Below are 225,764 nucleotides of genomic sequence, written 5' to 3'. Positions count from 1 at the left end.
CCTGGTACAAGGGCACCGCCGAGCAGATGGGCCAGGAGGCGTACGAGGACTTCCGCCGGGCCGTCCACGACCCCGAGACCGTCCACGCGATGTGCGAGGACTACCGCGCCGGCCTGACCGTGGACCGCGCGGCCGACGACGCCGACCGCGCCGCCGCCCGCCGCCTCACCTGCCCGACCCTGTTCCTCTGGACGTCCAAGGACGACATGGAGGACCTGTACGGCGACCCGCTGGCGATCTGGCGCACCTGGGCCGACGACGTGACCGGCCACCCGATCGACAGCGGCCACCACGTAGCCGAAGAGGCCCCGGACGAACTGGCCGCCTCCCTGCTGGCGTTCCTGCGCGAATGACGCCCTGACGCGACGGTCAGGTTCGAGGGAGACGCGGCGCGCGCCCATCACCGTCGGAAATTCGGCGGCCGATGCCTCGCCGGCTTCCGGACCTCCACGAGGAAAGGCAATACTTTCACCCACCTGGACAGGCACATTCCGGAGTCTGATATCGAAGCCGACTTCCAGCGCCGGACGTGGACCTGTGAGCCCGCCTGCGATGGCATCCGTTCACATAGAAAGCCGCAGACCTGACGGCCTTCACGTTCACGAAATGACGAAAGAGAACGTCTTGAATAACGGTCCGACCCAAAACTGCTGAACTGAACGAGCGTTGTTCAAGAGGACTCCGAGGACAGGCGCCGGCCCCCGGCGAGCACACCGGCCACTACAACACTCATGCGATTTTCCGCGTTCGCCTACAGCGCCAGACTCCTTCAGTGAGGATGGTGATCCTGCACAGTGCGGCAAGTGCATCACAGAACGCGATGAAGAGAGGGCCTCATGAGTTCTGGAGCAGCTTCGCCCAGCAGCGGCGGTCATGTGAGCAGGGCGGGGACCACCAGGGTTCGCGACGTCGTGCGCGATGTGGTGGCGGAGACCGCGCCGGAGGAACTCCTGCTCGTGGACGGGCTGGCCAGGCTCGATGACGATGTCGTGATTCAGCGCCTGGGGCGACGGGGCGACAGGCGTGAGCCGTTGGGGTTCGGTCTGGGGGAGATCGCGGCCCTGGTGACTCCGGTGGTGTGGCTCATGGTCGACGAGGCCGCACGGCGGGTGGGGAACGCCGCCGTGGACGGCGCGGCGGCAAGAACGAAGGCCGTGCTGCGCAAGATCTTCCGAAGGCCGGCAGCGGCCGTCTTCGTCCCTGATCTGACGCGTGAAGAGCTCGCAGAGGTCCACCGGCGGGTGCTTGAGACCGCTGTGGAGCACGGGCTCGACGACACTCGCGCACGGCTCATCGCCGACGCCGTAGTGGGCAGGCTCGCGCTGGCCGCACCGAAGGGGGACGCGCAGGAACCGGACGGCCCGGACAACGGCGCCGCCTTGACGAAGAACCAGTGACGCGGACCATGGCCGCCGCGCCGCGAATCGACGAGCGGGCGATGGGCGCGGGCACGACCATGCGTTTCATCCTGCTGTTGACCCTGCTGCTGGTGAGTAGCGGGTCGATGATGCAGGTCGTGGCCAGCACGTACTACGGCGGGTACGGATACGGCTGTCTGCTCGCCGCCGGCGGCGATCCCACCCAGGGCACCAACCGGGCCGTCTCCGCGAGGATCATCGCGTACCACGACGCCTACTGGGCATGCGTGGATCGCTACGAGCCTGCGGCGCCTTGGTGGCTGCCCCTCCTGTGGCCGGTCCTGGTGGTGGCGGCGGCCGTGGCACTCTTCTTGTGCCTGCCGAGCTGGAAGGCCTGGCGGGGCCGGCTCGTACCGCTGGACGTGATCGACCACGACGGCGAGATCCGGCGCGGGCTGGAGGATTTCGCCGCGGTGGCCGGCCTGGCTCGCGTGCCCCGGATCGTTGTGGACCTGACGGCGGTCACGACCGACGCCGTCGTCTTCGGCAGCAGTCGCCGCCCGATCGTGTGCCTGCATGGTGGGCTGCTCGCCCGCAGGACCGCCGCTCCCGACGGCTTCCGGGCGACCGTCATGCACGAGTTCGCCCACATCCGCAACGGCGACGTCACCATCACCTACGCCACCATCGTCGTGTGGCGGGTGTTCGTCGTCCTCGTGCTCCTCCCGTACGTCCTCTGGTACCTCACCGCGATTCCCACCTCCGTACGGTCACCGTTCTGGCCTGGCGAGACGGCGCTCACCACGCGAGGGCTGCTGCTTCCGGTCTGCATGATCCTCCTGGTCTATCTCGCCCGTTCGGACGTCCTGCGCAGCCGGGAGATCTACGCTGACCTCGCCGCGACGCGCTGGGGCGCTGACCTGCGCTCTCTGGCGTTCACGGTGTCCGCCCCGGCCAGGGGCCGGTTGCGGCAGGCTTTCGGATCCTTTGCCGAGCTGTGGCGTACGCACCCGCGCTGGACGCTGCGTCGGGACGCTGTCACCGACTCGGCGGTGCTGTTCGGTGTGCAGGCGCTGCCGATGTTCCTGACCGGGGCCGCCGCTCCGCTCATCGACGTTCAGGTGGCGGACTACCTGCCCCTCGTCGCCAGAGGCACCTGGATGGGCCAGATGTCGGCCCTGCTGGTGGCGGGTCTGGTCACCGGTGTGGCCGGGGTCGCGCTGTGGCGTTCTGTGGCTCATGCGGTGCTGACCGGGCGCCGTGCGCCGTCCGGTGTGCGCGCGGGGTTGTGGCTGGGAGCCGGAGCAGCGGCCGGCGAACTGGTTCTGAATCGGATCGCGGTCCTGGGGTGGTTGCCGGACCACCCGGTGGTTCTGGCACTGGTGCTGTTCGCCGGGGTGGCCTTCGCCTGGTGGACCGCGCAATGCGCCGAACTGTGGGTCAGGGTCTGGCCGGGGCGTACGATCCGGCCGGCCATGCTCCTGGGGCTGGCGGCCGCATGGCTGGTGCTGTTCTCGTGGTTCGTGTGGTGGCAGAGCAGTGGTGTGCTGTTGACGAGCACAGGAACGGTCGACCTCGCCGGGATGCGTTGGATACTGCAGAACCTGTACGGCGCCTCGCCGGGCGACCATCCGGCCACGCAATCGGCGATCGGCGCAGTGTGGCCCGTCCTGACCAGCCTCGACACGCCACTCGTCCTCTCCGCGGTCATGGCCCTGTGGGTGGTGCCACTGCTCACCTGGACGTTCCGCCCGACCACCGGTCCGCCCTTGTGGGCACTCGATTCCCTGAACGAGCCCGGCCGGTCGGAGGCGCTGGACAAGGGGGTGCCGCTGCGGCGGCGGGTGCTGTGGGTCGTGCTGCTGGGGGTACTGACGTGCTGGGCCGCCGTCGCCATCGTGATGGGATACATGCACACCTGGCAGCCTCCACCCGTGGATCGAGGAGGCTTCTACGCCCTGGTCTACCAGGCGTGGGTGCTCGTGGCTCTGGTGGCCGCCGCCGCGGCGGCAGCCACGGCAGCGAGCGTCGTGGCGAGCCGTTACCGGCTGCTTGTCGCACTGATCATCGCTGAGGTTGTGGCGTTGGGCGGCCTCGCCGGCCGCTTCGTGCTCGCCGCCGCGGACGGGTGTCTCCAGCCGCTCAACACGATGGCGACTCGCTGCCACTGGCTGCCGCATCCGGCTTGGACGCTCGTTCAGACAATCACGGGCTACGTTCTCGTGCTCGCCGCGGTTGCCGCTGTTGTGGCGGCCGGAATCGTATCGGCGGCCCGAAAGGTGCGGTCCAAGACCCGAGGTGCGACCCGCGAGCTGTATTCGGCCCGGCCGAACGGCAGGCTCGCCGCGCGGCGCACCTGTACGGCTGTGCTGTGCGCTGCCGCGGTGGCGGCACCCCTCGCAGCGGCCGCACAGCAAGGATCGCCCGGACCCGGCACCCTCTCCGAGGTGCGACAGGTGGTAGGCCTCGACGATGCGGTGGTGTCCACCGAGATCAGGCAGCTTCAGATGAAGGCCTGGTGGGCACACGGCGGATGGGACCTGGACAAACGCTACAAGACCGATGTCGCACGTCTCTCCGAGAGTCTGAAGGACGCCGCTCAGGCCAGGCGTGGCAACATCGACCCGTCGATCTTCGGCCCCCTGTGCACCCGCATGAGCCAGATCGCCGGAGATGCGGGCCGCTACTTCGCGGCCCCCGACCATAAGACCCAGGCCTTCTGGCAAACATTCATCACCCAGGCCGGCAATGGAGGCCGAAACTGCCAAAAAAGCCTGGGGGAAGAGAACAGTGAGCTTTTCCTCGCGTCCATGACCGAGCTCATCGAGGCCGGGAAAGCGCTTCAATCAGCCAGAGCCGGGCTGCCGAGGTGACATACGCCTCTCGGGCCTGAAGACCACGCACCAGGCCTGCGCACTACGGGCGGGCTCCATCATGTCCCGTCATTCGTGTGAAAAGTCTCCCTGCTCCAGAAGAGTGACCCAAGGGCGGTGGCCCGCCAGGTACTACATGATCTCCAGCGGCGAGCTCGAACCGGTTGAACCCCTGGATCTCGACGTCGTCCTCACGACGGCCGGCCCGAGACATAGGAGCCGGACCAGGAGCAGCCGCCACGGGAACGGCAGCTCAGCCTTCGAGCGGTGAAGGCCCGACAGGAGGCCTCCCGCGGCCGGCGGGCCGTGAGCTCCCGCCTGGCCTGCCCGGCAAGCTGCTCGAACCGGTGCGTGTCCACGTCCTCGGGACGCAGCGGCAGCCGGTAGCCGCCGGCCACCAGCTCCACCGACTCCGGCCCGCCCAGCGTCCTGCGCAGCCGGGAGACCAGCCCGTTGACGGCCCCGGCGGGTGGCTCCTCGCCCCAGACGCAGTCGATCAGGAACTCCGCCGACACCGGGCGCCCGGCCTCCAACGCGAGCCCTGGTGGTCTCCGGGTGCGTGGCGAGCGCACGGCGCACGACTGGATCGGTGAGCATGTGCGACCGTACGGCGCCCGGACCGTCGTCCCCGGGGCCGGGCGCGCTCCGGCGGGCCGGGGTCAGGGCAGGCGGTTGCGGTAGACCTGCCTGGCTCGCTCGTACAGGGCCAGGTGGTCGTCCAACTGGGCGGGGGTGTCGAAGCGGCCGGACTCGCGCAGGATCGATTCCAGCCGGTCCAGCCAGGCCAGGCACCAGCGCACGTCCGCCTCCCTGGCCACGTGGCCGCCCGCGACGTCAAGGTACACAGGGCTGGTGTGGGCGTAGGCGCCGCGCCGGTGCTGGGAGCGCGGATGCGGCCCGCCGGTTGCCACAGCCACCACGTACGTCGGTTCGTCCGCCGTCATCGTGGCCACCAGCCGCCCAGGAGGCCCCTGCGCGAGGACGCCCGCAGCGGTGCGGATCTCCAGTTCCTCGACTTCCGGCCCGATCGTGGAGACCACGATCTCCAGCTCCTGTCCCGGCGGCAGGTTCAGCGTGTCGCCGGGTCCGTGCCCGTTCACCGTGAGCTCCAGCCACGGCCCGGTGGTGGCGAACGTACGGCCGAGCAGGATCGCCTCGGCGTAGGACTCGGCGGTGAGGGGGCCGGCGACGTTGGCGTAGACACGCTCCCAGCCGGGCGGGGCGGAGGCGGGGCCGCGTCGGCAGAACGACAGCACGGCGTCGGTCCCCGCCGTCGCCGCCAGTCTGTTGCCCGCGCCGATGAGACGGCGGTACACGGCCGCCGTAGCCAAGACGGAGGAGTGGTTGAGCACATCGAGGGAGTCGATCAAGCCCAGTGCGGCGTCGGCCACGATCTCCCTGGCCGCGCAGGACCGCCCGCGATCGAGTACGACGTCCGGCGGGTCGTCGTCGCCGAACGCGGTGTGGAACGGGTGACCGTAGGAAACGATCCCGCCGAGTGCCTTCAGCTCCTCGCACGCCGCCATGTTGGGCGGCCAGTCCGCCGTGCCGCCGAACCCCGTGTGGTAGCGGCTCGGCAGCCCGTGCAGACCGAACGCCGTGCAGTGGCCGAGCACGTCGTTGCGGTACTCGACGCCGATCCTGGCCACGTGCCGGTCGTCGGACCACGGCAGGTCCTTGCCCACCCAATGCTCCAGCGCCTCCACATCGTAGACGCGTTCGCTCGCCACGTTGCCCGCCACCAAGTTGAGCACGTGGAGGTCCTCGCCGTGCTGTGCGGCGGCGGCCAGCTCGGGCGCGGCGGGCTCCTCGCCCATCCAGTTGAGGTGCACGTGCAGGTCGCCGCCGTACCAGCCGCGGGCGGCCGCGTCGTACAGCCGTTCGGGCGCCAGCTCCACCAGCGTCTCCGCGCCGGCCCGCGGAGTCATGGTCACTTCGGAGGTGTCGTACTCCATCCCTCTGGCCACGGTCACGGTGACGGGCTCGGCGGGTACGGGGACCACGAGGTCGTCGCCGTGGAAGAACGGTCGGCGGTGCGCGTCCAGCTTGGGCGGCGCGCCATCGGGGTACCAGCCTTGGCCGTTCGCGCTCGTCACGCTCCACCGGCACGGGAACCCCGCGCGCAACCGCACGCCGGCCGCCGGCACCCGCCTGCTCAGCGGCGCCAGATCGACCGGCTGCCCGTCGACGACGACGGACTCGGCGACCTCGACCACCTTGGCACCGCACGCCTCCACCGTGTACTGGGTGCCGTCCACAACCACGGTGACCGGTTCGTCCCTACTGGAGTCGAGCAGCAACGCCGTACGAAACGGTTCGCCCTCCAGCACGATTCGCGTGATGGCCTCCACCGCGCAGCCGCGGGGGGTCAGGCGCAACACGGGCAGGTTGTCCACGATGTCGCCGGCGAGCGCGTCACGTACCACCCGGTCGGGATCCACCTCGCCGAGGTAGTCCTCCAGCTCGGCGGCGGGCACGTCGGGGTAGCGTTCGGCCAGTTGGCGCAGTCCGGTGTTCCAGAAGTCGTAGCGGCGGTCGAGGAAGACGGTCGCCCATGCCTGGACGACGTAGGACAGAGACGGTTCGCCCCAGCAGGGGCCGTGCGCGTCACGGAGCGCGCGGTAATCGGCCAGGGCGGCGGATACAGGGCCAGGAAGCAACGCATCGTTACACATCGGACACTCCTCGGAGGGGACCCACCGTCATACTGACATGGACCGTCCGCTGTGTCCCGCTTCGCGGGGAAGGGAGAAGGTCGTGGTGCTGCTACCCCCCCGAAGAGGCACAGCGTGGCTCTGACGGTGCAGTACTTCTCCCGGGAATGTTCGATTGCCCGGGCTGTGTGGCGGCCACCCGGCACGCGACAACATTGATCGCAGGCTGCCGACCAATGATCAGCATGCAGGCGATCGAGAGATCCGCCTCCCCGGGCCGATCTCGCAATTGCATCCGAGCAGGTGCCGGCGACCTGCCGCCCGCCACCGTCTATGGCATTGACGGAAGGTGATCATGGTCCAACGGTCGGCCCACAACATGCGAGCTACAACGAGAACGGGCGGGACTCCGTGAGACTGGAGGCCCGCCCGTTCCTGTGATGTTTGCGCTGGTCAGCGACCTGAGCCGCTGATCAAGGTTGTGTGCCCCCTGTAGGATTCGAACCTACGCACCCGGCTCCGGAGAGGGTTGCAGATTGCAGTGCAGGCACACCCCTGACCAGGCGCGATGCGTAGTTATCACTCGCTAATGACGTGGGCGGCCCACATGTGGCCCACGGCCCCATGGAGGAGCTATCTCATGTGACCTGGGTCACATGTTTTGCAATCTCCCGCCTGTTCCGTCACTCGTCACTAAGTTGGGTTGCAACAGCACGAAAGGACAACTCGAACATGTCTCCCTCGGCCATCCCTCCTGAGCATGCGGAGGCACTCCTGAAGGAAGCAGGCCTGATGCCATTGCAGGCATATCCAGGCAGTCGCACTCCCTGGCCCTCACTCTGTATGCACTGTGGGCGACGAACATCTCCCACGTTGATAAGCGTTCGCCGGGGATCAAGATGCAAGTTCTGCGCCAAGGTTGCCGTTGACCGAGCGGAGCTTGCCGAGGTTATGCGTGCAGCGGGCTTCATCCCGCTAGTCCCCTATCCCGGCAGCCGGGCTCCATGGCTCAGTACATGCAACCGTTGCAGGCGCCAGGTTTCTCCTACCTTGGGCAGTGTCCGTGCCGGACATGGATGCAGATTCTGCAAGGGTCGACGCGTGGACCCCTTGGAGGCGGTAGCGGTAATGCGAGCAGCGGGCCTGGAGCCTCTAGACGACTACCCCGGCAGTATGTCTCCGTGGCGCTCCCGCTGCACTCAATGCGAGGCCGTGGTCTCACCTCGTTACGGAAACGTCCGCGCTCGCGGCGGCGGCTGCCGATTCTGTGCCGGCAAAGCGTTTTAGTGGTCCATTCATTGAAGATCGATTTTGTGAACATAAAGGCGGGGTAGACTGCGCCCCTCGCATAGTTCGCCTGTGATGCCACTTGCGATCTCGCGCTTTGGCTCCATCTCGTCTATAAACAGCCTTCTCTATGCTTATGATGAGCGCGTATCCACGATCGCTGGCTGTTTATATGCACCAATCACTGCTAACCAGTATGAGTGCCGTCACTTGCGGATGAGGGGAAGGCGTCGTGGCACAGATCGATCCGATAGCTAGGGCTCAAGCGATGAGGGATCGAGGAACCGACCCGCAGGTGCCGTATCCAGGAGCCGATAAGCCCTGGCCCGGAATATGCCAGACGTGCAAGCAGAAGACTAGATCCTCGTACACCAGCGTAGTCACCAGGAAGCAGGGTGCATGCTTCCACTGTGGGCAGCGAAAGAGTTCCGCCAAGGCTGCGGAGAAGAGAAGGGTGAAACCTGAGACAGCCGTGGCTAGGATCCGGAAAGCTGGTGTCGAGCCGTTGGAAGACTTTCCTGGCACGCAGGTAACCTGGCGGTGTCGCTGTAACACCTGCCATAGGGAGATCGACGTCTACTACTCCAGCGTGGTCTACTCAAACAACGGTGCGTGCTACTACTGCTCTGGCACAATGCGTATTTCTGACGAGGAAGCATACGCCGAAATGCTGTCTCTCGGATTGGAGCCGCTTGTCCCTTACCCGGGTTCCAACGCTGCCTGGCGTAGTCGCTGCCAAAGATGCAAGAGGATCGTCGATCCAACGCTGTGTAATGCGAGGAAGACGGTACACAAGTGCCGATTCTGTGCGAAGGTTGCCACCGACCCCGAGACCGCTTTCGAGGTCATGGAGAACGCAGGACTGAGGCCGCTCGTTCCGTTCCCTCTAAGCGTTAAGCTTCCATGGCCGGCACAGCACGTCGCCTGCGGTAAGCGCGTGGCTCCCACCTTGGACAAAGTGACCCAACAAAAACGCGCTCCCTGCCGCCACTGTGCTAAGTATGGGTTCCAACCAAACCGTCCAGGCTATCTGTACCTGCTCGTGAATCGCGCCCTTGGTGCGGGAAAGATCGGCATCTGCAATGAGGGCAGCAGCCGGATAGGCGACCACGAGCGAAATGGGTGGAGCCTAATTGCGAAACGACTGTTACCGGGGCACCTTGCCCTTGAGGCGGAGAGCCGAGTGCTGGATCACTGGGCTTTGCTGAACTTGCCTCTTGGCGCAGGGAGGTCTGATATGCCTCAGGGCGGCTGGACTGAAACCGTAGCCTTAATAGACCGCAACTTAGACTGCTTGCACGCGGATTACTCCGAGGCGCTGGAAGTAGTGGCTGGTGTCAGGAGCGTCTAGACGCAGTTAGTGTTGGAATCCGCCCTGTTCTTACCCCCGGCTTCGTGCCTCGTCCGCGTTCGCGAGAATCGGAGGAACCGAGTGGCCATTTGGTTCGAGGCGCGCCCCATCCTGCCGCTGCAGATCAGTGCGAACCGGTTGATCGGAACCACGGTGTCGCGGTGCAGTCTCCACTTGTGACACTCCCGAGCAATACGTGCGAGCCTGCTGGCGAGCCAAACAGTGCAGGGGTGATCTGGCTCCAGTTCACCCCCCGACTATCACGCACGTGGTTGGCTATTGCCAGGCCCTTGAGGACTTAAAAACCTTGATGCATGATTGAATCGACACCACAGCCGCGGAGTGAAGAGAGATGAGCAGCGACGATAAGCCACTAAGTGAGATGCTGATTGACTGTGAGGCAGAGATCGCTGCCGTCAAGCGGAAACTCGTACTTGCCGTAGCTGGCATCTTTGTTTTCTTGGCTTTAGCAACGTTGATGTGGATTCTTGCAGGGATAACCTCTCCCGAGCCTGCCGGTTCTACGCCTGGCGGAGTTGCTTTCCTGCTAAGTCTTGCGACTATCGCCCTCTCCGTATTCTGGTGGAATCGACGAGAAGCTGTAAAGGCGCTAGAAGTAAGGCGTGCTAAACTCAACGACCAGAAGCGTCGAACTCGTGTCGACCCTGCAACTGACGACACTGGTGTACTGGAACCTCAGGCTGCGTATCGGGAACGTATTCCTGACCTTATCTCCGAATACAGGAATCGGGCATCATACTACCGGAGAATTCATAGCTGGCTGCAATCTGTTGTCATAGTCGGATCCATTGCAGCGTCTAGCATAACTAGCCTAGCTATTGCAATACAAGCCGTTCAATGGATAGCTGCAATTGTAACTTTCGGCGTTGGTGTAGCTGCTGGATTCATTGGTTACTTCAAATATAGAGAGAGGAGTATGTATTTGCGGCAGACAGCAGATGCTATTGAGCAGGAGTGGCAGGCGGCTGAGTTGCAGATTCGGCACTACCGAAGTCTTTCACCACGTGAATTGCTGTCCACCCTCGCCGAGACGATTGAGCTACTGCGCGAGGAGCAAAGGAAGCGCGAACAGCAACTTGAACAACCATCGGATGAGTCTCGTCCATCAGCGCCGCAAGACTCGGTGGGCAGCTAAGTATCTAGCGGGGCGATTTGAGCGCTCGCTTACGAGTTGAAGATCAATTCCACGTAGTCGCGACGTAGCACGCGGCGATGCTTTCGGGGGCCAGATAGGATCTCGATGACCGGCACGCCCTCAGGCATGCCACCGAAGTCCCGTAGTTCCCCAGGCGAGGTCGCCGGCCGCGCGAGCGAAGACACGCGGCTGATCCGCGTCGGCGGGAATGCCCTCTTCGTTCAAGCTGCTAAACGGGTCGTCGTGCGCATTGCGCAGAGCCTGGATGTTCTTGACGACGCTCGCAAAGAGGTGGCTGTGTCCGCCTGGCTTTATGGGGCGGGACTGCCAGCGGCGCAAACGACCGATCGCCCTCAACCTCTCGTAACCAGGGACAGGCCCGTCACGCTGTGGCGCTTCATGGACAACGATGACGGCCCCCGCGACTTTAACCGATTTAGCCTAGCTGAAACGTCTCCTCAACAGAGGCGTTTCCCGGCAGCCCACCCATGCACCTGGTCCGCCCGATTCTCGGGGAGTCGGGGCGAGAAACAGGGTCAGGCGTTCTCCTCGGCCGATGGCTTGTCGGGGCCGGAGGCGCGTCCCATTTTGCCGCTGTAGACCAGCGTGAACCGATCGGCTGGTACCACGATTTCGGCGGTCTCCACCGGCGTCTCGCCTGAGTAGTACATACGCTGGATCGTCACCATGATTGAGCCCGGCGCGTGCCGTAGTCGCTCGCATTCCTCAGCCGTGCCAGGTCGCGCCCCGACTTCTTCCACCCAATCGTCGATAGGCATGCCAATGCTCAGCATGCGCTCGGCTACTCCGCGGCCGGCCAGCATGCCATCCTCCGGCAGCACGATCGGCGTTCCGCGCGTGATCGCCAGCGGTTCCCAACTGGTCGAGAGCATGACCGGCTCGCCATCCGCCGAGAAGACATAGTCAGTCCGAACGACGTCTTCCACATCGCCCGTAGCCTCATCGAGGCTCAAGCGGTCGCGGATCTCGGGCGGAGCCTGGACGGTCTGCGACTGGTAGGTCCAACCGGCCTCGCGGCCCTGCCGTTCCATGTCCTGCATGAACGGTGAGCCGTACGGCGTCGCCCGGTACCACGCGCGGATCAGGCGCTGCGGCTCCCGCGGCAGCCGAACGAACGTGCCAGCCCCGGACCGCGCGACGGCGAGGCCTTCGGACACAAGCACCTTCAGTGCCTCCGAGGCGGTGGAGCGCGAGATGCCGAGGTCGTTCGCGAGCCCTGGGACGGAGGGCAGGCGATCTCCTTCCCGCAACTCTCCTGACCTGATGCGTTCGCGCAGTTGGTCGGCGACCCGCAGGTACAAGTGGCGCTCGTCTTCTCGATTCACGCGGGTAGCTTGACAGCCTTACCGGTAAGCTTCAAGCTTATCGGGATGCAGCGCACCCTACCTGGGAAGGTTCTGCTCGTGATGTATCAGCAGCACCTACCGCCCATTCCGGACAGCATCGACATCGTCGGCGTTTGGGCACGCGGCATCGCTCAGGCCGAACGCCCAGATCTCGCAAGCGACGCCGAGCGCGTCGCCCGTGCCCTGATGGCTGCGGCCATCCGGCGCACCAAGCGAGGCCAACTCATCCAAACGCGAATCGACGTGGGCCCCGACAGCCTGTGCATCGAGGTCCACGATCCAGGCGGCTACGACAACATCGGCGGCTTCGAGACGGCCGAACTATCCAGCGCCACCACATCCTTCGGCGCGTCCGGCGACCACAACGGGCATCGGGCATGGGCCATCCTGCGCTGGTTTGGGGAGGCGCAGCATGACCTCGGATGATGAGCACAGTCGTGCTTGGAACGGAGCCGAGCTCGCGGTCGCGAGAGGTCGTCGATCGGCGGGCGGGGGCGGACTGACTTCCCTGTCCAGCGCAACACCAGACGATCAACCACCGGTGCCTCCCGCACCTAGGACCCTGCCCGATGACCTGCGAGGTGCGTTCAAGCGGTTCTACGTCTGGCGCGACGCTCACGGCAGATGGCGGGCGAGGCCGCTGCCCATGCTGACCCCCGATGAGGTCGCTTTCGGCATCAGGCAAGAGGTGGTGGCCGATACGCCGCTCGAGCTTGCTTTCGCTTGCACCTGGCAGCGGAGCCGCCGCACCGTCCATCGCTACCTGCGGGAGTACGCCCCCTGAGAGGACGTGTCGTGGTTCAGCTTCCTGATGGAACGGTCCCGCGATGGGAGCGATACGCGCGTCCCGCAAGAGATCGCATTCGGATCACCGAGACTTCATGCTGCGGCGCCTACGAATGGGCCTGCCAGGGAGGGCAGTTCCTCATCCTTCGAGCCGGACGCTCTGGGGGCTACGAAGAGACCGGGAGAGGGATTTATAGGCAGGCGCGCCCGATCTGGATCCTTCTCATTACCGCTCACGAGGCCGAGCACCGGAGTGATGCCATGGTCTCCCTAGCCGCCAAGTCCCGGAGTCGCCGCCCAAGGGCACGCCCCAGGCCTGTTGCCTGAGCGAGCCCCTCTGGCCTGCCCTCAACCTGGAACCACACGGCGTCTCTCTGCGCTTCAGCGGGAAGGACAACAACAAAGGCGTTGGGCTGCGATGCTTCGCACATCCAGACCCGTCCGCTCTACCCTAGAGGCAGTGTGGCTCGGCGAGGGAGCGCGATGAGCAAGGCGAAGGTTGGCCCCACCTACCTACGGATAGCTGAGGACCTTCGCCGCCGCATTCGCGAAGGAGATCCGCCCGCCGGCGCAATGCTGCCCTCCGAGGCAGACCTCGCTCGCGGGTACGGCGTGGCGAGAGGGACTGTCCGCCAGGCTGTCGCCGAGCTGGAGCGTACGGGATTGGTGGCCAGCGAGGCAGGCCGCGGACGCAGAGTGTTGGGAGACGAGCCGTCAGGCGCCGGCCGTGCTGCCGCGACCCAGTACGAAACGATCGCTGAGGCTCTACGCAAGCGCATCGAGAGTGGCGAGCTCGCACCCGGCCAGCAACTACCGGGCGAAGCGGCGGCCGCGGATGAGTACGGCGTCTCGAAGGGGACTGTCCGGCAGGCGTTCCAACTGCTTGCCTCTGAACAGCTGATCGCCGCCGTCCATGGCAAAGGGTGGTTCGTCGGTGGCCCCGACCATGCACGGACGCGCGCTGACGATGTTGCCGCTGCCCTGCGGCAGGACATAGCCGGAGGGAGGTTCGCCGTTGGTGCTGTGCTTCCTGGAGAGATTGCACTGGCCCAAGAGCGAGGCGTTGGTCGCATCACTATTAGACGGGCGTTCGCGCTGCTAGAAGCAGAAGGGATAGTCGAGAAGCGGGCCGGAAGAGGCCGCGTGGTCAAGACGCAACCAAGGGACTCCTAGTGACCGTGTACCAGTCAGCCGCCGTCCCGTTCTCCTCTCAGGAAGCACAGGCGACCCTTCAGGAGGCATGCAAGGTTGCCGGCCTCGCGAGCGAAGACGCGCGGCTGATCCGTCTCGGCGAGAATGCCCTCTTCGTTTTGGCGGCCGAACGGGTTGTCGTCCGCATCGCGCGGAGCTTGGACGTGCTTGACGACGCTCGCAAAGAGGTAGCCGTGTCCGCCTGGCTTCATGACGCGGGAGTGCCGGCGGCGCGAACGACCCGTCACCCCCAACCTCTTGTTGTCAGAGACAGACCCGTCACGCTGTGGCACTTCATCGACAACGGTGGCGGTCCCGCGACGTTGATCGACCTGGCGGAGGCCTTGCGGACTCTCCACCAGATGCCGGTCCCTGAAGATCTGGCACTGCCAGAGATGGACATCCTTGGACGCGTCTCGGAACGCATCTCCTCGACCAATGTCCTCTCGGACGAGGAACGTCAGTTCCTGCTAAGGAAATATCGCCAGCTTCAGACAGACTATGAGGCCCTGGATTTTCCTCTCGCCGCCTGTGCCGTACATGGTGACGCTCACTCTGACAATCTCATCAAGACCGCCGATGGCACCATCGTACTGATCGACTTCGAGCGTTTCGCCTTTGGCCCTCCTGAGACCGATCTCGCTGTCACGGCCATTGAACACTCCCTGGGCTGGGGTACCCGTGCCGAGTATGACCAGTTCGCGGAGTGCTACGGCTTCGATGTCCTGGCTTGGGAAGGCTATCCCGTGCTCAGGGACATCAATGAGTTGAAGATGACGACATGGCTGATGCAGAACGTCAGTGAAGATGAGGCCATCGCTCACGAGTTCCGCAATCGCATGTTCTGCCTGCAGAATCCGGACGCGCCTCGTCAGTGGCGGGCGTTCTAGTACTCCAGCCGCACTTATCGATCTTTGAGGCGTTGACGCTGGTAGTGGCTTCGACGGGCGCGGGCCTGATGGCGCCGCCGCCAGTATGACCAGCTCAGGATGTGCTCTTCGTTGGTGGGCGGCCGGGTCAGCAGAGCGAAGAGGCGACGGATCTCGTTCGCGGAGATCATGATGGGCTGGTCGGTAGCGGCCGACGGGGTGGGCTCCCGGGCCAGGGCGGCGCGGGTGACGGCGAGGAAGGCCAGGGCGAGCATGGCCAGCGTGATGTAGCGGTACCAGGCCGGATATAGCCGGACCTGGTAGTGGTCGATGGCGGCCTCGTTCTTGCCGGTCTGGAAGCATTCCTCGATCGTCCAACGGGCTCCGGCTACCTCGACCAGACGTTGTAACGGCACGGGCCGCGGTGTGTGACACAGATAGAACGCCAGGTCAGAGGGGTTGCTGAGCGAGCGTCGAATCAGCAGGCGATGGGTGGGGCTGTCCGTGGCGATCAGCGCCCAGTCGTAACGCCGTTCGCCTTTGGCGCCCGCTCCGCAGGACAGGCGCTGCCATCCGCTCCTGGGCACCCTGCCGGCCATGACGTCGGCGCGGGCCTTGCCGACGCCGGTGGTGATCTGGTGGGAACGGGAGACCGCGAGCACGTAGCCGATCTGGTTGGTTTCCAGGTCGCGGCGCAGTGGCCCATTGTCGCCGTAGGCCTCATCGGCTGTGACCCAGCCGAACGGCACGCCCGCCGCGAGCGCTCGTTCGATCATGGCCTGCAGGAGTTGGGGTTTGGTGGCGAAGGCAACGTGTTCGGGAATCTGTGCGGCTGCGCAGCGCTCCGGCCGGGCGATCCAGGAGTCTTTGGGCAGATAGAGCTCCCGGTCCAGCAGGGCCCGGCCGCGGCCGGAGGCGTAAGCGAGGAACACCCCGATCTGGCAGTTGGTGACCTTCCCGAGCGTGCCGGTGTACTGCCGTTGCACTCCGGCTGAGCAGTCGCCCTGCTTGGCGAAGCCGGTGTCGTCGCCGACCAGGACCCCGTCGTGCTCGCCCAGGTGCTCCATCAGGTAGTCGCGGATGTCGTCACGCACGCCGTCGACGTCCCATTTGGCGGCGTTGAACAGCCGCTGCATCCCATCCGGGGTGGTCTCACCGGCGTACTCGGCCAGCGACCAGCCGTTCTTGCGCTCCAGCCCGGACAGCATCCCCTCGATGCAGGCGCGGGCCCGTCGCCGGACTTCAGGGCGTTGGAAGCGTCCGGCCACCAGCGCGAACCCGGTATCCAGGTCCGCCTGCAGACGAGCGGCGCTGACATGTTCTACTCTGGCCAACGCGGCCACCGCCTGATCTTCAGTTCCATCACACCTGAATGATCACAGCGGTGGCCGCTCGCCTTTCACGCGGCTACACGCACAGGCACGCACAGTCAGGCATAGACACGCATGCTCAAGCAATCATCAACATGAACCAGCTTGCGGCTCATGCCTCTCATCAAGTGCGGCTGGAGTACTAGCCGCCGAGAGAAGGGTATTTCTCGGCGATGATTTTGTTGAATATCCTGACTGAATCTTCGCAGCTGAAACCCGCGAGGTCGGCTTTCAGGTCTCGAAGGTACCGAAGATAACGAGCGGACTTGAGAGGGCCGGCAAGGTTGACGGCTTCTAGCGCGACCGAGGCGGCCTCTGCGGGGTGGCCCATGTGGACGTAACTGGCCGCCTGGACGAGACGGTCGAAGGCGAGTGTCCGCACGTACATCGGGTCGCAGAGACCGACGGCCTGGCCGACGAACTCCATGGACTGCGAGGGGATCCTGAGGTCGCGATAGCAGTGCGCGCCCTCGCTCGCCAGCTCCGCGGCGTCGAAGTAGCGCGACCATGGCGGGTCATCGTCCACATTGCGCCTACCGAAATACGTCTCGGCCTGGAGCAAAGCGCGAGCGCACTGGACCTCGTCGCCGTTTCCCGCGTGGGCCCGTGCTTCCATGGCGTAGAACAGGGCCATGGGCGTGGCGGTGGAGACGTCTTTGCACCCTTCCTGAGCTGCCCGCGCAAGCTGGATCGCCTGGTTGTAACGGCCAAGGTAGTTCGCCTGATGGCTCATATCGGCGAGCAGCAGGCCGCCCATCATGCGGTCACCCGATGCCTGCGCGAGGCGTAGCCCCTGAAGGAAATACCGCTGAGCGAGCCCATGCCTGCCCAGGTCGTAGGCCGTCCAGGCGACCAGTTCGGTGATTTCCGCAGCCGCCGCGTACAACGATCGTCCGACCGACTCGGTGAATTTGCCGTCCAGCATCGGGACGACTTCGCGGTTGTAATACTGGATGAGCGCAGAACGCGCGTGACCGCCGCCGAATTGGAAACCCATGTTGGCGAAGATCTCAGTTGTCGCCCGAATTGCGTGGACGTCCCACGCGCCCACAGATGGCTGAGCACTCTCCCTGGTGTGATGCGGATCAGGCCGTGAGAGCAGCCACGCGATCAAAGCCTCGTTCCAGGCGTCCGGCACGATCACAGACTCCAGGGCTACGGGATCATCGGCGAGGTCACGCCGGGTAAGGCCCAGCAAGAGGCTTCCGACATCGGAGATCCCGCCACCGTGGGCAAGGCTGGCTTCCAGCGTCTCTGGAGTGACGACGCTGCCCAGGCCTATGTCGTCCAACGAGAACGTCACGCCGGCCTTCTGAGAGAGGGCCTCGGCGATGAACCGTGCCGTCGCCGACCGAGGCTTCACGCCATCAAGCCATCGCTTGACGTCCACATGAGTGCAACTCAGGTTTATGCCGTCTTTCTGGGCGATTTGCCGCACGCGCGAAGCAAGTCCCGAATTTGAGCAATCTGCACGCCGCATGGCCTGCGCGAGCGCAACATTGGGCATTCGAGACACGTTCACCTCCGGATATCCGCGCCTTTGCATCATGGCGCGAACAAGGCATCCGCGGCTCGCGCTCTACAAATTTGGTATGGGCGTTTCTCCTGGTCGAGAGGCGAAAGCACCCCCAAAAGCACCCCCTGTGCATTCAGTCCCGGGGGCGATCACAGTGTTGCCGGAGCCCCCGGCGAGGAACTCTTGAGTCAGCAGGAACGAGCGAGGCGAGACCCGCAGGAACCCAACACGACCGGTGCTGTGGACTTGACTCCCCGTGACTGTACATGTTCTATATCTCTTAGAACCTGCTTGCGGGTTCTCGAACCGAGAGGGCTCAACATGCTTGTCCGTCCGCGAAAGGTCCTCCCGACCGTCCTCATGATCTGCGCCGCCCTCTACGCCCTGAAGGACCCAGAGGGCGCGGCAACCATCGTCAAGGCGGCGGCGCACCTGGTCATGAGCGCGTCCGAGTCGTTCGCGCGGTTCGTCCAGACCGTCAGCAACTAACCGCAGGAAGAGAGACCCACCAGTGGCTCACAACACCAACCGCCCGATCCACCCGGCACGCATGTCGCTCGCTGAGGTCGAAGCGACATGGCGCGTAGACGGCGGAACGCCGCTTCCCGAATGCACCTACGACCCTGAGCTGCACACCGGCCCTCGGCTCACGATCGAGACCACCGAGGAACGCGCCGCCCGCGAGGCCGTCGCCCGCGACATCTGCACCACCTGCCCGGCCCTGCTGTTCTGCGAGCTGTACGCACTGCAGACGCGGCCGACCTCGGGCATCTGGGCAGGCCGGACGCCCGCCGAGATAGCGGAGCAGGCCGCCGAACTGGAAGATCTGGAGGTGGCCTGATGGCAAGCCGCATCCGCGCCCGCTTCTGGGACCCGACCGGCGATCGGTACAGCATCCCCACCTACCCGTGGAAGATGGCTCCGCCGCACCTGCGCACCCTCCGTCAACTCACCGCCGAAGGGCTACGGCCTGGCGGCCAGGGAGTTCAAGCCCAAGTCCTGTGGTGCTCCCGCCGCTACGGCGCGCCCGGCGTCCGCGCCGCCTACCTGTACGACGTCCGGTTCGCTCTGCCCAAGCGCACCGCAACCCCACGCCAGCGCGCCGCCTTGTCGAAGGCGAACGCCGCTCGCCGTACCTGCCCTGAATGCCTGACAGATGCCGGCTACGTGCTGCCGCGCCGCCTCGGCACCTGCCTCGACTGTGCGGAGGAGATGGCCGCATGAACACTTGCCACACCGCGCCCCGCGCCCTCACCGAGGGCGAGCGCACAGCTGTAGCCGTCACAGCCGCCGTTACCGGCGCGCTCGGGCTGATTGGGTTCATCAACAGCTTCGAACGCGTCGCCCACGCCGCCGGCCCGTCGTTCGGCTGGTTCGCCTGGACGGTCCCGCTTGGCATCGACCTCGGCATAGCCGTGTTCTCGGCACTCGACATCGTGCTGGCTCGTCTCGGCATGCGGTTGAGCTGGCTGCGCCTAATTCCATGGGCGCTAACCGGCGCGACGGTCTACCTCAACGTGGCCGCCTATCTCAGCGCCCCCGGTTCTACCGACTGGTTCGCGGTCGTCGCCCATGCGCTGCTTCCGCTGCTATGGGTCATCGCCATCGAGGTCGGTGCCCACGTCATCCGGAAGCGTGCTGACCTGGCCAAGCCTGATCATATGGACGGGATCCGTCGCTCACGCTGGCTGCTCGCCCCGATGGCGACCGTCGCGCTCTGGCGCCGCATGGTGCTCTGGGAGATCTGCAGCTATCCCGAGGCTCTCGGTCGCGAACGCGAACGCGTCCTGGCCAAGACAGAGCTACAGGACCGTTACGGCCGACTCTGGCGCTGGAAGGCCACCCGCCGCGAGCGAGCGCTGTACTACCTCGGCGAACTCACACCGAAGAACATCCCGATGAGAGCGGAAGACGTACGTGTCGATCTGGAGAACGCCCACCCGACCATGCCGCCCGCGCTGCGTACGCGTCCTGCCACCAGCCACACCCACGCCAAGAAGCCTCTACCACCGAAGCCGAACGTGGGCGACCTCGTCCCTCTCGGGCGACGCGTTGCAGCCGATCTCAGGGCACAAGGCGAGCCTCTGACACGTGACCGCCTTCGAGATGCCATTCGCCGCGAAGGTCAAAGCATCTCGACCGACCGGGCTGGGGCGCTCCTGTCGCGCTTGAAGAGCGAGGGCTACGCGAAACAGACGACGCCCGTCCGCGAAGACGAGGCGGCGTGATGGCCCGGAGCATCACCGACACGCACATGACCTCGGACGGACCGCACGCTCCGACCGCCACCGAGATGCCCGCAGACCGACCGGACGAGAAGCGGTTCGACCGCGCATCGTCCCTGACCGCCACATGGGGCGCGGCCTCATCCGCCAAGACAACGACCGCGCCCCAGGACCCCGCGACCAGCAAGTCAAACGAGGTGCACACATCATGACCCACCAGCAGGACAAACCCAACCACGAGGACGACAAGGTCCCGGATCGGACCACCGATCCAGACCTGGAGAACGGCAAGGACGCAGAGATCGTCCACCTGGACGCCGCTCGTTCGGGACGCCAGTCGCGGAATCCCGCCGATCGGTCCGAGCAGGACTGCTCCACGGGCGCGGACGGGCCGGTCCTGGAAGGCGCGGTCGTCCGCGTCGACCAACCCGGTCCGACCGCTGCGGACTGGCGGGCCGCGTTGGAGGCGAAAGCGCGCAGCCGGCAGCCGATCGTCCCACTGTGGCTCCGCTCCCGCACTGAGGCCATCGAGACCATCAAGTGGGTCAGCCTCCACTACCTGCACGTGGTCGGATACCAGGTCTGCCGCGTGCCGCTGTACGGCGGACGACTGAGCGCACGCGCCCCGCGAGGCTTCCTGCGTCTGGTGGGCGGCGTCATCAAGTGGACCTTCGACCTGGAGGGCGAACCGGTACGCCTGGCCGCCGTCCAGAAGGCCGACCCCGAGGCGTACCTCAAGCTCAGCAGGCAGCGTGACTCCCGCGTACGACTCCGCACCCTGATCTCCATCACCGCCCTCGTCACGCTGCTGATCGCAGGCGTCATCGTGGCCGATCAGACGGACCCCGTGCAGTGGATGGCGCTCGCGGTCGCCATCGCCACGCTCGGCATCCTCGGCAAGCCCGCCGACCGCCCGCTGATCAACCGCGCAGTCGTACCGTCCACGGTGGAGAAGCTGACCAGCGACATCGTCGTGCGGTCCCTCACGGTGCTCGGCATCGCCGGCATCAACCAGGCCATCGCCAGGAACCCGAAGGACGCCATCCGGTTCGTCGCCCCTATTACTCGCGACGGTCCCGGCTGGCGGGCCGACATCGATCTGCCGTACGGCGTGACCGTGGCCGACGTGATGGACAAGCGCGACCGCATGGCCTCGGCGCTACGCCGTCCGCTGGGCTGCATCTGGCCCGAGGGCGATTCGACCATCCACGAGGGACGGCTGATTCTGTGGGTGGGGGACAAGGACCTGTCCAAGACCGTCATCAAGTCCCCCTTGTTCAAGACCAGCTCGCACGACGTCTTCAAGGGCATCCCGTTCGGCTGTGACCCGCGAGGCCGCGCCATCGTCGTACCGCTCATCGAGCAGAACATCCTGATCGGTTCCCAGCCCGGCCAGGGCAAGACCGCCTCGGTACGGGTGCTGGCTTCCGGCGCGGCGCTCGACCCGAGCGCGGAACTGTGGATCCACGAGCTGAAGGGCACCGGCGACCTCGACCCGCACGAACAGAACTGCCACCGCTACGTCTCCGGCATCGAGGACGAGGCCATCTGCTACGCCGCCGACTCACTGGCGCTGCTCCGCAAGGAGGTGATGCGCCGCGCCGCCGCCCTCAAGGCCCTGCCTCCGGACCTGTGCCCGGACAAGAAGGTCACCCGGCAGATCGCCGACAAACGCTCGCTCGGGCTACATCCGCTGGTCGCCATCTTCGACGAGTGCCAGAACCTGTTCGCTCACGCTGAGTATGGCGACAAGGCAGGTGATGACGCCGAGTTCATCATCAAGCTCGGCCGCGCCCTCGGCGTGATCCTCGTGCTGGCCACTCAGCGCCCGGACAAGGACAGCCTGCCTACCGGCATCAGCGCGAACGTCACCATCCGCTTCTGCCTGCGGGTCGCCGGCCAACTCGAGAACGACATGATCCTCGGCACGTCCGCTTACAAGAACGGCATCCGCGCCACCGTCTTCCAACCCAGGATGGACGCCGGTATCGGCTACCTGCTCGGCGCAACCCCGATGCCAAAGGTCGTCCGTACCGCCTACCTGGACACTCCCGCCACGCAACGCATCGCCGACCGTGCCCGCGCGCTGCGCGCCAGCACGGGAGCGCTGAGCGGGCACGCCCTCGGCGAGACGCCCGAGCAGCACGCGCCCACCTTCGACTTGCTCGCCGACGTCCTGGCCGTGGTCCCGCCGTCCGAAACCAAGGTGTGGAACGAGGCGATCGTGGATCGCCTCGCCGAGCTGCGGCCGGACGTCTACGGCGCGTGGGCGCGCTTGGAGGGCGGCGCGAAGACAGCTCAGCTCACGACTGCGCTCAAGCCGTACGCCATCAAGACCATGCAGGTGTGGGGCACGCCTGAGGGCGGCGGCAAGGGCGCGAACCGCATCGGCGTCACCCGCGACGACATCGTCACCGCAGTCACTCACCGTGACAGAGGTAGGGCCTCGTAGCTCAGCCGATCGCCTCTAGACCTAGAGGCAACCCCCTCTAGGTCTAGAGGCCCTCCTAGAGCCCAAAACCGCTCCCGACCTGCGATCTAGCGCCTAGACCTTGACCTGCGGAAACCCTGGAATCGGCCCTGGAGGCCCACATGGCCACTGCCCTCACCCTTCTAGCAGTCTGCCTCCCGTCAATCACTCTCAGTTACATCATCGTCTGCCTTGCGTGGCCCTGGGGCCGCTGCATCCGATGCCGCCCCGGTGGCAAAAACTGCACCTGCCGCGCCTGCGACGGCACCGGCATGCGGCCTCGCCTCGGCTGGCAGCTCTACGTCTACCTCCGCCGCCTGTACCGCGACGGCACCCACTAACACAGGCCACGAGGAAGGAAGTCCGCCATGTCCGGCGAGACCACCATCACGATCATCGGCAACCTGACCAACGATCCCGAGCTGCGCTTCACCCAGACCGGTACGGCCGTCGCCACCTTCACGATCGCCTCAAGCCCGCGCGTCTACAACAAGCAGCTTGAGCAGTGGGAGGACGGCGAGGCCCTGTTCATGCGCTGCTCGGCCTGGCGCGACCTCGGCGAGCACATCTGCGAGTCCCTCACGCGAGGCACCCGCGTCATCGCCTCCGGGCAGCTCCGGATGCGCACGTACGAGACCGATGAGGGCGAGCACCGCACCGTCTTCGAGATGACCGTAGACGAGATCGGCCCGTCCCTGCGCTTCGCCACCGCCAAGCCCAGCAGGGCGACCCGCAAGGCCCCTACCAGCCCCAACAGCGGCGCACCCGACGTGTGGGCTACCACCGCCGCTATGGGCGATAAGCCGCCGTTCTAGCCGCGCTCACGCACCACCGGGATACGGCCTCGGCGACCAGCCGCCAAGCACAACCGCCGAGGCCACCCACCCCGATCACGAGGAAAGGCACTGCCCAGCATGACACCGACCAGCACGCGTTCCCACCGCTACACCCGAACGACCGCACCACACCGGCCCCTGGACCGGGATCGGCTCACGCTCGACACGCATGCCGCCACCCCATTGGACGCACTCATGCACGTCCACGCCGAGGGCTACCGTCTGCGGCTCCTTGCGGCCAAGGAGGCGTCCAATGGTGTGGCCTGACCTGGCCCGCGCCGCCCTCCAGGCCGCCGCTCGTGGCTGGTATGTCTTCCCGCTCACCCCACGTGGCAAGAAGCCGTTGCGCGGCTTCACCGCCTGGGAGCGTCACGCCACCACCGACACCGACCGGATCGCCGCCTTCTGGACGCGCCAGCCGTACAACATCGGCATCGCCTGCGGCCCGTCCCGCCTGGTCGTGATCGACCTCGACCAGCCCAAGCCCGGTGAGCACCCGCCCGCTGGCCCCGCCCAGCATCACCCGCAGAACGGAGAGCACGTCTTCCGCCTCCTGTGCGCCGAGCATGCCCAGCCGTATCCCGACGACACCTTCACCATCCGCACCCGGCGCGGCGGCACACACCTCTACTTCACCCCGCCTGAGGGTCTACGGCTGCGCAACAGCGCAGGCCACAAGGGCGGGCTCGGATGGCTGATCGACACCCGCGCCTGCGGCGGCTACGTCGTCGGCCCTGGAAGCCACGTCAGCCAACCGGACGGCACCGGCCTGTACGAAATCATCCGCGACCTACCACCCGCGCCGCTCCCGGCTTGGCTCGCCAAGGCACTCACACCCGCCGCACCGCCCTCGCTGAGCGTCGCCGATCTACTGGCCGGCCTGCCCGATCAGCGGCTGACCAAGTACGGCGAGGCCGCACTACGCGGCGAGGTCGAACGCGTGGCCACTGCCCCACGCGGCACTCGTAACCGCGCGCTCAACACCGCCGCCTTCAACCTCGGCCAGCTCGTCGCACGCCGCGTGCTGTCCGCCGAGGTCGTCATCACCGCCCTCCAGTCCGCAGCCGAGACCGCGAACGCCGAAGGCCATCCGAACCCGCCTCGCGAGATCGCCGCCGTCATCGCCTCTGGCCTGTCCGCAGGCATGAAAGCCCAGCCGCGCCGTAGCCGGGCCGCATGAACACCAGTCAAGGAGCACCAGCCATGAACGACCGCACACCGACCGGCGCCGCCCTGCTCGATCGACTACGCGCCGCGCTCACCCGCTACGTGATCCTGCCGAGTTCCGAGGCGGCCGATGCCGTCACGCTGTGGATCGCCGCCACCCACGCGCAACCGGCTTGGGCGCACGCGCCACGGCTGGTCATCCGCGGGCCGGAGAAGCGCTGCGGCAAGTCCCGGCTCCTGGACGTGGTCGAGGCGACCTGCCACGAGCCGTTCATCACCGTCAACAGCTCCAGCGCCGCCGTCTATCGCTCCATCACCGAAGACCCACCGACCATGCTCGTGGACGAGGCCGACACCATCTTCGGCCCCAAGGCCGACGGCAACGAGGACCTTCGCGGCCTGCTCAACGCCGGCCACCAGCGCAACCGCCCGGCCAAGCGCTACGACGCCGCCACAAACCGCGTCGAGAGCATCCCAACCTTCGCCATGGCCGCACTAGCCGGCATTGGAGCAATGCCCGACACCATCGAAGATCGCGCCGTCGTCATCCGCATGCGCCGACGCGCCCCTGGCGAGAACGCCGCCCCGTACCGGCACCGACGTGATCGGCCCGCTCTCCGTGACCTTGCCTCTGCTCTGAATCTGTGGCTCCGCGCTGACCTGTCCGTCTTGGAAGCGGCAGAACCCAGCATGCCGGTAGAAGACCGCGCCGCCGACACCTGGGAGCCCCTCGTCATCGTCGCTGACCACGCGGGCGGAAGCTGGCCTGATCGCGCCCGTACCGCGACATTGACCCTCACCGCCGAGGCCGACGACAACGGCCAGACCTCGGCCCGAGTACGCCTGCTGGCCGCCTGCCGGGCCGCGTTCGGCACCGACACCGCACTACCTACCGCCATTTTGCTGGAGCGCCTCAAGACCGACCCTGAAAGCGAGTGGGCCGATCACGGTCCGGCCGGCCTGACGGCGATGAAGCTCGGCACGATGCTGCGCGAGTACGACATCCGCTCAGGCAACATCCGCTTTCCCAACGGTCAACAGGCCAAGGGCTACCAACGCGGCGACTTCGCCGACGCCTGGGCGCGCTACTGCCCCACCCTCGGACCCGTCCCAGAGGCCGACGTCGTACCGATCGAGAGAGAGGCCCGTCCCAGCCGTCCCAGCCTCGTCACCGCAGGTCAGAGCGGGACGGCTCCCATCGCCGGGACGGCATGACCCGTCCCACCCAATCAAGCCGTCCCAGGCCTGACCTGCAGAAATGACCCTGGGACGGCTGGGACGGCTCCCCCCTCCGGAACCGCCCACGACCACCCTCGGTGACCAGCCGCCAAGCACAACCGCCGAGGCATCACCCAGCACCGATCACGAGGCCCGAAAGGCAGTCACCACCATGACAACGCGTCCCAAGACCCTGCTCACCATCGCCGAGGTCCTCGACGAGATCGACGTCCCGAAGTCCACCTTCTACCGCTGGCTCAACACCGGCCGCGGACCGAGGTCCCTGAAGCTCCCCAACGGCAAGCGCAAGGTCCGCCGCTGCGACTTGGACGCCTGGCTCACCACCTTCGAGCAGACCGCAGCCTAGGAGGGGCAGCCCATGGAAACCCTCGACGTCGTCATCTGGACCATCCGGCAGCGCAAGGGCCGTGCCAAGCCGTACGAACTCCGCTGGAAGGTCGGCACGGAGCCCAAGTCCAAGTCGTTCCTGACCAAGGCGCTCGCCGACCACTTCCGCGCCGACCTGCTCAAGGCCGCGAAGAAGGGCGAACCCTTCGACACGGTCACCGGCCTGCCCGCTTCCATGACGAAGACCGCAGAAAAGGCCTCCCTGAGCTGGTACGACTTCTGCCGCAAGTACGTACGCATGCGCTGGAAGGGCGCCGCAGCCAAGACCCGCGAGAGCATCGTGGACAGCCTCACAGTGGCCACGTTCGCCTTCCTGATCGACGAGGCTTCCGACCTCTCCAAGAAGGAGATCAGAGCTGCAATGCAGTGGGCCCTCATCCCGCGCCAGGAGGGCGAGGCGGCCCCGCTCCACCTTGCAAACGCCGTACGCCTGCTCAGTAAGGGCACGCTCAATGTGAGCGACCTCGCAGACCCCATCGTGGCCCGCCACGTCTGCGAGGAACTCACCCTCACACGCGACGGCAAGCGAGCGGCCGCCGACACGACGGCCCGCCGACGCCGCGGTCTCAACACCGCTCTTGAATATGCAATCGACCTCGGCGAGCTGACCGAGAACCCGCTCAAGCGTGTCAAGCAGAAGAAAGTCGCCAGGGACAACAGCGTTGACCGGCGATGCGTGGTCAACCCCACCCAAGCCCGCGAACTTCTCGTAAGCCTCTCCTACGTCGGAAGCTGGCACCGTGGGAGAGGCCGCCGCCTGGTGGCGTTCTTCGCCACGCTGTACTTCGCCGGCCTCCGTCCCGCCGAGGCGATCGGACTTCGCAAGACCGACTGCCACCTGCCGGAGGAAGGGTGGGGACTGCTCACCCTCGAAATCACTCGTCCAAGCAGCGGCAAGCAGTGGACCGACAACGGAACTGTGCACGACCAGCGTGGGCTTAAGCAGCGGCAGGAACAAGACGTCCGGCCTGTGCCGATCCCGCCGGAGTTGGTTCGCATCCTGCGCATGCACCTTAAGGAGTTCGGCACCGCTCCAGATGGCCGGTTGTTCCGGAACGAGCGCGGTAGCGTTCTCGGCGCGTCTACCTACTCGCGTGCCTGGGAAGAGGCCCGCCGCCTTGCCTTGACCCCACAACAGGTCACCTCACCACTCGCCGGAAAGCCTTATGACCTGCGTCATGCTGCCCTGTCCACGTGGCTCAACGCCGGCGTTGATGCGACGGTAGTAGCGGAGCGTGCGGGCAACAGCGTGGAGGTCCTCCTCAAGCGGTACGCCAAGTGCCTCGATGGCCGCGACAGCCGAATCAACCGTCGGATCGAAGCCGCCCTTGAAACTTGATTGCCTTCTAAGGCCAAGACGTCCAGGGCCACACGCACCTGTCCAACTGCCGTCTTAAGATGCGTGGCCTGCGCGCCAGGCCACGCATCAGCGCCGGAATGCTTCACCGCTTAGCGTGGATCTAAAAATCGACTTCCTCTTCATCCCATATTGCCCTGGCCTCTGAAGCTCGCTCCGCGATCTCTGCTACTGCGGCTGGATTAGCAGTGAGATTCAGCTGGAGGTCCAAAAGTTGCAGGTCGCCCCCGACCTCCGGGTCAACGGCGTCGAGCACCGCCTGCAGGAGATTGGCCATGGAGCGCCGTACCTCTTGGTCGACCAGACTCCGGTTGGAAACCTCGAGTTGGTAACGGCGGTACTCAACAGTCGGAGTATCGCCCTCTGGTTCGTCATTGCCAGGAGGGGCGTCGGGACCAAGCTTGGGAGCAGGCCCAGGTGCAGGAGCAGGCTTCGGCTTATCTCCGCCGCCTCCAGGCATAGTCCCCGACGGGCCCTCGACAGGTGGGGCGCTGGACGCCTTGCGCAGCGAAAGATCCATCGAACCGATGGAGAGCTCGTCGGCAGACGAGATCCTCAGAACGGTGCCCTGGCCGTCTACGACCTCATAGGGGTCGACGCCGCTGAGGGTCTGGTAGATGGCCTGCCGGACGTCGGAAAGCGAGGGCACCATCGGGAAGGCCGGGTTCTTGTAGAACTGCTGGCCGATCTCCTTGAGGGTGAGCGCTCGGGGCATCCTGGAGAGAAGGGTCTTGAGGTAGTCGCCGGCGAGTTTACTTGGGTAGACGGCACGACCGAGGTCGACGACGAGCGCATCCCATACGTGACCGCCCTTGAGAGCGGTTTTCGTGTCGTCGTCGAAGCGGTGCCACTCGTCCTTGGTCTCGTCGTTCGTCCGTGTGAGGTAGGCGAAATGCTGGTAGGCCTTCAGCAGGTCGGCCTCAACGCGTTCGGTGGCGGAGCGTAGCTCAGTTTGAGCTTCGGCACGCTTGTCGTCCTCAGGGTCCAGTTGGGCGATGACTGCTCGCCATGCCAGAACCTCCACGGCGCGCTTGCGGACGGTTTCACGGCGCTGAGTGTTGACGCAGGCGACCGCGCAGGAAGCGGCGTTGTCCACCGGCAAGGCTTGGGTGCCGATGCCGAGGAGGGCGCTGACTTCAGCGCGGGTCGGGGTGTCGCGGCCGTTGTGCAGGGTCCAGCGGCGCGGGTCGAGGATCACCAGGCGGGTCTTTGCGTTCTGATCGACGTCGCTGAATATCTGCGATAGAGGTGCTGCGGCGACATCAGGCATGGTCACCGGGATGACCTGGTCGAAGTGCCCCGGATTTGCTTGGGCAATGGCTTTGGCTCTGTCCCAGATATATGAGTCACGATCAGCAGGCTGGACCGTGTTTCGCGCCTGCTTGTAAAACATGCGCAGGGTCTGGGCAACCGCCAGGTGGTATCGGGCGACGCCCCTGCCTAGGACAGTGTCGGTCACCTCCAGTGCGCCCAGCCCTTCCTCGTCGCTGATGAGGGCGTTGAACACCTCTTCAGCGGCCTGGAACGACACTCCCGGTCCGTAAACAGCGGCAAGCAGTTCGGGTTTGGTGGCGCCTCGCTTGGCCTGGGCGCGCGGTACGAGTGAGTAGCAGAATAAGGCGGACGCCATGCGTAACGCCGGGTGAGGCTGCCCGGCCTCTACGCCGCGGGCGGCGATCACCTCGTCGAGTTCACGAGCGCGGCCGTGACGACCGTCCTTGGTGATCACGTCGGTGGCAGCGACCTGGCGGTACCCCTGAACGGCGCGCTCGTTCCCGTGTAGGAGGCCCGAGGACAGGATGTGCTCGATGACGACATGCAGCGGCAGATCGCCGATGCCGATCAGGTCGGGGGCCCAGCGACCCGCCGCATGCTCGCGCATCCAGTAGTAGGCGGTCGCGGCGAAGATTTCCACGGTGGAACGCACTCGCTGGAACCCCGCGTGAGGGGACCAGTCGTCATGCACGAGTGCCATCAGATCTGGAGAGAACGGATAGCTCACGGCGAGTCGGTCCTGCAGAGTGGCAAGAGTGCGACGATTTCCGAGCCGCGTGAATACCTGATCTTGCCACGCCCCTTGCGCCGACGCTGTCCAGTGAGCGGCGAGCGCGTGAGCCGGGAGATTGCCAGCCGGTTCGAACAGCCGGCGCCGGATGATGGCGGAAAAATCCCCTGCCTCAGTAACCGAATCGCTGAGGCCGTTACGTTCCAACCGCTGCGCCACGTAGGCGCGCAGATCCTCGGCTTCCACGGTGTAACCGCGCTCGTCATAATCGGAGCGGATCATCACAACAACGAAAGCGACCTGGTCGACCTCGTCGACGGCGTCCATCAGGCTGTTCAGAAACGCCTTTTCGCTCGGCATGGAAGCGAGGTGCCGTTTATCGGACAGCAGCATGGCGTAGTCCATGAGCTCATCCAGAAGGATCAGCACGGGGCCGCTGCTGGCCGCCTGTAGAGCTCGGGCCAGGGCCGCCTTGTTCGGGCCTTCGGCCACGTGATGGTTGTAAAGGGCCTTGTCGCCGCGCAGCAGCGACCACAGGAACCGCTCGTGCAGGTTTGTGGCGGGGCCGAACTCCGGGCTGGTCACGCCTGGCGTCATGTTGTCGGCCGACAACACTACTGCGCGAGCGCCGGACAAGTCGATGGGCCCACCGAGGCGCTCGGCCTCGGTCTTTATTTGCTGGCCCAGCTCAGTGGTCAGGAAGGTCTCGGGGTCGTTTGCGAGGTGGTACAGGCCCACCAGGGCGTGGCTTTTACCTCCCCCCATACCCTGGTCGAGGTGAAACAGCGCCTTGGTACCACGCCTTCGCGTGCCGAGGCGACGGGCGACCGCCCCCATGAACTGTTTCAGCCGTTCTGTCGGCTCGGTGATCTCGGCGTAGTAGCCGCAGTCGGCGTAGGGCACATCGCGGTCGGTGTAGACCGCGCTGTACAGCGACATTTGCAGATCAGCGATCTGCCCCGCTGAGTTGGTGATCTCTTCGCGCAGGGTGAGCAGGTCGGCCCAATGCTTGTACGGGGGGGTCATCGGGTTTCCTCGATATCGAACAGAGTCGGTCGGCGATCGGGGTGCTCCTCTGCCAGCGCGTCGGCGATTCCGCGGGCGAGGTTCTTTATCGTGCTGGTATTGCGTTGTACGGCGGTCAGAGCTTTGGCGACGTTGTCGCTGGGCGGTAGCTGGGCGGCGAGATCTCCGATGACGGCCCACAGGTGTTCATCATCGACGGGACGCTCCCACTTGGCGAGGACGGCGGCCGCGGCCTCTGTGCCGCCCTCGGCGTACGCGCCGGCTATCGCTCGGGCAACGTCGAACTCCGCACTATCTGGTCCTACATGGGCTGGCGGCGAGAGCACCAGCTGAAACCCCTTGCTGGACTCGACTAGTAGATCGCCCCGCACGTCCTCGAGACGTAGACTGTCGACCTGAGCGAGGAAGCGGGCTTCGCCCTTTGGGACGATGGTGCGCCCATACATGCGCATCCAGAACACCGCGAATCTGGTGATTGCATCAAAGGTCTCGATAGGAATGTTGTCCAAGCGGAGCGCGGTCGCTTCGCGAACGCTGCGGCGGGCCAGCGTGAGGTATCGCTCTAGCGACGCCAGTTCCCCGTCGGGCTTGATCACCTTGGAGTAGCGGCCGTATACCTCCATAGCCGGTCCGTAGGCAGCCATCATCTGGTCGCCGAGCGCCAGGTCCTCTTTTCTCCAGCCCTGAACCCTGTCTCTGATTGCGTCGGCAACTTCCTTGTCGACCTGCGCTGCGGTGGCGGGCTCCCGATCTGCAGGGGCAACGCGGCACCCGATGGTGACAGTGACCTTGATGGAGGCCACTCCGGTGTTAGCGGACTCTGTGCGACTCGGCCAGGAACTGGTGACGACGAATCCCGCCTCGTGAAGGGCTGCCAGCAGGCGTTTCCAAGCGTCAGGGTCAGAGTGACCGAAGACGACGACAAGATGTCCATCGGGGCGAAGTACTCGAAGGCATTCTCCGAATGCCTTCGATAGAGAGTCTTCGTAGAAATCCTTGTCGTGGCGCACTCGACCTGGCTCATGAACTCGTCGGACGATAATTTCGTCATTCTTGTTCTGCAGACCATCCTTGGTGCTCACGGCCTTGCGGCCGAAAAGGTCTGGTTCGCTGTCAAACAAGGTCCTCTTCAACCAGACGTGCATGAGATCGGACACATCCGCATACTCGATCATGTCGTAATATGGAGGATCGGTGACAATTGCGTCAACGCTATTGTCTCGATACGGAAGTGCCATTGCGTCTGCCTGGCGGAACCTGGCAGCCGACCCGCGGAGGTTTTGCACATGGGTCAGATAAGGGCGCAATCCGGTTTGGCTAACGGATGTCCATGTTCCCGGCCCGGTTCCAGGACCGGTTTCCACCCAGTCGAACTGGAAGTTCAGGGCAGCCTCGTTTGCAAAAAGGTCAGATACCTTGACCCCGTTATGGGCGGATCCATCCTGTTTCCCCATGGCCTGGACACGACACCCGCGGGTGGAGTACCGCAGTCGCCGGATTAGTGTCGCTCCAGCGAACGCAGCGAGCGCACGTGCATAATCCGGCGAAAGGCCAGCCGCGACGGCTTCAAGCTTGCATTCATGAATTGCCCGGGCGGTCTCGGCAAACTGAAGCGCTTGGCGATCGACCATGAGTTCGCCGAAGGTTCGGTACCCATATCCACTAGCCATAACGGTGTGAACGTTTCCTGCAGGGATACGTTCGTCGGGGACAGCGCTCAGCGTGCCAAATCCCTCAAGGGCTGACAGATTTACAGAATAAGCGGCTACCCGCTCTTCTGGACGCAGTTCTCTGAATACACGTTTCGCTTTGCCTTCAGTATCAATTGCTAGAAGTATTTCATCACGATACTCGCCTGCGAACCCCTTGGCCTTGACTGTTTCTAGGCTGTGTACATGACCGCAAGGAAAAGGGCATCGGGCGCTCTTTCCTTTACGCTTCCTTCCATCGCCCAGGTCCGTAGACGAGTAAGTGGGAGCCTGATTGGTCTGGCCTGCGATTGCCTCTACTCGCCAGCTATCGCCGTCTATGACCAGTCGAAGCGATTGGCCGAGATCGCTCGTCTTCGAATAAGGGTTGCGCAAGATCATACTACCCAGCAAAGGAAAGCGGCGGCCACATCCATCACACGGAATGCTGATCGCCCAAAGATATCCCCAGGGGAAAGACCCGTCAGCATTCCTGGGATAATGGGGCTCGACGGCAACTCGTACTCGACGGCCGATCTCAGCAAGCAGCATTTCAAGATCGGAAACGAGCCGAGGTCGCTCATCTATTGCGAAGAGCGACTGGTCCGCATACTTGCCGGACATCCAGGGCAACGGGGGTTCGGATGACCAGTCGCGCAGAGGGTAGTCGGCGAGAATCCTGCCCGCCAGGGTGGCCACCGGACTGAGGTCCGTTCCGACAGCAGTAGCCCCGAGTCGGGCTGCCTCTAATGCAATCATGCCGCGTCCGGAGAACACGTCGAGGACCACCGGCCGCCCATCGGGGTACGAGGCGTTGACGATGTCGGCTAGCTTGTCGATTGCACTGCGATCACCCCTGATGGCAGCGTCGACCAAAGAGTGGACTCCCTCCTCGTCTGGAAGGAGGGCTGTCGCCACAGCCGCCCGGGCTTGGGCGATGGGCCGTGAAGCGAACCATGTGAAGATGGCCTTTTCGTTTTGGCCTGAGCCAGCGCTGTTGCCGCAGGCCTCGTCGACCGCCGTGCAGGGGAACCAAGTGTCGATGAGTTTGCGCTCGGCGGCGGTCATGGGGTCTCCATCAGACGGCGGAGTTGGGATACGGGGATCTTGAAACGCTGGATGACTTTGGGCCCTGTGAGGGTGCCGGCGGGGTCTTGGCAACGGATCATGACCTTGGGGCCGGTTGCGCAGTACAGCACGACGTACAGCCAATAGTCGGACCCGCGTTGCTGGGCTTGTGCCCATTCGTGCTGCTCAAGAACGACAGGGCGAATGTCGGAGGCGAAGCCTTTGACCTCTATGAGGCGCTGGTCTGTGGTGCCGGGTTTGCGAGCGAGCAGGTCGTAGCCGAGTCCTGCCGTTTGCCGGTCGTCGACCAGCCAGCCGAGTCCTTCCAGTTCGGCGACGACCTTAGCTATAGCGACCTTCTCAGAGTCGGGGTCGCGGCCCATCTCGTCGGCTCTGAGTCCGCCGGAGACTTGGATCCAGCCCAGCAGGTTCGGGTTGGTGTGTGTGACCTCGTCGACGAGGTCGAGATGGGCGAGCCGGTCCGCCTTGAGCTTGTCGAATTGTGCGAGTGCTTCTCGTCTGGCTTTGGCTTCGAGGCTGCGGACCTGTCGCTTGTAGCGGCGTTCGATGTCGTTGATGTCCGTGCGGGTTTTGGCGGTGATGGCGCGCTGCTGTTGCTCGACGTGGGCTGCTTCGGCGGCCACTGCGGCGCGAGCTGCTTCATCAGCCTCGACGCGTGCGGCGGGTAAGGGTGTTGTGGGCCGTGCCGAGGCGATCGTGAGGTTCATGACCGACTCCCAGGCGGTGGGGAACGCGCCAGCTCCGGAGTAGCGGATGAGGAACGGCACAGTGCGGCGGGTGCGGCGGAGTCCGTCGTGGTGTTCGAGTGCGGCGGTGTAGACGAACAAGGTGTAGGCGGTGAGGGAGGCGAGGTCGACGGCCGCGGCGCCGGCGAGTAAGTCGCCTTCGCAGTGACGTATGGCGCGCTCGACCAGTTCTTGGAACGGTTCTTCGGTGGGGCCGAAGACGACGACGTCCGCAGCGCGCATGAACTGTTCTTCCTGCGCTTTGGCGACTGCGGCGGCGTCGGCGGCGATGAGGCACTCGCGGGTGCCGCCGAACGATTCGGGCAAAGGGGCGTCGTTAGCGCGCAGCATTCGGATGCCGGAGGTGGGGCCGGTGGCGACGGTCCAGCCTTCGACCACTGCGGCCTGGTCGATGAACGCCGACACGATGACCGGGTTGATCGCTTGCAACCGGTCGGCTGCCAGTCGCTGTATCGCCTCGCCGGTGTTGACGGGGGTCTTTAACCGGTCCTCATCGGCGACGATCTCCCGTGCGCGTTCGACGAGGGTCTGGGCGTCGGGGACGGCGGCGAGGACCTGCCCGACAGAGCCGGGTGTTCTGTGGGCGGCGGCCATTGCGGCACCGAAGTCGAACCCTGCCCGGTCGACGGTGGCGTCGAGCAGATCGTATAGGCGGCCGTCCAGGGCGTTGGAGGCGGCGGTCAGGTTGTCGAGCATGACTTGTTGGACGCGACCCTCGCGGGTCTCGGGCGCGACGAGATGGTAGACGGATACGTCACGCTGCTGACCGATGCGGTGCAGGCGGCCAGCGCGTTGTTCGAGGCGGACCAGGCTCCAGGGGATGTCCCAGTCGATCATCACGTGGGCGGATTGCAGGTCGATGCCTTCGCCGCCAGCATCGGTGGAGACCAGCACCTGGAAGCGGTTGCTGAGAAACCGCATCTGCATGTCCTCTCGACCACGCTGGTCCACGCTGCCGTCGAGGACTTCGGTACTGAAACCGGCGGCGCGGAACAGGTCAGCCAGCCAGCGCGCAGTGTCGGTGAATTCGGTGAAGACGAGCAATTGCCCGGCGGTCGGCACGATGTCGTGGTGGGCCATGATCTTCTCGGTCATCTGCCATTTCGCTGGAGCGTCCTTGGAGGTCAAGGCGTGCTCCAGCTGGCCGATCACGGCTTTGACCGCCTCCAGTTCGGCTCGGCGGTCGTTACTGCGGGCCTGGAGGACGGCCTCCTCTGCATCTCGCCATGCCTCGTCGGAATCTAGGTCGGCGCGGGTAAAGTCGGCGCTGTCGAATCCTTCGGGTGGGAGTGAAGCGACGCGACCGGCTTGGCTGCCAGACAGGGCGGTCCTGCGGCGACGCAACGTTTCAAGGGCGGCAGTGATCGATGATGCGGCGCGCTTGCCGTAGATGGAACGTGCCAGAACCGAGTCGGAGGAGTACCAGGTGTCGACGTAGGTCATCACCGCCTGGTAGGCGTCGTCCTCCGCAGGAGTGAGATCGACGGGGCGGGTCTCGGCGTAGCGTGCGGGGAAGAGCCGTTCGCCGTCTAGGTCTCGAAGGTCTTCCTTCATGCGCCGAAGGAAGTTGTCCCGGCCGGGGCGCAGGGCGGTGTCGTAGTCCTTCGCGGAGCCGTCCCATGGGTAGATCGCCGGGTCGAGGAGGTTGAGCAGAGCTCGGAAGAAGTGCTCCTTGCCGCGGTGGGGGGTCGCGGTCAGCAGAAGCAGGTGGTGGGTGGCGTCGGCCAGTTGCCGTGCTGTGCCCAGGTGCTGGGAGGTGGGTGTCAGCCGGTGTGCCTCGTCGAACACGGTCAGGGACCAGGATGCGCGGCTGCCGACAATTTTGCGGCGAACGTCGGGGTTGTAGGTGTACAGGTCGAGGGAGACGACCCATACGTCCACGTCGTCGCGCAGGTCGAGTGGATCTCTGCCGATTTCGGGGGTGATCCGGTGGGCGTTGATGCCGAAGAAACGTTCCAGCTCTCGGATCCATTTGCCTACGAGGTGGGCGGGGACAATGATGATGGTCTTGCCGGGAATTAGCCCTCGTCGGCGCCCTTCTGCCAAATACATGCCGGTCATCAGCGTTTTGCCGGTTCCGGGTTCATCCGCCAGCAGGAACCTCAGTCGTGGCTGCGACAGCATTACCCCGAACACAGCATCGTCCTGGTGGGCGTAGGGCCGCAGGGGGCGCGTCGCGAGCACAGCAGATCGGATGCGGGGGATCGCCCAGCGCATCCACTGTGCCCACACCGCAGTGATTGCTCGCTGACTGTCGCCGCTGCCGTCCGACGCTGGCACCTTGCATGCAGCTACGTCTCCGGAGCGGACAAAGCGCTCGAGTAATCCCCGAGTGGGGGACTTGATGATGCACTCAAAGCCCATGCGGGTCGGCGTCGCAGCCATGACAGTGACCAGCTCGCCATCGATAATGAGCCGGTCATCCTTGGCTATCTCCACCCGGAGTCATCCTCCTGTGCTTACTGCGCTCAAGCCTTGAAAGATCTCAGTTTTCCATACGATGCCCCACCTGTCGCCGCTACCGCAATATCCCCATATGCGACAAATGGTTAGCTTAGGGATTTCAGCCATCAACTGGACCCAAGCAGTCCGCGTAGATCGCAGTCGTCGACGCGATCGGTACACCTTGATGCCGAAGGGTCTACTGACCTGCAAGCGATCTCGATCACATCTGAGGAAGCAAAGGTGACCTAGGGCCGGCTCGCCGCCAGGTCTTGGAGGGGGACTCCGTTGGTGGCCCACAACTGGCCCACAGCCAGTGAGCTACGACGAGAACGGGCGGGACTCCGTGAGACTGGAGGCCCGCCCGTACCTGCGATGTTCGCCCTGGTCAGCGGTCGGAACCGCCGGTCAAGATCTTGTGCCCCCTGTAGGATTCGAACCTACGCACCCGGCTCCGGAGGCCGGTGCTCTATCCCCTGAGCTAAGGGGGCGACGAGTGATAAGGCTATCAGTATCTGCAGACCACTCGGCACCAGATAACGCTCCTTGAACGCATCCCGCGAAAACCCCACGTGACCGCCCCGCTACGGGCTAGCTTTGCGCCCGTGAGCGACGTTCTTGGCAAAGTACTGGTCGTGGATGACGACGAGGTCATCCGGCAGCTCATCGCGGTCAACCTGAACCTGGAGGGGTTCGAGGTGTCGACCGCCACCGATGGGCAGGACTGTCTGGATCGCGTGATGGACGTCATGCCGGATGTGATCACGCTGGACGTGATGATGCCCTGCCTGGACGGGTGGGCGACGGCGGAGAAGTTGCGTACGGAGGAGGCGACCAGTCACATCAAGGTCGTCCTGATCACGGCGCGGGCGCAGGACGATGACCGGCGGCGGGGGCTGGGGATCGGGGTCGACGCGTACCTGACCAAGCCGTTCGACCCGGCCGAGCTCATTCAGGTGGTACGGGAACTCGCCTCCGGGGCTCCGAGTTGATGGGGTTGTAGAGGCGCTGGGACGGAGTGCCGGAGGCGGTGGGAGCGGCGGGAGTGGCGCCGCTCGGGCCGCGTCCGGGTGCACGTCGGCGGCGACGACCATCGACGTGAGAGGTACGACGTGCGTAGTTCTATCTTTGGCAACCTGGACGCCCAGCCGCTCCCCGGCGGGTTCGCGCTGGAGAACCGCAAGATGTTGCGGGTCCAGTTGCCGCACGAGGTGCTGGCCAAGCAGGGGTCCATGGTCGCCTTCCAGGGGCAGATGGACTTCGACTACGAGGGGGCCGGCGGGCTCGGCAAGCTGCTCAAGAAGGCCGTGACGGGGGAGGGCGCCTCCCTGATGCGGGTACGCGGCCAGGGGCTGCTCTATCTGGCGGACAATGCCGACGACATCCACCTCTTCTACCTGGAGAACGAGGGGCTGACGGTCAACGGGCGGAACCTGTTGGCGTTCGGGCCGGAGCTCAGGTGGGACATCCAGCGGGTTCAGGGGGCCGGGGTCGCGGCCGGCGGGCTGTTCAACACCACGGTGACCGGTACCGGATGGGTGGCGGTGACCACGCACGGCACGCCGGTGCTGCTGGACGTGGCCAGGATGCCGACGTTCGTGGACGGGCAGGCGGCGGTGTGCTGGAGCACGGGGTTGCAGGTCGGGGTCAACCGCACGATGAAGGTGGGGTCGTTGATCGGGCGGGGGAGCGGGGAGGCCATGCAGCTGGCGTTCCGGGGGCAGGGGTTCGTCCTGGTGCAGGCCAGTGAAGGGGTGCCGGTGGTGCAGTCGTCGTGATTCCGTCCGGGCGACCCCGAGCGGCACTTCCGCCCGCAGCGCGACGGCGACCTCGTAGGGGACGGCGTCTGTTCGTTGTTCATCGCCGAGAAGCTGGGTGTGAGCCAGCCCACCTGCGGCGAGCACCTCAAGGCGCTGGCCAAGGCGGGCCTGATCCGGGGTGCGAAGATCAAACGATGGGTGTTCCACCAGCGCGACGAAGACCGGATCGCCAAGGTCAAGGAGATGTTGAGCAGTGACTGGTGACTCGGCCGACGCCTACGCACGTCTGATCGCCGATCTCGACGCCGGCGGGGCGCGTTACCGGGTGATCGACCATCCGGCGGAGGGCCGTACCGAGCTGGTGAGCGCCCTGCGGGGGCACGGTGTGGAGCAGGCGGCCAAGTGCCTGATCGTGATGGTCAAGATCGGCAAGAAGGTGACGCGGCACGTGCTGGCCGTCGTGCCGGGGGACGCGCGGCTGGATCTGCAGGCGGTCAAGGGGCTGCTGGAGGGCACGTACGTGGCCTTCGCCGACAAGGACAGAGCGGAGGAACTGGCGGGGAGCGTCAGCGGGACGGTGTTGCCGTTCAGCTACGACCCTCGCCTTGAGCTGGTGGTCGATCCTTCGCTGCTGGAGCTGCCGGAGATCTACTTCAACGCCGCGCGGCTCGATCGGTCGCTGGCGCTGGCCACCGACGACTATGTACGGCTGGCCGCGCCGCGCGTGGCCACCATCGTGGCGGCGCCGGTACCGGCCGCAAACTAAGCCCGGGCGCAGGCAGGGGTCGGTGGGGTGTTGGTGGCGGTCCAGGAGGACAGGAAGCCGAGGGTGGTCGTGGCGCCGGGGGCGAGGGCGCCGTTCCAGGTCTCGTTCCCCACCGTCACGGACGGGCCCGTCTGCCTGAGCCGGCCACCCCAGAGCTGGGTGACCTGCTGACCGTTCGCGAACGTCCAGCCGACGTCCCAGCCGGTCATGGGGGAGGCGCCGGTGTTCGTGACGGTGACCTCGCCCTGGAAGCCGCCCTGCCACTGCCCGGTGATCCGGTAGACCGCCGCGCAACCACCGCCACCGGATGTGGGGGTGGGGGTGGGGATGGGGCCGGAGAGGGCGGCGGTCAGGGCCGGGTACCAGGCGTCGGACATCTTCTGGTCGCCGGAGGCGTTCGGGTGCACGCCGTCGTAGGTGTCGGTGCTCGTGCTGAAGCCCGTCCACAGGTCCACCACCGTGATCGGGGACTGGGCGGTGGTGGTGGCGGCGGCCCAGGCGGGGATGGCGTTGTCGAAGGCCACGACGCGTTGCGCGCAGTCGGGACAGGTGGGCGGGTTCATCGGGATGATCCTGGCGACGAGGATCTTCATGGCGGGGTTGCTCGCCCGCATCTGGTTCACCAGGGTGGTGAACGCGCCCAGGATCGTCGCGGCGGCGATGTTGCTCCACACGTCGTTGGTGCCGAGGTGCATGACGACGATGTCGGGCCTGGTGGCCGCGAGCCAGCCGGAGGACGCTGATCCTGCGCATGTGTCCACTCCCGTCCCGTGGTCTGCGCAGATGGTAGGAGCGGGCGGGGAGACGGGGAAGGCCGCCGTCCGAACGGAAGGCGGCGACCTGCGGGAACGTCCCCTACACCGATGTAACTTTCACGATCGCGAGCGGGCCGGGCGCGTGGTGCAGCATGGCCTGGCTGATCGAGCCGATGAGCATGCCCTTCAGCGTGCCGTGCCCCCGGCTGCCGACGACCAGCAGGTCGGCGCCGGACGCCGCCTCGCGCAGCACCTCGACGGGATGGCCGTGCACGACGTCCTCGATCACCTCCACTCCGGGGTGGCATTGCCGGGGAATGGCGAGGAAGGCCCGCAGGGCCTCGCGGGTCTCGCGTTCGGCCTCCGGATCGGCGGGCTCGAAGCCGGAAGCGTGCGGCCAGGCCCAGGCCTCCACCGCGCGCAGCCGGGCGCCGCGCAGCTCGGCCTCGGCGAAGGCGAACTTCAGCGCGCGCAGGCTCCCCTCGGAGCGGTCCACGCCGACCACCAGCTCCCCGCGCGGAACGGCGGGCGGATCGCGGACCAGGACGACGTCCGTCTGGGCGTGCGCGGCCACCCCGTGGGCGACCGAGCCGAGCAGCAGCCCCCGGACGCCGCCCAGGCCGCGACTGCCGACGACGAGCAGTTCGGCCTGCTCGGCGGTCTTGATGAGCGCGGCGCGGGGATCGCCGGGCACGAGCTCCGTGGTCACCTCGGCGCCCTGCTCGCGGGCGTGCCGCTCGGCGGCCGCGAGCACCTCCTGGGCGCCGTCGCGCATCCACTTGCCCACCTCCGCGTACCGGCCGGAGATCGGGTGGCAGACCCAGTCGGGCACCACGTGGGCCACGGTCAGCGACACCCCGCGCAGCACTGCCTCCTTGGCGGCCCAGTCGACGGACAGCAGTCCGGTCGGCGAGCCGTCGACTCCTGAGACGATCATGGTCAGGCCACGTAACATTCCACTTCGGCGCGGCGGTAGGCCAAGCCCTGTCTGGTGGACTCTTCGATGCACGCGCGCTCGGTCTTGCTGAGGAGCAGTTCGCCGCAGACCGTCACGCCGGAGTACGTCCGGCAGTCGAGTGAACGGTTGCGCCGGCCGATGCGGTAGTTCTCCTTGACCGCCTGCCTGCACTTGTCGCGCAGGGTCTGCGTGTCGGCGTAGCGGCACTGGGCGGTCAGCGTCCGGTATTGCTGCTTGCTCACTTCCTGCTGCTCGATGCCGTCCCCAGAGGCGGCAGCCGGTCCGATCGTGGTCAGAGCCACGATCGCGGCCACAGCGGCGATCTTCATCATAGTTCCCCTGAGGGGGTCCGTACCGCCAGGGGCGATCGTCAAACCTTGGGCTGATCGCCATGCTGACGCTCCGGTACGACGAGCCCGCCCCCGACTGGGAAGGACACGTCCTTCCGATCGGCAACGGAGCGCTCGGCGCGTGCGTGTTCGGGAACCTCGGGACCGAGCGCGTCCAGCTCAACGAGAAGTCGTTGTGGACCGGCGGTCCGGGCAGCGCGGAGCCCGGCTACCGGCGCACGCTCGACCTGGAGACGGCGGTGGCCGCCGTGACGTACGAGGACGCCGACGGCATGCCGTTGACCAGGGAATATTTCGCCTCGCACCCGGCGGGCGTCATCGTCGGAAGGCTGACCGCGGGGCCCTCGGGACGGGTGGGGTTCACGTTGCGGTTCGGCACCGCGCACCCCGGCGGGGAGGATGTGACCGCCGAGGCGGGGCGGCTGCGCGTCCGGGGCGTGCTGACCGACAACGGCCTGGTGTGCGAGGGCCAGGTCCAGGTGCTGACCGAGGGCGGCACCCGTACGGACGAGGGCGACCGCGTCGTCGTGACCGGCGCCGAGAGCGCGGTGTTCGTGTTCTAGGCGGCCACCGATCACGCGCCCGTCCACCCCGGCTACCGGGGCCCGTACCCGGCGGCGCGGGTCACGGCGGCCGTGGACGCGGCGGCGCGCCGGCCGCACGAGGAGCTGCGGGCCGAGCACGAGGCCGACCACGGGCCCTGTTCGGCCGGGTACGCCTCGACCTCGGCCAGGTCATGCCCGATGGGCGGACGGCCTCCCGGTCGAGGTCAGGCTGTCGTCGGCGCGCGGCGGGGCCGCCCGGCTGCGCGGCCCCGGGTTCGCGCTCGACCTGGAGACTAGGGCGGGGGAGCGTTACGCGCTGTCGCCAGCACGCTGAACCACGTGCGGTGGGTGACGCTCGACTCGTGCCAGGCGACCGCGAACCCGGCCGCGTCCAGCGCCGCGAGCAGGTCGCCGGCGTCGCGGTTGACGAACCAGCGCTCGTACTCGGTCCGGTACGGCACCGGCTCCCACCCCTCGCGGTCGCCCAGAGCGGTGGTCAGCGCGAGCACCCCGCCCGGGCGCAGCGTCGCGTGCCAGGCCCGCAGCGTCGGCACGGTCTGCTCGGACGGCACGTGCACGAGGGCCGCGGCCGACCAGACGCCGTCCAGGGACGCGGGCGCCAGCGGCGGGTGCCGTAGATCGCCCAGAACGATGGGAACGCCTCGCCCGGCGGCGAGCCTGGCCATCCCGATCGACAGGTCCACGCCCACGGTGGACAGGCCGCGTCCGGTGAACCAGGCCGACTCGCGCCCCGGGCCGCATCCCAGGTCGGCGACCGTGGCTCCGGCGGGCAGGGATGTGGCGAACCGCTCCCGGAAGGCCGCGAACGCGGGTAGAGGGTCGGTGAACTGCTCGTCGAACTGGTCGGCGATGTGGTTGTAGGTGGCTGTCGTGTGCGCAATGGGATCAGACATCCTCTTGATCCTGCCACGCGCGGAGTTATGATCGCGGTTGACCAACGCGGGAGCCCGGTGCGGACCGGGCTGAGAGGACGGCTGTCAGCCGCCGACCGCCAGAACCTGCTCCGGATAATGCCGGCGAAGGGAGTTTGCGCGATGAGCGACGCGCGCTTTTCCAAGATCCACATCGGTGACCTCCAGGTGCCCATGCGCGAGGTCAGGCTGTCGAACGGCACGTCGGTGCGGCTCTACGACACATCCGGGCCGTCGCGTACCGACCGCTCGGCGTGGGGGTCGCCGGTCACCCAGCTCGGCGCCGCGCGGCGCGGGGTGATCACCAAGGAGATGGAGTTCGTGGCCGTCCGGGAGGGCATGACCCCCGAGTTCGTACGGCAGGAGGTCGCGGCGGGCCGGGCGGTCATCCCCGCGAACGTCAACCATCCCGAGTCCGAGCCGATGGCGATCGGCAGGAACTTCCTCGTCAAGATCAACGCCAACATCGGCAACTCGGCCGTCACCTCCTCGGTCGAGGAGGAGGTCGAGAAGATGACCTGGGCCACCCGCTGGGGGGCCGACACCGTCATGGACCTGTCCACCGGGCCGAACATCCACGACACCCGCGAGCAGATCATCCGCAGCTCGCCCGTGCCGGTCGGGACCGTGCCGATCTACCAGGCGCTGGAGAAGGTGGGCGGGCGTCCGGAGGCGTTGTCGTGGGAGGTCTACCGCGACACGCTGATCGAGCAGTGCGAGCAGGGCGTCGACTACGTGACGGTGCACGCGGGCGTGCGGCTGGCGTACGTGCCGCTGACCGTCCGGCGCAGGACCGGGATCGTCTCGCGCGGCGGGTCGATCATGGCCGCCTGGTGCCTGGCCCACCACCGCGAGAGCTTCCTGTACGAGCACTTCGACGAGATGTGCGCCCTGCTGGCCCGCTACGACGTGACGTTCTCGCTGGGCGACGGGCTGCGCCCGGGATCGATCGCGGACGCCAACGACGAGGCCCAGTTCGCCGAGCTGCGCACGCTGGGCGAACTGACCAAGGTCGCGCACGCGCACGACGTGCAGGTGATGATCGAGGGTCCCGGCCACGTGCCCATGCACAAGATCAAGGAGAACGTCGACCTGCAGCGCGAGCTCTGCGACGACGTGCCGTTCTACACCCTCGGCCCGCTCGTCACCGACATCGCCCCCGGCTACGACCACATCACCTCGGGCATCGGCGCCGCCATGATCGCCTGGTACGGCACCGCCATGCTCTGCTACGTCACCCCCAAGGAGCACTTGGGCCTGCCGAACCGGGACGACGTCAAGACCGGCGTGATCACGTACAAGATCGCGGCGCACGCGGCGGACCTGGCCAAGGGCCACCCGCAGGCCCAGGCGTGGGACGACGCGCTCTCCGACGCCCGGTTCGAGTTCCGCTGGGAGGACCAGTTCGACCTCTCGCTCGACCCGGACACCGCCCGCGCCTTCCACGACGAGACCCTGCCCGCCGCGCCCGCCAAGACCGCGCACTTCTGCTCGATGTGCGGCCCGAAGTTCTGCTCGATGAAGCTCAGCCACGAGGTACGGGCGGGCATGGCCGGCAAGGCGGCCGAGTTCACCCGCAAGGGCGGCACGATCTACCTGTAGCCCGCCGCGGCGACCGGCTACCTGTAGCCCGCCGCGGTCAGCCGGGCAGCGTCTCGCCGCCGATCGGGGCCAGCACCTCGCCCGTGTAGTACGAGGACAGCCGGTCGGCGGCGAAGAACACGTACGAAGGGGCGATCTCGTCGGGGTCGGCGGCCCGCTTCATGGGCACCTGCGCGCCGAACTTCTCCACCTTCTCCTCCGGCATCGTGGCCGGGATCAGCGGCGTCCAGACCGGGCCGGGGGCGACGGCGTTGATCCTGATGCCGCGCTCGACCAGGTTCTGGGCCATGGAGTAGGTGAAGGCGTTGATCGCGCCCTTCGTCGCGGCGTAGTCGATGAGGTTCCTGTTGCCGCGCAGGCCGTTGATCGAGGAGGTGTTCACGATCGCGCCGCCCTCCCGCAGGTGCGGCAGCGCGGCCTTGGTGACGCGGTAGTAGCTGTGGATGTTGACCGCGAACGTGTGCTCCCACTGCTCGTCCGGCAGCTGCTCCAGCGAGTCGACCGGTGCCTGGTAGGCCACGTTGTTGACCAGCACGTCGAGGCCGCCCAGCTCGGCGACGGCCTGCTCCACGACCGCCACGCAGTGGTCGCGGTCGCCCAGGTCGCCGGGCAGCAGCACGCAGCGCCGCCCCTCCCGCTCGACCAGCCCGCGGGTGTGGTTGGCGTCGTCGTGCTCGTCGAGGTAGGCGATGGCGACGTCCGCGCCCTCCTTGGCGAACGCGACCGCCACCGCCCGGCCGATGCCCGAGTCACCGCCGGTGATCAGCGCCTTCTTGCCCGCCAGCAGGTCCCTGCCCTCGTAGCCGCGCATCTCGTCGCGCGGCTCGGGGGACATCTCGCTCGTACGGCCCGGGTACGGCTGGCTCTGCGGTGGTGGTGTCTCTGACATGTCCGGCGATCTTCCCTCGGCGGGGTATCGGTAACGTCATGCCTTGCCCAGATCAGTCCTTTCTGAAGAGCTGTACCTCCTTCCACACCCTTTTGTGCTCGACCAGCCTGGTGTCGAAGACCTTCGTCCCGGCCTCCTGGGCGTACGTGGCCAGTTCGCCGCTCTTGGCGCGCTTGAGGAAGCCGGCCTGCTCCTTGAGCCGGGCGCGGACGGTCTCGACGGCGGTGGCCAGCGTGTCGCCGTCCTCCCAGCGGTCCAGGTCGGCGGCGAGCAGGTTGGCCGCCGCGGTCGCCCTCGTTGACCGTCGCGAAGGGCATGAGGTTGCGGAACGACAGGTAGGCCATGGCGGCCGTGGGCGCGTCGGAGGCGTTCGGCACCGAGGCGGCCTCGTCGAACATGCTCGCGAGCTGGCGTCCCTCGATCTGCTCGGCGGGCAGCAGCGCGGCCAGTTCCATGACCCGCGACTGGAGGTCCTTGCGCACGGCCTCCTTCAGCGCCTTGACCGCCTGGGGGCCGGTGGCGGCGTCCGAGACCAGGTGGTTGGCGTGCTGCGTCTCGATCGCCCAGGCGGTGGTGTGGCAGCCCATCCTGGCGACGCCCGGCGGGGCGGGCGCGCGCCCGTTGATGACCAGGGACTCCTTCAGCGCCGGGTCGAAGTCCACCACCAGGTTCGTGTCGGCGGCCTCGGACGCCCAGGTGGCCGGCCTCGGGTCGACGGCGATCGGCGGCAGGCCGGCGAGCCGCGCCGTGATGCTCTCGATCAGCGGCGGGAACTCCTGCGGGACCGTCCTCTTCGGGAACAGCTCCGGGTACTCCCTGCGCAGCGCCCCCTCGAACTGCTTGACCATCATCTCCGCTGGGCGGCCGGCCGAGCTTGCCGTCCACCGGATCGGGGGTGGTGACCAAGCTCGACGTTCCGGCCGGCCGGATGAGAGGTTCCTCATCCGGGGCTCAGGGTGGTCTCCTCGGGAGGGCGCACGCTCGACCTCATGAAACGCGTGATGCTCATTCTCGTGGCGCTGACGGCGGCGGGGTTCCTCTCGGCCGGGTGGGTACGGGCGGCTGACGACGGGCCCGACTTGGGGGAGTCCGTCACGGTCTCGTCCTCGCCGGGGACGCCGGTCGGCGACGTACGGCCGTTCTCGTCGCCGGGAACCGAGGCGGAACCCGTCAAGCCGCCCGCGCCGAAGCCCGGAGGCGGCGATGATGATGGCGACGACGACCACCATCGCGCCTGGGCCGGCGGAGACGACGACGACGCTTTCAAGGGCGGCGACCACGATGACGATGACGACGATGACGATGACGACGGCGACGACGATGACGACGGCGACGACGATGACGACGACGGCGACGACTGAGCGGGGGGTCGGATGCGGGTGAGTGCCCGCGCCCGGATCGTGGGCTGGATGCTCGCCGTGGTCGGCCTGGCCCTGGCGGTCTCGATCTTCGCGACCTGGACCGTCCTGCTCGCCCGCCTCGACGACCGGATGAACCTGGAGTTCACCAACGAGGCCGAGAAGCTGCGCAGGTACGCCGCCACCGCCCACGATCCCCGTACCGGCCGTCCGGTCTCCGACGTGCGGGAACTGCTCACCGGCTACCTGGCGATCAACTCGCCCGACCGCTGGGAGACCTTCTTCAGCATGGTGGACGGCAGGGCCGACCGGATCACCGCCGTCACGCCCCCGGCCCGGCTCGACACGGACGAGGAGCTGGTCAAGGTCCTGGCCTCGGCCACCAGCCCCGCCTACGGCGACACCGAGAGCGTCGAGGGCACGGTCAGGTACGCCGTCATCCCGGTCAGGGTGGCGGCCGACCCCCGTCCCGGCCACTTCGTCGCCGCCGTCTTCTACGACCGCCACCGGGGCGAGATCGTGGACGCGGTCGGCGTGCTCGGGTTGTCGGCGCTGGCCGCGCTGGCCCTGGCGGGGGCGGCGGGATGGTTCGTGGCGGGGCGGGTGCTGGCCCCGGTGCGGCTGGTCAGCCAGACGGCCGAGCAGATCAGCGACTCGGCCGACCTCACACGCAGGCTCAAGGTGACCGGCGACGACGACGTGGCCGCGCTGGCCGCCACGTTCAACCACATGCTCGACCGTCTGGAACGTTCCTTCGCCGTGCAGCGGACGTTCGTGGACGACGCGGGGCACGAGCTGCGTACCCCCATCACGGTCATCCGGGGGCACCTGGAGCTGATGGGGGACGACCCGGCCGAGCGGGCGGAGACCCTGGCCCTGGTCACCGACGAGCTGGACCGCATGAACCGGATCGTGGACGACCTGCTCACCCTGGCCAAGGCCGAGCAGCCCGGGTTCCTCGCGGTCGAGGAGGTCGAGCTGGCCGACCTCACGGTGAGCGTGGTGGCCAAGGCTCGGCCGCTGGGCGACCGGCGGTGGCGGGTCGACCAGGTGGCCGAGGCGCGGATCCCGGCCGACCGGCAGCGGCTCACGCAGGCGCTCATGCAGCTCGTGGTGAACGCCGTACGCCACACCATGGACGACGATCTCATCGCGGTCGGGTCGGCCGTGCGGGACGGGCGGGCCGAGCTGTGGGTGCGCGACAGCGGGCCGGGCGTCGCGCCCGCCGACCGCGAGCGCATCTTCGGCCGGTTCGTCAGGGGCGCGGGACGCACCGGCGCCCACGACGGGGCGGGGCTGGGGCTGGCGATCGTCAGGTCGATCGCCGAGGCACATGGAGGCGGTGTGAGAGTGGCGGACGTCCCGGCGGGGGGCGCTTGTTTCGTGATGACGTTGCCGCTGGTCAGAGCATGAACCGGATCCTGATCGCCGAGGACGAGAGCAGGATCGCGGCCTTCCTGGAGAAGGGCCTGCGCGGGAACGGCTTCGTCACGGCCGTGGTGACGGACGGCGTCGCGGCCTACGACCTGGCCGGTTCGGGCGGGTTCGACCTGCTCCTGCTCGACATCGGGCTGCCGCTCAGCGACGGGTTCACCGTGCTGCGGCGGCTGCGGGAGTCGAAGGTGGCCATCCCGGTGATCATCCTGACGGCCCGGGGCGGCGTGACCGACACGGTCGCCGGGCTCGAAGGGGGCGCCGACGACTACATCGCCAAGCCCTTCGCCTTCGAGGAACTGCTCGCGCGGGTCAGGCTGCGGCTGCGGGCCGACCGCACGCCCGAGCCGACCGTCCTGCGCGTCCGGGACCTGGCGCTCGACCTGCGGACCCGGCGGGCGCACGTCGGGGACCGGGTGGTGGACCTGTCCACCAGGGAGTTCGCGCTGGCGGAGATCTTCTGCCGGCATCCCGACCAGGTGCTGACCCGCGAACAGCTCCTCAGCCACGTCTGGGGCTTCGACTTCGACCCCGGCTCGAACGTCGTGGACGTCTACGTCCGGTACCTGCGCAGGAAGATCGGCGCCGACCGCATCGAGACCGTGCGTGGCACGGGCTACCGGATGAGAGCCACCTAATGGGCGCCTCACGGCTCCCTCACCGGCGAGCCGCAAGCTGGTGGGCATGAGAACGAGGGGCAAGACACCGTGACGGCCGGACTGGCGATGGACCTGGCGGCGATCACCGTCCTCGCCTACGGCCTGTACTACCGGCGACATCACCGGCGCGACCTGCTGTTCGCCTACGTGGCGCTGAACCTGGGCATCTTCGCGGTCGTCTCCCTGCTGCTGGTCCAGCGGGTGGACCTGGCGGTCGGGTTCGGCCTGTTCGGGGTGTTGTCGATCATCCGGCTGCGGTCCAGCGAGATCACCCAGCAGGAGATCGCCTACTACTTCGTGGCGATCGTCCTCGGGCTGGTGAACGGCATCGCCTCGCAGCTCCCGCTGACCGCGTTCCTCCTGGACGCCGTGCTCCTGGCCGTCGTGTACGTCGCCGACCACCCCCGCCTGCTCGGCCGCACGAGGCAGCAGGTCGTGACGCTGGACGTCGTGCACGCCGATCACGAGCTGCTCAGGGCCGACCTGGAGAGCCGGTTGCGGGGCCGCGTCCTGCACTGCGTCGTCACCCAGGTGGACTACGTGCGCGACGTGACCGTGGTGGACGTGCGCTTCCAGATCGCCGAGGTGGCCCGGTGAGGGACGCGAGCGCGCTGATGGCCGGTGTGGCCGCCGGGCTGCCGCCGGTCGGGCTGGAGGAGGTGCCCGAGCTGATGAGCCGGGTGGACCGCAAGTACGTGGTCAGCGTCCCGACCATGGTCAGGCTCGCGGCCGAGCTGGGCGACCGGTTCTCGGTGTTGCGGATCGGGGCGCTGCGCCAGTTCCGTTACACCTCGACCTACTTCGACACGCCCGACCTGCTGACCTTCCGCCACCACCGGCAGGACCGGCGCCGCCGGTTCAAGCTGCGTACCCGCACGTACCTGGACGGGGGCGGCCGGTGGCTGGAGCTGAAGCTGAACGGCACGCGCGGCAACACCGACAAACACCGCATCCCCTACGACGCCGCCCCGGCCGGCGAGCTGACCACGGAGGCCATGGAGTTCGTCGGCGACACGTTGAGCAGCGAGCTGAGCGTCGTCGTGCCCGACGCGCTGGGGCCCGTGCTGTCCACCGACTACCGGCGGGTCACGCTCGTCGACCGAGCCGGGCAGGCCCGGCTGACCTGCGACACCGGCCTGCTCTGCCACGACGGCGGCGGGGGCGTGCCCGCCCGCCGCGACCGGGTGCTGCTGGAGTCGAAGTCGGCCGACGGGCGGGCGGCGGTGGACAGGGTGCTGCGCGGGCTGGGGGTGCGGCCGGTCAGTGTGAGCAAGTACTGCCTGGCGGTGGCCGCGCTCCGGGGCGTCCCGGCCAACCGCTGGCAGCCCGTCATGCGGGGATATTTCGCGCTATAGCGGCAGGCCGCCCGTCGCCGCGCTCGTCGAACCGGTCGCCTGGTAGGCCGCGATCGTGCGCTCGGCGATGCGCATCTGGTGGATCTCGTCGGCGCCGTCGGCGAAACGGGCCCAGCGGGCGTGCTGGAACATGTTCGCCAGCGGCGTGTCGGTCGAGTAGCCGAGCGCGCCGTGCACCTGGATCGCCCGGTCCACGATCCGGTTGAGACTGTTCGCCACGAAGTGCTTGGCCATCGACACCTCCGTACGGAAGTCCTCGCCCTTGTCGATCTTCGAGGCGGCGTGCAGGACCATCAGCTTGCACTGGTAGAGCTCCATGGCCGAGTCGGCGATCAGCCACTGCACGCCCTGCTTCTCGGCCAGCAGTGAGCCGTGGCTGTAGCGGTTGAGCGCCCGGTCCACCATCATGTCCAGCGCCGTCTCGGCCTGCGAGATCCACCGCATGCAGTGGGCGAGCCGCGCCGGGCCCAGCCGGTACTGGCCGAGCCGGTGGCCGTTGCCCCGGCCGCCCAGGATCGCGCTGTCGGGCAGCCGGAGGTCCTCGATCACGATCTCGCTGTGGCCGCTCGAACCGTGCATGGTCTCGACCTCGCGCACGTCCTTCCAGCCCGGATTGGGCAGGTCGACCAGGAAGGCCGTGTTCGCGCCGCGCGAGCCCTCGGGCACGTCCTTCTCGGTGCGGGCGATGAGGATGGCGAAGCTCGCCCGGCGGGCGTTGGAGATGAACCACTTGTGACCGTTGATCACCCATTCGTCGCCGTCCTTGACCGCCTCGGTGCGGATCAGGGTGGGGTCGGACCCGGCGACCTCGGGCTCGGTCATCGCGAAGCACGACATCTGGACGCCGTCCAGCAGCGGCCGCAGGTACTTCTCCTTCTGCTCGTCGTCCGCCCAGTGGAGCAGCGTGTGCATGTTGCCCTCGTCGGGGGCCTGGCAGTTGAGCACCCACGGGCCGATGCGGGTCTTGGCCGCCTCCGACTGCACCATGGCCAGCTCGACGTGGCCGAGGCCCATGCCGCCCCACTCCACGGGCATGTGCGGCAGCCACAACCCCTCGGCCTTCGCCCGGCGGCGCAGCTCGAAGATCGTGCGGAGGTAGGCGTCCCGGTCGCCCTCCTCCACGCCGGACATCGTCGGGATCACGGTCTCCTGGATGAAGGACCTGACCCGTCCGCGGATCTCCTCGTGTTCGGGGGCGAGAGTGAAATCGATGGCCATGACTCTCCTTCGGCGATTTCACCGATAGTACTATCGGTGAAAGCACGCACAAGTCCCGTGAGGCGAATCGTGACCAGCACACCGCTCAGCAGAAGCGAGTCGAAGGACCTGACCCGGCGCAGGCTGATCAGTGCGGCCCTGACGCTCCTCGACGAGGAGGGCGAGGCCGGCCTGACCACGGGCAAGGTCGCCAAGGCCGCCGGCATCGCCCAGTCGAGCTTCTACGTGCACTTCAAGGACATGCAGGAACTGCTGCGGGTGCTCGGCGAGGAGGGCGGCGACCGGCTGCGCGGGGAGATGCGGGAGGCGCGGCGCAGGGCCCGCGAGGCGCCCGACGACCTCGAACGCCACCGCGACACCTTCCGCATCCCGCTGGAGGCGATCTGCCGCCACCCCGAACTGCTGCGCATCCAGCTGCGCGCGCGGCACGACCCGTCCTCCTCGCTGCGCGACTTCGCCGCCCGTACGGCCGCGGCCTACCGCGAGCACCACGCGGCCGACCTGGCCGCGCTCGGCTACACGGCCGGCGACGAGCGCGACCGGCGCCGCCTGGAGATGATCGCCGAGGGCGTCAACGCGGCCACGAACGCCCTGGCCATGGGCCACCTGGAGGGCCGCTACCCCGATCTGGACGAGTGCGCCGACATCCTGGTCGCGCTGTCCAGGGGCGCGCTGCGCCTGCTGCGGCACGAGTCGGGCGGGGCGGCGCAGCGGGGTGAAGGCCCAGGTCATGCGGGGCTCGACGGCCCAGCGGAAGAGCCCGCGCACCCAGGGGGTGCACAGGAGAGTGGCGGTGACGACGCCCAGCAGGAGTGACAGCGGCAGGCCCAGGCCGAGCCGCTCGGCGCCCTTCACCACGAAGCCGTGCAGCAGGTACGCGTACATGGTGGCCGGCGCGTGGGCCAGCGGCGCGTCGCGCTGGTCCTCGATCAGGTGACCGCACACGACCAGCACGATGGCCAGGTACTTCGCGTTGTCGAAGAACGGATCCCTGGCGGTGGCGGGCCGGGCGATGACGGGTGCGTTCACAGACTCCGCACCCTGGCCGCGGCCCGCCGAACCGCCGGGAAACCGGGAAACCGGGAATGAGGCTTACCGAAGAGCGGGTGTCAGGCGCGCTCCCCGATCATCAGAGCGGGTGTCAGGCGGGCTCCCCGATCATCGCCTCGACGGCGGCGGCCAGCGCCGACGCCGACGGCCCGTCGAGCCGCCCGTCGGCCACGACCGTGACGACCCGCCTGCTCAGCGCGTCCTCGACGACGAGCGGGCGGTCCCACGCCAGCGCCTGTCCGACCCCGGGATACTCCGCCACCCGCACGAACCAGGGGTCGTCACCGGCCTGCACGAACACCAGCGTCCAGTCCCGCCCGTCCGGCTCGGTCCCGGCCATGGCCACCCAGCGGGCCCGGCTGCCGTGCACGGCGTCCTCGTCCCCGGGGAAGGTCACCCGGCCGGAGGAGGCGCCGGGCGCGCGCCAGAAGAACCCGCCGTAGCCGGCGCCGGCCCGGCCCTTGGTGGCCGAGCTGTTGACCTCCAGCGGCGAGCCGGTGAGGTTGGTCAGCATGAACGTGAGGTCGAGGGCCCACACGTCGCCGACCGGCCGGGCGGCGACCGTGCGCCGCTCGTGGGCGATCAGCCGGTCGCCGGGGCCGATCCACTCCAGCTCCTCGGTGAAGCCGTCGTCGGCCAGCCGGGTGAACGCGACGTGTCGCTGCCTCCCGTGGTCGTCCAGCCAGGCCGGGCCCCGGTCCCTGACGTAGGTGCGGCCGCCCCAGAAGTTCACGCCGCCCAGGTCGGCGATCGCCACGCCCGCGCCGAGGTGGTGCACGTGGTCGTCGGGGCGCACCTGGGTGACGGTGACGCCGCCGAGCGTGCGCACCGGATGCAGGTACGGCCGCGGCGAGTCGGTGACCGGCAGGTCGGGCCGCCATTCGTAGGCCGCGACCGGCGTGCCGGCCACCCGCAGCTCCACCTCCGTCCAGGGGGCCCGGAGCTCGGAGTAGAGCGCCAGCTCGTCGGCGCTGCGGGCGGTCAGCTCGGCGATGCCGGGCAGGAACCGGTGGGTGACCTCGCCCGCGTCGTCACGCTCCACGACCTGGTGCCGTTCGGCGATGGGCAGCGGCTCGGGGGCCAGCCGCACCGCGTCCAGGACCTGGGTGAACGTCTCCGTACGGGCGAGCGGGACGAGCAGCTCGGCCCCCGTGCGGATGTGCGCGACCAGGTTCTCCAGCAGCCCGTCGCGCTCGTGCACGGTGGTCTCCACCGAGCCGTCGGCCCGCTCGACCCGCAGCTCGTCCAGCGTGTACGTGAGCGTCGCCCGCCCCGCCTCCCCGTGCACCACCAGGTACGGCTCACTGCGGCCGGTCGCGCACAGCGACACCGCGATCGTGATCATCGGCCCGCCCGCGATCCGGACGCGCAGGCAGGAGGTGTCGTCGGCCTCGATCGGGTGGGCGTGGTAGAGCTCGGTCTCGACCGCCTCGATCGGGCCGTCCACCACGGCGAGCGCGGTCGCGACGGCGTGCGCGAAGGGGTTGGTGAGCGCGCCGTCCACCACGTCCACGCCGTCCAGCCGGCGCCGCCCGGCCCAGGACGAGCGCGTGAAGTACGACGAGGGCCGCTCCCACGCGCCCGCGCCGCCGATGCCGCGGATCCGGCCGAGCGCGCCGCTCGCCATCAGCTCGCGCAGCGCGGGGATCGCCCGCGAGCCGAGGCTCTGGAAGCCGACCTGGCAGGCCAGCCCGGTCTCGGCCACGGCCGCGGCGATCCGCGCGTGCGCCTCGGGGCTCGCCGCGGGCGGCTTCTCCAGCAGCACGTGCGACCCGGCGCGCAACGCCGTGACCGCGAGGTCGGCGTGCGTGTGGATCGGGGTGCAGACGATCGTGACCTCGGCGCCGGTGGCGGCGACGAGCTCGCCCAGGTCCGCCGACCGGGGCAGGGGGGCGCCGTCGAACTCCACCGGCCGCACGTCGCAGATCCCGGCCGGCTCGACCAGCCCGGTGGCCGCGAGCCTGCGCAGGTTGTCCAGGTGATGCCGCCCGTGCCCGTGCGCTCCCGCCAGGACGACCTTCACGGGGTCCGTCTTCACAGGGTCCGTCTTCACGGGGTCCATCGCAGCCCCAGCCCCGCGTGGCCGCCCACGCGCAGCACGCCGTCCGTGATCTTCACCGGGTACGGCTCGGCCAGCAGGCCCAGCCGGCCGAACGAGGCGTCCTCGACGTCCTCGGCCAGCGGCGGCAGCGGCAGCGCCAGGGCGAGCTGCCCGGACACCTCGCTCAGCAGGTGCGGATGGACCGGCACGCCGAACGTCCTGGCCAGCTCCGCGATCCGCAGGAACGGCGTGACGCCGCCGACGCGCACGACGTTCGGCTGGACGACGTCGCAGGCCCCCGCGGTGAGCAGGTCGCGGAACCCGTACACGGTGTAGACGTTCTCGCCCACCGCGACCGGCACGTCGGTCGAGCGGCGCAGCTCGACGTGCGCGGTCACGTCGTCGGCGGGCAGCGGCTCCTCGATCCAGTGGAGGTCGAACTCCCGCAGCGCGGCCAGGGCGCGCCTGGCCCGGTGGAGGTCCCACCGCTGGTTCGCGTCGATCATCAGCAGCCGGTCGGGCCCGATCACCTCGCGGACGGCCGCCACCCGGGCGACGTCCTCGGCCAGCTCGGGACGGCCGACCTTGATCTTGACGCCCCGGTACCCGGCGGCCACCCAGCGCCGCGCCTGGTCGGTCAGCTCCTCCAGGGAGTAGTGCAGGTTGACGCCGCTGCCGTAGACCGGTACGTGCTCGCGCCGCCGGCCCAGCACGTCGGCCAGCCCGGCGTCGCCGCAGCGCAGGTCCCACAGCGCCAGGTCGATCGCGGCCAGCGCGACCGTGGTGATCCCGCCGGGGCCGGCCTCGCGCAGGTGTCGCCACAGCCGGTCCCACACCAGCTCGGGGTGGGCGGGCAGCCCGATCAGCGCCTCGCGCAGGTCGTGCTCCAGCAGGGCCCGCACGGCGTGCGCGCCGATCTGCGGCGTCCAGGAGAACCCGGTGCCGGTGCGGCCGTCCGCCAGCGTCACGTGGCAGACGATCACGTGGTTGGCCGGCACGTCCGGGCCCCACGGGCGGGGCAGCGGGACCGTCCGCAGCTCGGTCCGCAGGCCGGCGATCACGAGGCCGCCAGGGCGAGCCCGGACCTGATCAGCGCCTCCAGCTCCGCCAGGTGGTCCCCGGCCACGTCGACCAGCGGCGGGCGCACCGCGCCGACGTCGAGGCCGCGCAGCCGTACGCCGGCCTTGACCAGGGCCACCGGGTAGCCGGGCACCTTGTCGCGCAGGCGGACCAGCGGCGCGTAGAACCCGGTCAGCAGCCGCTCGTCGCCGTTCAGGTACGCCACGGCGATCTCGGGGGCGAAGGCGAAGACCGCGCTGGAGTACAGGTCGACGCCGATGCCGCGGTAGGCGGGCATGGTCAGCTCGGCCGTCGGCAGGCCGTTGAAGAACAGGAAGTCCGGGTGCTTCTCGCGCACCGCGAGGACGGTCCGCTGCATGCGGTCGATGTCGCCGAGCCCGTCCTTGAGCCCGATCACGCCGGGGACGCCGGCCAGCTCGACCACGGCGTCCGGGGCGAGCACGACCGCGCCGCGCTGGTAGACGATCACCGGCAGCTCGGCGGCGACGGCGGCCACGTACGCCGCGAACCCGCTCCCCGGCCCCTGCGTCAGGTACGGAGGCATGAGCAGCAGGCCGTCGGCGCCCGCCGCGCGGGCCGCCCGCGCCTGGTTCAGCGCCGCGCCGATCGGGCCGCCCGCCCCGGCGAACACCGGCACCCGCCCGCCCACGACCTCGGTGGCCACCCGGACCGCCCGCGCGTGCTCGGCCTCCGACAGGGCGGAGAACTCGCCGGTGCCGCAGGCCACGAACACGCCGCCGGGGCCGTGTGCCATGCCCCGCCGGATGTGCTCGGCCAGCACCTGCTCGGCGAGCGCGCCGTCGGCGTCGAAGGGGGTGATGGGGAAGAACAGCACACCGCTGAGATTCATTCGGATTCCTTCAGTTCGGTTCGCCAGCTTCGCTTGGGCTCCCAGCCGAGCAGGCGGCGCGCCTTGTCCGTCGAGAAGGCGGGAGCGGTGCCGGTGAGCCCCGCCGCCAGCTCCTCGGTGCCGGGCACGGCCTGCGGGAGCAGGTCGGCCAGCGGTTTCCTGGCCAGGGCGTCGGCCGCGCCGGCGAAGAAGACCTCGCCGCCCGGCAGCTCGGGCAACGCCGCGATCAGCACGGCGAACAGCTCGCTCGCGTCACGCGCGTCGATGTAGTTGAACAGCGAGACGCCGCCGATCTCCGGCTGGTCGAGCCGTTCCCTGACGGTGTGGCCCGACTGCGTGGGCGCGCCCGCCCACTCCTCGGGCGGGATGACGAAGCACGGCCGGACGGCCGCCATCCTCGTCCGGCCCGCCCGCGCGAACGCCTTCATGGTCTGCTCGGCCACCAGTTTGGACAGGTTGTAGGCGTTCCAGGGCAGCGCCGGGTGCTCCTCGTCGATCGGCAGGTACGCCGGCGCCCAGCCGCCGGGCGCGCCGTACCCGATCACCGTGGGGCTGCTGGCCACCACCACGCCGGACACGCCGAGCTCCACCGACGCCTCGCAGACGTTGAACGCGAGCCGCGTGTTCACCTGGAAGATCACTGACTCCGGCCGGCTGAACGGCGTCGCGATGGCCGCCAGATGGATCACCGACTCCGGCCGGAACCGGGCGATGACCTCGTACGCCTGGCCGGTGTCCGTGAGGTCGGCCGGTGACGTCGCGGCGGCCTCGACCGGCGTGCCGGGGGCCTGGTCCACGCCGATCACCTCGTGCCCGGCGGCGGCGAGCGTGGTGACGACGCTGCGGCCGAGGCGTCCGGCGCTGCCGGTGACGAGCACTCTGCTCACCGTGGGGGACTCCTTCAAGACTGCAAACAGTTGCACTAAACCTATGGGTCACGCAGGGCGAGGCGTCAAGAGCCGATTTCTGGCCATGCCGTCTAGCTGGGAATATGTCGTGCCGCCGGTAGGCGGGCGGGTCGGCAAGCGCTTTCATAGTAGCCCTGGTGTCTGCAAGCGGTTGCGTTAGGGTGGGCGACTGTGACAGTGACGATTCGTGATGTGGCCCGCGCTTCCGGTGTGCACGTATCGACCGTGTCGCGGACGTTCTCCGCGCCGCACATGGTGAACGCCGCCACCCGTACCAGGGTGCTGACGGTGGCCGAGGAACTGGGGTACCGGCCGAACAGGGCGGCGAGGGCGCTCACGACCGGGCGTACCCACAACCTGGGGCTGATCGTGGCCGACATCGCCAACCCGTTCTTCCCGCCGCTGATCAAGGCCGCGCACGCCGCGGCCCGGCAGCGCGACTACCACCTGTTCGTGGCCGACACCGACGAGGAGCCGGCCGCCGAGGAGGAGCTGATCCAGGCGTTCTCCAAGCAGGTGGACGGCGTGGTGCTGTGCAGCCCGCGCTCGTCGAACAAGGCGCTGGAGCGGCTGGCCGAGCGGGTGCCGTTCGTGGTGATCAACCGCCGGCTGCGCGGCGCCGCCACGGTCCTGATGGACGTCGGGCACGGCGCGCGGCTGGCGGTCGAGCACCTGGCCGCGCTCGGCCACCGCCGCGTCGCGCTGCTGTCGGGCCCGGCGGGCTCGTGGACGAGCGGCGAGATCCGGACGGCCGCCGAGCGGGTGGCGGGCGTCGAACTGGTGGTGATCGGGCCCAACCCGCCCACCGAGCGGGGTGGCCTGGCCGCCGCGTCCGGGGTGCGCGAGGCCGGGGTGACCGGGGTGCTGGCCTACAACGACCTCATGGCGATCGGTCTCATCGAGGGGCTGGGCGAGCTCGGGTTGAGCGTGCCGGAGGACGTCAGCGTGGTGGGCATCGACGACATCGTCCCTGGGCGGCTGAACCGTCCCAAGCTCACCACGGTCGCCATGCCCACCGCGGCGGCCGGACGGCTGGCGGTCGATCTGCTCATCCAGGAGGTGAGCGCCGCGACCTCGCTGGAGACCCGGCTGGTGTTGCGGGAGTCGACGGCGCCGCCCCGATGACCTGCAAACGGTTGTACTAAATCGCAGCAATATTCGTCCTACCTATCCATGGTAAGCGCTTGTCACCAGGGAAAACGCTGTGTCGATATATCGATAACGGCGATGTAACGTCTGCAAAGGGTTGACGGAACTTTCCTCACAGCTATAGGAAAGCGCTATCCATTCACATCTCGCCGGAAGGTCCGTGATGACGAATGAGTTCCGTCATGGCTGACTCGGTGGCGGTGAGACTCCCGGACGCCGCGACCCCGCCCGAGCGCGGAGACCGTCGGGCGTCCAAACGTTCCCGCCACGAGGCGCGGGCCGCCTACCTGTTCCTGGCGCCCTGGTTCGCCGGTCTGCTCGTCATCACGATCGGTCCCATCGTCGCCTCGCTCTACCTGTCGTTCACCGACTACAACCTCCTGGAGGAGGCCAAGTGGGTCGGGTTCGACAACTACGTCAAGATGTTCACCGAGGATCCCCGTTACCTGAACTCGCTGAAGGTGACGACGATCTACGTGGTCGTCTCCGTACCGCTGCAACTGGCCTTCGCGCTCGCGCTGGCCCTGGTGCTCGACCGCGGGCTGCGCGGCCTGTCGCTCTACCGGTCGATCTTCTACCTGCCCTCGCTGCTGGGCGGCAGCGTGGCGATCGCGATCCTGTGGCGCAAGGTCTTCGGGGCCGAGGGCCTGGTCAACGCCGTGCTGTCGGTCTTCGGGATCCAGGGGCCCGGCTGGGTCAGCGACCCCGACACCGCCCTCGGCACGCTGATCATCCTGCACGTCTGGACGTTCGGCGCCCCGATGATCATCTTCCTGGCCGGGCTGCGGCAGATCCCCACCAGCTACTACGAGGCCGCCTCGGTGGACGGCGCCGGCGTGTTCCGCCAGTTCCGCTCGATCACGCTGCCGCTGCTGACGCCGATCATCTTCTTCAACCTGGTGCTGGAGATCATCAAGTCGTTCCAGTCGTTCACGCAGTCGTTCATCGTGAGCGGCGGTTCGGGCGGACCGGCCGACTCCACGATGTTCAACACGCTCTACCTCTACCTCAAGGGCTTCAAGAGCTTCGACATGGGCTACGCGGCCGCCATGGCGTGGGTCCTGCTGCTCATCATCGCCGGCCTCACCGGGGTGAACTTCCTCGCGTCCAAGTATTGGGTCTTCTATGGCGACACCAAGTAGGCCGCTGCCCGTCCTGTTCCGCCCGTTCAAGGGCGGCCGGGTGGTCAAGCACGTGCTGCTGATCGGGTTCGGCCTGGTCATGCTCTATCCGCTGCTGTGGATGATCTCCAGCTCGCTCAAACCGGAGGAGCTGATCTTCCGGCAGCCCGGCCTGTGGCCCAGCGAGGTGACGCTGGAGAACTACACCGAGGGCTGGACCGCGCTGAAGCACCCCTTCGGCTACTACCTGTGGAACTCCGCGGTGATCACCGTGCTGTCGGTGGTGGCGAACCTGGTGGCCTGCTCGCTGGCCGCCTACGCCTTCGCCCGGCTGAACTTCCCGCTCAAGAAGCTGTGGTTCACCATCATGCTGGGCACGATCATGCTGCCGCACCACGTGCTGATCGTGCCGCAGTACATCATGTTCTCCAAGCTCGGGCTGATCAACACGATCTGGCCGCTGGTCATGCCGAAGGTGCTGGCCACGGACGCGTTCTTCGTGTTCCTGATGGTGCAGTTCATCCGCTCCCTCCCCCGGGAGCTGGACGAGGCCGCCGAGATCGACGGCGCCGGCTACTGGCGCACCTTCATCAGGGTGATCATGCCGCTCTGCACCCCGGCGCTGGCCACGACGGCGATCTTCACGTTCATCTGGACGTGGAACGACTTCCTCAGCCAGCTCCTCTACCTCAACAACCCGGACAACTTCACCGCTCCGGTGGCACTGCGCACTTTCCTCGACGCCAGCAGCGACTCGTCCTGGGGCCCGATGTTCGCCATGTCGATCGTCGCGCTCGGGCCGATCTTCGGCTTCTTCCTGGCCGGCCAGAAGTACCTGATCCGTGGTGTGGCCACCACGGGACTGAAGTAGTTCCCCCACCCCCCGACACAGAGAAATCCCACAGGAGGTAGAGCCGTGAGCTCTGGCAAGAAGATGTGGTCGGCGGCCCTGCTCGCCACCGCTGTGCTGGCGGTCACCGCGGCCTGCGGCAGCGGCGGCGACGAGGGCGCCGGCGGGAAGGTCAAGCTGCGCTTCTCCTACTGGGGCAGCGACGCGCGACAGAAGATGACCGAGGAGGCCATCAAGAAGTTCGAGGCCAAGAACCCGGACATCGACGTCGAGGGCGAGTTCTCCGACTTCGCCAGCTACTACGAGACGCTGTCCACGAAGGTCGCAGCCAGCGACGCCCCGGACGTCATCACGCTGGAGATCCGCGGCCTGCGCGAGTACGCCGACCGCGGCACGCTGGCCGACCTGACCGGCAAGGTCCAGACCGCCGACATCGACCCCAAGCTGCTCGGCACCGGAGGCATCGACGGCAAGCAGTACGCCGTCCCGACGGGCGCGAACGTCTTCTCGGTGGTGCTCAACCCGTCCCTGGTGGAGGCGGCCGGGCAGAAGGTGCCCGACGACACCAAGTGGACCTGGAAGGACTACGTCGACCTCAGCTCGAAGATCACCGCCAAGGGCGGCGGCACGGTCTACGGCACCCAGCTCAACTGGAACCCCGCCTTCCTGCAGATCTTCGCCGCCCAGCGCGGCGAGCCCTTCTACCAGGGCAACAAGATCGCCGTCACGCCCCAGACGATCGTGGCCTGGTGGCAGGTCATGCTGGACACGATCAAGGCCAAGGGCAGCCCCGACGCCGCCAAGACCGCCGAGGTCGGCGCGACCAGCGTGGACCAGTCGCTGTTGGCCACCAACACCGGCGCGTCCGGCATGTGGTGGAGCAACCAGCTCGGCGCGGTCGTCAAGGCGTCGGGCAAGGAGATGAGCCTGCTGCGCCTGCCCAAGGGGGAGGGCGCCGGCGCCGGCGGCATGTTCCTCCAGCCGGCGATGTTCTACACCGCCTCCGCCAAGAGCGAGCACGCCGCCGAGGCCGCCAAGTTCATCGACTTCATGATCAACGACGCCGAGGTCGGCGGGATCATCCTCAGCGACCGCGGCCTGCCCGCCAGCTCGAAGGTCCTGGCCGCGGTCAAGGACAAGCTGCCGCCCGCGGACCAGAAGACGCTGGAGTTCGTCGACTCCATCAAGGGCGAGCTGGCCGACCCGCCCGCCGCGCCGCCGAAGGGCGCCAGCGCCCTGGAGGACATGCTCAAGCGGTACACCGAGGAGGTCATCTTCGGCCGGATGGCGCCCGACGTCGCCGCCCAGAAGTTCCTGACCGAGGCCAACGCCGCCCTCGGCGGCTGAGAGGACGACCATGAGGTACGCGTTCGTCGGGCTCGGGCACCGCGCGCAGTTGTACGTCGACGCGCTGCTCGGTGAGTGGCGCGACACCGGCACCGTCGTCGCCCTGTGCGACACCAACCGGACCCGCATGGACTACTACGCCGAGCGGATCGGCCACGAGGTGCCGTACTTCGCCCCCGCCGAGTTCGGCAAGGTGCTCGAACTCGCCGACGCGGTCGTGGTCGCGACCGTGGACGCCGCGCACGCCCGGTACGTGTGCGCGGCCCTGGACGCCGGCCGCGACGTCATCGTGGAGAAACCGCTCACCGTGGACGCCGAGAGCTGCGCGGCCATCGCCGAGTCGGCCCGGCGGAGCACCGGAAGGCTGATCGTCACCTTCAACTACCGGTACTCGCCGCGCAACTCGGCCGTGCGCCGCCTGCTCATGGACGGCGCCGTCGGCGAGGTGACGTCCGTGCACTTCGAGTGGACGCTCGACACCATCCACGGCGCGGACTACTTCCGCCGCTGGCACCGCGACCGGGGCAGCTCCGGCGGCCTGCTCGTGCACAAGTCCACCCACCACTTCGACCTGGTCAACTGGTGGCTCGGGGCGGCGCCGGAGACCGTCTTCGCGCAGACCTCGCTGCGGTTCTACGGCTCGGCCAACGCGCGGTCGCGTGGGCTGGCCGACCGTCCCGAACGGGGCAAGGGCGCGCCCGGCCTCGGCAGCGACCCGTTCATCCTGGACATCTCCGCCGATCCCCGGCTCAAGCGCCTCTACCTGGACGCGGAGCACGAGGACGGCTACGTCCGGGACCAGGACGTCTTCGGCGACGGCGTGACCATCGACGACAACATGGCGGTCCTGGTCCGGTACGACAGCGGGGCGCTGCTGACGTACTCGCTGAACGCCCACGCGCCCTTCGAGGGCTACCGGGTGGCGTTCAACGGGACGGCGGGGCGGCTGGAGCTGGAGGTGGTCGAGCGGGCCTGGACGCCGCCGCACGCGGCGATCGACCCGAGCGCCGCGTCCAAGGAGCACGCCGCCGGGGCCTGGGAGCGGCTCACCCTGCGCCCCCACTGGGAGGAGCCGCGCGAGGTGTCGATCGAGTCGGGCGCGGGCGGGCACGGCGGCGGCGACCGGCTGCTGCTGGACGACGTCTTCCGCGGCCCGGCCGACGACCCGCTGGCCCGGCAGGCGGGCTACCGGGACGGCATCCGCAGCGTCCTGACCGGTGTCGCGGCCAACCTGTCGGCCGCGTCGGGCGCCCCCGTGCGCCTGGCGGACACCGGCACCCGCCTTGCCTGACCCGTCGGCCGCTCCCGGCCGGTCCCCGGCGGCGGTGTTCGGGGAGCTGGCGGAGGTGGTCGGCGGGCTGCGGGCCGCGCTGCGCCGCGCGCACGCCCTCATCGGCGAGCGCTACCGCGACGCCCCCGGCCGTTACGAGGCCGTGTTCGCGCCGGTCCCGCACTGTTTCGACGTGCCCATGCAGGAGCGCGCGTTCGGCTGGCTGGCCCGGGAGCTGGTCAGCCGCCCGCCTTCCACCGCGCGATGAGCTTGTCGTAGTCGAGCGTGGCCGGCTTGCCGCGCTCGTCGGCCAGCTTCGGCGCGGGCGCGCCCGGCTGGTCGAACCAGTACTGGGCCGGACGTTCGGGGTTCAGCTTGGGCGCGCACTGGCCGCCGTAGCCCTGGCGTTCGCGCGACAGGCGTTCCAGCCGGGCCAGGATCTCGTCCTGCTGCCTGGCCAGGTTGTCCATCGACTGCTGCGGGGTCGTCTCGCCGGTGACGGCGGTGGCCACGTTCTGCCACCAGAGCTGGGCGAGCTTGGGGTAGTCGGGCACGTTCGTGCCGGTCGGGGTCCACTGCTTGCGGGCGGGGGAGTTGTAGAACTCGATCAGGCCGCCGTACCTGGCGGCGTTGTCCTTGAAGTAGTCGCTCTTGATGTCGGAGTCGCGGATGAAGGTCAGCCCGGTGATCGACTTCTTCAGCGACACCGTCTTGGAGGTGACGAACTGGGCGTAGAGCCAGGCCGCGGCCCGGCGGTCCTTCGGGGTGTTGTTCAGCAGCGTCCACGAGCCGGCGTCCTGGTAGCCGAGCTTGTTGCCGTCCTTCCAGTAGACACCGTGCGGGCTGGGCGCGATGCGCCACTTGGGGGTGCCGTCGGCGTTGACGACCGGCAGGCCCTTCTTGGTCATGTCGGCCGTGAACGTGGTGTACCAGAAGATCTGCTGGGCGATGTTCCCCTGGGCCGGGACCGGGCCCGCCTCGCTGAAGTTCATGCCCGCGGCCTCGCGGGGCGCGTACTTCTTCAGCCAGTCCACGTACTTGGTGAGGGCGTACACCGAGGCCGGGCCGTTGGTGTCGCCGCCGCGGGTGACCGACGAGCCGACCGGGCGGCAGTTCTCCACCCGGATGCCCCAGTCGTCCACCGGCAGGCCGTTGGGGATGCCGGGGTCGCCGTTGCCCGCCATGGACAGCCAGGCGTCGGTGAAGCGCCAGCCCAGCGAGGGGTCCTTGCGGCCGTAGTCCATGTGGCCGTAGACCTTCTTGCCGTCGACGGTCCCGTCGCCGTTGACCTTGTTGCTGAAGAAGTCGGCGATGTCCTCGTAGGCCGCCCAGTTGACCGGCACGCCCAGGTCGTAGCCGTAGGCGTCCTTGAACTGCTTCTTGATCGCCGGGTCGGTGAACCAGTCGTAGCGGAACCAGTAGAGGTTCGCGAACTGCTGGTCGGGGAGCTGGTAGATCTTCTTGTCTGGGCCGGTGGTGAAGCTGATGCCGATGAAGTCGTTCAGGTCGAGGGTGGGGGAGGTGACGTTCCTGCCCTCTCCGGCCATGTAGTCCGACAGCGGGAAGACGTACGTGCCGCGCGAGTGGGTGCCGATGAGGTCGGAGTCGTTGACGTAGGCGTCGTAGATGTTCTGGTCGCCCTGGATCTGCGTCTGGAGCTTCTCGATGACGTCGCCCTCCTGGATCAGGTCGTGCTTGATCCTGATCCCGGTGATCTCGGTGAACGCCTTGGCCAGCTTCTGCGACTCGTACTCGTGCGTGGTGATCGTCTCGGACACCACGTTGATCTGCATGCCCCGGTACGGCGCCGCCGCCTTGATGAACCAGTCCATCTCCGCCAGTTGCCGATCCTTCGACAGGGTGCTCGGCGTGAACTCCTCCGACACCCACCGCTGCGCCGCGGCCCTGCCGTCGGCCTCCTTGAAGTCGCTCTTCGGCTTCTCCTCACCGCCCGTGCAGCCGGCCACCACCAGGGCCAGCGCCGCCGCGACCGCCGCCGCAGCACCCATCACATGCCTCATCGCCTGGCTCCTCTTCCTCTCAGCCCCACATCCCGATCACGACCACGACCAGCAGCGCGACGCCGAGCGCCGCCCACATGGACAGGTCGGTGACTGCAATCCACAGGGCCAGCACGACGGCCGCGCTGATCAGGCCGATGTACAGCCGGTCGCCCCGGTCGGTCTCGATCCGCAGGAAGCCACGCCTGGCCACGGGAGGGGAGATCCGGGCCCACACGGCCATCACGCACAGGAGCAGCGCCAGCCCGGCGAACACCAGGGCCGTGGGGGTGGTCCACACCATCCACTGCACGATCAGACCCTCCCCAGGGCGAACCCCTTGGCGATGTAGTTGCGGACGAACCAGATGACTACGGCGCCCGGGACGATGGTCAGCACGCCGGCCGCGGCCAGCAGCCCCCAGTCCACGCCCGCCGCGCTCACCGTCCGCGTCATGGTGGCCGCGATGGGCTTGGCGTCCACCGATGTGATCGTTCTGGCGATCAGCAGCTCCACCCAGCTGAACATGAAGCAGAAGAACGCGGTGACGCCCAGCGCGGACCGGATCATCGGCAGGAAGATCCGGACGAAGAAGCGCGGCAGCGAGTACCCGTCGATCGCCGCGGTCTCGTCGATCTCCCGCGGGATCCCCGACATGAAGCCTTCGAGGATCCAGACCGCCAGCGGGACGTTGAAGAGCATGTGCGCGATCGCCACGCCCAGATGCGTGTCGAACAGCCCGACCGCCTGGTAGATCTGGAAGAACGGCAGCAGGAACACCGCCGGCGGCGCCATCCGGTTCGTCAGCAGCCAGAAGAACAGGTGCTTGTCCCCGGCGAAGCGGAACCGCGAGAACGCGTACGCCGCCGGCAGCGCCACCACGAGCGACATGACCGCGTTCATCGAGGTGTAGACGATGGAGTTCAGGTAGCTCGAATACCACGACGGATCGGTGAAGAACGTGGCGTAGTTGTCGAAGGTCACGCGCTGCGGGATCAGCGAGAAGCTGCCCAGGATGTCGTCGTTCGGGCGGATGGACATGCCGAACATCCACAGCAGCGGCAACATCAGCGTGGCGGCGTACAGCCAGAAGACCGTGCGCGCCCACGGCAGCCGGTGGCGCATCGGGCTCACCTCCCCGCCCTGGTCAGCACGGTGAAGAAGACGTAACAGGCGACCTGGACGAGCAGGAAGTACAGCAGCGAGAACGCGCCCGCCGGGCCCAGGTCGAACTGGCCGACGGCGATCTTCGACAGCAGGATGCTCAGGAACGAGGTCGCGTTCCCCGGCCCGCCCCCGGTCACCACGAACGGCTCGGTGTAGATCATGAAGCTGTCCATGAACCGCAGCAGGATCGCGATCGTCAGCACCCCGCGCAGCCGCGGGAGCTGGATGTGCCGGAACGTCGCCCACGCCGACGCGCCGTCGATCTGCGCGGCCTGGAAGTACGGCTCCGGGATCGACCGCAGCCCCGCGTAGGCCAGCAGCGCCACCAGCGGCGTCCAGTGCCACACGTCCATGACCAGGACGGTGATCCAGGCGTCGGCCGAGTCGAGCGTGTAGTTGAAGTTGACGTGCAGCACGTTGTTGACGACCCAGCCGCCGAGCCCGATGTCGCCGCGGGCGAAGATCTGCCAGATCGTGCCCACGACGTTCCACGGGATGAGCAGCGGCAACGCCACCAGTACCAGCGCCACCGACACCCAGAACCCGCGGCGCGGCATGCAGACCGCGACGGCCACGCCGAGCGGGACCTCCACCAGCAGCACCTGGGCCGAGAACAGCAGCGTGCGCACGAGCGCCCCGCGCACCTCGGGATCGCGGGCGATCTGCCGGAACCAGTCCAGGCCGACGAACACCCGGTCCACCGGGCTGAAGACGTCCTGGACGGAGAAGTTCACGACGGTCATCAGCGGGATCACCGCGGTGAAGGCCACCGACACCACGACCGGCAGCACCAGCAGCCAGGCCCGGTTGTTCCGCGGCCGTGGATCGGCGCGCGGCCCGGCGGCCTCGGACGGGGGCGCGGGCGCGGCGTCCGGGACGATCTCGCCGCCCGTCTGGCCGCCCGCGACGACGGTCCGGTCGGTCACGCCTGCCCCCTTCCGTCCAGGGGTGCGAGCGAGCCGCACCTGACCGCGTCGCGGAACAGGAACGTCCGGTCCGCGGGGAAATGCAGGAACTCGACCGTGCCCGGCGTCCAGGACGAGCCCGCCTCGGTCCTGGCGATCACCGGATGGCCGCCGACCTCGGCGCGCACCAGGTCGTGGGAGCCCATGCGGTCGATCCCGGTCACCCTGGCGTCCACGCCTGGGCCGCCGGACGGGCCGCCGACCCGGACGAACTCGGGCCGCACGCCGATCCGCACCGGCCCCGGCGGCAGCTCGCCGGCCACCGGACCGACTGCCGGACCGACCGCTGTACCGACTGCCGTGCCGACCGCTGTGCCCACCTCGCGGCGGCCGATCCTGACCACGCCGCCGACGATCTCGGCGGGCAGCACGTTCATGCCGGGCGAGCCGATGAAGTGCCCGACGAACTCGTGCGCGGGCGACAGGAACAGCTCGGCCGGCTCCCCGGCCTGCACGATCTCGCCGTCGTTGAGCACGACCACCTCGTCGGCGAAGGTCAGCGCCTCGGTCTGGTCGTGGGTGACGTAGACGAGCGTGTGGCCGGTGTCGCGGTGGATCTCCTTGAGCTTGCTGCGCAGCGTCCACTTCAGCGCCGGGTCCACGACGGTCAGCGGCTCGTCGAGCAGCACGGCCGCCACCTGCTCGCGCACCAGGCCGCGGCCCAGGCTGACGATCTGCTTGCGGCCCGGGTCGAGCCGGCGCGCCTTGCGGCGCAGCACGTCGTCCAGGCCCAGCATGGCCGAGACCCGCAGAACGCGCCGGCGGACCTCCTCGGCCGGGACCCTCCTGTTGCGCAACGGGAAGGCCAGGTTGTCGTAGACGGACATCTCCTCGTACAGGACGGGGAACTGGAAGACCTGCGCGATGTTGCGGCCGGCCGTGGGCACCCCGGTCACCTCGCGGTCGTCGAACCAGATCCGGCCCACGGTCGGCGTGAGCAGCCCCGAGATGATGTTCAGCAGCGTCGTCTTGCCGCAGCCGCTCGGCCCGAGCAGGGCGTAGGCCCTGGCGCCGCGCCACGTCCAGGTCGTCGGCCTGAGCGCCCAGGTGCGGCCGCCGTCGTAGCTGTGGCCCACGCCTTCCAGGCGGATGTCAGCCATGCGGGCCGGCCCACGCCGCCGGGGCGGCCGGTAATCGGCCCCCGGCCTCGTCGAACACCAAGATGTGCCGCGGGTCCACGTACGCGGTGGCCGCCTCGCCCGGCGTGAACCGGCGGGTGCCCGGCAGGTGGGCCACCAGGTGTCGCCGTCCCTCCAGCAGCAGGTGCAGGAACGTCGCGCCGCCGGTCACCTCCGCCAGCCTGATCTCGGCGGGCAGCTCCAGCGCGCCGGGGCCGGTCCTGGTGATCGTGACCTGGTGGGGGCGGATGCCCAGCACGACGCCGCGCTCGGTGGCGGGCCCGGAATCGGGGGTGCGTGGCGCGGCGAAGGACGTGCCCAGGACCTCGATCCGGCCGTCGCGTACCATGCCGGGCAGCAGGTTCAGCGGCGGGTCGCTGAGCGTGGCGGCGACGGCGAGCGTGGGCGGCTCGGCGTACATGGTGGCCGGGTCGCCGACGTGCCGCACCCTGCCCTCGCCGAGCACCACGGCGGGCGCGGCGAAGGTCAGGGCCTCGTTCGGGTCGGCCGTGGAGTAGAGGACGACGCCCGGCGAGCCGGTGAACATGCGCTTGAGGTCCTCGCGCAACTGCTCGCGCAGCTTGAAGTCGAGGTTGGCCAGCGGCTCGTCGAGCAGCAGCACGTCCACGGGCCGGGCCAGCGCGCGGGCGATCGCCGTGCGCTGCTGCTGGCCGCCCGACAGCTCCGCGGGCCTGCGGTCCAGCAGGTCGCCGAGGCCCATGACCGCGGCCACCTCCCGCACCCGCCGGTCGATGCCGTCCTTCCGGTACGACCGGTCCAGCCGCAGTGGCGAGGCGATGTTCTGGTAAACGGTGAGGGACGGGTAATTGATGAATTGCTGATAGACGAAGGCGACCGAACGCTTTCGCACGGAAATCGAGGTGACGTCATTTCCGTTGACCAGCACCCGCCCGGAATCGGGCGGCAGCAGCCCGGCGGCGACCCGCATGAGCGTGGTCTTTCCCGAGTTCATCGGGCCGACGAGGGTGGTCAGTCCATTGGGTAGGTCCAGGTGGATGTCGTCGAGCCAGGTCTCCCCGCGCTGCCGTACGCGGACGCCATCGAGAAGCAGCGTCACAATGCCCGGTCCTCTCTCCCGGAGCTTGCCCTCCATCTAACATGATCTGATTCTTTGTGCAAAGAGGGCAGTTGTTGTGACTGTTGTTCATGAGTTGACGTGAGTTATGGAACTTGTCAGGGAGAGAAGAGTTTCGTGACCAGGGTGTGCAGGTGGCGGCGTTCGGCGTCCGTCAGCGGGGCGAGGGTGTCGCGTTCGACGTCCGCCACCACCGCGCGGGCCCGTTCCAGGGTGTCCCGGCCGGCGGCGGTCGGCGAGATCCGGTAGCGGCGGCGGTCGGCGGGGTCGCGCTCGCGCACGGCCAGCCCCTCGTTCATGAGCCCGTCCATCAGGCGCACCATGTCGCTGGGGTCGAGGCCCAGCCGGTCGCCGACCTCGCGCTGGGCGGCCGGTCCGAAGTCGTCGAGCGTGGCCAGCGCGGCGAACTCCCACAGGCTCAGCCCCGTGTCGGCGGTCAGCCGCGCGGCCAGCGCGCGCCGGTTGGCGACGCCGACCTTGTGCAGCACGAAGGTGGTCGTCGCGAGCAGGGTGGGTGGCAGTTCCATCTCAACGAGAAGTGTAGGTTGTTCCCAATAGTTGGGGACCACCCACTGATTTCGGAGGTCCAGGATGGACGCTCTCTACCCTCGGCTGCTGGTGCGCGACTTCCCGGCGAGCGTCGCCTTCTACCGGGCCGCCCTCGGCGTGGAGCCGGTGAAGGTGGTGACGGAGGCCGCCTACGCCAACTGGGACATCGACGGCCAGGCCGGTCTGGTGCTCTTCGGCCGGCACCACATCGCCGAGGTCGTCGGCGCCGGCGGCCTGCCCCCGGCGGCTGCCCAGGACACGGTGATGCTGGTGATGAAGGTCGACGACGTGGACGGCGAGGCCGACCGGCTCGTCGCGCTCGGCGCCACGGTCGCCGCGCCGCCCCAGGACCGGCCCGCCTGGGGGCCCGGCCTGCGCACGGCCCACCTGCGCGACCCGGAGGGCAACCTGATCGAGCTCCAGTCGTACTGAGCGCGGCCGGGCGGTGGGGATCAGGGCAGGATGGCGTCCACGTAGCCGCCGTCCACGCGCAGGGCGCCGCCCGTGGTCGCCGAGGCGAGCGGCGAGCTGAGGTAGACGACCATGTTGGCGATCTCCTCGGGCTCGATCAGCCGCTGGATGAGCGACTGCGGACGGTACCGGCGCATGAACGCCCGCTGCGCCTCCTCCCACGGCAGCTCCCGGTCCACGAGCTGGTAGACGAACTCCTCCACGCCACCGGTGTGCGTGGGCCCGGCGATCACCGAGTTGACCGTCACCCCGCTCCCGGCGGCCTCCTTGGCGAACCCGCGTGAGACGGCCAGCAGCGCCGTCTTGCTCATGCCGTAGTGGATCATCTCGGCGGGCGTGACGACGGCCGAGTCGCTGGCGATGTACTGGATCCGCCCCCAGCCGCGCCCGGTCATGCCGGGCAGGTAGGCGCGCGTCAGCCGCACCGCGGTCAGGACGTTGACCTCGAAGTAGCGCCGCCACTCGTCGTCACCGATCTCCAGCGCCGGCCTGGCCTCGAAGATGCCCAGGTTGTTGACGAGGATGTCCACCTGCGGCAGCGAGCCGAGGACCCGCTGGAGCCCTTCGTCGGTGGAGACGTCGCCGGGCGCCGCGACCAGGCCGCCGTGGTCCATGCGCTCGATGGCCGCGGCCACCGAGCCCTCGCTGCGGCCGTTGACGCCGACCCGTGCGCCCGCCTGTGCCAGACCGGTCGCGATGGCCGCCCCGATGCCCTGGGTCGAGCCCGTGACCAGCGCCGTCTTCCCACTGAGGTCGATGCTCACCATGACTCCATTGTCCGGGCCGCCCCGCGGCCGTCCGGGACCGGGGCACGTCCGGCCGCGGATCGGGTAGGTGCCTACTCTGGTCGGTACGTCGAGGGGAGCATGGGTGCGCCGGTTACGGTGGCTGGTCGTGATGGCGGTCCTCGCGGTCTTCGTCGTGGTCCCGGCCGGGGCCGGCGTGGGCGACGACGGGTGCCCGCCCAGGGACGCGCGGGTGAGCTCGCCGTACGCGATCACCGGTTACTGGGTCATGCCGCGGGCCGACGTGTGCGTGACGCGGCGGATGGTGGAGGCGATCCACTCGCTCGGCGGTGACACGCTCGTCACGTTCGGGCCGCGGTTCGAGGCCGGGCCGGCGGAGGCCGAGTTCGCCGCCTGCCGGGTGGACGGGCGGCCCTGCGCGCGGGTGCCGGGCAAGCGCATCCGGCACGTCTACACGTACGTGACCAGCGAGGAGTTCGGGCGCCGGCTGCTGCGCTGTCCCGGCGTGGACCGGCGGATCGAGGGCGGCGGTCGCGTCTTCTACCGGGTGTCGCTGGCCGCGTCGTGCGCCGATCGTGTCCAGGACCTCGTGCTCGTCTCCACCGACGGCGACGGGCTGGGCAACCTGGTCGAGGAGGCGGCGGCGTACGGGATGAGGGTGTTCCCCGGGCTGCCCGCCGCGCCGCAGCGGCGCGGCAAGCCGTGGGAGCCGGACCTCGCGCACCTCGCCGCGCTGAACGCCTTCACCGCGCGGGTGCTGGCCGCCTACCGGGAGCGGTTCGGCGGGTCGGCGGCCTTCGGCGGGGTCTACCAGTCGTTCGAGCTGGCCATGCGCGAGCGGGGGCCGCGCGACCCCGTCCTCGCGCTGTACGCGGCCCAGCACGCGGTGGTCGCCGCCGCGCTGCCCGGCAGGAAGATTCTGGTCAGCCCCTACATCGACGCCCGCAGGGGCCGCGGGTTCCCGCCCGGCCGGGTGCCCGGCGGGCTCGCCGACATCGCGGCCACCCGTGCGGGCGCGCCCATGGCCGTCGCCGTGCAGGACGGGCGGGGCACGGGGAAGGTCCCCGTGCACGGGATCGAGGAGGGCGGGTCCATGGTCGCCCCCAGGCTGGTGCCGGTGGTCGGCCGGGTGCGCAACGCCGACGGCTACTACGGGCCGACCAGGGACTACATCGAGGCGGCGGCCCGGAGTGTGCCCGCCGGGGTCGAGCTGTGGGTGAACATCGAGGGCTTCGAGCCCGCCCCGGCGGACGGCGAGTGCGGGCGGGTCGAGCCGCTGCCGTTCCGTGGGCGGACCAGCAAGGCCCGGCTCGACCAGCAGATCATGGCGACCGGCGGGTACGCCACGAAGATCATCTCCTACGGCTGGGACCCCTTCTTCACCTGTCAGGCGAGCCCGGCCACCCCCTCCCTGGCCGACGACATCGCGAACGGCCGGCGGCAGCCGATCATCGTGAACGCGTACCGGAAGGAGCGGGACGGACGGCCCGGCATCGCGGTCGAGGGCTACAACCTGCGCGGCGGCACCCTGCGCTTCACCTCGCCCGGCGGAGGCGAGGTCAGCGTCGCCCAGCAGTGGCACGGATCGGGCCGCCCCGAGTCGGCCTGGGCCCCCTACGTCCCGCCCGGCCCCTGGACCTCCGTCACCGCCACGAACGCCGCCGGACAGACCAGCACGAGCGGGTACGTGTTCCGCTAGGGCTCGCCGCCGAAGCCGCGCAGCATGGCTTCGAGCGCGAAGACGAAGCGGGGGTCGGTCCCCGAGGAGGGCTGGGCGCGCCGCGCCCGGGTGGCCTCGGCCAGCAGCGGGGTCTCCAGCAGGTCCGGCTCGGGGATGTCCCGCATCCCGTCGCCCGGCGCGGGCCGGCCGCTCCCGCCGGCGGCCTGGATGGCGGCGTGGCCGACGACGAAACCGGTCACGGCGTAGAGCATGTCCAGGGCGCGGTCCGGCGGCAGGCCCGCCGAACGCAGCACGCGGAGCCCTTCCTCCATCAGGCGCAGGTTCCGCGGCGTGATCGCGGGCCGGCTGACCACCAGGGGCAGGATGTTCGGGTGCGCGAGCAGCACGCGCAGGTGATCCTCGCCGTCGTGGGGGCGTTCGGGCTGGTCGGCTGGCTCGTCACCGTCCGGGCGGCCCGCGCGGGCAGGGGGTGGGCCCGGTGGCTGGTTCCCGGGCTCGCGGCGGTCGTGCTGCTGTGGAGGAGGGTGGGGTGACCCCGACGCGGACGGGCGTCGTCCACCGGCTGGCGGCGCTGCCCCAGGGCGCCGAGATCCCGCGCCGCTACGCCGCCGTCGCGCCCGGCGCGCGGCCCCATCTCGGCCTCGGCCCGAAGGCGCCGCTGGACGGTTTCCGCCGGATCGCACCTCGCCATCCCGTCTTCCGCATCCTCCGGGCGGACGGCTGCGCCCCGGAAGGCCACGGGTCAGCTCAGGGCTGAGACGAGGATGTCGGTCAGGGTGGCCGCCTGGCCGCCGTCCTCGTCGAGGTCGGGGTCGAGGATGGTGATCTCGATCCCGGTCGCGCCGGGCAGCGCGACCAGCCCGCGGACCAGGTCGGCGAGCTGCTCGCCGGTCAGGCCGCCGGGGGAGGGCGAGTCGACGGCCGACACCACGGACGGGTCGAGCACGTCGGCGTCCACGTGGATCCAGAACCCGTCCAGGTCGTCGCGGACGAGCACGCGCTCGGCGGCCTCCAGGGGGATGTCGTTCCCGGCGACGAAGGCGATGCCGCTGCCGCCGATGTCCTGGACGTCCTCCTCGTCCCGGACGCCGAGCACGATGACGTCCTCGTCCCGGACGTACGGGCGCAGGCCGTCGATGTCGGTCAGGTAGTCGTCGCCCCGGCCCGTCACCAGGGCCAGGTCCTCGCCGGCCGCCGCGCCGACGTGCGGCGAGTTGCCCAGGTGGCGGAAGTCGGCGTGGGCGTCGAGGTAGGCCACTCCGTAGCGGCCCGTCCTGCGCAGGGCGAGGGCGGGGCCGAGCATGATCGAGCAGTCGCCGCCGAGCAGGACGGGGAAGCCGCCGGCCTCCCTGATCCCGGTCACGCGGTCGGCCAGCCGCCGGGTGTAGGCGGCGATCGCCTCGCCGTTGCGCACGCCGTCGCCCGGCTTCCAGGTGGCCACGTAGCGGGGCGGGATCAGCGTGCCCTCGTCGGCCGCGCCGAGCCGGGCGACCAGCCCGTTGTTCCGCAGCGCCCAGGGGGCCTTGTAGCAGCCGGGGATGACATCCTCGGCGAGTGGGCGCAGGCCGAGGTTCGAGGGCGCGTCGAGGATGGTCAGTCTTCTGTCAGGGGTTATAGTGCTCATAGTCGTGACGGTAGCAGGAGGGTGAGGGATGCGCCAGTTCATCGAGACGGGTCTCGTGGCCGTCGATCTGGCCAACACGTGGGACGAGTACCTGGACGATCCCGAGCGGCTGCCCGACGTGGCGGAGCTGCGCCGCTTCTGCCGCGAGCTGGGCGAGCCGGTCGAGGACGGCCACGGGTCCGGTGACGAGGGCGGGCCCGAGGATGGGCCCGAGGATGGGCCCGAGGATGGGCCCGAGGATGGGCACGGGATCGGGGAAGAGGACCTGCGGCAGGTCAGGGAGGTGCGCGCACGGTTGCGGGCGGTGCTGGCCGCCGAGCCCGGCGACCGGGCGCGGGTGCTGGCGGAGTGGGTGGCCGGGCTGCCCGCGCGGGCGGCGGTGGCGGAGGCGGGCGGCGTGCCCCGGCTGCGGCTGGTCGCGCCGCCCGGGGCCACGGCGGCGGCGCGGCTAGCCGTACGGGCCGTCACCGAGCTGCTGGAGGTCGCCGCGTCCGGCGACTGGGACCGGCTGCGCCAGTGCGCGGCCACGCCGTGCACCGACGCCTTCATCGACCGCAGCCGGCCGGGCAAGCGCCAGTTCTGCTCGACCCGCTGCGCCAACCGTGCCCACGCCCAGGCCTCCCGCGCCCGCCACCGCTGACGGCGCGGGCGCCGGGGAAGGTCAGGCGAACAGGGTGCGTCCCCAGTAGTCGCCCGCGTCCTGGACGCCGGGCGGGCAGGCGAACAGGCCGCTGGAGACGTGCTTGACGTACTCGTTGAGCGCGTCGTGGCGGGCCAGGTTCATCTGCACGGGCACGAACTGCCTGCGCGGGTCGCGCTGGTAGGCGATGAAGAACAGCCCGGCGTCCAGGCGGCCGAGCCCGTCGGAGCCGTCCACGAAGTTGTAGCCGCGGCGCAGCAGGTGGGCGTTGCCGTTGTTGCTCGGGTGCGCCAGCTTGACGTGCGAGTCGTCCTTGATCAGCGGCTGCCCGTCGGGGCCCTTGGCGGCGAAGTCCACGGCGTCGAACTCGGCCTTCTTGCCCAGCGGCGCGCCCTCGCCCTTGTCCCGGCCGAAGATCTGCTCCTGCTCGGCGAGCGAGGCGCGGTCCCAGGTCTCGATCGTCATGCGGATCTTCCTGGTGACCATGTACGTGCCGCCGGTCATCCAGGCGGTGCCGTCCGAGCCGGCGGCCCACAGATGGTCGCGCAGCAGGTCGGCGTCCTCCAGCTTCATGTTGTTGGTGCCGTCCTTGAAGCCCAGGAGGTTGCGCGGCGTGGCCTGGGCCCGCGAGGTGGACGACGTACGGCCGAAGCCGAGCTGCGACCAGCGCACCGAGACCTTGCCGAACCCGATCCTGGCCAGGTTGCGGATGGCGTGCACGGCCACCTGGGGGTCGTGCGCGCAGGCCTGGACGCAGATGTCCCCGCCCGAGATCTCCGGGATGAGCTGCTCGCCGGGGAACTTCGGCAGGTCGGCGAGGGCGGCCGGCCGCTTGCCCGCCAGCCCGAACCGGTCGTCGAACAACGACGGGCCGAACCCGATCGTCAGCGTGAGGCCCGAGGCGGGCAGGCCCAGCGCCTCGCCGGTGTCGTCGGGCGCCGCCTCGGCCGCCCCGCCCACCGCGCCGAACGCCCCGGCCTCCCTGCCCTGCGTCAGCCGGGCCGCCGCGGCCGTCCACTCCTGCAGCAGGTCGACCAGCTCGGCCTTCTTGTCGGTGATCACGTCGAAGGCGACGAAGTGCAGCCGGTCCTGGGCGGGCGTGACGACGCCCGCCTGATGCCCGCCGTAGAACGGGTACGGATCGGATGTCGAGGCGGCGTGCGCGACCGGCGGCTCCTCCAGCAGCGACCTGGTCGTCACCGCCCCGGCCCCGAGCACGGCCGCCCCCGCGGCCCCCAGCCCGAACAGCTTGCGGCGGCTCATCCGCCCACCGGCCTGCGACATCGCCCCCACCTCCCGTTACTTGGCGATGACCGGAGCGATCTTACTGATCGGCTCGGCCAGCGCGTTGATCGCGTCGGACAGCGCCTTCAGCTCGGCCTTGGACAGCTCGTCGTGCAGCTGCCAGCCGTCGCCCTTCCGGTGCGCGCCCAGCGCGGCCTCCGCGGCGGCGAACTTCTCGTCCAGCGTCTTGACCAGGTCGGGGGAGCGCTCCTCCAGCACCGGGCGCAGCGACTGCACGGCGGCCTTGGAGCCCTGGAGGTTGGCGTCGAAGTCCCACAGGTCGGTGTGCGACCAGATGTCCTCCTCGCCGGTGATCTTCCCGGAGGCCACCTCGTCGAGCAGTTCCTTGGCGCCGTTGGCCAGGTTGAGCGGGGTCAGCTCGGCGGCGTTGGACTTCTGGACGATGGTCTTGACGTCGGCGATCAGCTTGTCGGCGATCGGGCCGTCCTTGCTGATGTCCTTCTTGATCCACAGATCCTTCTCGATCCGGTGGAACCCGGTCCACTCCTCGCCGTCGGCCAGGTCGGCCTCGCGGGCGTCGATGGCCGGGTCGAGGTCGCCGAAGATCTCCGCGACCGGCTCGATGCGCTCCCAGTACGTCCGCGAGACCGGGTACAGCTCCTTGGCCTTGCCGATCTCGCCGGCCTTGACCGCGTCCACGAACTCCTGCGTCTTGACCAGCAGCGTGTCGCTCTGCGCCTTGATGTAACGCTTGTAGCCGGCGACCGCGTCGGCGAGCTGGGCGTCGGAGTTGAGCGCCTTGTGCTCGCCGGTCACCTTCAGCGCGTTGCGGATGCCCTTGCCGACCATGCCGGGCTTGCACACCGTCTCGTACGCGCCGGCCGGCAACTCGGCGACCAGCTCCCTGGTCAGGCCGGGCACGATGTTCTCGACCTCGGCCATGACCCGGTCACCGGGGGCGTACACGTAGAACTCGGTCACCTTGGACCCGCCGTTGGTGATCGTGAACGTGTTCGTGCCCGCCGCGATCTCCGAGGTCGCGACCTTGCACTCGGTGTCGGACGCGGCCACGGTGATCTTGCCGGGCGCGGCGGCCGAACCCTTGGCGGCGTCCGTGGCGGTGGTGCCCGAGCCGCACGCGGTCAGGGTCGCCAGGGCGAGCGCGCCGAAGGACAGGCTGATGGCGGTACGCATGATGCTCCTGTTCAGGCCGCGGGTGCGGTGGAGGCGGGAGTGGTCTTCACCCGCTGGGGCAGCAGGAAGAGGATGAGAGTGGGTGCGAGGTAGACGATCCAGGCCACGGCCTCGACGACGCTCGGCTGGGGCGTGATGTTGAGCATGCCGGAAAGCAGCGCGCCGTACCAGGAATCGGCGGGCAGCGCGGCGCTGATGTCGAAGGCGTAGGAGCTCAGCCCCGGCAGGATGTTGGCCTCCTGGAGGTCGTGCACGCCGTACTTGAAGATGCCGGCGGCGACCAGGATCAGCAGCAGGCCGGTCCAGGTGAAGAACTTGGTGAGGTTGATCTTCAGCGCGCTCTTGTACAGCCCCCAGCCGATGACCACGGATGTGAGCAGGCCGAGCGCGATGCCGATCAGCGGCTCGGCGGTGGCGGTCGCGCCCTGGACGGCGGCGAAGAACAGCAGCGCCGTCTCCAGCCCCTCGCGGGCCACGGCCAGGAAGGCCATCACGACCACCGCGAGCGAGCCCATCTGGAGCGCGTCGGTGAGCTTGCCCCGTAGCTCACCGGAGAGCGCGCGGGCGGTGCGGCGCATCCAGAAGATCATCCAGGTGACGAACACGACGGCGAGCAGCGAGGTGATCGCGTCGAACAGTTCCTGCCCGGTGTGCCCGAGATTGGCGGCGGTGAAGGTCAGCAGCGCGCCGAAGCCGACGGACAGCGCGACCGCCGCGGCGACCCCCGTCCAGACCTGGGGAAGCTTGTCCTTCCTGTCGCTCTTGACGAGGAAGGCGATGAGGACGGAGACGACGAGAGTCGCCTCCAGTCCCTCGCGCAGTCCGATGAGGTAGCTGGCGAACACCGTCACTCCCGCTCGCTGAGGAAAGGCTTACCTAAATTAGGGCAGCCGAAGCATACCTAGCGCAAGCAGTGATGGCGATAGTTTGCCCGGTGGTGTGACGCACCCGACTGTATGAGCGGTTTGTCACCCGGTGAGATTGCCGGCCAGCCGGTCGAGCAGCGGCTCGCGCCGTACGCACCGCTCCAGCGTGAACGAGTCGGCCAGGGCGAGCAGCTCGTCGTCGCCGAGCCCCCTGAACAGCCCGGCGTACTCGGGCAGCAGGGCCTGGGCGATGAGGATGTGCCTGATCAGGTCGTCGGTCTGGTAGCGGGCGCCCCACGGGTAGGGCTCCCAGTCCGGGAACTCGGTCTCGACCAGCCGGTGCAGCGGGCCGAGCACGTCGGCGCACTCCTCCATGGTCGAGCCCCACCGGTCCGCGCCGAGCCGCCGCTTCTTGCCGATGAACGCGCCGAACCGGTCCAGGTACGCCCCCGACGCGTGCACCAGCCCCTGGAGGCCCACGTCCTTGTACGTCCACAGCGACCAGCCCGCGCCGTGGGCGTCGTAGAGGTCGAGCTGGTCGCGCAGGACCTGGTAGCGCTGCGCGTCCCGCTCCGCGTCGCCGGTGTAGACCGGGCCGAACTCGCCCACCCACAACGGCGTGCCGGTCTCGCGCTGGAAGCGGGACCGCCGGGCGAAGGTCTCCTCCAGTTGGCTCCGGTCACACCACTCGCCCCTGGTGAACCCCGGGTACGGGCCGCCGTGGGCGAACCCGGCCAGGGCGTAGTCGTGCATGACGAACACCGTGTTCTCGTACATCTCCCGGAACATCGAGAAATCGGTGGCGTACGTGTTGCCGTCCAGGAACAGGACGTGGTCCGGGTCGGCGGCCCGTACGGCCTTGACCAGCCGGTCGTAGAACGGGCCGACCACCTTGCCCGAGACGTCGCCCGGCTCGTTCACCATGTTGTACCCGGCCACCCAGGGATGCCCGCGGTAGTGGTCGGCCAGCGCCTCCCACAGGTGCACGGCCCGGTCCTGGAAGTGGCGGTGCTGCCAGAACGCCCGCCACGTGCGTCGGGTTGTCGCTGTGCCAGTGCTGGTTCTGGGAGCCGGGCAGGGCGTGCAGGTCGATCACGCTGTAGAGACCGCGCTCGCCCAGCAGGCCGATCACCCGGTCGAGGTGCCGGAAGCCCCTCGGGTCGATCTCCATGGGCCGGTCGTCGGACTCCCAGTGGTGGTAGTTGACCGGGATGCGCACGCAGTTCATGCCCAGCCCGGCCAGCAGATCGGCGTCGCTCGCGGTGAAGAACGAGGTGAGCAGCCGGTCGAAGAAGAGCTCGGCCCGCTCCTCGCCCAGCACGCCGCTCACCGCCGCGCGCATCGAGGTCTCGTTGGCGGGATGGCCGGTGATGAAGTTCTCCATGTTCATCCAGCCGCCGAGGCCCACCCCCCTGAGCCGTACCGGCGTGCCTTTGGGGGTGAGGAGCCGGGTTCCGGAGACGTGCAGCATGGTCACCCTTTCGTCGCACCCGCGGTGAGCCCACCGACCAGGTGACGTTCAGCGATGGCGTAGAACCCGAGCGCCGGCAGCATGGCCAGGATCAGGTAGGCGAGGACGCGTGCGGTGTCGGCGGCGTACTGGCCCTGGAACTGCTGGATGCCGAGCGGCAGCGTCCAGCTCGTCTCGTCGCTGAAGACCACCAGGGGCAGCATGAAGTTGTTCCAGCTCCCCACGACGGCCAGCACGGAGACCGTCGCCATGGCCGGGCGGGCCATCGGCAGCAGGATCCGCCAGAAGAACCCGAACGGCGAGCAGCCGTCGATGATCGCGGCCTCCTCGATCTCGCCCGGGATGCTCCGGAAGAATCCCCGCAGGATGATGATCGTCAGCGGCAGCCCGAAGGCGGCCTGCGTCAGGATGACGCCGAGCGGGTCGTCCAGCAGCCCGAACGTGCGCAGCAGCACGAAGATCGGCAGGATGGCCACCGCGAACGGGAACATCAGCCCGGCGGTGAACAGCGTGAACAGCGCCTCCCTGCCCCGGAAGGCGAATCTGGCGAAGACGAACGCGGCCAGCGCCGACAGCCCGACCATCACCACGGTCGTGGCGACCGCGATGAACGTGCTGTTCCACACCTGCCGCCAGAACGACCCCGAGCCGAGCACGTCGGTGTAGTTCGCGGTCACCCAGGGATCGGGCAGGCCGAAGGGGTTGCCCGAGAGCTGGCTGTTGCTCTTGAACCCGCCGAGCAGCGCGTACACGATCGGCACCAGGATGAACGCGCCGACGATCCAGGCGATCGCGTGCAGGGGCAGGGTGGGGCGGCGGCGCCGCGCGGGCGGCCTCCCGTGGTTCATCGGCGGCCTCCCATGGACGTGGTCGCGCCCTCCAGGTCCCGGCGCATCACCACGCGCTGGTAGACGAGGGCGAAGACGAGGCTGAGCGCGAACATCACGACGCTGATCGCGTTGGCGTAACCCACCTGGGAGCGCTTGAAGCCGAACTCCATCATGGTGACGGCCATCGTCTCCGAGGAGTGCGACGGGCCGCCGCCGGTGAGGATCCAGACCAGGTCGAACAGCTGGATGGTGTAGATGACCGACAGGAACACGCTGATCCTGATCGTCGGCCCGAGCAGCGGCAGCGTGACGTGCCGGAACGTCTCCCAGGGCGTCGCGCCGTCGATCTGCGCGGCCTCGACCAGCTCGTTCGGGATGCCCTGCCGCCCGGCCAGGTAGATCATCATGTGGAAGCCGAAGTACTTCCAGGTCATGACCAGGAAGAGGGCGGGCATCACGGTGTCCGGATCGGCCAGGAACTCCGACTCCAGCCCGAACACCGACAGGAACTGGTTCGCCATCCCGCCGTCCGGCGCGAGGATCAGCGAGAACAGCACGCCCGTGATCACCTCGGACAGCACGTACGGCGCGAAGAACACCAGCCGGTAGACCGCCCGCCCCCGGATGCGCTGGTTCAGCAGCATCGCGACGGCCAGCGAGAACGGGAGCTGGATCACCACCGACAACAGGACCAGGACCGCCAGGTGCCACAGGTCGGTGGCGAAGATGCCGGAGGAGAAGAGCCTGGTGAAGTTGTCCAGCCCGACGAAGTCGGTGGGCAGCCCGCCGAAGCCGTTCCACTTGAACGCGCTGGCGTAGCCGGCCACCAGGATCGGGGCCACCACCAGCAGGAGGAAGAGCACCAGCGCGGGCAGCAGGAACAGGGCGATCGTGACCGCGCGCCCGCGCCGCCGCCCCGCCGGGGCGGGGGCCGGACGCGCGATCGCCTCCGGCCCTCGGGTCAGGGTCGTCATTCGCTCTTGGCCACTTCGCTGATGTCCTGGCCGATCTGTTCCGGCGTCTTCGTCCCGGCGATCAGCTCGGCCACGCTGTCGTTGACCTGCTGGCCGACCGCCGGCGGGTAGGCCTGGTCCAGGTAGAGCTGGTAGCCGGAGGACCCGGCCAGCAGGGTCGCGACCTGCTTGAGGTTGGCGTCCTTGACCGCGCTCTCCTCGCCCTTGAGGACCGGCAGCACGCCGCCGGCCTCCACGGCCTTGGTGTGCTGGTCCATCTGCGTCATGAACGTCACGAACTCCACGGCCTCGGTGGGCGCGTCCGCGCCCACCGACAGGCCGTTGCCGCCGCCGAAGGCGTCGCCGATCGAGCCCTTGCCGCCCTCGACCGCGGGGAAGGGGAAGAAGCCCAGGTCGTCGCCGAGGCCCTTGCCGGAGTCCTTCTGTACGGCGGGCGCCCACTGGCCCATAAGCTCCATGGCGGCCTTGCCGTTGGAGACCGTGGCCGCCTGTCCGTCCGGGGTGCCGTAACCCGCCCCGAGGAAGCCCTTCTGGAACGGCTGGAGGTCGGCCAGCGCCTTGACCTGCTGCCCGGCGGCCACGAAGTCGGGCTTGGTGAAGTCGTGGTCCACGCCTGCCTGGGTGAGCGCGGGCAGGCCGGCGATGCGCATGGCGAGGTAGGCCCAGTAGTAGTGGCCCGGCCACTTCTCCTTGCCCGCCAGCGCGATCGGGGTGACACCGCCCGCCTTCAGCTTCTTGACGTCGTCGAGGAACTCCGCCCAGGTGGCGGGTGGGGCCGAGATGCCCGCCTTGGTGAAAAGCCGCTTGTTGTACCAGAAGCCGACCAGCCCGATGTCCGTGGGCAGTCCGTACGTCTTGCCGTCGAACTGGTACGCGCTCAGCGCCGCCGGGGTGAAGGTGTCCAGCACGGGGGCGACGTCGCCGGAGACGTCCTTGACCAGGCCGGCCTCGATCTGCTGCTTGAGCACGCCGCCGCCCCAGGTGACGAAGACGTCCGGGGCCTTGCCCGACTGGGTGACGGTGGTGAGCTTGGCCTTGTAGGCGTCGTTCTCCAGCACCGTCGCCTTGATGGTGACGTTGGGGTGCGCGGCCTCGAAGTCCTTGGCCCGCTGCGCCCAAAGGGACTTCAGCGGCTCGGCGGTGGACAGGTGCCACCATTCCAGCGTCACCTTGGCGGGCTTCTGGCCCTGTTGCGAGCTGCCGGGCTGCCCGTCGCCGTCGCCACTTCCGCCACTCCCGCCGCTTCCGCATCCGGCGACGAGTACGGCGGTGGCCATGAGGATCAGACCGCGTTTCATCCAGGGGTCCCTTCATCGGGCACGAGCGGTATGAAAGTTTCGCATATCCACCGATAATTTCGTTGACCGGAGCATAGGTAGGTGCCGCGCAGGGCGTCAAGAGCTGTCGTGGGAGCGATCCCAGTCCGAAACTTTCGGATACACTCCCGAACGTGTCAGCTAAGAGGCGCGTGACGATCGCACTGATCGCAGAAGAGGCCGGAGTCTCCATCCCGACGGTCTCCAAGGTCATCAACGGCCGGCCCGAGGTGGCGCCGGCGACCCGTCACAAGGTCGAACGGCTGCTCCAGGAGCACGGCTACCAGCGGCGCGTCAGCCAGGACGACAGCCCCGCCGGCCTGGTCGACCTGGTGTTCGCCGAGATCGAGTCGCCGTGGGCCATGGAGATCGTGCGCGGCGCGGAGAGCGCGGCCCACGAGGCCGGGGCCAGCGTCGTCATCTCCGTGCTGCACACCCACGCCGGCCCCGGGCGCGACTGGCTCGAACGGCTGGCCGCCCGCCGTACCGACGGCGTGGTGATCGTCGCCTCCCGCCTGTCCACCGGCGTGCAGGCCCAGCTCAGCGCCCGGTCGCTGCCGTTCGTGGTGGTCGACCCCGAGGGCGAGCCGGCGCCCGGCGTCGTCTCGGTCGGCGCCACCAACTGGAACGGCGGCCTCGCCGCCACCCGCCACCTGCTCGAACTCGGCCACCGCCGCATCGGCATGATCAGCGGCCCCGCCGACATGCTGTGCAGCCAGGCCCGCGTGGACGGCTACCGGGCCGCCCTTGAGACGGCCGGCGTCCCGCTCGCCCCCGAACTGATCCGGCGCGGCACCTTCCTCGTCGACTCCGGCCACGACCAGGGCCACGCACTCCTGTCCCTGGACGAACCGCCCACGGCCATCTTCGCCGGATGCGACCTGATGGCGTTCGGCGTGTTCGAGGCCGCCCGGCAGCGGGGGCTGCGCGTTCCCGAGGACCTGAGCGTCGTGGGGTTCGACGACCTGCCGCTGTCGAAGTCGGCCTGGCCGCCGCTGACGACGGTGCGACAGCCGTTGCAGGAGATGGCGGCGCTGGCCACCCGTACGGTGCTGGGGATGGGGAAGGGCGAGGTCCCGGAGACGAAACGGGTGGAACTGGCCACGGAGTTGATCGTTCGCGAGAGCACGGCCGCCGTGGAGTGACCGTGCCGGGCCCGGTCTGTGCGGCCCAAGTGGAAGCGGCCTGGGAACCAGACGGGGATCGTCCGCACTGTCATCACCGGTGGTGATGAATCGAGGGGCGGGGCCAGTAAGGTCGGGTGGCGTGAGCGAGGAGCTGGAAGGGCTGGCCGCACGGCTGCGGGAGTTCGCGCGGGCCCGTGACTGGGAGAGGTTCCACACGCCGAAGAACCTGGCGATGGCGCTGGCGGGGGAGGCCGGGGAGCTGGTCGCGGAGTTCCAGTGGCTGACCGCCGAGGAGTCCGCGAGCCCGGACGCCGGCACGCTGGCCCGCATCCGCGCCGAGCTCGGCGACGTGACCCTGTACCTGGTCCGGCTGGCCGACGTCCTGGGGGTCGATCTGGTGGAGGCGGCGACGGCCAAGCTGGCCGACAACGAACGCCGCTACGACGCGGCCGGCTACCGGGGCTCGGCCCGGAAGGCGCCGCCGTCCACCTGACAGAACCTCGCGAGGACGGCGAAGGACCGCCGGCCGGGCCGGCGGTCAGGAGGCGAGGGCGGTCAGGACGCCGGGCGCTGGTCGCGGAGGGTGAGGAGGGCGGTCAGGACGCCGGGCGGTGGCCGCGGAGGGTGAGGAGGGCGGTCAGGACGCCGGGCGGTGGCCGCGGAGGGTGAGGAGGGCGAAGACGGCCAGCCCCGCGAAGACCACCGCGCTCACGGCCCCCACCGTGTTCAGCCCCGACGTGAACGCCGCCCGCGCCAGGTCCAGCAGGCCGGGCAGGTCCTTGGCGGCGGTCACCGCCGCGCTGATGCTCTCCCGCACGGCCTCCACCGGCAGGTGCTCGGGAAGCCGGTCGCGGTAGACGGCCGTGCCGAGGCTGCCGAGCGCGGCCACCCCCAGCGCCACCCCGAACTCGCCGCTCGTCTCGGTCAGGGACGCCGCCGACCCGGCCTTCTCGGCGGGCGCGGCCGTCATGATCACGCTGTTGCCCGCGCCCATCGGCAGCGCGATGCCCGCCGAGGCCAGGACCAGCCCGGTGACGACCAGTCCGGTCCCGCCGGCGCTCGGGACCTGGGTGTGCAGGAACAGCCCGACGGCGCCCAGCCCCAGCCCGGCGGCCATCACGTACGCGGTGCCGATCCGGGCGGCCAGCCGCGGCGCGACCGTCAGGGCCACGATCATGGCCAGGTTCTGCGGCACCAGCCACAACCCGGCGCCCGGCGGCGACAGCGACTCCACGGTCTGCAGGTACTGGGTGGTCATGAGCGTGGTCCCGGCCATGACGATCCCGCCGAGCGACATGATCCCCAGCGTCGCCGCGAACGCGCGGTTGCCGAACAGCCGCAGGTCCAGCAGCGGGTTGGCGAGGGTGCGCTGCCGCCTGACGAACACCACGCCGAAGGCCGTCCCGGCGACGACCGCGGCCACGGGCACGGGCTGCCAGCCGCCGCGCGCGATCTCCTTGAGCCCGTAGACGGCCGGCAGGATGGTCGCCAGGGACAGGGCCACGCTGGCCAGGTCGAGGCGGCCGGCGTCCGGGTCGCGGTACTCGGGGAGCAGCAGCCGTCCGGCGACCAGCACCGCCGCCATGAACGGCACGCCCATCAGGAACGCCGACCCCCACCAGAAGTGCTCCAGCAGCAGCCCGCCCACCAGCGGGCCGACCGCCATGCCGAGCATGAAGCAGCCGTACCAGAGGCCGATCGCGGTCCCCATCTGGCGGACGTCGGTGAACATCGTACGGATCAGCGCCAGCGACGACGGCAGCAGCGTCGCCCCCGAGATCCCGAGCAGCGCCCGGGACACGATGAGCATCTCCGCGTTCACCGAGTACGCGGCGGCGACCGAGGCCGCGGCGAAGGCCACCGAGCCGATCAGCAGCAGCCGGCGCCGCCCGATCCGGTCGCCCAGCGTCCCCATGGTCACCAGGAAGCCGGCCAGCATGAACGAGTAGATGTCCAGGATCCACAACTGCTGCGGCGCGGAGGCGCCGAGACCGGCGCTCAGGTGCGGCAGCGCCAGGTAGAGCACGCTCAGGTCGATGGAGAGCAGCAGGGCCACCGAGGCCAGGACCGCGAGTCCGGTCCATTCACGCCGTCCCGCTAGGGTGCCGGTCTTCATGTCGTTGCCCCTTCCGTGGGCTTCACGGCTTTCGTGGACCTCACGGTGCCGGAGCCTGCTTCAGGTGTCCTTCTCGCCGGCTTACGGCGGCACATAAGGTGACGGACATGCGTTTTGGGGTGCTGGGCTCGCTGGCCGTGTGGACCGACGCGGGGGAGCCCGTGACGATCCCCGGGCTCAAGGTCCGGGCGCTGCTCGCCGACCTGCTCGTCCACGAGGGGCATCCGGTCTCGGCCGACCGGCTGGTCGACGACCTGTGGGGCGAGGAGCCGCCGGGCAACCCGGCGGGCGCGCTCCAGGTGCGGGTCTCCCAGTTGCGCAAGGCGCTGGAGGACGCCGAGCCGGGCGGCAAGAACCTGGTGGTCTCGCGGGCGCCCGGCTACCTGCTGCGCACCGACCCCGGAGCGCTCGACGCGGCCCGCTTCGCCGACCTGCTGACCCGCGCCGAGGCTGCCGACAGCCCGCGGACCAGGGCGGGCCTGCTGGCCGACGCCCTGGCGTTGTGGCGGGGGGCGGCGTACGCGGACTTCGCCGACGAGGAGTACACCAGGTCGGCCGTCGTCCGGCTGGAGGAGCAGCGGCTCACGGCGCTGGAGCAGCACGCCGAGGCCAGGCTCGAACTGGGCGAGCACGGGCTGCTCGTGGGCGAGCTGGGCGACCTGGTGGCCCGGCATCCGCTGCGGGAGCGGCTGCGCGCCGCGCACATGCGCGCCCTCTACCGGGCCGGACGCCAGAGCGACGCCCTGGCGAGCTTCGCCGAGCTGCGCGAGCGCCTGGCCGACGAACTGGGCCTCGATCCCGGTCCCGAGCTGGTCGCGCTGCACCAGGCGATCCTGGGCCAGGACCCGGCGCTGAGCCTGCCCGCCGAGCGGCCCATGACGAACCTGCCCGCGTCCGTCAGCAAGCTCGTCGGCAGGGACGGGGCGCTGGCCGAGGTCTGCTCGCTGGTCACCGCCGAGCGGCTGGTCACGCTGACCGGCACCGGCGGCGTCGGCAAGACCAGGCTGGCGCTGGAGACGGCCCGCCGGCTGCTGGGCGGGTTCGCCGACGGCGCCTGGCTGGTCGCGCTCGACCAGGCCACCCACTCGCCCGCCGAGGCGATCATGGCCGCGCTGGACATCCGCGAGGACCCGTCGGGCGGCGACGTCCACGAGCGGCTGGCGGCGGCGCTGCGGCCGAGGCGCGTGCTGCTCGTGCTGGACAACTGCGAGCACGTGATCGAGCAGGTCGCCGAGCTGGCCGAGGCGCTGCTCGCCGCGGCGCCGCGGCTGACCGTGCTGGCCACCAGCCGGGAGCCGCTCGGCGTGGACGGCGAGGTGCTGTGGAGCGTCCCGCCGCTCGACCTGCCGGCGGGCACGGACCTGACCGAGATGGCCCGCTCGGACGCGGTCCGCCTGTTCGTGGCGAGGGCCGCCGCCTCGGCCCGCGGGTTCGCCCTGGAGGCGGGCAACGCGCAGGCCGTGGCCCAGCTCTGCCGGCGGCTCGACGGCATCCCGCTGGCCCTGGAGCTGGCGGCGACGCGGGTGCGGGCGCTCGGCGTCCAGGGCGTGGTGGACCGGCTGGACGACCGGTTCAGGCTGCTGGCGTCCGGACGGCGGGGCGCGCCCGCCCGGCAGCAGACGCTCACCGCCGTGATCGACTGGAGCTGGGACCTGCTGTCGGACGAGGAGCGGGTGGTGCTGCGCCGCCTGGCCGTGCACGCCGACGGCTGCACGCTGGAGTCGGCCGAGGCGGTGTGCGCGGAGCCGGGGCTCGACGTGCTCGACCTGCTGGCCCGGCTGGTCGATCGCTCGCTCGTGGTCGTCACCGAGGGCACGACGGGGGTCAGGTACCGGCTGCTGGAGTCGGTGTCCGAGTACTGCGTGGGCCGCCTGGCCGACGCCGGCGAGCTGCCCGGCGTACGCCGCGCGCACCTGAGCCACTACCTGGAGCTGGCCGTCGAGGCCGAACCCGGCCTGTACGGCGGAGGGCAGCGGGACCGCCTGCTGCGCCTGGACGCCGAGTCGGCCAACATGCGGGCCGCGCTCGACACCGCGATCGCCGAAGGGGCCGCCGACGCCGCCACGCGCCTGGTCAACGCGCTGGCCTGGTACTGGTTCCTGCGCGGCCGGCTGGCCGAGGGCAGGCGCTCGCTGGGCGCGGCGCTGGCCGTCGAGGGGCCGGACGGCCCGGCCCGGCACAGGGCGGCGGCCTGGCACGCCGGGTTCGCGCTCATCCTGGGCGAGCAGGTCGCCTGGGAGCCGCTGCTCGACCGGATCGCCGACCCGGGCCAGCGGGCCAGGGCCGAGCTGTTCGTCGGCATGGGCGTGCCCGACATGGTCACCGGCCAGGAGCTGACCGGACGGGCGCTGGCCGCCTGCCGCGCGCTCGGCGACACGTGGGGCGTGGCCGTCGCGCTGGCCAGGCAGGCGCGCGACGCGTTCACCATGCGGGACAACGAGGCGCTGGAGCGCGACGCGGGGGAGAGCGCGCGGCTGTTCGGCGAGCTGGGTGATCGCTGGGGCATGTTGCAGGCCACCGAATGGCTGGCGGGCGCGGCCGAGATGGCCGGCGACCACGAGCGGGCCGGCCGGCTGTTCGCCGAGGGGCTGCGCATGGCCGAGGAGCTCGGCCTGTGGCCCGAGGCGGCCGGGCGCATCGCCTGGCTGGGCTGGACGGCGCTGCACGGCGGCGCGTACGACCAGGCCATGGAGCTGTGCGGACGGGCGATGAAGCTGGCGCTCGACCAGGGCTACAAGACGGGCGAGACCATGGCCGAGATGGGCCTGGCCTTCGCCGCGCGCCGCGCCGGGCTGCTCGACCTGGCCGAGTCGCACTTGCGCCACCTGCTGGAGGGCGTGCCGCGCGACCCCGGCGTCGAGCCGCCGCTGCACCTGCCGGACCTGCTGGTCGAGCTGGGCCACGTCACCGAGCGGCGCGGCGACCCGGCCGCGGCCATGGAACTGCACCGGGAGGCGCTGGCCGCGGCGGTCCGGGTCGGCGACCCGCGTACGGCGGCGGCGTGCGTCGCGGGCGCGGCGTCGGCGGCCGGGCCGACCGAGCTGGCGGCGGTGCTGCTGGGGCTGGCCGCCGCGGTCCGCGAGCAGATCCGGACCCCGGCGACCGCCTCCGAATGCGAGGAGGACGAGCGTGTCACGGCCAGGGTCCGCGACACGCTCGGCGAGCCGGCCTTCCTGGAGGCGTACGAGCGGGGCGGCACGTACAAGCTGGACGACGCCCTGGGTCTGTTCTGAGCGCTAGCGCCCGACATGCTCGGCCAGGCGGTCGAAGAACTCGTCCCAGCCGGTCCTGGCCTGCTCGGCGTGCGCCTGGTCGGTGTTGACGCCGAACTGGTGGAAGCGCATCTCGGTGCCGCCGTCCCGGTCGAGCAGGTCGAGCGTCACCACCGAGGCGGGGCCGTCGCCGGGGTTGTCGGGGTCGCCGGTCGTGAACACGAGCCGCGCGGGCGCCTCCACCTCGCGGTAGGAGCCCTCCAGCGTGGCCTCGAACCCGTCCTCGCCGACGAGCGTCGCGCGCCACCGTCCGCCGGGGTGGGCGTCGAGGGTGATCCGGCCGACCGGCGTGGCCAGCATGCGGGGGCCGAACCAGCGGGAGAAGCGCTCGGGCTCGGTCCAGGCGGCGTAGACGTCCTCGCGGGGGGCGTCGAAGGTGCGGACGATCTCGTACTGTGCGGTCTGCGTCGTTGTCATGTCTCTACGATGCGGGAGCGGCCTTACGCTCCTCTTCCCGCGGCCTTACGGTGATCCGGCGCACCGGCCGTCGGCGAGGTGCTGATCGACGGCCCGCGCATCCTGTCGGTGGGCCCCCGCGGCAGCGCGGGCGACGCCCCCGAGACGCTCGACCTGCGCAGCAACAGGAACGCGTTCCCCGGTGATCCCCGAGGTGTGGAGCCGCTGGCTGGCCCGCGACCCGGTGGTCATGGCCGCCGAGCCCGCCACGCCGAGGCGCTGCGCTCGATGCGGGCCGTCTGGGTGGACGCCGGCAGCCGCGACGGGTACTACCTGGACCTCGGCGCCACGGCGTTCCGCCGCGCGCTGGAGGCGGCGGGCGTACCGGACGAGCGGGTCTGTTTCGAGCTCTTCGACGCCGGACACGGCGCGATCGAGTACCGCCATCCCCTCGCCCTGGCGTGGCTCGTCCGCCACCTGTCCGCCTGACGGGACGCCGGGCGCTAGGCTGCCGCGTGTGGAGTTGAAGGATCAGGTACGCGAGCTGCGCGCCCAGGGCAGGTCCCCCAAGGAGATCGCCCGCGCGCTCAAGGTGTCGCCGTCGGTCGTCGCGCCCCTCGTGCGCGCCATCGCCGCCGAGAACGTGACGTCCGCCGAGCCCGAGGTGGTCGGCTGCTGGGCGAACGTCGGCTGGAGCGCAGGGCTGGGCGTCGACCCGTCCAAGGGCTGGACCGACGAGGCCCCGGAGTCGGGCGCGGGCGGCATGGTGTGCGTGCTGGTCGCCCGGCGCCACACCTGGGACCGGATGACCGTCTGCGGCTACCTCGCCGACGTCTACTGCCTCGGCGTGAAGAACACCATCGGCCCCGACGTGCTCGGCGAGCGCGACCTGCGCAGGTTCCGCGAGTACTTCTTCGGCGAGTACGCGGGCTACCAGGAGGTGCCGATCGAGCTGGCCCAGCACCTGGTCTTCGGCTCGACGGACTACGCCCGCACGCTCGGCTTCGAGCCCCACGAGGACTTCGCGCCGGTCAGCGACCTGCTGGGCAAGTGGGAGGGCGGCTCGGCCATCACCTTCGGCCGCGACGGCAAGCCCTTCTACATCCAAGGCCCGCACGACGACCCCGGCAAGGTCCTGCGCATCCTGCGCCGCACCCTCACCGACGACCAGTTCGACTACTTCATCGAAGACCCGTCACCCGCATCGTGACGTTGAGGCGTCCGGCGGCCAGGCCCGTGGCCGGGTCGCCGGTGCCCGGACAGACCTTCGGCACGCCGTGATAGGCGAACCGGGACGCGCCGCCGAACACGAACAGGTCACCCGAGGCCAGCTCGACGTCCGTGTACGGCTTGCCGCGCGTCTCGGTGTTGCCGAAGCGGAACAGGCACGTGTCGCCGACGCTCAGGGACACCACCGGGGCGTCGGAGCGTTCGTCCTTGTCCTGGTGCATGCCCATCCTGGCCTGGCCGTCGTAGAAGTTGACCAGCGCGGTGTCCGGTTCGTAGCCGTCGTCCGGACGGCCGTAGGCGTCGGCGAGCGCGCGGCGGCCGAGGTCGCCGAGCCAGCCGGGGAACGCGGCCACCTGCCGCCCGTTCACGTCGTGGGCGAGACGCGTGTACCGGTACGGCTGCCAGTGCCAGCCGACGCACACCGTCCGCACCGACATCACGCCGCCGCCGGGCAGCACGGTGTGCCGGATCGGCACCGGGCCGGTCGCCCAGGCGCGGCAGGCGCGCACCAGGTCCTGCTGCTCGCGGAGGGACAGCCAGCCGGGGACGTGCACTGCGCCGGGGGCGATCTCCCGCATGGGCAGAGGGATCACGATTCTTCTCGATATATCAGGTTTCGTCCTATTCGCCATGGTGTGCCGTCGGTGTCGGCTCCGCGCATGCCTTCCAGTGTCCCAGGGGCGGCCAGGGCGACCGCGCGGGCCGTGGCCGCGAAACCGTACGTCCGGTTCGGGTCCCAGCCGGTGCTGCGGCGCAGGCGCCCGCTCATCCCGGCCCACCCCGCCGGCGCGCCCGCGACCACCCAGGCGTCGGGGTCTCCCGCCGTGAACCGCCTGGCCTGGCGCAACCACGACGCCGCCGTCTCCGGCCAGGCGACCACCGCGAGCACCGTCCCCTCCCAGGCGTCCGCGAACGCCTCGGCCAGGAGGGCGCCGTCCCGGCCGTGGCCGACCACCACGGCCCGCGCCCTCGGGCGCTGGGCCCGGACCAGCGCGAGCACCCCCTCCAGCTCGGCGATCGGCTCGTCCGTCATGTCGCGTCGTGGAGGACGAGGCCGAGGGTGTGCCGCAGCCCGGAACGCACGGTGCTGACCCCGTGCCGCACCGGCGAGGCCGACCAGCCGCGCGAGGAGCGCACGGGCCGGTCGCGGGTGGTGAAGATCAGCCCGTGCCCCTGCGGCAGGGCGGTCACCGTGCCCCGCGACTGGGCCCTCGGCCGCTGCTCCACCAGCAGGAACTCGCCCCCGGTGTAGTCCTCGCCGGGCCGGTCGAGCCCGATCACGACCTGGAGCGGGAACACGAGGTCGCCGTACAGGTCGCGGTGGAGGGCGTTCCAGTCGTTCTCGCGGTAGCGCAGCAGGATCGGGGTCGGCCTGGTCTGTCCCGCCGCATGGCACATGTCCAGCCACTCGCCGAAGTCGTCCGGCCAGGGCGCAGGCTGGCCGAGCCGGGCCGCCCAGTCGCGGGCGATCGGCAACAGACGGGGATAGAACGCCGCCCGCAACGCCTCGACCAGCGGCGGGAACGGCCGGCGGAAGTACCGGTACTGGCCGGAGCCGAACCGGTGGCGTGCCATGTCGATCGTGGCACGGAACCGGCCGGGCTCGTCGTACAGGCCGGAGATCTCCGCGCACTGCGCCGGCGAGAGCAACCGCGGCGTCAGCGCGCAGCCGTGGGCGTCGAGCTCCCCGGCCAGCCGCTTCCAGTCGGCCCCTTCGACCTGCGGGAACCCCGTCATGGCAGCACGCTCCACAGCTGCGGCTGGAGCACGCCTTCGAGGGTGAGCAGGTCGCACTTGCGGTCCAGGCCGCCCGCGTAGCCGGTCAGCGCGCCGTCCGCGGCGACCACCCGGTGGCAGGGGACCACGACGAGCAGTGGGTTCGCGCCGATCGCCGCGCCGACCGCGCGGACCCGGTCCCGCGCCACGCCGGCGCGCGCGGTCAGCTCCCCGTAGCTCGTGGTGGTCCCGTACGGCAGCGCCGCCACCTCCGCCCACACCCGCTGCTGGAACGCCGTCCCGTGGGTGGCCAGGGGCAGGTCGAAGGAGGTACGCCCGCCCGCGAAGTACTCGCCGAGCTGCCGCTCCGCCTCCCCGAACGCGGCCGGCTCCCGGCGTCCGGGCGGCGCGCCCACGTCGAACGACACGCGGGTCAGACGCCCCTCGCCGTCGCCGACGAGCAGAATCTCGCCCAGCGGGCTGTCGATGATGGTGTGGATGTCCATACTCTCTACAACACCGGAGCGTCCGCGGAAGTCAGCGGTTTTCGGACGTCGTGGCTGGATGGGAGAGGAAGTTCATGGCCGAGTCGCGAGAGCACACCTTCACCGGGACGCGGGGGCCGAACGTCGTCCGCGAATGGCCGCACGACCGGCCCCGCTACCTCGCCCTCCTGGTCCACGGGTACGGCGAGCACATCGGCCGCTACGAGTACGTCGCCGACCGCCTGGTCCGGCACGGCGCCGCCGTCTACGGACCCGACCACATGGGCCACGGCAGGTCGGCGGGCGACCGCGTGCTCGTCGAGGACTTCGAGGACGTCGTCACCGACGTGCACGCCGTCGAGGAACGCGCCAGGGCCGACCATCCCGGCGTCCCGGTCGTGCTGGTCGGCCACTCCATGGGCGGCATGATCGCCGCCCGGTACGCCCAGCGCCACGCGGAGGGCCTGACCGCGCTGGTGTTGTCGGGCCCGGTGATCGGCGAGTGGCAGGTCGTCCCCGCGCTGATGGCGCTCGACGAGCTGCCCGACATCCCCATCGACCCGGCCACGCTCTCCCGCGACCCGTCCGTGGGGACGGCGTACGCGGACGACCCGCTGGTCTGGCACGGGCCGTTCAAGCGGGCCACGGTGGAGGCGTTCGCCGCGATGCTGGACACGATCGCCAAGGGGGGCACGTTCGGGTCCTTGCCCACGTTGTGGGTGCACGGGGAGGACGACCAGCTCGTACCGTTGGCCGGGAGCCGGGCCGGGGTGGAGGCGGTCAAGGGGATCGACCTGACCGAGCGCATCTACGCCGGGGCCCGGCACGAGGTGTTCAACGAGACCAACAAGGACGAGGTGCTGGACGACGTCCAGGCGTTCGTGGACCGGGTGCTGGGCGACCGGTAGCCAAGAGGCGTCCCGGCGCCAGGGCGTTGAGGCTGGCGAACCGGCTCGCGGCGGCCGGGGACGAGCGCAGCGCCGGCGAGGTCACGCCGATGCCCAGCCTGATGCGGCCCATCAAAGGCGAAAACCGCCAACTTACCCTGGACACCGACACGAGCACCGTTCCCGCTTGGTGTGAGCGCCGGTAACGCGCTCGCCTCGCCCTCCGAACAGGAGCCGGCGCCACCACCGAGAACGCCGCCATCCTCCTCATGCCCCCACAGCAGCCGAAAAGGTTCCAGCGGAACACGCGCCGCCCGCACCAGAACGCGAGCAGCCACCCGAGGCCCCCACCGCAGCCCCATCCACTCCGCTCCCCGAGCGCGAACGCGCCCCCGCCCCCGGAGGCCGATGATTTTCTGGCTTCCCCGAGGTCTGCATGAACCGAGGAGGCGACATGAACGAACGGGTACGGGCGTTGACGGCAGGGGTGGCGCTGCTTGAGCGGGCCATCGACTACACCTTGGGCAGCCTCCGCATAGTCAGCCCCCATGTGCTGTGCCGCCCCACCCCGTGCTCCCGCTGGAGCCTCCAGGCGCTCCTGGACCACATGCACGACTCCTTCGAGGCCCTGAACGAGGCCGCGCTCGGCCACATCGCCCCCGCCCGCAGGCCCGTCCCCGTCGGCGGCCCCGCGCCCGGCAACCCGGCCCTGCTGCTCAGGGACGGCGCGAGCGAAGTACTCGGCACCTGGACGGGCACGATCGAGGCGGGAATGATCTCCGTGGGGAACGTCCCGATGACGACGCCGATGGTGGCCGCGGCGGGCGCCATCGAGATCACCGTGCACGGCTGGGACATCGCGCGAGCCTGCGGCGAACACCGCCCGATCCCGCACGCCCTGGCCGAAGAGCTGCTGGACCTGGCCCACCTGTTCGTCACCGACGAGGACCGCCCGTTCCGGTTCGCCGCCCGGCTCCGGCCGCCCCCGCTGGCCACCGCCCAGGAACACCTCCTCGCCTACCTCGGCCGCAACCCGAACTGACGGCATGACCGGCCCCCCACCCGGCGGCGGCACCCCGTACGATCAAAGAGGGACACGGGGCCCGGCATCCGTCCGGCCGGTCGCGGGCCAGGTGCCTCGACCGGGCCGGCCAACGTGATGGCGACGACCGTTCTTCGTGCGGCCGTCGCCATCACCCCGAACGCCGCCCGCTTTCCCCTGGTTGCCGGGGGTGGTGTCAGGCGTCTTCGGCGGTCGCCGCCCCGACGACCTCCAGGACCTGGTCTCCGTATTTGGCGAGCTTGTTCTCCCCGACCCCGTTGACCCTGCTCAGCTCCGCCAGGGAGGACGGCGCCGACGTGGCGATCTCCCGCAACGTGGCGTCGTGGAAGATGACGTACGCGGGCACGCCCTGCTCCTTGGCGGCGGCCCCCCGCCAGGCCCGCAGCCGCTCGAACAGCGGCGCCGCCTCGGCGGGCAGCTCGGCGGCCGGCTGCCCCTTCGCCCCGGACGCCCCGGACGACCCCGACGACCTGGACGCCCGGGACGCCGGACGGGCCGTGTCGCGGCGCAACGGCACCTCCCGCTGCCCGCGCAGCACGTCGGCGCTGGCGTCGGTGAGCACCAGCGTGCCGTGGTCGGACTCCACCGCGAGCAGGCCCTGGGCCAGCAGTTGCCGCACCACGCCGTGCCATTCGGAGTTGCCCAGGTCGGTGCCCACGCCGAACACGCTCAGCGAGTCGTGGCCGTGCTGGAGCACCTTGGCCGTCTTCTTGCCGAGCAGGATGTCGACCACCTGCCCGACGCCGAACTTCTGGCCGCGTTCCCGCTTCAGCCGGAGCACGGTGGACAGCACCTTCTGGGCGGCGATCGTGCCGTCCCATGACTCGGGCGGGCTCTGGCAGGTGTCGCAGTTGCCGCAGGGCTCGGTGCCCTTCTGCCCGAAGTAGTCGAGCAGCATGACCCGGCGGCAGCCGGCCGTCTCGCACAGCGCCAGCATGGCGTCGAGGTGGAGGACCTGGCGGCGGCGGTGGGCCTCGTCGCCCTCCAGGGCCATGCGCCGGTGCTGGACGACGTCTTGGAGGCCGTAGGCCATCCAGGCGGTGGCGGGCAGGCCGTCGCGCCCGGCCCGGCCGGTCTCCTGGTAGTAGCCCTCGACCGACTTGGGCAGGTCGAGGTGGGCGACGAAACGCACGTCGGGCTTGTCGATGCCCATGCCGAACGCGATGGTGGCCACCACGATCAGCCCGTCCTCGCGCAGGAAGCGGGACTGGTGGGCGGCGCGGGTGCGGGCGTCGAGCCCCGCGTGGTACGGCACCGCCGCGATGCCGTGGTCGGCCAGGAACGCGGCGATCTTCTCCACCGACGAGCGCGACAGGCAGTAGACGATGCCGGAGTCGCCAGGGTGCTCGGTGCGCAGGAAGTCGAGGAGCTGCCGCTTGGGGTCGCTCTTGGACGTGATGCGGTAATGGATGTTGGGCCGGTCGAAGCCGGCCACGAAATGGCGGGCCTCGTCGAGGCCGAGCCGGGTGGAGATCTCGGCGTGGGTGGCCGGGGTGGCGGTGGCGGTCAGCGCGATGCGCGGCACCTGCGGCCAGCGCTCGCGCAGCTCCGACAGGGCGAGGTAGTCGGGGCGGAAGTCGTGGCCCCACTGCGACACGCAGTGGGCCTCGTCGATGGCGAACATCGAGATCTCGCCCTTGGCCAGCAGCCGCATCGTGGCCTCGACGCGCAGCCGCTCGGGGGCGAGGTAGAGCAGGTCGAGCTCGCCGGCCAGGAACTCGGCCTCCACGAGCTGGCGCTCGCCGAAGTCTTGGGTGGAGTTGAGGAAACCGGCCCGCACGCCGAGCGCGCGCAGCGCGTCGACCTGGTCCTGCATGAGCGCGATGAGCGGCGAGACGACGACCCCCACCCCGGGACGCACGAGGGCCGGGATCTGGTAGCAAAGGGACTTGCCGCCGCCGGTGGGCATGAGCACCAGCGCGTCGCCGCCGCCGACGACGTGGTCGATGATCTCCTGCTGACCCGCCCTGAACGAGTCGTAACCGAAGACGCGGTGGAGAACCTCGGTGGGGGTATCCATGCGGCTACCTTACGTGGTCGTCGATCGACGTTCCGTCAGTTTCCGCCGACGGCGGACCGCGGGTCTCAGGTCGGCTCGGCGGGCAGCGCGCCCTCCTGCTCCGGCGCCCGCCCGTACCGATCGTAGGCCACCAGGAGAGCGCTCCGAGGCGATCCCGAGCACCGCGCACACCAGGTAGAGCTGCGTCACCGTGCGCATCTGCGACCAGGCGAGCACCGCGAGCCCGCCCAGCAGGGATCCGGCGGTCATCAGCGCGCGCCCGCCGTGCCGGTCCAGCCGGCGTCCGACCAGGGGCGCGAACAGGGCGGAGACCAGCACCGACACCGTGATCGCCCCGGTGAGCCGGGCGACCCCGGTCCGCAGGTCGCGGGCCATCGGCGGGATGAACACCGAGAACGCGTGGTAGAGCACGCCGTAGCCGGCCGTCTGCGTGATCGCCAGGGCCTGACCGCGCGGGCCGGCGACCTGGGACCGGGTACGGCGATCACGCCCTGGTGCGTTCCCGTCCACCACCCCGGAACACGGTGACGAAGGTCACTCTGGCGCCGAGTAGCGTCGAACGCATGAGTCTTTCCTACGTGGTGACCGGCGGCGGGCGTGGCATCGGGAAGGCCGTGGTCCAGCGGCTCCTGGGGGAGAAGGACACCGTCGTCGTCATCGACCGCGACGGCGGCTCGCTGTCCTGGACGGGCCCCCGCGTCATCCCCGTGGTGGGCGACGCGGCCGACGAGGAACTGGTCGGCTGGGCCGCCGACCGGGCCCAGGAGGCCGGCGCGCTGGCGGGCTGGGTCAACAACGCGGCGATCTTCCGTGACGCCTCCGTGCACGACGCCCCGATCGCCGAGGTCAGGCGGCTCGTCGCGGCCAACCTGGACCTGGCGCTGGTGGGTTGCGCGGTCGCCGTCCGCCGGTTCCTCGCGGCGGGCACGCCGGGCGCGATCGTCAACGTCACCTCGCACCAGGCGACGAGGGCGGTCCCCGGCAGCCTGCCCTACGCCACGGCCAAGGCCGCGACCGAGGGCCTGACCAGGTCCCTGGCCGTCGAGTACGGGCGGTACGGCATCAGGGTCAACGCCGTCGCGCCCGGCTCGGTGGCCACCGAACGCTACGAGGACTTCCTGGCCTCCAGGAGCGCGGACGAGGTCGTGGCCGTCGAGCGCGAGATGGCCAGGGTCCACCCCCTGGGCCGGGTCGCCTTCCCGGACGAGGTGGCCTCGGTCGTGGCGCACCTGCTCTCGCCGGACGCCTCGTTCGTCAACGGGGCGACGATCCCCGTGGACGGGGGCCGGACCGTGCTCGGCATCGATCCCGAAGCCAGGGAATGAAAACCATTGTCACCCGGTTGAGGGGGGCATGAAGAAGAACCTGCACCCCTCGTACCGTCCGGTCGTCTTCCGCGACCCGAGCGCCGGCTTCGCCCTCCTCACCCGCTCGACCCTGACGAGCAGCAGGACCGTCGAGTGGGAGGACGGCAGGACCTACCCGGTCGTGGACGTCGACGTGTCGTCGGCCAGCCACCCGTTCTACACCGGCCGCAGCCGCGTCCTCGACACCGAGGGCCGCGTCGAGCGCTTCAACCAGCGCTACGGCAGGAAATGACAACCAAGGCTTGACCCGCCCCTGTCCGCTCCTCGCCTTCCGGCCGGAGCGGCCGGGGGCTTCGGCATGTCACGCCGAGGACGCGCCGGGCGGGCATGCTGGGGCTACTCGTGGGTACAAGGCTTTCACCGGCGTGGGAGCAATGGTGATCGCTATGGGTCTCTCTGGAAGGGAACGCCGCCTCCTCGCTGAGATCGAGCAGGGCCTCGAACGGGACGACCCCGAGCTGGCCCGGCGTGTGGCGGCGATCAACAGGATCGAGTCCGACGGAATCGACTACCCGCAAGCCTGCGGCGACCGGCTACGGGTGTGGGTGCTGACCCATGTCTGGATCATCTTCGGGCTGGCCGCCGCCGTGATCCTGCTGCTCCTGCTGGCCGTGCTCACCACCTGACGGCCCGGCGCGGCGGCGCCTGAGCACCGCCAGGTCCACCGCGGCCACCACGGCCACCGCGGCGGCGATGGCGGCCTCCCAGACCCACACCTGCTGCCCCGTGGACATCGCGCGGGCCGTGAAGAAGACCGCCGCGACCACGGCGACGACCAGGGCGATCCACGACAGGATCCGCCTCGCGCGCAGCGGGCTGCGCGCCGTCACCGGCTCGCCGCCCTCGCGGTTGCGCAGCCACATGCCGCTCTCCTCTCAGGCCAGGCACCGCAGCGCGGCGGCGACCCGCGGGTCGAGCCCGTCGGTCGGCAGCCGTCCCACGGTGGCCTCCACGAACTCCGGGTACGACAGCGACGCGCTGCCCTGGTCGACGCTCACCCAGATCTGCTCGGCCGTCTGCTCCACCTGCGCCCTCGACTCCTGCTCGGCCAGCACGAACCGCCCGACGGCGACCCGCCAGAACGTCCTGTCGTCGATCTCCTCCGCCGACACCGGCACGCCGACGTCGTCGGCGTGGGTGGCGTACTCGGAGTCGTAGTGGAAGGTCTGCAACCCCACCGGGTACGGGCCCGCCGTCGTGTCGATCAGCGCGTCACGGCCCAGGGCCCGCATGCGCTCGCGCGTCTCGCCGTTCTTGGTGCGCCACTCCTGGAGCACCTCCTCGACGGGCACGTCACGCCGCTGCCGTACGGACCACTCGTTGAAGTCGTTGAACCCGGTCACCCCCTCGGCGGCCACCCGGGTCAGCAGCTCCTGCACGGTGCCGTCGAGGCAGGCGTGGTTGTACGCCTCCTCGCCCGCCAGATGGGCGAGCACGTCGCGGACCGACCACCCGGCACAGCGAGAGGGACGCGCCCAGCCGTCCTCGTCGAGCCCGTCGAAGAACCGGTCGAGCCGGGCCGCCTCGGTGTCGAAGATGTCGAACGGGTCGAACTCTCGCAGCAGCTCCTCAGCCATACACCGGACGTACCCCTCAGGCCCCGACTTTCACGGCCAGCGCGCCCAGAGCCGACCTGGCCTGCTCGTACTCGGCGCGGCAGGAGGGGGCGCGCTCGGCGGGAACCCAGCCGCCCTTGGCGATGCGGGCGTACCTGACGGGGTCGGCGCCGTACAGGAGGCAGGCGAACGTGGCGGACGCGGCCGTCCCCGACAGGTGGTCCGCGTCCGTGTGGGCGGCCAGCAGGTGGCGGGCCTCGGCGGCGGCCACCACGTGGCCGCCGTCGCGCGCGGCGAGCGTCAGCGCGGCGAACCGGTCGGCCTGAGGCTCGTCGGCGGGCAGGCCGTTGAGCGCGGCCAGGGCGTGGCCGAGCTGGTGGTGGTAGAGAGCGGCCAGCGCGCCGTCCACGCGGGCGGCGGTGGTGCGCCGGTCGGCCTCCTCGGTCTCGGAGATGCCGGTGAGCGTCCGGTGGATCTTGCTGACCAGCGAGTAGCAGATCGTGATCCGCCGCCTGCCGGCGTCCCAGGTGGCGCGGGGGGAGTCGCAGCCGCGGGCCACGACCTCGACCCCGCCGAGCCGGGGCCGTAGGACGCCGCTGTCCTTCAGGAGCTTCCTGGCGTGTTGTTCGCGGGCCGTGTCGGCGGGTTCGTAACGGACCGAAGGCGCCGCCCCCAGCGTGCTCGTCAGGCTCAGGACGAGGGCGATCAGGGGGTTCGGCATGGGCGGGGCTCCTGTCGGATCGACGTGCTGTCCGTGAGACGGCGTGCCGCCTCCTTTGCAAATGGGACAGTCCATGCGGCGATCCAATGATCGATAAACCCCGGTGCGCGTAAAAGAAATCCGGAAAAGCCGAAGGCCCGGCTCCCACCAGGGGAACCGGGCCTCGACGATCAATCAGCGGTGGTGCCAGGAACGGTAGACCTTGACGTAGTCGCGACGGCTCTCGGAGCCGTTGAGCTCGTCGTTGCCCTCGTAGACGGCCTTGAACGTGCCGCTCTTCCAGGCGCGGGTCTTGGTGGAGAACTTGCCGCCCCAGGAGGTCTTGGCCGAGGCGACCCACTTCCAGCCGCTGGAGCCGTTGGCGCGGTAGTAGACGCTGACCTTCTCGCCGCGCAGACCCTCCCAGCCTTCGTCATCGACCTGAAGGCGGCCGGAGAAGTAGATCGAGCGGCCCTGACGGACCTTGTAGGGGTCGGCCGTGAAGCGCGAGACGCGGGTGTCGGCCTTGCCCTTCTGGATCTCGACGCTGAAGAACGCGGAGTCGGTGGCGACCTGCTTGTTGTCCTTGTCGAAGGCCACGGCGGTGGCCTTCCACTTGCCGGCGAAGTCGCCCTCGTTGAACGGGACGGCGAAGCGCCAGCCCTCGAGGTCCTTGACGTCCTTGGCGCGGAAGGTGCGGAAGTTGCCCTCCGGCGCGACGCTCAGCGTGACCTTCTGGACGTCGGAGCTGGCCCCGATGTCGAAGTACGCGGTGGTCTCGCTGCCGGCCTTCACCACGACCGGGTTGGGGGTGATGTCACGGATCTTGAGCTCGGTGGCGTGCTTGGTCGCGGTGGCGGAGGCGGCGCCCGCGCCGGAAACCAACATGGCCCCGCCTACGAAGGCGGTGATGATTCCTACTGCGATCTTTCTCATGAGGGTGCTGATTCCTCTCCCCGTATCGACTCGAAGCCGGCACCGGGGCGCGCCGGCTTCCTCTACTACTTTGAGGCACGAGTTGGGGAAAAGGTTCGCTAAAGATACAGAAAATATTTGATCACGGTCCCAACCAGGACTTATGCAAAAAAATCATTTAGTGCAGTCGTGACCAACTACAGTCTGGCTCATGACAGACGTCTACGCGCTCGGCGAGCCGCTCGGGGTCGTCTCCAGCGGCCGGGTGCGGCACGAGAACGAGGCCAGACTGGACGTCTGCGGCCCCGAGTTCACCCTGGTCGTCGCCCTGTCCAGGCTCGGTCACCGATGCGCGTACGCCGGCCGGGTGGGTGACGACGAGCTGGGCGCCAGGGCGCTGACCGTGCTCAGGGGCGAGGGCGTGGACGTCGGGGACGTGCGGGTGGTCGAAGGGGCGCGTACCGGGATGGTGCTCAGGGAGGTGCGCGTCGGCCGCGAGCCGGTGACGGCCCAGTACCGCACCCGCTCGGCCGGGTCGCGGCTGTCGCCGGGCAACGTGCCGATGGACCGGGTGGGCGCCGCGAAGATGCTGCACGTGACCGGCGTCACGGCGGCCCTGGGCAGGGACGCGCTCGACGCCGTGCACACCGCCATGAGCGCGGCGCGGACGGCCGGCGTCATGATCTCGTTCTCCGTGGACTACGTGCCCGAGCTGTGGCCCTCGGTCCGGGAGGCCGAGGAGGTGCTCGGTGAGCTCGCCTGTCAGTCCCATCTGCTCTTCCTCGCCCAGGACGAGCTTGACCTGGTCAAACCCGCTCTCACCCCCGAGCGCGAGGTCGTGGTCAACCGGGGCGCGAAGGGCGCCAGCGTGCGTGCCGACCGCATGCGTTACGACGTGGCCGTCCCGCAGGTGCCCGTCGTGGACATGGCGGGCTCCGGCGAGGCGTTCGCGGCCGGTTACATCAGCGCCGCGCTCGACGGCCTGACGCCGCAGGAGCGGCTGCACCGGGGCGCGCTGTTGAGCGCGGCGGCGATGGCGAGCGTGAGCGACTGGCAGGGCTTGCCGACCAGGGCGGAGTTGTGACGCAGAATTTCGCAATGGCTTGACGTGATTGCGCAAACATTTGACTGGTGATTGTCGTGCGGCGCCTCTCAAATCGTCCGCTCGATGCGCCGGAATTGCCGGGAAGGGCATCCTGGGCGGGTGTGGAAACGTCCGGCGGGGGTTACGTAAGTGATCGCAAGCGCTTGCGCGGGAGGCCGTATAGTTTGCGCATGACGCGACGACTCGCAGAGGTGGCGAAGAAGGTCGGGGTGAGCGAGGCGACGGTCAGCCGCGTGCTCAACGGCAAGCCGGGCGTGTCCGACGCCACGCGCGAGGCCGTGCTGACCGCGCTCGACGTGCTCGGCTACGAGCGTCCCACGCAGTTGCGCGGCGACCGGGCCCGCCTGGTCGGCCTGGTGCTCCCCGAGCTGCAGAACCCCATCTTCCCGGCCTTCGCGGAGGTCGTCGGCGGCGCCCTGGCCCAGCAGGGCTTCACCTCGGTGCTGTGCACCCGTACGGTCGGCGGCGTCTCCGAGGCCGACTACGTCGATCTCCTGCTCCAGCAGCAGGTCAGCGGCGTGGTCTTCGCCGGCGGCCTCTACGCCCAGGCCGACGCCTCGCACGATCACTACGAGCTGCTGCACGAGCGCAAGCTGCCGACCGTCCTGGTCAACGCGGCCGTCGAGCGGCTGGACTTCCCGCAGGTCTCCTGCGACGACGTGGTGGCCGCCGAGATGGCCCTGTCCCACCTGCGCGCGCTCGGCCACGAACGCGTCGGCATGGTGCTCGGCCCGAAGGACCACATGCCCTCGCGGCGCAAGCTGGAGACGTTCCAGGCCCGGGGCGGCGACCCGCTGCTCGTCGAGCACACGATGTTCTCCCTGGAAGGCGGGCACGCGGCCGCGGCCCGCCTGGTCAAGCAGGGGGTGACCGGCGTGATCTGCGCCAGCGACCTGCTCGCGCTCGGCACGGTCAGGGCGGCCAGGCGGGCCGGGCTCACCGTGCCGGGTGACGTCTCGGTCATCGGCTTCGACGACTCGGCGCTGATGAACTGCACCGAGCCGCCGCTGACCACGGTCCGCCAGCCGATCGACGCGATGGGCCGGGCCGCCGTCGACCTGCTGGTGGCCCAGATCGACAAGGCGGTGGTACCCGCCGACGAGCTGCTGTTCGAGCCGGAGCTGGTGGTCAGGGCCTCGACGGCGCGCGTTCGCGGCTGACCGCGCCCTCGTGCCCGTGAACATCGATGTGGCCGGCGTCGAAATCCGTTAGATTCGGGCAAATGTGGATCGAGAGGGCTCAAGAGCTCTATGAACGCGGGACCTATGCCGGGGACAGTGCGGCGCTCGCGACGTCCGACCGCGAGCTGGACGCCGTCGAGGCCGCGTTGTGCCTGGCCAGAGGCCGGATCATGCACGTGCGCCTCATGCAAGGAGGCGAGGCGGACCCGCGCGAGCTGCCGCTGTTCCAGCGGGCCACGACCCTGTTCAGGGCGCTCGGCGACCGGCGCGGGGAGGGGGAGTCGTCGTTCTGGGAGGGCTGTTTCCACCAGCTCGTCGAGGGCGATCTCGACCGCGCCGCGCCCCTGTTCGAGCGCGCCGGGGAGCTGGCCGCGGAGGCGGGCGACCTCGCCACGCTCGCGGAGGTGCTCAGGCACCAGGGGATCGTCGCCCACAGGTCCGGGCGGCTCGACGAGGCGCGCGAGAGGCTGACGGAGTCGTCGCGGCTGCGGCGTGAGCTCGGGCTCCTGGCGGGGGTCGCGTCCAACCAGGTCGGGCTGATCCGCATCGCCGCCGCCCAGGGGCGGCACGCCGAGGCGCTGGCGCTGGCCGACGAGGCCCGCGCCCTGGCCGAGTCGTGCGGCGCCGACCGCATCGCCGTCCATGTCGAGGAGGCCCGCGCCACCATCCCCACCTGACCGCCCGCGCGATCGTCCAGCAGTCAGCGGGCGCCGGGGCCGCGCAGCCACCTGTCGATGGCCACGGCCTCGCCGGCGGAGATCACCAGGGAGGCCCCGGCGGGCTCAGGCCGACTCACGGACCACCAGCTCGGTGGGCAGGATCACCGGCTCCCGCGAGCCGCCCTCGAACAGGCCGAGCAGCAGCCGGACCATGGCCGCCGCCTGCTCGGCGATCGGGTGCCGCAACGTGGTCAGCGGCGGCTCGGTGTACTTGGCCGCCTCGATGTCGTCGAACCCCACCACCGCCACGTCGTCGGGCACCCGCCGCCCGGCCTGGCGCAGCGCCTGGAGCGCGCCGACCGCCATCAGGTCGTTGCCCACGAACACGGCGTCGAGCGCGGGGTCGTCGCCGAGGAGCTGGCGCATCGCGATCGCGCCCGACTCCCTGGTGAAGTCGCCCACGGCCACGATCGAGCGGCGGTCGGAGTCGCGCAGCACGTTGCGGTAGCCGGTCAGGCGGTCCTGGCCGGCGATCATGTCCTGCGGGCCGGCGATCGTGGCGATCCTGCGCCGCCCGGACTCGACCAGGTGCCGCACGCCCGCCTCGGCCCCGCCCACGTTGTCGTTGTCGACGAACGGGATGTCCACCGGCACGGCCGGCCGCCCGTAGGAGACCACGGGGACGCGCAGCCGCGACAGCGCGGACGGCAGCGGGTCGGCGCCGTGCATGGAGATCAGCATGACGCCGTCGACGTGGCCGCCCGAGATGTACCGCTCGACCCGGGCGTGGCTCTTGGGCGAGGAGGCCAGCATCAGCACGACCTGCTTGTTGACCGCCTCCAGCTCGTAGCTGGCCGACCTGATCGCCGTGGAGAACATCGGGTCCTCGGAGAAGACCCGGGTGCCCGGCTCGCTGACGACCAGGGCGATCGAGTCGGTGCGCTGGGTGACCAGGCTGCGCGCCGCCGAGTTGGGCACGTAGCCCAGCTCGTCGATCGCGCGCTGCACGGCGTCGCGGATGTGCGGCGCGACGGTCGTCTGGTTGTTGACGACCCTGGAGGCGGTCGCGCGGGAGACGCCCGCCCGGGCGGCGACCGCCTCCAGCGTCGGGCGTCTCATGACTGCACCAAGAGGGAGAGCACGGAAAAAATCTACAGGCCGTTCCTGCTGATCACGTCGCGGTACCACAGAGCGCTGTCCTTGGGCACCCGGGTCTGCGTCGCGTAGTCCACGTGCACGATGCCGAACCTGCGCCGGTAGCCCTCCGCCCACTCGAAGTTGTCGAGCAACGACCACACGAGGTAGCCGCGCAGGTCGGCGCCCGCCTCGGCGGCCCGCTGCACCTCGCGCAGATGCCCGTCCAGGTACGCCACGCGCTCGTCGTCGTGCACCCGTCCGTCCTCGACCGTGTCCTCGAAGGCCGCGCCGTTCTCGGTGACCATGAGCCCGACCTGCGGATAGTCCTTCGAGAGCCGGACGAGCAGCCGGGACAGGCCGTCGGGCACGATCGGCCAGCCCATCGCGGTGACCGGCGCGTCCGCCGTGGTGAAGCGCACTCCCTCCGAGCCCGGCCAGGCGGCGTCGGCGGGCAGCCCAGGGCCCGACTCGACCACGCACGGGTTGTAGTAGTTCACGCCGACCAGGTCGATCGGCGCGTTGATCAGCTCCAGGTCGCCGTCGTGGACGTGCGCGGTCCCGCCGTTGCGGGCCGCCGCCGCGAGGACCTCCTCCGGGTACGTGCCGTACACCGCCGGGTCGAGGAACTGCCTGGTCAGCAGGGCGTGGACGCGTTCGGCGGCGGCCGCGTCCGCCTCGCCGGCGACCGCCGAGGGGTCGTTGACCTGGGCCGGGGTGAGCACCGGCGCGGAGTTGACCACGAGCATGATGCTGCGCGCCCCCGCCGCCCGCAGCCGGCGCGCGGCCAGGCCGTGGCCGAGCAGCAGATGGTGGGCCGCGCGCATGGCCTCGCCGGGGTCGCGGCGGCCGGGTGCGTGGACGCCGTTGCCGTAGCCGAGGAAGGCCGACACCCATGGCTCGTTGAGCGTCGTCCAGTGGGTCACCCGGTCGCCGAGCCGGTCGTGCACGGCCTGGGCGTAGTCGGCGAAACGGTAGGCCGTGTCGCGGTTCGTCCAGCCGCCGTGGGCTTCGAGGGCTTGGGGAAGGTCCCAGTGATAAAGCGTCACATAGGGCGAAATTTCAGCGGCTAGTAGTTCATCTACGAGCTTGTCGTAGAAGGCGAGGCCGCGCGGGTTGATCGGCCCGCTGCCGTCCGGCTGGACGCGCGGCCAGGCCACCGAGAACCGGTAGGCCCGGAGCCGCAGCTCGCGCATCAGCCCGACGTCGTCCTTGTACCGGTGGTAGTGGTCGCAGGCCACGTCACCGGTGTCGCCGTCGGCGACTTTCCCGGGGGTGTGGGAGAAGGTGTCCCAGATCGACCGGCCTCGCCCGTCCTCCTTGACCGCCCCCTCGATCTGGTAGGAGGCCGTGGCGGCTCCCCAGACGAATTCCTCGGGAAACTTCATCCCTTAACAGCTCCTTGCATGATTCCACCGATGATTTGCCTGCCGAACAGGGCGAAGACCGCCACGAGCGGCAGGACGCCGACCGCCGTGCCCGCCAGGCCCAGCACGTAGTCGTTGACGTATCCGCTGGCCAGCGTGGACAGGGCCACCTGGACGGTCGGGTTGTCCGGGTTCAGCACGACCAGCGGCCAGAAGTAGTCGTTCCACGCCGACATGAACGTCAGCATGCCCAGCACGGCCGCCGCCGGCCGCGCGGCGGGCAGCACGACGTGCCAGAACAGGCCCCACGTCGTGCAGCCGTCCACCCGCCCGGCCTCCAGCAGCTCGTCCGGCAGCGCCCGGGTCAGGTACTGGGTCATGAAGAACACCCCGAACGCGTTGACCAGCGCCGGCACGATCAGCGCGTAGTCCGTGCCGGTCCACTCCAGCTTCACCATGAGCAGGTAGAGCGGGATGATGCCGAGCTGGGCCGGGACCATCATGGTGGCCACGGTGATCACCAGCATGGCGTTCCTGCCCCGGAACCTCAGCTTGGCGAAGGCGAACCCGGCCAGCGTCGAGAAGAACATCACCGCGACCGCGATCGAGCCCGCCACGATGACCGAGTTCAGCAGCGCCAGCCCGAAGGGCACGGTGTCGAACACGCGGGAGACGTTGGCGAAGAAGTTCCCGCCGGGCAGCAGCGGCGGCGGGACCTCGGCCAGCGCCGAGTTGTGCCGCGAGGCCACCACGACGCTGTAGTAGAGCGGGAAGGCGGAGAAGAAGGCGACCGCGATGAGGGTCAGGTAGCGCAGTCTCATATCGTGCCGCCCTTCACCCGGCGGCTGATCAGGAAGTTGATCGCGGCGGCGGCCACCACGACCAGGAACATCAGCCAGGACGCCGCCGAGGCGTACCCGAAGTCGAACTTGGTGAAGCCCTGCTCGTAGACGAACAGCGCGAGCGTCTGGTACTGGCGGTCCGGGCCGCCGCTGGCCGCGCCGCCGCCCGCGCCGCTGCTCTGGCCGAACAGCAGCGGCTCGGCGATGATCTGCATCGCGCCGATCGTGGAGACGATGACGACGAAGATGATCGTGGGCCGGATCATCGGGATGGTGATCCGGCGGAGCTGGGTGAAGCTGCTCGCGCCGTCGAGGGTGGCGGCCTCGTACAGGTCGCGCGGTACGGCCTGCATGGCGGCCAGGAAGATGAGCGCGTTGTAGCCGGTCCAGCGCCACATGATCATCACGGAGAGCGCGATGTGCGAGGTCGCGGTGCCGGCCGCCCAGTCGATGTTCCCGATGCCGAACCACGACAGCACCCAGTTGATCAGCCCGAAGTCGCGGCCGAAGAGCTGGCTGAAGATCACCACCACGGCCACCACGCTGGTGACGTTGGGCAGCAGCATCGAGATGCGCAACAGCGTCTGGAAGCGCAGCCGCCGGTTCAGCAGATGGGCCAGCCAGATGGCCAGCAGGAGCTGCGGCACGGTGGACAGCACGCCGATGGACAGCGTGTTGAACGTGGCGTTCCAGAAGTAGCCGTCCGCCAGCAGCGTCTGGAAGTTCTTGGCGCCGACGAACGTGTGCTCCTCCGACAGCAGGGTCCAGTCGTGCAGGCTGACCCAGGCCGTGTAGATGAGCGGGAACAGCCCGAAGGCGCAGAACAGAAGGAAGAAGGGGGCGACGTAGGCGTACGGCGACACCCTCACGTCGAGGGTGTGCCGTACGCCACGCCGCCGGTGCCGGGCCGGCGCCGACAGCGGGAGCGTGCTCATTTGATCTTCTGGACGTCCTGGAGGACCTGCGCCCACGCCTCGTCGGGCGTCTGCTTGCCCTGCTCGACCCGGCCGAGCCCGTTGCCGATCGCCACCCGGACGTCGGCCTCCTTCGGGCCGAGGTGCTGCGGCTTGAGCGCCTTGGCGGCGTCGGAGTAGATCTTGCCGATGGGGGCGTCGCCGAAGAACGGCTTGGTGAAGTTCTGGATCGAGGGGTCGTCGTACAGCGCCGGGATCGACGGGAACGTGCCCTCCTCCTTGAACACCTTGGCCTGGTTCTCCTTGGAGGTCAGGAAGTCGATCAGCTCGGCCGCCTCCTTCGGGTGCTTGCTCTGCTTGGGCACCATCAGGTGGGAGCCGCCGCTGTTGCCCGAACCGCCCGGCACGGTGGCGATGTCCCACTTGCCGGAGGCGTCCTTGGCCTGCTCCTGGATGAACCCGGTCATCCAGGCCGGGCAGATGATCGTGGCGAACGAGCCCTTGGCGAAGCCGGTGTTCCACGGCGGGGTGAAGGCGGCCAGCTTGGCGGTCAGGCCCTCCTGGGTGAGCTGGTTGGACAGGTCCCACGCCTTCTTCACGTCGGGGTTGCTGTCCACGATGATCTTGTCCTGGGCGTCGTACAGGCCGACGGGGGCCTGGTTGACCATGGCGCGGAAGATCTCGCCGGGGGAGTCGACGAACTTGGCGCCGGCGACGTTCGCGGCGCCGAACTTCTTGCCGGTCTCGATGTACTGCTCCCAGGTCGGCCAGAGAGCGCTCACTTCGGCGCGCCCGTTCGGCAGCCCGGCCTTCTTGAACAGGTCCTTGCGGTAGCACATGGCCAGGCCGCCGACGTCGGTGCCGAGGCCGAGGAGCTGCTGCCCGTCCTTGCTGAGGCCCTGCTGCCACTTCCAGTCGAGGTAGTCGCCCTGGCGCTTGCCGAGTCCGTACTGCTTGAGGTCGACGAACTTGCCGGGCTGGGAGGTGAACGTGCTGATGTAGCCCACCTCGACGGCCTCGACGTCACCCGCGCCCGCGTTCGTGGCCAGGCGCTTGACCAGGTTGTTGTGGTGGTCGTTGAACTGGGTGACGGCCTCCACGACCTCGATGTTCGGGTGCGTCCTCCGGTATTCCTCGTAGAGCGGTTTGAAGCCGAAGTCGCCGAAGAGGCCGATGGACAGCTTGATCTTCTCGCCGGGCTTGGCGCTCGCCTCCGTGGTGGGACTTCCGCCGCCGCCGCAGGCCGTCGCCAGCGCGAGCAGGGACGCGGTGAGCACGGGCAGGGCGAGCCGCCGGATACGAGGGGTCATGGAAACCCTCCTGGGTAGAACGGGGGGATGTGTGAGAGAGCGCTCTCTCGCCAGATTCGCGGCCTCCGCGCCGCCCTGTCAACGGGGTCCGCATAACGATCGGCGTTACCAAGAGAGCGCGTTCAGGGCCGGTCCCGCGTCATGGCCGGATGGGTCGCGACCCGATCGAGGAGGTGACGAGCGACCTTCCGCCGGGCCCTCCGGCCGGGCTCCGGGGCGCTACGACCGGCGGCTGAGCACGCGGCCGACCATGCGGGCGTACATGCGGCCGGGGCTCGGGGCCTCGGCCAGGAAGCCGGGGAGCATCGGCAGCCCGACGGCGAAGGGGGCGAGCCGCTCGTACAGCTCGTTGGCGTCGGCGGGACGGTTCTCGGGCTGCTTCTCCAGCAGCTCGGCCAGGAGCGCGCCCAGCTTGTCGGGAAGGCCGGGGATGGCCGGTGGGCGTTCCTTGACCTGCTGCTCGAACACCACGTAATCGGTCGGCCCGGTGAAGAGCTGCCGCCCGGTCAGCATCTCGTGCAGGACGCAGCCGAGCGAGTACAGGTCGCTGCGCGGCTCGGCCACGCCGTGCTGGATCTGCTCGGGAGCCATGTACGCCGGCGTGCCGAGGATCTGGCCGATCCGGGTGAAGGTGGTGACGTCGGCGTCCCGCAGCAGCGCGAGCCCGAAGTCGAGCACCTTGACGCTCCCGTCGGGGCAGAGCATGAGGTTGGTCGGCTTGAGGTCGCGGTGGCAGATCGCCAGGGTGTGGGCCGCCGACAGCACCGCGCACGCCTGGGCCGCGATGGCCGCCGCCCACGGCACCGGCAGCGGGCCGTGCTCGCTGACCACGTCGGCCACGGTGACGCCCTCGATGAACTGCATGACCTGGTAGAGCCGCTGCTCGTGGGTGCCGAAGTCGTACAGCACGGGCGCGCCCGGATGCTCCAGCCTGGCCAGGATGCGCGCCTCGCGGATGAACCGGCGTTCCAGCTCGTGGTCGGGGCCGCTCGGCAGCCTGAGCAGCTTCACCGCGACCCTGCGATCGAGGTGGCGGTCGTGGCCGGCGTAGACCGCGCCCATCCCGCCCTGCCCGAGGGGGAGGTCGTCGAGCTCGTAGCGGTCGCCGATGACCATTCGCCCTCCCCGCAGCCTTTCGGGAAAAACTACACCGTCAGGACTGCGGGTGCAGATGGCCGTCGGCCAGCCCGTCGAGGCCGAGCCTGATCAGGGTACGGCCGAGCGTCGAGGTCTCGCGCAGCGCGTCCTCCAGCACGGCCAGTCGCCTGAACGCCTCCCCGTACGCCTTCTGCTCCTTCAGCGACAGCCGGGGCACGCGGGTGCGGCGCACGTCGAACCTGCTGGAGCCGGTCGTCACCCGGCCGCCCGCGGCCCGCAGGAACCCGGCCAGGAAGTCGGGGTCGAGCCTGCGGGCGTCGACCCGGTAGAGGGTCAGGTGGGGGCCGAGCACCGCGCCGCCGTCGGCGATCACCCGTACGCCGGAGTAGGAGGCCACCACGTCGCCGGGACGGATCGCGATCAGCCCCGGCTGCATGGTGGTCAGGCCGGAGGGCGCGCTGCCGTTGAGCACGTCGTCGGCCGTGAGCACGGCCACGTCACCGCCGTCGGCGGCCATCTTGGGCGGCGCCTGCGACGTGCTCACCAGCCCCTCCTTGATCAGGTCGCCCAGCGTCGTGGACGGCTGGTCGAGCGGCTGGTCGAGCACCTTCAGATCGGGCGGGACGGCGGCGGCGGCGAGGAAACGGTCGCGGGCCTGCGCGAAGGCCCGGCCCACGTCGTCGCGGCGCTGGTGGCGGGCCGGGGTCATGTCGACCTCGTCGGCCAGCAGGTCGATGATCCGCACGGTCTGGTCGGAGCGGTCGTCGAGGTAGGCCAGCCAGGCGGGCTCGACCGGCGACAGGTCGGCCGTCGCGTCGAGGATGAGCACCTCCGACGGCGGCCGCTCGCCCGCCCTCGGGCGGCGCAGCAGCCACAGGTCGGAGCCCGGCAGCGCCACCACCGCGCGCAGCGCTCCGGCGCGCAGCAGGTTGGCCCTGATCCGGCGGCCCGCCTTGCGGCTCGCGGCGGCCGGCGGCATGAGCACGGCGACCAGGCCGCCGGGCCTGACGTGGGTGAGGCAGTGCTGGACCCAGGCCAGCTCGGGCTCGCCGCGCGGTGGCAGGCCGTGCTCCCAGCGCGGGTCGCCGGTCAGCTCCTCGTAACCCCAGGCCCGCTCGTTGAACGGCGGATCGCACACCACGGCGTCGGCCTTGACCTCGGGGAAGCCGTCGAGCCGCATGGAGTCGCCGGCCACGATCTCGGCCTGGATGCCGCGCAGCCGCAGGCGGGCCGCGGTGATGGCGGCCGAGGTCTCGCTGAGCTCCTGCCCGAGCACCCGGGCGGGCCCGCCCCGGCCCGCCGGCGGGTCGCCGTTCCCCGCGGGGTCGCCGGGAACGGCCTCGGAAGGTTCCGGCCCGCCGGGCAGCACGCCGGCCGGCGGCAGGAGCAGGGTGCCGACCCCGCAGGCGGGATCGAGGACGGTGGCGCCGTCGGCGCGTACGAGCCGCAGCATCAGCTCGGCCACGTCGTCGCGGGTGACCGAGAGCTGGCGGGAGTGGGCCTCCAGGTAGCGCTCGCAGAGGAACTCGTACGCCGTCAGCGGGTCGTGCCGCTCGGCCAGCTCCGTCACGAGCCCGGCCAGCTCGGGCTCCAGCTCGCTCTCCCCGCTGGTCAGCAACGTTCCAGCCGCGGCGACCAGGCGGCCCAGCCGCAGATCGCCGGCGGCTTTCAGGCGTTGCCACACCCGATCTCCCAGCGAGACCTGGTAGGACTTCCCATAGCGGCGCAGCCAGGACTCGACCTGTCGCAGCGAGAACAGCGGTTGGTTCGCGGTTCCGCCGATCGGCTGGGGGAAGTCGTCGTGGCGGCGGCGCCAGTTGCTCACCGCGGCACGCCCGACACCGGCGAGCCGGGCGATGTCCCCGGCGTTCACGGTCGGGTCGTGGCTCATGGAGCCCACAGTAGTTCACAAGAGTCTTCAGCGCATCTGCTTGTGAAGTCTTTCAACCAATGATTTACTGCTGGGCATGAAGCACAACATCCGCTATGCCGCCGGATCAGACGTGGGCCGTCGCAGGGAGCAGAACGAGGATTCCGGCTATGCGAGTGGCCGGTTGCTCGTGGTTGCCGACGGCATGGGCGGGCACGCGGCCGGCGAGCTGGCGAGCTCGGCGGCGATCGCCGTCATGCGCGAGCTGGATGCCACGCTTCCCGAGACCGGCTCTGACCTTGAGGCGGCACTGGAGGGCGCCGTGCACGAGGCGGCGCGCAGGCTGGTCGAGCTGGCCGACATCGACCCCGCCCGCCGGGGGATGGGGACCACGGTGACCGCCATGCTGTGGGACGGCTACCGGTTCGCCCTTGCTCATCTCGGTGACTCCCGCGGATACCTGCTTCGTGATGGCGCGCTCTATCAGATGACCAAGGATCACACACTTGTGCAGTCGATGGTGGACGAAGGGCGGATAACGGAGGATCAGGCCGCCGTGCACCCCCGGCGTTCCATGGTGCTGCGCGTGCTGGGCAGCGAGGGCAGGGCCGAACCGGACATGGCGCTGCGTGAGGCCGAGCCTGATGATCGCTACCTCCTCTGCTCCGACGGGCTCACGACCGTGCTCGGGCCCGAGGTCCTGCACGAGGTGCTGACCACGGTGGCAGACCCGGCGGCCGCCGTCCAGCGGCTCATCGACCTGGCGAACGAGGGTGGCTCGCCCGACAACGTCACCGTGATCGTGGCCGACGTGGTGGCGCCGGGCGCGGGCGAGGTGAGCGTCTACCGCGTGGGTGCGGGGGCCTGACGAGGAACATCACCCGCCTCACCAGTCACATGCGTCCCAATGCCGAAATTCGGGCCCATAAATAGACACTTTCTGAATGATTCGAGCAATTTCGCGATGGCGCTACTACAGTCCATCGTGATTTGTCGGTTTTTCGGGGAGGAGTCACCCTGGACCCGATCGCGGACGCGCTGCTGAAGCAGGTACGGCAGGAACTCGGTTACAAGGAGAAGAGCGGCCAGACCACCAAATTCGGCCAGTGGTACGCGGATCGCGTCCAGGACACCCAATACCGCGACGCCCCCTGGTGTGACATGTTCATCGCCTGGGCAGCCGACAAAACCGGCTTCGGCCCGTACGTCGGGCAATTCGCCTGGACGCCGTCCCACGCGGCCTGGTTCATCAAGCAGAAGGCATGGGCGCAGCGGCCCGAGCCCGGCGCGCTGGTCTTCTTCGACTGGGGCGGCGGGAAGAGCTACAAGGGCATCGACCACGTCGGGATCGTGGAACGGGTCGAGGGCAAGAAGATCCACACCATCGAGGCCAACGTCGATCGCGTGTGGCTCAAGCGCAAGGTCAGGGACACCGACAAGGTCGTCGGCTACGGCCTTCCCCGGCTGGTCAAGGCCGGTGCCGACCAGGCGGCCGAGATCCGTTCGACCGAGCGTCCGTTCGTGCCCGCGCCGCGCACGGAGGTGGGCCGCTCCTCGCCTCTGGACGTCCTGGGCACGCCGCCCGCGTTGCTGGTCGCGATGGTGCTGGTGACCGTCGTGCTCTCCTTACGCGTGACGGGCCGCCGCCGCGGCACCCACCGCCGCTTCACCTGGGCCCGGCTCTGGAACGCGCCAGAAGCCCGCGCCACCGCCCGCACCGGATCCGACGACCGTCGTGGCGCCCGTTCCGTGGCCGGTGAGGACTGGGCGCCCCGCGTGACCGTTCTCGCCCCCGCTCAGCCGGACACCTCCCGGATCCGCGTGGGCGCCACCCCGCCCCGGCCGCGCACCCCCACGGCCACCCCGGTCCGGCCGCGGACCCCCACGGCCTCCCCGGACGCGGGCGAGGCGTACGAGACGCCCGTCGAGCCCCGGCGGCGGGTCCCGGCGGGCGCGGGACGTTCGGCGTCCGGCCGCACCCCCACCACCCGCCGCAAGCCCTACACCCCCAAGGACTGAGCCCGCCGCAGGGCCGGGGCCGTACCGAAGGCCGAGCGGGGCGGGGTCAGGTGGTCAGGTCGAGAACCACCTTGACGTCGTCGGGCGTGTGGGTGAAGGCGTCCTTGGCCTGGGTGAGGGGGACGCGGCGGGTGATCAGGCGTTCGAGCCAGCTCCGGTCAGCGTGGGCCAGGGCGGTCGCGGCGTCCCGGAAGTGGCGGAGGTTGGCGTTGACGGTGCCGAAGATCGCGTCGTTCTCCAGGACGATGTCCCGGTTGATCTCGCCGACGTCCAGCCGGTGGGTGCGCCCGCCCGCCGCGAGCCCGGCCAGGCAGACGATCCCGGCCGCGGACGTGCAGGTCATGGCCTCCATGACGAGCTGCCCCACCCCGGTCCCCTCGATGATGATGTCCGGTTTGGCGTTGGCGAAGGCGTCCAGGCTGCTGCCCACGTGGTACGTCGCCCCCAGGTCGGCCACCAGCGCGGGTTTGGCCCCGCCCGCCTCCCGGTCCAGGACGTGCACCTCCAGCCCCCGCTGCCGCCCCAGCAACGCCGCCAGCAGCCCGATCGGCCCCGCGCCGGTCACCAGCACCGTGCGCGGCTCGAACCAGGCGCGCGAGCCGATCCGCTCGATGTGCTCCCACGCCTTGGCCACCACGGACGTCGGCTCGACGAGCACGCCCACGCTCTCCAGCGAGGGGTCCAGGCGTACGGCGTACCCGGCCTTGACGGCCCACCGCTCGCCGGCGTAGCCGTCGATCTCCTTGATGCCGCGCTCGGTGTAGCGGCCGTTGCGGCACATGTCGAACTCGCCGCGGGCGCAGGCGCCGCACGGTTCGGGGTCGGGACGGCGTACCACGCCCACGACCAGGTCGCCGGGGGAGAAGGCGGACCCGTCGGGGACCTGGAGCACCCGGCCGAGCGACTCGTGGCCGATGACCATGCGGCTCCTGCCGGGCGGCGCCCAGCCGTACTCGCCCGCCGCCAGTTCCCTGTCCGTCCCGCAGATCCCCAGGGCCAGCCCCTGGACGAGAAGCTCCCCGGGCCCCGGCTCCGGATCGGGCACCTCTTCCACCTCAAGCGTCCCCGGCCGGCCCGGCTCGAACGTCAACGCGCGCATCGGCGTCACCCCCTGGGGCAGTCCTTACCCAGACCGGAAGGAGCTACGAGGACGTCCTACTATCGAAATAGTTGGACGTCCTAGTATCTTTCGCAGGAGGGGCCCCCCTCACAAAGGAGTGATCAGGCGTGCACGTTCCGGCGTACCCTGTCCGTTTCGTGACCGCCGCGGCGCTGTTCGACGGCCATGACGCGGCGATCAACATCATGCGGCGCATCCTCCAGACGCAGGGGGCCGAGGTGATCCACCTCGGCCACAACCGGTCCGTGGACGAGATCGTCACGGCCGCCGTCCAGGAGGACGTCCAGGGCGTGGCCATCAGCTCCTACCAGGGCGGCCACGTGGAGTTCTTCACCTACCTGGTCGAGCTGCTGCGCGAGCGCGGCGCGGGCCACGTGAAGGTGTACGGCGGCGGTGGCGGCGTGATCGTCCCCGAGGAGATCGAGCTGCTGCACGAGCGGGGCGTCACGCGCATCTTCTCGCCGGAGGACGGCCAGCGGTACGGCCTGCCCGGCATGATCAACAAGCTGATCGAGGACTGCGACCACGAGCTCGGCGACCCGCCGCCGGTCGAGGCCGTGCTCTCGGGCGACCAGGCGGCGCTGGCCCGCGCGATCACGTTCATGGAGTCCGGCCGCGCCCCGGCCGGGCTGACCGAGGGGCTGAGGGCCGCGGTCGCCGGCCAGGAGCGTCCGGCGCGCGTGCTCGGCATCACCGGCACGGGCGGTTCGGGCAAGTCGTCGCTCACCGACGAGCTGGTCCGCCGGTTCCGGGTGGACAACGACGACAAGCTGCGCATCGCCATCCTCGCCATCGACCCCACCCGCCGGCGCGGCGGCGGCGCGCTGCTCGGCGACCGCATCAGGATGAACAGCCTGGGCCCCCAGACCTACTTCCGCTCGCTGGCCACCCGCGGGGCCGCCAACGAGGTCCCGGCCTGCCTCGACGACGTGGTCACCGCCTGCCGCGCCGCCGGCTACGACCTGGTGATCGTGGAGACCCCCGGCATCGGCCAGGGCGACGCCGGCATCGTCCCGCACGTCGACGTGCCCATCTACGTCATGACGCCCGAGTTCGGCGCCGCCTCCCAGCTGGAGAAGATCGACATGCTCGACTTCGCCGAGGCCGTCGTGATCAACAAGTACGAGCGCCGCGGCGCCGAGGACGCCCTGCGCGACGTACGCCGCCAGCTCGTGCGCAACCGGGAGGCGTTCGGCCGCTCACCCGAGGACATGCCGGTCTTCGGCACGATCGCCGCCCGCTACAACGACGCCGGCGTCACCGCCCTCTACCAGCACCTCAAGGGCCTGCTGCTGGAGGACGTCGGGCCGGGGCTGCTGCCCGTCGTGACCGAGCGCACCTCCAAGGCGGCCGCGGCGATCGTCCCGCCCGCCAGGTCGCGCTATCTGGCCGACATCGCCGAGTCCGTCCGGTCCTACCACGCCGAGACGCTGGCCCAGGCGGAGATCGCGCGCCGCCGCCAGCAGCTCGCCGCCGTACGGGAACTCCTGGGCGGCGAGGACGCCCGGCTGGCCGGGCTCGCCGAGCAGGCCGAGGGGGAACTGAGCGAGGAGAGCCGCCGCCTGCTCGACGGCTGGCCCGCCGTCAAGGAGGCCTACAGCAGCGACGAGCTGGTGGTGAAGATCCGCGACCGGGAGATCCACACCCCGCTCTGGCGCGAGACGCTGTCCGGCAACCGCATCCCGCGCGTGGCCCTGCCGCGCTTCAGCGACCACGGCGACCTGCTGAGGTTCCTGCGCTCGGAGAACCTGCCCGGGTCGTTCCCGTTCACCGCCGGGGTGTTCCCGTTCAAGCGCGACGACGAGGACCCGACCAGGATGTTCGCCGGGGAGGGCGACCCGTTCCGCACCAACCGGCGCTTCAAGCTGCTGTCGAAGGGCCAGCCCGCCACCCGGCTGTCCACGGCCTTCGACTCGGTCACCCTGTACGGCCACGACCCCGACCTGCGTCCCGACATCTACGGAAAGGTCGGCACCTCGGGGGTGTCCATCGCCACGCTCGACGACATGAAGGTGCTCTACGACGGGTTCGACCTGGCGGCGCCCAACACGTCGGTGTCCATGACGATCAACGGCCCGGCGCCCACGATCCTGGCCTTCTTCCTCAACGCCGCGATCGACCAGGCCCTCGACCGCTTCCGCGCCGAGCAGGGCCGCGAGCCCGACGAGCAGGAGGCCCGCGACCTGCGCGCCCGTACGCTGGCCACGGTCAGGGGCACGGTCCAGGCCGACATCCTGAAGGAGGACCAGGGGCAGAACACCTGCATCTTCTCCACCGAGTTCTCGTTGCGGATGATGGCCGACATCCAGGAATGGTTCATCCAGAACGCGGTCAGGAACTTCTACTCCGTCTCGATCTCCGGCTACCACATCGCCGAGGCGGGGGCCAACCCGATCAGCCAGCTCGCGTTCACGCTGGCCAACGGGTTCACGTACGTGGAGGCGTACCTGGCCAGGGGGATGCGGATCGACGACTTCGCGCCGAACCTGTCGTTCTTCTTCTCCAACGGCATGGACCCCGAGTACAGCGTGCTCGGGCGGGTCGCGCGGCGGATCTGGGCGGTCGCCATGCGCGAGCGCTACGGCGCCGGCGAGCGTTCGCAGAAGCTCAAGTACCACATCCAGACCTCGGGCCGGTCGCTGCACGCGCAGGAGATGTCCTTCAACGACATCCGCACGACCCTCCAGGCCCTGATCGCCATCTACGACAACTGCAACAGCCTGCACACCAACGCCTTCGACGAGGCCGTCACCACCCCGTCGGCCGACTCGGTGCGCCGGGCGATGGCGATCCAGCTCATCATCAACCGCGAGTGGGGGCTGGCCAGGAACGAGAACCCGCTTCAGGGCTCGTTCATCATCGACGAGCTGACCGACCTGGTCGAGGAGGCGGTGCTGGCCGAGTTCGAGCGGCTGTCGGACCGCGGCGGCGTGCTCGGCGCGATGGAGACCGGCTACCAGCGCGGCAAGATCCAGGACGAGTCGATGCTGTACGAGATGCGCAAGCACGACGGATCCCTGCCGATCATCGGCGTCAACACCTTCCGCAACCCCGGCGCCGAACAGTCCGACCCGCACAAGCTGGAGCTGGCCCGGGGCACCGAGGAGGAGAAGCGCTCGCAGCTCGACCGCCTGCGCGCCTTCCACGAGCGCAACCGGGCGCAGGCCCCCGTGGAGCTGTCCCGGCTGCGCGAGGTCGCGATGTCCGACGGCAACGCGTTCGCGGTGCTGATGGACGCGGCGCGGGTCTGCTCGCTCGGCCAGATCACCGACGCCCTGTTCGAGGCGGGCGGCCAGTACCGCCGCAACGTCTAGACGGCCAGGGCCGGCCCGGCGCGGCATCCCGTCGGCCAGGGCCGGCCCGGCGCGGCATCCCGTCGGCCAGGGCCGGCCCGGCGCGACGTCCGGACGGCCAGGGCCGAACCGGTCAGCAGTACACCGCGCCGTTGAAGCGGCGCGGCGCCTTGGGCACCCGGCTGGTGAGCGTCTGGCCGGCGTCCACGGTACGGCACGGGCCGTCGGAGCCGAAGGCCCAGTCGATGCGCATGCGGATGCGGTGGCCGCAGTCGTTGCGGGCGTGTCCCGTCTGGCGGACCCAGCCGGTGGTCCGCCAGACGGCGACGCAGCCGGGGACGTTGCCGAGGGCGGACGCGGCGGACGCGGTCGTGGCGGTCGTGGCGGACGTGGCGGACGCGGGGGCTGTACCGGCCGCGATCAGTCCGAGCGAGGTGATGCCGGCGAGCGCGATGCCGGCGAGCGACGTACGGATGATGCTGGTCATGTTCCCGTTCCTCTCTTCCTGCGGAGCTGTTGACCAGACCGTAGGGCGGCGGGTGTTGAGCTTCTGTTGAGGATTTGTTGGGGCCGCGAACCGGCCCGTGCCGCCGCTCGGCGGGGGAGATCGCGCCGCTAGGATCGCGGTCGGGGAACATCGCTATCAGGAGGCTTTCATGTCCGACGTCACTTTCAAGGGCAACCCGATCACCGTGGGCGGCGCCTTCCCGAAGCCCGGCGACGCCGCGCCCGCCTTCAAGCTGGTCGGCACCGACCTGTCCGACCGCACGCTGGCCGACTTCGCCGGCAAGACCAAGGTGCTCAACATCTTCCCGAGCGTCGACACCGGCGTCTGCGCGGCCTCCGTGCGCCGCTTCAACCAGGTCGCGTCGGAGCACCCCGACGCGGTCGTGCTCTGCGTCTCGGCCGACCTGCCCTTCGCCCAGAACCGGTTCTGCGGCGCCGAGGGCCTCGACAAGGTGACCATGCTGTCGCTCATGCGCGGGCGTGAGTTCCTCGCCGACTACGGCGTGGCCCAGGAGTCGGGCCCGCTGGCCGGCCTGGCCGCGCGCGCGGTCGTCGTGCTCGACGCCGACGACAACGTGGTCTACTCCGAGCTGGTGCCCGAGATCACCCAGGAGCCCGACTACGAGGGCGCGCTCTCCGCGCTCAAGTAACCAGCGCTCAGGCAGCCCGCGCTCAGGCAGCCCGCGGTGGCCCCGCGCTCAGGTGGCGCGAAGGCGCTCCCCGAACTCGGCGGCCAGCTCCAGCAGGTGGTCGTCGTCGGCGGCGGTGTGCTGGAGGTCCAGGATGACCTCGTGGACCCCGGCCTCCGCCGCCTGCGACAGGTATGCCGCGATCTCGGCGACCGTGCCGCTCCTCGGCGGGGTGCCGTCGCCGGTGACGACCGGGTTGGAGCGCAGGATCATGCGCAGGGCGTCCGGGTCGCGTCCGGCCCGCTCGGCGCTCTGCCGGACCGTCTCCCACATCGACAGGAGCGCGGGGATCGGCAGTGCGGCCGTCAGCCAGCCGTCGCCCCTGCGCCCGATCCGGCGCAGCGCCTCCGGAGCGAACCCGGCCAGCAGCAGCGGCGGGCGGCGGGCCGGCTTGGGGTCGATGTGGCTGGGCGCGATCGTCCACAGCTCGTGCTCGAACGTCACGGGGTCCTCGCCCCAGATGGCCTCAAGGGCGTCGAGGGTGGCCTCGTAGCGTTCGGCCCGGCCCTTCCAGGGCACGCCCACGGCGGCGTACTCGTCGGAGGACCAGCCGAGGCCGAGGCCCGCCGCCAGCCGGCCGCCGCTCAGGTGGTCGATCGTGGTGAGCGAGCGGGCCAGCACCGGCGGGGGATACCAGCAGGCGTTGAGCGCGCTGGTCCCCAGCCGTACGGACGACGTCACGGACGCGGCCACCGCCAGCACCGCGAACGGGTCGAGGAACACCCGATGGGCCTCGGGCACGCTGCCGTCGCCCCCGGGGTAGCGGTCCTTGGGCCGCAGCGGCGTCAGCAGCCGGTCGCCCGCCCACAGGCTCGCGAACCCCGTCGCCTCGGCCTCGCGGGCCACCCGTGTCACGCTGGACAGCTCGGCGAACCTGCCGTACTGCGGGACGGCGAGGCCGAGGTCCATGGGTGTGTCCTAGACCTTCCTGCCGACGCCGCACACGATGAGCGACGACTCCGGGCGGTCCATGAAGTCGATCGTGTCCGCCTGGTCGGGATGCCACTCGGGCAGCCACACCACGCCGGGCTCCAGCAACTCGAACCCCTCGAACAGCTCCCTGATCCGGGCCCGGCTGCGCAGCGCCAGCCGCGCGGTGGCGTTGCGGTAGACCTCGGTGCCCGTGCTGACCGCGTCGGGACGGGCGTCGCTGGTGCCGTGGGACATGACCAGGTAACTACCCGGGGCCATGGCCTCACGCAACGTCTTGAGTATCCCCTCAGGATCGTCGGACTCCTCGATGAAGTGCATGATCGCCACCAGCAGCACGGCGACCGGCCGGCTGAAGTCGATGGCCCGCAGCACCTCGGGGTCGCGCAGGATGTCCCCCGGCTTGCGCAGGTCGCCCTCGACCACCGTCGTGTCGTCGCCGTGGCCGGTGAGCAGCGCCCTGGCGTGCACCAGCACCACGGGGTCACGGTCGACGTAGACGACGCGGGAGCCCGGGGCGGTCTTGGCGGCCACCTCGTGCACGTTCCCCTGGGTCGGCAGCCCCGTGCCGATGTCGAGGAACTGCCTGATCCCGGCCTCGGCGAGGTGGCGTACGGCACGGCCGAGGAAGGCGCGGTTGGCCCGCGCCGCCGCCCGTACCTCGGGCGCCACCGCGAGGATGCGCTCGGCCGCCTCGCGGTCGACCGGGAAGTGATCCTTGCCGCCGAGGTAGTAGTCGTAGAGCCGTGCCACGTTCGGCGTGTTCGGATCGAAATCCGATGCCTCGTGCTCCAACCGTCGAGCCCCCGATCACAGAGTTTAACGATCTTTACCGGGATTCTACGGATCTATACCGACATAAGAGTGGTGCTACGCATATTTCAGGAAAACGCAACATAAGGTGGTGCCGTGGTCCACGATGACACAGGGGTCCCAGTGAAGGTACCCCCGAGCGTCCGGCGGATCGTGTCGCTGGTGCCGTCGCTGACCGAGTCCGTGGCGGCGACCGTCCCGGAGGCGCTGGTCGGGGCGACGGACTGGTGCACGCACCCGGCCGGCCTGGACGTGGCCAGGGTCAGGGGCACCAAGAACCCCGACCTCGACGCCGTCCTGCGCCTGCGGCCGGACGTCGTCCTGGCCAACGCCGAGGAGAACCGCGCGCCCGACGTCGAGGCCCTGCGCGCGGCGGGCGTCGCGGTCTGGGTGACCAGGATCGAGACGCTGGAGCAGGCGTTCGCCTCGCTGGAGCGCATGTTCGCGCACGCCTGCCGTACGGACCGCCCGGCCTGGCTCGAAAGCGCCCGCGAGGCGTGGGGAGCCCCTGCGCCCGGCCCGCGCCGCACCGCGATCGTCCCGATCTGGCGCCGCCCCTGGATGGTCGTGGGCCGCGACACCTTCACCGGGGACGTGCTGCGGCACCTCGGCGTGGACAACCTGTACGCCGGCCACGCCGACCGCTACCCCAAGATCCCCCTGCCCGAGCTGACCGGCGACCGCCCCGACCTGGTCGTGCTGCCCGACGAGCCCTACGCCTTCAGCGCGGACGACGGCCCCGAGGCGTTCCCCGGCCTGGCCTGCGCGCTGGTCAGCGGCCGCCTGCTGACCTGGTACGGCCCCTCGCTCACCGAGGCCGCCACCGCCCTGCCCCGCGCCCTCGCCTGATCACCCGACGGCGGCCAGCGCGCCGTCCACGGCCGCGGGGGAGAGCACGTGTTCCATGACGATCACCGCCATGCCCGTGATCCCGGCCCGGTCGCCGAGCCTGCTGGTGACGATCTCCAGGTTCCGCGTCGTGTACGGCAGGCTCCGCCGGTAGACGACCTCCCTGATCCCGGTCAGGTAGTGCTCCCGCGTCTGCGCCATGTCCCCGGCCAGCACCAGCACGCCGGGGTTGAGCAGGCTGACCGCGGTGGCCAGCACCACGCCGAGCGTGCGGCCCGCCTCCTGGGTGCGCGCGATGGCCGCCGGGTCGCCGGCCTGCACCAGGCGCACGACGTCGCGGCTGGTCTCCTGGCCGAGGTCGGCCGCGAGGGCGTGCCCGCTGGCCAGGGAGGCCACGCAGCCGCGGGAGCCGCAGGTGCACACCCGGTCGTCGGTCTCCCGGATGCGGACGTGCCCGATGTTCCCGGCGGCCTCCTCGACGCCCCGGTAGATCTGCCCGTCCAGGACGATGCCGGTGCCGATGCCGGTGGACACCTTGGCCAGGATCAGCGAGTCCGTCTCCCGCCAGGACGACCACCACTCGCCCAGCGCCATCGCGTTGGCGTCGTTCTCCACCAGGATGGGCACGTCGTACGTGCGCCCGATCGCGTCCCTGATCGGATGGTCGTCCCAGCCCGGCATCAGGAACGACCTGATCACCCGCCCGTTGGTGTGGTCGACCGAGCCGGGCAGGTCGAGCCCGATGCCGCACACGTCGCCCGCCGGCCGCCCGGACCTGTCCAGCATGCGCTGGAACGCCTCGCGCACCCACGTCAGCACGGCCTCGGGCCCGCGGTCGATGCGCATCTCGGCGCGTTCCTCGGCCAGCGGCCGGGCGGCGAGGTCGGTGAGCGCCACCCTGGCGTGGGTGGCGCCCAGGTCGGCCACGAGCACCAGCCGTCTGGCGGCGTCGACGTCGAGCACCGACGGCGGCCGGCCGCCGCCCGATGCGCCGATCCCGGACTCGTGCAGGTAGCCGGCGGCGATGAGCCGGTCGACCCGGTCGGTGATGGTCGACCGGGACAGGCCGGTGAACTCGATCAGGTCCTTGCGGGTACGGCAGGAGCCGTCGCGGATGAGCTGGAGGACCTGCCCGGCCGTCAGCATGTCTATCCCTTCTCCGCTCCTGCCGTGAGGCCCTCCGTCAGCAGGCGTTCACTGGCGAAGAACACGATCACGATGGGCAGCGTCAGCACCACAGATCCTGCCATCAGAACCGTCGTGGGGATCTCTATGCTGCCCGCCAGCTGAGAGAGCCCCAGCGAGACCGTCCAGCTCTCCCGCCGCTCCACCAGGAACAGCAGGGCGAACAGGAACTCGTTCCACGCGATCATGAACGCGTAGAGGCCGGTTGCCATGAGCGCGGGCTTGGACAGTGGCAGCACCACTCGCCAGATGGTCGACAGCCGCGAGCAGCCGTCGATCGCGGCCGCCTCCTCCACGCTCCGCGGCACTGTCTCGAAGTAGTTGCGCAGCATGTATACCGTGACGGGCACGGTCTGCGCGATGTAAACCAGGATCAGTCCGGCGAGAGATCCCCTGAGCCCCAGCATGGTGAACAGCACGAACAGGGGGATGGCCAGGACGATCGCCGGGAACAGGTACACCGCCAGGAACAGGAAGTGCACCTGCCGCCGGCCGAAGAAGCGCAGTCGCGCGACGGCGTAGGCGCCCGGGATCGAGATCAGCAGCGTCGCGGCCACCGAGCCCGCCGCGACGACCGCGCTGTTCCTGATGAAGGTGAGGAACCCCTGTGTGGTGAGCACGTTCACGTACGTGTCCAGCGTGAGGTGCCGCGGCCACACCGAGCCCGGCTCCAGGATGAGCTCCTGGATGTCGCGTACGGACAACGTCACCATGTACAGGAACGGCAGGGCGGTGACCACGACGAGGAACGCGATCACCACGGGCCTGAGCACCGCGAGCAGCCCGCGCTCGAACCTATCCCTGCTCACGGTCGCCTCCCGGGAAGAAGCGCAGGTAGACGGTCAGGAAGACGACGAGGAAGACGGCCAGGACGATCGCCTGCGCGGCCGAGGCGCCGATGTCGTCGCGGGCGGTCAGGAAGTTGTAGACGCGCACGCTGACCACCTCGGTCCCGGCGCCGCCGCCGGTCAGCAGGTAGACGTCGTCGAACTTGGTGAAGGTGAACACGAACCGCAGCACCGCCAGCAGCGCCACGATGCGCCAGAGCTGCGGCATGATCACGTAGCGGAAGCGCTGGGTGGGGGTGGCGCCGTCCACGACCGCGGCCTCCTCCAGGTCGGCGGGCAGCGCCTGCAACCGGGCCAGGATGAACAGGAACGCGAACGGGAAGTACCGCCACGCCTCGAACGCGATCACCGTGAGCAGCGCGACCGGCACCTTCAGGCCCAGGAAGTCGCCCTGGGCCTGGGTGAGGAAGGCGATCGGCTCCTTCAGCCAGGTGTTCACGATGCCGTACTGGGGGTTCAGCATGGTCTCCCACAGGAAGGCCACGGCCACGACCGGCGCCACGTACGGGATCAGGATCGAGGCCCTGACCAGGGTGCGGCCCCGGAACCTGTCGCGCAGGGCGAGCGCGGTCACCAGGCCGGCCGCGATCGACAGCGCCGTGCCGGCCACCGTGTAGACCAGGGTGTTGACCAGCGACGTCCAGAAGCCCGGCTCGGAGATCACGTACGTGAAGTTCTCCAGCGTGTAGTGCCCGAAGACGCCGGCCCGGCGGATGTTGATCAGCCGGACGTCCTGGAAGGCCAGCATGATCGCCCACAGCAGCGGCAGCACCACCACGACCAGCGTGATGATCAATGTGGGGGAGATCAACGCCAGCCCGGCCCGCGCTTCCCGCTGCCGCAGGGTGCGGGGTGCGCTCATTGCCGGATCCCGCGCTTGATGGTCTCCACGTCCTTCCTGGCCTGGGCGGCGGCGGCCTGCGGGGTCAGCGAGCCGTCGACGACCTGGCTCAGGGCCTTGGGCACGGGCAGCTCGCCCATCGTGGCGCCGACCAGCTTGCCCTGGCCCTGCGGGATGCCCCAGCGGGCGAAGGTGTCCGGGCTCTTGCGCAGCGCGTCGAGCACGTCGGCCGGGTAGACCTCCGACAGCGGCTTCTTGGAGTCCACGCCCGCGGGCAGCTTGTTCCACTTGTCCGCGAAGCCCTCGCGGGTGGGGAACTTGCCCTCGGGCGCCATCCCGATCCAGCGCTCGTAGCCCTCGTCCATCATGTAGGTGACGAACTTGGCGGCCGGGTCGGTGGCGGCGCCGCGGACGACCGCCCACGAGACGATCTCGCCGTACTGGGCGGGGGCGCTCCCGTCGGGGCCCTTCAGCGCGGTGACCACGCCGGTGTTCGCGGCCAGCCATTCGGGGTCGCCGCGGCACTCGGCGCAGCTCGGCAGCGCGTCCTTACGCAGCCCCGCGAGCTCGTCGAGGATGAACGACGACCAGATCATCATGGCCGCCTTCCCGGAGAAGTACGTGGCCCTGGTGGAGTCGACGTCCTGTTTGCCCTTGACCGAGTAGTTCTTCGCCAGTTTCGCGTAGAAGTCGAAGGCTTTCACGCACTGTGGGCTATCTAGCGTGACATTTCCGGAATTGTCGACCAGCTGGCAGCCGTTCGCCAGCGCCACGTGCTCGAAGCTCTGCGCGGTGAAGGAGTCCTTGGGCGCGATCGCCAGCGTGATGCCCGCCACCCCACCCGCGTTCAGTTTCGCCGCCGCCGCCTCCAGCGCCTCGTAGGTGTCCGGCGGCGCCAGCCCGGCCTTCTTGAACAGGTCCTTGCGGTAGAGCAGGAGCTGCGCCCACCCGTCGCTGGGCACGGCCAGCAGCCTGCCGCCGGAGGAGTCCAGTTCGAGCGCGCGCGGCGAGAAGGAGTCCTTGCCGAGCCGGTCGACGATCTTCCCCGGCGTCTCGGTGTCCAGCAGGTCGTTGGCCTCCAGCTCGCGGATGGAGGCCAGGGGGAGCGCGCCGATCACGTCCGGGAGGTCGTCCGCGGCGGCGGCGGCCGTCACGGTCTGGCTGAACTGGTCCTCCCCGACGCCGACCAGTTTCACCTTGATCCCGGTCTTCCTGGTGAACTCGGCGATGATCTGGTTCTGCACGGCCATCCGGTCACCGAGGTTCTCCTCGGTCCAGACGGTGATCTGGTTCGCGCCGGACTGCTGCTCGCCGCCGTCGCCGCACGCCGCGAGGCAGGCCGAGGCCAGCAGCGCGACGGCGAGGACGGCGGTGACCTTCTTCGGCATGGCACGCTCCTCCGGTTGGGGGGATTCGTAAAAGGTTGGTCGGTGTTGCGGCAAATCTTCCCCAGAAGCGATCGCGGACACCCGTCGCGAAACGATCTGGTCTGATGTCATTTCGGTCATCCGGATGCTGCCCGGACAAGCACTTCTGGCGCTTCCGGGCCAGGTGGACAGACAGGGCGTGATATGTCGGTAAGGTCTCTTTCCAGAACGCACCCTGCCGGAAACCAGGATTCCATCGGCCGCGATCGACGGAAGTCGTAGACTTACGAGTGTTTCGAGCGCAACTATGGTGTGCAAACAAACACTAAATCTCTGACTTTTGTTTGATCAAAAAGCGTAAGTGTGGGGTATGCGCGTCATCACCTTCCAAGAGCCAGGCCGTGTCAGCGTCAGCCTGGAGTCGCCCGCCGAACTCGTCCCGGGCTCCGTCCGGGTGCGGACCCTCTATTCCGGGGTCTCCGCGGGCACCGAGCTGACCGCGTATCGCGGCACCAATCCCTACCTCACCCGTAAATGGGACACCGAGCGCCGGCTCTTCCTCGAAGGCCAGACGCACGCCTACCCCCTGTCCGGCTGGGGCTACCAAGAGGTCGGAGAGGTGGTGGAGGCGGCCCCCGACGTCGCAGAGCCGCCCGTCGGCAGCCTCGTGTGGGGCATCTGGGGCCACCGCGCCGAGGCGGTCGTCCCCGCCGAGAAGCTGGCCGGCCACATCCTGCCGCCGGGGGCCGACCCCGTCGCGGGCGTCTTCGCCCGGGTCGGGGCCATCGCGCTCAACGCCGTCCACGCCGCCGACGTGCACCTGGGCGACCAGGTCGCGATCTTCGGCCAGGGCGTCATCGGTCTGCTCGCCACCCGCATGGCGGTGCTCAGCGGCGCCCGGGTGGTCGCCGCCGACGCGATCCCCGACCGGCTCGAACTCGCCAGGAAGTTCGGCGCCGCCGAGACGTTCGACGTGCGGTCGGGCTCGGTCGCCGAGTTCCTGCGCAAGCGCGTCGAGGGCGCCGACACCGCGATCGAGCTCAGCGGCAACCACCTCGGCCTCCAGGAGGCCATCAGGAGCGTGCGCAAGGGCGGCCGGGTGGTGGCGGCCGGCTTCTACCAGGGCGAGGGCATCGGGCTGCGGCTGGGTGAGGAGTTCCACCACAACCAGGTGCAGCTCGTCTCCTCCCAGATCGGCGGCGTCGCCTCCTGGCTGGCCCACCGCTGGGACGTCGAACGCCTCCAGCGCACGTTCATGGAGCTCGTGCACCGGGGCGAGGTCGAGGTCGGCGACCTCGTCACCCACCTCGTGCCGGTCGAGCAGGCGGCCGAGGCGTTCGACCTGATCGACAAGCACCAGTCCGAGGTGCTCCAGCTCGTCTTCACCTTCGAGGAGTCACGATGAAGCTCGCCGCCCAGGAGCAGCTTCTGCCCGGCCGGAGCCTGCAGGAGAAGTTCGCGTTCGCGGTGGAGGCCGGGTTCGACGCCATCGAGCTGAGGGGGAAGGGCGACTTCCACTTCGCCGGCCGCCTGACCGAGCTCAAGCGGGCGCTGGCCGACGGCGTCGTGATGCCGACGGTGTGCGTCGAGATGCCGCACTTCATCGGCGACTTCGACCCGGCCAGGCGCAAGGACGCCATCCAGCAGCTCAGGTCGCAGCTCACGGTGATCGCCGAGCTGGGCGGCATCGGCGTCATGACCCCGGCCTCCTGGGGCCAGTTCTCGCTCAGGCTGCCGCCGTTCGAGCCGCCGCGCACCGCCGAGCAGGACCGCGAGGTGCTGGCCGAGGCGCTGGGCATCCTCGGCGAGCACGCCCAGCGCAACGGCGTGCTGATCATGCTCGAACCTCTCAACCGGTACGAGAACCACATGGTCAACACCCTGGCCGACGCGGTGTCGTACTGCTCGATGGACTCGATCAGGATCGTCGGCGACACCTACCACATGAACATCGAGGAGGACGACCCCTGCCGGGCGCTGGCGGAGGCGGCCCCGTACATCGCGCACATGCAGATCAGCGAGTCCAACAGGAACCAGCCCGGCACCGGCCACCTCGACTGGGGCGCGCAGCTCGCCACCCTCGACGCCGTCGGCTTCGACGGCTACCTCGCCCTCGAATGCCGGCTGCGGGGCGAGCCCGAGATCGTGCTCCCGCAGACGGCGGCCTTCATCAGGAAATTCCTATGATCCTTCGCGACGCCGTACGCGTGCTGGTCACCAACTGGGACGGCAGCCACACGGTTCCCTCCCGTCGCCTGTACCCCCACCAGTGGAGCTGGGACTCCGCCTTCATCGCGATCGGCAACGCCCGCTGGTCGCCGCGGCGGGCCAGGTCGGAGCTGCTGTCGCTGTTCGGCGCCCAGTGGCGCGACGGCCGGGTGCCGCACATCGTGTTCAACCCCGTCGTACCCGAGGGCGCCTACTTCCCCGGCCCCCAGTTCTGGGGCGCCCGCGCGCCGTCCGGCTCGGCGACCTCCGGCATCGTGCAGCCGCCCGTGCACGCGCTGGCCGCCTGGAAGGTGCACCAGGCCGAGCCCGACCCGGCGTTCCTGGCCAGGATCTATCCCAAGCTCGTCGCCCAGCAGGAGTTCCTGCGCGCCTCCCGGCGTTCGCCCGAGGGCCTGATCTCGATCGTCCACCCGTGGGAATCGGGCATGGACAACAGCCCGGCCTGGGACGTCCCGCTGCGCGCGGTCGAGCCCGGCGTGACGGGCTTCGTCCGCAGAGACCTCAACACCGTCAGCGCCGACGAACGCCCCACCGACCGCGACTACGAGCGGTACGTCTCTCTCGCCAGTGCCTACCGCGACAGCGGCTACCAGCGGGCCGGCTCGTTCGAGATCGAGGACCCGCTGTTCAACGCCGCGTACGGCGTGGCCGAGTCGGCGCTCGCCGAGATCGCCGAGGTGTGCGGCCGGGACCCCGAGCCCCACCGGCGCGAGGCCGCCGCCGTCACCGCCGCCATGGTCGACCACCTCTACCAGGACGGCCACTTCCGCCCCCGCGACCTGCGCACGGGCCGCCTGATCCGCTCGGGCAGCGCCGCCGGCCTGGTGCCGCTCATGCTTCCGGGGTTGCCGCCGGAGATCGCCGAGGCGCTGATCGCCACGGCCGTCGACAGGTTCTCGCTCAAGGACGGCGTGCTGCCCAGCCACGCCCCGGCCACGGCCGAGTTCGACCCGGCGCGCTACTGGCGCGGGCCGAGCTGGATCAACCTGACCTGGCTCGTCTGGCAGGGGCTCAGGGACCGCCGGCCCGACCTGGCCGACCTGCTCGCCGAGGGCATGATCCACGCCGTCGCCCACTCCGGCTTCCGCGAGTACTTCAACCCGTTCACGCTGCGCGGTCACGGTTGCCGGGACTTCAGCTGGTCAGCCGCCCTCATCCTCGACGTCGTGGCTGAGCACGGCCTGGACGGTCTGCCGCCGTCGGGCCGCGAGATCGGTCAGAAGTTCGGGAGCCTCCCCGAAGCCGACGACGTCGGTGACCACGTGCTCGCGTAGCAGCCTCCCGCGCTCCCTGAGCAGGCCGATCGTCTCGTAGGAGAGGCGTTCCCGGTCCCAGGCGTGCGCGAGGCCGCGCGGCACCCGGCCGATCTGGGCGCAGCGCAACGTCAGCCCGTTGTGGTGGAACTCCTCGCCGAGCCGCACCTCGTCGGCGCCCTGGGTGTAGAACGCCAGGTCGATCAGCGCGCCCTGCGGCCGGAGCAGCCTGAGCCCCAGGGCCAGCGCCCTGGGCTGACCGCGGCACTGGAAGACCAGGTCCGCGCCGCGGTCGTTGGGGGCGTGCCGCCAGCGGCGCTTGAGCGTCACCGCCGGGTCGTCGGCGGCGGCCAGGACCTGCGCGCCGATCGCCTCGGCCACCGCGAGCCTGGCCGGGGTCTCGTCCACGACGACGACCTCGGCGGCCCCGAAGGACAGCGCGAAGGACGCGGTCAGCAGGCCCACCACGCCCGCGCCGACCACAGCGACGCGCCGGCCGCGTACGCCGTCGCCCAGGTGCTGGACGGCCGGGCCGTGCAGGTCGGCGGCCGCGTGCAGGAGGCCGTTGGCGCAGATCGGGCCCATGTGGGCGACGTAGATGCCGAGCAGCGGGTCGATGTCGTCGGGCAGCACGACGAACCGGTCGGTCATCGGGTCGGCCACGTACGCGGTGCGGTGGCCGTACGCCATGGCGACCAGCGAGCCCTCGGCCACGGCCCGCGTACGGGTCTCGACCACCCGGCCCACCTGCATGTAGCCGATGCCGCGCACCGGGTAGCCCACCGACGGCGTGCCCGGCAGGAACAGCCCGAGCGCGGGGTCCCAGGTCGAGCTGAGGTAGGGGTTGGCGCCCTTGACGTAGGTCAGTTCGGTGCCCGCCGAGACGCCGCTGTGCGTGGTGGCCACCATGAACCCGCCGTCGGGCAGGTCAGGCAACTTCTCCTCCACCAACCGCACCTCACCGGGCGCCTCGATACTGAGGGTCGTGCTCATGGCCTCACTCCGTGAGGCGGGCTCGGTCGCCATGTGCCGTCGCCTTCCTCCGCTCTGGTCGCTGCGCTCCCGCCGCTCCTCCAGGCGCCGGCGCTCCCTCGCGGGCTCATGGCCTCACTCATTCAGCATCACCGGCCTTCGTTCGGCTGCGGAGCGCGTCAGGGCGAGTGCCAGGCGGTGGGTTCGCAGGGCTTCGGCGTACGGCGCGCGCACGTCGGCGTCCTTCCCCCGCACCGCGTCGATGAACGCGCGGTCCACGAGGGTCTTGGCGTGGCCGCCGTCCTCGATCGCCTCCTCGCCGTCGACGAGCAGCCGGGTCTCGCTGAGCTCCAGCGCTATGCCGTCGGCGCACACCTCCAGCCCCACCCGGTGCTTGCGGCGCAGCAGGCAGGAGGTGGCCAGCAGGCCGGTGGCGCCGTCCTTGAAGCTCATGACGGCCGACGTGGCCCGGTCGATCTCGCCCTCCACCGGGTTCCCGGCCGGTACGGCGTGCACCATCGACACCTCGCCCACCAGCACCCTGGCCAGGTCCAGGACGTGGACCGCCTGCTCCAGGATCTGGCCGCCCGACAGCCCGGCGTTCAGCCACCAGCCGACCGGGGGCACCTTGTCCAGCCACTGCCCGAGCGCGAGCCGTACGGGCCGCCCGTCGAGCAGTTCCCTGGCCTTGTCGACGACGTCGAGGTAGCGCCAGTGGTGGCCGACGGCGGACGGGAGCCCTCTCCGTTCGATTTCGGCCGCGATGTTTTCTGCGGTTTCGAGGTCGAGAGAAAGGGGTTTTTCCACGAAAATCGGGAGATTGCACGACAAGACGTCGTACTCCGGTTTACCGTGCGCGAAAGGAGGCACACAGACGTAAACAGCGTCGAGATCGCCGGCCTCCAGTAGGCCGGCATGGTCGCCGTAGGCGGGGGAGCCGTGGGCGGAGGCCAACGCCTCAGCTTTGTGGAAGTCGGTGTCGGCCACCCCGGCGATCGTCACGTCGGGGAAGCCGGACAGGACATCTGCGTGGCGAGCGGCGACATTCCCGGCACCAATGATGCCGACACGGGTAATAGGGGACACAACCCGACATATGCCACGTCTAGGGGTTAACAAACAAAGATGTTCAAAGACGCATAGATCGGGCAGGGGTCGTGCCCCTATGAGATGGGGCTGACTGCATGGAGACAGATGTGCGAGCTTTGGCCAGGGCACAGGAGTGGTACGGCCCGCATTCCAGCACGGCGTGCGAATGGCCGGTGGACGCCTTACTCGCGGCCAAGGGCAACACAACGGTGAGCGTCGTCCTGCCGGCGCGCGACGAGGAGCGCACAGTCGGGGACATCGTCACCGTGATCAGGCGTGAGCTGGTGGAGCAGGCGCCACTCGTCGACGAGATCCTCGTCGTCGACTCCAACTCCACCGACGCGACGGCGGAACGGGCACGCGCGGCGGGCGCGCGGGTCGTGGCGCAGAACGAGGTGCTGCCCCACCTGCCGCGCATGACGGGCAAGGGGGAGGCGCTGTGGAAGGGCCTGGCCGCCTCCCACGGCGACATCGTCGCGTTCGTCGACTCGGACCTGCTCAACTTCGGCGCGCACTTCGTGTCGGGGCTGGTCGGTCCGCTGCTGGTGAACTCCGACACCCACTTCGTCAAGGCGACGTACGAGCGGCCCTTCACGGGCGAGGACGGCGTGCCGCGGCGCGGCGCGGGCGGACGGGTGACCGAGCTGGTGGCCAGGCCCCTGCTCAACATGTTCTGGCCGGAGCTGGCGGGCTTCGGCCAACCCCTCGGCGGCGAGTACGCCGCCCGGCGCGAAGTGCTCGAACAGGTGCCCTTCGTCACCGAGTACGGCGTGGAGTTCGGCCTCCTCGTCGACCTCCTCCACCTCGTGGGACTGGACGCGATGGCCCAGGTGGACCTGGGCTCCCGCGTGCACGGGCACCAGTCCATGAGCGCGCTCGGCCGGATGGCCGGGCAGATCATGCTCACCGCGTGGTCCCGGCTCGAACGCCAGGGCCGCGTGGTGTCCTCGGAGTCCCCGGCCCACACGCTGCTGCAGTTCGGGCTCGACGGGCGGGCCGGCCTGGTGGACGTGGGCGTGGCGGAACGACCGCCGCTCGCCTCCCTCATGCTGGAGGAGGACGTCGCGTGAAGGTGCTGATCAACGCGGGACCGTGGCTGGCGGTCCCGCCGCCCGGCTACGGCGGCATCGAGAACGTCGTCGCGACCCTGGTGCCCGCGCTGCGCGAACGCGGCGTGCACGTCGTGCTGGCCTCCGTCGCGTCGAGCACGCTGGAGGCCGACGAGCTGATCGCCGTCTACGACGAGGGCCGGTTCGGGGAGCTGCAGAAGCCGTACAACCAGGTCATGGGGATCGCGCACGCGCACCAGGCGCGGGTGGCGGACGAACTGCGCGCCCGCGACGACATCGACCTCGTCCACGACCATCTGGAGGTCGTCGGGCCGGCGGTGTTGTCGGCGTTGAGCGGGCCGCCGGTGCTGCACACCCTCCACTGGGACCTGTGCAAGCACCCGGCCTTCTACGGCGCCTTCCCGCGGTCGATCGCGGTCAACGGGGTGTCGGACTCGCAGCTCGCCCGCGCTCCCGAGGCGCTGCGCGCGGCCTCGCTCGGCGCCGTCCACCTGGCCACCCCGCTCGCCGACCAGGACGTACGGGCCGAGCGTGGCGAGCATCTGGTGATCATGGGCCGGATCTGCGGGCTCAAGGGCCAGCACGTGGCCGCCAGGATCTGCCAGAAGCTCGGCCTGCCGCTGGTGCTGGCCGGCCCGGTCTGCGGCCGGGACAGCCGGGCCGAGCTGGACGTCGTCCTCCAGGACCCCTACCACCCGCTGCACAGCCACCCCGACGTGCGCTACCACCTCGACCAGGTGTCCCGCTACCTCGACGGCGACCTGGTCAAGTGGGTCGGCGCGGTCGGCGGCCGGGCCAGGGACGAGCTGTACGCCTCGGCCCGCGCCGCGCTCTTCCCCATCCAGTGGGACGAGCCCGGCGGCACGGCCGTCGTCGAGGCCCTGGCGCTCGGGGTGCCGCCGGTGGGCCTGCGCCGCGGCTGCCTCCCCGAGATCATCGACCACGGCCGCACCGGCTTCCTCGCCGACACCGAGGAGGAGCTGGCCGAGTGGGTCCAGCGGGTGGACGAGATCGACCCGGAGGAGTGCCGCCGCGAGGCCCGTCGCCGCTTCTCGCCCGCCGTGATGGCCGACCGCTACCTGGAGCTGTACGACCGGGTCCTGCGCTCAGGCGGCTGACCGCAGCGCGAACCGGGCAGGCAGGGCGGTGGCGGCGAGGGCCAGGACGGCGGCCGCCGCGATCACCCCGGCGAAGGCGGGAAGCGGGATGTGCGGCACCGCCGACCCGGTCATGCCCGAGCCGAACGCGGCCAGCGTCACCAGGGCCACCGCCGACCCGAGCACCGAGGAGGCCAGCACCGCGCCCAGCGTCTCCAGCCGCAGGGTCCGCAGCACCTGCCGCCGGGTCGTGCCCGCCAGGCGCAGCGCGGCCAGCTCGCCGGACCGGGCCGAGGTCGCCATGGCCAGCGTGTTGACCACGGCGATGGCGGTGAAGGCGATGATCAGGCCCAGGGCCACGAAGGTGACCTGCGGGTTGGCGGCGCTCACCTCGGCGGCCATGGCCCGGTCGAGCACGCTCGCCCCCGGCAGCGCGGCGGTCAGCGCGTTCCTCGGCACCTCCGGGGCCCGTACGAGCAGCGCGGCGGACGGGTCGTCCACGTGCCCGGCGACCAGCGCGTACGGCAACGTCACGTCGCCGAAGCCGAGACCGCGGGTGTAGACGGCGGCGACCGTGAGCGCGGCGGGGGTGCCGTCGCCCAGGGTGAGCTTGAGCGGGTCGCCGGGCCGCAGGCCGAGCAGGTCGGCGGCGGTCCGGCTGATCGCGGCCGAGCGGTCGCCGAAGCCGTCCATGGAACCGGAGACCACGCCCAGGTCGAGGGTGCCGGAGGGGTGAGAGACGGCCTGAGCGGGGAACTTGTCCAGGCCGACCCGCACCGACGTGCGCAGGACCTCGGTCACCGACAGCACGCCGGGCACCGCGCGGATCGCCTGGCCGGAGGCCCCGGCCACCACGTAGTCGGCGCGGGTGCCGGCGTCGGCCTGCTCCTGGGCGGCGTACCCCATCGTGGTCTGGACGAACAGGATCGTGCACGTCATCGCCACCATGAGGGTCAGCGGCGACAACACCGACGCCAGCGCCCCCGACCCGGCGCGCAGGTTGCGCGCGGCCAGGAAGCCGGCCACCCGCGAGATCCGCAGCGGGACCGCCAGCAGCGCCGCCGTCACCCGCGCCACCACGGGCCCGAGCAGCGTGAACGCGGTCGTCCAGACCAGCGCGGTCAGCAGGGTCACCGGCGTGGCCGCCGCCTCGATGCGCAGGCCCGACAGGACCAGCGTCAGCACCACGGCTCCGGCCACCGCCACCAGCCCGGCCGCCAGCCGCCACCACGGCAGCCGCGGGCTGCCGAGAGCGGCCTCGCCCAGCGCCTCAACCGGACGGATCCGGGTCAGGCGGCGGGCCGACACCCGGGCCGCGACCCAGGCCGCGCCGACCGTGGCCGCCAGCGCGACCAGCGGCGGGAACGGGCTCACCACCAGGTGCAGGTTCGCCGGCACCGCCCCCAGCGTGACGAACTGCCCGCGCAGCCAGAAGCCGAGCCCGATGCCCGCCGCCGCCCCCAGCGTCCCGGCGGCGGCGCCGACCAGCAGCGCCTCGCCGCCGACCAGCCCGCGCACCTGCTTCGGCGTGGCCGCGATCGCCCGCAGCAGGGCCAGCTCCCGCTGCCGCTGCTGCACGGAGAGCGCGAACGTGCCCATCACGACGAGGATCGCGACCAGCAGCGAGGTACCGGCCAGCGAGCCGCCCATGCTGATCAGCTTGACCCGCGCCTGCTCGGCGTCGAGGAACTCCAGCCTGCCGCGCTCGTCGCCGGTGTACACCACGGCCCCCTCCGGGGCCCGGTCGAGGCCGGGGAAGACGCCGGCGGCGCTCACCCTGCCCGGGTGCCCGGCCAGACGGCGGGCCTGCGCGGTGCTGAAGAACACGGTGTCCTGGCTCGGCAGGGCCTGCGCGGTGACCCCGACGACGCGGTATCCGCGCAGCTGCGCGCCCACGTCCAGCCCGGCGCGGGCGTCGACCGCCACCTCGTCGTCGGCCCGCGGGGGACGGCCCTTGCCGATCGTGAACGGGGTGAGCGCGGCCGACTCCCAGCCGTGCCCGGTGAAGCCGCCGAACGGGAAGGTCACCTCGGTGACCACCTTCAGGCCGTCGCGGCGCAGCCCGGCCACGACGGACTCGGCCAGCCAGGCGCGCTCGGCCAGCGCCTTGGCCTTCGTCTTGACGTCGCCGTCGCCCTTGACGACGGTCTGGCGGACGAACTGGTCGGCCGCCACGACCGCGGGCGCGCCGGCGTACCGCTCGGGGACGACGTCGCCGCGCAGACCGGTCTCCAGCAGCATCAGGCACGCGCACACCAGCGCGGCGGCGCACAGCAGGGCGAAGAACGCGCCCGCGAAGGCGGCCACGCGGTGCCGCAGGGTCCTCAGGGCCAGCGAGATCATCATCGCGTCCACGCTCCCAGCCGGGTCATGCGCTCGGCGACCTTCTCGGCGGTCGGCGCGGTCATGGCGTCCACGATCCGGCCGTCGGCCAGGAACAGGACCTGGTCGGCGTAGGAGGCGGCCACCGGGTCGTGGGTCACCATCACCACGGTCTGGCCCATGCCGTCCACCACCTCGCGCAGCAGCCTGAGCACGTCGCGGGCGGTCATCGTGTCCAGAGCGCCCGTGGGCTCGTCGCCGAACACCACCTCCGGCCTGGTGACCAGTGCCCTGGCGATGGCCACCCGCTGCTGCTGGCCGCCGGACAGCTGCGCGGGCCGGTGTCCCGCCCTGCCCTCCAGCCCGACCCGGCTCAGGATCTCCGTCAGCCAGGCCTGGTCCACGCGGGCCCTGGCCAGGCGCAGGGGGAGCGTCACGTTCTCGACCACGTCGAGCGCCGGGATCAGGTTGAATGCCTGGAACACGAATCCGACCCGCTCCCGGCGCAGTTCGGTGAGGCTGGTCTCGTCCATGCCGGCCAGCTCCGTGCCGCCCAGCCGGACCGATCCGGAGGAGGGCACGTCGAGCCCCGCCGCGCAGTGCAGGAACGTGCTCTTGCCCGACCCCGACGGGCCCATCACCGCGGTGAAGGAGCCGCGCGGGATGCCCACGGACACCTCGCGCAGGGCCGCCACCGCGCCCTGGCCCTTCCCGTACACCTTGCTCACCGCGTCCAAACGCACTACGTCCGTCATGGCTCCAAGCCTGCTGAACTGCGCGTACGCCGGCCAGAGACCCCATCACCGATCGACCATGACGTCATCATGATTCGGACACTGATAGACATGTCTCCGTGATTCGCGTACTTCTGGCCGAGGATCAGGCCGTGATCAGGCACGCGCTCGCGACCCTGCTGGGACTGGAGGCCGACTTCGAGATCGTGGCCGCGGTCGAGTCAGGGGACGCGGCCGTGGCCGCCGCCGCCGCGCACCGGCCGGACGTGGCCGTCCTGGACATCGACATGCCCGGCACCCTCGACGGGCTGGCCGCCGCCGCGGAGATCCGGGCCAGGGTGCCGTCGTGCCGCACGCTCATGCTCACCGCGTACGGCAAGCCCGGCCACCTCAAGCGGGCCCTGGCCGCCCAGGTGGACGGCTTCCTGCTGAAGACGGCGCCGCCGGAGGACCTGGTCTCGGCGATCAGGGAGGTGACGCGGGGCGGCCGGGTGCTCGACCCCTCGCTCGCCGTCACCGCCTGGGACCTGGCCGACAACCCGCTCACGCCGCGCGAGGCCGACGTGCTGCGCCTGGTCGCGGGCGGCGCGGAGGCCACCGACATCGCCCAGCGGCTGCACCTGACCGCCGGGACCGTGCGCAACTACCTGACGGCCATCGTGGCCAAGCTAAACGCGCGCAACCGCACCGACGCCGTGCGCATCGCCACCGAGGCCGGCTGGATCTAGCGGAGCGCGCGCGTCGAGCCGGAACCAGCCGTCTCCGGCGGCGGTGGTGAGCCGGCCGCCCAGCGTGGCCAGGCGGGTGGTGAGGTTGCCCAGGCCCGACGAGCCGCGACGGGGAGCCGCCGTGGCCGCGCCGTCGTTGCGGACGATCAGCCCGACCTCGTCGCCGGCGGCGGAGGTGGAGATCACGCAGGCGCGGGCGGCGCTGTGGCGCAGGACGTTCGTCACGGCCTCGCGCAGGACGGCGCTGAGCACGGTCTCGACCTCGGGCGTCAGCTCGGGGTGCGCGAGCCGTACGGTGACCTCGACCCCGGCCGCCGCCAGCACCTTCTTGGCCGACTCGGCCTCGGCGGCGAAGGACAGCTCACGCTGCTCCCCGGTGACCGAACGCAGGTCGTGACGGGCGTGCTCGGCCATGGTGACGACGTTCTCCAGCTCCGGCACGGGGTCGGGCAGGCGGCGGGCCAGCTCGCAGGTGAGCAGGATGGCGGCCAGGCTGTGGCCGAGCAGGTCGTGCAGGTCGCGGGCGGCGCGCAGACGCTCCTCGACGACGGCCGAGCGGGCCAGGCTCTCCCTGGCGGCGTGCAGCGCCTTGGCGAGCTGGGCCAGCCGGAGGAGGCTGTAGACCACCATGCCGGTGGTGAGCGTGCTCACCGTGATGTTGACGCGGCCGGGCAGCGCGTACAGGGACGCGACCGTCCAGACCGCGGCCAGGATCGCGGCCGTCAGGGGCCAGGCCGTACGCGGGCGGAAGGCGAGCAGCACCGGACCGGCGAGGAAGCCCGCCGTCCCCAGCCAGATGGGCCCGAACATGGGGATCGGGGCGAAGGTGAGCCCCGCCATCACCCCCAGCGCCACCATGTGGCGGCCGGTGACCGACCGCAGCTGCATGACCACGATCACGGCCAGCGCCGCGACGGCGGGAGCCAGCAGGGCGGCCGGGATCTGCAGCAGCGCCTTGACGCTGAACCCGACCAGCACGGCGGCCAGCAGGACCACCGAGACGTCGGGCGGCTCGCGCCGGGCGGTCGCGGGCGGGCGGGTGGCGGGCAGCACGGCCTCGACCGTGTAGCGGGCCCGGCCGGACAGGCCGCGGGTGAGCGTGCCGCCCGCCGCCGCCACCTGGCGCGCGAGCCCGCCGAGGTCGTCGTCCTCGGCGGTGCGGCGGCCGTCGTCGGCCACCCGCAGGCGTACCTGGGCTCCTTCGGGCTCCTCCCAGGTCTCGATCACGCACACCGTGGCCGTGCCGCGGCGGGCGACGTCCGTGACCGCCTCGCGCAGCACCGAGGCGAGCAGCGCGCCCGCCGGGCCCAGCGGCTCGGTGTGGGCGGCCCGCACCTCCACGCCGACGCCCGCCGCCTCCAGCAGGGCGCGGGCGGTCGTCAGCTCGGGGGCCAGGGACATCGCGCGGTAGCTCGCCGCCGCGGCGCGGGCGTCCGCCAGCGACAGCCGCGCCGTCGTGACCACCTCGCCGAGCAGGTGCGCCGCGTTCTGCGGCGCGGCCAGCGCCCGCCGCGCGCCCGCTCCGATGGCGGCCAGGCCGCGCCCGAGGCCGTCGCTCAGCTCGGCGGCGATGCGCAGCCGCTCCTCGGCCACCGCCGCCGCGGCCAGCGCCGGACGGGTGGCCTCCATCTCGGCCACCCGCTCGACCAGCCGGTTGAGGCCGAACACCACCAGCGCCATCAGTATCGTCGTGATCGCGAGGTCCGCCGTGGAGACCGCGTCACCGGCGTACCGCCAGTGGTGGATCACGACGCCGCTGAACGCCACCGCAGGCGCGAGCGCCCACCAGCGCGTCACCAGCAGCGACCCGGCGAGGAACCCCAGGATCGCGACGGAGGCGCCCTGCCCCAGCGTCACCGCGTAGACCAGCACGGCCTGGACGGCGACCAGCCACCCCTTCCTGACCCGCAGCGTGAAGGCGCACTGCGCGGCGAACACCGCCGGCGCCCCCCAGGCACCGGCCACCACGTAGACGCCGGCCAGGGAGGCCAGCACCACGACGACGATCAATCGGGCGACACGCACGCCCAGAAGCTTAGGAGAACCCCCTCGGCAACACGGTGACCGGGCAGGACGACGACCGCAGCACCTTCATCGCCAGCTCGCCCAGGAACACCCGGTGGGGCTGGGCGTCCTCGCCCGCGGCGCACACCAGCAGCTCGCCGGGCAGCCACTCGACGTCCTTCAGCGCGGCCTGCACGTCGTGGCCCTCGGCCACCTCCGACTCGGCCTCGATGCCGGTGCTCTCCCAGGCCAGCCGTACGGCCAGGGCGAGGTCGTCGCGCAGCTTGCCCTGGTCCTCGGTGCGCAGGTCGAGAGTGATCAGCCGGAGCGGCACGTCGAGCCGCAGCGCCGCCTGAGCCACCCGCTCGACCGCCGCGTCGCACTGCGCCCGGTGGACGTAGGCCAGGGTGAGCCGGGCGGGCTCGTCGGGCGGCACGTAGCCCGAGGGCGCCAGCATCACCGCCTCCGGCGACAGGTGCAGCAGGTGGTCGGCGGTGCTGCCGACGGCGATGCGGCCGTACTGGCCGCCGCTCGCCGAGCCGACCACGATCAGGTCGGCCCTGATCCGGCTGGCCAGCACCGCCAGCCCCCGACCGGTGCCCCGGCTCTCGAACGCCATGTACTCGGCCGGGACGACGCCCAGCTCCTCACCCGCGTGCGCCAGGTTGGCCTGGGCCTCCACGGCCAGCCCCGGGCTGCCCGGGGGATAGATCGACGCCACCGTGAGCTCGCCCCCGGTGAGCCGGGTGATGGCGGCCCCGAGCGCGAGCGCGTCACGCCCACCGGGGTCGTTGCTGTAGCCGACGATCACGTGCTCTCCGATCACGTTTGCCCTCTTACCCGCTCTGAACTGGGAATACGCGGTCTCTCGCGATGCGTTTGAAACGATTGGAGGCGTAAAAACAGTGAAGATCACCCTTGACACCCGTTTCAACGGGTCCCTTGGCCCGGTCACCCTTCGTGAAGCGGTTCAGCAGCTCAAAGAGCACGACCTGACGTGCACCGTGCCCGCCGGCGTCGTCGAGCAGAAGGTCACCCTCTTCTCCGACTGCGTGGAGCGCGGTTTCACCCCGCTGCGCAGCGAGATCATGGCCGCGTACTTCGTGGCCGAGCGGGACGCCACCGCCGAGGCGTTCGACCGCGGCCTCATCACCGAAGGCGAGCTGGAGCAGAAGCGCACCCTCCTCGTACGCCAGTATCTTGCGTAAAACCCGGAATCGCCCTTTCGGTCGAAGCATTTGACGATCAAAGTTCATAAGGTCGTGTCCACTACCCGTTCACGGATTGGACACCTGTGTACCGCGACATCGTCGACTTCGCCCTGACCACGCCCGGGTGGCTGCACGCCCTCGCCGAGTTCGGCACGGACGCCGGCCTGTTCATCTTCGCGGCGCTGTTCCTCGTGTGCTGGTGGCGGGCGCGCCAGGCCCCCGCCCGCGACCTCGCGCTCGCCATCGCCGGCCCGGCCGGGGTGGTGGGCGCGTACATCGTGAGCGAGGGCGTGAAGGTGCTGGTCCGGGAGGACCGGCCGTGCCGCGGCGGGATCGCCACGATCGCGGCCTGCCCGCCCTCCACGGACTGGTCCTTCCCCAGCAACCACACCGTGATCGCCGCAGGGGCGGCGGGCACGCTCATCCTGGCCTGGCGCGCCCTGGCCTGGGTGGTGCTGCCGCTGGCCGCCCTGATGGGCTTCTCCCGGGTGTTCGTCGGCGTGCACTACCCGCACGACGTGGCCGGTGGCTTCCTCCTCGGTCTGGTGCTCGCGCCGCTGTTCGCGCTGCTGCTGGTCGGCGCGGTCACGCCCGCGGTCAGGCTGGCGCGAAGCCGTCTGTCGCCGCGATGAGCCGGTCGACGATGCCGGGCTCGGTCGCCGCGTGCCCGGCGTCGTCCACGACGTGGAAGTCGGCCTCGGGCCATGCCTTGTGCAGGTCCCAGGCGGTGGCCATGGGCGTGCAGGCGTCGTAGCGGCCCTGGATGATCACGGCCGGGATGTGCCGGACGCGGTCGACGTCCCTGATGAGCTGCTCGGGCTCGAACCAGCCGCCGTGGTGGAAGTAGTGGTTCTCGATCCTGGCGAACGACACCGCCATCTTGTCCTCGCCGAACTCCGCCACCAGGCTCGGGTCGGGCAGCAGCGTGATCGTGGCGCCCTCCCACTGGGACCACGCCTTGGCCGCCGCGAGCCGGACCGCGTCGTCGTCCCCTTCCAGCCGGGCGCGGTAGGCGGCCATGAGGTCGCCGCGCTCCTCGGCGGGGATCGGCGCCACGTACGACTCCCACAGGTCGGGGAACAGGTAGCTCGCGCCCTCCTGGTAGAACCAGCGCAGCTCGTGCGGGCGCAGCGTGAAGATGCCGCGCAGCACCAGCTCGGTCGTACGGTCGGGGTGCGTCTGCGCGTAGGCCAGCGACAGCGCGCTGCCCCACGACCCGCCGAACACCTGCCACCGCTCGATGCCCAGGTGCTCGCGCAGCCGTTCCATGTCGGCCACCAGGTTCCAGGTGGTGTTGGCGGCCAGCGACGTGCCCGGCGTGCTGGCGTGCGGCAGGCTGCGCCCGCAGTTGCGCTGGTCGAACAGGACGATCCGGTACAGGTCGGGGTTCCACTGCCGGCGGTGGTCGGCGCTGCACCCGGCGCCCGGCCCGCCGTGCAGCATGACGGCCGGCTTTCCGTCGGGGTTGCCGCAGACCTCCCAGTAGATCTGGTTGCCGTCGCCCACGTCGAGCAGGCCGGACTCGTAGGGTTCGATGGGCGGGTACAGAGTTCTCATGCCTCGCGATCCTGCCATGGAGCAGGCACTCGCCGAATTGTGCCGTTCTGAGCCTAGAGTGATCGTATGGACCTGGTGACGATCGACGACATCCGCGCGGCGGCCGGGCGGATCAAGGGGATCGCGGTGCGCACACCGCTCCTGCCGATGGGCGAGGCGTGGCTGAAGCCCGAGAGCCTGCAGCCGGTCGGCTCGTTCAAGATCCGCGGCGCCTACAACGCGCTGGCCGCCCTGCGTCCCTCCGGGGTCGTCACGCACTCCTCCGGCAACCACGGCCAGGCGCTGGCGTTCGCGGCGGCCGAGTTCGGCGTGCCGTGCGTGGTCGTCGTGCCCGAGGGCACGCCCGCGGTCAAGGCGGCGGCGATCGAGGGGTGGGGCGCCGAGCTGGTGGTCGTGCCCCCCGACCAGCGCGAGGTGACGGCCGAGCGGCTGGCGGGCGAGCGCGGCCTGACGCTGGTGCCGCCCTACGACCACCGCGCGATCATCGCCGGCCAGGGCACGATCGGCCTGGAGATCGTCGAGGACCTGCCGGACGTCGAGGCGGTGCTCGTGCCGGTCAGCGGCGGCGGGCTGGCCGCCGGCGTCGCGGCGGCGGTCAAGGCGCTGCGGCCCGACGTCCGCGTGTACGGCGTCGAGCCCGAGCTGGCCGCCGACGCCGCCGAGAGCCTGGCGGCCGGGCACGTGGTGACCTGGGAGACCACGCGCACGTTCCGGACCATCGCCGACGGACTGCGGGTGAACCGGGTCTCCGAGCTGACCTTCGCCCACCTGCGCGAGCACCTCGAAGGCATCGTCACGGTGTCGGAGGAGGAACTGCGGGCGGCGGTGCGGCACATCGCGCGCACGGCCCGGCTGGTGGCCGAGCCCAGCGGGGCGGCGACCACGGCCGCCCTGCTGTCGGGCCGCGTCCCCGCCGGGCGCACGGTGGCCGTGCTGTCCGGGGGGAACGTCGATCCGGAGCTGTTCGCCCAGGTCTACGCCTGAGCCCAGGCGTGGCGGGTGAGGAACCCGCGCTCGCCGGTGGCGTACTCGTTGAACGCCTGCCGCACCTCGTCCAGCTCGGGCACGACCGCGCGGACCATCGTGCCCTCCTTGTACTCCAGCTCGTAGCCGGGGGAGACCTGGAGGAAGTGGTGGCCGAAGTTCACCAGGGCGACGAACGGGTTCTGCGGGGACAGGGTGGCCAGGACGTCGTGGACCAGGCCGAGGTCCGGGTCGTGGACGACCATCCCGTCGCCGGTGTGGAGCTGCATGCCCTCGTACACGCCGAGCGGGGCGACGTTGTGCACCAGGTCGCGCTGGGGGTCGTAGCAGACCAGGCCGTGCGCGCGGGCGGTGGTGAACACCTGGGCCGAGGACTCGTCCATCGTGTCCAGGTCCATCGTCACCAGGACGTGTCCGGGGTACAGGGTGACCTCCCCGGGCAGCTCCTTGGCGACGTCGGGCACGTCCCCCTCGACGGGGTCGCTCCGCTTCACCGCCAGATACGTGGCCCGGGCCTGATCCCTGCTGATCGGCACGGGCTCGTCCCAGACCATCAACTCAACGCTCATCGGTCCATCTTGCCGAACGTCCACCGTGCTGGCGCGCCACTGGGGTCAAGAGTCCGTGATGTACGGTACAGCGCGATTTCTCGGACTCGGCGCGATTCCTCGGACTCAGCGCGGTTTCTCAAGCTCAGCGCGGTTTCTCGGACTCGGGCACCAGCTCCGCGGTGCAATGGGCACACCGTCTGGCCTCGGACGGGATGTCGGACAGGCACTCGGGGCACTGCTTGGTCGTCGCGGCCTTGTCCCGGTCGAACAGGTGGATCAGCCGCGTCATGGGGGCCACGACCAGCCAGTAGACGACCGCCGCGATGACCAGGAAGGTCACCAGGTGGTTGAGGAAGTCGCCGTACCTGAACTGGCTGCCGTTGATCGTGAAGGAGTACTCGGCGAAGTTCGGCTGCCGTCCGCCGGTCACCGCGCCGATGAGCGGGGTGACGAGGTCGGTGACCAGCGCCTGGACGAGCCTGCTGAAGGTCGCCCCGACGATCACGGCGACGGCCAGCTCGACGATGTTGCCACGGAGTAAGAACTTCTTGAAACCGCCCATGGAGTCGGCATATTGCCGGGGGCCGCGGCCTGAAACCCGATGGCCCCCGACAGAGCCCGATCGAGAACGTCGTGGCCGGTCAGACCTGGGGCGCGAGCCGTTCGAGATCGAAGAGGCCGCGTCGCACGCCGTCGAGGAACGCGTTCCACTCGTCGATGGTGAACGACAGGACGGCACCGCTGGCGTCCTGACTTCCCCGCACCCAGACCCGGTCGGAGAGCATGGTGACTTCGACGCATTCGCCGTTGTTGCAGCGATGCCACGCAACCTGGTCAAGGGCAGGTGGGCGTTTCATGCACTACCTCCTGGAGGTCGGCTGTAGAGGTATTGCGCCGATGTGATATTACCCCGATCGCCGACTGCCACTCGGCCGCCGTCCGTGCCCTTGGATCATCGTGGACATGAAAAAGGCGGACACCCATGGGATGTCCGCCTCAAGTGGCCGGCCGGTCGGCTCAGCCGGCCTCCCGGATCCTCCCGATGAACGCATTCCATTCGGTGGCGCTGAAGGTGAGAACGGGACTGTTCGGATTCTTGTTGTCGCGGACGCCGATGGAATCATGGGAAAAATAAGCGACCTCTACGCAGTCGCCATTGTTGCAGCGCGACGAGGCGCGCCAGCGAGGAAATGCACCAAGGTCTTGTTCGTTCGACATTGTCGCTCCCTACGGGCCATCGGCGGCGCCGGGCAGATCCGGCGTGCGCGGGCGATGTGAGCTCGGCGCTGACGGTCTCGGTGGACCGTTTCACCCGAGGCCACGACCCTACACCCGGGAGCCTCCGCCGCTGAGCAACTCGGCGGGCGCGGAACGGTTCTCCTTTCGCGAGAACCGCGGGGCCGACGGTCAAGGGACGGGGCGGCGCCGTCGCCCGGCGAAATTCCCCGGAACGGCGGCTGAGCCTTTTTCCGGGGCGCTGAGGGTTGCGGGAAAACCGGGCCGGAGGTCCATTCGGATGCCGGACGACAAGGGCGGGTGCCGGTGCTTCGCATCGGTCGCGGCCGCCGTGCCGAGAGCTCAACGCGTTTCAATCCGCAGGGGCGGGAGCGGAGTCTTTGTTGAATTTCCCCTGGAGGCTCCCTGCGGGCGGACGATATGCCTGACATTTCTGGTTTGTGAGGTGTCAAGGCGGAGCGCGCGGGCACTTGCCAAAGGCGGTTGCCGGCGGCCTCCGGGAAAAAGTGGCAACTAGGCGAATTTCCGTACCACTTCGGCCAGCTGTTTCTTCGACTCCTGCGGGCTCAGGGCCTCGGCGCGGAGGTGGTTGATCGTCTCCCTGAACGGCTCGGCCTTGTCGCCTTCGAGGTAGAAAAGGCCCATCTGATGCTCGACGAAGACGGTGTCGGCGATGCCCGACCTCTTGTCGAACTCCAGCAGCCGGAACGTGCTGTCGAACCCCATGTGGGCGCCCGCCGTGAAGGGGATCACCTGGATGGTGACCTGCGGCAGCTCCGTGACGGTGAGGAGGTGGCGCAGTTGTTCCAGCATGGTCTGCCGGCCTCCGACGTGGCGGTGCAGCGCCGACTCGTCGAGCAGGACCCAGTAGTCGGGCGGCTCCCTGCCGGCCAGCAGCTCCTGGCGCTTCATGCGGGCCAGCACCCGGTCCTGGAGGATGTCGTTGTCGATGCGCGGCAGGCAGCCCCGGATGACGGCTCGGGCGTAGTCCTCCGTCTGGAGCAGCCCGGGGATGGTGGTGATCTCGTATTCGGTGATGGCGACGCTGTTGGCCTCCAGCCCGATCATGGGCCGGAAGCTGCGGTTGTCGTAGTCCTGCCACCAGTGTTTCTGCCGGGCGTCCTTGGCGAGGGTCATCAGTTCCGAGGAGTCCTGGACGCCATAGAGCCTGCACAGATCCCGGACGTCGCGCAGACTCACCCTGCGCTGGGCCGTCTCGATGCGGCTGATCTTGGCCGGGGAGCAGAGCAGGTGTTCGGCGACCTCGGCGATGCTCAGGCCCGCCTCGTGGCGCAGTTCGCGCAGCCGCATGGCGAGTTGTCGCTGCCGGAGTGTCGGATTGGGGACGGACATCGCCACACTCCCTTCGACCGTCGCGGTCTGGTGTCCTGGAGCGTACCCCCGCTGCATTCTTTCGAAGTCGTGGGCGGTAGGTAATCGTCACCGGCACGTTCCTATGGCAAGTGCCAAATTGGGGTGGGTTTCTGGCGTTGGAGGGTAAAAATCAACCAAGCCGTAGGAGAGGGGGATGCCCTGGGCTGATCTGATCAAAACCGCCAGAGATCGAAATGCCGCGTTCATTCCCTGACGTGAAGGCTCACCAGAGGCCGCCCGTCACATAAGGCTGGGCCGATGTCGTCTCATCGGCCCAGCTCCACGATCATTCGCTCCTGCCAGAGCACAAGGATCGGTTCGCTATGAAGGGTAGCAATTCAGCCCTGCCACGGGCGGCTCCCGGCGTCCTGCGCCGGACGCTCGGCCGTCTGGCCGAGGCCCTGCTCGCCGCCCCGCTCGTCCGGGTCTACCGAACCCCCCGCTTCGACCTGTACGTCCGCTGCTCGGCCTGCGGCGGCGACGGGATCACCAGCCGGGGCGCCTGCCGGGCCTGCCGGGGATTCGGGAGGGTGCGCCTGTCCTGACCGCGGGGGGATCGGGTACGCAGCGTCGCGTCACCCGATCGCGGGTGCGGATCCGGTGCGCAGGGGCCGCGCACCGGATCCGTGAACCGCGCGACACCCTCTACCGGGCCGAACACGTGGGCCGCCTTCGACACCGCGCCGTCGGAGGCGGCTCACTCGATTTTTCGGAGTATTCCGGACGGACGCGTGGGAAGGAACAGTGTGGCCTTGTCCGGCGGAGCGGGGGAACGGAACATGGGGAGAGACCGCAAGGGAGCTTCGATGATCGAGATCTGGCCTGGAGACCCCTATCCTCTGGGGGCGACGTACGACGGCGCGGGCACGAACTTCTCGCTCTACACCGAGGTTGCCCAGGCGGTGGAGCTGTGCCTGTTCGACGAGGACAACGTCGAGTCGCGGGTGACGCTCACGGAGGTCGACGGGTTCATCTGGCACGGCTACCTGCCGGGCATCGGCCCCGGCCAGCGCTACGGCTACCGGGTGCACGGGCCGTACGAGCCGGCGCGCGGGCTGCGCTGCAACCCGAACAAGCTGCTGCTCGACCCGTACGCGATGGCGATCGAGGGCGGCGTCGACTGGCACGAGGCGGTCTACGGCTACCGGTTCGGCCAGCCGGACACGCGCAACGACGCCGACTCGTCCCCGTACGTGCCGAGGTCCATCGTGATCAACCCGTTCTTCGGGTGGGGGCACGACCGGCCGCCGGCGACGCCGTACCACGACACGGTGATCTACGAGGCGCACGTGCGCGGGCTGACCACAAGCCATCCCAAGATCCCCAAGCACCTGCGCGGCACGTACGCGGCGCTCGGCCACCCCGAGATCCTCGACCACCTCACCAAGCTGGGCGTGACGGCGCTGGAGCTGATGCCGGTGCACCAGTTCGTCACCGACCACATCCTGGAGCAGCGCGGCCTGTCCAACTACTGGGGCTACAACTCCATCGGCTTCTTCGCCCCGCACAACCGCTACTCCAGCACCGGGCAGCGCGGCGGACAGGTGCTGGAGTTCAAGGCGATGGTACGCAGTCTGCACGAGGCGGGCATCGAGGTCATCCTCGACGTCGTCTACAACCACACCGCCGAGGGCAACCACCTGGGGCCGACGCTCGGGTTCAGGGGCATCGACAACAGCAACTACTACCGCCTGGTCGAGAACGACAGGCGCTACTACGTCGACACCACCGGCACGGGCAACAGCCTGCTCATGCGCTCCCCGCACGTCCTTCAGATGATCATGGACTCGCTCCGCTACTGGGTCATCGAGATGCACGTCGACGGGTTCCGCTTCGACCTCGCCTCCACCCTCGCCCGCGAGCTGCACGAGGTCGACCGGCTGAGCGCGTTCTTCGACCTGGTGCAGCAGGACCCGGTGTTGTCGCAGGTCAAGCTCATCGCCGAGCCCTGGGACGTCGGCCCCGGCGGCTACCAGGTCGGCAACTTCCCCTCCCGCTGGACCGAGTGGAACGGCCGCTACCGCGACACGATCCGCGACCTGTGGCGCGGGCAGGCCGCCACGTTGCCGGAGTTCGGCTCCCGTTTCACCGGGTCGAGCGACCTGTACAAGGACGACAGCCGCCGCCCGGCCGCCTCGATCAACTTCGTGACCTGCCACGACGGCTTCACCCTCCAGGACCTCGTGGCGTACAACGACAAGCACAACGAGGCGAACAAGGAGGGCAACCGCGACGGCACCGACGACAACAGGTCGTGGAACTGCGGCGAGGAGGGCCCGGCGAGCCTGGCCATCGAGTCGCTGCGCGAGCAGCAGAAGCGCAACTTCCTCACCACGTTGTTCCTGTCGCAGGGCGTGCCGATGCTCTCGCACGGCGACGAGCTGGGCCGCACCCAGAAGGGCAACAACAACGGCTACTGCCAGGACAACGAGCTGACCTGGGTCGACTGGTCCGACATCCGGGAGAACTGGCTGCTGCTGGAGTTCACCCAGGAACTGGCGGCGCTGCGGAAGAAGCATCCGGTCTTCCGGCGCAGGAGGTTCTTCTACGGCAAGCCGGTACGCGGGCTGAGCGACATCGCCTGGCTCACCCCGTCCGGGGAGGAGATGACCGACAGCGACTGGAACGTCGGCTACGCCAAGTCGCTGGCCGTCTTCCTCAACGGCGACGCCATCACCGAGCCCGACCGGCGCGGCCGCCCGATCAGGGACGACTCCTTCCTGGTGCTGTTCAACGCCCACCACGACACGATCAAGTTCACGATCCCCGAGGACTACGGCGAGATGTGGCACACCGAGATCGACACCGCGATGCCCATCAGGCTCGACGTGCGGATGGTGCGCGCGGGCGAGGCGATCGAGGTCCCCGGACGCAGCGTGCGGGTGCTGCGCCGTGTCTAAGCCGGTCTCGACGTACCGGGTGCAGCTCACCCCCGACTTCGGTTTCGCGCAGGTCGCCGAGATCGCCGGTTACCTGCGCGACCTCGGCGTCAGCCACGTCTACCTGTCGCCGGTCCTCCAGGCCACGCCCGGGTCGCGGCACGGCTACGACGTCGTCGACCACTCCAGGATCAGGGAGGAGTTCGGCGGGGCCACCGGCTTCCGCGAGATGGCCCAGCAACTGGCCGCCCAGGACCTGGGCATCGTCATCGACATCGTGCCCAACCACATGAACACCATGAACGCCCAGTTCTGGTCGGTGCTCAAGGACGGGCCCGCCTCGCCGTACGCGAACTGGTTCGACATCGAGTGGGTGGACGGGAAGGTGGCGCTGCCGGTGCTCGGCGACGACACCGAGCCCGTGGTGGACGGCGACGTCCTGCGCTACCACGAGCACGCCTTCCCCCACCCCGGCCACTACCGGCTGGTCGACTGGCGCGAGGGCCCCGGCTACCGGCGCTTCTTCGACGTGTCCTCGTTGATCGGGCTGCGCGTGGAGGACCCGTCGGTCCTGTTCGCCACGCACGAGGTGATCTTCTGGCTGCTCGACGAGGGCCTGGTCGACGGGTTGCGCGTCGACCACCCCGACGGCCTGGCCGACCCCCGGGGCTACCTCGACCGGCTGCGCGAGCGGACCGGCGGCCCCTGGACGGTCGTGGAGAAGATCCTCATCGGGCCCGAGCGGCTGCAGCCCGACTGGGCCTGCGACGGCACGACCGGCTACGAGGTGCTCAACCGGATCAACGGCCTGTTCGTGGATCCTTCGGGCAAGGAGCCGCTGGTCCGGCTGTTCGGCGAGCTGACCGGGCAGCCGGAGGAGTACCGTCCGGTCATGGTTCAGGCCAAGCGCGAGGTGCTCGACCTGTTCTTCGGCGCGGAGATCGACCGGCTGGCCAGGGTCACCGGCTGCGACCCCGCCGCGGTGTCGGAGCTGCTGGCCGCGATGCCGCTCTACCGCGCCTACCTGGTGCCGGGGGAGGAGCCGCCGCCCGAGTCGGTCGAGATCGTCGAGCTGGCCGCCGCCGAGTGCTCGCCCGCCGTGCGGCCGCTCGTCCAGGAGGTTCTGTACGGTTCGGCGGAGGCGATCGTCCGTTTTCAGCAGACGTGCGGGCCGGTCATGGCCAAGGGTGTGGAGGACACCGCGCTGTACCGGTGGTATCCGCTGTCCTGTCTCAACGAGGTGGGCGGGGAGCCCGACGCGTTCGGCGTCTCGGTGGAGGAGTTCCATGACTTCTGTGGGGAGATGTCCCCGTACACGATGACGACCCTGTCCACGCACGACACCAAGCGGTCGGAGGACGTGCGCGCCCGGCTGTCGGTGTTGTCGGAGATGCCCCGGGAGTGGGCGTCCGTGGTGTCCGAATGGTCGCGGGAGCTCTCGTTCGACCCCCACCTCGACTACCTGGCCTGGCAGAACCTCATGGCGGCCTGGCCGATCTCCGCCGAACGGTTCGCCGAGTACCTGCTCAAGGCGGCTCGCGAGGCCAAGACCGCGATCTCGTGGGTGCGTCCGGACGCCGGCTACGAGCGGCGGCTGCGGGAGTTCGCGCAGGCCGCGGTCCGGTTGCCGGTGGAGGAGTTCACCGAGCGCATCGAGCCGTTCGCGATGTCGAACTCGCTCGGGGCCAAGCTGGTGCAGCTCATGATGCCCGGGGTGCCCGACGTGTACCAGGGCAACGAGACCACCGACTTCTCGCTGGTCGATCCGGACAACCGGCGGCCCGTGACGTACCCGCGCAAGCCCGAGACCTCCTGGGACGCCGCCAAGCTCCTGGTCACCACGCAGGCGTTGCGGCTGCGCAGGCGGCTGGGGGGCGCGGCGCCGTACCTGCCGCTGCGGGCGGAGGGGGAGGCGGCCGAGCACGCGATCGCCTTCGCCCGGGGCGAAGGCCCGCTGGCGGTGGCGGTCGCCACCAGGCTGCCGGTACGCCTCGCGCGCCGGTCCGCGGTCGCCGGCCGCTCGGTGTGGGGCGACACCGCATTGACGCTGCCCGGCGGATCCTGGCGCGACCTGCTCACCGGCGAGCCGCACTCGGGGACGGTTCCGCTGGCCCGGCTGCTCGATCAGTACCCCGTCTCACTCCTGGAGCGACATGATCTTTGAGGTCTGGGCACCGAAGGCCACGGCTGTCGAGGTCGACGTTCTGGACGGACGCCGGCCGATGTCCCCCGGGGAGAGAGGCTGGTGGTGGGCCGAGGTCGCCGAGGCCGGACACGGCACCAGGTACGCCTTCGTCCTCGACGGCGCCGGGCCCTACCCCGACCCGCGGTCCCGGCGGCAGCCGGAGGGGGTGTTCGGGCCGAGCGCGGTCTACGAGCACGCCCGCTTCACCTGGTCCGACCACGACTGGAAGGGCCGCGACCTGCGCGGCTCGGTGATCTACGAGCTGCACGTCGGCACGTTCACCGGCGAGGGCACGTTCGCCGCGGCGATCGAGCGGCTGGAGCACCTGGTCGAGCTCTGCGTGGACTTCGTGGAGATCATGCCGGTCGCGCCCGTCCCCGGCGGGCGCAACTGGGGCTACGACGGCGTCGACCTCTACGCGGTCAACGAGACGTACGGCGGCCCCGACGGGCTGAAGTCGTTCGTGGACGCGTGCCACCGGGCCGGGATCGGCGTCATCCTGGACGTGGTCTACAACCACCTGGGGCCGTCGGGCAACTTCCTGCACCCCTTTGGTCCGTACTTTTCCGGCTTTGCTGGTAGCTATTGGGGTGAAGCGGTCAATCTGGATGGGCCGGGGTCCGACGAGGTGCGCCGGTACTTCGTCGGCAACGCCGTCCAGTGGTTGCGCGACTACCACGTCGACGGCCTGCGGCTGGACGCCGTCCACGCGCTGCACGACAAACGCGCCCGCCACCTGCTGGCCGAGCTGTCGGAGGAGGTCGACGCGCTGGCCTGCTCGCTCGGCCGGCCGCTGTCGCTGATCGCCGAGTCCGACCTCAACGACCCGCGCATGGTCCGCCCGCTGGAGGCCGGCGGCCTGGGGATGACCGCGCAGTGGAACGACGACGTCCACCACGCCCTGCACACCGCCGTGAGCGGCGAGAGCCACGGCTACTACGAGGACTTCGCCGACCCGTCGGCGCTGGCCAGGGTGCTGACCCAAGGGGTGCTGCACGACGGCGGCTACTCCAGCTTCCGCGACCGGGCGCACGGGCAGACCTTCGCCGGCGTGCCCGGTCACCGGCTGGTCGCCTGCCTGCAGAACCACGACCAGATCGGCAACCGGCCCGGCGGCGACCGGTTGCCGGTGTCGGCGCTCAAGCTGGGGGCGGGGCTGCTGCTGACCTCGCCGTTCACGCCGATGTTGTTCATGGGGGAGGAGTGGGGGGCTCGCACGCCGTTCCTGTTCTTCTCCGACCACGTGGAGCCCGCGCTGCGGGAGAGCGAGGGGGCGCGGCGCGAGCGCGAGTTCGACGGCTTCGGGTACGCCTGGGACGCGCCCGACCCGTCCGACGAGGAGGCGTTCCTCCGTTCCAAGCTGGACTGGAGCGAGCTGAAGGAGGAGGAGAACTGGTCCCTGCTGTGCTGGTACCGGGACCTGATCGCCCTCCGCAAGGCGCTGCCGGAGCTGTCGGACCCGAGGCTGGAACGGGTTCGGGTGGAGGCGGATCCGGACGGGAAGTGGTTGATCATGTGGCGTGGGACGGTGTGCGTCAGCGTCAACTTCTCCCCGGAGACGCTGACGTTGCCTCCGGCGGGCGCGACCGTCCTCCTGGCCTCCGACGACCCGGTAGTCACCGGCCCCGACGGCCTGCGCCTCCCCGGGCAGACCCTCGCCATCTCCCGTGCCACCCCATAATCTCTCCGGTCGTTGTCCACAGGGTGGGCGTGGGCCGGTCGGGTTGTCCCCAGAACGGGGTTCGGCCGCATCGGGGGCGGCGGGGTTCCGGATCCTGGGTGCCTCACCACGTTCCGAAGGCGAGGCACCTCATGAAGATCGTTCTGCCGCTCCCCGCCACACTGACCTCCCTGTTTGTCGTAGCCGTGGAGCACCTGCCGTCCGACGTCGAGACCTTCGTGCCCTGGCGCGTCCCCGGGCCGTACAGGAAGGCGGCCCGTGACGCGCTCGACACCCCGCCGGCCCTGACGGTCTCCCACGATCCGACCCCCTGGCGACCGGGCGAGCTCACCCTCACCGACGACGAACGTCGGCGCCTGCGCCGGGCCGGGCAGCACGTCCTGGTGTCCACCACGGCGCCCCCGCACCGCCTGCCCGGCAACGTCCAGACCGCCAGAGCCGTCGCCCGTGCCCTCGCCCTGCAGAGCGACGGCCTGCTCATCGACCCGTTGACCGCCTCGGCCGTGCCCGCCTGCCCGAGGTGTCCTGGCGAGCCGCGCGCCTTCCACCTCGGCGACGACTGGCTCACCTGGGACACGCAGATCCACGACGACGCCACCTGCCCGCCGTGGGACCCGTCCGACACGGCCGCCTGCGACTGCCTGCGCGTCACCTCGCGCGGGCTGAGCCGCTTCGCGCTGCCTGAGATCACCCTCGACGGCGCCGCCTGCGCCCACAGCCTGTGCGCGACCAGCCTCCTGCGCTCGGTGGCCCATCGCCTGGTCACCGACCAGCTCGCCCACCTGAAGGCGCACCCGCTGGCCACCTGCCACGAGATCGACGACCTCCTGCGGATCCAGCCGTCCGGCGCCTTCCAGGGCGGCTCAGCGTTCGGCGTGCGGCTGACCCCGTGCGGCGCGGACCTCGGCGAACCGGGCAGGGCGGGCAGCATCCGCCGCCTGAAGGTCGGCCCCGCCCCCGGTTCCGGTCAGCTCACCTGCCTCAAGGTCGGGCCGCCTCCCGGCTTCACCGGCTCCCTCAATGACTGGCTCTGCACCACCCGGAGCACCGACCTGACCGCCGTCGACCCCACCGTCGACCCCACCGTCGACCCCGCTGTCGACCCCGCCGTCGTCCCGGCCGCACGCCCGGCTCTCGCCGCCTGACCCCCGCCCCCGCGAGATGGCCAGGATCCCTGTGGTCCGTGCGCGTCAGCTGCTCCTCATGAGCGCCTTCCGGGGAAGGTCGCCGAGATGCCGGTCGAAGGAGAGGCAGACGGTCTAGCGGTGGAGGATCTGGGTGAGGGCCTGGTCGAGGGTGGACATGGGGTCCGAAGTCGGACGAGGGGCGCGCCAGGCCACATAGCCGTCGGGCCGTACCAGGACGGCGCCGCCTTCCCGGACTCCGTACCGCTCCCGCCAGCGGCCTTCGACGTCCACCAGCTCGTCGTCCACCAGGATGCGGGTGAGCTGCACGCCCAGGCGCTCCTTGACCACGCGGCCGGCGTCCATCCAGACCTGGCCGCCGCTCTTGTCGGCCAGCAGCACGAAGCCCGAGCCGAACAGGTCGATGGTCGAGATGCGCTGCCCCTCCCAGTCGAGCACGACGTGCGGGGCGCGGCTGCCGGGGCGGCCATCAGGCGTGCGCGGGTCCTCCAGGAGGGAGCCGTCGTCGCCGGGTTCCTCCAGGACGGCGGCGGAGTGGTACCGGTAGCCGAGCATCGCCTGGAGGAAGTCCTCCAGGGGCTCGGGGTAGTCGGAGCGCTCGTCCACGGGCATCCGTACGCTGAGGTTGGCGAGCTGCGCGTCGGCGGTCAGGGCGCCGATCGGGCGGCGTTCGGCGTCGTACGTGTCCAGGAAGCCGGGGCCGGCCTGCCCGCTGATCACCAGCCAGAGGCGCCAGGCGATGTCGCAGCCGTCCTGGAGGGCGGTGCTGCCGCCCTGGCCACCGGTGGGCGGCATGGTGTGGGCGGCGTCGCCGGCGAAGAAGACGCGTCCGGCGCGGAAGGTGTCGGCCACGACGTGCGCCAGGCTGAACGTCGCCGTGTCGAGCACTTGCACGTCCAGGTCCGGGATGCCGGTTCCGATGCGGATGAGCTCGACGCAGCGTTCCTCGGTGAGGTCGTTCGCGCTGCCGTGTGCGGAGGGGGGCTGGTTGATGCCGAGCACATGCGCGCCCACGCCCGTGCCGGTCACGATGACACCGGTGAACGCGTGGTTGTGGAGGTACCAGACGATGACCTCGCGCTCGTTCACCAGGCCCGTCAGGTCGGCGTCGAACATGATCGAGCGCATCTGGACGAGGTCGCCCTTGCCGGAGGTGGGCACGGCCAGCCGCTCGCGCAACGGGCTCCGGTGGCCGTCGGCCGCCACCACGTAGTCGGCCCGTACGACGCTCTCGACCCCGTCGGCGGCGCGGATCACGGCGGTGACGCCGTCGTCGTCCTGGTCGAGGGAGATCAGCTCGGTGGAGAAGCGCAGGTCTGCCCCGAGCTCGTCGGCGTAGGCGCGGAGCACCCGCTCGACCTCCGACTGGGGTGCGCCCACGCGGGGCACGGGGGTGAGGTCGGCGAGGGCGTTCTCCTCGCCCGTGTCCTCCAAGATCATGTGGGGCTCGGGGTCGGCGAGGGTCTTGGCGATCGCGATGCGCATGGAGTCGCCGATGCCGGTCCAGATGTCGGCGAACGTCTGCTCGATCCCCGGCAGCGGGCGCAGCAGCTCGACCGCTCGCGGTCCCATGCCGAACGCCTTGGGCTGGATGGACGTGCTCGGGTGCCGTTCGACCAGCATGACGGGCACCTCGCGCCACGCCAGCAGCGCGGCAGCGCTCAGGCCCGCGTACCCGCCGCCGACCACCAGCACGGGCACTCGCTCTTGTCTCATTGCCTCCACCTCCGGGCACACGTAGTATCGCGTTCGTCGATCAAGCAACACGATATGTCGCGTCGACGAAGGCGGTCAAGACATGTCGCGTATACCGGCATTCATCGGATCTCTCGCGATGTGCTGCCGAAGACCCTCCACTGGGCTCGACCCCCGACGGCGTGTATCCGCCCCCGCTGTCCTTCCCTGAGTGCAGGGTCTGGCGGCAAGAAGGCTGCCCAAGGCAACTCAGCCGGTGGCCCAGCGGGTCGTCGCGCGGCGGCTCGGCGGGCGGGCTGCTGATGGGCGCGGCGACGAGCCTGGCCGCGCCCGACTGCTGCCCTGAAGCCGGCACCCACCCAGAGCCAGCACCCAGATGGTTCGTTCCGGCGGCTGGTGGGTGTTCGGTTGCCGCGGCCTGCGCTGGCGTTCCATGGGTCGTGCGGCAGTCGCCAGGCCCTTCGCTGCTCGCCTCTCCGCGCCGCGACCCCGTTCACTCGCGGCTGCTCCCGTCCAGTCCGGGGGAGCCTGCGGGGGTCAGGGGAGGTGGCGTTCGAGGCTTTGGAGTTTGGTGGTCATGCCGTCCGTCACGCCGGGGCGGACGTCGGCCTTGAGGACCAGGCTGACTCTCGGGGCGACTTCGGAGACGGCGTCGACCGCGCGCCGGACGACGTCCATGACCTCGTCCCACTCGCCCTCGATCGTGGTGAACATCGCGTCCGTGCGGTTGGGCAGGCCGCTCTCGCGGACCACCTGGACGGCGCGGGCGACCGGTTCGGCGACCCCTTCGCCGACGCCCAGCGGGGTGATGGAGAAGGCCACGATCATGGCGACAGATCCCTCGGATGACGGAAAGAGCCCGGACGAACCGATCGTAGCCGGGGCGAAGAGCCACGACGCGGGTGGGGCGTCGTGGCTGATCGCCGTACGTCACACGTCACGCGTGGTCGTGGTCGTGCTCTTCCTCGTCCTCGTCCTCACTCGGCCCCTCGGACGGCTCCACCCCGAGAACGGCCTCACGCGGCTCGATCTCGGTGATGTGGTCCACGAGCTGCAGCACGTGGTCGGGCTCGATCAGCCACTGCAGCGCCGAGGCGCCGGTCTCGTCGGAGTTGACGAGGTCGGCCTGCTCGGAGCGCTCCTCGTCGCTGAGGTCGGCGTCGGGGTGCCTGATCTCGGCCAGCGCCGCCGCCTGCAGCGCGTTCACGTCGAGCACCTCCACGGTCAGTTCGACCGTAAGGCGCAGGTACTTCGGTTCATCACTCATGGCGACGATGCTAGGGCAGCTTCCACTCGACAGGTGCGGCGCCTTGCTGGGTGAGCAGCTCATTGGCGCGGCTGAACGGCCGCGAGCCGAAGAAGCCGCTGCGCGCCGACAGCGGGGACGGATGCGCCGACTCGACGCACGGCACGCCGCCGAGCATCGGGGCGAGGTTGCGGGCGTCACGGCCCCACAGGATGGCGACCATCGGCTTGTCGCGGGCCACGAGGGCGCGGATGGCCTGCTCGGTGACCTGCTCCCAGCCCTTGCCCCGGTGGGAGGCGGGCTTGCCCGGCATGACCGTCAGAACCCTGTTGAGCAGCAGCACGCCCTGCTCGGCCCAGGGGGTCAGGTCGCCGTTGGCGGGACGGGGGAGCCCCAGGTCGGACTCCATCTCCTTGTAGATGTTGAGCAGGCTCCCGGGCAGCGGCCGCACCTCGGGCGCCACCGAGAACGACAACCCGACGGGGTGGCCGGGCGTGGGGTAGGGGTCCTGGCCCACGATCAGCACCTTGACGTCGTCGAAGGGCTGGTTGAAAGCGCGCAGGACGTGGGGGCCCGAGGGCAGGTACTGCCTGCCCTCGGCGATCTCGTTGCGCAGGAACTCACCCATCAAGGAGATCTGCTCGGATACGGGCTCAAGAGCCTGAGCCCATCCGGCTTCGACGACTTCATGCAAAGGACGACCGGCCATGGCCGTGAAGCCTATCTAGGTCTGGTACGGCTTGCCGCCCGAACGGGCACGCAGGCCGTACCGGAATGATCACAACGACGGCTTGCCGGGCTGGAAGAGCCAGGCGTCGAAGAGGGTGTCGAGCTGCCTGCCGGAGACACGTTCGGCGAGGGCGACGAAGGCGGCGGTGTCGGCGTTGCCGTACTTGTGCTCGTTCGCCCAGGTGCGCAGGATCGTGAAGAACGCGTTGTCGCCGACGGTCCGGCGCAGGACGTGCAGGGTCGCCGCGCCGCGGTCGTAGACGGGGTCGTGGAAGAGCGCGGCGGCGCCGCCGGGGTCGGCGGTGGGCGTCTGCCAGAACTCGTCGCCGGCGGGCCTGGCGTAGACGCCGTCGAAGGACGTCTGCACGGTACGGCTGCCGATCTTCTCCAGCCAGAGCCATTCCGCGTACGTCGCGAAGCCCTCGTTCAGCCAGATGTCGCGCCATAAGGTGGGCGTCACCGAGTCGCCGAACCACTGGTGGGCCAGCTCGTGGGCGAGCAGCGACTCGCCGGGCGCCACGGGGTAGATGGGCCGGGTCTGGGTCTCCAGGGCGTAGCCGACGTTCGGCTCGTGGTCGACGATCCCGCCGGTGGAGGAGAAGGGGTACGGGCCGAAGAGGGAGCTGAAGTAGTCGAGGACGGGGGTGTGGCGGGCGGCGAAGTCCGTCGCCTTGCCGGCGAGCTTGGGGTCCACGGCGGTGATCACGCGGTAGCCGCCGATCCTGGTGTCGGTGAGCTGGAACTTGCCGATCGACACCGTGGTCAGGTAGCTGGCCATGGGCTCGCGGGCGTCCCACACGTACGTGGTCCGGCCGCCGGCCGACGTTCTGGCCACCAGGTCGCCGTTGGCCACCGCGACCCTCGTGCTGGGGACGGTCACGGCGAATCGGTACGTCGCCTTGTCCGACATGTGGTGGTTGCCGGGGTACCAGGTCATCGCGCCCTGCGGCTCGTTGGCGTTGAAGACGCCGTCGCTGGTCCTGATCCAGCCGTCCCTGGAGCCGTCGGGGTCGAGGACGTGGGTGGGCCTGCCGTCGTACCGGACGACGACGGAGAAGTTCTGCCCGGAGGCCGGCGTGGCGGCGGGGGTGACGACGAGTTCGTCGCCGCCGCGGGTGAAGGCGGCGGGCCTGCCGTCCACGGTGACCGAGCGTACGGACAGCGAGCCGGACAGGTCGAGGTCGAAGCGGCTCAGCGCCTGGGTGGCGCGGGCGCCGACGGTGGCGACGCCGGTCAGGACGTTCGAGGACGGGTCGTAGTCGAGGGCGAGGTCGTAGTGGCCGACGTCGTAGCCGCCGTTCCCCTGACGGGGGAAGTACGGGTCGCCCGCCCCGGGAGCGCCGGGGGTGCCGCCGAGCGCGGCGGCGGGGGTGAGGGGGAGGGAGATGAAGGCTGCTGCGGCGAGAGCGAGAAGACGCTTCATGAACAATCATCGGAGGTCCGGAAGCGGGTGTTACGGGCGCCCGCCTGCCCCCCTCTGGGAGGCGGGCGCCCGCAGGGGATGGCCTACTTGACGGAACCGGCCATCATGCCCTGGACGAAGTACCGCTGGAAGGCGAAGAACAGCACCAGCGGGATGATCAGCGAGAGGAACGCCCCTGAGGAGAGGATGTCGACGTTCGATCCGAACTGCCGCATCTGGGACTGCAGGGCCTTGGTCATCGGCTGGTTGTCGGTGTTGGCGAACACGAGCGCGATGAGCATGTCGTTCCACACCCACAGGAACTGGAAGATCCCCAGCGAGGCGATGGCCGGCTTGCCCAGCGGGAACACGACCTGGGCGAAGATCTTCCACTCGGGTGCGCCGTCCATCCTGGCCGCCTCCAGCAGCGAGGCCGGGATGCCGACGAAGAAGTTGCGCAGCAGGAAGATGGCGAACGGCAGGCCGAACGCCGTGTGGAACAACACCACGCCGGGGATCGTGCCGAAGATCCCGACACCGCCGTAGAAGGCCGCGACGGGGATCAGCGCGATCTGGATGGGCACGATCAGCAGCCCCACCACGATCAGGAACGCCGTGTCCCGCCCGCGGAACTCCATCCAGGCGAACGCGTACGCCGCCATGGCGGCGATGCCGATCACCAGGATCGTGGTGGGCACGGTGATGAGCACCGTGTTCCAGAACGACGAGGTGAAGCCGCTGGCCAGCAGGTTCTTGTAGTTGGCGATGGTCAGTTCCGCGGGCTTGGTGAAGATCGTCCACCAGCCCTCGGCGTTGTTCACCTTCACCGTGCGCAGGGAGACGACCAGCAGGCCCAGCGTCGGCACCAGCCAGAACAGGCCGAGCACGATCATGACCACCTGGACGGCCCCGCCGCCGAGGCGGTCCACAATCCTGCTCGCCAGGCCCCTGCGCGGCGCGCCCGACTCCGGTCCGTGAGGCGCGGTCACGGTCGCGGTCGTCATGTGTCTTCCCTTCTGAACCGGCGGATGTTCATGATCATGAAGGGAAGAACCAGGATGAGCAGGAACACCGCGAGTGCGCTGCCGAGCCCCTGGTTGTTCCCGCCGCCGAACGACACGCGCCACATCTCCAGCGCGACCACGTTCGACTGCGGCTGAACCGAGGCCGGCGCGATGATGTAGACCAGGTCGAAGACCTTCAGCGTATTGATGATCATCGTCACGAAGACGACGAGCAGCACCGGCGACAGCAGCGGCACGGTGATCCGCCGGAACACCTGCCACTCGGTCGCGCCGTCGATGCGGGCGGCCTCCAGGGCGTCGCGCGGGATGGCGGCGAGCCCGGCGGCGATCAGCACCATCGCGAACCCGGCCCACACCCAGACGAACGCGCCGATGATGGCCGGCGTGATGAGCGTCTGGCCGAGCCAGGTCAGGCCGCCGTAGCTGGCCTGGAAGTTCGACTGCGGCAGCCGTACGACGTAGGAGCCGGACGGCAGGCCGGCGAAGCTGAAGCTGCCGTCGTCGGCGGTCGTGGCGGTGGCCGCGACCTGGCCGTCCTTGACCGCCTCGACGGTCACGCCGGGCAGGCCCTTCTCGGTCGGGTCCACGGCGCCGCTCTGGCCGCCGCCACCCTGCGTGAAGTCGAACCACACCGTCCCCGACACCGCCGAGCCGCCGGTGGGGGCGTGGGCGGGCTGGGCGTTGGACGGCATGATCTGCGGCTTGACGCCGACGATCGGGATCAGCACCGGCGTGCCCGCCTGGACGGGCTGCTTGGTGACGACCGCGCCGTTCTGCTCGGTCACGGGAGACTGGTCGCCGCCGCGCGCCCGGGCCTCGGGATAGCCCTGCGAGGAGGAGAACGTGTCGTGCACGGTGGTGAGCACGGCGTTGGCCAGGCCCTTGTCGGGGTCCTCCTCGTAGACGAGGCGGAAGATGACGCCTGCGGCCATCAGCGAGACCGCCATCGGCATGAAGACGATCAGCTTGAAGGCCGTCGCCCACCGGATACGCTCGGTCAGCACCGCGAAGATCAGGCCGATCGTGGTGACCACGATCGGCGCCACGACCACCCAGATGAGGTTGTTGCGGATCGTGACGAGCATGCCGTTGTCACTGAAGATCGTGGTGTAGTTGCCCAGCCCCACGAACCCGCTGCCCGAGGCGTCGAACAGGCTGCGGAAGATGGAGTAGACGATGGGGTAGACCACCCAGACGCCGAGCAGCAGGGCCGCCGGCAGGAGGAAGGCGATGGCGACCGTCGGCGATGGGCCGAGGCGTCGTCTCGTACGGGGGGTTTCAGCCGGTCCTGCGGAGGGCCCGCCCGCGATCTTCGCAGGCGGGGCCGCCGGGCCGTCCAACCGTTCGGTCACGGCCTTACCTCTTTACTTCCAGGCCTTCTTGGCCTCGGCCTCGAGCGCCGTCTGGGCGCCCTTGACGTCGCTCGGGTCGCGCAGGAAGTCCTGCAGGACCTTCCACTCGCCCTTGCCGTCGGTGCCGCCGAAGGCGCTCGGGGCCAGGTCCGACATGTCGTAGCGGACGGCGTCACCGGCGGAGACGATCGTCTGGCCGAGCTGCTTGGTCAGCTCGTCGGGGTAGTTGTCGGGGGAGACGTTCTTGTTGGGCGACAGGTAGCCGGGGAGCTTGGCCCAGATCTCGCCGCCCTCCTTGGAGGCCAGGAACTGCACCAGGGCCATCGCGCCGGGGGAGTCCTTCATGACCACGGCCACGTCGCCGCCGAGCACGACCGGGGCGGTGTCGCCGGCCTTCGGGAACGGGAAGTACTTGGCGCCCTCGCCGACCTTGGCGCCGTCCTGGGTGGCCTGGGTGGCGACGAAGTCGGCCTCGATGACCATGGCGGCCTTCTTGTTGCCGTACACCTTGGTCACGCAGGTCGGGAAGTCGGTCTGCAGCGCGCCGGAGGCGCCGTCGAGCACGAACTCCTTCTTGCCCGCGATCTGCGCGATCTTCTCCAGGGCGGTGGCGACGCTGGGGTCGGTCCACGGGATCTCGTGCTTGGAGAGCTTGTCGTAGTTCTCCGGGCCGGCGCTGGAGAGGTAGACGTTCTCGAACAGGTCGGTCAGCGTCCAGCCGGAGGCGCCGCAGAGGGAGAAGGGCGGGGTGCCGGAGTCGGCGATGGTCTGGCCGGCCTTGATCAGCTCGTCCCAGGTCGTCGGCACCTGGACGCCGGCCTCCTCGAAGGCCTCGGAGCGGTACCAGACCAGCGACTTGTGCGCCGCCTTGATCAGCACGCCGTACACCTTGCCGTCGGCGGAGCCCAGCTCCTTCCAGTACGGCGTGTAGTTGGTGTCGATCTCCTGGGTGACCTCGGGGGTCAGCGGCTTGAGCGCGTCCTGCTTGGCGTACTGCTGCACCAGACCCGGCTGCGGGAGGATCGCGACGTCCGGCGGGTTCTTGCCCTGGATGCGCGGGCCGAGGTAGGCGCCGGTGTCCTCACCCGTGGAGGCGTACGTGACCGTGGCGCCGGTCTTGTCGGAGAAGGCCTTGAGCACCTGCTCGAAGTTCTTCTGCTCGGCGCCGGTCCACTTGGCCGCGACCTCGATCTTGACGCCTTCGAGGGTCTTGCCGCCGCCGGCGGTGCTGGCCGGCGCGGACTCCGAGGCGGTGGGGGTGGTCGTCGTCGGGGCGTTGCCGCAGGCGGCGACGGCTACCGCGAGCCCTGCCAGGACTACTGCTGCTCTGGCTTTACGCATGGCTTGCCTCACTGGGTTCTGATGATCTCTTCGAGTTCTGACTTGATGGAGACCGCGACATCGTCGGCGGACTCTTTCGCGGGAGCGGCCAGGGCCTTGGCGACCGAGCTGGCGATCACCAGGCTCACCTGGTTGTAGTTGGCGCTCACCGGCCGTGGTTTGGCGGCGAGGATGCTCTCCTTGAGCACGGGGAGGTACGGGAACCGCTTGATCAGGGCCGGGTCGTCGTACAGCTCGGTCCACACGGGCGGGAAGGAGCCCTCGGTGAGGACGCGGCGTTCGTTCTCCAGGCTGGTGAAGTAGCGGATGAACTCCTGTGCGGTGTGCTGGTGCTTGGAGTAGGCGCTGACGGCCAGGTTGATCCCGCCGAGGGTGCTGGATCCCTGACCGTTCAGGCCGGGCAGCCGGGTCACCGCGAAGCGGTCGCCCAGCTTGGCCCTGGCCGGGCCGTAGGCGTGCGGCCAGTTGCGGGCGAAGGCCAGCTTCCCGTCCTGGAAGGCCAGGCGCGACTCCTCCTCCTTGAAGCTCAGGGAGTCGCCGGTGATCCAGCCCTCCCGCAGCCCCTGCATCAGGAAGTCGAGCGCGATCTTCCCCTTGGCCGGATCGAGGGTCACCTCCGTGCCGTCGTGGTTGAGAATCTGCCCGCCCGCCGACTGCACCGCCTCGGAGAAGTTCACGGTCAAGCCTTCGTAGGCCAGGAGTTGGGCCGCATAGCCTCCGATATCCCGCTTTTTCGTTACTTCTCGTGCTTCATCGCGAAGTTCCGCCCAGGTCTGCGGCGGCTTCTTGATCAGATCGGTCCGGTAGTAGAGCAGTCCCGCGTTGCTGGTGTACGGGACAGCCCAGAGCTTGCCCTTGTAGACGGCCGTGTCCACGACGGGCGGCAGGAACCTGTCGAGCGGGAACAACCCGCGCTCCAGGGGGATGATCCAGCCGTTCTCCGCGAACTCGGCGGTCCACACCACGTCGAGCCCCAGCACGTCGTAGCGGTTGCTCTGGGCCTGGAGGTTGGCCACCATCTGGGCGCGTTGCTCGTCGGCGGCCTCGGGCAGCTCCAGCAGCGTCACCTTCTCGGCCGGGTGGGCCTGGTTCCAGCGGTCCAGCAGGGGTTGCAGGTACGCCGTGGTGTCGCGTCCGGTGGCGAAGGTGATCGGGCCTGTGCCGCCCGTTCCCGTCTCGCCGCCGCCCTCGTCACCCGCCACCGCGCATCCGGCCGCCAACAGGCCGACCAGAACGAACGAAAGCGGGCGCAGCACTCTGTTTCCTCCACATTCAGCGGGGTTACATACGTGTTAGGTAGATGCATTCATGTTATGCACACCTGTAATCTGATGGTCAACGGATACCTACGTAACGCTCACGTAACACAAAGCGGGGAGGTGAGGCGTGCGGCTTCACCTGCTGGCGCTCCTGGCCAAGGAACCGGCCCACGGCTACGAGCTCAAACAGGCCCTTGAGCAGACGTTCGGCAGCGCCTACCCCTCCCCGAACATCGGGCAGATATACGTGACGCTCGGCCGGCTGGAGAAGGACGGGCTCGTCAGGGCCGTCGACGTCGAGCAGTCCAACCGGCCGAACAAGAAGGTCTACTATCTGACCGCCAAGGGCCGCGACCTGCTCACCATCTGGGTCGACGAGCCCACCGAGGGCCCCAGGGTGCGCGACGAGTTCTTCATGAAGCTCGTGCTCGCCCCGCTCACCGGCATCGCCGACCGGATGGCGCTGATCAACCGCCAGCGCCGCCACTACATGTCGCTCATGGGTGACCTCAACGACCTGCTCTCCCGTACGGCGCCCACCGACCGGGTCGCCCTGCTGCTGATCGAGGGAGCCATGTTGCACCTGCAGGCCGATCTTGACTGGCTGGAGCGATGCCAGGAGGATCTGGCATGAGCTCGGTCCTAAAAACGGTCAATCTGGTCAAAATCTACCAAGACGGCGCAGTGCCGGTGCCGGCCGTGCGCGGGGTGGATCTCCAGGTCGAGCCGGGCGAGTTCGTCGCGATCATGGGGCCGTCCGGCTCGGGCAAGTCCACGCTCGTGCACATGCTCGGCGGCCTCGACGCGCGCACCAGCGGCGAGATCTGGCTCGACGAGCAGCGGGTCGACACCCTCTCCGAGAGCGCCTGGGCGCTGCTGCGGCGCAAGAAGGTCGGCTTCGTCTTCCAGTTCTTCAACCTGGTGGCCAACATGACCGTCGGCGACAACGTCGAGCTGCCCGCGCTGCTGGCCGGAGCCTCGCCCAAGGTGGCACGCGAGCGGCGCGAGAGCCTGCTCGGCGCGCTCAACCTGGCCGACCGCGCCGGGGCCTCGCCCGCCCAGCTCTCCGGCGGCGAGCAGCAGCGTGTCGCGCTGGCCAGGGCCCTGGCCAACAAGCCCAGCCTGCTGCTGGCCGACGAGCCGACCGGCAACCTCGACAGCCGCAACACCCGCGACGTGCTGCGCCTGCTCGGCGACGTGCACAAAGAGGGGCAGACGATCGTCATGGTGACCCACGACGCCCGGGTGGCCAGCCTGGCCGACCGGCTGGTGTCGCTGTTCGACGGCGAGATCGTCGACGACGGCCGCATCGCCCGCCGCCGCACCCGCACCGCCGGCGAGGTGATCGACCTCCGATGAGCACCACCCTGGCCGGAAGCCGGTGGATCAAGGCCGACCTGCGGGCCAGGAAGGGCCAGGCGGTGCTCACCGTGCTGGTCGTGGCCGGGATCGTGGCCGCCCTGATCACCGCGGCGACTCTCCTGGAGGACGGCACCAACCCGTGGCGCAGCCTGTCGGCCCAGACCGACGGCGCCCACGTCTGGGTCTACACCGACGACGACCCCGACGTCGCCCTGGGCGACATCGACGGCGTCACCGGCACCACGGGCCCCTACCGCTCGGCCCCCGTGACCGTGGCGCAGGAGGGCAAGAAGGAGCCCGCGTCGCTGCGCGCGATGCCCGCCGCGCCGCCGCAGGTGGCCCATCCCGTGCTGGCCGAGGGCAGGTGGCTCGACGGCGCGCAGCCCGACGGCGTGGTCGTCGAGCACTCCTTCGCCAGGTCGCTCGGCCTGGCGATCGGCTCGCCGTTCACGGTCATCGCGCTCAGCGGCGAGCGCCACACCCTCTACGTACGCGGCATCGCCGACTCCGCCGACCAGGGCTTCTACCCCGAATGGACCCCCGGGCTGGCCTGGGTGCTGCCCGCCACGCTCGACCGCGTCGAGCCCATGCTGGGCCGCAGCGAATGGGTGACCGGGCTGCGGCTGGCCGACCCCGACGCCAGCCAGGTCGTGGCCCAGCGCGTCGTGGTGATGCTGGAGGACAAGCTCCAGCGCGTCTACACCTGGCGCGAGGTCAGGGCCGCGATGGAGCTGGACAACCGCCTGCTCGGCACGCTGCTCGCGCTGTTCGGCGTGGTGGGCATGGTCGCGGCGGCGCTCGCGCTGGCCAACGCGGCCGGCGGCCGGGTGCTCGGCCAGCTCCGCGACCTGGCCACGCTCAAGTCGATGGGCTTCACCGGCGGCCAGGTCGCCCTGCTGCTCCTGGTCGAGCACGGCGCGCTCGGCCTGCTCGGCGTCGGGCTCGGCGCGCTGGCGGGCTGGGGGGCGACGGCGGTGGTGCTCGGCACGTACTCGGCCGCGCCGATGCCGGTGCTGGCCATCGTGGCGGGCACGGCGCTGGTGGTGCTGGGCGCGGTGGGGGTGCCCGCCTGGCGGGGAGCGCGCACGCCGCCGATCCCCGCCGTGCCGGCCTCGCCGCCGCGCGGCCACCTGTCCCGGCTGGCCCGGCTCGGCCTGCTCGTACGCCTCCCGCCCGCCCTGATCCTGGGCACCCGCGACGCCTTCACCAGGCGCGTGCCGGCGTTCCTGACGGCGTTCGGCCTGGCCGTGCCGATGATGATGATCACGATCGGCCTCGGCGTCTGGGCCACCCTCGACAACTTCCTCAGCCACCCCGAGCAGGTTGGCCAGCACGCCAGCCTGTACGTCCGCCCCGGCAAGCTGGAGTCGGCCGACGCCAAACGCATCGCCGAACGCGACCGCGACGTGCGCTCGGTCTACCCGGGCACCGACGTGAACGCCCTGGCCCCGGGCGAGGCCCGTTCGGTCAGGGTGCGGGCGGTCGGCACCTCGATCGATCCCTACCCGTTCCCCGTCGTGGAGGGTCGGGGCTACACCGAGCCCGGCGAGGCGGTCGCCGGGCAGGGGCTGCTCGACCTGCTGGGGGTCAGGATCGGCGACCGGGTGCGCCTGACCGTGGGCGGCTCGCCGCTGATCGTCCGGATCGTGGGGCGTACCGTCGAGCCCGACCTGGACGGCGAGGTGCTCTCGGTGGGCCTGGACAGCCTGGCCGCCAAGGACTCGGTGCCGCCGCAGTACTACGCGCTGGCCCTGCGGCCGGGCGCGGACAAGGCGGAGGTGCGCGCCAGGTTGCTGGCGGAGTCGGGGGAGAGCATCGACGTGCAGGCGGCGGTCAACCCGGCCGACCGGCTGTCGATCATCAGAGTGGTGATCGTGGCGCTCATCGGCGTGCTGGCCCTGATCGGCCTGGCCAACCTGCTCACCGCGAGCGCGATCGGGCTGCGCGACCACGCCTTCGACCTGGCCGTGCTCAAGGCCATGGGGCTGACGCCACGCCAGGTCATGGCCACGCTGGTGACCGGCACGGGCCTGCTGGTCGTGCTCGGCGTCGGCGCCGGCACGGCGGTGGGGGCGTCCGTGGTGGTGGGACTGATCGACCTGCAGGGTCACACGAGCGGCGTGGGCGCGGGCATCGGCCGCGCGCCCTCGCCGGTGACGCTGGGGGTGGCCGTGGTGACGGCCGTGGGCACGGCCCTCGCGGTGGCGCTCATTCCCGCCCGCCGCGCGGCCCGTGCCCAGGTGCCCGTCACTTCGCGCTGATCTCCTCGGGCTTCAGCGCGAACCAGTAGAACCCGTGGCCCGGCAGGGTCAGCAGGTACGGCAGCTCCCCGATCGGCGGGAACCGCACCCCGCCGCGGGCCTCGACCGGCACCATGCCCTCGAACCTGCGCAGGTCCAGCTCGACGGGCTGCGGGAACCTCGACAGGTTGTTGACGCAGAGCATCACGTCGTCGCGGTCCTCGCGCACGTACGTGAGCACGGACGGGTTGGAGGACCACATTTCGGTGTAGGCGCCGAGGCCGAACACCGGGTGGTTCTTGCGGATCTCCAGCATGCGCCGGGTGAAGTGCAGCAGGGAGCCCTCGTGGCGCTGCTGGGCCTCCACGTTGACCGCCTGGAAGCCGTAGATCGGGTCCATGACGGCCGGCAGGTAGAGCCGGCCCGGGTCGGCCGAGGAGAACCCGGCGTTGCGGTCGGGGCTCCACTGCATCGGTGTGCGGACCGAGTCGCGGTCCTCCAGCCAGATGTTGTCGCCCATGCCGATCTCGTCGCCGTAGTACATGACCGGCGAGCCCGGCAGCGACAGCAGCAGCGCCGTGAACAGCTCGATCAGGTCCCGGTTGTTGTCCAGCAGGGGCGCCAGACGCCGCCGGATGCCGAGGTAGGCCCGCATGCGCGGGTCCTTGGCGTACTCCTTGTGCATGTAGTCGCGCTCTTCCTCGGTCACCGTCTCGAGCGTGAGCTCGTCGTGGTTGCGCAGGAAGATGCCCCACTGTGCGGTGTCGGGCAGCTTGGGGGTGCGGGACATGATCTCGGAGATCGGCTCGCGGGTCTCCTTCTTCACCGCCATGTAGATGCGCGGCATCAGCGGGAAGTGGAAGGCCATGTGGCACTCGTCGCCGCCGACGGTGGGGTCGCCGAAGTACTCCACGACGTCCTCGGGCCAGCCGTTGGCCTCGGCCAGCAGCACCCGGTCCGGGTAGAGCCGGTCGACCTCCGAGCGGATCTTCTTCAGGTACGCGTGCGTCTCCGGCAGCCCGGAGCACGCCGTGCCCTCACGCTCGAACAGGTACGGCACCGCGTCGAGGCGGAAGCCGTCGATGCCCAGGTCGAGCCAGAACCGCAGCACCTCCAGCATGGCCTCCTGCACCGCCGGGTTGTCATAGTTCAGGTCCGGCTGGTGGTGGAAGAAACGGTGCCAGTAGTACTGCTTGCGCACAGGGTCGTACGTCCAGTTGGACTCCTCGGCGCCGATGAAGATGATGGGCGCGTCCGGATAGCCCGTGGGCTCGTCGGACCAGACGTAGAAGTCCCCGTAGGGCCCCTCAGGGTCGTGCCTGGAGGCCTGGAACCACGGATGCCTGTCGCTGGTGTGGTTCATGACCAGGTCGGTGATGATCCGGAGGCCCCGCTCGTGCGCGGCCTCGATCAACTGAACAAAGTCTCCCAGATCGCCAAAATCCGGAAGGATCTTCATATAGTCCGAAATGTCATAACCGCCATCGCGCAGCGGGGACTCGTACAGCGGCAGCAGCCAGAGGCAGTCGACGCCGAGCCATTCCAGGTACCCGAGCTTCTCGATGAGACCGCGCAGGTCCCCCGTGCCGTCACCGTTGGAGTCCTTGAACCCCCGGACGAGAACCTCGTAGAACACCGCCCGCTTGTACCATCGCGGATCTTCCGAGACGAAAGCCTCAGAGATCGACTCCGGTGATGGGGATGCGTTGATCATGATGTCGCTCACAGGAAGAGATGTGGGCAGGACGAAGTCACCGGTTACCCCGGCGTTCTTAGCTGGTGACCGCGCCGCGTGGAGTCGTCATCCCTGCGAACTCCATGCCCTCGAACGAGACCGGATTTGTGATCTGGTGCCCGTTTGTTGCGGCGCTTACGGGCCGAACACTACCAGCCCGGTGGCTTTCCGGAACCCGCTTCTGCTGTGCGACGTGTAATACCCGCGAGATCCGTATGTAATCGCCCTGTTACCCAGAGTCCACTAAAAAGGTGCGGTGACGTCCGGGAGGTCGTTCTCGAAGTCGTTCAGCCAGAGTCCGAAAAGCACCAGTCCGCGCACCCAGAACCGGTCGTTCCAGCCGTTGAACCGGGTCAGGGCGTCGGGTCCGCCGGCGATCACCTCGTGCAGCTCGTCGGAGAGCATCCCGGGCACGCGCCGGGCCACGACTTCGAGCATGGCGTGGGAGTAGGCCCGCGCCGGGGCGGCCGTGGAACGCAGCGGCACCCGCTGGAGCGGCTGCTTGACCACGTTCGTGGAGGGCAGCGCGGCCACCCTCGGGTTGGCCGCGTGCAGCACCTCGCGGTAGAAGCGGCCCTTGTCCTTGCGCGCGACGCCGACGCTGAGCGCGGCGTCGAAGAAGGCGGGATGGATGAACGGCGCCGCGAACGACGCCTCCGGGCCCACCAGGTTGACCGCCGAACGCGCGATGCCGCGCACGGTCCTGGTGTGCAGCACCGACAGCGGCAGCTCGGCCCGGTGGCCGTGGAGCATCGAGGTGGCCGCCGCGAACTGGTCGCGCACGGTCTCCTCCATCCACTGCGCGGCGGCCTTGGACAGGAACGGCTGCGCGGGCGCGCCCAGCGACAGCGAGCCCAGCAGCGCCGCCGACCGCTCGGCCTGCGTCGTGGCCTCCAGGGCGGCGCCGCTGACCATGAAGTTCTTCAGCAGCGGGCCGCCGGCCAGGCCGTCCACCAGGATGCGGCCCGAGCCGTGCACCTCCTTGGCGAACGGCGCGTACCAGGCGTGGTGCGGCGTCAGGTACTCCAGCCTGCGGGCCACCTCGGCGGCGTCGCCGGGGTAGGCGGCGGCGTCCTGGGTGACGACCCGGTGCGGGATGCCCAGCTCGCGGGTGATCGCCTTGGCGAAGGCGATGTCGGTGTCGGTGCCGTCGTCGGGGCTGGTGGTCCACGACTCGACGTCGGCGCCGCGGGCCACGGCCACACTGGCCAGCAGGCGCGAGTCGTAGCCGCCGCTGACCGGCACGAGCAGCCTGCGCCCGTCGTAGTCCTCGTAGACGTGGTGCAGCAGCTCGACGATCTCCTCGGGGCTGGTCCAGGCCTCGTACGGCTCGGTGCGCAGCCAGCGCGGCAGCCGGCGCTCGGTGGCCAGGCGGCCGTGCTCGAACACCAGCGCGCTCGACCCCGGCAGCCGCCTGATCTCCCGGTTCGGGGTCGCCTCGCCCAGCGGGAACGTCACCTGGATGATCGAGGCCCACGCGGCCCAGTCGATCTCGACGGGCACCAGGCTGAGCAGCGGCTGGATCAGCGACGAGAAGTAGACCGCGTCGCCCTGGCGCACGTGGTAGACGTCGACCAGGCCGAGCGCGCCCGCGTGCAGCGTCACCCGCGCGCCGTCGCCGATCAGGCCGGGCGTCTCGTACGTCTCCGCGACCGTCATCCAGTCCTCGGCGGCGGCGGGCCTGCGTTCGCCCCACGAGAACGCGAACGCGCCGCCCGCCCGGTGGTACGGCGGCAGCGGCGCGGAGCTGAACAACGCCGCCTCGTCCGTCTGGAGCGCGGGCCGCACCTTGGGGCCCGCGGCGGTGAGTTTGCCCAGTATGGAGGTGTCGATCCGGCCGAGAGCGCCGCATACGTAGGGTCGCACGTTGAACTGCACCGGATCTCATCCCTTCGAGACGCTTCCTGCAAAAGAGTATCCTTTGCCGGGCTGAGAGAGCGGAGGTCCGGTTGTCTACCGAGCTGGAAAGCACGCGTCGGGCGTTGCGGGAAGCTGTCGCGCAGGCCGAGCGCGCGGCCGAACTGGCCAGGCTGCTGGACGCCGCGCAGTCCAGGCTGGCGGCCGCCGAGGAGAACGCCGAGGAGGTCAGGAAGCTGGCCGAGCGGCTGGACGAGGCCGAGGAGCGGCTGGAGGCCGAGCGGGCCGCGGCCGACAAGCTGCGCAGGGAGCTGGCCGAGCAGCGCTTCCAGGCCGAGGTGGCCAACTGGAAGCTGTCCTCGATCAAGGTCGCCCGCTGGAACCGGCTGGGCGACGCCATCAAGAGCGGCAAGAACAACCCGGTGCGGCTGGCCAAGGGGCTCAGGGGCGCCGCGAAGCCGGTCAAGCGGCCCAGCGCGCCCAAGCGCCGGCCGGTGGCCGTCCAGGGGGCCAAGGAGGCGCGTCCGGGGGCGTCGTTCCAGGCCACGAGCACGACCAGGACGCTGGGCGGGGCCTCGTTCAAGCTCAAGCCGTACCGGATCCCCACCGGGCCCAACACCCGGCCGCACCTGACCGCCGCCGTCGTCGCCGATCCGCACGTCGAGGCGCTGCTGCGCTACGAGTGGCGCCAGACGACCGGCTTCACGCCGCGCGACTTCGCCCGGGTGCTGCCGCTGGAGGTGCCCCACCTGCTCGTGGTGGAGTCCGTCACGCAGGGGCCGTGGCTGGAGGAGCTGACCGGCGAGCCGGGCGACGGGCTCAGGGCGCTGCTGGCCTGGTGTGCCGAGCGCGGCATCCGTACCGTCTTCTGGCACACCCAGGGCGACGTGGCCGACTACGCCGCGGCGGCCGAGCTGTTCGAGCACCGCTTCACCAGCGACACCACCGTCGCGTGGCCGCGCCTGCACTTCGGCGTGCAGCCGCGGGTGCACAACCCGCTGCCGCTGGCCGGCGGGCGGATCGACCGGGTGCTCACGCTCGACCAGCTCCTGCCGCCGCACCTGGCCTATCCCGACGTGCTCACCTCCTACCGCTGGCCCGCGGCGGCCGAATGCCCGCCCGGCACGCCGCAGTGGCGGCTGGCCGAGATCGCCGCCTGCGGCACGCCGATCGGCACCGAGCCCGACTCGCGGCGGGCGCACGTGGCCCTGCGCCGGGCCTACGACATGGGGACGATGACCGAGCGCGTGGACGAGCTGCTGGAGGCCATCGGCCTGCCGAGCGCCCGCGCCACCCTCGACACCTCCGTGCTGCTGCCCATCCTCGACCCGACGCTCATGGAGCACGCGCTGGCCCAGGTGGCCAGGCAGTCGGGCGTGGCTCAGGTGATCGTCATCGGGCCGCCCGAGGCCGAGCTGCGCGCCCGCGACCTGCTCACCGACGCCGAGGTCCTGTACCGGCGGCCCCACCCCGCCATGTCCGAGGGCGCGATGCTGGCCAAGGGCCTCGACCTGTGCGAGGCCGACCTGGTCGCGGTCATGGACCCGCGCGACGTCTACGGCCCGCACTACCTGTCGGACCTGCGCCGGGCCTTCCTGTTCAGCACGGCCGACATCGTCGGCAAGGCCGCCTTCTACGCCCACCTGCGCAAGCCCCAGGCGACCCTGCTCAAGCAGCCCGAGGCCGAGTACGCCTACCTTCCCGAGATCGCCGGTGCCACCCTGCTCGCCCGCAGGAATGCCCTGCGCGAGGTGGGCTTCGCCGACCTCACCGAGGGCTGGGACGAGGTCATGATGCGCCAGTGCCGCACCGACGGCGTCAAGGTCTTCTCCGCCGACCGCTTCGGCTACGTACGGGTGCGCGACGAGGACCGCTGGCTGCTCGGCGCGGCCCACCTGGTCGAGTACGGCTCGGCCGAGCCGCACGCGCTGATCTGACGCCTACGCTGGGGCGATGATCGACCTGCTGGCCGAGGTGCTGGGGGAGCCGCCGGTGCCCGAGGGCACGTGGGAGCGGGAGGCCGTCTACGTCTCGGCCGCCGCGCTCCGCCGCCGGATCCCCCCGCCCGACCTGGCCGCGCGGGTGCGGGCCGTGGCGGGGGTGGCCGGGGCCGAGGCGCGGCCGAACGGCTTCCTGCGCATCGTCGTGGACGTGCCGGGGCGGCTGGTCGAGTCGCTGCCCACGGCGGACCTGCCCGATCCCGGCTGGCCCGACTTCCCGCGCACGTGGGACAACCCCGGCTTCGTCGTCCGGTACGGCCACGCCCGCGCGTGCGCGGTGCGCCGGTGGGCGGGGGAGCTGGGGGTGCCGCTCACCGGGTTCCGGCCCGAGCTCCTCGACGGCCCCCACGACCGCCGGGTGCTGCGGGTGCTGGCCGAGCTGCCCGGACGGGCCGTCAGCCGCGCCCCCGCCTGGGACACCTTCCTGGTCCGGCTGGCGCTGGCCTACCACGACGCCCACGAGCACGCGCCCGCCGTCCCGATGGGGGACGAACCGGTCCGGCCGGTGCACACGGCGCGGCTGCGGTTGGCGGAGGCTGTACGGGAGGTACTGGTGGGACCGGAAAGATTGTGACGGCTCGTAAAATATCCGGCCAAACCGCGAAAAATCGTAAAAATATCCCTTCTGGACCTTGATCGCGTCTCGATACGTGGGCAGCGGTCCTGGGAGGGCCGGCGATTCCGATAGCCTCGATCGGGTGAGTCGATTCGTCCATCCAGCCGGGGACCGGCACGCCGAGATGCTGCCCCACGAGCGCCCGCCGATGGCGCCCGCCGACCTCAACCGGATCGATCCCGCGATCTGGCCCCGAACGTCGACCCGGACCGATGGCACGCTCACTGTCGGCGGCGTCGACGTGCGCGATCTGGCCCGCGAGCACGGCACCCCGCTCTACGTGCTCGACGAGGCCGACGTACGCTCACGCATGCGCGACTACGCCACGGCCTTCCAGGGCTCGGAGGTCCACTACGCGGGCAAGGCGTTCCTGTGCAAGGAGCTCGTGCGCTGGCTGGCGGAGGAGGGCCTCGGGCTCGACGTCGCCAGCGGCGGCGAGCTGGCGGTGGCGCTCAGCGTCGGCTTCCCGCCCGAGCGCATCACCCTCCACGGCAACAACAAGTCCAAGGCCGAGCTGACCCGCGCCCTCGAGTGCGGCGTCGGCCACATCGTGGTCGACTCCTACGAGGAGATCGCCCGCCTCGGCTACCTCGCCGAGCAGCTCGGCAAGCGGCCCAAGGTGATGATCCGGGTGACCACCGGGGTCGAGGCCCACACCCACGAGTTCATCGCCACGGCCCACGACGACCAGAAGTTCGGCCTGTCGCTCAACACCGGCGCCGCCGCCGAGGCCGTGCGCCGCATCCTCGCGCTGCCGCAGCTCGACCTGGTCGGCCTCCACTCCCACATCGGGTCGCAGATCGTCGACACCGCCGGGTTCGAGGTGGCCGCGCGACGGCTGGCCACGCTGCTCGTGCAGATCCAGGACGAGCACGACGTCGTCCTGCCCGAGCTCGACCTCGGCGGCGGCTACGGCATCGCCTACGTCGAGGGCGACGAGGCCCCCGACATCAAGGAGCTGGCCGACGGCCTGCGCGAGATCGTCACCAAGGTCTGCGTCGACGCCGGCCTGCCGGTGCCGCGCCTGACCGTCGAGCCGGGCCGCACCATCGTGGGCCCCGGCGGCATCACCCTCTACGAGGTCGGCACGGTCAAGGACGTCGAGGGGCTGCGCACGTACGTCAGCGTCGACGGCGGCATGAGCGACAACGTGCGCACCGCCCTGTACGGCGCCGAGTACACCGCCACCCTCGCCAGCCGCGCCAGCGACGCCGAGCCCATGCTCAGCCGCCTGGTCGGCAAGCACTGCGAGAGCGGCGACATCATCGTGCGCGACTTCTACCTGCCCGCCGACCTGGCGCCCGGCGACCTGGTCGCCGTGGCCGCGACCGGCGCCTACTGCCGCTCGCTGGCCAGCAACTACAACTACCTGCCCAGGCCCGCCGTGGTCGCCGTCGCCGACGGCGTGACCCGGGTGATCGTGGCGGGCGAGACCGAGGACGACCTGTTGAGGGGGCAGCTGTGAAACCGCTGAAAGTGGCTCTGCTGGGCTGCGGCGTCGTCGGCTCGCAGGTCATCAGGCTCCTGCACGAGCAGGCCGACGACCTGGCCGCGCGCATCGGCGCCCCGCTGGAGCTGGCCGGCGTGGCCGTGCGCAGGCTCGGACGCAAGCGCGACATCGAGGTCGACCCGGCGCTGCTGACCACCGACGCCGAGTCCCTGGTCACCCGCGACGACATCGACATCGTCGTCGAGGTGATCGGCGGCATCGAGCCGGCCCGCACGCTCATCGTGGCCGCCCTCGAACGCGGCAAGTCGGTCGTCACGGCCAACAAGGCCCTTCTGGCGGAGGACGGCTCGTCCCTGCACGAGGCGGCCCGGCGGGGCGAGGGCGACCTCTACTTCGAGGCCAGCGTCGCCGGCGCGATCCCGCTGCTGCGCCCGCTGCGCGAGTCGCTGGCCGGCGACCACGTCAAGCGCGTGCTCGGCATCGTCAACGGCACCACCAACTACATCCTCGACAAGATGGACACCTCGGGCGCGTCCTTCACCGACGCCCTGGAGGAGGCCCAGACGCTCGGCTACGCCGAGGCCGACCCGACGGCCGACGTCGAGGGCTTCGACGCCGCCGCCAAGGCCGCCATCCTGGCCGGACTGGCCTTCCACAGCCGGGCCACCGCCGACAAGGTGCACCGTGAGGGCATCACCGAGATCACCGCGACCGACGTCGCCTCCGCCAAGGCCATGGGCTACGTCATCAAGCTGCTGGCCATCTGCCAGCGCTCCGACGACGGCCGCTCGTTCGGCGTGCGGGTGCACCCGGCGATGATCCCGCGCACCCACCCGCTCGCCGGGGTGCGCGAGGCGTACAACGCGGTGTTCGTGGAGGCCGAGTCGGCCGGGCAGCTCATGTTCTACGGCAAGGGCGCCGGCGGCGCGCCCACGGCCTCGGCCGTGCTCGGCGACATCGTGGCCGTCGGCCGCAACCGCCTGGCCGGCACCCACGGGCCCGAGGAGTCCACCTACGCCGACCTGGCCGTCCATCCGATGGGCGACACGGTCACGCGCTGCCACGTGGCGCTCGACGTGGCCGACAAGCCGGGCGTGCTGGCCCGGGTGGCCGACCTGTTCGCCCAGCACGACGTGTCCATCCAGACCGTCCGCCAGGAGGGCCACGGCGACGACGCCCAGCTCGTCATCGTCACCCACCGCGCCACCGACGCCGCCCTCACGGCGACCATGGAGAAGCTGCGCGAGCTCGACATCGTCCGCGCGGTCGCCAGCGTGATGCGCGTGGAGGGCGACGACTGACGCCCGCCCCGCCCGGCGGTCAGCGGGCGGGGAAGGCCGGCTCCCGATGGTCGGGAAGGCCGGGTCTCAGTGGCCGGGGAAGGCCAGGTCGCGGACGCGGCGGACGGCCCGCTTCAGGACCGTGCGGTCCTGCTCGCGGGCCAGCCGCACCGCCTCACGCCGCCAGCTCTCGGCCTTCTCCCGCCAGCGGGCCGCGTCCCTGTCGTTCTTGGCGGCCTCCCGGCGGAGCTGGGCGATCTCGGCGCGCAGGGCGGCGACGCGTTTGCGGTGGAGGGTCAGGTCCTTCTCGTGGCGGGCGGCGAGCCGGGCGAGCTCCGCGACCGGCGGCCTGCGGGGCGGGTAGACGCCGGGGCGGCGGTGCAGGCCCCACGACGCGCCGTCCGCCCATTCCAGGCCGTACAGGGTGTCGATCAGGTCGTCCGGGTGGTCGTCGGGGGTGGCGACCAGGGCGGCTCTGGATAGTGCCGCCGTACGGTCCAGGCGGGCGGCGACCACGCCGTGCTCGGTCTCGTCCAGCGCCAGGCACAGGCTGCCGAGGTCGTGCTCCTCCAGATGGGCGATCAGACGTTCGAGCGTGCCGGGGGAGAGGGTCCAGCCGGGCGGCACGCTCAGGCGGAAGGGGGCCGTCGTGCCGGCGGGCGGCTCGGTGGCCAGGTGGACCCGCGGGTCGTGCTCGAAGGTGGCCTTGACCAGGCGCAGGTCCAGATCGGGGTCGTTCAGGGGGGAACGGCGTCCCGTGGGCAGCGCGGGCCACGGGCCCGTGAGGGTGAGGCGCACGTCGGGGATCGAGGAGGCGAGCAGGGCGTCCGCGGTGGCGCGGGTGTCCTCGTACCCGCCCGCCGGCACCACCGCCTCCACGTACGGCACCAGCCACTGCCGCCCCGCATCCGTACGCAGGTACCGCCGGTACGGAACCCGGTCGGCCACGTAGGGATCGTTGTACCGCTTCAAGGCGGCCACGTCGCGCATCGCGGTCGGCAGGCCCACGTGCCACGCCCGCGACTCCGGGTCCGGGACGAAGACCGCTCCCGCCTGCGTGAGCCGGTACCCCAGCTCGGTGTCCTCGGCCAGCACCAGCGAGGTGTCCATGCCGCCGATCGAGCGCAGCAGCGCCGCCGGGTACGACACCGTCGCCCCCACGTGGACGCGGGAGGCCGTCGCGCCGGACGCCGTACGCAGGCCGTCGTGGTCGTGAATGATCTTCTCGGCCCAGTCGTGCCGGTGCGGTGACAGGGGGAACAGGCCGTCCTCGGCGCCGGCGTCCAGGGCCTCGACGACCTGGCAGGGCGTGGGCAGCTCGGTGGCCGAGGTGAAGTCGATCCAGCCGAGCGCCACCACGTACGGGGCCAGGTGGTGCCACCGGAGCTGGGCCTCGATGTGCCGCCGGTGGGGGACCATGTCGGCGTCCAGCACGAGGACGACCTCGCCGGCGGCGGCGTCCAGGCCCGCCTGCACGGCCCAGGCGCGTCCCCAGCCGCCCGGCGGACTGGAGATCAGCTTGGTGCCGCCCGGGACGAGCTCGGGCAGGCGGATGGGGGTGGCGCTGCCGTCGTCCACCACGATCACGTCGAGCAGGTGGGCCGGGTAGCTCTGCGCGGACAGGGCGGCGAGCGTCAGGTCCAGGGTCTCCTGGCGGTCGTGCGCGGGGATGACGACCGTGACCGCGAGCGCCGGCTCCCAGGCCCCCAGCTCGGGAGGGTCAAGGACGCCGAAGTCGTTCCCGCGGATCCGGGCGGCGGTCATGGGCGGCTGCTCCCCTCCAGCTCCATCAGGGCGTTCGGGCGGAACCCGCGCCACTGGCGTCTGTTGCGTCGCAGGAACGTGCCGATCGGCTCCTGCCAGGTGTGGGCGGAGGCCGGGCCCCGGCGCAGGATGTAGCCCAGGCCGTGGGTGCGGTAGATCTGGCCGCCCGCCGCCTGGAGGGCCTCCTGGAACTGGGTGTCCACCGAGCGGCGCAGCGGCCGGAAGCCGCCCACGGCCTGGAACGCCGAGCGCTCCACCAGGATCGTGCCGCCCGCCACGAAGCTGGTGATCTGCTCGGTGACCTGGCTGCGGTGCACGGTGACGTCGATGGAGGCCAGGTAGACGAACTCGGGCACCGTGCCGACCACCTGGGCCCCCGAGTAGGCGTGGGCGAGCAGCAGGTCGGCCAGGAAGTCGGGGCCGTACCAGTCGTCGTCGTCCATCTTCAGCAGGAACGAGCCGGAGGCCCTGGCGGCGGCCTCGTTCAGCACCTCGCCGAAGACGGCCCCGGGGTCGGCCTCGTACACGGTCAGCGGACCGTCGAAGGCGGCCAGGGCGGCGGCGACGTCCGGATGTTCCCGGGGGACGCCGTGCAGCGCCAGCACCACTTCGAGCTGGGCGTCGCGCTGGCGGGTGATCTGCCGCAGGGCGAACGGCACCATGTCCGCGCGCCGGGTGGCCAGCAGGACGGAGGTGAGCGGGGGAGCGGGGGCGGGCGCGCCGAACTGCTCCCACCGCGCCGCCACGCCATGGGTACGCAGGGCGGCCCGGCGCAGCCGGATGCTGTGCTCCTCGCGCCGCAGGTCGTCGGACAGGTCGGGCGCGGCGGGCAGCAGCGCGGCCAGCTCGTCCCCGAGAGCCCCGGCCCAGCGCGGCACGGCCCCGGTCACCAGCGGCACCCCGGCGGCGGCCAGACCGGCCAGCACCCGTACGGCCGCCAACGGGCCGCTGTGCGGATGTTGCCAGCCCACCTCGACGCCCCGGATCTGCCGCAGCCTGGCCACGTCGGCGTCGGTGACCCCGCCGGACTCGGCGAACGTCGTCACGACCTTGCCGTCCAGCAGCACCGACCAGCGGCCGTCGCGCTCGGCCAGCGCGGCCATGCCCCGGGACGGCGTGGTCACGAAACCCTGGGGGTTCACCAGGCGCTCGTCCACGGGCGGGACCATCGACGGCTCACTCAGCACGTCGGGATCGGCCAGCGGCGACCCGGCCCCACCGGGACGCCCGAGACTCTCCCAGCTCGCGGCCACGATCGTGGGCCGCTCGACGGGCGCCTGATCCCCGGCCCAGCCGATCCCGCCGGGCTCGCCCGATCCGGGCGGCGACGGGGCCAGGGCGGAGGCCAGGACCGGTGCCGGGCGCGCGTCCGGGCCCAGCGTGCGCAGGACGAGGTCGCTGCCGGGGGCGCCGACGCGTTCGGGGACCGGGCCGGTCACCTCGGCGGGCGTCGCGTTCGGGTCGCCCGGACGCCAGTCGGCCGAGCCGATCCCGGCGATGCCGGCGGCCGGAGCGGCGATCACGTCCAGCCGGTGCCCGGCGAAGGCGCGGGCGGTCGCGGCCACCGTACGGCCGGCGGGCGTCGAGGCGGAGAAGCGGGCGTCCACCACCCACACCCGGCTCCTGGGCTGGTACACCCGCAGGTCCGTCAGCGACCGCCAGCGATGCGCGGGGGTCGGCGTGGGCACGGGGGCCGGATGCGAGGCGGGGGTGTCGAGCACGCACACCACCACCCGCCCGGCCAGCGGGAGCAGCTTGTGCAAGGTGGCCACCCTGCGCAGGTCGGCGGGCGTCCCGGCGACCACGAGGACGTGATCGGCCGACTCCGGCTCGGCGGGCGGCTCCAGCAGGTCCCGGTCCAGATCCACGACGCCTGTCCCGGTGGGCCCGGTCAGGAGGGCCTGGCTCTCGATGCCGGCCAGGAACACCCGGGCGCCCGGCAACTCCGCCAGCAGCGCGGTGACCGTCCGCCGCTCGGCGGAGGGCTGGTCGGCGATCATCCGGCGCTCCGCAGGTGCCGGATCAGGGAGCTCAGCGGCCCGGGAGCGGGGTCCTCCTCGTCCCGCGGGCCGGACAGGCGCTCGACCTCGGCGGCGAGCCGGTCGACCTCGGCCCGCAGCTCCTTGGTCTCCTCCAGCCGCCGGACCGCCAGGGCGCGCCACTTGGCCGGGTCGCCGCCCAGCGGCGGAGCGTCCTCGGCGGGGCCGAAGCCGTGCTCGCCGCCCTCGACCCACAGGACGCCGAACAGCTCGTCCACCAGGTCGTCGGCGGCGCCGTCGAAGCGCGCGGCGCGGGCGAAGGCGGCCGTGCGCTCCAGCCGGGCGGCCACGACCTCGCCGCCGTCTTCTCCGCCGTCCTCCGCCAGCGCGACGCAGACCAGGCCGAGCAGGTCCTCGTCGGCCAGCCGGACGAGCCGGGCCAGGGTGTCGGCCCCCAGGACCCATCCGGCGGGCAGCCGCAGCAGGAACGGGGTGGGGGCGGCCGAGTCCGGTTCGCTTTCCGCGAACGTGACGCGCGGCTCGTGGGCGTACATGTTGTGCAGCAGCCGCAGGTCGAGCAGCGGGTCGTCGAGGCTGGACCGGCGTTCGCCGGTCAGCTCGCCCCAGGGGCCGACGACGGTGACGGCGGCGTCGGGCAGCGTGCCCGCCAGCGCCGCGTCCACGCTCGCCCGGGTCTCCTCGTACGTGGTGGCGCTCACCACGACCCGCACGTACGGCACCCGCCAGTGGCGCCGGGGATGGCCGCGCAGCCAGCGCAGGTCCGGGACGAGGTCGCCCAGGTACGACCAGTTGTGCCGGTGGACCTCCTTCTCCCGCAGCATCACCGTGGACGGCCCGACGTGCCACGCCCTGGCCTGCGGATCGGGCACGAACACCGCTCCCGCCTGGGCCAGCCGGTACCCCAGCTCGGTGTCCTCGGCCATGTTGAGCGAGACGTCCACGCCGCCCGCCGCGCGCAGCAGCCCGGCGCGCACCGACGTGGAGGCCCCCGTGTGCAGCAGGTACGCGCTCGTCCCCGCGTCCTTCAGCATGCGGGTCGACTCCAGGGTCTTGCTCGTGTACTCCGGCCGCGTGCCCTCCTCGCCCGGCGCGGTCACGAACCGGATGTCGCCGATCACCACCACATGGTCCAGCAGGTGGTGCCAGCGCATGTGCGCCTCAAGGTGGTCGGGGGCCAGGATCATGTCGGAGTCCAGCCAGTGGATCACCTCGCCGGTGGCGGCCAGTTGCCCGGCCTGCCGGGCCGCGCCGCGTCCCCAGCCGCCGGTCACCCGCACGACGCGGGCCCCCGGCAGCTCGACCGGCGGCGTGCTGCCGTCGTCGGCGACCACGATCTCGACGAGCTCGGCCGGATAGGTCTGCGCGGCCAGCGCGGACGCCGCACGCTCCAGCGCCTCCTGGCAGTCGTAGGCCGGGATGACCACCGACACGCTCAGCTCCGGCTCCCAGGCCCCGATCGCGGGCGGGCGCAGCACCCCGTAGTCGTTGTGCCGGACGCGGCTCATGCCAGGCCCTTGGCCAGCGCGCGAACCTCCTCGCGCAGTTCCTCGACCTCTCGGGCCCTGGTCATGGCGTGCACGCGGTCCTCGCCGAGCGAGGCGAGGATCGCCCCGATGTCGTCGGCGCGCCGCGCGGCCGACTCCTCGACGGCCTGGACCAGCAGCTCCACCCGGGATTCGAGGTTCCTGAGCGCGGTCGTGGCGCGGGCGAGCTCGGCCTCGTGCTTCTTCATCCGCAGGTCGATCCGGTGCGCCTTGCCGTCCACGCGGCGGACGGTGAGCAGCAGGAGGGCAAGGGCGGCCAGGGTGACCGCGAACGCCGCGACGGCCGCCGCCGCGCCGAGTGTGAGCAGGCCGGCCAGGACGAGGAGCGCGAGCACCCCGGCGGCCACAACTGCGAGAAGTGCGGCGGTCGCTGCCAGTCGGCGGGGCGAGAGCATCCGCGCAAACCTTTCATAGTCACGACTAGTCGGGCATAGGAGTCGGAGCAGGATTTATTACACCCTAATAAATCCTGGCCACTACCGTGCCATAAGTTCCTGGAGGAAAACTGGGAACCCGCTGTCCCACGGCTCGTGCCGCCCGCCATGCGAAAGCTGCCTGTCTGTCTACTGACGTGTAAAAACGGGCGTAAGGTAGGCGCCGATCCAGTCCCGTCCGGAGGAGCGCCGTCCCATGTCCGTCACCCCCTGCGGCTTCACGCGTACGCCGGGCAAGGGGTTCGCCCGGTTGCGCTGGGCGGGCGGATGGCAGGTCGACGGCGGGCCGCCCGACCTTCCCGAGCTGCACTCCCGGCGCGGGCTGGAGATCGACTGGCCCGCCGCGCCGGTGCCGCTCGACGGCCTGACGGACCTGGCCGGGGCCGGGATCCCGCTGACCGCCCGGGACGCCCCCGCGTGGGTGCCGGGCGACCTGGCCGCGCTGCTCACCGACCGCGACTGGCTCGCCGAGCCCGCCGACGGCACCGCGCGCTGCCTGGCCGACCTGCGGCGGGAGGAGCACAGCGTACGCCTGCGCCGCCTGGCCCACCGGCCGGCCCGCGCGACGGTCAGCATCGTCATGTCGACCAAGCGGCCGGGCCTGGTCGGCGCGGCGCTGGCGCAGATGGAGCGGCAGCGGGGCGTCGAGGCCGAGGTCCTGCTCGGGCTGCACGGGGTGGCCTTCGAGCAGGTACGCGCGGCCGTCGAGGCGTGCTCGCTGCCCGTGAAATGGGTCGAGGCGGCGCGGACGGTGCCCTTCGGCGAGGTGCTGAACCGGACCGCCGCCCTGGCCTCGGGCGACCACCTCGCCAAATGGGACGACGACGACTGGTACGGCCCCGACCACCTGGCCGATCTGCTCATGGCCCGCTCGTACGCGGGGGCCGACGTGGTGGGCACGACGGCCGAGTTCTTCTACCTGGAGCCGTTGCGCGCCACGGTCCGGCGGACGACGTTCGCGAGCGGGGCGGCGTACCCTAGCGAGGTTTGGGCGGATCACGTGGCCGGAGGCACCATTTTGCTCCAAAGAGCGAAATTTCGGGAAATTGGGGGATTCCCTGCGCTACCGCGGGCAGTCGATCTGGAGTTCCTGAAAGCGGCGCAAAAGATCGGCGCGCGCACCTATCGCACGCACGGCCTCGGCTACGTCCTGCGCAGAGCGCTCACCGATGAGCACACCTGGCAGCTCCCCCTGGCCCATTTCGTCAGGATCGCCACGAACCAATGGCACGGCTTCCGGCCGAGCCTGCTGATGGACCCCGTATGAACCTCCGCCAGAACCCGCCGGTGCGCGGCAACGACTATCGCGTGCTGCGTCCGGGCGAGGACTTCACCCCGTCCCTCACGGTCAGCGTGATCATCCCGGCCTACGGCGGCCAGGACAAGCTGGACCTGGTGCTGGCCGCCCTCGCCCGCCAGACCTACCCGGCCGCGCTCACCGAGGTCATCGTCGTGGACAACGGCAGCAGCCCGCCCCTGCGGCTGCCCGCCACCCGCCCCGAGGGCGCCCGCCTGATCGCCTGCCCCCAGCCCGGCCGCGCGAACGCCCGCAACGCCGGCCTGGCCGAGGCCACCGGCGACGTGATCCACTGGCTCGACTCCGACGTCGTCCTCACGCCGGGCGCGATCGAGGCCCACATGCGCTGGCACCACGCGGCCCCGTACCTGGTGGTGACCGGCTACATCAGGTTCACCGAGGCGCGGGTTCCCACCGAGCTGCCCGCCGACCTGGAAGAACACTTCGAGCCCGCCGAGCCGCACGCCTGGATCGTCGACCTCGTCGAACGCACCGACGGCCTCACCGCCAACCCCCAGCGCCCCTTCAGCCTGCACGTCGGCGGCGCGACCTCCGTGGGCGCCCGCCTGATCGAGGCCGCCGGGCCCATGGACGACGAGCTGATCCTCGGCCAGGACACCGAGATGGGCTACCGGCTGGGCCAGGCGGGCGCGGTGTTCGTGCCCGAGCCGCGCGCCCGTGCCTACCATCTCGGCCCGACCATGCGCATGCGCGACAAGGAGTCCATCGACCGGGTGAGCCACGCGTTCGTGGCCGACCGCATCCCGGCGTACCGGTGGTTGCGCTCCCATCCGTCCCGGCAGTGGAAGATCCCGTACGTCACCGTCGTCGTGGACGGCACGGCCGGCTACGACAGCGTGCGCGCGACGGTGGACGCGCTGCTCGCGGGCACCGTCCCCGACCTGTCGGTGCTCCTGCTCGGCCCCTGGGACGAGCTCGACCGCGAACGCCGCGCCCCGCTCAAGGACCCCGACCTCGACCTGGTGCTGGTCCACGGCCACTACCAGCACGAAGGCCGGGTGCGCCTGGCCTCGGCCGAGGAGGTCGATCCGGCCACGCCGTTCGTGCTGCGCCTGCCGCCCGGCTGGATCCCCGGCGAGGACACCCTCGCCCGCCTGCTCGACCTGGCCCGCGACGAGGGCCTCGGCCTGGTCGCCGTGCTGCTGCGGGAGTCGTCGCAGGGCGTCGTCGCGGCCCGCCTGGAACGCCGGTCCGCCTTCGCCAGGGCCCGCATGGTGGCCGACGGCGACCCGGACGACCTCGACGACGTGGTGGACGCCGTGTCCGGCGTGTCCTGGGTCGAGGGCGAGACCTACGGGTTCACCACGGAGGCGGCGCCGCTGCTCGGGCGGCGCGGGGCGTACCGGGCGCGGGTGGAGGCCCAGGCCGAGGCCGAACGGCTGGCCAAGGAGGCCGACCGCCTGCGCGCCCAGGTGAGCAAGTGGAAGGACGAGGCCACGCGATGGCGCAGGACGGCCGTCGAGCTGCGCCGGGACGTGAGCACCCTGCGCCGCCAGCTCGCCGCCGCCAACCGCGCCCAGCAGAGCCTGCGCACATTGCTGTCCGCCACGATGAAACGGGCACTCGGCCGCCGCCTGCGCGGCTGACCCGCCCGAGCCGCCTGAGGGGCCCCCGGTGGCGGTCAGTTCGGGCGCAGGGCCGACTTCAGCCGCCTGAACAAGGTGTTCTCGGCGGACTCGGCCGGGACCGCCACCGTCGCGGGGATGGTGACCGGCTCCGGCTGCGGCGGCGCGGGCCAGTAGCGGTCCGGCGGCTCGTGACGTACCCCGTGGGTGGTGTCGATGACGTCGTCGAGGTCGGTGCCGGGACCGGCCAGCAGCAGCGCCCGGCCCAGCGCCGAGGCGCGTTCGAGCCGGGCCGTGCGCCCGTCGGGCAGGTCCACGACGAGCACCCCCGCCAGGTCCTTCTGCACCGACTCGACCATGCGCTCCAGCGTCGCCCGGTGCAGCGGCACGTCCACCGGCCCCCGGTAGCGGAACGGCGTGGGCGCGGGCGTCGGCGCGGCCTCGTCGATGAGCCGGACGCGTTCGTCGTGCGCGAACAGGTCACGCATGAGCCGCAGCTCGAAGCACGGGTCCGACAACACCGCGCGCCGGCCGTCGTCGAGCCTCGACCACGGCCCGACCAGCGTCAGCACGACGTCCTGGAGCTTGCCGTCCAGGGCCGCCGCCACCGCCCGCCGCACCACCGACTCGGAGGTGTCGGTGACGTCCAGCACGATCTCCACGTACGGCACCAGCCATCGCCGCCCGCGGTCCTTGCGCAGGTCCCGGCGGAGCGGGATCCGGTGCGCCAGGTACGGCTCCACCGCCCGTACGGCCCGCTCCCGGTCGCGGTGCTGCGCCGGCAGCCCCAGATGCACGGCCTGGGCGGCCGGGTCCGGCACGAACACCACGCCGTGCATGGCCAGCCGGTAGGAGAACTCGGTGTCCTCGCCGCGCACCACGGTCGGGTCGAGCCCGCCCACGGCGTCGAAGACCTCGCGGTGGAGGGCGAAGGTCGGCCCGGTGCACACGTGGTACGGGTTGCGGCTCCTGCGCAGCCCGTCGGTCTTCTCGATCGTCGCCTCGGTCGAGCTCGACACGGCCCCGGCCAGGTCGAACACCTCGTCCAGGCGTCCGGCGCCGAAGACCTGCCGCGGGGTGACCGGCGGCGCCTCGACGAACTTCTTCATCCCGATCGTGACCAGGTAGTCGGTCACGTGGTGCCAGCGGGCCAGGGCCTCGATGTGCTCGCGGCAGGCGACCATGTCGGCGTCGAGCCGCTGGATGATCTCGCCGTCGGCGGCCTTCGCGCCGGTGTTGACCGCGTTCGAGATGCCCCAGCCGTCGCGTACCGGGACGATCCTGGTGTTGACCGGCCGGATCTCCGGCAGCCGGACGGGCGGCGCGCTGCCGTCGTCCACGACCAGGACCTCCATCAGATGGTCCGGGTACGTCTGCGCGGCCAGCGCGGCCAGCGTCAGATCCAGTTTTTCCCGCCCGCCGTGCGCCGGTATCACCACGCTCACGGACAGCCCCGGCGACCAGGCCCCGAGCTCCGGCGGCACTACTGGTGAATAGTCGTTCTGCCTCAAAGCAGGACGCGCGTTCATGGTGACCCCCTGTCGAGACCTTATCGGGAGATGCTGAGAATTTCCTGAATAGTGCCGCTGTCCAACGACCTGTCCATCCAATGGACTCGGCTCGGCCCCATCGCCGCGCACCCCGTACACTCGGTGCCCAACACCGCAGGTAGGGAGTCATCATGGGCAGGTCGTGGCGTGGCCTCATCGAGGAGTACCGAGAGCGTCTTCCGGTCACCACGAAGACGCCCGTCATCACGCTCCTCGAAGGCGGCACCCCGCTCGTACCGGCGCACCGCGTGTCGGCGCTGACGGGGTGCGAGGTCTATCTGAAGGTCGAAGGGGCCAACCCGACGGGCAGCTTCAAGGACCGCGGCATGACCATGGCCATCAGCAAGGCGGTCGAAGAGGGCGCCAAGGCGGTCATCTGCGCCTCCACCGGCAACACCTCGGCCTCCGCGGCGGCCTACGCCGTACGCGCGGGGCTGACCTGCGCCGTGCTGGTGCCGAAGGGCAAGATCGCGATGGGCAAGCTGGCGCAGGCGCTCGTCCACGGGGCCACGCTGCTGCAGGTCGAGGGGTCGTTCGACGACTGCCTGGAGATGACCCGCAAGCTGTCGTCCAGCTACCCGATCGCGCTGGTCAACTCGGTCAACCCGTTCCGGCTGCAGGGCCAGAAGACGGCGGCGTTCGAGATCGTCGACACGCTCGGCGACGCGCCCGACATCCACTGCATCCCGGTGGGCAACGCGGGCAACATCTCGGCCTACTGGATGGGCTACCAGGAGTACGCCGCCGACGGGGTCTCGACGAAGCGTCCGCGCATGTTCGGCTTCCAGGCCAGCGGCGCCGCGCCGATCGTCGAGGGCGCGCCGGTGACCCATCCCCACACGATCGCCACCGCCATCCGCATCGGCAACCCGGCGTCCTGGGGCCTGGCCACGGCGGCGCGCGACGAGTCCGGCGGCGTCATCCAGGCGGTGACCGACCGGCAGATCGCGGCGGCGTACAAGCTGCTGGCCCAGGAGGAGGGCGTGTTCGTGGAGCTGGCCTCGGCGGCGAGCGTCGCGGGGCTGCTCCAGGCCCACTCCCAGGGGCTCGTGGCGGCCGGGCAGCGCATCGTCTGCACCGTCACCGGCAACGGCCTGAAGGACCCCGACTGGGCCATCTCGGGCGCGCCCGCCCCGGTGGTCGTCCCGATCGACGTGCACGCCGCCGCCGCGGCGCTCAACCTCGCCTGAGGCGGGCACGGGCAGTGAGCGAACGACGAGGGAATCGTGAACCAATGACGACGGTGCGAATCCGCGTGCCGGCCACGTCGGCCAACCTGGGGCCCGGCTTCGACGCGCTCGGCCTCGCGCTCACCCTCTACGACGACGTGGAGGCCACGCTCACCGCCGAGCCGGGCGTGCGCGTGAGCGTGGAGGGCGAAGGCGCGGGCGAGGTGGACCTCGGCGAGGGACACCTCGTCATCAGGGCGATGCGCGAGGCGTACGCCCGCATGGGAGCGCCGCAGCCGCAGGGCGTCAGCCTGCGCTGCGTCAACCGCATCCCGCACGCCCGCGGCCTCGGCTCGTCCTCCGCCGCCGTCTGCGCCGGCATCCTGGCCGCCCGCGCGCTGAGCGACGCCGTCCTGTCCGACGACGAGGTCTTCGCGCTGGCCACCGAGATGGAGGGCCACCCCGACAACGTCGCTCCGTGCCTGGCCGGGGGCCTGACGGTGGCCTGGACCGACCACGCCGGAGCACCGCGTATGGTGAAGCTGGCCCCCGACGAGAGGGTCCGCCCGGTCGCCGTCGTTCCTTCGACGCGGCTGGCCACGGAGACCGCTCGGGGGCTCTTGCCGAAGGACGTGCCCCACAAGGACGCCTCCTTCAACGCCGGCAGGGCCGCGTTGCTGATCGCCGCGCTGACCTCGCGGCCGGAACCAGAGCTGCTGCTCGCCGCCACCGAAGACCGTCTCCACCAGCCCTACCGCGCGCCTGCCATGCCGGAGAGCGCACGTCTGGTAGAACGTCTGCGTGCAGTCGGCGTGCCCGCGGTCGTTTCGGGGGCGGGTCCCACGGTTCTTGCGTTTTCGTCACCGGATACGCAGGATTTGATCGCGCCAGAAGTGGGTAATGACTGGCACATCCAGCAAATGAACGTCGACCCGGTTGGTGCGAACGTTCAGTTCCCCGAGACACGCTGATGCCTCTTTAGACCTTCAGGGAATAGCCGTGTGCGCTGGTGATGTTAGGCTGATAGCCGCACCAGATGCCCCCTTGGTGGGTGCGTGCTTGTCAGCCATACATCGCTGCATCATGCTTCACGTCGCGAGGCGTGGGCAGCGCGGCTGTCTCCCCGGAATCCGTTGCCTCCGGTTGGCCCACACCCGGTTGGCCCAACGTGAGGCGGCGACGACGGGGACCTGCGCGTTCGACGCACATCGACATCTGGTTGGCGACAGCAATCTGGGGGGTGTCAGCCACGCGCCACGGTCCTGTGGCGGCCTGGACGAACCCCTCCCCAAGAGTGGCGGCCGTCCGCGACAGCCGAAGATCGCAACGTGCACCCCGACCCGGTCTGTCCCGCCGGGTCGCAAGCACCTCCGGGACGCCCGGCAGAACAAAACCGGCGCCCGACCCCTGGGAAGGACCTTTTAGTTGAGCGACACCACCGAACTCCTCTCCGACGCACCAGGCGCTCAGCCCGCGTCCGGCGACACCCCCACCCGCGCCGCGGCCAAGCCTCGTGCGCGTCGCTCCGGCACCGGCCTGTCCGCCAAGGTGCTGCCCGAGCTGCAGAAGATGGCCGCTGAGCTGGGCATCAGCGGCACCGGGCGCATGCGGAAGAGCCAGCTCATCGCGGCCATCCAGGAGAAGCAGGGTGGCGTCTCCGGAGACGGCGCTCCGGCGGCACCCGCGGTTGAGGCGGCGCCCGTCATGACGGAGGCCGCGCCTCCCGTGGCCGAGCGGCCCACCCGTACGCGTAGGGAACGTTCCCGCACCAAGCCGGCCGACGAGGCCGCACCGCAGGCCGTCGAGCCGGTGGCCGCGGCCCCCGAGCCCGTGGCCGCACCGGCCGAGCCGGTCGTCGAGCAGCAGGCCCAGGTCGTGGACGCCGGTCAGGCCGACACGCGGGGCGAGCGTGAGAGCCGTCGCGAGCGGCGCAGCCGCGGCGAGCGCCGCGAGCGCGGTGAGCGTGGCGAGCGCGGTGACCGCGGTGACCGTGCCGACCGCGGTGACCGTGCCGAGCGCGGTGAGCGCAGCGACCGCGGTGAGCGTGGCGACCGTGCCGACCGCGGTGAGGGCGGCCGTGCCGAGAGCAGCCGCGGCGACCAGCGCGCCACGGACGCCGGCGGCAGGAGCGACCAGCGCGGTGACCAGCGCGGTGACCAGCGCGGTGACCTGCGTGGCGACCAGCGCGGTGACCTGCGTGGCGAGCAGCGCGGCGACCTGCGTGGCGAGCAGCGCGGCGGGGGCGACGACGACGACCGCGGCCGTGGCCGCAGGGGCCGTTTCAGGGAGCGCAACCGCGGCCGTGGCCGTGACCGCTTCGACAGCACCGAGCCCGTCATCGGCGACGACGACGTGCTCATCCCGATCGCCGGCATCCTCGACATCCTCGACAACTACGCGTTCGTCAGGACCAGCGGCTACCTGCCGGGCAGCAACGACGTCTACGTCTCGCTGGCCCAGATCCGCCGCAACGGCCTGCGCAAGGGCGACGTCATCACCGGCGCGGTGCGCCAGCCGCGCGACGGCGAGCGCCGCGAGAAGTTCAACGCCCTGGTCCGCCTCGACACCGTCAACGGCATGGACCCGGAGCAGGCCCGCAACCGGCCCGACTTCAACAAGCTGACGCCGCTCTACCCGCAGGAGCGCCTGCGCCTGGAGACCGAGCCGAACATCCTCACCACGCGGATCATCGACCTCGTCTCGCCGATCGGCAAGGGCCAGCGCGGTCTGATCGTCTCGCCGCCGAAGGCCGGCAAGACGATGGTGCTGCAGGCGATCGCCAACGCGATCACCCACAACAACCCCGAGTGCCACCTGATGGTCGTGCTCGTGGACGAGCGTCCCGAAGAGGTCACCGACATGCAGCGGTCGGTCAAGGGCGAGGTCATCCACTCGACCTTCGACCGTCCGGCCGAAGACCACACCACGGTCGCCGAGCTGGCCATCGAGCGCGCCAAGCGCCTGGTGGAGCTGGGCCACGACGTGGTCGTCCTGCTCGACTCGATCACGCGACTCGGCCGCGCCTACAACCTGGCGGCCCCGGCCTCCGGTCGCATCCTGTCGGGTGGTGTCGACTCCACGGCGCTCTACCCGCCCAAGCGCTTCTTCGGCGCCGCCCGCAACATCGAGAACGGCGGCTCGCTGACGATCCTCGCCACGGCCCTGGTCGAGACCGGGTCCAAGATGGACGAGGTCATCTTCGAGGAGTTCAAGGGCACCGGCAACATGGAGCTCAAGCTCAACCGCTCCCTGGCCGACAAGCGCATCTTCCCCGCGGTCGACGTCGACGCGTCCGGCACGCGTAAGGAAGAGATCCTCATGGGCAAGGAGGAGCTGCAGATCGTCTGGAAGCTGCGGCGGGTGCTGCACGCTCTGGACATGCAGCAGGCTCTGGAACTTCTCCTGGAGAAGATGAAGGAGACCAAGTCCAACGCCGAGTTCCTCATGCAGGTGCAGAAGACCACGGTGAGCAACGACCGCGACTAGCGGACGCGTGCCTTGAGGGGCGGTGGGGAGGTTCTCCCCGCCGCCCCTTTCGCGTGCGCGTGAGGCCGCGGGGGTGGGGTTAACCCCACCCGGGACCGGACGCCTGCTCCATTCACCCCGCCCGCGCCGCCGGGCAGGCTGGTGGCATGCGATCGGTGAGGCTGAAGGACAGGGTGCGGTTCGGGCCGAGGGGGCCGTTGGGGGTGCTGGTGGACCCCATGACCTGGCGGGCGGTTCCGTACCTGCTGGTCAGTGGAGGGGTCGGGCTGGCCTGGTTCATCGTCGTGGCTCTGGCGACGACGGTCGCGGTGCCGCTGGTGGTCGTCTGGGTGGGGCTGCCGCTGACGATGGCGGCCGTGCTGATGTGGCGCGGCGGGGCGATGCTGGAGCGGCGGCTCATGGGGGCGGCGTTCGGGGTGCGGATCGCGGACCCGTACCGGAGCAGGCCCGAGGGCGGGCTGCTGGCGCACCTCACCTGGCTGCTGGGCGACAAGGCCACCTGGCAGGACCTCGGCTACCTCCTCATGCTGCTCCCGCTGGGCCTGGTGGAGTCCGCGTTGTCGGTCACGCTGTGGACGGCCACGGTGATGCTGCTCCTCGCGCCCTTGGCACGCGTCCTGTACGTCCTGGGGGACGTGCACAGCGCCCTGGTCATCGACAGCTGGGCGGGCGCGCTGGTGGCGGGCGCGTTCGGGGTGCTGCTGCTCGTCGTGACGGCCTATCTCGTACGGGGGATGGCCTGGCTGCACGGCACGCTCGCCACGGTGCTGCTCGGCGGCAGCGAGGAGGAGCGGTTGCGGGCCAGCAGGGCCAGGGGGATCGACGCGGCCGAGGCCGAACGCCGCAGGATCGAGCGCGACCTGCACGACGGCGCGCAGCAGCGGCTGCTGTCGGTGGCGGTGGACCTCGGACGGGCGCAGGCCAAGTTCGACACCGAGCCGGAGGCGGCCAGGACGCTGATCGGCCAGGCCCACGCGGGCACGAAGGCGGCCATCGCCGAGCTGCGCAACCTCGCCCGCGGCATCCATCCGGCCATCCTCACCGACCGCGGGCTCGACGCGGCGCTGTCGGGGCTGGCCGCGCGGGCCCCGGTGCACGTGGACGTCTCCGTCGAGCTGACCGAACGGCCGCCCGCCGCGGTGGAGAGCATCGCGTACTTCATCGTCGCCGAGGCGCTGACCAACCTGGCCAAGCACTCGGGCGCGACGGAGGCGTCGGTGGCGGTGTTCAGGGACCACCGCGGCGTGGTCGTGGACGTGTGGGACAACGGCGTCGGCGGCGCCGTCCTCACGCCGGACGGCGGCCTGTCGGGCCTGGCCGACCGGGCGGCCACCATCGACGGCGTGCTCGTGCTGCACAGCCCCGTCGCAGGGCCCACGATCGTGCGCGCGGAGCTGCCCTGCGAATGGTAGTCATGTGCACATGCGCGTGGTCATCGCCGAGGATTCCGTACTGTTACGCGAGGGGCTGGCGCGGCTGCTCGCCGACGGCGGCTTCGAGACCGTCGCCGCGGTCTCCGACGGGCCGGCGCTGGTGGCCGCGGTCCTCGAACACGAGCCCGACCTGGCGATCGTCGACGTCCGCATGCCGCCCACCCACACCGACGAGGGGCTGAAGGCGGCGCTGAGGGTCCGCGAGGCCCGGCCGGACTTCCCGATCCTGGTCCTGTCCCAGTACGTCGAGGAGCGCTACGCGGGCGAGCTGATCGGCAGGGGCGTCGGCTACCTGCTGAAGGAGCGGGTGGCCGACGTGGCCGAGTTCATGGAGGCGGTGCGCGAGGTGGCGGCGGGCGGCACGGTCATCGACCCGGAGGTCGTCGTGCAATTGCTCAGCCGCAGGCGCAGGGGCGCGCCGCTCGACCTGCTCTCCCCCCGGGAGCGCGAGGTCCTGGCCCTGATGGCGGAGGGCCGCTCGAACACCGCCATCGCCTCCAGGCTGGTCGTCACCGAAGGGGCGGTGGAGAAACACGTGTCCGGCATCTTCACCAAGCTGGCCCTCGGGCCGGCGCCCGAGGACCATCGGCGGGTACTCGCCGTCCTGACGTACCTGGGTCGCTGATACGGCCTGCACCCGGGGTTGGGGATGCGGGCCGTACCCGCTACCTGACGTCCACGAACTCCTGCGGCGACAGGGAGGTGCGCGTCTTGCTCGTGCCGGGCACCTTGACCTGGAAGTAGCCGTCCTTCTTGCCCTTGAAGGTCTTGCTGTACTTGCCGGTCGAGGTGGCCTTGGCGTAACCCATGAACTTGTACGTCTTGGTGCCCTTGGTCTTGAAGTACACCTCGACGATCTTGTTCTTGTACGCCTTGGTGCCGCGGTAGACCTTGCCGTACACCTTGAACGCGCGGCCCTTGTTGACCTTGTTCGGGGCCGAGATGGTCACCCTGGTCTTGGTCTTCTTGGACGCGCCGCCGGTCGGGGCGACGACCGAGAACGACGCCTCGCCCTTGAGCGTCTGGCCGCCGCGGGTGGCGTACACCTCAAGGGTCCAGGCGCCCTCGGTGGTGTCGTCGGTGAAGTACGTGACGCCCCGGTAGTAGCTGTCCGACTCCTTGGCCAGCTCGCCGAGGTCGTAGTACTCGCTGGTGGTGTCGCTGACGAGCTTGGCCGAGACCGTGCCCGCGTCCTTCACCGACGCCTCGACCGTGACCCTGGTGTCCTTGCCCTTGACGAGCTGGACGGGGTCGGGGGTGACGTTCGCGCCGGAGATGCCCTGCTTGCCGGAGACCTTGACGGTGAACGTGCTGGGGCTGCTCCCGCCCGAACGGGCGACGTTGACGGTGAGCTTCCAGTCGCCCGCCGGGTCGTCCTTGGAGATCGTCCACTTGCCGGTGATCGTCTTGTCGGCGGCCGGGGACGGCGTGGCCGTCGGGCTGGCCGTCGAGGTGCTCGGCGTGCTCGGCGTGAAGTCGAACGTCACCGTCTTGGCCGACTTGCCGGGCGGCTCGATGGACCCGGTCACGCCGGTGACGGTGTCGGGGTTCTTGAGCTTGAGCGTGACGGTGGCGTCGACGTCCTTCTCCAGGGGGATGTACGCGCTCGCCGACGCGTCTCCCGTGAAGTCGTCCGCCAGCGCGTACGCCGAGGCCGACGCGCCGGTGGCCGAGAGACCGGCGCCTCCGAGGAGAACGGCGGCCCCCGTGGCGGTCGCGAGGAGCAACCGCACCCTTCTCTTCATCAGTTGGGTGATCCTTTGGCTAAGTCCCATTTGTGGGAAAAGTGATGGTTTGTGCGAGGGAGCCTAGTGTGACGCGTGCGGCCGCGTCATGAAGATCGCGGGAATGCCCCATGGCCTGGGCAGGTTGCACGATCTGGCACACTGGTAGCTGACCATTTTGCGGTTCCGGTTCACGCCATGCGTGATGGCGACCCGGCGGCCGCAGCCCGAAAGGACAGCCATGAAGCCCGACATCCACCCCGATTACCACGTGACGCAGGTCTCCTGCTCCTGCGGTAACACGTTCACCACCCGCAGCACCGCGAAGAACGGCGTCATCCACGCCGACGTGTGCTCGGCCTGCCACCCGTTCTACACGGGCAAGCAGAAGATCCTCGACACCGGCGGCCGGGTGGCTCGCTTCGAGAAGCGCTTCGGCAAGAAGGCCACGGGCAAGTAGCTTCACCGACGCCGACCCGGCCGCACCACGTGCGCCGGGTCGGCGTTGTTGGTGAAACGGCATTCAAACCACTGAAGGACCCACGGTGAACCTCGACGAGTTGCTCAAGGAGTATTCCGAGCTGGAGCTGCAGCTTGCCGACCCCGCCGTGCACGCCGACCAGAACAAGGCCCGCACCCTCGGCCGGCGCTACAGCCAGCTCACCCCGATCGTCAGCACCTACCGCGAGCTCGGCTCGGCCCGCGATGACCTGAGCGCGGCGAAGGAACTGGCCGGCGAGGACGAGGCGTTCGCGGCCGAGGCGGCCGAGATCGAAGAGCGCATCCCGCAGCTTGAGGAGAAGCTCAAGCACCTGCTCATCCCGCGCGACCCCAACGATGACAAAGACATCATCATGGAGATCAAGGCGGGCGAGGGCGGCGAGGAGTCCGCGCTGTTCGCCGGCGACCTGCTGCGCATGTACCTCAGGTACGCCGAGCGCCTCGGCTGGAAGACCGAGATCATCGACACCCAGCCCTCCGACCTCGGCGGCTACAAAGACGTCACGGTCGGCATCAAGGCCAAGGGCGACGAGGGCGTGTGGTCCAGGCTCAAGTTCGAGGGCGGCGTCCACCGCGTGCAGCGGGTGCCCGTCACCGAGTCCCAGGGCCGCATCCACACGAGCGCCGCGGGCGTGCTGGTCTACCCGGAGGCGGAGGAGGTCGACGTCCAGATCGACGCCAACGACCTGCGCATCGACGTCTACCGCTCCAGCGGTCCCGGCGGCCAGAGCGTCAACACGACCGACTCGGCCGTACGCATCACCCACCTGCCCACGGGCGTGGTCGTCTCCTGCCAGAACGAGAAGAGCCAGCTCCAGAACAAGGAGTCGGCGATGCGCATCCTGCGTGCCCGCCTGCTGGCCGTGGCCCAGGAGCAGGCCGACGCCGCGGCGCAGGCCGAGCGCAAGTCTCAGGTGCGTACCGTCGACCGTTCCGAGCGCGTCCGCACGTACAACTTTCCCGAGAACCGGATTTCCGACCACCGCGTAGGCTTCAAGGCGTATAACCTCGACCAGGTTCTCGACGGCGAACTCAACGCCGTCACCCAGGCACTCATCGACGCCGAGATGGCGGAGAAGCTCGCACAACACTCATGACATTTCTGCTGGACGAGATCGCTCTCGCCACCGCCCGGCTGGCCGAGGCAGGTGTGCCTTCGCCGCGCACCGACGCGGAGGAGATCGCGGCGTTCGTCCACGGCGTGCGCCGGAGCGAGCTCCACACGGTCAAGGACTCCGACTTCGACGCGCTGTTCTGGGAGGGCATCGCCCGGCGCGAGGCGCGTGAGCCGCTGCAGCACATCACCGGCCACGCCTACTTCCGCTACCTGGAACTCGCGGTCGGCCCCGGCGTGTTCGTGCCGCGGCCGGAGACCGAGGTCATGGCCGGGTGGGCGATCGAGACCCTGCGCGCCATGGACGTGACGGCGCCGCTCGTCGTCGACCTCGGCACCGGCTCGGGCGCCATCGCGCTGTCGATCGCCCAGGAGGTCGCGCTCGCCGAGGTGCACGCCGTCGAGGTCGACCCGGCGGCCTACACCTGGGCCAAGCGCAACATCTCCGAGCTGGGCCAGGGGCGTACGCACCTGCACCCGGAAGACCTCGCCGAAGCTCTTCCCGAGCTCAACGGCAAGGTCGACCTGGTGATCTCCAACCCGCCGTACATCCCGCCCGGCGCCATCCCGCGCGACCCCGAGGTCCGCGAATACGACCCCTCCAGGGCCCTGTACGGCTCCGGCGACGACGGGCTCGGCGAGGTGCGCGCGGTGGAACGCACCGCCCGCCGCCTGTTGCGCCCCGGCGGCTGGGTGGCCGTCGAACACGCCGACGAGCAGGGCAGGGCCGTCTACCTGACCTTCCCCGAGGACAACGGCTGGCGCGACGTCCGCCTGCGCCAGGACCTCACCCGAAGGGACCGCTTCGTCACGGCCAGACTCGGCCAGGACTAGGATGCACGCCGTGGGAAGACGCTTTGACTGCTCCGACCTCGACCAGCGCGCCGAGGGCCTGATCGAGGCCGCCACCGCCGTGCGCCGCGGCGAGCTGGTCGTGCTGCCGACCGACACCGTCTACGGCATCGGCGCCGACGCGTTCATGCCGCCGGCCGTCACCGCGCTGCTCGACGCCAAGGGGCGCGGCCGGGACATGCCGCCGCCCGTGCTCGTGGGCACCGTCAGAGCCGCCACAGCGCTCGTGGACGACCTCGGGCCCTACGGACAGGATCTCATCGACGCCTTCTGGCCCGGGCCGCTCACGCTGGTCTGCAGGGCCAACAGGGCCCTTTCCTGGGACCTGGGTGACACCAAGGGCACGGTCGCGGTCCGCATGCCGCTCCACCCGGTCGCGCTCGACCTGCTCAAGGAGACCGGCCCGATGGCCGTCTCCAGCGCCAACCGCTCCGGCGCCCCCGCGGCGACGACGGCGGAGGAGGCCCAGGAGCAGCTCGGCGACTCGGTCGCGGTCTATCTCGACGGCGGCAAGACCACCGACAACACGCCCTCGACCATCCTCGACCTCACCACGGCGGTGCCCCGCCTGCTGCGCCGCGGCGCGATCCCGGTGGAGAAGCTGCGCGGCATCATCGGCTACGTCGCCACCGACGACTGACGTATACCGTCTTTTTATCCCGGCTGCGGTGGCGCCACGGGCACGATTACGGTGAGTCCCGGAACGGCGACACGTCCGGGAGTGGCCCATGGGCAAGTTCGACGGCATGGATCCGCAGCTGGTCCGTGACCTGCTGACCGAGGTCAAGCACGCGTCCTCGGCGCTGCGTACGGCCGAGGACCAGGTCAGGGCGGTGATGAGCCGTGCCGGGCTGTCCACGCGGAGCACCCATCGTCCGGTCCAGGTGGCCGACTCCGCCGATCACATGGTCAAGGATGTCAACGCGCGGCTGGCCGTACTGGAGAAACGCGCCGACGGGAAGCTGGGCGACACGTCGAAGACGGGCGGCGGCGGCACGGACGACGAGCCCAAGGAACTGCCGGGCACCCGCAACGACAAGTACGACAACCCCCGCGCCGACGACCAGACCCCCGCCACCCCCAAACACCCCGACCCGAAACCCACCGACCCCTCCACCCCGAAGGACCACGACCCGAAGCCCACCGAGCCACCCGCGAAAACCCCCGACACCAAGCCCGCCGACCCGCCCGCCCCGAAGGACCATGACCCGAAGCCCACCGAGCCACCCGCGAAAACCCCCGACACCAAGCCCGCCGACCCGCCCGCCCCGAAGGACCACGACCCGAAGCCCACGGAACCGCCCACGCCGAGGGACCACGACACCAGGCCCGGCGACGACCACAGAACGGGCGACACTCCGAAGACCGGCGATGACGCCAAGACCGGCGACGGTCACAAAGCGGGCGACGGCACGAAGACCGGCGACGACGCCAAGGCCGACGGTGACGGGAAGGCGTGCGACGACGCCGACAAGGACACCGGGACCAGCGGGAACGACAACCGCGGAACCGACACCCGTGGGACCGACACTCGTGGAGAGGGCACCGGGACCGACGGCCGGACCGGCGACACCCCGTCCACCGACGACCCCAAGGCCGCCGACCAGGACAGCAGGCGCGACCGGGGAGCGGAGGCCGACACGGGCGCGACCGACGTCCCCGCCAAGGACCAGCCGGACGACGCGCACAAGCCCCAGATCGTGGTGGTCGACGGCGTGAAGGTCCTCCAGGTCCCCATCGACCCGCCCACGGCCGAACAACTGGAGTCCCTGCTCAAGAACGTCGACAACGTGCAGCCCGCCGACATGCCGACGGTGCACGCCGATGGCGCCGCGAACGTCGGCACCTGGGCGAACGACGGCAGCGACGTGGTCTCGGCCAACGCCGGCAAGCTCGACCCAGACGTCCTGAAGACGGTCGTGGACCACGCGAGGGACATCCCGCCGCAGGACATGCCGGGCGTACAGGTCCCCGCAGGCGAATACGGGCACGGTGAATGGGCCCAGAAGCACATCCAGCCCGACGGCCCAACCGGTTCCCTCGCCCCCGGCACCACAACCGCCACCAGCCACCACTACGACCCGGCAGGACGCACCGGCACCACCTTCGGCACGTCCGGAGACACAGGCACCCATCACGGCACCGCGGCAGGCACGGGCGTCCACAACGGCACCGCGGGGGACGCAGGCGTCCCCAACGGCACCCCAGGGGACACGGGCGCTCATTACGGCACCGCAGGGGATACGAGCTCCCACGACGGCACCGCACGAGGCGCGAGCGCTCATTACGGCCCCTCTGGGGACGCGGGCAACGCCAACGGCACCCAAACCAGCGGCGCGCACGGCGACACCGGCCGCCCCGACGGCGGCTCCACGGACACCGGCCGTTCCGACGGTGGCTCCACGGACACCGGCCGTTCCGATGGCGGCACTACGGACACCAACCGCGCTGACGGCGGCGCCTGCGCCGACGACAAGGCCACGAACGGCAGCCGCACCGACGCGGGCACCGCGAACGGCACCCGTGATGCCGGCAGCGACACCGGTGGCGGCAATGCCGACGGCGGGCGTTCCGGCGGGACTCGGGCTGATGGCGGCGCCACGAATGGTGGTCGTGACGTTGGTGGGGGCTCTGGCAGTGCGGATGGTGGTGGGGCCGGGCGTGGTGACGGGGCTGCTGGGGTGCGGATTCCCCCTACGGCGCCGGGGGGAGGGCAGGTCGTACCTCCTGGAGGGGACGTACCGGCTGGGGGAGCGGAGGCCGTGGGAGGGGGAGGTGGCGGGAACGCGGTTGGCGCGACGGCCCCGGCGGGGGACGGCGGCACGGGTGCTCAAGGCCCGGACTCTCAGGGCGCGGGTGTTCGCGGCGTGGACGGTTACGGCGTGGGTGCGCATGGCGCGGCTGGTCACGGTGCGGGTGGCGGGGCGCAGGGGTTGGACGTGGGCAGTAGTGGCGGTACGTGGGTCAGTGATGGGGATGGGGTTGTGGCGGTGGATCTGCCCGGGGTCGGTGAGGATGCGCTCAGGGCTCTGATCGGCGACGCCCGCGACGTCCAGCCACTCGACATGCCCTCCGTGGAGGTCCCGCCCGGTGAGTACGGCAAGGGCGAATGGGTGCCCAAGGACATCAGGCCGGACGGTCCATCGGGTGAGATCGACCCCGGGACGTCGGGAAGGAGCGTGTGATGTACGTCGACCCGCCCGCCCCCAGGCCCAGGGGAAGGGACGAGATGCCCCCCGTCACCGCCGCGGGCCCGCTGGACAACCAGCCGCTGGCGTACGAGTTCAACCCCGACTACGAACGTCTCGTCACCGCCTGGAACACCGTCATGCCCATGCTGGAGAAGCTCAGCACGGCCCTCGACAAGGCGTACGCACTCGCCAAGAGCCCGCAGACCTGGGACGCCCCGGTCGGTGAGCGCTATGTGCAGGACATCCGGGAATGGCGGTCCAAGCTGGCCGTCTATCGCCACTCCGTGCTCATCGCGATCAGCGACGAGGCCGACGACACCCCGAGATGGATCCCCAGCCAGACCGGCGCACCGCACGCCTTCCCCTGATCCCGCACGCCTTCCCCTGAGCCGCAGGCAACGGCCTCCCACGGGAGGCCGCCCTCTGCGGGCGACTGCACCGGCGAGCGACTTCCGCCACGCGGCGACTCTCCCGGCGGACAACGGCGGCCCCGGACAACGGCGGCCCCGGACAACGGCGGCCCGCAGCCGACTACCTGGGCAAATCGGGCATGCGGTCGTACAGTGAAGGGATGGGTGGTGAGCCCTACTACGGTCCCGACTTCGGGCGGTTGCGGCGGCAGGATCCCGAGCTGGCGCAGGTGCTGCTCGACGAGCTCGCACGGGAACGCACCGGCCTCCAGCTGATCGCCAGTGAGAACTTCACCTCGCTGGCGGTCATGGCGGCCCTGGGTTCCACCCTCACCAACAAGTACGCCGAGGGCTACCCCGGCAGGCGCTACTACGGCGGCTGCGAGGTCGTCGACCGGGCCGAACGCCTGGCCGTCGAGCGGGCGCGCAGGCTGTTCGGGGCCGAGCACGCCAACGTCCAGCCGCATTCCGGCGCCATCGCCAACCTGGCCGCCTACGCCGCGCTGCTCCAGCCCGGCGACACCATGCTGGCCATGGCGCTCCCGCACGGCGGCCACCTCACGCACGGCTCGAAGGTGAACTTCTCGGGACGATGGTTCGACGTCGCCTCCTACGGCGTGCGGCGCGACACCGAGCTCATCGACTACGACGAGGTGCGGGACCTGGCGCTGCGGCGGCGGCCCAAGGTGATCGTGTGCGGCGCGACCGCGTACCCGAGGCTGATCGACTTCTCGATCTTCCGTGGCATCGCCGACGAGGTGGGCGCGTGGCTGCTCGCCGACGTGGCGCACCCGATCGGGCTGATGGCGGGCGGGGTGATCCCGTCGGCGGTGCCGTACGCGGACGTCGTGACGCTGACCACCCACAAGGTGCTGCGCGGGCCGCGCGGCGGCGCGATCCTGTGCACGGAGGAGCTGGCCGCGAAGATCGACCGGGCGGTGTTCCCGTTCGTGCAGGGCGGGCCGTTGATGCACGCGGTGGCGGCCAAGGCGGTGGCGTTCGGGGAGGCGCTGCGGCCGGAGTTCGCCGAGTACGCGGGCCGCGTCGTCGCCAACGCCCGTACGCTCGCCGACGCGCTGGCCTTGGACGGCATGCGCCCGGTCGCGGGCGGCACGGACACCCACCTGGCGCTGATCGACCTGCGCGAGCTGGGCGTGTCGGGGGCCGAGGCCGAACGGCGCTGCGCGGACGCCGGGATCACGCTCAACCGCAACGTGATCCCGTACGATCCGGAGCCCCCGGCCGTCACCTCGGGGATGCGGGTGGGCACGCCGTGCGTGACCACGCAGGGCATGGGCCCGCGGGAGATGAAAGAGGTGGGAAGTCTGGTGTCGCTCGCCGTGCGCGAACCGGCCGCAGCGCCCGAGGTCAGGGAAAGAGTGTCGGCGCTTCTCGCCATCCATCAGCCATATCTCAGCGAATATTAAGCTGGTCTGTGTCGGTTTCCGGTCACAGCTGGCCGGAGCATCCGGGAAACTAGGTCCGTGCGCGAATACCTGTTCATGGCGCTCATCTCGGCAGCGGTGACGTATCTGCTGGTCCCGCTGGTGCGGCGCTTCGCCATCCGCATCGGCGCCATGCCCGAGGTTCGCGAGCGCGACGTGCACACCACGCCGACGCCGAGGCTCGGCGGCCTGGCCATGTACGGCGGCCTGGTGGTCGGCCTGCTGGTCGCCACCCAGCTGAAACACACGGGCGAGGCGCTGTCGGAGTACAACGGCAAGGCGGTCACCGCGCTGATCGTCGCGGGCGGCCTGATCACGCTCACCGGCTTCCTCGACGACTGGTGGGGCATGGACGCCTTCATCAAGCTCGGCGGGCAGATCGCGGCGGCGGGCGTGCTGGTCTACTTCGACCTGCGGCTGCTCTACATCCCGCTGCCCAAGGACTGGGGCGGCTCCACCAGCCTCGACTACACGCTGAGCACGATCATCACCATCATGATCGTGGTGGTCACCATCAACGCCGTGAACTTCGTCGACGGGCTCGACGGGCTCGCGGCCGGCATCGTGTGCATCGCCGCCATGGCCACGTGGGCGTACTCGATCCTGCTGGCCCAGAGCATGAGCGTGGGGAACATCACCACGACGGCGGCCATCGCGGCCGTCCTCATCGGCACGTGCCTGGGCTTCCTGCCGCACAACTTCCATCCCGCCAAGATCTTCATGGGCGACACCGGGGCGATGCTGATCGGGCTGGTGCTCGCGTCGTCGATCGTCACGGTGACGCCGCTCGACCCGGCCGCCATCGAGGACATGAACAAGGTCCCGGTGCTGCTGCCGCTGATGCTGCCGGCGGCGGTGCTGGTGCTGCCGCTGATCGACCTGATCACCGCCGTGGTCCGGCGCACGTCCCACGGCATGTCGCCGTTCGCGCCCGACCGCGGCCACCTGCACCACCGGCTGCTGGACATCGGCCACTCGCACCGCCGTTCGGTCCTGATCATGTACGCGTGGGCGTTCCTGTTCGCCTTCGGCCTGGTCGCGATGTCCCGCGAGGGCGTGCCGGTGCTGCTGTTCGTCGTGGTCATCGTGCTGGCGCTGGCGGTGCTCGTTCTGATGGCGGCGCCGCGCTGGCGGGGCAGGGGCGGCGCGCACGCGGCTACGCGCAGCAAGGAGCCCGACGACGACGGCCCGCCCACCGGCCCGATGCCGCCGATCCCCCCGGAGCCCGAGGTCAGACGGCAGATGCCGCCGCAGAGCGGCCCGTCCTCGCAGGAACGCGCGAGCGCCGAGGGCAAACCGGTCATTCCTGCATTTCCGAGCCGTCCGTGATCGGGAACTAGAAACGGCAGGTAAAAGCGGTCTTCCGTGAGCTTGTGATATCTTTCACGAGCAGGGACCTTCAGACGCACATGTTCTGGAGGTAGCAAACGCTCGCTTGACAACATGCTGATGGAGCACCGATGCAGGCCAACGACGTGCGCGTACTCAAGAGCGCCGCTGTTCCGACCTTCGCGGTCGGGGTGGTCGCGGTCATCGTGGCGTTCCTCCTGGCGGGCGGCAAGGGAGCGCTCGGCGCGGCCCTCGGCACCTTGCTCGTCGGGGTTTTCTTCAGTGTCAGCGTGGTAGCGGTCTCCTATGCCGCCCGCGTCTCCCCGCAGATGATGGCGATCGCGGCCATGGTCAGCTACCTCGTCAAAGTCATCGCCATCATGGCGGTGCTCACCGCCTTCCGTGAGACCACCGCCTGGAACACCCAGGCCTTCGCGTGGTCCGTGGTCGTGTGCACGCTCGTCTGGACCGGATTCGAGGTCCGCGCGTTCGTGAAGACCAAGATGCTCTACGTCGACCCCGATGCCTCGGTCCCCGGAAAGGGCGACTCATGAGGCAGGTAAAGGGATGGGGTCCGATATGACTAGTCCTCCACTCGCCTGCTATCGTCGGGGCCGCGATGAGCGCACAGGAACGCCGGCCGGAACACGACGGTCGCGACTTCTCCGATGCCATGTGGTCAGTCCCCAGCTATCTGCTCGCCGGGATGGCAATCTATGGCGGTCTCGGGTGGTTGCTGGACCGGTGGCTCGACATGTCCGCGTTCTTCCCCATAGGCGTGGTCCTTGGGGTCGTGCTCGGCGGCTACGCGGTCTACCGGAAGTTCGGTCGCTAACCCGACGCAGCGATCGCCTCGCTGAGGAAACCCTTGTGATCCACTACGACGTTGAAGGGAACGCCGCGTGATTGCGCTGACGGTCCTCGCCCCCGAAGACAACTTCCGGGCGCCATCGCCCGATGAGCTGTTCAATTCGTTCACGCCGATCATCCCTGGGGTGAGCTGGTTCACCAAGCCGGTGCTGCTGGCGATCCTGAGCGCGCTCGTGGTGATCGCGGTTTGCTGGGTCGCCTTCGCCAAGCCGAAGCTCGTGCCGAGGGGCACCCAGAACGTCGTCGAGTACGGCTACATGTTCGTCCGTGACCAGATCGCCCGGCCGTTCCTCGGCAAGGACGCCGATCGGTGGATGGGCCTGCTGGTCACGCTCTTCTTCCTGGTTCTGTTCTGGAACATCCTCGGTGTGATCCCGCTCGCGCAGTTCCCGGTCGCCTCGCACATCGCGTTCCCGGCCGTGCTCGCGCTCTCGATCTACGTGATCAAGATCTACCTGGGCGTCAAGCACCAGGGCGGCATCGGCTACTTCAAGAACATGATGTTCCCGCCCGGCCTGCCCAAGCCCATCTACTTCCTTCTGGCGCCGATCGAGTTCCTCTCGAACATGATCATCGCGCCGTTCACGCACGCGGTCCGACTGTTCGCGAACATGTTCGCCGGTCACATGCTGCTCGCGTTCTTCAGCATGGTCGGCTTCTGGTTCCTGTTCGAGAAGCTGACTCCGATGGGCGCCGGCGTCGGCGTCCTGGGTGTGATCATGACGATCATCCTGACCGGGTTCGAGATGTTCATCCAGTTCCTGCAGGCCTTCCTGTTCGCGATGCTGGCCTCGATGTACATCGGCGGCGCGCTGCACCCGGATCACTGAGAACCACATACCGGAATATCCATGACCGGTGGGACTCCCTTCACCGGCCGTCCAGTAAAGGAAATAGCAATGAGCGTTCTCGCTGAGGTCTCCGGCAACGTCACCGCCATCGGTTACGGTCTCGCCGCCATCGGCCCCGGCATCGGCGTCGGCATCATCTTCGGTCAGGGCGTGCAGGCCATCGCGCGTCAGCCCGAGGCTTACGGCCTGATTCGCCAGAACATGCTCCTCGGCTTCGTCCTCACCGAGGCCCTTGCCCTGATCGGTCTGGTCGCGCCGTTCATCTTCCAGGCCCTCTAAGACCAGAAGAATCCCTGACGAAAGGCTGCACCCATGATTAAGGCAGCTACGCTCCTCGCGCAGGAGGAGGGTGCGAACCCGCTCCTTCCGCACACGTTCGAGCTCGTCGTCGGTATCTTCTCGTTCCTCGTCGTCCTCCTCGTCGTCGGCAAGATTCTCGTTCCGCGCATCCAGAAGACTCTGGCCGAGCGGACCGACGCGATCGAGGGTGGCATCAAGAGGGCTGAGGAGGCCCAGGCCGAGGCGCAGAACCTCCAGCGGCAGTACGCGCAGCAGCTCGAGGAGGCCCGCCGCGAGGCCGGCCGCCTCCGCGAAGAGGCTCGCGAGCAGGCCGCGCAGATCAAGGCGGAGCTCCGCGAGGAGGCGCAGGCCGAGGCCCGTCGTCTCGTCGAGGCCGCGCACGCCCAGATCGAGGCCGACCGTGCCGCCGCGTTCGCGCAGCTCCGTACGGAGATCGGCCGTCTGTCCACGGAGCTCGCGGGCCGCATCGTCGGCGAGTCCCTTGAGGACGAGGCCCGCCAGAGCCGCATCGTGGACAGGTTCCTCGACGAGCTTGAGGGCAGCAACGCGCAGGCGGTGCGCTAATGCGAGGTCTGAGCAGGACCTCGTTGGCAGAGGTCGAGGAGCGCTTCAACGCGGTCGCGGGCAGCGCCGACCTCGGCACGCTCTCCGACGAGTTGTTCGCCGTCGCGGATCTGCTCGACCGCGAGCATGGCCTGCGCCGCGCGCTGTCCGACCCGGCCAGGGCCGCCGAGCAGAAGGCGGGCACCGTCCGCGCCCTGCTCGGTGGCAAGGTCTCCGAGGCGGCCCTCGCCACGACCGAGGCCGCGGTCTCGGTCCGGTGGTCGCGCGTCGGAGACCTGGCCGACTCGCTCGAACGGCTCGGCGTCGTCGCCGCTGCCGCTGAGGCGGAGGGCCAGTCCCGGCTCGACGACGTGGAGGACGAGCTCTTCCGCTTCGGCCGCATCGTCGCCGCCAACCCCGACCTCCGACGCGCGCTCGCCGACGCGGCCGCGCCCGCGGAGGGCAAGCGGCAGCTGCTGGGCGACCTGCTCGGCGGCAAGGCCGCCCCCACCAGCCAGCGCCTGATCACGCAGCTGGCGGTGCACCCGCGAGGGCGTAGCCTGGAGACGGGCTTGGAGGAGTTCGGCCAGCTCGTGGCCCAGCAGCGCCGGCGCCTGGTGGCGGTCGTGCGCAGCGCGGTCGAGCTGTCCGGCGTGCAGAAGCAGCGTCTGGCCGACTGGCTGCGCACCTCCTACGGTCGTGACGTGCACCTGAACGTCGAGGTGGACAAGCGAGTGCTCGGTGGGTTCTCGGTCCGCATCGGCGACGAGATGATCGACACCACGATCGTGGGACGAATTGAAGAAGTCCGCCGCCGGTTGGCCGGCTGAGGCGCAGTGAGCGCCGAATGAATAGGGAGACAGAGTAGAGATGGCGGAGCTTACGATCCGGCCGGACGAGATCCGGGACGCGCTTGAGCGCTTCGTCCAGGCGTACGAACCGGAAGGCGCCGCGCGCGAGGAGATCGGGACCGTCGTCGACGCCGGCGACGGCATTGCCCATGTCTCCGGCCTTCCCTCGGCGATGGCGAACGAGCTGCTCGAGTTCGAGGACGGCACGCGCGGCCTGGCCCTGAACCTCGACCCCCGAGAGATCGGCGTCGTGGTCCTGGGCGACTTCAGCAACATCGAGGAGGGCCAGACGGTCCGCCGGACGGGCGAGGTCCTGTCCGTGCCCGTCGGCGACAACTTCCTCGGCCGTGTGGTCGACCCGCTCGGCAACCCCCTCGACGGCAAGGGCGCGATCGAGTCCGAGGGCCTGCGCGCCCTCGAACTGCAGGCCCCCTCGGTCGTCCAGCGGCAGCCGGTGAAGCAGCCGCTGCAGACCGGCATCAAGGCGATCGACGCCATGACGCCGATCGGCCGCGGCCAGCGCCAGCTGATCATCGGTGACCGTGGCACGGGCAAGACGGCCGTCGCCGTGGACACGATCATCAACCAGCGCGACAACTGGCTCTCGGGCGACCCCGAGAAGCAGGTGCGCTGCGTCTACGTCGCGGTCGGCCAGAAGGGCTCGACGATCGCCCAGGTGCGTTCCCGTCTCGAAGAGGCCGGCGCCCTGGAGTACACCACGATCGTCGCCGCCCCGGCCTCCGACCCGGCCGGTTACAAGTACATCTCCCCTTACACCGGTTCGGCCATCGGCCAGCACTGGATGTACCAGGGCAAGCACGTCCTCATCATCTTCGACGACCTCACCAAGCAGGCCGACGCCTACCGCGCCGTCTCGCTGCTGCTTCGCCGCCCGCCGGGCCGCGAGGCGTTCCCCGGTGACGTCTTCTACCTCCACTCCCGCCTGCTGGAGCGCTGCGCCAAGCTCTCCAACGACATGGGCGGCGGCTCGATGACCGGTCTTCCGATCATCGAGACGAAGGGCAACGACGTGTCGGCGTTCATCCCGACCAACGTCATCTCCATCACCGACGGCCAGTGCTTCCTGGAGACCGACTACTTCAACGCCGGTATCCGTCCCGCCATCAACGTCGGTATCTCGGTCTCCCGAGTCGGTGGCTCGGCGCAGATCAAGGCGATGCGCAAGGTGGCCGGCACGCTGCGTCTGTCGCTGTCGCAGTACCGCGACCTGGAGGCCTTCGCGGCCTTCGCCTCCGACCTGGACGCGGCCTCCCGCGCCCAGCTGGAGCGCGGTCAGCGCCTGACCGAGCTGCTCATCCAGCCGCAGTACTCGCCGTTCCCCGTGGAGCGTCAGGTCGTGTCGGTGTGGGCGGGCACGACGGGTGAGCTCGACGAGGTTCCGGTCGAGGACATCCGCCGCTTCGAGCAGGAGTTCCTCGACTACCTGCAGAGCACCCACAAGGGCATCTTCGACAGCATCCGCGAGACCAACGAGCTGTCGGACGACGCGGTGACCAGCCTCAAGGACGCCGTCACGGAGTTCAAGAAGGGCTTCACCACCTCCTCGGGCGAGCTCCTGGTCAAGGACGAGCCGGTGGCGCCGCTCGAGGCGGGCGAGGTCGGCCAGGAGAAGATCAAGAAGGTCGTCCGTCCGGCGACGGAGAAGTAGCTCATGGGTGCCCAGCTAAGGCTGCTGCGGCGGCGGATCAAGTCGGTCAAGTCGACCGCCAAGATCACGCGCGCCCAGGAGCTCATCGCCTCCTCGCGGATCGTGAAGGCGCAGATGCGGATGCAGGCGGCGCTGCCGTACGAGCGTGAGATCACTCGCGCCGTCACCGGCGTCGTCAGCAACGCGGCCAGCGTCGACCATCCGTTGACCGTGGCGAAGGAGAACCCCGCCAAGGCGGGCGTCCTCATCGTCACCAGCGACAGCGGGTTCTGTGGCGGCTTCAACGCCAACGTCCTGCGCGAGGCCGAGGCCCTGCGCGGGTTGCTGGAGAGCCGTGGCCTGACGGTGGTGCCGTTCGTCACCGGCCGGAAGGGTGTCACCTGGCACACCTTCCGCAACCGTACGATGGGCGGCCAGTGGGTGGGCTTCTCCAGGAAGCCGGCCTACGCCGACGCCAAGGAGATCGCGCAGACGCTGATCGACTCCTTCAAGGAAGAGGCGGGGATCGACGAGATCCACATCGTCTCGACCGAGTTCGTCTCGATGCTGACCCAGAACGTCGTGGTCAAGCGTGTGCTGCCGCTGGAGGTCGAGGAGACCGAGGCGACGGCGAGCGAGGCGATCCCGCCGTACTTCGAGTTCGAGCCCACCGCGGGCGACGTGCTCGAATCGCTGCTGCCGCGCTATGTGGAGTCCCGCATCTTCACGGCGCTGCTGCAGTCGGCGGCTTCGGAGGAGGCCGCGCGCCGCCGCGCCATGAAGTCCGCCACGGACAACGCCAACGAGCTGATCCGCGTGTTCACCATGCAGATGAACCAGGCTCGCCAGGCCGAGATCACCCAGGAAATCAGCGAGATCGTCGGTGGCGCCAACGCGCTGGCTGACGCCGCAGCGGGGAAAGAGTGAAATGACTGCAGAGGCTGTTGAGACTGTTGAGCCCACGTCGGCCGGTGCCGGTCGTGTGGCCAGCGTCAAGGGGCCCGTCGTCGACGTGGAGTTCCCCGTCGAGGCGATGCCCGACATCTACAACGCGCTCAACGTCGAGGTGACCCTCGGCGGCGAGACCAAGACCCTGACCATGGAGGTCGCCCAGCACCTGGGTGACAACGTGGTCCGCGCCATCTCCATGCAGCCCACCGACGGCCTGGTCCGCGGTACGGCCGTCACCGACTCGGGCCACCCGATCTCGGTGCCCGTCGGCGACATCGTCAAGGGCCACGTGTGGAACACGCTCGGCGAGTCGCTCGACGTGCCGACCGCTTCGCTCCAGATCACCGAGAAGTGGGGCATCCACCGGCCGTCCCCGCCCTTCGACCAGCTCGAGTCCCGTACCGAGATGCTGGTCACGGGTATCAAGGTCATCGACCTGCTCACCCCGTACGTGCAGGGTGGCAAGATCGGCCTGTTCGGTGGCGCCGGTGTGGGCAAGACGGTTCTCATCCAGGAGATGATCCGCCGTGTCGCCCGCAACTTCGGTGGCACCTCGGTGTTCGCCGGCGTCGGCGAGCGCACCCGTGAGGGCAACGACCTCTGGCTGGAGATGGAGGAGGCGGACGTCCTCAAGGACACCGCGCTCGTCTTCGGCCAGATGGACGAGCCGCCGGGCACCCGTCTGCGGGTGGCCCTGTCCGCGCTGACGATGGCGGAGTACTTCCGCGACGTGCAGAAGCAGGACGTGCTGCTGTTCATCGACAACATCTTCCGCTTCACGCAGGCGGGCTCGGAGGTCTCCACCCTCCTCGGCCGCATGCCGTCCGCGGTGGGTTACCAGCCGACGCTGGCCGACGAGATGGGTGTGCTCCAGGAGCGCATCACCTCGACGCGCGGTCACTCGATCACCTCCATGCAGGCGATCTACGTGCCCGCCGACGACATCACCGACCCGGCCCCGCATAACGCGTTCGCGCACCTCGACGCGCAGACCGTTCTGTCCCGGCCGATCTCGGAGAAGGGCATCTACCCCGCGGTGGACCCGCTCGACTCCACCTCCCGGATCCTCGACCCGCAGGTCGTGGGCGAGGAGCACTACCGGGTGGCCCAGGAGACCAAGCGGATCCTGCAGAAGTACCGCGAGCTCCAGGACATCATCGCGATCCTCGGTATCGACGAGCTGTCCGAAGAGGACAAGGTCACCGTGCAGCGGGCCCGCCGTATCGAGCGGTTCCTGTCGCACCCGATGTACGCCGCCGAGGCGTTCACCGGCCAGCCGGGTGAGAACGTCCCGCTGGACGAGACGATCGCCTCCTTCAAGGGCCTGTGCGCCGGCGAGTACGACCACCTGCCCGAGCAGGCGTTCTTCATGGTCGGCGGCATCGACCAGGCCGTGGCCAAGGCCAAGGAACTCGAGCGTCGCTGATCGCCCTACGGTAGTGGCACGGGCGTCGGAACCCGTGCCGCTACCTGATCGGAAAGGAACCTACAGAAGTGGCGAAGCTACGCGTAGGGGTTGTCTCACCCGAGCGTGAGATCTGGTCGGGCGAGGCCGACATGGTGATTGCCAAGACCGTGGACGGCGAGATCGGTATTATGCCGCAACACGCACCCGTGCTCGGCGTCCTCGTCGAGGGCGGCGTGCTGCGCGTCAAGCGGGAAGGTGAGCCCGAACTCGTCGCGGCCGTTCACGGGGGGTTCATCTCCGTGGCCGACGATGAGGTGTCGGTGCTCGCCGAGGTCGCCGAGCTCGGTTCCGAGGTCGACGTCGCGGCTGCCCGGGACGCTCTCGACCGTGCTCAGGCGTCGATCGAGGCCAACCAGGAGGACGCCGACGCGGCGATCGAGGCCAAGCGGGCCAGGGCCCGGCTTCGCGCGGCGGGCGAAGAGGTTTAATACATACAACGGGATTCAGGGGGCGGCCATGGTGGCGACGGTTTCGGTTTTGTTGTTGCTGCTGGTCGTCCTCGTGGTCCTGCGAGGGGTGACGCTCGCCCGCTCACGCGGCAGCGTCCCCTGTCGGCTGAAAGTAGACAGCCGGGGCTGGCAGAGCGGGGTTGCCCGCTACGCCGACGGTGAGCTCCACTGGATTCCGCTCATGGGCGTCCGTCTGAGGCCGCGCCACGCGATCGCGAGGCGCGGCCTCGTCGTTTCCGCCCGGCGTGAGATCGACGGCGGCCTCTATGCCGTCGACTGCGGCGGCACCACGCGCGGCCTGTCGCTGGCGATGAGCGCCGACGCGCTCACCGGGTTCCTGGCCTGGCTGGAGTCAGCGCCGCCCAGCGCGTACCTCGACGTCGCCTAGCGGGTGCCGCCAGGCTTCCAGAGGATCTCGTTGCCGCCGTGGGCGACCCGGCAGGCGATGAAGAGCAGGTCGGACAGCCTGTTGAGGTATCTGGCGGTCAGCGGGTTGACGTCGTCGTGGGCCTGGAGCGCCGCCCACGTGGTGCGCTCGGCCCTGCGTACGGTCACCCGGGCCAGGTGCAGCGCGGCCGTGGCCGGGTCGCCGCCGGGCAGGATGAAGCTGCGCAGCGGCTTGAGGTCGGCGTTGAGCCGGTCACACTGCTCCTCCAGCCGGTCGATGTAGGACTGCTCCACCCGCAGCGGCGGGAACTCCGGTTCGTCCACCACGGGCGTGGCCAGGTCGGCCCCCACGTCGAACAGCTCGTTCTGGATGCGCACGAGCACCGCCACGAGGTCGGCGGACAGGGTGCCGTGGGACAGGGCCAGGCCCAGGCAGGCGTTGGCCTCCTCGACGTCGGCGTACGCGGCCAGCCGGGTGTCGGTCTTGGCGGCGCGGCTCATGTCGCTCAGGTTGGTGGTGCCGTCGTCGCCCGTACGGGTGTAGATGCGGGAGAGGACGACGGGCTTGTCCTTGTCGGCACGCGTCATGGACCCAGCGTAATGACAAATGTCATCCGAGCGGGACGCGCTTTCCATGTCACCTCCATGATTTCAGCGACTACCAGGACGAACGCCATCAAAGCCACTATTTACCCATGACGAGAGAGAGGGCCTGATGCTCGAGATCAGCGAGCTGCGCAAGCGCTTCGCGGGCGGTCCCGACACCCCCGGCGGCAAGGTCGCCCTGGACGGGATCAGCTTCACGGTACGTCCGGGCGAGATGTACGGCTTCGTGGGCGCGAACGGCGCGGGCAAGACGACGACGATGCGTATCGTCATGGGTGTGCTCCAGGCCGACTCCGGCTCGGTGCGCTGGCGGGACCGGCCGCTCGGCTACGACGACCGGACGCGGTTCGGCTACATGCCCGAGGAACGCGGGCTGTACCAGAAGATGCGGGTCGCCGAGCAGATCGAGTACTTCGGCCGGCTGCACGGGCTCGCCCCGGCGGCGGCGAAGAAGGCCGCCGACGAGCTCATCGAGCGGCTGGGGCTGACCGAGCGCAGAGGCGACGCGGTGCAGACGCTGTCGCTGGGCAACCAGCAGCGTGTGCAGCTCGCCGTGGCGCTGGTGCACGACCCCGAGGCGCTGGTCCTGGACGAGCCCTTCTCGGGGCTCGACCCTCTCGCCGTGGACGCCCTGGCCGGGGCGCTCCAGGAGCGGTGCAGGAGCGGCGTTCCGGTGATCTTCTCCAGCCACCAGCTCGACCTGGTGGAGCGGCTGTGCGACTCGGTGGGCATCGTCTCCGGCGGCCGGATGGTCGCCACGGGCACGGTGGCCGAGCTGCGCGCCGCCGAGGGCGACACGTTGCGCGTGGACGTCCGCGACCCCGCCCCGGGCTGGGCCGACGGCCTGCCGGGCACGGTGGTCGTCCAGGGCGACCTGCACACCCTGCGGACGACCGAAGGCGACGACCAGGAGATCCTGCGCCGCGCCATGAAGGCGGGCCGCGTCGAGCACTTCGGCGTCGAGCAGCCGACCCTCACCGAGATCTTCAAGGAGGCCGTGGCGTGAACGGACTGATGCTGGTCGCCCGTCGCGAGATCGTGACGCAGGTGCGCACGAAGGCGTTCCTCGTCGGCCTGCTGGTGACCGCCCTGCTGGTGGCGGCCGTGTCCTTCGCACCCAAGATCATGGGCGGGGACGACTCGTACACGCTGGGCACGGTCAACTCCCAGCAGCTCCCGCTGAAGGCCGCCGCGCCGGACGCCGAGATCAAGTGGCGCTCGTTCCCCGACGAGGCGGCGGCCAAGAAGGCCGTGCTGGCCGGTGACGTGGACGCGGTGCTGGTCAACGGCGACAAGGTGCTCACCGACGGCGAGATCGACTCCAAGCTCGGCGTGCTCATGCAGAGCACCAACCGCGAGATGCGCCTCGGCGCGGCCGGGGTGTCGATCCCGCCGCTGCAGATGGTCTCCGTGGGCGTGGACACCCGTTACCAGGCCGCCAAGACGGGGATCGCCGTGGTGCTGGTGCTCGTCCTGTTCATGCTGCTCATGAGCCAGGTCATGATGGTGGCCATGGGCGTGGTGGAGGAGAAGGGCAGCAGGATCGTGGAGATCCTGCTGGCGGCGGTGCGCCCGTGGCAGCTGCTCGCCGGCAAGATCGTCGGGCTGGGCGTGCTCGGGCTGATCAACCTGCTCACGATCCTCGCCGTCGGCCTGCTCGCCACCTCGGTGTCGGGGTTCGCCGCCGACTTCCCGCCGGGCGTCCCGGGGCTGGTGGCCGCCGTGCTGGTCTGGTTCGTGCTCGGGTACGCGTTCTTCGCCACGCTCGCGGCGGCGTTCGCCTCGCTGGTCTCCCGCCAGGAGGAGGTGAGCAGCGTGATGTCGCCGCTGACCATGCTCATCATGATCACGTACTTCGTGGCCTTCTACGCCACCAACGATCCCACGGGCACGCTGGCCACGGTCATGTCCTACATTCCGCCGTTCTCGTCGATGATCATGCCGGTCCGCATGGCGGCGGCCGACGTGCCGATGTGGCAGGTGGCGGCGTCCATGGCGGCGATGGCGGTGGCGGTGCTGGCGGTGTTGTCGTTCGGCGCCAAGGTCTACGAGCGGGCCGTGCTGCGGACGGGCGCCCGGCTGAAGCTCGGCGACGTGCTGCGCGCCGGCTAGATGGACACGATCACGCGGGCGCGGCGCCTGGCCCGGCGGATGCTGAACTCGACACTCGTGATCATGTGGATCTTCCTGATCGCGTCGACGGTGTTCGGCCTCGGCTCCGGGACGGCGCCCTGGCCGCGCGTCGTGCTCGCGACGGTCGCCGCGCTCGCCTTCACCCGGCTCTACGTACGCGTCGTCGCCTCGATCATGGAGCGCCGGTATCCCACGCGGGAGGTCGTGTGGACCGGCGCTCTGGCGTTCCTGGCGGCGGTGCTGGGCGGGGCCGACCCGATGGGCTGGGGGTTCGTGCCCATGGCCTGGCTGTCCGTGGCGGTGATCGGGCTGCCCTCCCGCAGGGCGCTGGCGCTGGGCGCGGCGACGTGCGCGGCCTGCGTCGGGCTCGGCGCGCTGGCCGTGCTGAGCGGCACGGGCCTGCTCGCGCAGAGCGGCGACTCCTTCCTGGTCTCGCTGCTCGTCATCGCCGTCATCGACGTCATCTGGGCCGGCGCGCTGCCCTGCACCAACAGGATGTGGGCCTGGATCTGGACGCTGGCCGTGCAGGCCCATGACGGCCGCGAGGCGCACACCCGGCTGGCGCTGGCCGAGGAGCGGCTGCGCTTCGCCAGGGACCTGCACGACCTCGTCGGCCACCAGCTCTCCGCCATAGCCGTCAAGACCGAACTGGCCGTACGCCTGGCCGACGCGGGCGGCACGGCCGCCAGGGACGAGATGGCGGAGGTGAACACGCTGACCCGCAAGGCCCTGCGCGAGCTGCGCCAGGCCGTGCGCGGCTACCGCGAACTTGACTTGACCGCTGAGCTGAATAGCGTGAAGGGAGTGCTCGAAGCAGCCGGAGTCCGCTGCGAGGTGCGCCTGCCGCACCGCGAGCTGCCCCCGGGGGTCGCGCCGGTGTTCGCCTACGCGGTGCGCGAGGCGGTCACCAACGTCCTGAAGCACAGCGCCGCGACCTTCTGCGACATCACGCTGCGGTTCACCGATCAGGAGGCGGAACTGGCGGTACGCAACGACGGCGTGGCCCGGAGACAGGCCGACGACCTGGGCAGCGGGCTGACCGGCATGGGGGAGCGGATGGCCGCCGTGGGCGGGAGCCTGACGGCCCGTCCCGCCGGGGACGGACAGTTCCTGCTGACGGCGGTCGTGTCACTGCCGATAGATGGGTAGGGGAGGAGAGCGGGGGTTTCGATCCCGGCGACCACACGCCGTGTGCGTGATTGAGGAGGTGGCATGCGCGTCCGGCGCAATCCACGAGGCCAGACGGTGCGGATCGGTGCCCGGCTCGACGCCGGCACGTCGGCCGGCGTGCGCGAGCGGCTGCACGCCGCGCTCGACGACGGCGAGGGCGACCTCATCCTCGACCTCTCCAAGCTGGAGATGATCGACGCCACCGGTCTCGGGGTGCTGGTCGGGGCGCATCGGCGCGCGATCAGCGTGCAACGCCGCCTCGTTCTTCGGGGGGTGCCCCCGCGGATCATGCGGATCCTGGCGGTGACCCGGCTGAATCGGGTGCTGCTCGTCGAGGTTCCCGCGGCCGCGGTGGCCTGAGGTCACATATCGGGGCCGGGCGCCGATCAGCCGTCGCCCGCGCCCTTTCCGCGAGCCGAATATAGATGGAATGTAGATTTCGGCTCGGCCGCTATCACGGGCGTGGGTCTTCGGAAAGAACTGCGAAAGTGATTATTCTGTGACCCCATCACTGCGGGTAATCGGCGGGTCACGACGGACTGAGGCTGCGGATGAAGATGTGCACGGCCACCTCGACGAGTTCGTCGATGCCCGGCTGCTCCTCGGCCAGTATCCATTCGATCAGCAGCTCTTGCAGTGCGCCAATTACGCCAAGTGCCACCAGACGCCGATTCAGCGGGGGAGCCTGCGGGAAATCCGCCGACGCCTCCTCCACGAGCCGGGCGAAGGAGTCCACCGCCCGCTGACGTGAGGCTGTCAGGACGTCGCCCGACCTGCGCACCTCCAGGTGCATGATGCGGGCCCGCCGCCAGTCGGCGGCGGCGAACTCGATATAGGCGCGAATCCCCGCCTTGACTCTTCCGTCAAGCGTGCCCGGCGCCTCCTGTAACGCTTTGGCCACAACCGCGAGGCTTTCCTCGACGCACCGCTCGTGCAGCGCCTGGAGCAACTCCTCGCGGCCGCCGAAACATTCGTAGAAGGCGCGGTTGGAGATCCGCGCCTCCGAGCACAATCTTTCGATGGTCGTCGCCGCGAAACCTGGTTTCGCGTATAGCGTGTAGGCGGCTGTCATCAGCCGCTCGCGTCTGTCCGCCAGCCTTTGCTCAGCCGACATTCCCCGGTAAGACCGGTTCACATTCCACCCGTCCAACATGATCGTGGCCCCCAGAGCACACAATTATGGACGTATGATCGGATTTGGGAAAGAGCGCGATGATTATCTTTTACGTCGGCCGTGCAAGAACGTGACAAGCCTGATCAGTCGCTCAAGCTCTTCGGGCCCTCTCCTGAACGAGGTCAGGTTCATGCCGGGCAGGGCGAAGCGCTGGCGTGAGACCGCCTTTGGCCTGGTGAACTCGCGTAGGCCGTCGGCTCCGTGGATGCGGCCGAACCCCGAGTCGCCGACCCCGCCGAACGGCAGCGCGGGCACCCCGGCGAAGGAGATCACCGAGTTGACGGCGGTCATCCCGGTACGCATCGCGCGCGCGAGCTGCGTCGCCCGGCGGGCGTTCCCCGAGAAGATCGTGCCCGCCAGCCCGTACGCCGAGGCGTTGGCCAGCTCCAGCGCCTCCTGCGCGTCGCGGGTGCGCCGGACGGTGATCGTCGGCCCGAACGTCTCCTCCCGCACGGCCGGCGAGTCCTCCGGCACGTCCTCCACGATCACCGGGTCCACGAACGGCGCCCGTACCGAGTCGGGGCCGCCGGTCACCACTTTTCCGGACTTGGTGGCGTCGTCGATGTGCCGCCGGATGATGTCGAGCTGGGCGGGCATGGTGATCGGGCCGTAGTCCTGGCCGGCCTTGACCTTGGCGGCCCGCTCCGACAGCTCCCGCATGAACGGCTCGTACACCGCGTCCACCACGTAGACCCGCTCGACGCCCGCGCAGGTCTGGCCCGCGTTCGACATCGCGCCCCACAGGCAGGCGTCGGCCGCGGCGGGCAGGTCGGCGTCGGCGTCCACGATGAAGGCGTCCTTGCCGCCGCACTCGGCCACGATGGGCGTGAGATTCTCCGCGCACGCCGCCATGACCCGCTTGGCGGTGGCGGTCGAGCCGGTGAAGGCCACCTTCCGCACCCGGGGATCGGCGGCCAGCGCCGCGCCGGTCTCGCCGAGCCCGGTCACCGTCTGGAACACCGGCTGCTCGGGCACCGACTCGGCGAACAGCTCCGCCAGGCGCACGCCCACGCCGGGGGTGAGCTCGCTGGGCTTGAACACGACCGCGTTGCCGGCCGCCAGCGCGTACGCGATGGAGCCCATGGGGGTGAACACCGGGTAGTTCCACGGGCCGATCACGCCGACCACGCCGAGCGGCAGGTATTCGAGCGTGGCGGCCAGGTTGAGGCCGAGCATGCCGGTCGCCACCCGGCGGCGGCCCAGGACCTTGGCGGCGTTGCGGGCCGCCCAGTCGAGGTGCGTGACGGCCAGCACGATCTCCAGCGTGGCGTCGCCGACGGGCTTGCCGGTCTCCTCGTGCACGAGCGCGGCCAGCTCCCGCAGGCGCCGCGCGATGACCGCCTTGTAGTCGAGCAGGCGGCGCCTGCGCTCCCCCGGAGGCAGGGCCGCCCACCACTCCGCGGCCGTCCCGGCCCTGGCCACCGCCTCGTGCACGGCCTGGGCGTCGTGTTTGGGGTGACTGCCGACGACCTCGCCGGTAGCCGGGTTCAGTGAGTCGAACGTCAGCGTGGACATGGCGTCACGATAAACCGGTAAGCCGTTGCTTACTAGCTCTGGGGCGGGCGCAGCATTCCCCAGACCGGCGGCCCGTCCGGCAGCGTGAACCGCTCGGTGACCACGAACCCGAACCTCTCGTAGAAGGGCACGTTGGACTCCTTGCTGCTCTCCAGGTAGACCGGCAGGCCGGCGCACCTGGCCAGGCCCGCGCGCATCAGCGCGCCCCCCACGCCGGTGCCCTGGAGCTCGGGCACCGTGCCGAGCTGGGCCAGGTACCAGTAGGGACCGCCGGGCTTGTGCCGGGCGAACTCCCCCTCCAGCAGCAGGCCCTGGTGCACCCGGTCGCCCATGGCCGCCACCAGGCCGGGAATCGCCGCCTCGTCGTCGGGCCGGTGGCCCGGCGGGTCCCACAGCGCGACCCCCGCCACGGCGCCGCCCCCGCTGAGCGCCGTCTCGGTGATCGCGTGCGTGTGCCGGGCGAGCGTGGCGAACATGCCCGCCGCGCCCCGGTTGCCGGGCAGCAGCCACCCGATCACCGGATCGTCGTGGAAGGCCCTGGCCAGCGCCTGGCCCGCGGCGTCGAAGTCGTCAGACTCCCTGATCTCCACCGGTCATCCCTCCGCGAACCACGAGCCGTGGAAGCCCGCCGGCACCCGCCTGGGCAGCCGCACCGACGCGACGTCGGACAGATCGCTCGCGTCCAGCACCACCAGCTCGGACGACTCCCCGGAGGTGACGATCGACAGCAGCCATCCCTCGTCCTCGCCCGTGGCGCCCTCGGCCGGCACGAACACGGCCTCGCCGGTGGCGCCGCCGGTCGTCCTGACCCGGGCGGAGCCGTCGCGCTGGTCGTACTTGACGACGGCCTCGGCGCCCACCGTGTAGAGGTAGCGGCTGGGCCGCCCGAGCAGGTCCTCGTTGAACGTGGGGAACTCCACGCCGCGGTCGTCCAGCGCCTCCTCCCTGGCCGTGCCGTCGGCCGGGTCGAGGGTCCAGCGGTGCAGGACGGCCGCGCCGGCGGCGCCCGCGTGCCTGGCCGGGTCGGCGGCGCCGCCGATGCGGTCCCAGATGGTGGACCAGGCGCCGGGGGAGTAGCGGGCGGCGTTCAGGACGACGCGTCCCCGCTCGTCCTCCCAGGCGTTGCCGACGTGGAACACGTAGCAGGGGTCGATGTCGAACCAGCGCGTCGGGCCGCCCGCCCTGGGGGTGACGCCGATCCTGGCGCCGTAGCCGTCCTCCCACGCGTACGGCATGCCGTGGCGGTTCAGGTCGAACACCACGGGCAGGTCGAGCCAGACCAGGTGGTGCTCGGTGACGGCGAAGTCGTGCATCATCGTCGGCCCCGGCACCTCGATCTCCCTGCTCTCCACCAGCTCGCCGGCGGCCGAGAGCCGGTGGTAGGTGAGGAACGGCGGGAAGTAGCCGTAGCCGAAGAAGTGCAGCTCGCCGGTGAGCGGGTCCTGCTTGGGGTGGGCGGTCATCGCGGTGGTCAGCCGCCCGCCGAAGTCGCACGGGCCCACGGTGGCCAGTTCGGGCGTCACCTCGTGCGGCAGGCCGTTCTCCACCAGCGCCAGGACGCGCCCGGCGTGCCGGACGACGTGCGTGTTGGCCGTCACGGCGGCCAGATCGACACCGGCGTCGGTGACGAACGGCGCGTCGTCGGTGAACTTCTTGGTCCGCACCCACCGGTTGCGGTACCACTCGGCCCGCCCGTCCCGCAGCCGGACGCCGTGCAGCATGCCGTGCCCGGCGAACCAGTGACCGGGATCCTCGCCCGGCCGGGGATTGGGCCCGTTGCGGAAGTAGCGCCCGGTCAGCTCGCCGGGGAGCACACCCGTGACCTCCAGGTCGCGCGCCTCGATCTCGTCGGGGACGGGCGCCAGATCGCCGCTGAGGTACGAAGGATCGCTCATGAACACTCCAATCTCGATAGGTCGAAACTAGAATGTCCAGGAGCGACCTGTCAACACAGGAATATCAGGCCGGGGAAAACCCGGCCCCCATGAGGGCCGGGAGGGTCAGAAGAGGGTCGGGTTCTCCGGCTCGATGCCGCGCAGGGCGTCGTAGTCGAGGGTGACGCAGTCGATGCCCCGGTCGGCGGCGAGCACGCGCGCCTGCGGCTTGATCTCCTGCGCCGCGAACACCCCGCGCACCGGCGCGAGCAGCGGGTCGCGGTTGAGCAGCTCCAGGTAGCGGGTGAGCTGCTCGACGCCGTCGATCTCGCCGCGCCGCTTGATCTCGATCGCCACCGTCGCGCCGAGCGCGTCACGGCAGAGGATGTCGACCGGCCCGATGGCCGTCATGTACTCGCGGCGGATCAGCGAGTAGCCCTGGCCCAGGGTCGTGATGTGCTCGGCCAGCAGCTCCTGGAGGTGGGCCTCCACGCCGTCCTTGATCAGGCCGGGGTCGACGCCCAGCTCGTGGCTGGAGTCGTGGATGATCTCCTCCATCGTCAGGACCAGTTTCTCGCCGGTCTTGCCGTGGGTGACCGTCCAGGTGCCGCCGTCCTCCTTGAGCTTGCACGGCGGGTTCATCCAGTTGAGCGGTTTGAAGGCGCGGTCGTCGGCGTGGATGCTGACGCTCCCGTCCGCCTTGATGAGGACGAGCCTTGGCGCCATCGGCAGATGCGCCGTGAGCCGTCCGATGTAATCCACGCTGCATCGCGCGATGACCAGCCGCATGACGCCCCACCTTAGCGGCTCTGGAAAACTGGTCGCATGGCGTTTGAAACGGTGGGAGTTGTCGGGCTCGGCACGATGGGCGCCGGGATCGCCGAGGTCTTCGCGCGTGCCGGGCTGCGGGTGATCGGGGTCGAGGCCGACGCCGAGGCGCTGGCCAGAGGGCGCGGGCACGTCGAGCGCTCCACGGCCAGGGCGGCCGACCGGGGCAAGCTGACGGCCGAGCAGCGGGCCGGGATCCTGGGGCGGATCATGCTGACCACCTCGCGCGAGGACCTGCGCGAGGTCGACCTCGTGATCGAGGCGATCCCCGAGGTGCTCGACCACAAGATCTCGCTGTTCCAGGACCTCGACCGCGTCTGCAAGCCCGAGACCGTGCTGGCCACCAACACCTCCTCGTTGCCGGTCACCGCCGTCGCCGCCGCCACGGGCCGGCCCGAGCGGGTGGTCGGCATGCACTTCTTCAACCCGGCGCCGGTCATGCGGCTGGTCGAGGTGGTGGGCACGGTGGTGACCGCGCCCGGCGTGGTCTCCGAGATCTGCGAGCTGGCCGGGCGGCTGGGCAAGACGGCCGTCCCGGCGGGCGACCGGGCCGGGTTCGTGGTCAACCGGCTGCTCCTGCCCTACCTCAACCACGCCGCCGTCCTGCTGGAGCTGGGCATCGCCACGCGCGACGGCATCGACGACGCCATGCGGCTGGGCGTGGGGCTGCCGATGGGGCCGTTCGCGCTGCTCGACCTGATCGGGCTCGACACCGCGTACGAGGTGATGGAGGTGCTGTTCGACGAGACGCGCGACCGCCGGCACGCGCCCTCGCCGCTGCTGCGCGAGCTGGTCACCGCCGGGCTGCTCGGCCGCAAGACCGGCCACGGCTTCTACGGGCCGCAGGAGCCGCCCAAGGAGCCGGAGAAGTCCACGGTCATCACGTTCGGGATCGACGGGCCCGACGTCCACGGGCTCGGCGAGCGGCTGCGGGCCTCCGGGTTCAGCCCGTCCGATTCGCCCGACACCGTGCTGCGGTGCACCGACCGTCCCGTGATCGAGTACGCCGCGCGCCTGTCCGACCCCACCAGGATGGTCGGCGTCCACGTCGTCGGCCACAAGGTGGCCGAGCTGGCCGGCACCGCGCTCACCTCGCCCGGGGCCGCCAAGGCGGCGCGCGACCTGATGCGGGTGGCCGGGCTGGTGCCCGTCTCCTGCAAGGACCGGGCCGGGTTCGTGGCCGACGCCCTGCTCTTCCCCTACCTCAACGACGCCGTCCGCATGTACGACGCCGGCTACGCCTCCATCGCCGACATCGACGCCGCCATGCGGCTGGGCTGCGGCTACCCGGCCGGTCCGTTCGAGATGCTGGCCTACCTCGGCCTGGCCAGGGTCCGCGACGGCCTGCGGGCCCTCTACGCCGAATACCGCGAGCCCGCCTTCGCCCCCGCCCCCCTGCTCGACCAGCTCGTCACGGCCGGTGTGAGCGAGTTCCCCCGCCCATGAGCCCCCGCCGTGCCCGCCGGAGGGACGACTCCCGCCCTCTCGGCCTTCCCACCGGCAACGACAAGGTGGAGGAATGGCCGGACGGCGACTGGAAGGTACGCATGCTCACGGGCGCGTCCTCGACCAAGACCTACCGCTGCCCCGGCTGCGACCAGGAGATCCTGGGCGGCAGGCCGCACCTGGTCGCCTGGCCCGACTGGCCGGGCGGCGACGAGGAGCGCCGCCACTGGCATCCGGCCTGCTGGCGCAAGAGACTCGACCGCGGCCCCGGCCGCAGCCGCTACTAGGAGGACCCCCGTGGAGATTCGCGCGGCCACTGTGCTACCCGCCAGACGTGACCCGATCGAGCTGCAGACGGGCGACGGCCTGACCCTGGTCGGTGAGCTGGCCCAGCCCCTCGACCGGCCGCCCGTGGCGACCCTGGTGACCCTGCACCCGCTGCCCACCCACGGCGGGTTCATGGACAGCCACGTCTACAAGAAGGCCGCCAACCGGCTGCCCGCGCTCGCCGACCTCGCCGTGCTGCGCTTCAACACGCGCGGCACCAGCTCCGAGCGCGGCACCTCCGGGGGCACGTTCGACGGCGGCGAGGGCGAGCGGTTCGACGTGGCGGCGGCGCTGGAGTACGCCGAGTTCCACGACCTGCCCCGGGTGTGGGTGGTGGGCTGGTCCTTCGGCACCGAGCTGACCCTCAAGTGGGCCCACGACCCCCTGGTCGAGGGCGCGATCCTGCTCTCGCCCCCGCTCCACAGGGCCACCGACGACGACCTCGACGCCTGGGCCCGGTTCGGACGGCCGCTGGTGGCGCTGGTGCCCGAGTTCGACGACTACCTGCGTCCCGAGGAGGCCCGGCGGCGCTTCGCCAGGGTGCCGCAGGCCGAGGTCATCGGCGTGGACGGCGCCAAGCACCTGTGGGTGGGCGAGCCCTACGTCCGGATCGCCCTGAACGAGATCGTCCGGCGGGTCAATCCGGGGGCGTACCCACTGCCGACGGACATCTGACGGTCACCTCCAGCCCGCCCGCCGGCCGCGCGGCCACCTCCGGCGTGCCGTGATGGGCCTGGACGACGGCGGCGACGATCGACAGGCCGAGCCCCAGCCCGTCGCCGACCGAACAGGCCGCTGTAGAGCAGCGTCAGCCGCAGCCGTACGGTCCGCCGCACGCCGGGGCACCTCCGCTCGTGTCCGAGGCCCGGCCCGCTCCGGGTGCCCGGTGATCCCGCCAACAGCAGCTCGTCGTCCGGGCCGGAGGCGGCCGGCCAGCCGGCCTGCGGCACGGTCTCGATCAGCGGCGGGTCGCCGAGCTTGCGGCGCAACCGGCTGACCGTCACCTTCACGGTCCGCGTGAACGGGTCGGCGAACTCGTCCCACCCGCGTTCGAGCAGCTGCTCGGCCGAGACGACCGCGCCGCCGGCCGACAGCGGCAGCTCCAGCACCGCGAACTCCTTCGGGCTGAGCGCCGGCCGGGTCGTTGACGGCCGCGCGTTCCAGCCCGGCGTGCCCGTCCAGTGCCACGTCGACGACCATGCCCTCGC

General features: G+C 70.1%; 211 protein-coding genes, 1 tRNA gene, 3 pseudogenes and 1 riboswitch (2 of these 216 running past the window's edge). Of the genes and pseudogenes, 115 read left to right on the top strand and 100 right to left on the bottom strand.

Annotated elements, in window-relative coordinates:
* From ACIHAD_RS01900 to ACIHAD_RS01890, 3 genes are all read left to right on the top strand, one after another.
* Positions 1-353: the 3' end of an alpha/beta fold hydrolase gene (locus tag ACIHAD_RS01900; protein ID WP_397352425.1), read on the top strand. The gene continues 508 nt to the left of window position 1, outside the view; the window shows 353 of its 861 coding nt (coding positions 509-861); the start codon falls outside the window, past its left edge; the stop codon is at positions 351-353.
* A 558-nt stretch (positions 354-911) separates the two neighbouring features.
* Positions 912-1,397 carry a hypothetical protein gene (locus ACIHAD_RS01895; RefSeq protein WP_397352424.1) on the top strand — a complete coding sequence of 162 codons (486 nt, stop codon included), beginning with the start codon at positions 912-914 and terminating at the stop codon, positions 1,395-1,397.
* Positions 1,394-4,231, top strand: a complete 2,838-nt coding sequence (locus ACIHAD_RS01890; protein ID WP_397352423.1) for a M48 family metalloprotease — start codon at positions 1,394-1,396, stop codon at positions 4,229-4,231. The genes ACIHAD_RS01895 and ACIHAD_RS01890 overlap by 4 nt, the downstream gene beginning before the upstream one ends.
* Positions 4,232-4,422: 191 nt before the next feature.
* On the opposite strand, the gene ACIHAD_RS01885 is transcribed toward ACIHAD_RS01890, so the two are convergent.
* Both ACIHAD_RS01885 and ACIHAD_RS01880 read right to left on the bottom strand, forming a co-directional pair.
* Complete coding sequence (locus tag ACIHAD_RS01885) at positions 4,423-4,746, bottom strand: hypothetical protein (RefSeq protein WP_397352422.1); 324 nt, start codon at positions 4,744-4,746, stop codon at positions 4,423-4,425.
* A gap of 144 nt (positions 4,747-4,890) precedes the next feature.
* Complete coding sequence (locus tag ACIHAD_RS01880; protein WP_397352421.1) at positions 4,891-6,906, bottom strand: CehA/McbA family metallohydrolase; 2,016 nt, start codon at positions 6,904-6,906, stop codon at positions 4,891-4,893.
* A gap of 1,498 nt (positions 6,907-8,404) precedes the next feature.
* On the opposite strand from ACIHAD_RS01880, the gene ACIHAD_RS01875 reads away from it, so the two are divergent.
* Positions 8,405-9,523, top strand: coding sequence for a hypothetical protein (locus tag ACIHAD_RS01875; RefSeq protein ID WP_397352420.1), 1,119 nt, complete (start codon positions 8,405-8,407; stop codon positions 9,521-9,523).
* Between the two features lie 352 nt (positions 9,524-9,875).
* Positions 9,876-10,679 (top strand): DUF4231 domain-containing protein, encoded by an 804-nt coding sequence (locus ACIHAD_RS01870; protein ID WP_397352419.1) that lies wholly within the window; start codon positions 9,876-9,878, stop codon positions 10,677-10,679.
* Between the two features lie 536 nt (positions 10,680-11,215).
* Here the strand turns inward: ACIHAD_RS01870 and ACIHAD_RS01865 are convergent.
* Entirely contained in the window at positions 11,216-12,025 is an 810-nt protein-coding gene (locus ACIHAD_RS01865; protein ID WP_397352418.1) for a GntR family transcriptional regulator, read from the bottom strand.
* Positions 12,026-12,103: 78 nt separating this feature from the next.
* On the opposite strand from ACIHAD_RS01865, the gene ACIHAD_RS01860 reads away from it, so the two are divergent.
* The 3 genes from ACIHAD_RS01860 to ACIHAD_RS01850 all read left to right on the top strand — a co-directional run bounded on the left by ACIHAD_RS01860 (position 12,104) and on the right by ACIHAD_RS01850 (position 14,913).
* Positions 12,104-12,472 (top strand): hypothetical protein, encoded by a 369-nt coding sequence (locus ACIHAD_RS01860; protein ID WP_397352417.1) that lies wholly within the window; start codon positions 12,104-12,106, stop codon positions 12,470-12,472.
* Positions 12,473-13,315: 843 nt separating this feature from the next.
* Positions 13,316-14,005 (top strand): GntR family transcriptional regulator, encoded by a 690-nt coding sequence (locus ACIHAD_RS01855; protein ID WP_397352416.1) that lies wholly within the window; start codon positions 13,316-13,318, stop codon positions 14,003-14,005.
* The gene (locus ACIHAD_RS01850; protein ID WP_397352415.1) at positions 14,005-14,913 is read left to right on the top strand and encodes a phosphotransferase; all 909 of its coding nucleotides are present in this window, start codon (positions 14,005-14,007) and stop codon (positions 14,911-14,913) included. The genes ACIHAD_RS01855 and ACIHAD_RS01850 overlap by 1 nt, the downstream gene beginning before the upstream one ends.
* A 14-nt stretch (positions 14,914-14,927) precedes the next feature.
* Here ACIHAD_RS01850 and ACIHAD_RS01845 read toward each other — a convergent pair whose 3' ends face one another.
* Both ACIHAD_RS01845 and ACIHAD_RS01840 read right to left on the bottom strand, forming a co-directional pair.
* A complete protein-coding gene (locus ACIHAD_RS01845; protein WP_397353025.1) occupies positions 14,928-16,193 on the bottom strand; it encodes an IS701 family transposase in 1,266 nt (421 codons plus the stop codon).
* Positions 16,194-16,404: 211 nt separating this feature from the next.
* Entirely contained in the window at positions 16,405-17,769 is a 1,365-nt protein-coding gene (locus ACIHAD_RS01840) for a hypothetical protein (RefSeq protein WP_397352414.1), read from the bottom strand.
* Positions 17,770-18,099: 330 nt separating this feature from the next.
* Between ACIHAD_RS01840 and ACIHAD_RS01835 the strand changes: the two genes are divergently transcribed.
* From ACIHAD_RS01835 to ACIHAD_RS01790, 10 genes are all read left to right on the top strand, one after another.
* On the top strand, positions 18,100-18,267 hold the full coding sequence (locus tag ACIHAD_RS01835) for a hypothetical protein (RefSeq protein WP_189138686.1): 168 nt from the start codon (positions 18,100-18,102) through the stop codon (positions 18,265-18,267).
* A 61-nt stretch (positions 18,268-18,328) separates the two neighbouring features.
* Complete coding sequence (locus ACIHAD_RS01830; RefSeq protein WP_397352412.1) at positions 18,329-18,619, top strand: WhiB family transcriptional regulator; 291 nt, start codon at positions 18,329-18,331, stop codon at positions 18,617-18,619.
* Complete coding sequence (locus ACIHAD_RS01825; RefSeq protein WP_397352411.1) at positions 18,619-19,002, top strand: RRQRL motif-containing zinc-binding protein; 384 nt, start codon at positions 18,619-18,621, stop codon at positions 19,000-19,002. The genes ACIHAD_RS01830 and ACIHAD_RS01825 overlap by 1 nt, the downstream gene beginning before the upstream one ends.
* On the top strand, positions 18,999-20,006 hold the full coding sequence (locus ACIHAD_RS01820) for a DUF2637 domain-containing protein (RefSeq protein ID WP_397352410.1): 1,008 nt from the start codon (positions 18,999-19,001) through the stop codon (positions 20,004-20,006). Before ACIHAD_RS01825 ends, ACIHAD_RS01820 begins: the two co-directional genes overlap by 4 nt.
* Positions 20,007-20,211: 205 nt before the next feature.
* Positions 20,212-22,455, top strand: coding sequence for a cell division protein FtsK (locus ACIHAD_RS01815; protein WP_397352409.1), 2,244 nt, complete (start codon positions 20,212-20,214; stop codon positions 22,453-22,455).
* A 386-nt stretch (positions 22,456-22,841) separates the two neighbouring features.
* Positions 22,842-23,288, top strand: a complete 447-nt coding sequence (locus ACIHAD_RS01810; protein ID WP_397352408.1) for a single-stranded DNA-binding protein — start codon at positions 22,842-22,844, stop codon at positions 23,286-23,288.
* Between the two features lie 274 nt (positions 23,289-23,562).
* The gene (locus ACIHAD_RS01805) at positions 23,563-24,489 is read left to right on the top strand and encodes a bifunctional DNA primase/polymerase (RefSeq protein WP_397352407.1); all 927 of its coding nucleotides are present in this window, start codon (positions 23,563-23,565) and stop codon (positions 24,487-24,489) included.
* A 23-nt stretch (positions 24,490-24,512) separates the two neighbouring features.
* Positions 24,513-25,691, top strand: coding sequence for a DUF3631 domain-containing protein (locus ACIHAD_RS01800; protein ID WP_397352406.1), 1,179 nt, complete (start codon positions 24,513-24,515; stop codon positions 25,689-25,691).
* Positions 25,692-25,866: 175 nt separating this feature from the next.
* On the top strand, positions 25,867-26,061 hold the full coding sequence (locus ACIHAD_RS01795; protein WP_138688512.1) for an AlpA family transcriptional regulator: 195 nt from the start codon (positions 25,867-25,869) through the stop codon (positions 26,059-26,061).
* A gap of 12 nt (positions 26,062-26,073) precedes the next feature.
* Positions 26,074-27,441, top strand: coding sequence for a tyrosine-type recombinase/integrase (locus ACIHAD_RS01790; protein WP_397352405.1), 1,368 nt, complete (start codon positions 26,074-26,076; stop codon positions 27,439-27,441).
* A gap of 121 nt (positions 27,442-27,562) precedes the next feature.
* Here ACIHAD_RS01790 and ACIHAD_RS01785 read toward each other — a convergent pair whose 3' ends face one another.
* The 4 genes from ACIHAD_RS01785 to ACIHAD_RS01770 form a co-directional block, all read right to left on the bottom strand.
* Positions 27,563-30,490: a hypothetical protein gene (locus ACIHAD_RS01785; protein WP_397352404.1), complete on the bottom strand. Its 2,928-nt coding sequence runs from the start codon at positions 30,488-30,490 to the stop codon at positions 27,563-27,565.
* Entirely contained in the window at positions 30,487-33,246 is a 2,760-nt protein-coding gene (locus ACIHAD_RS01780; RefSeq protein ID WP_397352403.1) for a hypothetical protein, read from the bottom strand. The genes ACIHAD_RS01785 and ACIHAD_RS01780 overlap by 4 nt, the downstream gene beginning before the upstream one ends.
* On the bottom strand, positions 33,243-36,452 hold the full coding sequence (locus tag ACIHAD_RS01775) for a helicase-related protein (RefSeq protein WP_397352402.1): 3,210 nt from the start codon (positions 36,450-36,452) through the stop codon (positions 33,243-33,245). The genes ACIHAD_RS01780 and ACIHAD_RS01775 overlap by 4 nt, the downstream gene beginning before the upstream one ends.
* Before the next feature lie 422 nt (positions 36,453-36,874).
* Positions 36,875-36,946: transfer RNA gene (locus ACIHAD_RS01770), tRNA-Arg, on the bottom strand.
* Between the two features lie 114 nt (positions 36,947-37,060).
* Between ACIHAD_RS01770 and ACIHAD_RS01765 the strand changes: the two genes are divergently transcribed.
* The 4 genes from ACIHAD_RS01765 to ACIHAD_RS01750 all read left to right on the top strand — a co-directional run bounded on the left by ACIHAD_RS01765 (position 37,061) and on the right by ACIHAD_RS01750 (position 38,981).
* Complete coding sequence (locus ACIHAD_RS01765) at positions 37,061-37,447, top strand: response regulator (protein ID WP_352349704.1); 387 nt, start codon at positions 37,061-37,063, stop codon at positions 37,445-37,447.
* A 120-nt stretch (positions 37,448-37,567) separates the two neighbouring features.
* On the top strand, positions 37,568-38,233 hold the full coding sequence (locus ACIHAD_RS01760; RefSeq protein ID WP_397352401.1) for an AIM24 family protein: 666 nt from the start codon (positions 37,568-37,570) through the stop codon (positions 38,231-38,233).
* A gap of 75 nt (positions 38,234-38,308) precedes the next feature.
* The gene (locus tag ACIHAD_RS01755) at positions 38,309-38,479 is read left to right on the top strand and encodes an ArsR/SmtB family transcription factor (protein ID WP_397352400.1); all 171 of its coding nucleotides are present in this window, start codon (positions 38,309-38,311) and stop codon (positions 38,477-38,479) included.
* The gene (locus tag ACIHAD_RS01750; protein ID WP_397352399.1) at positions 38,469-38,981 is read left to right on the top strand and encodes a YbaK/EbsC family protein; all 513 of its coding nucleotides are present in this window, start codon (positions 38,469-38,471) and stop codon (positions 38,979-38,981) included. The genes ACIHAD_RS01755 and ACIHAD_RS01750 overlap by 11 nt, the downstream gene beginning before the upstream one ends.
* Here the strand turns inward: ACIHAD_RS01750 and ACIHAD_RS01745 are convergent.
* The 3 genes from ACIHAD_RS01745 to ACIHAD_RS01735 all read right to left on the bottom strand — a co-directional run bounded on the left by ACIHAD_RS01745 (position 38,978) and on the right by ACIHAD_RS01735 (position 41,026).
* Positions 38,978-39,742, bottom strand: a complete 765-nt coding sequence (locus ACIHAD_RS01745) for a cellulose binding domain-containing protein (RefSeq protein ID WP_397352398.1) — start codon at positions 39,740-39,742, stop codon at positions 38,978-38,980. The genes ACIHAD_RS01750 and ACIHAD_RS01745 overlap by 4 nt on opposite strands.
* 94 nt (positions 39,743-39,836) lie before the next feature.
* Positions 39,837-40,673: a universal stress protein gene (locus ACIHAD_RS01740; protein WP_397352397.1), complete on the bottom strand. Its 837-nt coding sequence runs from the start codon at positions 40,671-40,673 to the stop codon at positions 39,837-39,839.
* Between the two features lie 2 nt (positions 40,674-40,675).
* The gene (locus ACIHAD_RS01735; RefSeq protein WP_397352396.1) at positions 40,676-41,026 is read right to left on the bottom strand and encodes a hypothetical protein; all 351 of its coding nucleotides are present in this window, start codon (positions 41,024-41,026) and stop codon (positions 40,676-40,678) included.
* Between the two features lie 59 nt (positions 41,027-41,085).
* On the opposite strand from ACIHAD_RS01735, the gene ACIHAD_RS01730 reads away from it, so the two are divergent.
* The gene (locus ACIHAD_RS01730; protein ID WP_397352395.1) at positions 41,086-41,607 is read left to right on the top strand and encodes a glycoside hydrolase N-terminal domain-containing protein; all 522 of its coding nucleotides are present in this window, start codon (positions 41,086-41,088) and stop codon (positions 41,605-41,607) included.
* A 275-nt stretch (positions 41,608-41,882) separates the two neighbouring features.
* Here ACIHAD_RS01730 and ACIHAD_RS01725 read toward each other — a convergent pair whose 3' ends face one another.
* Complete coding sequence (locus ACIHAD_RS01725; protein ID WP_397352394.1) at positions 41,883-42,503, bottom strand: class I SAM-dependent methyltransferase; 621 nt, start codon at positions 42,501-42,503, stop codon at positions 41,883-41,885.
* Between the two features lie 36 nt (positions 42,504-42,539).
* Positions 42,540-42,652: riboswitch (TPP riboswitch) on the top strand.
* Between ACIHAD_RS01725 and thiC the strand changes: the two genes are divergently transcribed.
* Positions 42,645-44,123, top strand: coding sequence for a phosphomethylpyrimidine synthase ThiC (thiC, locus tag ACIHAD_RS01720; protein WP_397352393.1), 1,479 nt, complete (start codon positions 42,645-42,647; stop codon positions 44,121-44,123). (Overlaps the previous riboswitch by 8 nt.)
* 37 nt (positions 44,124-44,160) lie before the next feature.
* On the opposite strand, the gene ACIHAD_RS01715 is transcribed toward thiC, so the two are convergent.
* A complete protein-coding gene (locus ACIHAD_RS01715) occupies positions 44,161-45,012 on the bottom strand; it encodes an SDR family oxidoreductase (RefSeq protein WP_397352392.1) in 852 nt (283 codons plus the stop codon).
* A 342-nt stretch (positions 45,013-45,354) separates the two neighbouring features.
* On the opposite strand from ACIHAD_RS01715, the gene ACIHAD_RS01710 reads away from it, so the two are divergent.
* From ACIHAD_RS01710 to ACIHAD_RS01685, 6 genes are all read left to right on the top strand, one after another.
* Positions 45,355-46,005 carry a hypothetical protein gene (locus tag ACIHAD_RS01710; protein ID WP_397352391.1) on the top strand — a complete coding sequence of 217 codons (651 nt, stop codon included), beginning with the start codon at positions 45,355-45,357 and terminating at the stop codon, positions 46,003-46,005.
* Positions 46,002-46,373: a hypothetical protein gene (locus ACIHAD_RS01705; protein WP_397352389.1), complete on the top strand. Its 372-nt coding sequence runs from the start codon at positions 46,002-46,004 to the stop codon at positions 46,371-46,373. Before ACIHAD_RS01710 ends, ACIHAD_RS01705 begins: the two co-directional genes overlap by 4 nt.
* Positions 46,374-46,385: 12 nt before the next feature.
* Positions 46,386-47,783, top strand: a complete 1,398-nt coding sequence (locus ACIHAD_RS01700; protein ID WP_397352388.1) for an ATP-binding protein — start codon at positions 46,386-46,388, stop codon at positions 47,781-47,783.
* Positions 47,780-48,442, top strand: coding sequence for a response regulator transcription factor (locus ACIHAD_RS01695; RefSeq protein WP_397352387.1), 663 nt, complete (start codon positions 47,780-47,782; stop codon positions 48,440-48,442). The genes ACIHAD_RS01700 and ACIHAD_RS01695 overlap by 4 nt, the downstream gene beginning before the upstream one ends.
* 87 nt (positions 48,443-48,529) lie before the next feature.
* Positions 48,530-49,060, top strand: a complete 531-nt coding sequence (locus ACIHAD_RS01690) for a DUF4956 domain-containing protein (protein ID WP_397353024.1) — start codon at positions 48,530-48,532, stop codon at positions 49,058-49,060.
* Entirely contained in the window at positions 49,057-49,818 is a 762-nt protein-coding gene (locus ACIHAD_RS01685) for a polyphosphate polymerase domain-containing protein (RefSeq protein ID WP_397352386.1), read from the top strand. Before ACIHAD_RS01690 ends, ACIHAD_RS01685 begins: the two co-directional genes overlap by 4 nt.
* On the opposite strand, the gene ACIHAD_RS01680 is transcribed toward ACIHAD_RS01685, so the two are convergent.
* Positions 49,813-51,036, bottom strand: a complete 1,224-nt coding sequence (locus ACIHAD_RS01680; protein WP_397352385.1) for an acyl-CoA dehydrogenase family protein — start codon at positions 51,034-51,036, stop codon at positions 49,813-49,815. The genes ACIHAD_RS01685 and ACIHAD_RS01680 overlap by 6 nt on opposite strands.
* Before the next feature lie 69 nt (positions 51,037-51,105).
* Here ACIHAD_RS01680 and ACIHAD_RS01675 point away from each other — a divergent pair, with 69 nt between their 5' ends.
* Complete coding sequence (locus ACIHAD_RS01675; RefSeq protein WP_397352384.1) at positions 51,106-51,852, top strand: TetR family transcriptional regulator; 747 nt, start codon at positions 51,106-51,108, stop codon at positions 51,850-51,852.
* Between the two features lie 325 nt (positions 51,853-52,177).
* Here ACIHAD_RS01675 and ACIHAD_RS01670 read toward each other — a convergent pair whose 3' ends face one another.
* The 4 genes from ACIHAD_RS01670 to ACIHAD_RS01655 are packed head-to-tail and all read right to left on the bottom strand — an operon-like array spanning position 52,178 to position 56,944.
* Positions 52,178-54,139: a DUF6807 family protein gene (locus ACIHAD_RS01670; protein WP_397352383.1), complete on the bottom strand. Its 1,962-nt coding sequence runs from the start codon at positions 54,137-54,139 to the stop codon at positions 52,178-52,180.
* Positions 54,136-55,188, bottom strand: coding sequence for a mandelate racemase/muconate lactonizing enzyme family protein (locus ACIHAD_RS01665; RefSeq protein WP_397352382.1), 1,053 nt, complete (start codon positions 55,186-55,188; stop codon positions 54,136-54,138). Before ACIHAD_RS01665 ends, ACIHAD_RS01670 begins: the two co-directional genes overlap by 4 nt.
* Positions 55,185-56,057, bottom strand: a complete 873-nt coding sequence (locus tag ACIHAD_RS01660; protein ID WP_397352381.1) for a 5-dehydro-4-deoxyglucarate dehydratase — start codon at positions 56,055-56,057, stop codon at positions 55,185-55,187. The genes ACIHAD_RS01665 and ACIHAD_RS01660 overlap by 4 nt, the downstream gene beginning before the upstream one ends.
* Positions 56,054-56,944, bottom strand: a complete 891-nt coding sequence (locus ACIHAD_RS01655; RefSeq protein WP_397352380.1) for an NAD-dependent epimerase/dehydratase family protein — start codon at positions 56,942-56,944, stop codon at positions 56,054-56,056. Before ACIHAD_RS01655 ends, ACIHAD_RS01660 begins: the two co-directional genes overlap by 4 nt.
* 192 nt (positions 56,945-57,136) lie before the next feature.
* Between ACIHAD_RS01655 and ACIHAD_RS01650 the strand changes: the two genes are divergently transcribed.
* From ACIHAD_RS01650 to ACIHAD_RS01625, 6 genes are all read left to right on the top strand, one after another.
* Positions 57,137-58,090 (top strand): LacI family DNA-binding transcriptional regulator, encoded by a 954-nt coding sequence (locus ACIHAD_RS01650; RefSeq protein ID WP_397352379.1) that lies wholly within the window; start codon positions 57,137-57,139, stop codon positions 58,088-58,090.
* 206 nt (positions 58,091-58,296) lie between these two features.
* Positions 58,297-59,256, top strand: a complete 960-nt coding sequence (locus ACIHAD_RS01645) for a carbohydrate ABC transporter permease (RefSeq protein WP_397352378.1) — start codon at positions 58,297-58,299, stop codon at positions 59,254-59,256.
* Positions 59,240-60,106, top strand: a complete 867-nt coding sequence (locus tag ACIHAD_RS01640; protein ID WP_397352377.1) for a carbohydrate ABC transporter permease — start codon at positions 59,240-59,242, stop codon at positions 60,104-60,106. Before ACIHAD_RS01645 ends, ACIHAD_RS01640 begins: the two co-directional genes overlap by 17 nt.
* 45 nt (positions 60,107-60,151) lie before the next feature.
* On the top strand, positions 60,152-61,432 hold the full coding sequence (locus ACIHAD_RS01635; RefSeq protein ID WP_397352376.1) for an ABC transporter substrate-binding protein: 1,281 nt from the start codon (positions 60,152-60,154) through the stop codon (positions 61,430-61,432).
* A 10-nt stretch (positions 61,433-61,442) separates the two neighbouring features.
* A complete protein-coding gene (locus ACIHAD_RS01630) occupies positions 61,443-62,723 on the top strand; it encodes a Gfo/Idh/MocA family protein (RefSeq protein ID WP_397352374.1) in 1,281 nt (426 codons plus the stop codon).
* Entirely contained in the window at positions 62,716-62,970 is a 255-nt protein-coding gene (locus ACIHAD_RS01625) for a hypothetical protein (RefSeq protein WP_397352373.1), read from the top strand. The genes ACIHAD_RS01630 and ACIHAD_RS01625 overlap by 8 nt, the downstream gene beginning before the upstream one ends.
* On the opposite strand, the gene ACIHAD_RS01620 is transcribed toward ACIHAD_RS01625, so the two are convergent.
* From ACIHAD_RS01620 to ACIHAD_RS01590, 7 genes are all read right to left on the bottom strand, one after another.
* Complete coding sequence (locus ACIHAD_RS01620; RefSeq protein WP_397352372.1) at positions 62,942-64,723, bottom strand: ABC transporter substrate-binding protein; 1,782 nt, start codon at positions 64,721-64,723, stop codon at positions 62,942-62,944. The genes ACIHAD_RS01625 and ACIHAD_RS01620 overlap by 29 nt on opposite strands.
* A 19-nt stretch (positions 64,724-64,742) precedes the next feature.
* On the bottom strand, positions 64,743-65,006 hold the full coding sequence (locus tag ACIHAD_RS01615) for a DUF2160 family membrane protein (protein WP_397353023.1): 264 nt from the start codon (positions 65,004-65,006) through the stop codon (positions 64,743-64,745).
* A gap of 11 nt (positions 65,007-65,017) precedes the next feature.
* Positions 65,018-65,770, bottom strand: coding sequence for a carbohydrate ABC transporter permease (locus ACIHAD_RS01610; RefSeq protein ID WP_397353022.1), 753 nt, complete (start codon positions 65,768-65,770; stop codon positions 65,018-65,020).
* A 62-nt stretch (positions 65,771-65,832) separates the two neighbouring features.
* Positions 65,833-66,795 (bottom strand): carbohydrate ABC transporter permease, encoded by a 963-nt coding sequence (locus ACIHAD_RS01605; protein WP_397352370.1) that lies wholly within the window; start codon positions 66,793-66,795, stop codon positions 65,833-65,835.
* Entirely contained in the window at positions 66,792-67,934 is a 1,143-nt protein-coding gene (locus tag ACIHAD_RS01600) for an ABC transporter ATP-binding protein (protein WP_397352369.1), read from the bottom strand. The genes ACIHAD_RS01605 and ACIHAD_RS01600 overlap by 4 nt, the downstream gene beginning before the upstream one ends.
* Positions 67,927-69,030 (bottom strand): ABC transporter ATP-binding protein, encoded by a 1,104-nt coding sequence (locus tag ACIHAD_RS01595; RefSeq protein ID WP_397352368.1) that lies wholly within the window; start codon positions 69,028-69,030, stop codon positions 67,927-67,929. Before ACIHAD_RS01595 ends, ACIHAD_RS01600 begins: the two co-directional genes overlap by 8 nt.
* A gap of 116 nt (positions 69,031-69,146) precedes the next feature.
* Positions 69,147-69,575 (bottom strand): MarR family winged helix-turn-helix transcriptional regulator, encoded by a 429-nt coding sequence (locus ACIHAD_RS01590; RefSeq protein ID WP_397352367.1) that lies wholly within the window; start codon positions 69,573-69,575, stop codon positions 69,147-69,149.
* Positions 69,576-69,639: 64 nt separating this feature from the next.
* Between ACIHAD_RS01590 and ACIHAD_RS01585 the strand changes: the two genes are divergently transcribed.
* Positions 69,640-70,029, top strand: coding sequence for a VOC family protein (locus tag ACIHAD_RS01585; RefSeq protein WP_397352366.1), 390 nt, complete (start codon positions 69,640-69,642; stop codon positions 70,027-70,029).
* Between the two features lie 20 nt (positions 70,030-70,049).
* Here the strand turns inward: ACIHAD_RS01585 and ACIHAD_RS01580 are convergent, their stop codons facing one another.
* Entirely contained in the window at positions 70,050-70,832 is a 783-nt protein-coding gene (locus tag ACIHAD_RS01580; protein ID WP_397353021.1) for an SDR family NAD(P)-dependent oxidoreductase, read from the bottom strand.
* A gap of 106 nt (positions 70,833-70,938) precedes the next feature.
* Here ACIHAD_RS01580 and ACIHAD_RS01575 point away from each other — a divergent pair, with 106 nt between their 5' ends.
* A complete protein-coding gene (locus ACIHAD_RS01575; protein ID WP_397352364.1) occupies positions 70,939-72,513 on the top strand; it encodes a DUF4434 domain-containing protein in 1,575 nt (524 codons plus the stop codon).
* Here the strand turns inward: ACIHAD_RS01575 and ACIHAD_RS01570 are convergent.
* Positions 72,510-72,881, bottom strand: a complete 372-nt coding sequence (locus ACIHAD_RS01570; protein WP_397352362.1) for a TetR/AcrR family transcriptional regulator C-terminal domain-containing protein — start codon at positions 72,879-72,881, stop codon at positions 72,510-72,512. The genes ACIHAD_RS01575 and ACIHAD_RS01570 overlap by 4 nt on opposite strands.
* On the opposite strand from ACIHAD_RS01570, the gene ACIHAD_RS01565 reads away from it, so the two are divergent.
* Positions 72,867-73,028, top strand: coding sequence for a hypothetical protein (locus ACIHAD_RS01565; protein WP_397352361.1), 162 nt, complete (start codon positions 72,867-72,869; stop codon positions 73,026-73,028). The two genes, ACIHAD_RS01570 and ACIHAD_RS01565, sit on opposite strands and share 15 nt — an antisense overlap.
* The gene (locus ACIHAD_RS01560; RefSeq protein ID WP_397352360.1) at positions 73,025-73,252 is read left to right on the top strand and encodes a hypothetical protein; all 228 of its coding nucleotides are present in this window, start codon (positions 73,025-73,027) and stop codon (positions 73,250-73,252) included. The genes ACIHAD_RS01565 and ACIHAD_RS01560 overlap by 4 nt, the downstream gene beginning before the upstream one ends.
* On the opposite strand, the gene ACIHAD_RS01555 is transcribed toward ACIHAD_RS01560, so the two are convergent.
* Entirely contained in the window at positions 73,238-74,119 is an 882-nt protein-coding gene (locus ACIHAD_RS01555) for an arginase family protein (protein ID WP_397352359.1), read from the bottom strand. The genes ACIHAD_RS01560 and ACIHAD_RS01555 overlap by 15 nt on opposite strands.
* Before the next feature lie 28 nt (positions 74,120-74,147).
* Here ACIHAD_RS01555 and ACIHAD_RS01550 point away from each other — a divergent pair, with 28 nt between their 5' ends.
* Positions 74,148-74,759, top strand: a complete 612-nt coding sequence (locus ACIHAD_RS01550) for a CGNR zinc finger domain-containing protein (protein ID WP_397352358.1) — start codon at positions 74,148-74,150, stop codon at positions 74,757-74,759.
* A gap of 21 nt (positions 74,760-74,780) precedes the next feature.
* Here ACIHAD_RS01550 and efeB read toward each other — a convergent pair whose 3' ends face one another.
* The 5 genes and pseudogenes from efeB to ACIHAD_RS01525 form a co-directional block, all read right to left on the bottom strand.
* Positions 74,781-76,043 (bottom strand): iron uptake transporter deferrochelatase/peroxidase subunit, encoded by a 1,263-nt coding sequence (gene efeB, locus ACIHAD_RS01545; protein ID WP_397352357.1) that lies wholly within the window; start codon positions 76,041-76,043, stop codon positions 74,781-74,783.
* A gap of 15 nt (positions 76,044-76,058) precedes the next feature.
* Positions 76,059-77,198 (bottom strand): iron uptake system protein EfeO, encoded by a 1,140-nt coding sequence (efeO, locus tag ACIHAD_RS01540; RefSeq protein ID WP_397352356.1) that lies wholly within the window; start codon positions 77,196-77,198, stop codon positions 76,059-76,061.
* Positions 77,199-77,209: 11 nt separating this feature from the next.
* Complete coding sequence (efeU, locus tag ACIHAD_RS01535; RefSeq protein WP_397352355.1) at positions 77,210-78,043, bottom strand: iron uptake transporter permease EfeU; 834 nt, start codon at positions 78,041-78,043, stop codon at positions 77,210-77,212.
* A gap of 123 nt (positions 78,044-78,166) precedes the next feature.
* Positions 78,167-79,051 (bottom strand): glycoside hydrolase family 5 protein, encoded by an 885-nt coding sequence (locus ACIHAD_RS01530; RefSeq protein ID WP_397352354.1) that lies wholly within the window; start codon positions 79,049-79,051, stop codon positions 78,167-78,169.
* Positions 79,052-79,172: 121 nt separating this feature from the next.
* Positions 79,173-79,292: pseudogene (locus tag ACIHAD_RS01525) on the bottom strand (hypothetical protein); the annotation flags it as partial.
* On the opposite strand from ACIHAD_RS01525, the gene ACIHAD_RS01520 reads away from it, so the two are divergent.
* Positions 79,276-79,563, top strand: coding sequence for a hypothetical protein (locus tag ACIHAD_RS01520; RefSeq protein WP_397353055.1), 288 nt, complete (start codon positions 79,276-79,278; stop codon positions 79,561-79,563). The pseudogene ACIHAD_RS01525 and the gene ACIHAD_RS01520 overlap by 17 nt on opposite strands.
* Here ACIHAD_RS01520 and ACIHAD_RS01515 read toward each other — a convergent pair.
* From ACIHAD_RS01515 to ACIHAD_RS01505, 3 genes are read right to left on the bottom strand one after another with little or no spacing between them, the layout of a single operon-like run.
* On the bottom strand, positions 79,538-80,383 hold the full coding sequence (locus ACIHAD_RS01515) for a carbohydrate ABC transporter permease (RefSeq protein ID WP_397352353.1): 846 nt from the start codon (positions 80,381-80,383) through the stop codon (positions 79,538-79,540). The two genes, ACIHAD_RS01520 and ACIHAD_RS01515, sit on opposite strands and share 26 nt — an antisense overlap.
* Positions 80,380-81,339: a carbohydrate ABC transporter permease gene (locus ACIHAD_RS01510; protein WP_397352352.1), complete on the bottom strand. Its 960-nt coding sequence runs from the start codon at positions 81,337-81,339 to the stop codon at positions 80,380-80,382. Before ACIHAD_RS01510 ends, ACIHAD_RS01515 begins: the two co-directional genes overlap by 4 nt.
* Positions 81,336-82,637 carry an extracellular solute-binding protein gene (locus ACIHAD_RS01505; protein ID WP_397352351.1) on the bottom strand — a complete coding sequence of 434 codons (1,302 nt, stop codon included), beginning with the start codon at positions 82,635-82,637 and terminating at the stop codon, positions 81,336-81,338. The genes ACIHAD_RS01510 and ACIHAD_RS01505 overlap by 4 nt, the downstream gene beginning before the upstream one ends.
* A gap of 152 nt (positions 82,638-82,789) precedes the next feature.
* On the opposite strand from ACIHAD_RS01505, the gene ACIHAD_RS01500 reads away from it, so the two are divergent.
* Together ACIHAD_RS01500 and ACIHAD_RS01495 are read left to right on the top strand one after the other, a co-directional pair.
* On the top strand, positions 82,790-83,800 hold the full coding sequence (locus ACIHAD_RS01500; protein ID WP_357694869.1) for a LacI family DNA-binding transcriptional regulator: 1,011 nt from the start codon (positions 82,790-82,792) through the stop codon (positions 83,798-83,800).
* 121 nt (positions 83,801-83,921) lie between these two features.
* Positions 83,922-84,275 (top strand): nucleotide pyrophosphohydrolase, encoded by a 354-nt coding sequence (locus tag ACIHAD_RS01495; RefSeq protein ID WP_397352350.1) that lies wholly within the window; start codon positions 83,922-83,924, stop codon positions 84,273-84,275.
* A gap of 144 nt (positions 84,276-84,419) precedes the next feature.
* On the opposite strand, the gene ACIHAD_RS01490 is transcribed toward ACIHAD_RS01495, so the two are convergent.
* Entirely contained in the window at positions 84,420-85,898 is a 1,479-nt protein-coding gene (locus tag ACIHAD_RS01490; RefSeq protein WP_397352349.1) for an MFS transporter, read from the bottom strand.
* A gap of 107 nt (positions 85,899-86,005) precedes the next feature.
* Between ACIHAD_RS01490 and ACIHAD_RS01485 the strand changes: the two genes are divergently transcribed.
* Positions 86,006-89,131, top strand: coding sequence for a BTAD domain-containing putative transcriptional regulator (locus ACIHAD_RS01485; RefSeq protein WP_397352348.1), 3,126 nt, complete (start codon positions 86,006-86,008; stop codon positions 89,129-89,131).
* Between the two features lie 3 nt (positions 89,132-89,134).
* On the opposite strand, the gene ACIHAD_RS01480 is transcribed toward ACIHAD_RS01485, so the two are convergent.
* Positions 89,135-89,587: an SRPBCC domain-containing protein gene (locus ACIHAD_RS01480; RefSeq protein ID WP_397352347.1), complete on the bottom strand. Its 453-nt coding sequence runs from the start codon at positions 89,585-89,587 to the stop codon at positions 89,135-89,137.
* A gap of 78 nt (positions 89,588-89,665) precedes the next feature.
* Here ACIHAD_RS01480 and ACIHAD_RS01475 point away from each other — a divergent pair, with 78 nt between their 5' ends.
* Positions 89,666-90,055, top strand: a complete 390-nt coding sequence (locus tag ACIHAD_RS01475; RefSeq protein ID WP_397352346.1) for a hypothetical protein — start codon at positions 89,666-89,668, stop codon at positions 90,053-90,055.
* Positions 90,056-90,083: 28 nt separating this feature from the next.
* Complete coding sequence (locus ACIHAD_RS01470; protein WP_397352345.1) at positions 90,084-90,776, top strand: helix-turn-helix domain-containing protein; 693 nt, start codon at positions 90,084-90,086, stop codon at positions 90,774-90,776.
* Here ACIHAD_RS01470 and ACIHAD_RS01465 read toward each other — a convergent pair.
* The 4 genes from ACIHAD_RS01465 to ACIHAD_RS01450 are packed head-to-tail and all read right to left on the bottom strand — an operon-like array spanning position 90,748 to position 93,018.
* Positions 90,748-91,392, bottom strand: a complete 645-nt coding sequence (locus tag ACIHAD_RS01465; RefSeq protein WP_397353020.1) for an alpha-ketoglutarate-dependent dioxygenase AlkB family protein — start codon at positions 91,390-91,392, stop codon at positions 90,748-90,750. The two genes, ACIHAD_RS01470 and ACIHAD_RS01465, sit on opposite strands and share 29 nt — an antisense overlap.
* A complete protein-coding gene (locus tag ACIHAD_RS01460) occupies positions 91,386-91,829 on the bottom strand; it encodes a hypothetical protein (RefSeq protein WP_397352344.1) in 444 nt (147 codons plus the stop codon). Before ACIHAD_RS01460 ends, ACIHAD_RS01465 begins: the two co-directional genes overlap by 7 nt.
* Positions 91,826-92,533, bottom strand: a complete 708-nt coding sequence (locus tag ACIHAD_RS01455) for a 2OG-Fe(II) oxygenase (RefSeq protein WP_397352343.1) — start codon at positions 92,531-92,533, stop codon at positions 91,826-91,828. Before ACIHAD_RS01455 ends, ACIHAD_RS01460 begins: the two co-directional genes overlap by 4 nt.
* Complete coding sequence (locus tag ACIHAD_RS01450; RefSeq protein ID WP_397352342.1) at positions 92,530-93,018, bottom strand: methylated-DNA--[protein]-cysteine S-methyltransferase; 489 nt, start codon at positions 93,016-93,018, stop codon at positions 92,530-92,532. The genes ACIHAD_RS01455 and ACIHAD_RS01450 overlap by 4 nt, the downstream gene beginning before the upstream one ends.
* Before the next feature lie 74 nt (positions 93,019-93,092).
* On the opposite strand from ACIHAD_RS01450, the gene ACIHAD_RS01445 reads away from it, so the two are divergent.
* Both ACIHAD_RS01445 and ACIHAD_RS01440 read left to right on the top strand, forming a co-directional pair.
* Positions 93,093-93,905 (top strand): lysophospholipase, encoded by an 813-nt coding sequence (locus tag ACIHAD_RS01445; protein WP_397352341.1) that lies wholly within the window; start codon positions 93,093-93,095, stop codon positions 93,903-93,905.
* A 433-nt stretch (positions 93,906-94,338) separates the two neighbouring features.
* On the top strand, positions 94,339-94,926 hold the full coding sequence (locus ACIHAD_RS01440) for a TIGR03086 family metal-binding protein (protein ID WP_397352340.1): 588 nt from the start codon (positions 94,339-94,341) through the stop codon (positions 94,924-94,926).
* A 196-nt stretch (positions 94,927-95,122) separates the two neighbouring features.
* On the opposite strand, the gene recQ is transcribed toward ACIHAD_RS01440, so the two are convergent.
* Together recQ and ACIHAD_RS01430 are read right to left on the bottom strand one after the other, a co-directional pair.
* A complete protein-coding gene (gene recQ, locus ACIHAD_RS01435; RefSeq protein ID WP_397352339.1) occupies positions 95,123-96,967 on the bottom strand; it encodes a DNA helicase RecQ in 1,845 nt (614 codons plus the stop codon).
* Between the two features lie 9 nt (positions 96,968-96,976).
* On the bottom strand, positions 96,977-97,480 hold the full coding sequence (locus ACIHAD_RS01430; RefSeq protein WP_397352338.1) for a hypothetical protein: 504 nt from the start codon (positions 97,478-97,480) through the stop codon (positions 96,977-96,979).
* Positions 97,481-97,530: 50 nt separating this feature from the next.
* Between ACIHAD_RS01430 and ACIHAD_RS01425 the strand changes: the two genes are divergently transcribed.
* The 3 genes from ACIHAD_RS01425 to ACIHAD_RS01415 all read left to right on the top strand — a co-directional run bounded on the left by ACIHAD_RS01425 (position 97,531) and on the right by ACIHAD_RS01415 (position 98,960).
* Entirely contained in the window at positions 97,531-98,292 is a 762-nt protein-coding gene (locus tag ACIHAD_RS01425; protein ID WP_397352337.1) for an SDR family NAD(P)-dependent oxidoreductase, read from the top strand.
* A 28-nt stretch (positions 98,293-98,320) separates the two neighbouring features.
* Positions 98,321-98,566 (top strand): type B 50S ribosomal protein L31, encoded by a 246-nt coding sequence (locus ACIHAD_RS01420; RefSeq protein ID WP_397352336.1) that lies wholly within the window; start codon positions 98,321-98,323, stop codon positions 98,564-98,566.
* A gap of 154 nt (positions 98,567-98,720) precedes the next feature.
* Complete coding sequence (locus tag ACIHAD_RS01415; RefSeq protein WP_397352335.1) at positions 98,721-98,960, top strand: DUF3040 domain-containing protein; 240 nt, start codon at positions 98,721-98,723, stop codon at positions 98,958-98,960.
* Here ACIHAD_RS01415 and ACIHAD_RS01410 read toward each other — a convergent pair.
* The 4 genes from ACIHAD_RS01410 to ACIHAD_RS01395 form a co-directional block, all read right to left on the bottom strand.
* On the bottom strand, positions 98,868-99,197 hold the full coding sequence (locus tag ACIHAD_RS01410) for a DUF6343 family protein (RefSeq protein ID WP_397352334.1): 330 nt from the start codon (positions 99,195-99,197) through the stop codon (positions 98,868-98,870). The genes ACIHAD_RS01415 and ACIHAD_RS01410 overlap by 93 nt on opposite strands.
* 12 nt (positions 99,198-99,209) lie before the next feature.
* On the bottom strand, positions 99,210-99,911 hold the full coding sequence (locus ACIHAD_RS01405) for a maleylpyruvate isomerase family mycothiol-dependent enzyme (protein WP_397352332.1): 702 nt from the start codon (positions 99,909-99,911) through the stop codon (positions 99,210-99,212).
* Positions 99,912-99,927: 16 nt separating this feature from the next.
* Complete coding sequence (locus tag ACIHAD_RS01400) at positions 99,928-100,611, bottom strand: DUF4344 domain-containing metallopeptidase (RefSeq protein ID WP_397352331.1); 684 nt, start codon at positions 100,609-100,611, stop codon at positions 99,928-99,930.
* Between the two features lie 174 nt (positions 100,612-100,785).
* Entirely contained in the window at positions 100,786-101,526 is a 741-nt protein-coding gene (locus tag ACIHAD_RS01395; protein WP_397352330.1) for a hypothetical protein, read from the bottom strand.
* A gap of 190 nt (positions 101,527-101,716) precedes the next feature.
* Between ACIHAD_RS01395 and ACIHAD_RS01390 the strand changes: the two genes are divergently transcribed.
* From ACIHAD_RS01390 to ACIHAD_RS01380, 3 genes are all read left to right on the top strand, one after another.
* Positions 101,717-102,589, top strand: a complete 873-nt coding sequence (locus tag ACIHAD_RS01390) for a sugar kinase (protein WP_397352329.1) — start codon at positions 101,717-101,719, stop codon at positions 102,587-102,589.
* A gap of 191 nt (positions 102,590-102,780) precedes the next feature.
* The gene (locus ACIHAD_RS01385; RefSeq protein ID WP_397352328.1) at positions 102,781-103,770 is read left to right on the top strand and encodes a LacI family DNA-binding transcriptional regulator; all 990 of its coding nucleotides are present in this window, start codon (positions 102,781-102,783) and stop codon (positions 103,768-103,770) included.
* A 62-nt stretch (positions 103,771-103,832) separates the two neighbouring features.
* Complete coding sequence (locus tag ACIHAD_RS01380; protein ID WP_397352327.1) at positions 103,833-104,468, top strand: hypothetical protein; 636 nt, start codon at positions 103,833-103,835, stop codon at positions 104,466-104,468.
* A 105-nt stretch (positions 104,469-104,573) separates the two neighbouring features.
* Here ACIHAD_RS01380 and ACIHAD_RS01375 read toward each other — a convergent pair whose 3' ends face one another.
* The 7 genes from ACIHAD_RS01375 to ACIHAD_RS01345 form a co-directional block, all read right to left on the bottom strand.
* Positions 104,574-105,569, bottom strand: coding sequence for a LacI family DNA-binding transcriptional regulator (locus tag ACIHAD_RS01375; RefSeq protein ID WP_397352326.1), 996 nt, complete (start codon positions 105,567-105,569; stop codon positions 104,574-104,576).
* A gap of 32 nt (positions 105,570-105,601) precedes the next feature.
* Complete coding sequence (locus ACIHAD_RS01370; RefSeq protein WP_397352324.1) at positions 105,602-106,972, bottom strand: GH1 family beta-glucosidase; 1,371 nt, start codon at positions 106,970-106,972, stop codon at positions 105,602-105,604.
* A complete protein-coding gene (locus tag ACIHAD_RS01365) occupies positions 106,969-107,772 on the bottom strand; it encodes a carbohydrate ABC transporter permease (protein ID WP_397352323.1) in 804 nt (267 codons plus the stop codon). The genes ACIHAD_RS01370 and ACIHAD_RS01365 overlap by 4 nt, the downstream gene beginning before the upstream one ends.
* Positions 107,769-108,728, bottom strand: coding sequence for a carbohydrate ABC transporter permease (locus ACIHAD_RS01360; protein WP_397352322.1), 960 nt, complete (start codon positions 108,726-108,728; stop codon positions 107,769-107,771). The genes ACIHAD_RS01365 and ACIHAD_RS01360 overlap by 4 nt, the downstream gene beginning before the upstream one ends.
* Positions 108,725-110,017: an extracellular solute-binding protein gene (locus ACIHAD_RS01355; protein ID WP_397352321.1), complete on the bottom strand. Its 1,293-nt coding sequence runs from the start codon at positions 110,015-110,017 to the stop codon at positions 108,725-108,727. Before ACIHAD_RS01355 ends, ACIHAD_RS01360 begins: the two co-directional genes overlap by 4 nt.
* A 219-nt stretch (positions 110,018-110,236) precedes the next feature.
* Complete coding sequence (locus tag ACIHAD_RS01350) at positions 110,237-111,133, bottom strand: serine/threonine-protein kinase (RefSeq protein ID WP_397352320.1); 897 nt, start codon at positions 111,131-111,133, stop codon at positions 110,237-110,239.
* A 37-nt stretch (positions 111,134-111,170) separates the two neighbouring features.
* Positions 111,171-113,006 (bottom strand): class I SAM-dependent DNA methyltransferase, encoded by a 1,836-nt coding sequence (locus ACIHAD_RS01345; RefSeq protein WP_397352319.1) that lies wholly within the window; start codon positions 113,004-113,006, stop codon positions 111,171-111,173.
* Positions 113,007-113,082: 76 nt separating this feature from the next.
* Here ACIHAD_RS01345 and ACIHAD_RS01340 point away from each other — a divergent pair, with 76 nt between their 5' ends.
* Both ACIHAD_RS01340 and ACIHAD_RS01335 read left to right on the top strand, forming a co-directional pair.
* Positions 113,083-113,853 (top strand): protein phosphatase 2C domain-containing protein, encoded by a 771-nt coding sequence (locus tag ACIHAD_RS01340; RefSeq protein ID WP_352349865.1) that lies wholly within the window; start codon positions 113,083-113,085, stop codon positions 113,851-113,853.
* Between the two features lie 122 nt (positions 113,854-113,975).
* Positions 113,976-115,004 carry a CHAP domain-containing protein gene (locus tag ACIHAD_RS01335; RefSeq protein ID WP_397352318.1) on the top strand — a complete coding sequence of 343 codons (1,029 nt, stop codon included), beginning with the start codon at positions 113,976-113,978 and terminating at the stop codon, positions 115,002-115,004.
* 46 nt (positions 115,005-115,050) lie between these two features.
* Here ACIHAD_RS01335 and ACIHAD_RS01330 read toward each other — a convergent pair whose 3' ends face one another.
* Entirely contained in the window at positions 115,051-116,103 is a 1,053-nt protein-coding gene (locus tag ACIHAD_RS01330) for a glucose 1-dehydrogenase (protein ID WP_397352317.1), read from the bottom strand.
* A gap of 128 nt (positions 116,104-116,231) precedes the next feature.
* On the opposite strand from ACIHAD_RS01330, the gene icmF reads away from it, so the two are divergent.
* The gene (gene icmF / locus ACIHAD_RS01325; protein ID WP_397352316.1) at positions 116,232-119,438 is read left to right on the top strand and encodes a fused isobutyryl-CoA mutase/GTPase IcmF; all 3,207 of its coding nucleotides are present in this window, start codon (positions 116,232-116,234) and stop codon (positions 119,436-119,438) included.
* Positions 119,439-119,550: 112 nt separating this feature from the next.
* Here icmF and ACIHAD_RS01320 read toward each other — a convergent pair whose 3' ends face one another.
* Positions 119,551-119,904, bottom strand: a complete 354-nt coding sequence (locus ACIHAD_RS01320; protein ID WP_397352315.1) for a hypothetical protein — start codon at positions 119,902-119,904, stop codon at positions 119,551-119,553.
* Positions 119,905-120,073: 169 nt separating this feature from the next.
* Here ACIHAD_RS01320 and tpx point away from each other — a divergent pair, with 169 nt between their 5' ends.
* Entirely contained in the window at positions 120,074-120,574 is a 501-nt protein-coding gene (gene tpx, locus ACIHAD_RS01315) for a thiol peroxidase (protein ID WP_357970994.1), read from the top strand.
* A gap of 48 nt (positions 120,575-120,622) precedes the next feature.
* On the opposite strand, the gene ACIHAD_RS01310 is transcribed toward tpx, so the two are convergent.
* Entirely contained in the window at positions 120,623-121,522 is a 900-nt protein-coding gene (locus tag ACIHAD_RS01310; protein ID WP_397352314.1) for a TIGR03619 family F420-dependent LLM class oxidoreductase, read from the bottom strand.
* A 9-nt stretch (positions 121,523-121,531) separates the two neighbouring features.
* Positions 121,532-122,338, bottom strand: coding sequence for an SAM-dependent methyltransferase (locus ACIHAD_RS01305; RefSeq protein ID WP_397352313.1), 807 nt, complete (start codon positions 122,336-122,338; stop codon positions 121,532-121,534).
* A gap of 141 nt (positions 122,339-122,479) precedes the next feature.
* Here ACIHAD_RS01305 and ACIHAD_RS01300 point away from each other — a divergent pair, with 141 nt between their 5' ends.
* On the top strand, positions 122,480-123,205 hold the full coding sequence (locus ACIHAD_RS01300) for a helical backbone metal receptor (protein ID WP_397352312.1): 726 nt from the start codon (positions 122,480-122,482) through the stop codon (positions 123,203-123,205).
* On the opposite strand, the gene ACIHAD_RS01295 is transcribed toward ACIHAD_RS01300, so the two are convergent.
* The 4 genes from ACIHAD_RS01295 to ACIHAD_RS01280 are packed head-to-tail and all read right to left on the bottom strand — an operon-like array spanning position 123,206 to position 127,467.
* Positions 123,206-124,351 (bottom strand): ROK family transcriptional regulator, encoded by a 1,146-nt coding sequence (locus tag ACIHAD_RS01295; protein ID WP_397352311.1) that lies wholly within the window; start codon positions 124,349-124,351, stop codon positions 123,206-123,208. It lies immediately after the preceding gene.
* A 2-nt stretch (positions 124,352-124,353) separates the two neighbouring features.
* The gene (locus ACIHAD_RS01290) at positions 124,354-125,199 is read right to left on the bottom strand and encodes a carbohydrate ABC transporter permease (protein ID WP_397352310.1); all 846 of its coding nucleotides are present in this window, start codon (positions 125,197-125,199) and stop codon (positions 124,354-124,356) included.
* Positions 125,186-126,100, bottom strand: coding sequence for a carbohydrate ABC transporter permease (locus ACIHAD_RS01285; protein ID WP_397352309.1), 915 nt, complete (start codon positions 126,098-126,100; stop codon positions 125,186-125,188). The genes ACIHAD_RS01290 and ACIHAD_RS01285 overlap by 14 nt, the downstream gene beginning before the upstream one ends.
* On the bottom strand, positions 126,097-127,467 hold the full coding sequence (locus tag ACIHAD_RS01280) for an ABC transporter substrate-binding protein (protein ID WP_397352308.1): 1,371 nt from the start codon (positions 127,465-127,467) through the stop codon (positions 126,097-126,099). The genes ACIHAD_RS01285 and ACIHAD_RS01280 overlap by 4 nt, the downstream gene beginning before the upstream one ends.
* Before the next feature lie 349 nt (positions 127,468-127,816).
* Between ACIHAD_RS01280 and ACIHAD_RS01275 the strand changes: the two genes are divergently transcribed.
* The 3 genes and pseudogenes from ACIHAD_RS01275 to ACIHAD_RS01265 all read left to right on the top strand — a co-directional run.
* Entirely contained in the window at positions 127,817-128,851 is a 1,035-nt protein-coding gene (locus ACIHAD_RS01275) for a zinc-binding dehydrogenase (RefSeq protein WP_397352307.1), read from the top strand.
* On the top strand, positions 128,848-129,633 hold the full coding sequence (locus tag ACIHAD_RS01270; protein WP_397352306.1) for a sugar phosphate isomerase/epimerase family protein: 786 nt from the start codon (positions 128,848-128,850) through the stop codon (positions 129,631-129,633). The genes ACIHAD_RS01275 and ACIHAD_RS01270 overlap by 4 nt, the downstream gene beginning before the upstream one ends.
* Positions 129,564-130,808, top strand: a pseudogene (locus ACIHAD_RS01265) (MGH1-like glycoside hydrolase domain-containing protein); the annotation flags it as partial. The gene ACIHAD_RS01270 and the pseudogene ACIHAD_RS01265, both read left to right, overlap by 70 nt.
* 9 nt (positions 130,809-130,817) lie before the next feature.
* Here the strand turns inward: ACIHAD_RS01265 and ACIHAD_RS01260 are convergent.
* Positions 130,818-131,921: a zinc-binding dehydrogenase gene (locus ACIHAD_RS01260; protein ID WP_397352304.1), complete on the bottom strand. Its 1,104-nt coding sequence runs from the start codon at positions 131,919-131,921 to the stop codon at positions 130,818-130,820.
* A 114-nt stretch (positions 131,922-132,035) separates the two neighbouring features.
* Positions 132,036-132,986, bottom strand: a complete 951-nt coding sequence (locus ACIHAD_RS01255) for a Gfo/Idh/MocA family protein (RefSeq protein ID WP_397352303.1) — start codon at positions 132,984-132,986, stop codon at positions 132,036-132,038.
* 119 nt (positions 132,987-133,105) lie between these two features.
* Between ACIHAD_RS01255 and ACIHAD_RS01250 the strand changes: the two genes are divergently transcribed.
* Both ACIHAD_RS01250 and ACIHAD_RS01245 read left to right on the top strand, forming a co-directional pair.
* Positions 133,106-134,059, top strand: a complete 954-nt coding sequence (locus ACIHAD_RS01250; protein ID WP_397353019.1) for a glucosyl-3-phosphoglycerate synthase — start codon at positions 133,106-133,108, stop codon at positions 134,057-134,059.
* On the top strand, positions 134,056-135,177 hold the full coding sequence (locus ACIHAD_RS01245) for a glycosyltransferase (RefSeq protein ID WP_397352302.1): 1,122 nt from the start codon (positions 134,056-134,058) through the stop codon (positions 135,175-135,177). Before ACIHAD_RS01250 ends, ACIHAD_RS01245 begins: the two co-directional genes overlap by 4 nt.
* Here ACIHAD_RS01245 and ACIHAD_RS01240 read toward each other — a convergent pair.
* Together ACIHAD_RS01240 and ACIHAD_RS01235 are read right to left on the bottom strand one after the other, a co-directional pair.
* Complete coding sequence (locus ACIHAD_RS01240; RefSeq protein WP_397352301.1) at positions 135,166-137,502, bottom strand: FtsX-like permease family protein; 2,337 nt, start codon at positions 137,500-137,502, stop codon at positions 135,166-135,168. The two genes, ACIHAD_RS01245 and ACIHAD_RS01240, sit on opposite strands and share 12 nt — an antisense overlap.
* Positions 137,499-138,233 carry an ABC transporter ATP-binding protein gene (locus ACIHAD_RS01235; protein WP_397352300.1) on the bottom strand — a complete coding sequence of 245 codons (735 nt, stop codon included), beginning with the start codon at positions 138,231-138,233 and terminating at the stop codon, positions 137,499-137,501. Before ACIHAD_RS01235 ends, ACIHAD_RS01240 begins: the two co-directional genes overlap by 4 nt.
* A 98-nt stretch (positions 138,234-138,331) precedes the next feature.
* On the opposite strand from ACIHAD_RS01235, the gene ACIHAD_RS01230 reads away from it, so the two are divergent.
* The gene (locus ACIHAD_RS01230; RefSeq protein WP_397352299.1) at positions 138,332-138,940 is read left to right on the top strand and encodes a DNA-binding response regulator; all 609 of its coding nucleotides are present in this window, start codon (positions 138,332-138,334) and stop codon (positions 138,938-138,940) included.
* Here ACIHAD_RS01230 and ACIHAD_RS01225 read toward each other — a convergent pair.
* The gene (locus ACIHAD_RS01225) at positions 138,881-140,965 is read right to left on the bottom strand and encodes a histidine kinase (RefSeq protein WP_397352298.1); all 2,085 of its coding nucleotides are present in this window, start codon (positions 140,963-140,965) and stop codon (positions 138,881-138,883) included. The two genes, ACIHAD_RS01230 and ACIHAD_RS01225, sit on opposite strands and share 60 nt — an antisense overlap.
* 10 nt (positions 140,966-140,975) lie before the next feature.
* Positions 140,976-141,770: a universal stress protein gene (locus ACIHAD_RS01220; protein ID WP_397352297.1), complete on the bottom strand. Its 795-nt coding sequence runs from the start codon at positions 141,768-141,770 to the stop codon at positions 140,976-140,978.
* A 79-nt stretch (positions 141,771-141,849) separates the two neighbouring features.
* Here ACIHAD_RS01220 and ACIHAD_RS01215 point away from each other — a divergent pair, with 79 nt between their 5' ends.
* A complete protein-coding gene (locus ACIHAD_RS01215; RefSeq protein WP_397352296.1) occupies positions 141,850-142,152 on the top strand; it encodes a hypothetical protein in 303 nt (100 codons plus the stop codon).
* An 86-nt stretch (positions 142,153-142,238) separates the two neighbouring features.
* A complete protein-coding gene (locus tag ACIHAD_RS01210; RefSeq protein WP_397352295.1) occupies positions 142,239-142,787 on the top strand; it encodes a phosphatase PAP2 family protein in 549 nt (182 codons plus the stop codon).
* On the opposite strand, the gene pip is transcribed toward ACIHAD_RS01210, so the two are convergent.
* The gene (gene pip, locus ACIHAD_RS01205; protein ID WP_397352293.1) at positions 142,753-143,712 is read right to left on the bottom strand and encodes a prolyl aminopeptidase; all 960 of its coding nucleotides are present in this window, start codon (positions 143,710-143,712) and stop codon (positions 142,753-142,755) included. The genes ACIHAD_RS01210 and pip overlap by 35 nt on opposite strands.
* Positions 143,713-143,778: 66 nt before the next feature.
* On the opposite strand from pip, the gene ACIHAD_RS01200 reads away from it, so the two are divergent.
* Complete coding sequence (locus ACIHAD_RS01200; protein ID WP_397352292.1) at positions 143,779-144,696, top strand: threonine/serine dehydratase; 918 nt, start codon at positions 143,779-143,781, stop codon at positions 144,694-144,696.
* On the opposite strand, the gene ACIHAD_RS01195 is transcribed toward ACIHAD_RS01200, so the two are convergent.
* The 5 genes from ACIHAD_RS01195 to ACIHAD_RS01175 all read right to left on the bottom strand — a co-directional run bounded on the left by ACIHAD_RS01195 (position 144,687) and on the right by ACIHAD_RS01175 (position 147,836).
* On the bottom strand, positions 144,687-145,265 hold the full coding sequence (locus tag ACIHAD_RS01195) for a hypothetical protein (protein WP_397352291.1): 579 nt from the start codon (positions 145,263-145,265) through the stop codon (positions 144,687-144,689). The genes ACIHAD_RS01200 and ACIHAD_RS01195 overlap by 10 nt on opposite strands.
* 124 nt (positions 145,266-145,389) lie before the next feature.
* Positions 145,390-145,809 (bottom strand): large conductance mechanosensitive channel protein MscL, encoded by a 420-nt coding sequence (gene mscL / locus ACIHAD_RS01190; protein WP_397352290.1) that lies wholly within the window; start codon positions 145,807-145,809, stop codon positions 145,390-145,392.
* Positions 145,810-145,888: 79 nt separating this feature from the next.
* The gene (locus tag ACIHAD_RS01185) at positions 145,889-146,104 is read right to left on the bottom strand and encodes a DUF397 domain-containing protein (RefSeq protein WP_397352289.1); all 216 of its coding nucleotides are present in this window, start codon (positions 146,102-146,104) and stop codon (positions 145,889-145,891) included.
* Between the two features lie 160 nt (positions 146,105-146,264).
* A complete protein-coding gene (locus ACIHAD_RS01180) occupies positions 146,265-146,465 on the bottom strand; it encodes a DUF397 domain-containing protein (protein WP_397352288.1) in 201 nt (66 codons plus the stop codon).
* 531 nt (positions 146,466-146,996) lie between these two features.
* Complete coding sequence (locus ACIHAD_RS01175) at positions 146,997-147,836, bottom strand: helix-turn-helix domain-containing protein (protein ID WP_397352287.1); 840 nt, start codon at positions 147,834-147,836, stop codon at positions 146,997-146,999.
* A 344-nt stretch (positions 147,837-148,180) separates the two neighbouring features.
* On the opposite strand from ACIHAD_RS01175, the gene ACIHAD_RS01170 reads away from it, so the two are divergent.
* The 5 genes from ACIHAD_RS01170 to ACIHAD_RS01150 all read left to right on the top strand — a co-directional run bounded on the left by ACIHAD_RS01170 (position 148,181) and on the right by ACIHAD_RS01150 (position 155,747).
* Positions 148,181-148,402: a hypothetical protein gene (locus ACIHAD_RS01170; RefSeq protein ID WP_397352286.1), complete on the top strand. Its 222-nt coding sequence runs from the start codon at positions 148,181-148,183 to the stop codon at positions 148,400-148,402.
* A gap of 261 nt (positions 148,403-148,663) precedes the next feature.
* Positions 148,664-150,757, top strand: a complete 2,094-nt coding sequence (gene glgX, locus ACIHAD_RS01165) for a glycogen debranching protein GlgX (protein WP_397352285.1) — start codon at positions 148,664-148,666, stop codon at positions 150,755-150,757.
* Entirely contained in the window at positions 150,750-152,900 is a 2,151-nt protein-coding gene (gene treY, locus ACIHAD_RS01160; RefSeq protein ID WP_397352284.1) for a malto-oligosyltrehalose synthase, read from the top strand. The genes glgX and treY overlap by 8 nt, the downstream gene beginning before the upstream one ends.
* Positions 152,890-154,602 (top strand): malto-oligosyltrehalose trehalohydrolase, encoded by a 1,713-nt coding sequence (gene treZ / locus ACIHAD_RS01155; protein WP_397352283.1) that lies wholly within the window; start codon positions 152,890-152,892, stop codon positions 154,600-154,602. Before treY ends, treZ begins: the two co-directional genes overlap by 11 nt.
* 131 nt (positions 154,603-154,733) lie before the next feature.
* On the top strand, positions 154,734-155,747 hold the full coding sequence (locus tag ACIHAD_RS01150) for a hypothetical protein (RefSeq protein WP_397352282.1): 1,014 nt from the start codon (positions 154,734-154,736) through the stop codon (positions 155,745-155,747).
* A 114-nt stretch (positions 155,748-155,861) separates the two neighbouring features.
* On the opposite strand, the gene ACIHAD_RS01145 is transcribed toward ACIHAD_RS01150, so the two are convergent.
* From ACIHAD_RS01145 to ACIHAD_RS01105, 9 genes are all read right to left on the bottom strand, one after another.
* Positions 155,862-157,463 (bottom strand): FAD-dependent monooxygenase, encoded by a 1,602-nt coding sequence (locus ACIHAD_RS01145; RefSeq protein WP_397352281.1) that lies wholly within the window; start codon positions 157,461-157,463, stop codon positions 155,862-155,864.
* A 516-nt stretch (positions 157,464-157,979) separates the two neighbouring features.
* Entirely contained in the window at positions 157,980-158,270 is a 291-nt protein-coding gene (locus ACIHAD_RS01140) for an MTH1187 family thiamine-binding protein (protein ID WP_397352280.1), read from the bottom strand.
* A 109-nt stretch (positions 158,271-158,379) separates the two neighbouring features.
* Positions 158,380-158,709 carry a hypothetical protein gene (locus ACIHAD_RS01135; RefSeq protein ID WP_397352279.1) on the bottom strand — a complete coding sequence of 110 codons (330 nt, stop codon included), beginning with the start codon at positions 158,707-158,709 and terminating at the stop codon, positions 158,380-158,382.
* A gap of 10 nt (positions 158,710-158,719) precedes the next feature.
* On the bottom strand, positions 158,720-159,397 hold the full coding sequence (locus ACIHAD_RS01130; protein WP_397352278.1) for a uracil-DNA glycosylase: 678 nt from the start codon (positions 159,395-159,397) through the stop codon (positions 158,720-158,722).
* A 69-nt stretch (positions 159,398-159,466) separates the two neighbouring features.
* The gene (locus tag ACIHAD_RS01125; RefSeq protein ID WP_397352277.1) at positions 159,467-160,840 is read right to left on the bottom strand and encodes a M1 family metallopeptidase; all 1,374 of its coding nucleotides are present in this window, start codon (positions 160,838-160,840) and stop codon (positions 159,467-159,469) included.
* Positions 160,841-160,923: 83 nt separating this feature from the next.
* Entirely contained in the window at positions 160,924-161,823 is a 900-nt protein-coding gene (locus tag ACIHAD_RS01120; protein ID WP_397352276.1) for a carbohydrate ABC transporter permease, read from the bottom strand.
* A complete protein-coding gene (locus tag ACIHAD_RS01115) occupies positions 161,820-163,196 on the bottom strand; it encodes an ABC transporter permease subunit (protein ID WP_397352275.1) in 1,377 nt (458 codons plus the stop codon). The genes ACIHAD_RS01120 and ACIHAD_RS01115 overlap by 4 nt, the downstream gene beginning before the upstream one ends.
* A gap of 12 nt (positions 163,197-163,208) precedes the next feature.
* The gene (locus tag ACIHAD_RS01110) at positions 163,209-164,537 is read right to left on the bottom strand and encodes an ABC transporter substrate-binding protein (RefSeq protein ID WP_397352274.1); all 1,329 of its coding nucleotides are present in this window, start codon (positions 164,535-164,537) and stop codon (positions 163,209-163,211) included.
* 8 nt (positions 164,538-164,545) lie between these two features.
* Positions 164,546-165,793, bottom strand: a complete 1,248-nt coding sequence (locus ACIHAD_RS01105) for an ABC transporter substrate-binding protein (protein ID WP_397352273.1) — start codon at positions 165,791-165,793, stop codon at positions 164,546-164,548.
* A gap of 130 nt (positions 165,794-165,923) precedes the next feature.
* Here ACIHAD_RS01105 and ACIHAD_RS01100 point away from each other — a divergent pair, with 130 nt between their 5' ends.
* From ACIHAD_RS01100 to ACIHAD_RS01090, 3 genes are read left to right on the top strand one after another with little or no spacing between them, the layout of a single operon-like run.
* On the top strand, positions 165,924-166,430 hold the full coding sequence (locus tag ACIHAD_RS01100; protein ID WP_397352272.1) for a PadR family transcriptional regulator: 507 nt from the start codon (positions 165,924-165,926) through the stop codon (positions 166,428-166,430).
* Complete coding sequence (locus ACIHAD_RS01095; protein ID WP_397352271.1) at positions 166,427-167,155, top strand: ABC transporter ATP-binding protein; 729 nt, start codon at positions 166,427-166,429, stop codon at positions 167,153-167,155. Before ACIHAD_RS01100 ends, ACIHAD_RS01095 begins: the two co-directional genes overlap by 4 nt.
* Positions 167,152-169,419: an FtsX-like permease family protein gene (locus ACIHAD_RS01090; protein ID WP_397352270.1), complete on the top strand. Its 2,268-nt coding sequence runs from the start codon at positions 167,152-167,154 to the stop codon at positions 169,417-169,419. Before ACIHAD_RS01095 ends, ACIHAD_RS01090 begins: the two co-directional genes overlap by 4 nt.
* Here the strand turns inward: ACIHAD_RS01090 and treS are convergent.
* Both treS and ACIHAD_RS01080 read right to left on the bottom strand, forming a co-directional pair.
* Positions 169,406-171,112, bottom strand: a complete 1,707-nt coding sequence (treS, locus tag ACIHAD_RS01085; RefSeq protein ID WP_397352269.1) for a maltose alpha-D-glucosyltransferase — start codon at positions 171,110-171,112, stop codon at positions 169,406-169,408. The genes ACIHAD_RS01090 and treS overlap by 14 nt on opposite strands.
* Positions 171,113-171,376: 264 nt before the next feature.
* Positions 171,377-172,999 (bottom strand): asparagine synthetase B family protein, encoded by a 1,623-nt coding sequence (locus tag ACIHAD_RS01080; RefSeq protein ID WP_397352268.1) that lies wholly within the window; start codon positions 172,997-172,999, stop codon positions 171,377-171,379.
* 116 nt (positions 173,000-173,115) lie between these two features.
* Between ACIHAD_RS01080 and ACIHAD_RS01075 the strand changes: the two genes are divergently transcribed.
* The 4 genes from ACIHAD_RS01075 to ACIHAD_RS01060 all read left to right on the top strand — a co-directional run bounded on the left by ACIHAD_RS01075 (position 173,116) and on the right by ACIHAD_RS01060 (position 178,357).
* Positions 173,116-174,927, top strand: a complete 1,812-nt coding sequence (locus ACIHAD_RS01075) for a hypothetical protein (protein ID WP_397352267.1) — start codon at positions 173,116-173,118, stop codon at positions 174,925-174,927.
* Positions 174,928-174,943: 16 nt separating this feature from the next.
* Positions 174,944-175,564, top strand: a complete 621-nt coding sequence (locus tag ACIHAD_RS01070) for an anticodon-binding protein (protein ID WP_397352266.1) — start codon at positions 174,944-174,946, stop codon at positions 175,562-175,564.
* A 124-nt stretch (positions 175,565-175,688) separates the two neighbouring features.
* On the top strand, positions 175,689-177,071 hold the full coding sequence (gene lysA, locus ACIHAD_RS01065) for a diaminopimelate decarboxylase (RefSeq protein WP_397352265.1): 1,383 nt from the start codon (positions 175,689-175,691) through the stop codon (positions 177,069-177,071).
* Positions 177,068-178,357, top strand: coding sequence for a homoserine dehydrogenase (locus ACIHAD_RS01060; protein WP_397352264.1), 1,290 nt, complete (start codon positions 177,068-177,070; stop codon positions 178,355-178,357). The genes lysA and ACIHAD_RS01060 overlap by 4 nt, the downstream gene beginning before the upstream one ends.
* Before the next feature lie 66 nt (positions 178,358-178,423).
* Here the strand turns inward: ACIHAD_RS01060 and ACIHAD_RS01055 are convergent, their stop codons facing one another.
* From ACIHAD_RS01055 to ACIHAD_RS01040, 4 genes are read right to left on the bottom strand one after another with little or no spacing between them, the layout of a single operon-like run.
* Positions 178,424-180,100: a glycosyltransferase gene (locus ACIHAD_RS01055; RefSeq protein WP_397352263.1), complete on the bottom strand. Its 1,677-nt coding sequence runs from the start codon at positions 180,098-180,100 to the stop codon at positions 178,424-178,426.
* Entirely contained in the window at positions 180,097-182,100 is a 2,004-nt protein-coding gene (locus ACIHAD_RS01050; RefSeq protein ID WP_397352262.1) for a glycosyltransferase, read from the bottom strand. The genes ACIHAD_RS01055 and ACIHAD_RS01050 overlap by 4 nt, the downstream gene beginning before the upstream one ends.
* A complete protein-coding gene (locus ACIHAD_RS01045) occupies positions 182,097-183,605 on the bottom strand; it encodes a glycosyltransferase (RefSeq protein ID WP_397352261.1) in 1,509 nt (502 codons plus the stop codon). Before ACIHAD_RS01045 ends, ACIHAD_RS01050 begins: the two co-directional genes overlap by 4 nt.
* A complete protein-coding gene (locus tag ACIHAD_RS01040) occupies positions 183,602-184,039 on the bottom strand; it encodes a hypothetical protein (protein ID WP_397352260.1) in 438 nt (145 codons plus the stop codon). Before ACIHAD_RS01040 ends, ACIHAD_RS01045 begins: the two co-directional genes overlap by 4 nt.
* A gap of 235 nt (positions 184,040-184,274) precedes the next feature.
* Between ACIHAD_RS01040 and ACIHAD_RS01035 the strand changes: the two genes are divergently transcribed.
* Positions 184,275-185,345, top strand: coding sequence for a family 2 glycosyl transferase (locus ACIHAD_RS01035; protein ID WP_397352258.1), 1,071 nt, complete (start codon positions 184,275-184,277; stop codon positions 185,343-185,345).
* Positions 185,342-186,982 carry a glycosyltransferase gene (locus tag ACIHAD_RS01030; RefSeq protein WP_397352257.1) on the top strand — a complete coding sequence of 547 codons (1,641 nt, stop codon included), beginning with the start codon at positions 185,342-185,344 and terminating at the stop codon, positions 186,980-186,982. The genes ACIHAD_RS01035 and ACIHAD_RS01030 overlap by 4 nt, the downstream gene beginning before the upstream one ends.
* Positions 186,983-187,017: 35 nt before the next feature.
* Here ACIHAD_RS01030 and ACIHAD_RS01025 read toward each other — a convergent pair whose 3' ends face one another.
* Entirely contained in the window at positions 187,018-188,445 is a 1,428-nt protein-coding gene (locus ACIHAD_RS01025; RefSeq protein ID WP_397352256.1) for a glycosyltransferase, read from the bottom strand.
* 197 nt (positions 188,446-188,642) lie between these two features.
* On the opposite strand from ACIHAD_RS01025, the gene thrC reads away from it, so the two are divergent.
* The 5 genes from thrC to ACIHAD_RS01000 all read left to right on the top strand — a co-directional run bounded on the left by thrC (position 188,643) and on the right by ACIHAD_RS01000 (position 195,224).
* Positions 188,643-189,701 (top strand): threonine synthase, encoded by a 1,059-nt coding sequence (gene thrC / locus ACIHAD_RS01020; protein ID WP_397352255.1) that lies wholly within the window; start codon positions 188,643-188,645, stop codon positions 189,699-189,701.
* 44 nt (positions 189,702-189,745) lie between these two features.
* Positions 189,746-190,651 carry a homoserine kinase gene (gene thrB / locus ACIHAD_RS01015; RefSeq protein WP_397352254.1) on the top strand — a complete coding sequence of 302 codons (906 nt, stop codon included), beginning with the start codon at positions 189,746-189,748 and terminating at the stop codon, positions 190,649-190,651.
* Between the two features lie 454 nt (positions 190,652-191,105).
* Positions 191,106-193,166 carry a transcription termination factor Rho gene (gene rho, locus ACIHAD_RS01010; protein ID WP_397352253.1) on the top strand — a complete coding sequence of 687 codons (2,061 nt, stop codon included), beginning with the start codon at positions 191,106-191,108 and terminating at the stop codon, positions 193,164-193,166.
* Positions 193,167-193,312: 146 nt separating this feature from the next.
* Complete coding sequence (locus tag ACIHAD_RS01005) at positions 193,313-194,578, top strand: sensor histidine kinase (protein ID WP_397352252.1); 1,266 nt, start codon at positions 193,313-193,315, stop codon at positions 194,576-194,578.
* A gap of 10 nt (positions 194,579-194,588) precedes the next feature.
* Entirely contained in the window at positions 194,589-195,224 is a 636-nt protein-coding gene (locus tag ACIHAD_RS01000) for a response regulator (RefSeq protein ID WP_397352251.1), read from the top strand.
* 40 nt (positions 195,225-195,264) lie between these two features.
* Here ACIHAD_RS01000 and ACIHAD_RS00995 read toward each other — a convergent pair whose 3' ends face one another.
* On the bottom strand, positions 195,265-196,344 hold the full coding sequence (locus ACIHAD_RS00995; RefSeq protein WP_397352250.1) for a hypothetical protein: 1,080 nt from the start codon (positions 196,342-196,344) through the stop codon (positions 195,265-195,267).
* Positions 196,345-196,564: 220 nt separating this feature from the next.
* Here ACIHAD_RS00995 and rpmE point away from each other — a divergent pair, with 220 nt between their 5' ends.
* The 19 genes from rpmE to ACIHAD_RS00900 all read left to right on the top strand — a co-directional run bounded on the left by rpmE (position 196,565) and on the right by ACIHAD_RS00900 (position 213,484).
* Positions 196,565-196,783, top strand: a complete 219-nt coding sequence (rpmE, locus tag ACIHAD_RS00990; protein ID WP_352320396.1) for a 50S ribosomal protein L31 — start codon at positions 196,565-196,567, stop codon at positions 196,781-196,783.
* Between the two features lie 85 nt (positions 196,784-196,868).
* Positions 196,869-197,921, top strand: coding sequence for a peptide chain release factor 1 (gene prfA, locus ACIHAD_RS00985; protein ID WP_397352249.1), 1,053 nt, complete (start codon positions 196,869-196,871; stop codon positions 197,919-197,921).
* Positions 197,918-198,772 carry a peptide chain release factor N(5)-glutamine methyltransferase gene (gene prmC / locus ACIHAD_RS00980; RefSeq protein WP_397352248.1) on the top strand — a complete coding sequence of 285 codons (855 nt, stop codon included), beginning with the start codon at positions 197,918-197,920 and terminating at the stop codon, positions 198,770-198,772. The genes prfA and prmC overlap by 4 nt, the downstream gene beginning before the upstream one ends.
* Before the next feature lie 10 nt (positions 198,773-198,782).
* Positions 198,783-199,430 carry an L-threonylcarbamoyladenylate synthase gene (locus ACIHAD_RS00975; RefSeq protein WP_364089049.1) on the top strand — a complete coding sequence of 216 codons (648 nt, stop codon included), beginning with the start codon at positions 198,783-198,785 and terminating at the stop codon, positions 199,428-199,430.
* 88 nt (positions 199,431-199,518) lie between these two features.
* Entirely contained in the window at positions 199,519-201,975 is a 2,457-nt protein-coding gene (locus ACIHAD_RS00970; protein WP_397352246.1) for a hypothetical protein, read from the top strand.
* Positions 201,975-202,349 (top strand): hypothetical protein, encoded by a 375-nt coding sequence (locus ACIHAD_RS00965; protein WP_397352245.1) that lies wholly within the window; start codon positions 201,975-201,977, stop codon positions 202,347-202,349. The genes ACIHAD_RS00970 and ACIHAD_RS00965 overlap by 1 nt, the downstream gene beginning before the upstream one ends.
* A gap of 203 nt (positions 202,350-202,552) precedes the next feature.
* Positions 202,553-203,818, top strand: a complete 1,266-nt coding sequence (glyA, locus tag ACIHAD_RS00960) for a serine hydroxymethyltransferase (RefSeq protein ID WP_397352244.1) — start codon at positions 202,553-202,555, stop codon at positions 203,816-203,818.
* Positions 203,819-203,875: 57 nt separating this feature from the next.
* Positions 203,876-205,165, top strand: coding sequence for a glycosyltransferase family 4 protein (locus tag ACIHAD_RS00955; protein ID WP_397352243.1), 1,290 nt, complete (start codon positions 203,876-203,878; stop codon positions 205,163-205,165).
* 131 nt (positions 205,166-205,296) lie between these two features.
* Entirely contained in the window at positions 205,297-205,719 is a 423-nt protein-coding gene (locus tag ACIHAD_RS00950) for a hypothetical protein (RefSeq protein WP_397352241.1), read from the top strand.
* A gap of 65 nt (positions 205,720-205,784) precedes the next feature.
* Positions 205,785-206,000 carry an AtpZ/AtpI family protein gene (locus ACIHAD_RS00945; protein WP_357695095.1) on the top strand — a complete coding sequence of 72 codons (216 nt, stop codon included), beginning with the start codon at positions 205,785-205,787 and terminating at the stop codon, positions 205,998-206,000.
* Positions 206,001-206,067: 67 nt separating this feature from the next.
* The gene (gene atpB, locus ACIHAD_RS00940; protein ID WP_397352240.1) at positions 206,068-206,865 is read left to right on the top strand and encodes a F0F1 ATP synthase subunit A; all 798 of its coding nucleotides are present in this window, start codon (positions 206,068-206,070) and stop codon (positions 206,863-206,865) included.
* Between the two features lie 69 nt (positions 206,866-206,934).
* Positions 206,935-207,165 carry an ATP synthase F0 subunit C gene (atpE, locus tag ACIHAD_RS00935; RefSeq protein WP_397169677.1) on the top strand — a complete coding sequence of 77 codons (231 nt, stop codon included), beginning with the start codon at positions 206,935-206,937 and terminating at the stop codon, positions 207,163-207,165.
* Positions 207,166-207,198: 33 nt separating this feature from the next.
* A complete protein-coding gene (locus ACIHAD_RS00930; protein ID WP_397352239.1) occupies positions 207,199-207,750 on the top strand; it encodes a F0F1 ATP synthase subunit B in 552 nt (183 codons plus the stop codon).
* Positions 207,750-208,559 carry a F0F1 ATP synthase subunit delta gene (locus tag ACIHAD_RS00925; RefSeq protein ID WP_397352238.1) on the top strand — a complete coding sequence of 270 codons (810 nt, stop codon included), beginning with the start codon at positions 207,750-207,752 and terminating at the stop codon, positions 208,557-208,559. The genes ACIHAD_RS00930 and ACIHAD_RS00925 overlap by 1 nt, the downstream gene beginning before the upstream one ends.
* A gap of 40 nt (positions 208,560-208,599) precedes the next feature.
* Positions 208,600-210,249 carry a F0F1 ATP synthase subunit alpha gene (gene atpA / locus ACIHAD_RS00920; RefSeq protein WP_397352237.1) on the top strand — a complete coding sequence of 550 codons (1,650 nt, stop codon included), beginning with the start codon at positions 208,600-208,602 and terminating at the stop codon, positions 210,247-210,249.
* Positions 210,250-210,252: 3 nt separating this feature from the next.
* Positions 210,253-211,155 carry a F0F1 ATP synthase subunit gamma gene (locus ACIHAD_RS00915; RefSeq protein WP_397352236.1) on the top strand — a complete coding sequence of 301 codons (903 nt, stop codon included), beginning with the start codon at positions 210,253-210,255 and terminating at the stop codon, positions 211,153-211,155.
* Between the two features lies 1 nt (position 211,156).
* Entirely contained in the window at positions 211,157-212,605 is a 1,449-nt protein-coding gene (atpD, locus tag ACIHAD_RS00910; RefSeq protein ID WP_357991471.1) for a F0F1 ATP synthase subunit beta, read from the top strand.
* A gap of 68 nt (positions 212,606-212,673) precedes the next feature.
* The gene (locus tag ACIHAD_RS00905) at positions 212,674-213,075 is read left to right on the top strand and encodes a F0F1 ATP synthase subunit epsilon (RefSeq protein WP_080042501.1); all 402 of its coding nucleotides are present in this window, start codon (positions 212,674-212,676) and stop codon (positions 213,073-213,075) included.
* A 28-nt stretch (positions 213,076-213,103) separates the two neighbouring features.
* Positions 213,104-213,484 carry a DUF2550 family protein gene (locus tag ACIHAD_RS00900; RefSeq protein WP_397352235.1) on the top strand — a complete coding sequence of 127 codons (381 nt, stop codon included), beginning with the start codon at positions 213,104-213,106 and terminating at the stop codon, positions 213,482-213,484.
* On the opposite strand, the gene ACIHAD_RS00895 is transcribed toward ACIHAD_RS00900, so the two are convergent.
* Positions 213,481-214,071 carry a cob(I)yrinic acid a,c-diamide adenosyltransferase gene (locus ACIHAD_RS00895; RefSeq protein WP_397352234.1) on the bottom strand — a complete coding sequence of 197 codons (591 nt, stop codon included), beginning with the start codon at positions 214,069-214,071 and terminating at the stop codon, positions 213,481-213,483. The genes ACIHAD_RS00900 and ACIHAD_RS00895 overlap by 4 nt on opposite strands.
* Before the next feature lie 127 nt (positions 214,072-214,198).
* Here ACIHAD_RS00895 and ACIHAD_RS00890 point away from each other — a divergent pair, with 127 nt between their 5' ends.
* The 4 genes from ACIHAD_RS00890 (at position 214,199) to ACIHAD_RS00875 (ending at position 217,752) form a co-directional block, all read left to right on the top strand.
* Complete coding sequence (locus ACIHAD_RS00890; RefSeq protein ID WP_397352233.1) at positions 214,199-215,095, top strand: ABC transporter ATP-binding protein; 897 nt, start codon at positions 214,199-214,201, stop codon at positions 215,093-215,095.
* Entirely contained in the window at positions 215,092-216,201 is a 1,110-nt protein-coding gene (locus ACIHAD_RS00885) for an ABC transporter permease (RefSeq protein ID WP_397352231.1), read from the top strand. Before ACIHAD_RS00890 ends, ACIHAD_RS00885 begins: the two co-directional genes overlap by 4 nt.
* Positions 216,202-217,371 (top strand): sensor histidine kinase, encoded by a 1,170-nt coding sequence (locus ACIHAD_RS00880; RefSeq protein ID WP_397352230.1) that lies wholly within the window; start codon positions 216,202-216,204, stop codon positions 217,369-217,371. It begins immediately after the preceding gene.
* A gap of 63 nt (positions 217,372-217,434) precedes the next feature.
* Positions 217,435-217,752: an STAS domain-containing protein gene (locus tag ACIHAD_RS00875; protein ID WP_397352229.1), complete on the top strand. Its 318-nt coding sequence runs from the start codon at positions 217,435-217,437 to the stop codon at positions 217,750-217,752.
* 169 nt (positions 217,753-217,921) lie between these two features.
* Here ACIHAD_RS00875 and ACIHAD_RS00870 read toward each other — a convergent pair whose 3' ends face one another.
* The 5 genes from ACIHAD_RS00870 to nucS all read right to left on the bottom strand — a co-directional run bounded on the left by ACIHAD_RS00870 (position 217,922) and on the right by nucS (position 222,744).
* Entirely contained in the window at positions 217,922-218,464 is a 543-nt protein-coding gene (locus ACIHAD_RS00870; RefSeq protein WP_397352228.1) for a TetR/AcrR family transcriptional regulator, read from the bottom strand.
* Between the two features lie 144 nt (positions 218,465-218,608).
* Positions 218,609-220,081: an aldehyde dehydrogenase family protein gene (locus ACIHAD_RS00865; RefSeq protein ID WP_397352227.1), complete on the bottom strand. Its 1,473-nt coding sequence runs from the start codon at positions 220,079-220,081 to the stop codon at positions 218,609-218,611.
* A 32-nt stretch (positions 220,082-220,113) separates the two neighbouring features.
* Entirely contained in the window at positions 220,114-220,671 is a 558-nt protein-coding gene (locus ACIHAD_RS00860) for a GNAT family N-acetyltransferase (RefSeq protein WP_397352226.1), read from the bottom strand.
* A 3-nt stretch (positions 220,672-220,674) separates the two neighbouring features.
* Positions 220,675-221,976 carry a carotenoid oxygenase family protein gene (locus ACIHAD_RS00855; RefSeq protein ID WP_397352225.1) on the bottom strand — a complete coding sequence of 434 codons (1,302 nt, stop codon included), beginning with the start codon at positions 221,974-221,976 and terminating at the stop codon, positions 220,675-220,677.
* A 105-nt stretch (positions 221,977-222,081) separates the two neighbouring features.
* Positions 222,082-222,744: an endonuclease NucS gene (gene nucS, locus ACIHAD_RS00850; protein ID WP_397352224.1), complete on the bottom strand. Its 663-nt coding sequence runs from the start codon at positions 222,742-222,744 to the stop codon at positions 222,082-222,084.
* A gap of 36 nt (positions 222,745-222,780) precedes the next feature.
* On the opposite strand from nucS, the gene ACIHAD_RS00845 reads away from it, so the two are divergent.
* Genes ACIHAD_RS00845 through ACIHAD_RS00835 form a run of 3 tightly spaced genes read left to right on the top strand, consistent with a single transcriptional unit; the run spans position 222,781 to position 225,231 of the window.
* A complete protein-coding gene (locus ACIHAD_RS00845; RefSeq protein ID WP_397352223.1) occupies positions 222,781-224,229 on the top strand; it encodes a 3-hydroxyacyl-CoA dehydrogenase family protein in 1,449 nt (482 codons plus the stop codon).
* Positions 224,226-224,516: an ATP/GTP-binding protein gene (locus ACIHAD_RS00840; protein ID WP_357971071.1), complete on the top strand. Its 291-nt coding sequence runs from the start codon at positions 224,226-224,228 to the stop codon at positions 224,514-224,516. Before ACIHAD_RS00845 ends, ACIHAD_RS00840 begins: the two co-directional genes overlap by 4 nt.
* A gap of 10 nt (positions 224,517-224,526) precedes the next feature.
* A complete protein-coding gene (locus ACIHAD_RS00835; RefSeq protein WP_397352222.1) occupies positions 224,527-225,231 on the top strand; it encodes an alpha/beta hydrolase in 705 nt (234 codons plus the stop codon).
* Positions 225,232-225,488: 257 nt separating this feature from the next.
* Here the strand turns inward: ACIHAD_RS00835 and ACIHAD_RS00830 are convergent.
* A pseudogene (locus ACIHAD_RS00830) lies at positions 225,489-225,764 on the bottom strand (DNA-binding response regulator) (its annotated part continues 64 nt past the right edge of the window); the annotation flags it as partial.

The sequence above is a fragment of the Nonomuraea sp. NPDC052265 genome (assembly GCF_044547985.1).
GTDB lineage: Bacteria > Actinomycetota > Actinomycetes > Streptosporangiales > Streptosporangiaceae > Nonomuraea.
The sequence above is the reverse complement of the archived record's forward strand: the minus strand, read 5'-3'. Positions and strand labels throughout refer to the sequence as shown.

Excerpts from the sequence above, each read along its gene's own strand:
- thiC (WP_397352393.1), top strand. The coding sequence starts at position 42,645 with ATGAGCGACGCGCGCTTTTCCAAGATCCACATCGGTGACCTCCAGGTG.
- ACIHAD_RS01125 (WP_397352277.1), bottom strand. The coding sequence starts at position 160,840 with ATGAAGCGTCTTCTCGCTCTCGCCGCAGCAGCCTTCATCTCCCTCCCC.
- ACIHAD_RS01040 (WP_397352260.1), bottom strand. The coding sequence starts at position 184,039 with ATGCTCTCGCCCCGCCGACTGGCAGCGACCGCCGCACTTCTCGCAGTT.
- ACIHAD_RS01680 (WP_397352385.1), bottom strand. The coding sequence starts at position 51,036 with ATGGCCATCGATTTCACTCTCGCCCCCGAACACGAGGAGATCCGCGGA.
- ACIHAD_RS01730 (WP_397352395.1), top strand. The coding sequence starts at position 41,086 with ATGCTGACGCTCCGGTACGACGAGCCCGCCCCCGACTGGGAAGGACAC.
- ACIHAD_RS01310 (WP_397352314.1), bottom strand. The coding sequence starts at position 121,522 with ATGGACCTCGGCCTCGCCGTCCCGCAGTACGGCAGGTTCGCCGAGCTG.
- ACIHAD_RS01370 (WP_397352324.1), bottom strand. The coding sequence starts at position 106,972 with ATGAAGTTTCCCGAGGAATTCGTCTGGGGAGCCGCCACGGCCTCCTAC.
- ACIHAD_RS01440 (WP_397352340.1), top strand. The coding sequence starts at position 94,339 with ATGAACGAACGGGTACGGGCGTTGACGGCAGGGGTGGCGCTGCTTGAG.
- ACIHAD_RS01005 (WP_397352252.1), top strand. The coding sequence starts at position 193,313 with ATGCGATCGGTGAGGCTGAAGGACAGGGTGCGGTTCGGGCCGAGGGGG.
- ACIHAD_RS01725 (WP_397352394.1), bottom strand. The coding sequence starts at position 42,503 with ATGTCTGATCCCATTGCGCACACGACAGCCACCTACAACCACATCGCC.
- treZ (WP_397352283.1), top strand. The coding sequence starts at position 152,890 with ATGATCTTTGAGGTCTGGGCACCGAAGGCCACGGCTGTCGAGGTCGAC.
- ACIHAD_RS01400 (WP_397352331.1), bottom strand. The coding sequence starts at position 100,611 with ATGCCGAACCCCCTGATCGCCCTCGTCCTGAGCCTGACGAGCACGCTG.
- ACIHAD_RS01070 (WP_397352266.1), top strand. The coding sequence starts at position 174,944 with ATGATCGACCTGCTGGCCGAGGTGCTGGGGGAGCCGCCGGTGCCCGAG.
- ACIHAD_RS01380 (WP_397352327.1), top strand. The coding sequence starts at position 103,833 with ATGTGGATCGAGAGGGCTCAAGAGCTCTATGAACGCGGGACCTATGCC.
- ACIHAD_RS01515 (WP_397352353.1), bottom strand. The coding sequence starts at position 80,383 with ATGAACCACGGGAGGCCGCCCGCGCGGCGCCGCCGCCCCACCCTGCCC.
- ACIHAD_RS00900 (WP_397352235.1), top strand. The coding sequence starts at position 213,104 with ATGGTGGCGACGGTTTCGGTTTTGTTGTTGCTGCTGGTCGTCCTCGTG.
- ACIHAD_RS01620 (WP_397352372.1), bottom strand. The coding sequence starts at position 64,723 with ATGAGGCATGTGATGGGTGCTGCGGCGGCGGTCGCGGCGGCGCTGGCC.
- ACIHAD_RS00870 (WP_397352228.1), bottom strand. The coding sequence starts at position 218,464 with ATGACAGCCGCCTACACGCTATACGCGAAACCAGGTTTCGCGGCGACG.
- ACIHAD_RS01460 (WP_397352344.1), bottom strand. The coding sequence starts at position 91,829 with ATGACGGACGAGCCGATCGCCGAGCTGGAGGGGGTGCTCGCGCTGGTC.
- ACIHAD_RS01405 (WP_397352332.1), bottom strand. The coding sequence starts at position 99,911 with ATGGCTGAGGAGCTGCTGCGAGAGTTCGACCCGTTCGACATCTTCGAC.
- ACIHAD_RS00855 (WP_397352225.1), bottom strand. The coding sequence starts at position 221,976 with ATGAGCGATCCTTCGTACCTCAGCGGCGATCTGGCGCCCGTCCCCGAC.
- ACIHAD_RS01710 (WP_397352391.1), top strand. The coding sequence starts at position 45,355 with ATGGCGGCCGTGGGCGCGTCGGAGGCGTTCGGCACCGAGGCGGCCTCG.
- ACIHAD_RS01030 (WP_397352257.1), top strand. The coding sequence starts at position 185,342 with ATGAACCTCCGCCAGAACCCGCCGGTGCGCGGCAACGACTATCGCGTG.
- ACIHAD_RS00880 (WP_397352230.1), top strand. The coding sequence starts at position 216,202 with ATGGACACGATCACGCGGGCGCGGCGCCTGGCCCGGCGGATGCTGAAC.
- ACIHAD_RS01285 (WP_397352309.1), bottom strand. The coding sequence starts at position 126,100 with ATGAGCGCACCCCGCACCCTGCGGCAGCGGGAAGCGCGGGCCGGGCTG.
- ACIHAD_RS01140 (WP_397352280.1), bottom strand. The coding sequence starts at position 158,270 with ATGATCGTGGCCTTCTCCATCACCCCGCTGGGCGTCGGCGAAGGGGTC.
- ACIHAD_RS01855 (WP_397352416.1), top strand. The coding sequence starts at position 13,316 with ATGAGCAAGGCGAAGGTTGGCCCCACCTACCTACGGATAGCTGAGGAC.
- ACIHAD_RS01485 (WP_397352348.1), top strand. The coding sequence starts at position 86,006 with ATGCGTTTTGGGGTGCTGGGCTCGCTGGCCGTGTGGACCGACGCGGGG.
- ACIHAD_RS01505 (WP_397352351.1), bottom strand. The coding sequence starts at position 82,637 with ATGAAACGCGGTCTGATCCTCATGGCCACCGCCGTACTCGTCGCCGGA.
- ACIHAD_RS01690 (WP_397353024.1), top strand. The coding sequence starts at position 48,530 with ATGGACCTGGCGGCGATCACCGTCCTCGCCTACGGCCTGTACTACCGG.
- ACIHAD_RS01810 (WP_397352408.1), top strand. The coding sequence starts at position 22,842 with ATGTCCGGCGAGACCACCATCACGATCATCGGCAACCTGACCAACGAT.
- ACIHAD_RS00945 (WP_357695095.1), top strand. The coding sequence starts at position 205,785 with ATGAGCGCACAGGAACGCCGGCCGGAACACGACGGTCGCGACTTCTCC.
- ACIHAD_RS01695 (WP_397352387.1), top strand. The coding sequence starts at position 47,780 with ATGAACCGGATCCTGATCGCCGAGGACGAGAGCAGGATCGCGGCCTTC.
- pip (WP_397352293.1), bottom strand. The coding sequence starts at position 143,712 with ATGAGAACTCTGTACCCGCCCATCGAACCCTACGAGTCCGGCCTGCTC.
- ACIHAD_RS01295 (WP_397352311.1), bottom strand. The coding sequence starts at position 124,351 with ATGCTGACGGCCGGGCAGGTCCTCCAGCTCATCCGCGACGGCTCCTGC.
- ACIHAD_RS01555 (WP_397352359.1), bottom strand. The coding sequence starts at position 74,119 with ATGAGCACTATAACCCCTGACAGAAGACTGACCATCCTCGACGCGCCC.
- glgX (WP_397352285.1), top strand. The coding sequence starts at position 148,664 with ATGATCGAGATCTGGCCTGGAGACCCCTATCCTCTGGGGGCGACGTAC.
- ACIHAD_RS01240 (WP_397352301.1), bottom strand. The coding sequence starts at position 137,502 with ATGATGATCTCGCTGGCCCTGAGGACCCTGCGGCACCGCGTGGCCGCC.
- ACIHAD_RS01445 (WP_397352341.1), top strand. The coding sequence starts at position 93,093 with ATGGCCGAGTCGCGAGAGCACACCTTCACCGGGACGCGGGGGCCGAAC.
- ACIHAD_RS01790 (WP_397352405.1), top strand. The coding sequence starts at position 26,074 with ATGGAAACCCTCGACGTCGTCATCTGGACCATCCGGCAGCGCAAGGGC.
- ACIHAD_RS01705 (WP_397352389.1), top strand. The coding sequence starts at position 46,002 with ATGAAACGCGTGATGCTCATTCTCGTGGCGCTGACGGCGGCGGGGTTC.
- ACIHAD_RS01280 (WP_397352308.1), bottom strand. The coding sequence starts at position 127,467 with ATGCCGAAGAAGGTCACCGCCGTCCTCGCCGTCGCGCTGCTGGCCTCG.
- ACIHAD_RS01780 (WP_397352403.1), bottom strand. The coding sequence starts at position 33,246 with ATGACCGCCGCCGAGCGCAAACTCATCGACACTTGGTTCCCCTGCACG.
- ACIHAD_RS01120 (WP_397352276.1), bottom strand. The coding sequence starts at position 161,823 with ATGACGACCGCGACCGTGACCGCGCCTCACGGACCGGAGTCGGGCGCG.
- ACIHAD_RS01365 (WP_397352323.1), bottom strand. The coding sequence starts at position 107,772 with ATGAGACTGCGCTACCTGACCCTCATCGCGGTCGCCTTCTTCTCCGCC.
- ACIHAD_RS01055 (WP_397352263.1), bottom strand. The coding sequence starts at position 180,100 with ATGACCGCCGCCCGGATCCGCGGGAACGACTTCGGCGTCCTTGACCCT.
- ACIHAD_RS01645 (WP_397352378.1), top strand. The coding sequence starts at position 58,297 with ATGGCTGACTCGGTGGCGGTGAGACTCCCGGACGCCGCGACCCCGCCC.
- efeB (WP_397352357.1), bottom strand. The coding sequence starts at position 76,043 with ATGTCGCAGGCCGGTGGGCGGATGAGCCGCCGCAAGCTGTTCGGGCTG.
- ACIHAD_RS01740 (WP_397352397.1), bottom strand. The coding sequence starts at position 40,673 with ATGATCGTCTCAGGAGTCGACGGCTCGCCGACCGGACTGCTGTCCGTC.
- ACIHAD_RS01235 (WP_397352300.1), bottom strand. The coding sequence starts at position 138,233 with ATGACGGACGTAGTGCGTTTGGACGCGGTGAGCAAGGTGTACGGGAAG.
- rpmE (WP_352320396.1), top strand. The coding sequence starts at position 196,565 with ATGAAGCCCGACATCCACCCCGATTACCACGTGACGCAGGTCTCCTGC.
- ACIHAD_RS01835 (WP_189138686.1), top strand. The coding sequence starts at position 18,100 with ATGCTTGTCCGTCCGCGAAAGGTCCTCCCGACCGTCCTCATGATCTGC.
- ACIHAD_RS01090 (WP_397352270.1), top strand. The coding sequence starts at position 167,152 with ATGAGCACCACCCTGGCCGGAAGCCGGTGGATCAAGGCCGACCTGCGG.
- ACIHAD_RS01600 (WP_397352369.1), bottom strand. The coding sequence starts at position 67,934 with ATGGCTGACATCCGCCTGGAAGGCGTGGGCCACAGCTACGACGGCGGC.
- ACIHAD_RS01610 (WP_397353022.1), bottom strand. The coding sequence starts at position 65,770 with ATGTTGCCGCTGCTGTGGATGTTCGGCATGTCCATCCGCCCGAACGAC.
- ACIHAD_RS01200 (WP_397352292.1), top strand. The coding sequence starts at position 143,779 with ATGGACCTGGTGACGATCGACGACATCCGCGCGGCGGCCGGGCGGATC.
- ACIHAD_RS01550 (WP_397352358.1), top strand. The coding sequence starts at position 74,148 with ATGCGCCAGTTCATCGAGACGGGTCTCGTGGCCGTCGATCTGGCCAAC.
- ACIHAD_RS01340 (WP_352349865.1), top strand. The coding sequence starts at position 113,083 with ATGAAGCACAACATCCGCTATGCCGCCGGATCAGACGTGGGCCGTCGC.
- ACIHAD_RS01150 (WP_397352282.1), top strand. The coding sequence starts at position 154,734 with ATGAAGATCGTTCTGCCGCTCCCCGCCACACTGACCTCCCTGTTTGTC.
- ACIHAD_RS01320 (WP_397352315.1), bottom strand. The coding sequence starts at position 119,904 with ATGACCAGCATCATCCGTACGTCGCTCGCCGGCATCGCGCTCGCCGGC.
- ACIHAD_RS00890 (WP_397352233.1), top strand. The coding sequence starts at position 214,199 with ATGCTCGAGATCAGCGAGCTGCGCAAGCGCTTCGCGGGCGGTCCCGAC.
- ACIHAD_RS01830 (WP_397352412.1), top strand. The coding sequence starts at position 18,329 with ATGTCGCTCGCTGAGGTCGAAGCGACATGGCGCGTAGACGGCGGAACG.
- ACIHAD_RS01520 (WP_397353055.1), top strand. The coding sequence starts at position 79,276 with ATGCGCACGCAGTTCATGCCCAGCCCGGCCAGCAGATCGGCGTCGCTC.
- ACIHAD_RS01815 (WP_397352409.1), top strand. The coding sequence starts at position 20,212 with ATGACCCACCAGCAGGACAAACCCAACCACGAGGACGACAAGGTCCCG.
- ACIHAD_RS01180 (WP_397352288.1), bottom strand. The coding sequence starts at position 146,465 with ATGTCGAACGAACAAGACCTTGGTGCATTTCCTCGCTGGCGCGCCTCG.
- ACIHAD_RS01510 (WP_397352352.1), bottom strand. The coding sequence starts at position 81,339 with ATGACGACCCTGACCCGAGGGCCGGAGGCGATCGCGCGTCCGGCCCCC.
- ACIHAD_RS01385 (WP_397352328.1), top strand. The coding sequence starts at position 102,781 with ATGACGCGACGACTCGCAGAGGTGGCGAAGAAGGTCGGGGTGAGCGAG.
- ACIHAD_RS01275 (WP_397352307.1), top strand. The coding sequence starts at position 127,817 with ATGCGCGTCATCACCTTCCAAGAGCCAGGCCGTGTCAGCGTCAGCCTG.
- ACIHAD_RS01045 (WP_397352261.1), bottom strand. The coding sequence starts at position 183,605 with ATGAGCCGCGTCCGGCACAACGACTACGGGGTGCTGCGCCCGCCCGCG.
- ACIHAD_RS01585 (WP_397352366.1), top strand. The coding sequence starts at position 69,640 with ATGGACGCTCTCTACCCTCGGCTGCTGGTGCGCGACTTCCCGGCGAGC.
- ACIHAD_RS01660 (WP_397352381.1), bottom strand. The coding sequence starts at position 56,057 with ATGAATCTCAGCGGTGTGCTGTTCTTCCCCATCACCCCCTTCGACGCC.
- ACIHAD_RS01260 (WP_397352304.1), bottom strand. The coding sequence starts at position 131,921 with ATGAGCACGACCCTCAGTATCGAGGCGCCCGGTGAGGTGCGGTTGGTG.
- ACIHAD_RS01000 (WP_397352251.1), top strand. The coding sequence starts at position 194,589 with ATGCGCGTGGTCATCGCCGAGGATTCCGTACTGTTACGCGAGGGGCTG.
- ACIHAD_RS01195 (WP_397352291.1), bottom strand. The coding sequence starts at position 145,265 with ATGAGCGTTGAGTTGATGGTCTGGGACGAGCCCGTGCCGATCAGCAGG.
- thrC (WP_397352255.1), top strand. The coding sequence starts at position 188,643 with ATGGGCAGGTCGTGGCGTGGCCTCATCGAGGAGTACCGAGAGCGTCTT.
- ACIHAD_RS01735 (WP_397352396.1), bottom strand. The coding sequence starts at position 41,026 with ATGATGAAGATCGCCGCTGTGGCCGCGATCGTGGCTCTGACCACGATC.
- ACIHAD_RS01800 (WP_397352406.1), top strand. The coding sequence starts at position 24,513 with ATGAACGACCGCACACCGACCGGCGCCGCCCTGCTCGATCGACTACGC.
- mscL (WP_397352290.1), bottom strand. The coding sequence starts at position 145,809 with ATGGGCGGTTTCAAGAAGTTCTTACTCCGTGGCAACATCGTCGAGCTG.
- ACIHAD_RS01395 (WP_397352330.1), bottom strand. The coding sequence starts at position 101,526 with ATGAGAAAGATCGCAGTAGGAATCATCACCGCCTTCGTAGGCGGGGCC.
- ACIHAD_RS01035 (WP_397352258.1), top strand. The coding sequence starts at position 184,275 with ATGTCCGTCACCCCCTGCGGCTTCACGCGTACGCCGGGCAAGGGGTTC.
- ACIHAD_RS01095 (WP_397352271.1), top strand. The coding sequence starts at position 166,427 with ATGAGCTCGGTCCTAAAAACGGTCAATCTGGTCAAAATCTACCAAGAC.
- tpx (WP_357970994.1), top strand. The coding sequence starts at position 120,074 with ATGTCCGACGTCACTTTCAAGGGCAACCCGATCACCGTGGGCGGCGCC.
- ACIHAD_RS01880 (WP_397352421.1), bottom strand. The coding sequence starts at position 6,906 with ATGTGTAACGATGCGTTGCTTCCTGGCCCTGTATCCGCCGCCCTGGCC.
- ACIHAD_RS01425 (WP_397352337.1), top strand. The coding sequence starts at position 97,531 with ATGAGTCTTTCCTACGTGGTGACCGGCGGCGGGCGTGGCATCGGGAAG.
- ACIHAD_RS00895 (WP_397352234.1), bottom strand. The coding sequence starts at position 214,071 with ATGACGCGTGCCGACAAGGACAAGCCCGTCGTCCTCTCCCGCATCTAC.
- prmC (WP_397352248.1), top strand. The coding sequence starts at position 197,918 with ATGACATTTCTGCTGGACGAGATCGCTCTCGCCACCGCCCGGCTGGCC.
- ACIHAD_RS01870 (WP_397352419.1), top strand. The coding sequence starts at position 9,876 with ATGAGCAGCGACGATAAGCCACTAAGTGAGATGCTGATTGACTGTGAG.
- ACIHAD_RS01415 (WP_397352335.1), top strand. The coding sequence starts at position 98,721 with ATGGGTCTCTCTGGAAGGGAACGCCGCCTCCTCGCTGAGATCGAGCAG.
- ACIHAD_RS01840 (WP_397352414.1), bottom strand. The coding sequence starts at position 17,769 with ATGCCCAATGTTGCGCTCGCGCAGGCCATGCGGCGTGCAGATTGCTCA.
- ACIHAD_RS01640 (WP_397352377.1), top strand. The coding sequence starts at position 59,240 with ATGGCGACACCAAGTAGGCCGCTGCCCGTCCTGTTCCGCCCGTTCAAG.
- glyA (WP_397352244.1), top strand. The coding sequence starts at position 202,553 with ATGGGTGGTGAGCCCTACTACGGTCCCGACTTCGGGCGGTTGCGGCGG.
- ACIHAD_RS01820 (WP_397352410.1), top strand. The coding sequence starts at position 18,999 with ATGAACACTTGCCACACCGCGCCCCGCGCCCTCACCGAGGGCGAGCGC.
- ACIHAD_RS01805 (WP_397352407.1), top strand. The coding sequence starts at position 23,563 with ATGGTGTGGCCTGACCTGGCCCGCGCCGCCCTCCAGGCCGCCGCTCGT.
- ACIHAD_RS01175 (WP_397352287.1), bottom strand. The coding sequence starts at position 147,836 with ATGTCCGTCCCCAATCCGACACTCCGGCAGCGACAACTCGCCATGCGG.
- ACIHAD_RS00970 (WP_397352246.1), top strand. The coding sequence starts at position 199,519 with ATGGGCAAGTTCGACGGCATGGATCCGCAGCTGGTCCGTGACCTGCTG.
- ACIHAD_RS00875 (WP_397352229.1), top strand. The coding sequence starts at position 217,435 with ATGCGCGTCCGGCGCAATCCACGAGGCCAGACGGTGCGGATCGGTGCC.
- ACIHAD_RS01350 (WP_397352320.1), bottom strand. The coding sequence starts at position 111,133 with ATGGTCATCGGCGACCGCTACGAGCTCGACGACCTCCCCCTCGGGCAG.
- ACIHAD_RS01490 (WP_397352349.1), bottom strand. The coding sequence starts at position 85,898 with ATGAAGACCGGCACCCTAGCGGGACGGCGTGAATGGACCGGACTCGCG.
- ACIHAD_RS01330 (WP_397352317.1), bottom strand. The coding sequence starts at position 116,103 with ATGCGCGCGTTGACGTTCGAGCCGGGCCGGCCGGGGACGCTTGAGGTG.
- ACIHAD_RS01390 (WP_397352329.1), top strand. The coding sequence starts at position 101,717 with ATGACAGACGTCTACGCGCTCGGCGAGCCGCTCGGGGTCGTCTCCAGC.
- ACIHAD_RS00950 (WP_397352241.1), top strand. The coding sequence starts at position 205,297 with ATGCAGGCCAACGACGTGCGCGTACTCAAGAGCGCCGCTGTTCCGACC.
- ACIHAD_RS00930 (WP_397352239.1), top strand. The coding sequence starts at position 207,199 with ATGATTAAGGCAGCTACGCTCCTCGCGCAGGAGGAGGGTGCGAACCCG.
- ACIHAD_RS01135 (WP_397352279.1), bottom strand. The coding sequence starts at position 158,709 with ATGAGTGATGAACCGAAGTACCTGCGCCTTACGGTCGAACTGACCGTG.
- atpA (WP_397352237.1), top strand. The coding sequence starts at position 208,600 with ATGGCGGAGCTTACGATCCGGCCGGACGAGATCCGGGACGCGCTTGAG.
- ACIHAD_RS01420 (WP_397352336.1), top strand. The coding sequence starts at position 98,321 with ATGAAGAAGAACCTGCACCCCTCGTACCGTCCGGTCGTCTTCCGCGAC.
- ACIHAD_RS01360 (WP_397352322.1), bottom strand. The coding sequence starts at position 108,728 with ATGAGCACGCTCCCGCTGTCGGCGCCGGCCCGGCACCGGCGGCGTGGC.
- ACIHAD_RS00840 (WP_357971071.1), top strand. The coding sequence starts at position 224,226 with ATGAGCCCCCGCCGTGCCCGCCGGAGGGACGACTCCCGCCCTCTCGGC.
- ACIHAD_RS01630 (WP_397352374.1), top strand. The coding sequence starts at position 61,443 with ATGAGGTACGCGTTCGTCGGGCTCGGGCACCGCGCGCAGTTGTACGTC.
- ACIHAD_RS01270 (WP_397352306.1), top strand. The coding sequence starts at position 128,848 with ATGAAGCTCGCCGCCCAGGAGCAGCTTCTGCCCGGCCGGAGCCTGCAG.
- ACIHAD_RS01185 (WP_397352289.1), bottom strand. The coding sequence starts at position 146,104 with ATGAAACGCCCACCTGCCCTTGACCAGGTTGCGTGGCATCGCTGCAAC.
- ACIHAD_RS01455 (WP_397352343.1), bottom strand. The coding sequence starts at position 92,533 with ATGACGGGGTTCCCGCAGGTCGAAGGGGCCGACTGGAAGCGGCTGGCC.
- ACIHAD_RS01715 (WP_397352392.1), bottom strand. The coding sequence starts at position 45,012 with ATGTCAGAGACACCACCACCGCAGAGCCAGCCGTACCCGGGCCGTACG.
- ACIHAD_RS01110 (WP_397352274.1), bottom strand. The coding sequence starts at position 164,537 with ATGCGTAAAGCCAGAGCAGCAGTAGTCCTGGCAGGGCTCGCGGTAGCC.
- ACIHAD_RS00995 (WP_397352250.1), bottom strand. The coding sequence starts at position 196,344 with ATGAAGAGAAGGGTGCGGTTGCTCCTCGCGACCGCCACGGGGGCCGCC.
- ACIHAD_RS01590 (WP_397352367.1), bottom strand. The coding sequence starts at position 69,575 with ATGGAACTGCCACCCACCCTGCTCGCGACGACCACCTTCGTGCTGCAC.
- ACIHAD_RS01345 (WP_397352319.1), bottom strand. The coding sequence starts at position 113,006 with ATGAGCCACGACCCGACCGTGAACGCCGGGGACATCGCCCGGCTCGCC.
- efeO (WP_397352356.1), bottom strand. The coding sequence starts at position 77,198 with ATGCGTACCGCCATCAGCCTGTCCTTCGGCGCGCTCGCCCTGGCGACC.
- ACIHAD_RS01795 (WP_138688512.1), top strand. The coding sequence starts at position 25,867 with ATGACAACGCGTCCCAAGACCCTGCTCACCATCGCCGAGGTCCTCGAC.
- ACIHAD_RS00865 (WP_397352227.1), bottom strand. The coding sequence starts at position 220,081 with ATGTCCACGCTGACGTTCGACTCACTGAACCCGGCTACCGGCGAGGTC.
- ACIHAD_RS00915 (WP_397352236.1), top strand. The coding sequence starts at position 210,253 with ATGGGTGCCCAGCTAAGGCTGCTGCGGCGGCGGATCAAGTCGGTCAAG.
- ACIHAD_RS01375 (WP_397352326.1), bottom strand. The coding sequence starts at position 105,569 with ATGAGACGCCCGACGCTGGAGGCGGTCGCCGCCCGGGCGGGCGTCTCC.
- ACIHAD_RS01785 (WP_397352404.1), bottom strand. The coding sequence starts at position 30,490 with ATGACCCCCCCGTACAAGCATTGGGCCGACCTGCTCACCCTGCGCGAA.
- ACIHAD_RS01145 (WP_397352281.1), bottom strand. The coding sequence starts at position 157,463 with ATGAGACAAGAGCGAGTGCCCGTGCTGGTGGTCGGCGGCGGGTACGCG.
- ACIHAD_RS01170 (WP_397352286.1), top strand. The coding sequence starts at position 148,181 with ATGAAGGGTAGCAATTCAGCCCTGCCACGGGCGGCTCCCGGCGTCCTG.
- ACIHAD_RS00925 (WP_397352238.1), top strand. The coding sequence starts at position 207,750 with ATGCGAGGTCTGAGCAGGACCTCGTTGGCAGAGGTCGAGGAGCGCTTC.
- ACIHAD_RS01410 (WP_397352334.1), bottom strand. The coding sequence starts at position 99,197 with ATGTGGCTGCGCAACCGCGAGGGCGGCGAGCCGGTGACGGCGCGCAGC.
- thrB (WP_397352254.1), top strand. The coding sequence starts at position 189,746 with ATGACGACGGTGCGAATCCGCGTGCCGGCCACGTCGGCCAACCTGGGG.
- ACIHAD_RS01615 (WP_397353023.1), bottom strand. The coding sequence starts at position 65,006 with ATGGTGTGGACCACCCCCACGGCCCTGGTGTTCGCCGGGCTGGCGCTG.
- ACIHAD_RS01480 (WP_397352347.1), bottom strand. The coding sequence starts at position 89,587 with ATGACAACGACGCAGACCGCACAGTACGAGATCGTCCGCACCTTCGAC.
- recQ (WP_397352339.1), bottom strand. The coding sequence starts at position 96,967 with ATGGATACCCCCACCGAGGTTCTCCACCGCGTCTTCGGTTACGACTCG.
- ACIHAD_RS01130 (WP_397352278.1), bottom strand. The coding sequence starts at position 159,397 with ATGGCCGGTCGTCCTTTGCATGAAGTCGTCGAAGCCGGATGGGCTCAG.
- ACIHAD_RS01050 (WP_397352262.1), bottom strand. The coding sequence starts at position 182,100 with ATGATCGCCGACCAGCCCTCCGCCGAGCGGCGGACGGTCACCGCGCTG.
- ACIHAD_RS01450 (WP_397352342.1), bottom strand. The coding sequence starts at position 93,018 with ATGGACATCCACACCATCATCGACAGCCCGCTGGGCGAGATTCTGCTC.
- atpD (WP_357991471.1), top strand. The coding sequence starts at position 211,157 with ATGACTGCAGAGGCTGTTGAGACTGTTGAGCCCACGTCGGCCGGTGCC.
- ACIHAD_RS00965 (WP_397352245.1), top strand. The coding sequence starts at position 201,975 with ATGTACGTCGACCCGCCCGCCCCCAGGCCCAGGGGAAGGGACGAGATG.
- treS (WP_397352269.1), bottom strand. The coding sequence starts at position 171,112 with ATGATCAACGCATCCCCATCACCGGAGTCGATCTCTGAGGCTTTCGTC.
- ACIHAD_RS01825 (WP_397352411.1), top strand. The coding sequence starts at position 18,619 with ATGGCAAGCCGCATCCGCGCCCGCTTCTGGGACCCGACCGGCGATCGG.
- ACIHAD_RS01355 (WP_397352321.1), bottom strand. The coding sequence starts at position 110,017 with ATGACCCCTCGTATCCGGCGGCTCGCCCTGCCCGTGCTCACCGCGTCC.
- atpE (WP_397169677.1), top strand. The coding sequence starts at position 206,935 with ATGAGCGTTCTCGCTGAGGTCTCCGGCAACGTCACCGCCATCGGTTAC.
- nucS (WP_397352224.1), bottom strand. The coding sequence starts at position 222,744 with ATGCGGCTGGTCATCGCGCGATGCAGCGTGGATTACATCGGACGGCTC.
- ACIHAD_RS00845 (WP_397352223.1), top strand. The coding sequence starts at position 222,781 with ATGGCGTTTGAAACGGTGGGAGTTGTCGGGCTCGGCACGATGGGCGCC.
- ACIHAD_RS01700 (WP_397352388.1), top strand. The coding sequence starts at position 46,386 with ATGCGGGTGAGTGCCCGCGCCCGGATCGTGGGCTGGATGCTCGCCGTG.